This window comes from Clostridium prolinivorans (genome assembly GCF_004011155.1).
GTDB lineage: Bacteria > Bacillota > Clostridia > Clostridiales > Clostridiaceae > Clostridium_AT > Clostridium_AT prolinivorans.
The window spans coordinates 1-230,686 of record NZ_RJWG01000001.1 but is presented as its reverse complement, the minus strand read 5'-3'; the positions used below and the strand labels follow the sequence as shown (position 1 = coordinate 230,686).

Here is a 230,686-nt window from a genome sequence, read left to right as displayed (position 1 = left end):
TAGTACCACTAGATTCTTTTATAACTCCTTCAACTAATGCTATATATTTTCTTTTAATAGAATGTTTTTTAAACTGTTCACTTAATTTATTATGTGCAAAATCATTTTTAGCTACGACTAATACACCTGATGTATCTTTATCAATTCTATGAACTATCCCAGGTCTATTTATTCCATTTATACCAGAGAGATCTTTACAGTGTTTTAAAAGAGCATTAACTAAGGTCCCTTCATAAACTCCTGGAGCTGGATGAACAATCATACCTTGAGGTTTATTTACTACAATAATATCACTATCTTCATATATAATTTCAATAGGTATATCTTCCGGTTTTATATTTAATTCCTTTGGATCTGGAATAGTTATTTCAACAATATCATTAATTTTTACCTTATAATTACTTTTTTTAAAAGAATTATTTACAATAACTTTTCCATCTTCTATTAAATTTTGAATAAAAGATCTAGATTTATTTGTTATTTTACTAGATAAAAAAACATCTAATCTCATTTCTTTATTTAATTCATCAATTATAAATTTTTTTACTTCCATTATTTTTCATCCTTTATAATACATATAGCTAAAAGTATAGTTCCAAATACTACTAGCATGTCTGCTACATTAAATGTTGGATAATAATATATGTCTTTATAGTGAAGTAAAATAAAATCTACCACAAATTTATATATTACTCTATCTATTAAATTTCCTAATGCACCACTTATAATTAATGATAAACTTATTCTAATAAGTTTTGAAGAAAATTTATGATTAAAAAGATAATAAATCATAACTGCTATAACAACAATAGTTATAATAGATAAAAATATTATCTTATTTTGAAATATTCCAAAAGCAGCTCCTCTATTTTCTAAATATGAAAAGCTGAATATATTTTTTATTACAACTATTTCATCTTTATGTGATAAACTTTTTAAAGCCCAAATTTTTGTTACTCTATCTAATATTATACCTAATAAAATAATTAAAATTTCCATCCCCCATCACCTTTCGCAAATTTTAGTTAATCGGGAAGTTGATTTTTATATTGTTCATTGCTTATTTTTTCTATAGATTCAACATAATCTGAATCTTCATCTAAAAAATCATAATCTACATTTTTTCTCCAATCATATCTTTGAACACTTTGATAACTATCTTCAGCATCATATCCTACTTCATAATTTGTTTCATCAAAATCATTAAATCCATATCCTAAAGGATATCCTAAAACATCTTCTTCAACAGATCTATTATTTTTTTCGCGAGGCTTAATTTTACTTGCCTTGTCTTGGCAATTTACACAAAGCTCAGCATAAGGTATAAATTCTAATCTACTTTCTGCGATTTCTAATCCACACATACTGCATTTTCCATAAGTTCCATTTTCAATTTTTTTAAGACAGGTATCAATTTTTTTAAGTATGTTTATTTCATGTTCTTTTAAAGCCATTCCTTTTTCAGCATCAAAAAGCTCTGTTGCCATATCTGAAGGATGATTATCATATGCTGATAGCTCAGAAATTTCTGAAGATATTTCAGTTTTAGAATTAAATACTTCATTTTCTTCCATTTGATTTAAAAACTTTAAGACATTTTTTCTTTCATTTAAAAGTTTTTCTTTAAAATACATTATTTTTTCATTATTCATATTATTATCACCTGCTTATAAGTAATATTATATCTTCTTATTATTTTTTCAAAAGTAAAAATTTTTATTACATATAAGATAGTGAAATTAAAATTTTAAAAAATATAGTTATATAATCTCAAGCATATTTTTTATTATATTAGTAGAATTTTCAACTGCTATATATTTAAATTTATCATAATCCATACGTGCTCCATTATTAGCATTATCTGAAATAGAACGAATTACAACAAAAGGAACATTATTTAAGTAACATGCTTGTGCTATACTTCCTCCCTCCATTTCACAAGCTAAAGCTTCAAATTCATCATTTAACCATTTTATCTTATTTATATCTGCAATAAATTGATCTCCTGTTACAATTCTTCCAATATAAGTGTTAGCATTTTTTAAAAATTTACAGCATTCTTTGGCTTTTTTAACTAAATTCAAATCACATTTAAAATCAAAAGTATCTAATCTTGGAATTTGTCCTATTTTATCTCCAAAAACCGATGTATCTATATCATGTTGTACTAAACTATCTGCAATAACTACATCTCCAGGGAATATATTTTTTCCTATACCTCCAGCAATTCCAACATTAATAATATTATCAACTCCAAAGTCATCTATTAAGATTTGAGTACATATAGCAGCGTTAACTTTGCCAATACCACTTTTTACAATTACAACTTTTTTCCCACATAAAATTCCACAATTGAATTCCATTTGAGCTTTTATTTTTTTTGTTTCTAATTTTATTTCTTTAATAAGTACCTCTATTTCTTCTTCCATAGCTCCAATTATTCCTATAACCATTTTAAATTTAACACTCCTTATAAAAATTAGAATTTTTACATAAAATAATTATCCCACTCAAAAGAGCAGGATAACATTTAGTCTCCCTTTACAAAAAAATTTTTTATCTCGCTTAAATCTTCTTCAATAATGTTGTCATCCATAATATCTTTCACTTTAAAATATAAATCTTCTTCCATATCAATATCTTTTTCTTTTAAAGAATCTTCTGATGTAGAACCTATATTATAATTTTTCATTAAATCTTTTTCTAAAGTATTAAACATCTCTATTTGAGTATTCATAAAATTTTTAAATTTAGCTCTAAATTTTATGAATTCTTGCTTTAATCTTTCATAATCATCATTTATTTTCATAACATCAGCATGAGCTTTATCAAGAATTTTCTGAGCAGATTCATTTGCATTCTTTATAATCATCTCAGCTTCCTTTTGAGCATTTTCTTTTGATTGTTCTGCTGCATTTTGGGCAAGCAAAAGAGTGTTTTGTATTGTTGCTTCCATTTTAGAATAATGTTCTAATTTTTCTGTCTGTAAATCATATTTTTCTTTTAATGATGAATTCTCCTTATAAAGACTTTCATAATCTTCAGCTATTTTAGCTAAAAATTCATCAACTTCATCAATAGAATACCCTCTAATAACTTTTTTAAATTCTTTATTAACTATATCCATAGATGTTATTTTCACTTTTACCACCTCGTTATACATATTTGCTTATTTGTAATTTTAATCTTCCTTTTTGTGTAGATCCAATTATATTAATAATTTTAAATTTACCATAACCACGTATGGTTATTACAGTATTTAATTCTATACTTTTATCTTTTTCATAAATTTCATTATAGTCTACTAATACTTTTCCGTTATTTATAATACTAACAGCTTTAGACCTTGAAATATTGCATAAAGAACCCACTACTGAATCTAATCTTAAAGATGTAGTTATAATATATAAATTTTCAGTATTAGCTTTTATATTTTTATATTCATTTTCATTTACTAGTTCAACGGTACAAGGACATTTCCCAACATAATTAAGATTAGAAATAACATAATAAGATATATCTTTACAAAAAGTTCCATAACAAATATCATCTTTTATTATGAGATCTCCAAACTTCTCTCTTTTAATTCCAAGTCCTATTATAGCTCCAAGATAATCTCTATGCTCAAGTTTTTGAAATTTCGATTTATTTTTGATTTTAATTACATTTATTGGATAAGAATAAATTATATCATTAAAAAATGCTAACATCTTTCTTTCTGCTTCTTCAAAAATTCCATTGGCATATATTTTTACATTAAACTTATCTTGTAAGTTTAAAATATTTTTCCAAAGATTAGGAGGATAAAATTCATTAATAAAAACAGGTACATTTGCTTTTTCAGCTAATGTCAATTTATTATATATATTTGAAAGTATATTTTTGTCTTCATAATTAATAAAATTTAAAAAAGTTTTTTTATCCATTAATAAACATTCCTAACAAAGCGTTTATTATAAATTGTAAAATTCTTATAATAAAGAGAGCTATTATAGGAGAAAAATCCAACATCATATTAGGAAAAAGTTTATAAGTTATTTTCCTTGCAGGAACTAAAAAAGGCTCAGTAATTGTATGTAAAATATCAGTAAAAACATTACCACTGCCTCTATATATCCAAGATAATAATGCTTCAATTACAATTGCATCTTGTAAAAGAGAGAAAAGAATATTCACAGCTGCATTTATATTATTAATCATAAATTCCTCCAATTATTATTTGCTCCAACTAAGTATTCCTTTACTACTTAATTCATTTTTTAGTTCATTTGTTACTTCTACATTAGATGGAGAAAGTATATATATTCCTTTCTCTACTTGTTGAAGTTCTCCATTAAGTGCATAGCAAGCTCCTCCAATGAAATCAAGAAGTCTTTGAGCAATTTTAGGTTCAAGTGAAGTAGTATTTACCACAATTATTTTTCTATTTTTTAAATTGTCACATATATTAGCAGCTTCATCATAATCATTTGGCTTTATTATAACTACTTTTGCAGAAGCTGCTGTATGTATATTCACAACTTTATTAGTATTTTGTTTTTTATTATTTATAAACATTTTTTCAACTTCATCATCTATTAATTCTTTTTCATCTTCTTGTTCTTGATTTTCTTCAATATCTAAATCTTCTTCTAATCCTAAAAATCCCATCATTTTATTAATCATTTTTGCACACATTTTTATTTCCCCCTTAGTTTATGATTTATTTTCTAGGTCCAAATATACCGGTTCCTATTCTTATCATATTAGAGCCTTCTTTAATAGCAATTTCATAATCTCCTGTCATTCCCATAGATAAATATTTCATCTTGATATTTTTAAATTTTCTAAGACTAATATCATCCCATAATTTTTTCATTTTTTTAAAATACATAGAACAGCTTTCTTGAGAACCTTTGGGTATTATAGCCATAAGTCCCCAAATTTTTACATTGCTACATTTTTCACAAGATAAAAGCAATTCTTCTAAATCTTCCAATAAAATACCAGTTTTACTTTCTTCTCTTCCAATATTAACTTGAATTAAAACATTTGCTATACAATTTTTATTTTTATACTGTTTTTCAATTTCATATAAAAGTTTTATACTATCAAGAGAATGAATTAAACTTACTTTACCTACAATATATTTTACCTTATTTGTCTGAAGATGTCCAATGAGATGCCAATTAATATCATTTGGTAAAGAATCAATTTTTCCTATAAGTTCTTGAACTTTATTCTCTCCAAAATCTCTTATTCCACAATCATAAGCTTCCTTTATTTCCTCAATACTACGTGTTTTAGACACTGCAATTAAAACTGTATCTTTGGATATTTTTGATTTAATTTGATCAATGTTTTCCTTAATAGACAATTATTATCGTCTCCTTTAAATTCTTGTGTCAAATACTATTATTCTTCATAAAAATCAAAAATCCTTCAATTTTATTATAATAATTTAAGCTTAATTTTTATTATTATCAGCTAAAGTTAGAAATTTTTTCTTTATAGAATGATTATAAGCTTGAATTTTTAAATTACTTAACTGTTCAATTTCAACATTTATTCCTCTATTTTTCAGAATTAAGTTGATATAATTTTCATCTGCAAGCATATAATTTTTTAGAACTTCTTTATCCCCAATAGCATCTATATAAAATGGTGCTGCAATTTTCACTCCATTTACCCTTAATAATGGTCCATCACAATACACCTCTGTAGTGTCAATAACTCTTTGACCATTTATAGCTATGGCTTCAGCCCCAGCATTTTTTAAATCATTTATAACATAAATAATATCATAATTGTGAATTATTTTTTCTAAAAAATTTTCATCTATTTCATTATCAAAATTATTACTACCATCTGTAAGCTTAATTGTTATTCCTTGCCCCTCAACATCAACCTTGCCTATAATCATTTTATTATTATTAAGTTCATCATATAATTCTTGAAATATTATTTGCTTATTTTCAGGTTCATATTCATATTTATTGAGCTTCATTTCCATTTGCTCATACTCTTCCTGCATTTTAATTATATCATTACGTAATTTATTTCTTTCATTATAAGCATCTTGGTATTGTTTAGTATTTAAAAAAACTCTATTATAAGTATTATTAAAATTTATATTTAAAGATATTAATATTCCAATTATAATGCAAGCTATAAAAACAAATAATGATGCCTCATTATTTTTCATTTAATCACCTCATCGTGAGATTTGGCTTTTTCAAGTATGAGTCTTCTTATTATTGCAAAATTATCAAATATTCTTCCTCCAAAAACTATAACAGCAGCTAAATATATTGGTACACTGAGCTTATCTCCTAAATAAGCTAAAACTGCAGCTAAAACTGAATTACCAAAAAAACCAGAAATAAATATATCTGATCTAAAATTTTTTGAAAGACTTGCTCTTATAGCTCCAAACACTGAATCTAAACAAGCCAATATTGCTACGGACATATATGGTGAAAATTTATCTGGTATACTTATATTCCCAAATAATCCTATTACAATTCCAATTAACAAACCAATTATAGCTATCATATAAAATCACCTCATTACTTTTCTATAGGTTTTGCATATTCAAATTTATAGTTACCATTATATCTTTTTATTAGTATGTCATCATATCTGTTATAAGATATATTACTAATAGGTTCAAAATCTATAAGTGTTCCATAGAATGCCAAAGCACTATATAAATTATCTTTGTTTCCTATTGCTTTAATAGTAATTCTTTCGAAAGGTGATATTTTAATATCGTTTATAAGTATATTATTACCAGAAGTTCTTATTCCTGTTCTTGGAGTAATTCTTGAATCATTTATAGATACAGCTTCTGCACCAGCAGATACAAGTTCGTTAACTAAATAAACCAAATGTTTGTCTGTTATATGATCACCTGGTATAGAATTTCCTAAAATTTTTGTTTTAGGATCTATATACACTATTATTCCAGGTCCTTTAACATCTTTAGCTCCAGTCAACAATCTAGTATTTTCAAGTTCTTCAAGCAAGTTTTTAGTTTCATCACTCCTATTTGCTGCAGCTTCTTCATATTGCTTTAATTTGTTTTGTAAATCATTAATATTATTTTGGAGTATTTCCTTTTGTTTTTTATACTGCTCTAGTTCTATAGTGATATCCGTAGTTGTTTGAGATATTTTGTTAATATTTTCACGATTGTTCCATATTCTAAATTGGTATGCAAGCATAAATCCCAATATACAGCATACTATTGATACAGTAATTTGCGAACTATATTTTTTCATACGATATTCCCCCTTGGAGCATTAATCACATAGTAAAACTATTAATTTTTATTTTATAATAATAAAAAATATCATTTTTCTACAAAGACAGAAGGATTGCTTTCAAATCTTACATCTACGTATCCTTTTAAATTAATTAAATTATTATCATTTATAATATTAAAAGCTAAATTAAGCTTACTTTTAACATCATTATTACTACCTAATTTAATACTCATATTATTACTATATACTTTAATGTCTAATATATCACTTATATCAACAGCTGTTATTTTTATATTGCTTTTATTAGTCATAATAAGATCTGTAATTAAAGATATAAATTCAATTTTTCTATTATCATCGCAAGGGATTGCTTCACCAATTTTAGCCCCTTCAGCTTCAAATCCAAGAAGTTTTGTAAGATTCATATTGCTAATATCATCTTTTTCTTCAAGTACTATCCCTTTATTATCTATAATTAAATATCTTGATTCAGATTTTATATAAAAAACTGCCTCTCTTTCTTCTACGGCTATGTAAATGGTATTTGGAAGTTTTCTTTTTACATTAGCTTTTAATATATAAGGGTTTTTTAAAATATTACCTTCTATTTTTTTTAAATCCATATAGAAAATATTTGAACCTTTGCTAACTTTAGCTATATCTAAAATTTCATTTGTATTAATTATTTTATTATTTGAAACTACTATATTGGATACATCGAAATAAGGAATTTTTAAACATAATACAATAATTATAGAAATAAGCAAAATAAAAAAGATAATATTTCTTTTTATTGCTTTTTTTCTTCTTCTTTTAATTATTAATTCATTATTAGTATTTTTTAAAATTACGCTCAATACAATTCACACCTTAATATTTTATATAAAAATTACACATATATATAATATCATTTATTTCCTTTAAATTCATTACATTTTACTTAATTTTTTATTAAATAAAATAATTTGAATTTAAAGTTTTATATAAATAAGTTTTATATAAAAAAACACTGAATTTAATCAGTGTTTTTTTACTTATTACATTGTCTTGAAATATTAAGAAGTATGCCCATTGCCATTAGATTAAATAAAAGAGCAGACCCTCCATAACTAATAAAAGGAAGCGGAACTCCTGTAACTGGCATAGAACCTGTAACAACAGCTATATTAATAATTGCTTGAACTGCTATTACAGAAGTAATTCCAACAGCTAGTAAAGTACCGTATGTATCTTTAGCTCTTATTGCTATTACTACCCCTCTCCATATTAAAATTAAAAATAAAATTATAATTATCGTGCATCCAACTAAGCCTAGTTCTTCTCCTATTATAGAAAAAATAAAGTCTGTATGAGGCTCTGGTATATAATAAGCTTTTTGTCTTGATTTACCTAATGTTACACCGGTTATTCCACCTGAACCTAAAGCAAGAAGCGATTGAATAAGTTGATAACCTGTACCTTTAGGATCTTTCCAAGGATCTAAAAAATTTAAAACTCTGGCTCTTCTAAAATCTTCCATAAGAATTCCTACTACTCCTAAAGTACCAACACTCCCTATTAATCCAAAAAAATGTATCCATTTTACACCAGCAACAAAAAGTATTATAAGAGTAACTAACATAATAACAGTAGCAATACTTAAATTAGGTTCTAAAAGAATTATAATTGCATAAATCCCAGAAACTATAAGATATGGAAGTATCCCATAAACAAAGCTTCTAACTTTTTCTCCTTTTACCTCCAAGCTTTTAGCCATATATAAAACTATGACATATTTTGCTATTTCTGAAGGCTGAAGATTAAGCACTGGAAGAGGTATCCATCTTCTAGCTCCATTTATCGGCGGGAAAATATATACAAGTCCTAATAATACAAATGTAATAATCATAATTAATAAAGTGTATTTTTTTAATTTATGATAGTCATATTTTATCATAATAAACATAGCACAAGCACCTATAATTGCTGAAATACTTTGTCTTTTTAAATAAAACATACTATCTTTTATTTTAGGATCAAAGAATGCACTATAAGAACTAGCACTAAATACCATTACTATTCCAATAGCTACAAGTAAAGAAATTGATGTAAATAATATAAAATCAATAGAGTCCATTTTTGCATTAGATTTTTTCATATTGGACATATCCTCCTTATATTAGGATACACAAGACAATTTTTAAATATTATTTTATTGCTGGCAAAGATAAAAATGCAATAAGGCATAATATAACAGTTATTATTGAAAATACAGAAACTATTTTAGTCTCATGCCATCCTGAAAGTTCAAAGTGATGATGAAGTGGGCTCATTTTAAATATTCTTTTACCAGTAAGTTTAAAAGAAGCTACTTGAAGTATTACTGAAAAAGTTTCTATTACATAAATCCCACCTACTATTATAACCAATAATGGTAATTTTAATATCATAGCTACTGTAGCAATTGCTCCTCCTAAAGCTAAAGAGCCTGTGTCTCCCATAAAAATTTGAGCTGGGAATGCATTGTACCTTAAAAATCCAAGTAAAGATCCAGCTACAACTCCACAAAAAATTGAAAGTGTATAATGTCCTAACCCAAAACTTAAAAGTGCAAAAAAAGTCATAACAAGTAAAGTTACAGATGTAGCTAAACCATCTAATCCATCTGTTAAATTAACTGCATTAGTAGTAGCTGCATAATATAAAATTATAAAAGGTATATAACCTTTCCCTAAATCTATACTCTTTTGGAAAAATGGTATTATAATTACTGTTCCATCTATAAAATTTTTAGAAGCATAATATCCAAATATGACTGAAACTATTATAAGTAAAATCATTTTTTGACCTGATTTAAGTCCTAAATTTTTCTTATGTATTATTTTTAGTATATCATCAATAGCACCAATAATTCCAAAAGCTATAAAAGCATAAAGTGCAACCATAGCCTCATCACTAGGTTTCCTTACCAATATTGCCATAGTTATGAATGAAGAAAATATAAATATTAATCCTCCCATTGTAGGAGTTCCTGCTTTTTTTCTATGACTCTTAGGACCTTCTTCTCTTATATTCTGTCCAAATTTGAGTCTATGCAGAATAGGTATAAAAATTGGCCCTAATATTAATGATATAAAAAAAGCAATTAAAACAGAATAAACAAGTTTATACATTTCACTATCCCCTCTTTAGCAATTAATCATCTTAAGTTTATTAACTATAGTTTCAAATTTCATTGTTCTAGAAGCTTTAATAAGTATTACATCTTTATAATTTATAATACTTTTAATATAATTAAAAGCTTCTTCACTATTAGAGCATGCTTTAAATTTATTAATATCATTAAATCCTTCTTCAAAAGCCTTTTGATATTCTCCTATTGTAATTAATAAATCTATATTTTTTAGTTTTGCATATTTTCCTACTTCTTTATGAAATTCAAATGATTTATCTCCTAATTCTTTCATAGTACCAAGTACAGCAATTTTTTTATTTCCTTTTAAATTTGAAAGAACATCTAATGCAGCTTTCATAGAATCAGGACTAGCATTGTAAGAATCATCTATTATTGTAAATTTATTTCCTTTTATTATATCAAGCCTCATAGAAGTAACTTCAAGATTTTTAAATCCTTCAATAATGTCTTCAAAACTTAAATTAAGTTTTCTAGCACAAGCTATAGCTAACATAGAATTTAAAATATTATGTTTCCCAGGTATACATATATTAAATATATTATTAATTAAATTTTTATTTTCTTCTACTTTAAATTCTATGCTTTCTTCACCAATTATAGTATCACATGCTCTAAAATAACAATCATAATTTTCTATACCAACTTTAAGTAAATTATACCTATTAGATTTTAATTTATTTAATAAATCATCATCTCCATTTACTATTAATGTATTATTCTTAGTAAAAAAATCAGTTATTTCTAGCTTAGCTTTTAAAATATTTTCCCTAGTTTTTAAATATTCAATATGAGATACTCCAATATTAGTAATAATACCTATATCTGGTCTTGCTACATCGGCTAATTTATGAATTTCCCCAAAATTACTCATTCCCATTTCTAAAACAGCTATGTCATAAGTATTATCAATATTAAAAATCATTAAAGGCAACCCTATTTCATTATTAAAATTTCCTTTTGTTTTAAAAACATTATATCTTTTACTTAAAGCTGCTGCTACTAAATCCTTAGTAGATGTCTTACCTGTAGAACCAGTTATTCCAATTATTTTTACTTTTAATTTATTTCTATAATATTTAGCTAAATTAAGCAAAGCCTCTTTAGTATTATTAACTTTTATTATAAAAGTATCTTTGTTAAAATCTGAAATGTTATTAAATGCAATTTCGTCAATTATACATATTTTAGCCCCTTTAATGCTTGCTTCTAACGCATAATTATTTCCATTAAAATTAAATCCTTTTAAAGCTATGAAAATGCTGTCTTTAGATATTGTTCTTGTATCAGTACTAATAGATTTATATATTGTTTCTTGCCCTTCTTTAATCAATTCTCCATTTACAGCTTCAATTATTTCTTTAAAAGTTAGAGTTTCCATTTAAAACAGCTCCTTTATTATATCTGCAATGATTTCTTTTTCATCAAAATGTATAGTTGTATCTTTTAATTCTTGATAATTTTCATGTCCTTTACCAGCAATAATAACAACATCATCTTTTTTAGCTATTTTAATTGCATTTTCTATAGCTTCTCTTCTATTTTCAATAACTACATAATTTTCACTTTCCATTCCTTTTAATATATCTTCTATTATAGCATTTGGATTTTCACTTCTAGGATTATCAGAAGTTACTATTGTAATATCACTTAAATTTCCAGCAATTTTACCCATTAATGGTCTTTTTGTTTTATCTCTATCTCCACCACAACCAAATACTGTAATAATTCTTCCTTTAGTAAACTCTCTTGCAGTCTTTAATATATTTTCTAATCCATCAGGAGTATGTGCATAATCTATAATAATATCAAATTCAAGATTATATCCTTTAGTAACTATTTCGCATCTTCCAGGTACAAAAACATTTTTTAATCCTTCTTTTATTTTTTCAATTGATATTCCTTCATTTAAACAAACAGATGCACTGCCTAATGCATTATACACATTGTATTTACCAGGTATATTAAGTTCTATAGGAATATTTTTATCTTTATAGCACATATCAAACTCTATTCCTTTTGAATTTATATGAATATTTTGGGCTTTAATATCAGTAAAACTTTCAATTCCATATGTAACTTTACTTGTATTTATATCATTATATATTTTTTTACCATATTCATCATCCATATTAATAATAGATGTTTTACTATTTTTAAAAAGTAAAAGCTTTGCATTATAATAATTTTCAAAAGTTTTATGAAAATCAAGATGATCTCTAGTTAAATTAGTAAACATGCCTTCTGCAAATTCTAATCCATATACTCTGTTTAATTCTAAAGAATGAGAAGAAACCTCCATAACACAATGTGTTACCCCTTCATCTGCCATTTCCTTAAATAATTTATGAAGTTCTAAAGATTCTGGTGTTGTTCTATTAGACTGTATTTTTTTATTCCCTATATAATTTGCAATTGTACCTATTAATCCAACTTTAAAACCAGCTTGTTCTAATATACTTTTTATCATATATGTAGATGTTGTTTTACCGTTTGTTCCTGTAACTCCTATTAATTTTAGTTTTTTCCACGAATCTCCATAAAAATTTGATGCCGCAATAGCTAATGCTTTCCTAGAATCTAAAACTTTAATAATAGTAACAGAAGTATTACTAAGTTTTTTTAAGTCTTTCTCACAAATTATAACTGAAGCACCATTTAAAATTGCATTATTGACAAAATCATGTCCATCTACTTTAAACCCAGATATGCAAAAAAATATATCATTATTTTTAACTTTTCTGGAATCATATTCAATTTTGTTAATTTCAATATCTAAATTACCGTAAATAACATCATAACTTATACCTTTTAAAACTTCACGTAAATTCACACTAACACTCTCCTAATTATATTTATTTTAACTAAGTAAATACATAATATTGGCATGCAATATTATAATTACTCACTAAATTTTAAGTTCAAAATTTTTTAAGTGAATATAATAATATATGCATGCCAAAATCTTATGTATATTTAATCTGGTAAAATATTTAATTCTAACAATAAAGTAGTACCTTTTTCTATATTTTCACCTTCACTTATACTTTGGTTTGTAACTAAACCTTCTCCGGTAAATTTTGCTTTAATACCTAATTTATTAAGTATTTCAGTAGCTTTTTCTTTATTATAACCAATAAGATTAGGCATAGTTACTACTTTATTATAGTTTGAGGATGTTCCTGTGTAAAGCACAATTTTCTTACCTTCTTTAACACTATATCCAGGTTTAGGATTCATATCTATAATATAATCACCTTTATCATCTATATCATAATCAAGATTAAGTTCTTTTAAAATTTTTATACCATCACTTTTTTTCATTCCTCTAATTTCAGGAATAATAATATCTTTAAGCATACTTTGAGATATTTCTTCTTTTGATGCATCTGCTTCTATTGCAAGATAATTAAAAATATCATTAAAAACTTGTTTTGCAACTGGAGCTGCTATTTGCCCTGCATAATAATTTGAAGGATCCGGCTCATCAATAGACACAAACAAAGTTATTCTAGGTTTGTTTGCGGGAGCCATCCCCGCAAAAGATGCTATATACTTTCCAGCTCCATATGTTTTAGTTTCACTGTTTACCTTCTGAGCTGTCCCAGTCTTGCCTGCTATATAATATCCTGGAATAAATGCATTTTTCCCTCCTCCTTCAGATACAACTTTTTCTAAATATCCTCTTAAAGTATTGGTAACATCTTCTTTTAATATACTTCTTTCATTATAATTTTTAAATTTTTCGTCAATTATTTTTTTATCATTTTCATAATGTACTACTTCTTTCATAATATGAGGAGTTATAAGCTTCCCTCCATTTGCAATTGCATTAAGTGCAGTTATATATTGAACAGATGTTACTGTATTACTTTGCCCAAAAGAAATAGTTGCTAAATCAACATCGGTTATATTGGAAGTTTTCCTTATAATACCTTTAGCTTCTCCTGGAAGATCAATGCCAGTTTTTTGCCCGAAACCAAATAAATTTATGTATTTATTTAAATTTTCTTTACCTAATCTTTTCCCAAGTTCCATAAACCCTACATTACAAGAATTTTTTAATATATCAACAAAATTTTGATCTCCATGCCCTGTTCTTTTCCAACAGTGAATTGTTCTATTTAACACTTTAGCACTACCATTGCAAACAAAATGGTCATCTTCTTTTACTAAATTTTCTGCCATAGCTCCATAAGCAGTTATTACTTTAAATATTGAACCTGGTTCAAATGTATCACTAACCGCCCTATTCCTCCACATTTTTTGAAGTTCATCTTGAGTTTTACCTTTTACCCAAGGATCATTAAGATTAAAATCTGGTTTATTTGTCATTGCAAGTATTTCTCCATTATTAGGATCCATAGCTATAATTGTAACAGCTTTAGCTTTATTATCAATTAATGCCTGTTCTGCTGCTTTTTCGCAAAAATACTGTATCGTTTGATCTATGGTTAAAACTAAATCTTTACCATCTACAGGCTTTGTAAATTCAGATATAATATATGGCTGTCCTTTACTTTTATTATCTGTTTCTGATATTATTCTTCCTGGTATACCAGCCAATACATCATTATAAGTTAATTCAATTCCTGTAAGTCCTACACCATCACTTCTTACAAAGCCTAATACATGAGATAAAAAATTCCCATATGGATAATATCTTTTTGTATCTGCTGAAACTTGTACTCCTCTAATATTTAAGTTTTGCACTTTATCAGCTTCTTCTTTTTCAATTCGTCTTGCTAAATTAGCTGATGCCATAGGCAGTCCACCTGGAAGTGTTTTATATAAAATTTTTAATACATCTTCATTATTTTTGTTCAAAGCATCAGCAAGTTTTGGAGCAATTTCTTCTCTTGTAAGTCCACTTTCATCCAAATATTGTCTTAAAGTATTCATATCTAAATCTACTCTATAAACATTAGCACTTACAGCAAGCTCTTTTCCGTTTCTGTCAAGAATTTTTCCCCTTTTGGCGTCAATTTTAACGTCACTCGTCCATTGTTCTTTAGCTAGTTTTGTCAGATGTTCCGATTGAACTATCATTATATAGGACAATCTAATAAATAACAAAAAAAATAAAAGAAAAAGTATGCCAAGTGAAATTAGCATCCTTTTTTTTATGATAACCTTGTCCCTATATTTTTCTCTAGCCAATTTATATACCCCCACTAAAACAACATATTCTTTATCTTTATAATTAAATCCTCATTTTTATTTTTTACATTTTCTTTAGTATCTTTTGCAAAATAATCTTTTGTGTTTTCTACATACATTATATTATTTTTATCGGGAGTAACCATATTAAGCTTTGTTTTAGCTATTTCTTCTACTTTTTCCATATCGCTTGCTTTTATTAGCTGAACTTTTAAACTTTCATTTTCCATATTTAAGTTATGTATTTGATATTTTACATCTAAAAGATTCTTTTGTAACTTATATACAGTAGAATAACGGCATATTAGTATAACTCCTATTATAAAAGTAGCAAATATGTATTTAATTATCTTAGCTTTCTTTTCAGCTCTTTTTTCTATTGAAGCCTTACGTCTTTTATCATTTTCTCTTTTTTGTTTTTCATATTCCTCTTCTTTTGAAGGATAATAAGATTTTCTTTTAGGATTTAATGCCGTGTTACCATTAATTAAATTTTTATCATCCATTATTATCATTTTATTCACCCCATATTAAAATTAGAACTTAAATTTTTTCTGCAACTCTTAATTTAGCGCTTCTGCTTCTAGGATTATTTAAAATTTCTTCTTCTGAAGGCTCAATTGGTTTCCTTGTAATTATCTTTAATTTAGGAGATTTCCCACATACACATATAGGAAAATTTTTAGGACAAATACAAGGATTTTCTAACTCTTTATATTTATTTTTTACAATTCTATCTTCTAATGAATGAAAAGTTATAATTGAAATTCTTCCACCAACTTTTAATCTTTCTACAGAATCTTCTATAGCTTTCCCTAAAATTTCAAGTTCTTTATTAACCTCAATTCTTATTGCTTGAAATGTTCTTTTAGCTGGATGTGGGCCTTCTCTTCTAGCTTTAGCTGGAATAGCATTTTTTATAATATCTACTAATTCAAATGTAGTGTTTATATCTTTTTCTTTTCTCTTTTCAACAATAAATTTTGCTATTCTTTTTGCAAATTTCTCTTCACCATAATCTTTTATAAGTTTATAAAGCTTTTCTTCACTGTAACTATTTACAACATCAAAAGCAGAAAGTTCAGATTCTCTATTCATTCTCATATCTAAAAAAGAATCTTTCATATAACTAAATCCTCTTTCAGCTTCATCCAATTGATAAGAAGATACCCCTAAATCCATCAATATTCCATCTACTTTATCTATATTAAGTTCGTTTAATATAGAATTAATATTTAAAAAATTATCATGTACAAAAACAACATTATCATAATTAGAAAGTCTTTTTTGTGCAGCTTTCAATGCATCTTGATCTTGATCTATTCCAATCAGTTTACCACTTTTACTAAGCTTTTTTAAAATTTTTTCAGAATGTCCTGCACCTCCTAATGTACAGTCTACATAAACACCATCTTCTTTTATATTTAATTCATTTATAGTTTCATTAAGAAGTACTGATACATGTTTAAAGTTCATATTTAATTCTCCTTTTAATATGTTAAATAAAAAGCTCATTCATTTTTTCTGCTATTTCATCATAATTTATATTTTGGTTATTATATTCTTCCCATTTTTCTTTGCTCCAAATTTCAATTCTAGTAGAAACACCTATACTTACTATTTCCTTTTTTATCCCTGCATATTCTAAAAGATTTTGAGGTATTAAAGCTCTCCCTTGCTTATCAACATCTATTTCATTCGCTCCTGAAAAGAAAAACCGTACAAACGCTCTTGCCTCTTTATTAGTAAGTGGAAGTTTTTTTAATTTATCCTCTAATATTTTCCATTCATCTAAGGTATAAACATAAAGACATCCATCAAGACCTTTAGTAAGTACAAACCTCTCACCAAGAAATTCTCTAAATTTAGAGGGAATAATCATTCTATTTTTATTATCAATGGCATGTTGATATTCCCCAATAAACATTTCTCCACCTCAAAATAATTTTACTCCACTTTATACCACTTTGCACCACTATATGTATTTATTCTATGTAAAATATAAAAATCCTCCTAAAATATATATTTTAAATATAATAAATATAAAAAAGATTCTAATATTTAAAATATTAGAAAACTAAATTAATTAGTTTATAACATTTTTATTAAGTTTTAAATTGCAAATTGCAGTTTAAATATCATTATTCTTGAAATACTTGTTAGCCTAATGTATAATTTATTAAGAATTAAATTCATTTTACATAATTTCGGATAGGAGTTTAAAATTATTTATTTTTTATTAGCCTTAAATAATAAACTTATTAAACCACAATAAGCTGTAAACTTAATTTATATTTATGTTAAAATTTGTAGTATTTAAAATTTATATAAACCAAAATATAAATTATCTATAAATAAAGTTAAGAAAGGAATGTAAATAGATGAAACTTGGAATAGTAGGTTTACCTAATGTTGGAAAAAGTACTCTTTTTAATGCAATAACAAAAGCTGGTGCAGAATCTGCAAATTATCCTTTTTGTACTATAGAACCCAACGTAGGTGTGGTAAACGTGCCAGATAAAAGACTTGATGTTTTAGAAAAAATGTATAATTCAAGAAAAAAAGTTTATGCAACAATAGAATTTTATGATATTGCAGGACTTGTAAAAGGAGCAAGTAAAGGGGAAGGTTTAGGAAATAAATTCTTATCTCATATAAGAGAAGTTGCTGCTATAGTACATGTAGTAAGATGTTTTAATGATCCTAATGTAGTTCATGTAGATGGATTTGTTGATCCAATTAGAGATATTGAAACAATAAATTTGGAATTAATTCTTTCTGATTTAGAAGTTTTAGAGAGAAGAATTGAAAAGACTGTTAAACTTGCTCGTTCTGGAGATAAAAAAGCTAAAGAAGAATTGGAATTAATGGAAAAAATAAAAGCACATTTAGAATCTGGGAAACCTGTTAGGACTTTAGATTGTTCTGAAGAAGAAAGTGAAATTATAAAAGGTTTATTTCTTTTAACATCTAAACCTGTATTATATGCTGCTAATATTTCTGAAGAAGATTTAACTTCAGGTGAGGATAATAATTTTGTTAAACTTGTAAAAGATTTTGCTTTTAATGAAAATTCTGAAGTAATTACTATATGTGCTAAATTGGAAGAAGAATTATCTTCTCTTGAAGAAGATGAAAAACTTGAATTATTAAAAGAATATGGGCTTTCAGATACAGGACTTAATAAATTAATACAATCAAGTTATAAGCTTTTAGGGCTTATAAGTTTTCTAACCGCAGGAATACAAGAAGTTAGAGCGTGGACTATAAAAAATGGTACTAAAGCACCTCAAGCAGCTGGTAAAATTCATTCTGATATTGAAAGAGGTTTTATTCGAGCAGAAATAATATCTTATGATAAGTTAGTTGAATGTGGTTCAGAAGCAGCAGCTAAAGAAAAAGGATATTATAGATTGGAAGGAAAAGATTATATAATGCAAGATGGAGATGTAGTTAATTTTAGATTTAATGTATAAATAAAAATAATAAATACCAACTAAGTTATACAAAAGAGAGGGAGCGTAGTTAAAGAGTAATTAAATTTAATTTTATACAAAACTAATTACGATCCCTCAATTTGCTTATTTTTTATTAGATGATAAAAATTTTTTTATTTCTTTTAAAATACTGTTAAAAACTTCATTTATAGAAATTTTTTCATTACACATTAATACTTCTATGCCTTCTTCTATATTTTTCATGGTATATATATGGAAATTACCTTTTTTAATCTCATCTTCAACTTCCTTATTCAAAACAATATCATTTTTATTACTATAAGGTATTAATACTCCTTTACCAATAGTATTGTCTAATGTTTTACATATATTAAAAAATCCTTCTATTTTTTCATTTACTCCACCTATGGCCTGAACTTCTCCAAATTGATTAACAGAGCCTGTTACCGCAATATTTTGTTTTAAAGGTATTTTACTTAAAGCAGAAATCATACATAATATTTCTGCAACAGATGCACTATCTCCATCTATTTTGCCATAAATTTGTTCAAAACTTAAATGGAAATCTACAGGTAATTTTGTATATGGATTTATAAATTTGTTTATATATCCTTTTAAAATATTTATTGATTTACTATGAATACTTCCGCTCATATTGCTTTCCTTTTGTACATCTATAATATTCCCTTCTCCTTTATAACAAGAACATGTTATTTTAATAGGTTTCCCAAATTTAAAATATCCTGCATCTATAACAGAAAGTCCATTTATTTGTCCAATAATCTCTCCATTTACATTTATAAGAATTTTACCTTCTTTATAATTATCTAAAATTTCTTTTTCTGCTTCACATTTAAAATATGCAGATTCTATAATATCTTCAGCATCAATGTATTCTTTATCCTCATTTTTAACTTTATTACTTGAGAAAATAAGTAATTTATTTATTTCATCATCATCAAAAAAGATTTTATTTTTATTTTCTGCTTTCCTAGATAAAAATTTTGCTATTTCTGTAATACCTTTTTCTGTTATAGGTTTTAAATTATTTTTATTACAGAAACTATATATATTACTAACTAAAAACTTTTTTGTATTTTCATTAATATCAACTATAGGATTACATTCACATCTAATTTTGAATATTTTTTTAAAATCTTCATCATAATTATATAAAAAATCATAGGTTTCATAATCCCCTATTAAAATTATTTTTTCTTCAATGTTTATTGGTTCAGGCTTTAAATTATTAAGAGATAGTAATTCTAAATATCCCCTATTATAATCTAAATTTACTTTACCAGATAAAAGCGTCTTTTTTAAATAATAATATGCTTGTGGATTAGAAAGCAAACTATTTGTTCTTATAATTAAGCATCCTTCATTAGCTTTTAATATAGAACCAGCATTAATCAAAGATATATCTGTTGTATATACATTATTTTTATTTTCATATTCTATACTCCCTAATAGATTATTTACGCTAGGGTCTTCTTCAAATATTACTTGAGGATTTTCATTCATACTATTATCTACTAAAACATTTATTTCATATTTATTTATTATTTCATTAATTTTTGTTTCATCTTCTTCATAATCTATTGAGTAATTATAAACAATATTATTTTCAATTTCAGTATATATAAATTCTAAAAATTTTAATGCATCCTTACATTCTGCAAATTCCTTATAATATGTTTCTCTACTTTCTTTTAAATTAGAATCAAAATGTTTTTTAAAAATTTTTTTTATTTTTTCTATTTCATCATCTTCAATTTTTTTTAATTCCTCTAATATTTCTTCTGCATCTTGTTTTAATTCATTAACTTTATTTAAAATTTCTTCTTTTTTTTCTTTACTTAAATTTTCATATTCTTTTTCTGTTATAGTTTTCCCATCTTTTAATGGTACAAACATAAATCCTTCTTGAGTAATTTTTGTTTCAAATTCATAATTAAGAGCTTTTTCTTCTAATTTATTTATTATTTCATTCCTTCTTTTTTGAATATTATCTATTAATGCTTCTTTTTCTTTATTTGCAGTGCTGTTATAAAAATTAAAAGTACTTTCATAAAAATCAATTTGTAAATTTTCTAAAGTTTTTTTTAATTTATTACCATTACCTTTTGGTAAAAATAAAACTTTTGGATTTTTAGGATCATCATATATTACATAACAAATATCATTTAATATATTCTTTTTTTTCAATATTTTACTTATAAAATTTTTTATATTTTCAATTTTATTTTTAGAAAAATCATCTATTATATAAATATTGTATCCATCTTCTTTAATTTCTAAAGAAGTACTTATGCTTTTATATATGTTGTCATATCCTGGAATATATTCGTTTTTTTCTTCTATAATGTCTTTATTAAAACTAAATTCATAAATTATATCTTTGGGCAAAAGTTCAGACATATTTTGTTCCTCCCTCAAAATATCTAGATACTAATGTATAAAATTTAAAATACATATTACTATATTAATATTCTAATATTTTAATTTTAGGAACATTTTTTAAAATTAAAATATGTTTTTTACATAACTTTCCTTATCTATTCTATTGTAATAATTCTTAAACAGTTTATATCATAAGTATACTGATATTGAAAATTTCAATTGGATATCTTAATAAAATCTTATTAAGCTTATTTATTTTTTATTACTTACTAATTTTTATATTATTATAACATTAGTGAATAAATAAAATATTTTGTACATATTTTAAAACTATTTATACTATGCTATAATATACATAAAAAACGCCATTATAAAATAATAATTTATATAAAAAATAAATCTATTTGAAAAGGAGTTATACATATGAGTGTTAAAGAAAAATTTGCAAAATACTATACTGAATCTTATTTAAAAAGGTATGGAGATAGACTTACTCAAATTCAAGGTAATGTAATATCAGTAAAGGTAGAAGAAAAAACCATTTTGTGGTTATTCCATAAATTAAAAGTAAATCTTATATTAAAACCTGATAGAAGTAAAGCAGTTATTAGATGTGTATACAAAAAAAACAAATGGTTTAAAAAACCAACATTTATTACAATAAATCAAGGTAATTTATTGTTAATTCAAGGCCTTAAAGGGAAAAAAGGTAAAGACGATAGAGAAGTTATAACAATTATGAATGTAAGAAATTTAACCACGAAAAAAGATTTAATTCCTATGGAAGGGAAAATTCAAAAAGTTCAAAAAGTTCAACGAATTAAATAAGAAATAGGAAGTATATACTTCCTATTTCTTATTTAAAAATAAATATATACTATTTATAAGCGCAATTATACCTGAGAAAAATATTATTATCATCCATTGTCCAAAATTTAATTCTACAGTTTTAAATATTCCTTGAAGAAATGGTATGTATATTACACAACATAACATTATTATAGATACTAAAACAGCACCAATTAAATATGGATTTGTAAAAAAATTAATTTCGAATATAGAATGTTTTTCTGATCTGCATTCAAATACATGAATAAGCTGAGAAAGTATCAATGTACCAAATGCTAAAGTCCTGCAAGTATTAAGATCCATTCCATAATATTTACCAGATAAAAAAGCTAATACAGTACAAATACCTATAAGGCTTCCTCTAAGTAAGATTTTTTCTTTTAGTCCTCTTGCAAAAATATTTTCATTTTTAGGTCTAGGTTTTTGATACATTATATCATTATCTGGAGGATCTACTCCAAGAGCCATTGCTGGCAATCCATCTGTAACTAAATTTACAAACAATATTTGAATTGGTAAAAGCGGAGTATCTAAATATAACAACGAAGATAAAAACATAGTTAAAACTTCACCAAGATTGCAAGATAACAAATATCGTATAAATTTTCTTATATTATCATATATAACTCTGCCTTCTTCTATAGCAGCTACTATAGTAGCAAAATTATCATCTAAAAGTATCATAGATGATGCTTCTTTAGTAACATCTGTACCTGAAATACCCATAGATATACCTATGTCAGCTTCTTTAACCGCAGGAGCATCATTCACACCATCACCAGTCATTGCTACTATGTAATTTTTTTTCTTAAAAGCTCTAACTATTCTTAATTTATGGTTAGGACTTACACGAGCAAAAATGTTTATTTTAGAAATCCTATTTGAAAGTTCTTTATCACTTAACTTGTCTAATTCTTCTCCTGTAATTACTTCTGATGATTCTTTACATATGTCCAATTCTTTTCCAATTGCAAAAGCAGTGTTTTTATGATCTCCAGTAATCATTACAGGGCGTATACCAGCTATTTTGCATTTTAATACAGCATCTTTAACTTCTTTTCTTGGTGGATCTATTATTCCAGCAACTCCTAAAAATATTAAATCATTTTCTAATGAATTGTCTTTTTTTATTCCAGAATCTTTATAAGCAGCAGCTATACATCTTAAAGCCTTAGATGACATTGTTTCTATAGCTGCATTAACTTTATCTTTATAATATGACGTTAAAAGTTTTACTTCACCATCAATAAGTATAAATTTGCACTTTTTTAAAAGTTTTTCAGGTGCACCTTTTACATAACAATATTCTTTACCATTTTCTTTTATTACTACAGACATCATTTTTCTATCTGAATCAAAAGGTATGCTATAAGTTCTAACTCCTTTTGAAATAAAACTAACATAAGATTTTGTATCTTTAAAAAATGCTTTGATTAAAGCTGTTTCCGTAGGATCTCCCAATAAACTTTTTTGTATAGAATTTTCTTTTTCGTCAATATTACAATCATTACAATATGTAAAAGACTTTTTCAATAATATGTTATCTGGTATTTCATTTTTGTCTATATTATATAATTTATCATTAAAATAAAAAGCCTTTACTGTCATATTATTTTGAGTTAAAGTTCCTGTTTTATCACTACATATTATAGATGTACAGCCTAAAGTTTCAACAGCAGGAAGTTTCCTAACTAACGCTTTACGTTTTAACATTCTAGATACCCCTAAAGCTAATGCTACTGTTACAATAGCTGCTAATCCTTCTGGTATTGCCGCTACAGCAAGACTGACTCCTAAAAGAAACATTTCATATTTATTTTGTCCTCTCAATATTCCTACTATAGTTACAACTATACATATAACAATACAAAGTATAACCAAAACTTTACCAAGAGAATTTAATTTTTCTTTTAATGGAGATTTTTCTTCTTCAATATCTTGAAGCATACCTGCTATTTTTCCCATTTCAGTTTTCATTCCAGTTTGAGTAACTTTAGCTAAGGCCCTTCCTGTAAGTATTACCGTTCCCATATATAATGAATTTTCTTTATCTTTAGCACTTTTATTTACTCCGACTGATTCTCCAGTTAGTAAAGATTCATCTGCAACAACATTATTATCTTGAATTATTATACAATCTGCTGGTACTCTATCTCCACTTTCAAGAAGTACTAAATCACCAGGAACAATATATTCAGCGTTTATTACTTGAACTTTTCCATCTCGAAGTACTTTTGAAGTTGGAGCTGCTAATTTTTTTAATGCCTCTAATGATTTTTCAGTTTTATATTCTTGAATAAACCCTAGAACAGCATTCATAACAATTATTATAAATATAGTAATTGCATCCGCTTTTTCATTCATCATAAATGAAATAACAGTAGCGGCTATAAGAACCCAAACTATAAAATCATTAAACTGCGACAAAAATATCTTAATTGGCGAAATTTTCTTTTTACTTTCAAGCTGATTTAGTCCATAAGTTTTTAATCTTTTTTCTGCATCATTTTGAGTAAGCCCTTTTAGTCTAGCTTCATTATTTATCATAACTCATAATAACCTCCCCATAAAACTAATAATTTTATTTAAATGCCTTTTCATATCTTGTACATTAGTAATATATGAGTATATTTTAAAAGTTATGAAATTTTTTATACTTATAATTAAATTTAAATGTGAATAAGTTTACATTGTTAATACCTATTTACAAACTAAATAAATACATTTAAAATTAAAATACCGAACTAATATAATATAAAGGAGAACTGCATATGAATGATATTTTATATATAACTGGTCATAAAAATCCTGACACAGATTCTATATGTGCTGCTATAGCTTATGCAGAATTTAAAAATAAAACCAGTAATTTAAAAGCCATTCCTGTAAGACTCGGAGATATAAATAGAGAAACCGAATTTGTACTTAACTATTTCAAAGTTGATGTTCCTAAATTAATAGAAACAGTAAAAGTTCAAGTTTCAGACTTACATATAGACACTGTAGCTCCAGTGTCTCCTGACATTTCTTTAAAAATGGCCTGGAATATTATGAAAAAAAATAATAGTAAAACTTTACCTGTAGTTGATGAAAATGATTGTTTAATAGGAGTTACCACTATTTCAAATCTATTTTCAAGTTTTATGGATATTTGGGATAATGATATATTAGCAAAAAGCAATACAAAACTTGAAAATATAGTTGATACTCTTTCAGCCAAATATATATACGTACATGATGAAAATTTAAAGCTTGAGGGGAAAATTGTTACTGCAGCTATGAATCCTGAAAGTACAAAATCTATAATAGAAAAAGGAGATATTGCAATATGCGGTAATAGAGAAGATACTCAATTAGTAGTAATAAATAGTGGAGCTTCTCTTATGATTGTTACTGGTAATCATAATGTAAGTGAAGAAATAATAGAAGAAGCTAAAAAATGTTCTTGTTCTATAATTTCTACTCCTTATGATTCCTTTACTGCATCAAGGCTTATAACTCAAAGTATTCCAATAAGTTATGTAATGACTAAAGATAATATTATAAGTTTTTGTACAGAAGATTTTGTTGATGATATAAAAGACGTTATGCTTGAAACTAGGTATAGAAGTTATCCCGTAGTAGATAAAGATAATAAAGTTTTAGGTACAGTTTCTAGATATCATTTAATAAAACAAAATAGGAAAAAAGTAATACTTGTAGATCATAATGAAAAAACTCAGTCAGTTCATGGACTTGAAGATGCAGAAATTTTAGAAATAATAGATCATCATAGAATTGCTGATATCCAAACTGGTAATCCAATATATTTCAGGAATGAACCTGTTGGCAGTACATCAACTATAGTTGCATCAATTTTTTTCGAAAACGGAATTAAACCTTCCAAAAAAATTGCAGGACTTCTTTGTTCTGCTATAATATCCGATACTTTGCTATTTAAATCACCAACTTCTACAATCACAGATAAATTAATGTTAAAAAGACTTGCAGAAATAGCAAATATTGATGATATTGAAAATTTTGCAAAAGAAATGTTTAAAGCTGGAACTTCTTTAAATAATAAAACTGTAGATGAAATATTTCATCAAGATTTTAAGACTTTTACATTTAACAATGTTAAAATAGGAGTATCTCAAATAGGAACTATGGATTTAGAAGGTTTCTCTAAAATGAAAACTGATATGTTGTCTTTCATGGAAAAGAAAGCTGAAGAAAGTAACTTTAATCTTTTAGTATTTATGCTTACAGATATACTAAAAGGAGGTTCAGAACTTTTCTTTGTTGGAAAAGATAAAGAATTAATATCACGAGCTTTTAACGTAAAACCATCAGGTCAAAGCATATATTTACCAGGGATACTCTCAAGAAAAAAACAAGTTATACCTCCTATAACTGCGGCTATAACTTCTTTAAAATAAATAAGAAGTGGAAGTCCACTTCTTATTTATTTCCTTATTAAATAAAAAAATATAATATAAAATATTAAGCATATACCATATGCAATACTTAAATAATCTTTTACACAAATATCATCAATTTTTTTTGTATATTTTCCGTAGCTTTTTAAATAATCAGTATTTTTAAAATTATAAAGAAAATAAAAATTTACAGATTCAATATAAGCTCCTAATATATCAACATTTAAAAGAGGTCTTAGAAATGTATTTATTATATAATCACCTTTAAAATCTATTTGAGATTTTTTATTTCTACAAAAATAAACTATATAAAGAAAAATTTCTGTTATAATCGATGGAATTATAGTTAAAGCTATAAATGTTACTTTTATTAAGTTTAAATCTTCATTTACAAAACTTATATTATAAAGAAGCATGTACAAAATTCCAAACACATTTCCAAAAACAATAATAAGCATAAGTGGAGCAATAAAACCACAAACTACAGCTCTAGATATAGTTGAAATTGATTCATAAAATTTTACTTTTTCTCTTTGGCTTAAATTTTTCTTTTCAGTGTTACTTATATCTATTACTAAAAACGAAGTAATTGCATTGCTCAATTCTAAATGTTTAATTGTATGCATTAAAAAAACTATTAACATAATTAAAAAAATATAAATAATCTGTAGAATATATTTATTAGATGTAATCTTTTTAAGCATATTATCAAATTTATAGAACAAATATTGTCTATCAATTTTCCACATTACTATACTGGCCAAGCAACCAACAATATAACCTATCCCCATTTCTTTAGCTCCTTTAATTTTTAATCTTTTATTTCTTCAATTGCTACATTTTTAATACTCATATAGAAACTATTAGTATTTTGCAATAAGTTTATATAGTGGTTATTATATCTAGGAATAGTATTTTTATAAATATAATTATTACGTGGTAAATACATAGCATTTAAGTTTATAAATTTATAAAACATTGGACAAATCATAGCTGGACAAGGATATTTTATATTTTCACAAATTGACTTCATATATATCTACACCCCTTAAAGATATTATATCAGTACTAATATATGAATATTGCACTTATACTTATGAATAAATAAAAAAATAAATATGCAGTAGCATAAAATTAATACGCTACTGCATATATTTATCTATCTACTTCTTAAATTATTAGCCATTCCCCACATCTCATCAGCAGTTTTCATAGCCTTTGAGCTAAGTTCAAATGCCCTTTGAGCAACTATCATATCTGTCATTTCCTTTGATAAATCAACATTAGATAGTTCAATCATACCTTGCATTATATTAGAATCTTCAACTAAATATGGCACTTCAACAGGGACTTCTAATCCATTAATATTTTCTGTATTTACAATAAATAAATTATCTCCAATGGATTTTAATGAATTATCTCCATTTACATTATATACATTAAGTTTCCCAACTAAAATCATAGAGTTATTATCACTTTTATATACATTACCTTTATAATCTATTTTTAAATTTTCACTAGTAAATTTTCTATCTTTATCGGGAATATTTTTATTAAATATTATATTAATTTTATTGCCGTTTTTATCAGTCAAATTACCTTCACTATCTATGTTAAAACTTCCTCCTCTTGTATATGCTTTTTTATAGTTTCCATTATCATCTTTTACTGGAAGGATTACTTCAAAATATCCTTCACCATCTATGGCTAAATCAGTAGTTACAGAAGTTTCAGTTAAATTTCCCTGTTTATCATCTCTAAGCCATTCACTTGTTTTTACTCCAGTCCCATTATAAGAACTTGTACTATTTTTTTCATTAACAGGATATCCTTTTCTATTTAGAGTTTCGTATACTAAATCTTTAAAATTTACGTCTACACGTTTATATCCTTCTGTATTTATATTAGCTATATTATTTGAAATACTATCAATTTTTTCTTGTTGAGCTGCCATTGCACTTTTACTGCTCCATAATATTCTAAGCACTTTTTTTCACCTCTTAATATTATCTTACCGTACCAACTTCATTTACAGTCTTGCCCAAAGTTTCATCTATAGATTGAATAATTTTTTGATTAGATTCAAAAGTCCTCATAACTGTAAGCATATTTACCATTTCATCAATAACATTAACATTAGATTTTTCAAGAGAATTTTGTTTAATAGTTATATTTTTATTATTTATTGGATTTTGCCCCAAATATAAATTATCCCCTATTTTTTTTAGCTCGTTGTAATTTTGAAAATCAACTACATTAAATTTATATCTTTTATTTCCAATTTCAAAAGTTCCATCACTTTGCAATTTTATTTTTTCATTTCCAACTTGTATTGGCATAGGATTACTAATAGTTGTTCCATTATTATCAACATTAACACCTAAAATATTTTGACCATTATCATTTACAAGATACCCTTGAGAATTAACATGAAAATGACCATCTCTTGTATAAAATATATTATTTTTATCTGATACAGTAAAAAATCCCCTGCCTTCTATTGAAAAATCGCTCCACTTATCAGTATCTTCAATAGTTCCTTGTGTATAGTTTGTTTGTATCCCATCAATTTTGCTTCCTTGACTTAAAGAACCTATTATATTTTGTTGATTTTTGCCATTCACAATTTTATCATAATTTTCTATTAATACATCATCAAACTTTTTTACTAATAAATTATCACTCTTAAATCCAACAGTATTAACATTAGCCAAATTATTAGTTATAACATTCTGTTTAGCTTCTTGTGTAATAAGACCAGAAACAGAAGTATATAAAGCTCTTATCATTTTGTTTCCTCCTTTTTTATAACCTTAAATTCACTTGGATAATCCATACCCAAAGATCTTGCCCTTCTTTCTATTTCATCATTGCTTATATTATTATTAAATTTATAAGTACTTAAAATAATGGTTGTTAGAACAATTCCTATACCTATTCCTAATAATATTTTTCTATCACTAAGAAAATCTATTAATTTTTTTACTTTAAGTATAAATCTCTTACTAATAATATTTCACCCTTTCCTACGCCTAATTTATCACCAATTTCTTCAACTGAATATCCTTTCATTAAAAGGTCACTAATTTCATCTATTTTTATGCTGTTTTTATCGCTTTTATTTATTTTAGTATTTTTTTTAAAATCAATGTTTGTTTTTTCTTCATGTTCTATTTTCTTATTTATTGATATTTCTTGTAAAGATTCTTCATCTTTTAAATTACCATTATTTAACTCAATAATAGTATATAATTTATCTATATCTTTTTTTATATCTACAATTTCTTTTTGAAGTTCTAATATAGTTTCTGAAAATTCCTGCCTTATTTTACCTAATTTAATTTCTACATCTTCCATATTTTCTTCTGTATTATGGAAAATATTATAAAAAGATTTTTCTTCTTTTTTTATTGCTTTTAAATTTAATAATATTAATAAACATCCTATTATAATAAGAATAAATATAAGCATTTAATTCACTCCAAGGCTAAGTATATTTTAATTTTTTCAATTCTTTTCTAAGATTAATAATTGCTCTGCTATGAAGCTGACAAACTCTAGATTCAGACACTTCAAGAACTTTCCCTATTTCTTTTAATGTAAGATTTTCATAATAATACAATGATAATACAATTTTATCTTTTTCTTTTAAATTTTCTAAAGCTCTTTCCAAATATTCTTTTTTTTCTTTTTCTTCTGTTAATTTTTCTGGATTTGGACTTTTTTCATCTTCTATAATTCCTATTAACTGAATATCATCATCATCAGAAAATATTAAATCTTCTAAAGATATGACAGATATATAATTAATATAATTTTCAATTTCAAAAACTTCTTTTATAGGTATTTTAAGTTCTTTAGCTATTTCTTCATAAGTAGGTTCTCTTAAAAATTTTTTTTGTAATTTTTCTAATGTTTCATTAAATAAAGTAAGCTTATCCATTGCACCTTTTGATATAGGGCTATTTTTTCTTAATTGGTCAATCATAGCTCCTTTTATTCTTATAGATGCATAAGTAGAAAATTTCATCCCTTTACTTTTATCAAATTTATTAATGGCATCCATAAGTCCAACCATTCCACAACTTACTAGTTCTTCATATTCTATATATTTACTCTTACCTATTATAACTCTTGAAGCTATATATTTAACAAGTGGAATATATTTTAAAACCATTTGTTCTTTTATATCTGGAAGTTTTGCTAAAGCCATTATAAATCTCCCCCTAATTTTAAGCCATAAGACTTAAAATTTCTAACTCTTTTTTATTTGTTCTCTCATTATTTCAAATATAAATTTTATAATTTTTTCTCTTAATCTATTTTCTAAATTTATAAAATTAACACCACAAATATTTAATCTACTTTTTCCGTCCTTTTCTACTCTAACTATTTCTCCTTCCACTTTTATTTCTTCTCCTTTTATAGGTATATACGCTATTATTATATCTCCAATTTTTATATCTTCTTTAACTTTTAATTTCATTCCTCCACCACTTAAATCTATCATTGTTGCTTTAAAAGATTCATCATCTTTCGTTAAATTTTTTATCAGTTTAGCTTCATTATTTCTTTTGTTTAATTTTGAATACAAAATAGAATAAAGTACAGGTACTCTTACAAATTTTCTTCTTTGGATTCTAAAAATTTCTGATGGATAGTTTATTAATATAATAGGTATATTATCTATTTTTCTGTCTATAACATATGTATAAAATTTATATATATTATTTTCATAATAATATATACATTCGAGTTTGTCCCCTTTTCTAAAAGGAATATAATTTTCTCCTTTTCTAGGTATATTTATAGAAATAAATTTATCTTGCACATCTTCAATGTTACTTTTATAATAATTATCATCATAAACTATTTCAATTTTATTATTTATTTGAAATTTTAAATCATAACCCATATTGAATCCCCTTTTTAGCCAAAAATACTAAAGATCTTTTTAAATAAAACCTGAATACCATTTTTCGTTTCATATTCTTCATTCCCAATAAGTTTTTTAGCAATTTTATTTACGTCTATAGATGCATCACAATTAGGGAATTTTATACAAAAAGGTTCTTGGTTTCTTACTGCCTGAAGTAATTTTTTGTCTTCAGATATACTTCCTAAATATTCTAATTTTATTTTAAGAAAATTAGAAACAGCATTATTAAATCTATTATAAGTAAATATTGCTTCCTTTTCATCAATTACTCTATTTACAACAACCTTAGCTTTATTTTTCAATTTAAAATGATTAATAGCTTTAAGAAGACTATAAGCATCTGTAAGTGATGTAGGTTCTGGTGTAGTTAACACTATAAGTTCTTCACAACATGCTACGAAACCTAATACATTTCTATTTATTCCAGCTCCAGTATCCATTATTATATAATCAAAATTGTTTAAATTTTCTAATTTATTTATAAAATTTTCTCTTTGTTCATTACTTAATTCTTCTACTTTTGTTATTCCAGACCCTCCTGAAAGAAGCTTTACTCCATAAGGTCCTGTAACTACAGTATCTTCAATACTTTTATTATTAAAAATTACATCAAACACATTAAATTTAGGTAAAAAGCCCATGAGTACATCATCATTTCCCATACCTACATCAGCATCAAATATTAAAACACTTTTTCCCATCTGCTGCAGAATTATAGATAAATTTACAACAAAATTACTTTTGCCAACTCCCCCTTTACCTGATGTTACAGTTATAATTCTTGCCTTATTTTTTACCACATTACCAGCAGCCAACTGCCTCAATCTTTGAGCTTGGTCTAACATATACTATCCTCTCCTAGTATAAGACTTGAAATTTCTGATGCCGAAATATTTTTTATATCTTCTGGTACATTTTGACCTGTAGTTATAAAACTTAATGGTTTTTTTGCAGAATATAAAATATTTAATATTGAACCATAGGTAGAAGTTTCATCTAACTTAGTTATTATTATATTATTATATCCTAATACACTGTATCCTTGAACTATAGAATCTATATCTTTATTTTTAGTAGTACAACTTAATACTAAATGAATATTGTCTGTTTTTATTTTTTCAACAAATGCCCTTAATTCAGAAATCTGCATTATATTTTTACTGCTTCTCCCAGTAGTATCAATTAATATAACATCACAATCTTTCATTGATTCTAAAGCAGTTTCTATTTGATTTAGGGTAAATATAACCTTAAAAGGTATGTTCATAATATCAGCATAAGTTTTTAGTTGTTCAACTGCTCCAATTCTATAAGTATCTATAGTTATTAATCCTACTCTTTTTTTATCTATTAATGAAAATTTGCCTGCAAGTTTTGCTATAGTAGTAGTCTTTCCAACTCCTGTAGGACCAACTAAAACTATAGGCCCCTTCATCTCAGCTTTGGATATAGATATCATTTTTTCAATAGCTATTTTTACTTTTTTTGTTTCTTCTATATCTTCATCAATTTTTTTAACCTCATTTAAAATATTTTCTATGACTTTATCATTTATATCATTATCTTCAAGCTTATTTTGTATTTCAGATTTTATTTTATTGTTTTCAATATCTTTTTTATTCATCATATCTGAAATTAAATTTTTTATATCATGCATTTCTTTTATAATTTCTAAGTTATTATCATTGTTTTTTACAATTTTTTCTTTGGCTAATGGTTTTGGAGTATTTCCATTATCATGTAAAAATAGTTCTTCCTTTTCTATAGCTTTTTTAAATTTATCTATACTATAAATAATATTATCATTATCTTTTTTCGTATTATCAGCTGCTGCAGTTACCTCAATTACTTTTTTCCCAAAAAATCCTTTAATTCCTTGTTTCCTAATTTTTCTTTGGCTAATAATAACAGCATCTTTCCCAAGTTCATAACGAATACGTGTCATAGCCTCATTCATACTATTTACTATATATTTTTTTATAATCATTTATATGGTCACAACTCCTTCAGTTCTTATCTCAATATCATTTGGTATTTCATTTAAAGATAATACAGTTATGTTTGGAAATACCATCTCAATAAGCCTTCTAAAAGCAGGTCTAATCTTGGGAGATACTAATATAACAGGTTGATTATCATAAAAATATACACTTTCTAATGTATTTTTTATAGCACCTAATATTTTACCTGTAGTGTCAGGATCTATAGCAGGAAATGATCCATGTATAGATTTTTGTATATTATTTGCAATTTTATCTTCAATATCTGGAGATACTGTAACTACCGTTATAGCTCCATTTTCATCTATTAAAGGAGCACATATAGTTCTTCCAATAGCAAATCTTACATACTCAGTTAAAAGTTCAATATCTTTTGTAATTCTAGAATTGTCTGCAAGTGTTTCCAGTATAGTTACCATATCTTTTATAGGTACCTTTTCTTTTAATAAATTTTGTAGTACCTTTTGAACTTCTCCAATTGTCATTAAATCTGGTATAAGTTCTTCAACAACAGCATTATATTTTTCTTTAACTGCATCTATTATAAGTTTGACTTCTTGGCGTCCTAAAAGTTCATGAGAATGTAATTTGATAGTTTCAGTTAAATGAGTAATCATTACAGTAGTAGGATCAACTACTGTTAATCCTTTAATTTCTGCTTCTTCTCTTTGATCTTTGTTTATCCATATAGCAGGAAGTCCAAAAGAAGGTTCAATTGTTTTTATACCTTGTATATCAAAGTCACCATTAGTAGGATCCATACATAAAAGCATATTAGGCATAATTTCTCCTTTTGCAGTAACAGTACCTCTAATTTTTATCACATATTCATTTGACTTTAATTGAAGATTATCTCTAATTCTAATAGGCTGTACTATAATTCCCATCTCAATAGCACACTGTCTTCTTACTGATGCTATTCTCTCTAGCAAATCACCACCAGAATTTTCATCTGCTAAAGGTATAAGAGCATATCCTATTTCTATTTCCATAGGTTCAACAGTAATTAAAGACATTACATTTTCTGGCTCTTTTCTTTCTGTTTCCTCAATTTGAGATTGTTCCTTTTCCATTTTGGAAATAATTTCATTTTTTTCATCTTTATATAAAAAATAAGCACTAATACCAGCACAAGCAGCAACTACTAAAAATACAAAATGAGGAAATCCAGGTATTATTGATAAAAATAAAAGAACAACTGCTGCAATAGCTATAACTTTAGGAAACCCCGTAAGCTGCTTAGTAATAGAATTCCCTAAATTAGAATCACTTCCTGATCGTGTTACAAGTATACCAGAAGCCGTAGATATTAAAAGTGCAGGTATTTGACTTACAAGACCATCACCAATAGTAAGCATTATATAAGTTTGAACAGCCTGTGTTATATCCATACCATTCATAACAACACCTATTACAATTCCTCCTAGTATATTAATAATAGTTATTATAATACCTGCTATTGCATCACCTTTTACAAATTTAGAAGCACCATCCATAGCTCCATAAAAATCTGCTTCCATTTGAAGTTTTTTTCTTCTTTCTCTAGCCTGCATTTCATCTATAAGTCCTGAATTTAAATCCGCATCAATACTCATTTGTTTCCCTGGCATAGCATCAAGAGTAAATCTTGCAGAAACTTCTGCAACTCTTCCAGATCCATTAGTTATAACCATAAATTGAATTATCATTATAATTAAATATATTATAATACCTATAGCATAATTTCCACTTACAACAAAGTTTCCAAAAGCTTCTATAATTTTACCTGCGTTAGCATCTCTTAATATTAACCTTGTTGAAGAAATATTAAGTGCAAGTCTAAAAAGTGTTGTTATTAAAAGCAGTGTAGGAAATGAAGAAAATTGAAGCACTTCAGTTGTAAACATTGTAAGCAGTATAATTACAACTGAGATTGTAATATTGCAAGCCAAAAGTATATCTAATATACCCGGAGGAAGAGGTATAATTATCATTAAAACTACACCTATAACTAAAAATGCTACAAATATGTCCATATTATTTTTTATATTAAATTTTGAATTGGTATATAACGCCAATATACTCACCCCTAATAGCTATATCACTTGTTTTTTTTCATTTTGTATACTAATGCTAAAACTTCTGCAACAGCTTGATACATATCTGCAGGTATTTCTGTATCTAATTCTACTTCAGAATATATAAGTCTTGCTAAAACTATATTTTCAATTATAGGTACATCATTTTCTTTTGCTATTTCTTTTATTTTTATAGCTATATTATCAGCACCTTTTGCTACAAGTTTTGGTGCATTGTCTTTACCATCTTCATATTTTAGTGCGCAAGCTATATGTGTTGGATTAGTGACTACTACTGTTGCATCAGGGACAGCCTGCATCATTCTTTTTGATGCCATTTCTCTTTGCTTTTGTCTTATCCTTGACTTAATTTGTGGATCTCCTTCTTGCTGCTTAAATTCTTCTTTTATCTCTTGCTTTGTCATCTTTAATTCTTTATTGTATTTAAACCTTTGATATAAATAATCAATAGCAGCAATAGCTATCATAATTATAGTAACTTTTAAAAAAATATTTATAACTAATTTCCCAAATAATTCAGCTATAGAAGCCATTCTTAAATAGCTTATATTAATTAAAGTTTCGTAATTATCTTTTATAAATGAATAACCTGTATAACATAATACTAAAACGATTATCAAATCTTTTATAGTTTCTATAAAAGTTCTAAAAGAAAACATCCTTTTAAATCCATTAATAGGATTTAATTTATTAAATTCAAATTTAATAGTATCTTTTGTAAAAATAAATCCTGATTGAATAAAATTTCCTAATATACCAAATAACATTATTGGAATAATTAAAGGCAAAAGTACTATAAAAATCCTCAAAATCACTATAAGTATTAAATTTCTTATATTATTATAATTTAAATCTTTAAGTATATAATCTGATAAAAAAGCTCTAAGAGTATTTTTTAAACTATTAGCAGCATACCCCCCTAAAATAGTCATTAATAAAGTACAAGCTATTAAAGTAAAAGCTAGATTAACTTCCTTACTTTTAGCAACCTGACCTTTTTTTCTTGCATCACTTTTTTTCTTAGGTGTTGCTTCTTCTGTCTTATCTTCTGAAGAAAATACCATAATTAAAGGTATTACTTGAAAAATTCCTTTTAAGAGTTTAAAACCATCATCAAAAGAAGCTATCATAAATTTAAAAATCATAGGAAGAGAAAATGCTATAGCTGTAAGGCCAATAATTATTTTTATAGGAAGTCCTAAAATCATAAGATTTATTTGAGGTACAGCTCTTCCTATAAGTCCTAATACTATATCTGTTATAAGAACAATCAATACCACTGGTATTGCTATTTTCAAACCAATAGAAAAAAATTCAATAAATCCATTTATAATAACATTAATACTTTCACCTGATAATATAAATTTTCCTAAATTTATTGCATTAAAACTGTCTAATAATGTTCTAATAAGTATATGATGTCCATCTATTGCGAAAAATAATAAAATACTACACCAATACAAAACATGTTCAATAAGAGTAGCATTACTGCTTGTACTTGGATCATACATATTTATCATTGAAAATCCAATTTGCATATCTATAAACTGTCCTGCCATTCTAATACTAAAAAAACATAAATTTGTTATAAACCCTAAAGTTAATCCAGTTATAATTTCGTTTATTAAATATGAAATTAAAATATAATTGCTTGTAATATTAATATTTGAATAATCTACTCCAGGTATAAGCATATAAGATATAATAAGTGTAAATGCTATCTTTGCAATATTAGGAAATCCTTTAGGAAAAAATATAGGCATTGATATAAAAAAAGCAAGCATTCTAAAAAATATTAGAATAAGTGCGGAAAAGTATGCTATATTTATCAATATTATCCCACCTATTGTGTTATATTTAATATATTTTCAAATATTCTTTGCGTAAAACTTACTAAAGTATGAAGCATCCAAGGTCCAGCTATTATTCCTATAACTGCAGCAGCTATTATTTTAGGAACAAAAGTAAGAGTTTGTTCCTGAATTTGAGTAGCTGCTTGAAATATGCTAATAATTAATCCAACAACAATAGATATTATAAGTATAGGTGCTGCTACCAAAATTCCAGTAGTTATAGCATCTTTTATTACAGCCATAATCATATTTTCAGTCATAAATTTGCCTCCTATAAAATACAAAATTGTTTTAATCAAGAAAATCCCATAATAAGAGTTTTAACAAGCAAATTCCAGCCGTCTACCATAACAAATAATAACAATTTAAAAGGAAGTGATACCATTACAGGAGGAAGCATCATCATACCCATAGATAAAAGTACAGAAGCAACTACAAGATCTATTATAAGGAAAGGTATATAAAGCATAAATCCTATACTAAAAGCGGTCTTTAATTCACTAATCATAAAAGCTGGTATAACAACATATAAAGGAACATTTTCTTTAGTAATTTCCCCTTTAATGTTAGAAACTTCAATAAATAATTTTAAATCATTCTGTCTTGTAGTCTTTAGCATAAATTCCCTTAAAGGTTTTGACCCTTCTTCTATTGCTTGCTCTTGAGTTATATTACCATCTAAATAAGGTTTTATTGCATTTTTATTTATAACATCAAATGTTGGTTTCATAATAAATATTGTTAAAAATATTGCTAATCCAATTAATACTTGATTAGGAGGTGATTGCTGCGTGCCAATTGCAGTCCTTAAAAAAGAAAATACTACTATAATTCTAACAAAACTAGTCATCATAATAATTATAGATGGGAGAAGCGTAAGTATAGTAAGTATAATAAGGAGTTTTATATTATCTACATATTCTTTAGGACTATCTGCTCCATCTACAGATATATTAACTTTAGGTACAGGTATATCTGCTGGTGCAGCATGAACCTTAATTTCTGCAAATACTATAAAAATAAATATCAAAACTATAAATCCAGCATACTTTTTTTTCATATATTAATCTTCCCTTTTTTTAAATACTTTTTTATAAAATTCTTTAAAATTAGCATATTGAGGAATTTTATTAGATGTTTCAATTTTTTTGATTTCTTCATAACTAAGTTCTAAAAGAGTTTCAACTTTACCCGTACAAGAAGTCAACACATAACCCTTTTCTCCAATTTTTACAATAATAATACTATTTTCTTTAGAAATAGGCACTTTTTCTAATATTTTTATATACCTTCCATTTTGAATATTTTGTAATTTATTGTTCCCAAATTTTATTGATAAATAAAATAGAAGTAAAATAAATGGTAAAAAAATTACGATTTTTAATATCATAATCCAAAAATTATAATCAATCATTTCTATCTCCTTTATTGAACTAAAATTTCATAAAAGTAGATATTATTAATTTTCCCATAATTAAAATACGGATTTATCTTATCTATAATTTCTTTTTTTAAAGCATCTACTTTATCTTTTGTTGTAATATCAATAGATTTTTTAGATCTTAATATAGTGTTTATTGTGTCACGAAGTATTGGAACTTTTTCTTCTAATTCTTTATCCATTTTCTTTTTATCATCTGTTTCATAACCTATAAATATTTTAGCTTTAAAAAATCTTTTACTATTATCATCTGCTAAATTTACTAAAAATTCATCTAAACTATAAGTATACGTAGAAGTTTCATTGCTTGATGATTGTTTACTTACAGTATTAATAGCTTGTGGATCTTTATTGGTATTTTGATTTAAACTTCCATTTTTAATAAATAAAAATCCTACAAAGCCTAATGCAAATATGATTATAACAAGCAAAATTATAATTATTATATTAAATCCTTTGTTACCTTTTGAATTTTTTTCAGCCATTTTTAAGTCTCCTTTATTAAATTGCTAAAATAATTTACGTGCCAAGCTTAAAAATTTTATTTTTATATTCTATAACTTTATTTATAATTTCTTCTGTACTTTCAAGAACAATATATTTATTTCCATTAATTAAAGTGATTAAACTTTCAGGCACATTTTCAATTTTTTCAATGTGTTCAGCATTTAATATAAAATTTTTATTATTTATTGAAGTAAGTTTTATCAAACTGAGCCCTCCTAAATATTTTATATAATTTAAAATATATATTACTAATATTGGCTAACGAAAAAATCCGTTAGCCAAATTTATTATTATGTTTTATCTCTTTAAATTTAATATATCTTGAAGTATTTCATCTCCAGTAGTTATTACCTTTCCATTTGCTTGAAAAGCTCTACTTGTTACTATCATTTCAGTAAATTGTTCAGCTAAATCTACATTTGACATTTCAAGAACACCTTGTAGAATATCCCCATATCCTTTACTATTATCGTCGCCTGCAGTATTAACTCCTGTTTTTATTGTAGCATTTCCAGAGTTAGCAGAAGCAGAATAAAGATTTTTTCCAAGCTTAGTTAACCCTTCAGGATTTTTAAAAGATGCCATAGCAATCTGACCTAAAGAAGTAGCACTTCCATCTTCTAAAATTCCACTTATTGTTCCATCAGCACTTACACTAAAACTTATTAAACGCATAGCTTCCCCATTTTTTATTACTGTATCAGGTATTCTCAATGTTTTTAAGCTTGTATCTTGAGCTTTTAACTCTGTAGTAGCATCAACAAAATGTATATTACCATCACTGTCTATACTATTTGTTCCTATATACATAGATTTTAAAGGAGATATAAGCTTTATATCATTTGTTGCTTTTGAAGGATCAATTTCATCTAATCCATTCGGAGTTAAAGTTATTTCTTCTAAATCTAATCCAGTGTTATTTGTACCAGATGCTCCTTTAATTGCAGTCAATATATCACTAGCTTTATAAGTTCCACTGCTACCTAAACTTAAAATTATAGTTTTCCCATCATTACTAAATTGTCCTGAAACAGAATTTCCTGTAGTAGTAGTAAACTTGATAGTTAAATCTCCTTTACCTATATTTTCATCACCTATATCAAAAGTAAATTCATTATTACCTCCTATAATTGCTCCTGTTTTAGTTATAGAATCAATGTCAATTTTATCAGTACCATTTGCTATTACACTAAACTTTGATAAGTCATAGTCACGAACATTATTTGTAGATTTTTTTATTAAATTTTGTATATCTAAAGCTGTATAATTATTTTTAGTATTACTTAGTGTTAAAGTCAGAATAGTTCCATCAGCATTAAAAGATGCACTTTCTGAAGCTCCAAGTTTAAATTCTATACCCAAAACTCCTTTATCAGCATTTTCGGCACCGGCATCTATTGTAAAACTATTCCCTCCTGCGGAGGTTACTCCTCTAGTTGAAATCATAGAATATCCCAAAACTCTATAACCATTAGATGTTACTAAATTCCCATCATTATCTAAACCAAAAGCTCCATCTCTTGTATACATTGCATCAATTCCTGAATTAGTTAAAGAATTTCCATCTATATTATGATTACCTGCTGTATTATTTACAGTAATTTTATTATCAAAAACAGTTGGTCCTTTACCTACAATAAAATAACCTTCTCCATCTATAGCCATATCAAGATTTCTTGAAGTTGGCTGCATATTACCTTGTTTTGCTATTGTATCAATACCAGCTATCTGCACTCCCATACCAACTTGTGAAGGGTTTACTCCACCTTGATTTTCCATTGGAGCCATAGCAACATTTACACTTTGACTTAAAAGATCTTGAAATTTTACCCTGTTAGCTTTAAAAGCTGTAGTACCTACATTTGATATATTATTACCTATAACATCTAATTTTGTTTGATTTGCTTTCATTCCACTTATTCCTGAATACAATGATCTTAACATAATTAGCCTCCTAAATATAAATGATTATAAATATTTTTACTTTGCTTCAATCAGTCCACAAAGCTTGGCTTCCTCTTACAGGTCCAGCCTTTTATAACAAAACAACACTATCTATGTTTGTAAAAACATTTTCTTTCCCATTTTCTTTTCCCATAGCAGTTATAATAGTTCTATTTTTAATACTTGCAATTAACACTAAATCTTTATATAAAATTAAAGATTCATTAGCACCTTTTTCATTAGCTTTATTAATACCTTCATTAATTTTATTCATATCACCTTCATTTAGTGTAATATTTCTATCTTTTAATCTTTCAGCTGCATGATTAGATATAACAAAGCTATCCTTTTGATTTAATTCTTTTTTTAATACTTCCTTAAAATTATTATTCGTTTCTTTATTCTTTGGAGCAATATTTTGATGCTGCATAAAATCTTCGACAGAATAAAGTTTGCCGTTTATTACTCTATATCCCAAAATTAATCACCTGCTCTAATTACCATAATTAATTTCTACAACATCAGAATAATTAAAATCTTTAGATATTATTTCATTATTTTCAACAACATTAACTTTAACAATAATATCGTCTCCATTTTTAACCACACTTCTTACTATCCCTGAATATTGATTCCCAAAACTATCATAACTATTTAACTTTACATTTGCTCCAACAATACTTGCTGCTCCTGTAAATTTCATAGTACTATTAAGATTAGTTAATTGCTCTAATTCTGCAAATTGTGCCATTTGTGCAACAAATTGTGTTGAATCTTTAGCATTTTCAGGATCTTGATTGGTAAGCTCTGCCATTAAAATTTTAAGAAAAGCATTTTTATCAATCTCATTCCCATTTTTAACAATTTTTGTACCTTTATTTGTTGCTGTTGTTGTAGAATAATTTTTTATTTCACTCATTTCCATATTTTCACATCCTATGCTAAAATATTTAAATTATTATCATATAAATCTTTTTCTTCTAATATTGATATTTCTTCATTTTCTTTATAATTTAATTTTTTATAATTATTTTGCTGTTTAAAACTTTCTTGGTTCCCTTGATTTTGATTGAAATTATACCCATTAAATAAATTCAAACTGAAACTTTGTATTTTGGTATTTTGCTCCATAAGCTGAGCATTAAATTCATGCAATTTAGAATTAATAATATGATAAGTTATTTCATTCTTAACTGCTATATTAGCTTTCATAATTCCATTTTCCATAGTTACACTAATAGCTAATTCTCCAAGTTCTTTAGGATTAATTTTTACTGTTAATTCTTTTATATTTTCATTTTCCATATATTTTACAGCTTTGATTAGATCTTTTACAACATTATTTCTATTAATAACAATATCATCATTTTTATGTATTATGTTTTTTTCTTTTACTGAATTTAATTTACTCATAAATAAGTTTTGATTTGGTATTAAGTTTTCTTTATTTTTATTGATTTTGTCTCCTTGGATAATATCTTCTAATATTTTATTTTCATCTTGATTAATATTTTTAATTTTATCAGTATTATAAGTTGTATTTTTGTCTGTATAAATATAATTTAATTTAACTTGTCCATTAAAACTTTCATATAAATCATCGTTTATTAATTCTAAATTATCTTCTGTTTTTTTATTGTATGCATCCTGTTTTGATAAACTTAAATTTTCTTTTTTACTTTCTTTACCACTTAAAATTTCTATAATATCTTTCTTAATTTTATGAATTATAATATCATTATCATCATTAAAACTTTTAATATTTATTACATCAGCCTTTTCAGTAATTTTAGAATCAATATTTAAGTTAGTTTCAGATTTAAAGTAATTGTCTATAACATTTAATGTTTCATTATTTTTAAAAAGTTCTTGAATTTTTTCTTCTAAATCTTTTTTTATATTACTTTTAATTTCATCAATAATTCTTGTATTACTTTCTTCTAGTTGATTTAATATATTGTTGTTTTCTGATGCAATTAATTCTTTTTTAATTTTTGGATTTGAATCAAATCCTTCTAAAGTATTACTTNTAATCAAATTATTATTTAATACTTCTTCAATTAAATCAGTTAATTGAACTAAAAAAATTAAATTTTCTATATTATCTTTATTTCCATTATCTTTATTTTTTAATTCTTCATAAAGACTTTTCAATTTATCAATGTTGAAATTATTTTTACTTGTACTAAAATTATCTTTTTTATAATTATTATTATTTAAATCATGAAGATTTTCTTCTATATATTTTTTTATATTATATTTAATTTCATCAATATCAATGTCTTTTTCATTGATTTCTTTTATTTGATTTAATATATTGTTGTTTTCTGATGTAATTAATTCTTTTTTAATTTTTGGATTTGAATCAAATCCTTCTAAAGTATTACTTTGATTAGTGTTAAAATTTGATTTTATATAATTTTCAACATTATTTAAATATAAAATAGTTTCATTTATATTTTTAGATTTAGAGAAATTTAAATTTTTATTTAATGTTTCTTCATCTAAATATAAATCCTCTTTTATTTTAGAGTAGTTTATTTTAGGCGTAATCAAATTATTATTTAATACTTCTTCAATTAAATCAGTTAATTGAACTAAAAAAATTAAATTTTCTATATTATCTTTATTTCCATTATCTTTATTTTTTAATTCTTCATAAAGACTTTTCAATTTATCAATATTTAAATTATTTTTACTTGTACTAAAATCATCTATTTCGTAATTATTGTTATTTAAATCATTTAAAATTTTTAAAAATTTTTTATCTTCATTTTCATTAATACTATTAAATTTATCCATACTGGTATTAGTATTAACTAAAGTATTAAAAACATTAGATACCTGCACTATTTCACCTCCTTTCTCTATTCCTAATAAATGCATAAAGAGCAAATTCATCTATTGATTTTTGTTCTATTAAATTTTGCTGTCTAATAAATATTTTAAGTTTTTTTTCTTTTAAAGTTTCTACAGTTTTTCTTTCAATCTGTCTTTTTTTTAATTCTTCTCTCATTTCTTCAAGCTTTTGTGCTTTATTTTGAAGCTCTAAATTTGTTTCCATAATAGCTTTATTTAATGAATTAAGATATATATTTTTTATTTTTTTTTCAACTAAAGTATCTTTTGAGGAAGACTTATTGTGTTTATTATAATTTTCTTTAAGATTTTTAAGTCTTTCTTCAACTTTTTCCTTTTCAATTTGTGCCTCTCTAAACAATCTTTTGCTTTCTTCTTCCATATCTTTTCTTATATCTAAGAGCTTTTGAAGTCTAAAATTAAATCCTTTCAAATATAGAACACTTCCTAACTAAAAATATTTTTTAAAGCTTTTATGCTATTTTTAAAGTCTGTGTGTTCTTTTACATCTTGTTTTAAAAATTTTTCTATAGCTTCATTATAATTTATAGCCAAATCAATTTTTTTACTGCTACCTTTAACATAAGCTCCAATATTTATTAAATCCTCTGCATCTTTATATGTTGAAAGTAAGTCTCTAGCAAAAGAAGCTGCTTTCTTATGTTCTTCATCTGCTATTTCTGACATTAATCTGCTTATACTGCTAAGTATATCAATAGCAGGATAATGATTTTTAGCTGCAAGTTCTCTTGAAAGAACAATATGTCCATCTAAAATACCTCTTACAGCATCAGCTATAGGTTCATTAAAATCATCTCCATCAACAAGCACTGTATAAAAAGCTGTTATAGAGCCTTTGTCAGACATACCTGAACGTTCCATAAGCCTTGGAAGCATAGCAAAAACAGAAGGAGTATATCCTTTTGTAGCTGGAGGCTCACCAATAGCAAGTCCAACTTCTCTTTGTGCCATAGCAAATCTAGTAACTGAATCCATCATTAATATTACTTTTTTACCTTTATCTCTAAAATATTCAGCTATAGCTGTAGCTGTAAAAGCTCCTTTAAGTCTTACAAGCGCTGGTCTATCAGAAGTAGCACATACAATTACAGATTTTTTAAGTCCTTCTTCTCCTAGATCTCTTTCAATGAAATCTAATACCTCTCTTCCTCTTTCACCAATAAGTGCAATAACATTTATATCTGCCTGTGCATATTTAGCAATCATTCCTAAAGTAGTACTTTTACCAACACCACTACCTGCAAATATACCTACTCTTTGTCCTTCTCCACAGGTTAAAAATCCATCTATAGCTCTTACTCCGGTAGGTAAAACATCTCTTATTCTTCTTCTTTTTAAAGGATCAGGAGGATCTCTATCTAATTCATAAAAACTTCCTTCTTTTATATCTTCTCCATTTAATGGATTGCCTAATCCATCCAATACTTTTCCGCAAAGTTCATCAGAGCACTTAACACTTAAAGGTCTTCCTTCAGGAACTACTCTACATCCTGGTGCAATAGCCGTAAGTTCTCCAAGTGGCATAAGAATTACATTATCATCCTTAAAACCGACAACCTCACAAAGTATAGGGCAATCCTTTTGATTATATATAGTACATACTTCTCCAATAAAAGCCTTTATGCCTTCAACTTCAATAGTAAGGCCTATTACATTTTTTACCATGCCTTCTACATACTTTAAATCAGTATTTTGAATTTTACTTTTAAAATAATTAAAATCAATAGACAGCATATTATTCTTTCCCTTCAAAAATTTCTTTTATTTTTAAAAGTGAAGAATCTATACCAACTAAAATTTTCCCGTTACCTTTATCTATAAGTGCATTACCCGGTTCTATACTTTCATCTCCTACAACAAAAACATCACCTAAATATGTTAGTTCATTTTTCCATAAATCTATTTTTGATTTAATCTCATTTACATAAATACTATTACATCTTATAATAAAATTTTGAGAACTTTGAGAACTTTTTAACGCATCAAATATCATATTATTAATAGCTTCTTTATTTAAAACTTCTTTTTTTAATACATTTTCTGAAATAGTTAAAATTAAATCATATATTTCATTTTTTTTGTTTTCTAAATAATTCTCATATTCGATTTTTGCATTTTTTAACATATTTTCTGCTATTGCAATTATGGCATTACTTTTTTCTTTTGCTTCTTCTAAAGCTTTGTTGTATCCTTCTATTTTCCCTTTATTAAAAGCATTTTCATATATTTCATTAACTTTACTTTGAGCTTCTTCTTCTATATTTCTTGCGTCTTCATAAGCTTTAGAAATTATAATTTCACTTTCTCTTCTTGCATTTTGCAGCATTGTTTTTACTAAATTCTCATAGCTTTCTATGTGTTCTTTAGCATCTTTTTCTTTTTCTTCTTTTTTTGTAGCAGGCAGTTCTTCATTGGTAATTATTTCCTTTTCTCCCAAACTTTTAATATTTGTATTTTTTATTACATTATACAATAATTGCATCTTCGCCACCTCTTGAAATAACAATTTCTCCTGCTTCGTCTAATCTTCTTATTATTGCAACAATTTTCTGCTGTGCTTTTTCAACATCAATAAGTCTTACAGGTCCTAAGAATTCCATATCTTCCTTTAATGTAGCAGCAGCTCTTTTTGATTGATTTCTAAATATAGCATTTGCAACTTCTTCTGAACATCCTTTAAGTGCCAGTGCAAGATCTTTAGCTTCAATTTCTCTAAGTATTCTTTGAATAGATATATCATCAAGAGTAATAATATCTTCAAATACAAACATAGATTCTTTAATTTTTTCAGCAAGTTCAGCATTTTCTCTTTCTAATCCTTCTGTAATATTTTTTTCAGTAGTTCTATCTACTTGATTTAAAATATCAACAAGTGTTTCAACTCCTCCTAAAGCTGCCATATCAGACTTGACAATACTTGAAAGTTTAGAATCTAAAACTTTTTCTATTTCTTTTATAATAGCAGGTGATGTATTGCTCATAGAAGCAATTCTATATGCAACCTCTATTTGAATATCTTCAGGCAGTGAAGATAATATCTGTCCTGCTTTATCTGATTGAAGATAACAAAGTATTAAAGCTATAGTTTGAGGATGTTCGTTAGATATAATATTTAAAAGCTGATGAGCATCAGCTTTTCTTGCAATAGAAAAAGGCCTAAATTGCTGAGTTGCCTCTGTAACTTTATCCATAATTTCTTTTGCTCTTTGTGCTCCAAGAGCTTTACCTAAAAGAGTTTTAGCATATTCAATACCGCCTTCTAAAATAAAATCTTTAGCTTTGTTCATTTGTAAAAATTCATTTAATATTTCTTCTTTCTGTTCTGGCTTAACAGATGTTATATTTGCAATTTCATAAGTTATCTTTTGTATTTCTGATTCAGGAAGTTTTTTAATTATTCCTGCAGAGGCATCAGGACCTAAAGTTATAAATAATATAGCTGCCTTTTGAACGCCGCTTAATTTATTTTCTCTAGCCATATATACTGTCACCTCTCATCTTCTGCCAGCCATGATTTTATTATATCAACCACTTGATCTGGTTTTTCAGAAGCATATTTTTTTATTTCCTTTTCTAGATGAAGTTTTTCATTATTGTCATCTAAATCCAAATCAATAGGCTTATATTGATTTTGCGGCATTTGATTTTTGTCCCCTACAACTACATCAATTCCTTTTGGTGATATATTATTCCCTAATGAATCGAATTCTGAGTTTTTCTTTTTACCTTTTCTCATTAAAACTATAAACAAAATAGATAGTAAAAATAACCCTGCTCCAGCTGCAATATACTTATATAATTGCTTCTTTTTCTCTTCTTCTTCTTGTGCTTTCATTTCATCTAAAGCTTTTTTAGCATTTTGTGAATCAGTATCATCAAATACTATGCCTTCTACATTAATAGAGTCTCCCCTTTGGCCATCAAATCCAATAGCACCAGCCACAATGCTTGTAACTTGATTTTTAAGAGAATCATCTATATTACCATTTATAATAACAGAAGCTGTTATTCTTTTTATAGAGCCTGGTGCTTTTTGAGTTTTAGTTTCGCTTTTACTTACTTCGTAATTTGTTGTTTGTTCTTTATGAGTAGAACCCTGTAAATTATTATTTGAATTAACAGCACCATTTGTCATATTATTATCAACAGGACTTTGAGATGTAGTAGTGTTATTCCCATTATTATTTTCTTCTATAATTTTTTCACTTATTGGAGTTCCTTTTGGATCTACCTTAGTAGTTACGTTCTCAACTGCATCAAAATCAAGATCAGCATTAATTTTTACTGTTATATTACGATTGTTAAAAGGTTTTGAAAGTTGTTCTGCAACCTTATCTTCAAGATATTTTTCATACTCTTTTTTCATTTCTTGCTGTTTTAAGGTAGAACTAGTAAGATTAGCAGCATCATCATTAAATAAATCTTTAGTTAAAAGTGTCATTTTATCATCAATAATCTGCACATTCTTACTTGGAAGATTCTTAACACTTCCCGATACAAGTGCAACTATTGCCTTAACTTGTTCATCAGTTAAACTTTGACCTGGTTTCATCATAAGAGTTATAGAAGCACTAGCTGGAGTAGAATCTTTTACAAACACACTATCTTCTGGTAAGACAAGCGCAACTCTTGCTCTTTCAATTTGCGGAAAACTTTTTATGGTTTTTTCTAATTCTCCTTGCAATGCTCTTTGATATTTTATTTTCATTTCCTCATCTGTAGCTCCAAAACTAGTTCCACTGTCTAAAAGTTCCCAGCCCTTACTTCCTGAAGTTAATTGTGGAGCTAACTCAAGCCTTAACTCTTCTTTCATTTCTTTTGGTACATATATAGAATTTCCTGACACTTTATAATCAGTAATTTTCTTTTCTTTTAGCTTTTCTATAACAGTATTTGCATCTGTAGGATCCAAATCAGAAAACAAAATTTCATATTTAGAAGAACTTAAAGAAACAGCTAAATATATAGCTATTACTATTAATCCTGCAAAACTGACTCCCAAAGCTATCTTCTTACCTCTACTAATATTCTCCCATTTACCTTGAAGATTTTTAAAAATCTCCGATAGCTTACTCATTATCTGCACTCCTTACTATAACTCAGCTATAACTGCATTCTTGTGATTTCTTGATATGCTTCTACAATCTTATTTCTAACTTGAACAGCAAGCTCTAAAGACATCTTTGCCTCTTCTGTCTGAAGCATAACATCATGAATATCTACATCTTCTCCTTTTATAAAACTTTCTGTTAAATCTTCAGCTTTAATCTGCTTCTCATTAACTTCGTTTAATTTTTCTTTTAAAGTATCTAAAAAACTTACATTTTCTTCATTTTCTAAATCATCTTTAAATTTTATAGAGTCAAAAATTTTACTATCTGGAACAAAATTATTAATCTTCATATACTATCTCCTTATCTTCCAATTTCTAGTGCTTTTAAAAACATACTTTTTTCAGAATTAATTGCACTTACATTAGCTTCATAAGAACGAGTTGCCGCTATCATATCAGCCATTTCATTTAAAATATTCACATTTGGCATATTTACATAACCATCATTGTCAGCATCAGGATTACTTGGGTCATATACTTTTTTAAAAGGAGAATCATCCTCTTCTATACCTACAGCCTTAACTCCTAATAGATTATTCTCAACTGATCCTGTATTTTTATTAAGTTCTTTATTAAAGTTTTCCTTAAAAACAGCTATTTTCCTTCTATATGGTTGTCCATTTTCACCACGTGTAGTTGAAACATTTGCAATATTTGAAGCTATTGTATCCATTCTTAATCTTTCTGCAGCTAAACCGCTGGCACTAATCCTTAAAGCACTAAAAGCCCTCATTTTTATCTCCTTCCTTCATTAATAACATATCTTTCTAACGCAATTCTACTATTAACTTGACTTATTAAAGCATTATACATAAGAGAATTAGCAGCTTGATTTGTCATTTCATTATCAATATCTACATTATTCCCGTCTTCTCTCATACTTCTTGATGTATCTTGCTCAATTTTTATATTTCCCAAAGATTTACCATCATTAATATGTTTTTTATCTGTAGTTTTAAGATTTAAATTATCAACGCTATTTTTTAAACTTTCTTCAAAAGATACGTTATATCTTTTATATCCTTTTGTATTAATATTAGCTATATTATTAGCAATTACCTTGCTTCTAAGAGATGAAGCATCTAAACTTTTTTTAAGTAACTCGTACACATATTGACTTTTCGACAATTCATTCATTTAAATGCACTCCCTTTTGATGTTATTTTACATATATATCTATATTAAGACTTTGTTTAACATTTACAACTAAATATATTTTACATTAAACAATTTTATTTGTATACCCTAAATTTTTTAACATTTTCGACGTTAATCGACAATAAAAATATGATGACAAAAAACTATTTAAATAGTTTTTTGTCATCATATTTTTATTTAATCTATATTTTTTACTTTTTCATATTTTCTAATATTTTTAATACTTCCTGAGGGAATCTATTAGTTTGAACCATAAGTGCATTACCAGCTTCTATAAGTATATTATTTTTAGCAAATTCTATCATTTCATAAGCTATATCAACATCCCTTAAGTCACTTTCTGCCGACTGCATTTTATCTCCAATTTCATTTATATTAAAAAAACTATCTTCAAATCGATTTTCTAAAGCTCCATATTTGCTTAAAACAGAAGATACTGTATCAATAGCAGTATCTATATTTTTTAGAGTATTATCTATAGAATTATCACTAACTACATCTATATTCCCTAAAATATTATAACTATTTAAATTATACATTGGTATGCTTATTTTATCATCTATATTAAATCCTGCAGGCATATTTATAATAATTGGAGATTTATTATCACTTACTTTATCAAATCCAATAATCTTAACTCCATTAAAATCTGTATTTGATGCTATATCATCTATTCCTTTGGTTAATTCATTAATTTCATTTTGTATAATTTGCTTATCATAAATATCGCAAGTTCCATTTCCAGACTTTACTGCTAATTCTCTTATTCTTATCAGCATTTCATTTATACTTTTTAATGCTCCATCTGCAACTTGAAGCATACTTATACCATCTTGAACATTTTTACCAGCCATTTGCATTCCTCTTATCTGCATTCTAAGCCTTTCACTTTTGGCTAAATCATTTGGATCGTCTTTTGCTTTAGTAACTTTATATCCTGAAGAAATCTTCCCCGAAGATATTGCTTGTTTATCTACTACCTTTGAATAATTTTTATATACATTAAGTGACGCTAAATTATGGCTTAATCTCATGTTATCAACTCCAAAATATATTAAAAAATAATTATATTTTCATTATCGTAAAAATTTTTATAAACTTTAATATTTTTATATAATTATTATTATATAAAAATAGTCAGAGAAAATCTCTGACTATTTAATATATTTTTAAAAAATTAATACTTAAATTTTTATAACTAATAAATTATTATATTATTTATTTAAAATTTTTTTATATTTTTTTACTAAAAAATATTGAATCAGGTTTAAAGTTTTTTTGATAATTGTTATTTGCTCTTTTATATGTTTTAAGCTTATTTATTTCTTCTACTATAAACTGTCTTTTTTCATTTATAAGTATATTTAATTCTCTCTCCATTTCTAAGAGTTTAAGTTCCGAAGATATATTTTTAAAATCTTCCAAATTATAATCAATTTTTTTTATTGTATTAATTACAATTTCTCTTTTGTTAAAAATATCTTCCAACGAATTATAATTTTCTTCTTTTATTTCATTTATTAAGCTTTCAGTTATTTTTTTAAAATTTAATAAATTTTCTCTTAAATTATCCATATATTTCTCCATTAATTACCTGACATTCCAAGCTGCTGATAAAGCCAGTTTGACTGATCGTTTAATTTTTGCATTGCTGTTTCAAGTTTTGAAAATTGCATATAATAATTATTTTCTTTATCTGCAAGCTTTTTATTTAAATCAGAAATAATTTTATCCTGATATTTTATTTGATTTGTTAGTAAATTATTATATTCAGTAAAATCACCTTTAATACCAGCTTTTTCAATAAGTAAACCTTTTTTACCACTATTGTTCCTTGAAGTTCTTATATAATCTTGTAAAATATCATTTATTCTTTGAAAAATTCCTTCATCACTATTTCTGTCTTGCCTTTGACTTTGTGTCAAATTAGGACTGTAAGTTGGCTGCTTTGTAGAAACCTGCATAAAAAGTTTTGCAACTTCATCCCCTTTTTCTGCTAGCATGTCTTTAAGTTTTTGCTCTCCTCCTAAAGTGCTGTCAAATATTATTTTACCCCTTTGAGATATATCACTTGATGTATTTAATCCAATATCTTTTAAGGATAATCCTACTCCTTCTATCTTTTGAAAGAATGCATTTCTCATAGAATAAAGCATGTTTTGAAGATTACTGTCATTTTTTAGCAATCCTTCCTTTGCTTTTTCCTCCCACTTTTTTATATCATCTTCGCTCATTTCCTTTTTTTGTTCATCAGTTAAAGGCTTATAATCATATTGTTTTTTTTCATCAATTTTTTTATTAATTTTATCTACAATTTCGTTATATTTATCAATAAAAGCTTTAATTTTATCAAAAGTTTTTTGAGTATTTAATGTTACTGTAATATCCACACTTTTGTTTGGATCAGCCTGCATTAAATTATAACTTATATTATCTATAGTAAAAATATTTGATGATTTTATTACTAAGGTTGATGAAGATGCTCCAGGAGGTGTTATCTCTACTTTAGCATCTTGTCCATTTTTTATACTGTAATCTTCTGATAATCCTAATGCACTCATTAATGAACTAGTAGTACCATTATCTAAATTTATAGCCATACTGCTACCTGTTGAAGATGTTTTTAACTCAAATTTTCCTGTTAGTTCGCTAAATTTAGCAGTAACATTTCCAGATGTTTTATTACTTATATTTTGGATAAAATCTCTTAACGTACTTTGATTACTAACATCAATTGAAACTAAATTCCCATTGTATGTAAATTTAAATGAGCCAGTTTCATCAGTCATACCTAAATCTGCAAGTTTTGTAGATAAAGATGGATTAATAACTTTTCCATCTAATACATTTAAATTTTCTATTCCATCTACATTTGTTATTTTTATATTTTCTGTAGTTAATGCGTCAAACTTAATATAAGTATTAGATCCATCTATTATTTTACTTACCTGTATTTTCCCTTTCATAGAACTTGCATTTATTTTACTATTAATGTCATTAACAATGTCATCTACAGAATTTAAATCAGATGATATTGTTATTTCAGTATCATTAAGTTTAATTTTTTTACCCTGCCAAATTGAAGTATCAGTAATATTATCAGTTTTATTAAATACAATTGAATTTGAAGTTATATAAGCACTAGAAGCAAGTTGATTTACTTTTATAGTATATTTACCTGATACTGCTCCTGAAACTGCTGTTACTGTTGCAATAGAAGAATCACTGCTCGTATAATCAAAATCAGCATAATTATTTTTAGAAAGCATATTTGTATCTGGCTTTAAAACATCAAAGTAAGTACTTTTAAATGTATTTAAATCACCAATAATTTCTCTATATAAGTCCTGCTGCCACTGAAGTATTTGCCTATCTTGCATCATCTTATCAACTTTAACTTGCTCAGCTTTCATCATAGTCTTTACCATACTATCAACATCAAGACCTGTAGCAAGACCTGTTATTCTTAATGTATTACTCATAAATTCACCACCTTAAATATTAAATATTAAATTATACACTTTTTATATATTTTGTTGATTTAAGATAATAAAGTAATATAGTTTAAATTAATAAAAATTTTTTATTTATAACTTTTAGCTGCTTTATATGCTTCGTTCCAAGTATCTCTTACATCTTCAATTAATGGTATAATTTCATCCATTATACCTGCATCTTTTTTTATATTTGATTCAATTAACTTTCTTATTATAAAATCATATATTTCTATTAAATTCTTTGCCCATTCTCCACCTTTATTTACATCTAAAGATGCTATAAGTTCATAAAAAATATCTTGAGTTTTGATTATATTTTCGTGAGCTTTTTTTACATCATTATCTAAAATAGATTGTCTAGCTATTTTAGAAAATCTGACAGCTCCATCTAAAAGCATTAAGAGAAGCTGTTCCTTTGATGCATAATTTATGCTATTATTTTTATATGTGTTATATGCATTACTGTTTTGCATTTAACTCATCTCCTTTTCGTAAAATTTTACGCCTTTTTATCAAATAAAATCCCTACAATTTCACACATCTTTGCAACCATATCCAATATTTTTTGTGGAGGAATTTCTTTTATTACCTTACCTGTATTATCATCAACTATTTTAATCATAACATCATTTAATTTATCATGTATTTCATATTCAGCATGAGTTTTATTATCTTCTAAAAATTTATTTAATTTATCTACTGCATTTTTTAAATCTTTTTCTTGTATATCTTTTCCCCCAAATATTTTATTGTTATCTTTTACATTATCTAAAGTTTTTTCAGTACTTATTTTAAAATTTTTATCTATACCAGATTCTATATGCATTCCTTTATCAATTTTTAATTCCATATTATCCCCCTATTATTTAAAAAACATAAAATATTATATTTTATGTTTTTTGATATTCAATTATTTTTTTATATTTTTAAGCACTTCACTGTTAAATAATGTAGCATTTTTATTTTCTTCTATTACTTCTTTATATAGTTCTTTTCTTAAAATTGTTATATTTTTAGGTGCATCAATAGACAGTTTTACAAATTTTTTATCTATATTTACTACTGTTATTTCTATATCTTCACCAATTAAAATAGACTCTCCTTTTTTTCTTGTAATAACAAGCATAAACTCACTCCTTTAAAAGAGGATGCTTTATTTTGTATTTTTCATTATCTAATATTATTTGCTCCCCTAATCTTTCTTTAATATTAATTATTATAGGTGCTTTTAAATTTATAGTTATACTGTTAATATTATTGCTTAAAGTAACTGTATTTAATACTAACACATCCTCTGGTGAAGATATTTTAAGTTCTTTTAATTTTTCATCACTTAATTTAAATTCATAATCTTTAAATATTGTAAATGGAGAAGCAACCACTAATCCAATTTCTTCATTTTCTACAGAATGTAAAATGCTAAATATATTATTTTCTTCAACAGAAAATAATATAAATTTATTTAATTTTTCGAATCCAGGAAGTCCTTTTTTAAAATATATTATATCTTCTTCTTTAAACTCTTTTACTCCATGATATTTTGTGTTAAACTTCATAATAGTCCTCCTATAAATAATCAAGAAGGGTCGGCTGAATTACCCTTGCACTTGTTTGAAGCGATGCCATATATACAGTCTGAAGGGTTGCATATTCCATAGTTTTTTCAGTTATATCTATATCTTCTGTTTTAGATAATATTTCAGTTAAATTAAAAGTTTCATCTTCATTTTTAGATTTAGCACTTTCCATTCTATTTTGTTTTGCTCCAACTTCAGAACGTTTTTTTAGAAGATTATCCATAGCTTTTTTTATATCTTCCATATCACTTCCTGCAAGATCTAAAACCCCATTTTCATTATCTAAATCTGATAGTATTTTAGAAAAAGTATCTTTTAGATTTTTTCCATCAAATTCTATAATTTCTGACGCTGAAACATTGTAATCTATTGTAACACCTGGAGATATTTCTACTTTCATTTTTTGATTTATTTTACTAATTTCACTTTGTATATATGATTCATCATTTGTATCTATATTATATTTCAAATTTTTATTTCCATTTACTTCATCAGTTATAACAGGTTTTGTAGTTGTTCTAGTACCACCAAATATATATTTACCATCATAACTAGTATTTAATATTTGTGTAAATTCTTCTATTCTTTCATTAAATTCATCCTTTATTGACTGTCTTTCAGTACTACTATAAGCTGCATTTCCAGATTGCATCAAAAGCTCACTCATTCTTTGAAGTACATTCCCAAGTTGTCCTAATGCTGTATCTGTAATGTCAAGCCAATTTATAGTATCGCTTATATTAGAATTATATTGCTTATTTGCATTTATATCTGTATGAAGCTGCATAGCTCTTGCAATTTTTGCAGGATCATCAGAAGGTTTTCTTATTTCTTTACCTGAAGTCATCTGTTCTTGAATTTTTTGCATATTTTTAAGATTTGTTCTCATATCAGCTAAAAAACTATGAGATAGCATTTTATTAGTAACTCTCATAATTATCATCCCCTTATAAATAATTACTATCTTATTAGTCCATTTATAACTACATCAAGGAGTTGATCAACAGTAGCAATAATTTTTGCATTTGCAGCATAAGCATGCTGATATTGTATAAGGTTTGCCATTTCTTCATCGATAGATACTCCTGATACAGATTCTCTTGTCATTTTAAAGCTTTCTAAAAGAGATTCTTGGTTAGCAACCATTCGTTTTGCTTCTGCTCCTTGTACTCCAAGCCTATCTATAATATCTTTAAAATAATCATCTATTTTCATTCCATTATTACTGTTTTTTAATTCAATAGTTCTATTTTCATTATTTACTTTTATTAAATTGCCACCTTTATTAAATAAATCTTCTCTTGAATTAATTGTGCTTCCTATATCTTGAATTTTTATAAAATTGTTTCTAAGCTGTGCTATAGCAAGAGCCCTTGTTCCTTCATTTTCCCCGCCATTTTCATCAAATGCTGTCTTAATTTTCATTACATCATCTACAATTTCTTTATTTATAGAAATATTAGCAGCTGTAATATTTTTTTCAGCTGAAAGTACATCAGCAATATTTGTTAATATATTTTTCCCACTATTAACGGTATATGATGCAATATCACCATTTACAAAAAACGGAAGAGTATCTTCTTCTGCCTTCTCACTATTACTATGTAGAGCATTTACAGTAAAAGCAAGTGCTTTAGCTATTTTGTCAAGCTGATCCATATAATTTTCTACATCTTGAAAAACAGTTTTGCACCCCATAAGCTCCCCATTAGAAGGTCTATATATGGCACTTTTGTTTCCTGGAATTTCTATAGGTTCACCATTATAATCTGTCCAAATAATTCTACCTGTTTCAAGTTCATTTAAATCTTCTTCTGATAAATTATTTAAAATTAATTCTCTTTTATAATTATCACTTGATTTATTTCCAAACTTATAGTAAGTTATTTTATAACTATTTTCACCTATTTTTTCTATTTCATCTACATAAGATAATTTATTAACATTAGTGTTGTTTTCGGATTTAACAATATTAATACCTTCTGTTTTAATATCTAAACCATAAAAATTGTTTTTATCTATTGTAATATTGAGTTTAATGCTTAAATCATCTAAAAGTTTGTCTCTTTTGTCCATTAAATCATTAGGCTCTTGCCCTGCAATTTTAACTCCCATAATTTGCTGATTTAATTTATCTATTTGTTCTATAATATCATTGACTTCAAAAACTGTATTCATTATAACTTGTTTAGAATTTTCTTTAAGTTTATTAAGCTGGTTTGCAGTATGATTTAACTCATCTGCCAAAGCCTGTGATTGATTAACAACTATTGTTCTTGAATTAGAACTTTGAGCATCTGCTGAAAGAACATGCCACGAATCAAAAAAATTTCCTATTAATGTTGAAATTCCTGTATCTGAAGGTTCATTTATAATGTTTTCTATTTGGCTTAAAAATTCATCTCTTGCAGAAAATTGTCCATAAGTACTATTTTCTACCCTTACTTGATAATCTAAAAAGCTATCTCTTACTCTTTGTATTATTTCAACCTGTGCACCTGTCCCAAGCTGTCCAGCTTCAAATGCACTATTTAAAGAAAGCACATTTGAAGGTCTTGTAGTTTCAATTACAGCTCTTTGTCTTGAATAGCCTTCTGTACTTGAATTAGCAATATTATGAGAAGTTACATTAATTGCTGTCTGTTGTGCTGCCATTCCTCTATTTGCTATATTAAGTATTGAAAATAATCCTGACATATATTCACCTCATTTATTTTTTAGATAACTGTCCGTAAGAGTTGTAAATTTTTGGAATTTTTGAAGGATTTAATATGTTTAATATTCTATTTGTAAAACTTAATCCTTGTTTTATTAAAAGTTCATTTGAATCTTTTTGAATTCTTACTTCTTCAATAAGCTTTTTTATTTCTCTATAATATTTATCTAAATCATTATCTCCTATTTCCTCTATAATTTCTCTCATAGGTCTTCCTTTAGTAATCTGCCTTCTTTTAATTTCTATCTCTGCAATTTTTTTATTAGAATCTTCTATTTTAGAAATAAATCCTTCTAATGTAATTGCATTAGATTTTAATAAAAATTCATGCTGCTTCTCAAGTATTTTTAAAAGCTCTTTCAGTGCTTCTATTTCAATTAATATTATATTCATTAACTCCTCTTTCAAAATTAAACTCCTTTCCCTTTCATATTTTCTATAATGCTTTTAGCTATTAATTTTGAATTTGGTTTATATGTCCCTTTGGATATCTCTCTTTGAAGTTTTTCGATTTTTTCATTTGAATTAAAAGTTTCTTCTTCTTTTAATGAACTTAAACTTTTAGCCAAAGAAGAAAGTTCAACTGTATCTTTTGTAAAATTGGTTGATTTTTTTTCTACTGGTTTACTGTTATTTTTATATGAATTTATACCTTTATTAATCCCTAATCCATTTATCTTCATTTGAAACACTCCTATAAAATATTCATATATTTACTATTATTTATTATCGTATAAAGTTTTAAAAAATTTATACCTAAAAAAAGAAATAAAGCCCTAGACTTTATTTCTTAAAAATTAATTAGACAATGATTTAACTCTTTCAGTATTACTTACTATACTTGTTATTCTTACACCAAAATTTTCATCTACAACTACAACTTCTCCATAAGCTACTATTTTGCCATTTACTAATATTTCAACTGGCTCTTCTGCTAATTTATCAAGCTCTATTAAAGAACCTGTTCCAAAATTTAATATATCTTTTATGCTTTTTTTAGTTCTTCCAAGCACTACTGAAATTTCAAGAGGAACATCAAGTATTAAATCTATATTTTTTGGTACTTTAGTAGTTGATGTTTCTTTAAGAGGCTGAAAAGAAGCTTTATGAACTTCTACCTCTGGACTATAAATATTTTTTTCTGTATGAATTTCTTTTGGTTTATCATAATATATAGGTTCATCATAATTTGAATATTGAATAGTATTTTCTTTATTTGAATTTATATTTTTATTATCTTCATTTTCATTTCCCATCATTATTGAAACTATTTTTTTTGCTGTATCTAAGGGAAGTATTTGCATAATAGTGCTATCAACTAAATTTCCTATTGTAAGTTTAAATGAAACCTGAACTATATTTTCATTGCCGTCAATATTATCAGTTAATGTGTTTGTGTTGTCAGTCCATATTTTAGAACTTGGAGGAGAAATATTTATTTCTCTAGAGAACATAGTTGCCATTGATGTAGCTGCAGATCCTATCATCTGATTCATAGCTTCTGAAACAGCACTTTCCTCTATTTCTGTTAATTCATGATTATCTACTTTTCCGTCCCCACCCATCATAAGATTTGCTATTATAGCCGCATCTGTAATTTTCATTACAAGTAAATTTTCACCTACAATTCCACTTGTATATTTTACTTCAAGAGCTATATTAGGGACTTCAAAGCTATCTTTTAACTTATTTAAAGTAGTAACTGTAACTACAGGAGTAGTTATATTAACCTGCTGATTTATAATTGTAGAGAGAGCTGTAGATGCTGACCCCATAGATATATTGCCTATTTCACCAAGCAAGTCTTTTTCTATATCAGAAAGTATTTCCTCTGATTGTGGTTCTTGATTTAAATTTCCTCCATTTAATAATGAATCTATTTCTTCTTGTGAAAGGAAGCCATTACTCATAATTTTCCACATCCTTATCTATACTATCTATTATTTGAACCCCCAAATTTTTACCTACTATTCCTGGTTTTCCATAAAAATAAGGCGTATCTTCTATTAATACTTTAACAGGACTATCACTTCTATTATCAAGTGGTATAACATCTCCTACATTAAGTTTTAAAAAATCATCTATAGTTATGTTTTTGATACCAAGAACTACTTTTATACCTACTTGAACTACATTAAGTCTTTGCTTTAGTTTTTCTTTTGATTCTTTTAAAGCATCTTCATTATTTTCTCTAAACCAATATTGAACTACTAATTTATCAAGTATTTTTTCAACACTTAAATAAGGTATACAAATATTAATAAAAGTATTAATTCCATTCATTTCAACAGAAAAAGTTATTAAAGCTATAGGTTCTGTAGGTGCCATAGTTTGATTTAAGGCAGGATTAGTTTCTAATCCTTCAATTTCAGGTTCAACTTCAATAACATCTTCCCAGGCAAGTTTCATATTTTCTATAAGTCCTTTATTTATAAGTTTTATAATATTTTTATCTATATCTGTAAATTCCCTCATTTTATAATTTCCTGCACCTGTACCTCCAAGAAGTATATCTATAATTTGAAATACAAATTGAGGATTTGTTTCAAAAAGTATAGAACCACTTAAGGGAGGCATTTTAAATATAGTTAATATAGTTGGATTAGGTATAGAATGAATAAATTCTTCATATGTTATTTGCTCTACAGACTCTATTTTTACCTTTACATTGCTTCTTATTTGTGCAGTAAGATAATTTGATATTATTCTTGAATAGTTATCATATATAAGTTCAAGAGTTCTTATATGGTCTTTAGAAAATTTTTGAGGGCTCCTAAAGTTATAAACTTTTACCTTTTGCTTTTCTTCCTCTTTGGAAATTTCCTCTGGTTTTAACTCACCAGAGGATAAGGCAGATAAGAGAGCATCTATTTCGCTTTGTGATAATACTTCTGCCATGATTTTCCCTCATTTCTAATTAATTTAATAACAATTTATCTATATCAATAAGGGTTACTATCCTATCCTTAAAATTAATTATTCCTTTGATATAGGATTTTTTTCTATCATTTTCTATTTTTTCTATTATATTTTCTTCAATATCTAAAACTTCATCTACTTGGTCTACAGTTATACCAACTAATTCATCTTCCATTTCTAATATTATAATATTATTTTGCTCCTTTTCATCATTATTTATATCAAGAAGTAAATTAATATCTAAAAGAGAAATTATATTCCCTCTAAGATTTATAAGCCCTTTTATATGTTTGGGAGCTTTTGGAACTTTTGTTATACTCATAGTATCATTTATACTTTGAACTTTTGCAGTTTCTACTGCAAATTGTTCATCTCCAAGTTTAAATATAACAACTTGCATATTTACTCTCCTTATCTTATAATTAATAAAATTAATTATATAAATTTACAAACTGCTGCTTAATTTTTAAGTTAAGCAGCAAATTTATTATTTAAAATAACTTTAACCTAATACCTTATTAATTGCCTCTATTACCCTATCTGCTTGGAAAGGCTTTACTATAAAATCTTTTGCTCCTGCTCTTATTGCATCCATAACCATGGTTTGTTGTCCCATAGCACTGCACATAATTATTTTGGCAGAAGGATCATAAGCTCTTATTGCTTTTACTGCCTCTATTCCATCCATATCAGGCATAGTTATATCCATAGTTACTATATCAGGTTTTTCTTTTTTATAAAGTTCAAGTGCTTTTATCCCATTATTGGCTTCTCCTATTACCTGAAGCCCATTTTTTTCAAGTATATCCTTTATCATCATTCTCATAAATGCAGCATCATCAACAATTAACACTTTTGCAGCCATTTTATTCCTCCTTGTACTTTCTATCATTTTTTTATTTTATAATTTTTATAAATATTCAAAGTTTAAAATTTAATATATTAATTAAATTAATAGTTGCTATGATTGTATAAAAATACTACTTTTTTATACAATCATTTTGCTAAATTATATTTGATTTATTTTTAATCATAAAATATTGAATATCTATGATTAAATTTGTATTAATATCTATATTATACACTATTTTACTCCAAGAGCTTCTAAAATTTTATTTAATGAGCCTGGCATTGGTATATAATAAAAATGTCCACTTATTTTAGAACCTAATTCTAAAAACATAGTTTCAATATCAAGAACATAATCATCAAATTGTCCTGATTCTATAAATGTTGTAGATAAAATAGCTCCAAGCATATCATAAGTTACAGCTGGCACAGAAGGTATTATAAGCAAATTTGTAAACTTTCCTATTGCATTCATAAATGAACTTGATATTATATTTCCTATTTCACAAAGTACAGAATTCCCCATTTCGCTTATTTGTTCTTCTCTTTTACCTATAAGTATTTCTATAAGATTAAGCGCTGCTTCTTTCTCAAATATAAAAAGTATATTTCCTGGTGTATCTCCTAATACCCTTACTATAATTCCAATTACAATTTCTTCTCCACCTATTCTTGAAAAAATATCATTAAAAGATACTATATTTACTGCAGGAACGGTCATATCAATTTTTTTATTTAAAAGCTGAGATAAAGCAGTAGCAGCATTACCAGCTCCAATATTACCAACTTCTTTTAACGCGTCTAACTGCATAGAGTTAAAATTTATATATTCCATGTTTGCCTCCTATAAATTTAAAATTTATGGAAAAATTATATAAGCGCTGCAACATCTAGTATAAGGGTTACAAGCCCGTCTCCTAATATGGTTGCTCCTATATATTCCTTTAATCCCTGAAGAGTTTTCCCAAAAGGCTTTATAACAATTTCTTTTTGACCAAATAATGAATCTACTAAAAGACCTGCTGTTTTTTCTCCAACTTTTACAATAACTATATATTTTTTAGTATTTTCTAAAGAAGAAATATCTAGTTTTTTATTAACTCTAATAAGTGGAATTACATTACCATTATAAATTATAACTTCCTTATTATTAGTCTTTTTAACTATATCATCTTTATAATCTATTACTCTATCTATATATCCAAGGGATATAGCCATAGTTTCACTTCCAATTTTTACAAGAAGTGCTTGAATTATTTGCAGTGTCAATGGTAATCTTATAATAAAAGATGTACCCTTGTCAATTTCACTTATAACATCTACAGTTCCTCCAAGAGCTGATATTTTTGTCTTAACAACATCCATACCAACTCCTCTCCCTGAAATATCAGTTACTTTATCATTAGTACTAAAGCCTTGTACAAAAATCAAATTTCTTATGTCTGTATCTGTCATACCTTCAGTATTAATTCCTAATTTTTCTGCTTTATCTTGAATTTTTTTAACATCTAATCCTTTCCCATCATCTTCTACTTTAATAACTGCTTTAGTTCCTTCTTGATAAGCGGCTAATCTTATTTTCCCAATATCATCTTTACCTTTTTCAATCCTTTCTTCTTTACTTTCTATTCCATGATCAGCAGCATTTCTTATAAGATGTATAAGCGGTTCTCCTATTTCATCTATAACAGTTCTGTCGAGCTCTGTATCCTGCCCTTCTATTATAAGTTCTATTTCTTTATTTAATTCAACTGCTAAATCTCTTACCATTCGTGGAAATCTATTAAATACAACCTCAAGAGGCATCATCCTTATTTTCATAACCAAATCTTGAAGGTCAGAAGTAGTTCTTGCAACTTGTTCTAAAGTTTCGTTAAGCTCAGTAATTTTTAAATTACTGCTTATTTGTTCCAATCTTGTTCTATGAATTACAAGTTCAGAAACCATATTCATAAATTTATCTAATCTTTCTAAATCTACTCTAACTGATTGATGCGATTTTTTATGAACAGCTGTTTCCTTTTGAACTTCTTTAGCGTTTATAAAGTTTTCGTTTGTAAAGACTAAGTTGTTATTATCAATTTTTGTATTTTCTTCTTTAATATCATTTTTTAAATTTAAAGGTGTAATAAGTTCTATATAAACGCTCTCAACTTCAGAAATATTCATTAAGCTTTTATAAATTTCTTCCTTGTCCTTATTTGTAATATAAACCAACGCAATTTGGAAATCAAAATTTTCGCTTTCTATATCTTCAACATTGGGCAATGATTTTATTATTTCTCCATTTTCTTCTAAACTCTTAAATATTAAAAAGGCCCTAGCCGATTTAAGAAGTGTATTTTTACTTAAATTTATTATAATCTCAAAAGATTTAAATCCTTTGTATGCTGCTTGTTTTACAATATTTATGTCATATTCATTAAGCTGTACTTTTAAAATTTTTTTATCGCCATTTACATCATTTTTATTTGTTATTAAATCTTCTTCAACATCATCATTTTTTGTTATTTCTTCTAGGTTTTTTAATATTTCCTCTATAGATACTTTATCGTCTTCTCCTTCAGATATATTATTTACCATAGTTTCAAGAGTATCAAGGCACTGAAAAAGCACAGTAACCACATTTTGAGTTACTTTTAATTTTCCATTTCTAAATTCTTCTAAAACATCTTCCATTTTATGAGTAAGTTCTGCCATAACATTATAACCCATAGTTGCAGCCATACCTTTTATAGTATGTGCTATTCTAAATATTTCATTTAATTTATCTATATCGTTTGGTTCTTGTTCTAGTTGAAGTAAAGATTCGTTTAAAGCTTGAAGATTATCCATAGATTCTTCAAGAAACATTGAAAGATATTGAGATGTATCCATAATCTCCCTCCTATAATTATGTTATACTTTCCTGTATATAAATGTAGATGCTTTTTCAAATCCATAATCTTTATAATTATATATGCTTTCAGTAGCACCTACAAACAAAAGTCCTCCCTTCTTAAGAGAAGAACTAAATTTTTTATATATTTCATCCTTTACATCTTGATTGAAATATATTACTACATTTCTGCAAACTATTAAATCAAAGTCTTTTTCATAAGGTTCTAATATTAAATCATGTTTTTTAAATGATACCATATTTTTTATTCTAGAATTTATTATATATTTATCTCCTTCTATTTTAAAGTATTTATCTAAATACTCTTTTTTTACATTTTTAATTTCAGAATATGTGTATTCTCCTTTTTTAGCTCTTTCTAATATAGTAGAATCAATATCTGTTGCTATTATTTTATGATTTATATTAGGAGATAAACTATCTAATATTATAGCTAAAGAATATGGCTCTGCTCCAATAGAACATGCTGCACTCCATACTTTTAAAATTCTATTTTTTATAAGAAGTTCTTCTTTGATTTTATATTTTAAATCTTCAAAAATTTCAGGATTTCTAAAAAACTCACTTACATTTATAGTTACAAAATCAAGAAATTTCTGCCTTTGAGATTCATCTTTTTTTAAAAGTTGAATATATTCTTCTACCGAATTTACACCAACTCTTGACATTAAGCTTAATATTCTTCTGTGAAGCTGATTAGTTTTATATGCAGATAGATCTATATTAAATTCTTTTAATACCCATTGTTTAAAATATTCTAAATCCATAAATCCTCCTAACTATTCACTAATTTAATAACTTGGGAAGCTATTTCGTTAATTGGAAGAACCATATCTACCATACCCGTTTCAAAAGCTGCTTTAGGCATACCATATATAGTACATGTAGACTTATCTTCAGAAATAGTTATTCCTCCAGCTTTTTTTATAGCTTCAGTACCTTCAGCTCCATCTTTGCCCATTCCAGTTAAAACAATGCTTAATAGATGTGAACCATATACTTTAGAAGCAGAAAAAAATAGTTTATCTACAGCGGGTCTAACTCCCCAAATAGCAGGTTCTAAATTTAAGTGTATTTTTTTATCATCTTTAATTTCCATATGAAAACCTCCAGGTGCTACATAAACTATATCTTTTTCAATAGTTTGTCCATCGAAAGCTTCCACTACAGTTATTTTGCTATTATTATTTAGTCTTTCTGCAAAAGCTTTAGTAAAACCCGCAGGCATATGTTGAACTATAAATATAGGTATTCCTATATTTTTAGGAAAAGCTGTTATAACTTCATAAAGCGCCTTAGGCCCTCCTGTAGAAGCTCCTATAACTACTGCTTCAATTTTATTATTAATAATGTTTCTTTTAATACTTTTAGTTTCTATATTTTTCATATTAGAATTCTTAGAATGATTTCTCATAGTATTTTTTTTTCTGCTAGCCATTCTAATCTTTAAAACAAGTTCATCTTTTACTTTATTTAAATCTAAAGATATTGCTCCTGATGGTTTTGATATAAAATCAAAAGCACCTATTTCAAGACATTCCATTGTAAGTGCAGTTCCCTTTTTTGAAACACTGCTAAGCATTATTACTGGTATATCACATGAATTCTTTTTAATTTCTTTTAAAGCTTCTATACCATCCATAATTGGCATTTCTACATCCAAAGTTATAACATCAGGATTGTATTTTTTTAATTTTTCAAGCAAATCTTTCCCATTTTTTGCTGTATCTATTACTTGCATATCTTCTTCCATATTAATTATATCAGATATTATTTTTCTCATTAATGCAGAGTCATCAACCACTAATACTTTAATTTTTTCCAAACTGCACCACTCTCCATTATATTTCTTTTATGCCTGCTCCAACTGTCCTTATCTTAACACTTCCATCTAAAGTATCAAATATCATAGTCCTTCCTTTATTTCCCCCTATATCTTCACCTATTACTGGTATTGAAAATTTAGAAAGTACATTTTTTACTGCTATACTATTTCTGTTTCCTATATCCATTATCATGCTTTTATCAGAAAAATTAAACATAGATGCTCCTCCTGCAATTTTTGCCTTTATATTCATTTTAGAAGCTCCTATTTTCTCCATTTTTTCTAATAATATCGGAATAGCTAAATCAGCAAATTTAATAGGATTATTTATATTATTAAAAAGACTACTATCTGGGAGCATAATATGTACTAGACCTCCAAGCTTTACTTCTTTATCATATAAAGCAATACCTATACAAGAACCTAACCCTATAGTTATAAGTTTATCTGGTGAAAAAGCTATATTTAAATCCGCTATCCCTACTTTTATTTCCTTTCCATTCATAACATTAACAGCACCTTACTATATTAATTTTTTTTCTTCTTCGGTTAAAATAGTGCTAAGATTTAGAAATATTATTATCTTTTTATCAGATTTTATTAATCCTTTTATATATCTTTTTGAAATTCCATACGCTATTTCAGGTGGATTTTCAATATCTTTTTCATTTATATCTTTTACTTCAGAAACAACATCAACTATTATTCCTATTTTAAAATTATCCTGCTTAGCTACTATAATTTTAGAGTCTTTTTTATTTACTTCAGAATGAATATTAAATTTTTTAGCAAGAGATATAATTGTAAGAATATTTCCCTCATAATTTATAACTCCTTCTATAAAATCAGGAGAATCTGGAAGTTTCGTGGGTTCTTCATAACCTAAAATTCTTTCAATCTCCATTATATCTGCAGCATAATATTCTTCATTTATATTAAATATAAGTACTTTTATTTCTTTACTGTCCATAAACATACCTCCACTTATAATCTTAATTTATCTACCATAATATCATGTTTATCATCTAAATATACATGTACATTTTTACTTGCATAATTAAGTAAAATTTCTCTTTGACCTATTGTAAATATTGTATTTTCATAAGCTATATCTGTATATATATGTCCACATTCTCCTACTGTAAGCCTTGTGGTTACCCCTCCATTGCTTCCAACATTTTTACATTTAATTTCTTTACCTGCTTTTATAAATCCTCCTCTTACAACACTATTTTTTTCTGTAAAATATACGCTTTCTTTAGCATATAAATTAGAAACATAGGTTCCTTTACCTGAAATTATTATATCTCCAGAACTATTAATTGTAGAATCTTGACAATAAGACAATTTTATATTTGCAGGTAAAAAAATATTCTTTTTTAAAAGTAATATTCTTTCTTTAATTATATTTTTTATATCAAATAGTTCCCCATAATGTTTTATATTTAAAGGAGCTAATCCTAAAATTTTATTTTTAATAATATCTATTAAAATTTCGCATTCATTATCATCATTTTGTCTGTTTTTTACTATATGAGATATAAGAGTCAAGCAAGTTTTAGGTATAGATTTAAATTTATTTTCTATAAGTATTTTTATAATTTGTCCATCTGAAACATCATATCCGAAGAGATTAAATTTTTTTATTTCTTCTATACAGCTTATAATATTATCTAAATATGTGATAAGACTTTCTAAAATTTCTATTTCCTTAATCTTTTCCATGTCTTCTCCACCAGCTGCTATATTGGATGCAATTACATTCCCTTTGATAATTATATCTGATTTGGCTTTTATTTCTGCCTTCAAAACATTTTTAAAAATTGTAACAGAATTCCCTGATATAACTTTCATTCCTTCTCTAACATTTCCTTTAATTACTATATCTCCTAAAAATTTAATATTCCCTGTTTTTAGATTAACATCTTCATTAATTTCATGAACTGAATATACATAAAAAGCATTATTTTTCATATAAGGCTTACCAGTTATTGAAGCTGCTACAGTATTTTCATCTATTAATTTACATCCTTGAATTGCTTTAATTTTTATTTTTTTAGGATTTTTCCCTTTTACTGCTTTGCCTTTTATATCTTTACCATCAATACTTTCTTTACCTGGAATTCTTACAGCTATTATATCTCCTTCTTTAACAGAATTTACTGCTCCAATGCTTTTAAAATCTACTCTTCCTCTTTTATCTTCATTTAATTTTTTTATATCTTTATCGACATCAAATTTAATATCTAAAATATCATCTATTCCATCTATTGGTGGTATTCCTTTGGCAACTAATATATTATCTGCTCCATTTTTATCTAAACATTTTTTTAAATTTTCTTCTATAATTCCATATGTAATGCCAGCTTTATTAAGGGCTTCTCTTAATTCTTCAATAGTATAAAATGGTATTTTTTCTTTTTTTTCGCATTTTTCAAAGTCAGAGTAATTTATAGTAACATATGCTTCCATATTATCTTTTGATATATTAATATTTAAATTCCTCTTAAAAATAAAATCATTTTCTGTTTCTTTATCAAAAGAGTTTTTAATATTCATTACAATCTCCAACCTTTTTAAAAATAAACTTATACTTATTTTTCGTTATTTTATATATTTTCTTAATAATAATTTATAAATTTAAATAATTTTATTTTTTTCTATATAATCATTTATAATTTTATTATAAGAGTTTATAATTTTTTTCACAATTTTATTATCTGCTGAATTAAAATATAAGTCTTCAACATTTTTTATAGGAAGTACCTTAGGAGAAGTACCAGTAATAAAAAGAGCTTGCATATTTTTTATTTCTTTATAATTTATCTTTTCTTCTTTAATCTCTATTCCTTCATTTTTACATATTTCAATTATAATTTCTCTAGTTACACCTCCTAAAACATCTGTCAAAGGAGCAGTTATTACTGTATTTTCTTTAACCATAAATATATTAGATCTACTTCCCTCTGTAATATTATTATTTCTATCTATCAATATAGCTTCATATGCATTATTTTCTTTTATTTTTTCATCGCTTAATTTTCTTAAATTAGTATTTATAATTTTAGCATTAGGATTATTTCTTTCTGCAAAAAATAAAATTGTGGAAACTCCCTCTTTATACTGATTATCTGAAGGATAATTATGCTTTATAAAATATGCTAAAAAATTTTGTTTAGTATTTTTGCCTTCTTGTTTATAATTAAAAACTATTTTTATATTTCCATTGTCTACGTTATTTATTTTTATAAGTTTTATAAGATTTTCTTTTATTTCTTCTATATTCATCCAAAGTTTTAAATTTACTATTTCAGCTGAATTTGTAAGCCTTTTTAAATGCCTTTCTAAAAATAATGGAACTTTATTTATAATTCTAATAACTTCATAAAGGGAAGTCCCTTCTGAAATTAATTCATCGTTAAATTCAGAAGCCTTTAATATATTAGAGTTTTGTATAAAAAATTTTCTAAAACACTCACTCATATTTATCTATCTCCTTTTTTAAATATTTTCTGTGTTAGTTTATTTCCAGTTTAATATTTTAATTTTATCATGTTTTTTCTTAAAATTTATAAGATATGGATTCCCAACAAGATTAAAAAGGGGCATATCTGATAAAGAATCAGAAAACATATATGAATTTTTGAAATCCACATCTATTTTATCTTTTTTTAATTCTTCTAATAATCTTTTAACTTTTTCTTCTCCTTTACAATTTTCACTTTGCATCTTGCTTTTATGTATACCATTTTCGCATAAAAATATAGTCCCTATTACTTTATCTACTTCCTTTATATTATATAACTCTTTTAAATAAAATTCTGCAGAAGCTGATATTAAATATATTTTATAACCTTCAGATTTTAATTTTTTCATCATATCTATTGCATCATTATACAAAATTTTACTTAATTTTTTTTCATAAAACTCTTTTACAATAATTTGCATATCTTCTTCTTTTATTCCATCTATAAAAGAAATAAAATATTCTTTCGCTTTTCTTAAAGGTATAATTTTTAAAATATAAAGAAAAGCAGCTATTAAAATTTTAGGAAAATAAATTAATACTTTAGGATTTTTCTTAAACATAAATTTATAAAATTCTACTAATGTTTCTTTTTTAGTAAGAGTATAGTCTACGTCAAATATAGCAAGCTTTTCCATGTAACAATAACCTCCAATTATATTATATAATGTTAAAGGCCGCTATCTACGGCAGCGGCCTTTATAATATTTATTCTTCTTCTTCTAAACTTTGTTCATAGTATTTAGATACTTCTTCAAATTCATCATCTTCAGGAATTACTAATTCCCCTTCTTCTCCTACAACCTTAAATAGGTATACTGAACCATCTTCAGGGTTTTGAACAAGCACATAGTCATTTTCTTTATATGTGAATCCATCTACGACTTCACAAGAAACTATATTGCCGTTTTCATCTTCTAAATCTACAATCATTGCTCCATGATCGTGACCACAATCACAACCTTCTACATGTTCATGTTCACCGCATCCGCAGTCACATGTATCTTCTTCACAACAAGAGTTGTGTAATTTTTCTTCACTCATTAAAAAATCCTCCTATTATTTTTATTTTAAAGTTATGTTTACATTGTACCTTTAATTTAATAATTTTAAAAGAGTTTTTTTAAAATTTTATTAAAAAAGATTGCGATAAAAATCGCAATCTTTTTTGTTAATTAGACGCTAATCTCTTATAAGATTCGAGCCTTTCTTTAGCATCTTGTTCAGTTTTAGCAAATAATTCTTCTGCCTCTTCTGGGAATGCTTTTAATAATGATGCATATCTAACTTCTCCAAGTAAAAATTCTCTAAATGAAGCTTTTGGTTCTTTTGAATCTAATGTAAATGGATTCTTACCTTCACTCTTAAGTTCAGGATTAAATCTGTATAAGTGCCAATATCCAGCTTCTACTGCTTTTTTAGCTTCAGCTTGACTTGTTCCCATACCAGTCTTAATTCCTTGGCTTATACATGGAGAATAAGCAATTATTAATGATGGCCCATCATACTTTTCAGCTTCTATTAAAGCTTTTATAGCCTGATTTTTATCAGCACCCATTGATATTTGTGCTACATATACATAGCCGTAACTCATAGCCATCATACCAAGGTCTTTCTTTTTAGTTCTCTTTCCGCTGGCAGCAAATTTAGCTATAGCAGCAGTTGGAGTTGACTTAGAAGATTGTCCGCCAGTATTTGAATAAATTTCTGTATCAAACACAAGAACATTTACGTCTTCTCCTGATGCAAGTACGTGGTCTAATCCACCATATCCTATATCGTAAGCCCATCCATCTCCACCAAATATCCATTGAGATTTCTTAATTAAGTATTCTCTGTATTCATATAATTCAGCTAAAGATTCATGAACTTCTTTTTCAGCCTCTAATAATGGTAAAAGCTTAAGAGTAGCTTTCTTTGAGCCTTCTCCATTTTTAAAGTTATCAAGCCAATTTTGAAGAGCTTCTTTTAAAGCATCACTAATATTTAAAGTTAATGCTTCTTTTGCTTTTAAAGCTAATCTTTCTCTTATTTGTCTTACACCTTGGAACATACCAAAACCATATTCAGCATTATCTTCAAATAATGAATTAGCCCATGCTGGACCATGTCCACAGTGGTTTTTAGTATATGGTGTAGATGGAGCACTTGCTCCCCAAATTGATGAACATCCTGTAGCATTAGAAATCATCATTCTGTCACCAAATAATTGTGTAACAAGTTTTGCATAAGGAGTTTCTCCACAACCAGCACAAGCTCCACTAAATTCAAGAAGTGGCTGTTCAAATTGACTTCCTTTTACAGTTTCCTTATTCATTGGATTTTCTTTGTAAGACAATGTCATAGAATATTCCCAATTATTTTGTTCATTAAGTTGAGTTTCTATTGGTTCCATTGTAAGAGCTTTTCCTGGTGCAGGACAAATATCAGCACAGTTTCCGCAACCTGTACAATCTAATACATCAACAGTTATTCTATAATTTAATCCTTCAAATGCTTTACCGCCTTGAGCTTTCTTTGTATTAAATCCTTCTGGTGCATTATTAACTTCTTCTTCATTTAATAAGAATGGTCTTATTGCAGCATGAGGACATACAAATGAACATTGATTGCATTGAATACATTTATCTATATCCCATTTAGGAACATTAATTGCAATTCCTCTCTTTTCATAAGCTGAAGTTCCTGCTGGGAATGTTCCATCTTCTATTCCAACAAAAGCACTTACTGGTAAATTGTTTCCTTCTTGTCTGTTTATTGGCTCAGCTATGTTCTTTATAAAGTCTGGTACATTTTTATCATTATCATTTGAAGTTTCATCAACAGCATTTTTCCAGCTTTCTGGCACTTTAACTTCTACTAATGATTCAAGAGCTCTATCTATAGCAGCAAAGTTCATATTTACAATTTTTTCTCCCTTTCTGCCATAGGAAGTTACAACTGCTTCTTTTAAATATTTAACAGCATCTTCTATAGGAATAATGTTAGCAAGTTTAAAGAATGCAGCTTGCATTATCATATTAATTCTTCCACCAAGACCTATTTCTTGTGCTAATTTAACTGCATTTAAAGTGTAAAATTTTATGTTATTTTCAGCTATGAATCTCTTCATATGAGCTGGAAGATGTTTTTCAAGTCCTTCTTCATCCCATATAGTATTTAAAAGGAATATACCATTTTTCTTAAGTCCTGTTAAAACATTATATTTATTTACATATGACTGATTATGACAAGCAATAAAATCAGCTTTATTTATTAAATATGGAGATTTGATTGGTTTTTTACCAAATCTTAAGTGAGACATTGTTACTCCACCTGATTTTTTTGAATCATAATCAAAATAAGCTTGTGCATAAAGATCTGTATGATCACCTATTATTTTTACAGCACTCTTATTAGCTCCTACAGTTCCATCTGAGCCAAGTCCCCAGAATTTACATGCTTTAGTTGATGGATCTGCAACATCAATTTCTTCAGCTTCTGGTAATGATGTAAATGTAACATCATCGTTTATTCCTATAGTAAATCCATTTTTAGGGTTTTCTGCTTTTAAGTTTTCAAATACTGCTAAAATTTGTCCAGGTGTAGTATCTTTAGATCCTAATCCATATCTTCCGCCTACTATTACTGGTCTTAATTCGCTTTCATAGAAAGCATTCTTTACATCAAGATACAATGGTTCTCCTGCTGAACCTGGTTCTTTTGTTCTATCAAGTACAGCTATTTTTTTAACTGTTTTTGGTATGTACTTAAAGAAATGTTCTATGGAGAAAGGTCTGTATAAATGTACATTAAGCAGTCCTACTTTTTCTCCTCTAGCATTTAAATAATCTACAGTTTCTTCTATAGTCTGGCATACTGACCCCATTGCTATAATTAATCTTTCAGCATCTGGTGCTCCATAATAATTAAATAAATGGTAATCTCTGCCTGTTAATTTATTTATTTCAGCCATATAATTTTCTACTATTTCAGGTATTGCATTGTAGAATCTATTTGCTGCTTCTCTTCCTTGGAAATAAATATCTGGATTTTGAGCAGTTCCTCTTGTAACTGGTCTTTCTGGATTTAAAGAATTCTTTCTAAATGCTTTAACAGCATCCCAGTCTAAAAGATTTTTTAATTCATCATATTCTAAAACTTCAATTTTTTGTACTTCATGTGAAGTTCTAAAACCATCAAAAAAGCTTAAAAATGGTACTTTACCTTTTACTGTAGATAAATGAGCTACAGCTGATAAATCCATAACTTCTTGTACGCTGCTTGATGCAAGTAATGCAAATCCAGTTTGTCTAGCAGCCATAACATCTTGATGATCTCCAAATATTGATAGAGCATGAGCTGCTACAGCTCTAGCACTTACATGAAATACTGATGGAAGAAGCTCCCCAGCTATTTTATACATGTTTGGAATCATCAAAAGAAGTCCTTGTGATGCTGTAAAAGTTGTAGTAAAAGCTCCAGCTTGTAATGAGCCGTGTACAGCTCCAGCTGCTCCAGCTTCTGATTGCATTTCAACAACTTTAACTTCTTGTCCAAAAATGTTTTTTCTTCCTTGTGTACTCCATTCATCAACATGTTCAGCCATTGGTGAAGATGGCGTTATTGGGAAAATTGCAGCTACGTCAGTAAAAGCATACGCTACATGAGCGGCAGCAGTATTACCGTCCATAGTTTTCATTTTTCTCATGAATATACCTTCTTTCTATAAAAATTTAAATTGATACAGAAAAATAAAATATTTAATAAAGAGCCTATTTAATAATGTTTTACATTATTAAACTAATAGTACAGTCTCCATTTCTATTATATACTATTATTTTAATAATTCAACTAACTTAGTATAATAATTTTTTATTATACTAAGTTTTTTTATAATATTTTTATATAAAACTCTAAAACAAAATATTTTTTATTTTTTATTTTGATATAAACATTTGAGTCCAGTATACGTTTCCATCTTTTGCTATTCCTACGCCTATTTCTTTGAAATTAGGATTTAATATATTATCTCTATGTCCTTTAGAATTCATCCAAGCTTGCATAACTTCAGCTGGAGTTTTTTGTCCCATAGCAATATTTTCTCCTGCAGTTTTATAAATTATTCCAAAATGCTGCATCATTTGAAAAGGTGAACCATAGGTTGGAGAGTTATGGGAGAAATATCCATTGGTTTTCATATCTTGTGACTTATATCTAGCTACCCTTGAAAGTTCCCAATTAGCTGTTAATGGAGCTAATCCTCTTTTAGTTCTTTCTACATTTACAAGTCTTATTACTTCATTTTCCATTTTCTTTATATCGTCAATATTAGGTACGGTTAATTTTTGACCAGGATATATAAGATTAGGATTTTTTATTTGAGGATTAGCATGTATTATTTCCGATAATCCAATTTGATGTTTTACAGCTATTTTCCACATACTATCATTTGGTTTAACTATATAAGTTAAATCTTGAGCATTTACAATTGTTTTGAGACTTAATATTATTGCAAAAGTTAATATCATAGTATAAATTTTTTTCATATTAATCACCTCTTTCTTTATACTTTTATATTTTATATATATTTTAAAATTTTATTTAAAAAATTTATGGTTAATAATAAAAATTGTTCCTAAATTTCCAAAAAAATAATAAGGCTTTACAACAACTTAATTTATAAAACCTTATTAAATAAACACATTTTATAATTTTATAAAGAATATTTTTCTATAATATTTATAATAGTATCTATTGCATTATTATAATTATTGTTTTCCATATTTTTGATAAATTTTTCTTTGTTTTTATAAAGCTCATCTAATTTTGATAATAAATTATTATCATTTAAATCTTCTTCTTTTAAAACCATGCTAAATCCTCTTTTTTCAAAAGATTGAGCATTTAAAATTTGATCTCCTCTGCTTGACTTAGATGAAAGAGGTATAAGCAAATTAGGTTTTTTAAGAGCTAAAAGTTCAAATATGGTATTTGAACCTGCTCTTGATATTACTATATCAGCACAAGTTAAAAGATGAGGTAATTCTTCATTAACATATTCAAACTGCCTATACCCATATTTATTATTATATTTACTATCCAAATTATTTTTACCACATATATGAATTACATTGTATTTCTCTAATATTTTATCTATGTTTCTTCTTACAGCCTCATTTATAGCTTTAGCTCCTAAGCTTCCGCCTATAATTAAAAGTATAGGTTTATCATCATTAAAATTACATATATTTTTTCCTTTAATTTTACTCCCTTGAAAAAGTTCTTTTCTTATAGGAGGCCCTGTAAGTATAGCCTTATTTTTGTTTAATTTTTCAATAGTTTCAGGGAAAGTAACACATATTTTAGTACAATAAGGCATTGAAATTCTATTGGCAAGTCCAGGTGTAATATCAGATTCATGAGCAATTACTGGAATTTTATTGAAATAAGCTCCTAACACTACAGGTACTGAAACAAAACCTCCTTTTGAAAATACTATATTAGGTTTTTCTTTTTTTATTATTTCGTAAGCCTGCCAAATGCCTTTTATAACTTTAAAAGGATCTGTAAAATTTTTTATATCAAAATATCTTCTTAATTTTCCGCTTGATATTATATGATATCTAATTTTTTCTCTTTCTATTATTTTTCTTTCAATACCATCACTTGTTCCTATATATTGTATTTCATATCCAAGTTCTTTAAGCTTTGGAACAAGAGAAAGATTTGGGGTTACATGACCTGCAGATCCTCCACCTGTCATTATTATTTTTTTTATACTCAATATATCATCTCCTAAAACTCCTTAGTATTTTAGTAATTATATATTATACTATAAATAATTTTAAAAATAATATAAAAACTATATTAATTAATATCTGAAAATTCAATGTCTATTTTGTCGTTTATAGTAGTATCCATAATTACAATATTAGAATTAGAATTAAGGCATAAGCTTTCTTTGTTAAATTTTACTAAAAATTCGCTCCCTACCCCTTCTTCACTTATTACTTCTATTTGTGCATTCATACTTTCAGTCAATTTTTTTACTAAAGAAAGTCCTATACCTGTACCTTCAGCTCTTCTTGAAAGAGATGTATTAATTTGAGAATATCTATCAAAAATGGAATCAATTTTGTTTTCTGGTATTCCTATTCCTTCATCTTTTACACTTAAAGTTACATAATCTTCCTCAACAAATAAAGTAACTAGAATTTGTTTCCCATCAGGAGTAAACTTTATAGAATTTGATAAAAGATTTAATAAAATTCTCTCATATTTATCTTTATCTAAAAAAACTCTACATTCCTCTTCATTAGTATCAAATATAAGATTAATTTCTTTGTTTTTAGCATATAAATTAACAGAACTTATAATAAGTTCAGTTGTATATACTATATCAAAATATGAACAATTCAAAGTTAAAAAACCAGCCTCTGCTTTTGATATATCCAATATATTATTTATAAGTTTTAATAACCTGCTACAGTTTTGATTTATTCTCTTTAATATTTTGTTAATATTAGGTGTAATATCTTTTTTGTATATATCATATGCAAGCTGAAGTGATGAGTATATTATAGTAAGAGGAGTCCTAAGTTCATGAGATATAACTGTAAAAAACTCATCTTTAAGTTTTGTAATTTTTTCAAGTTCTAAATTATGATTTACTTCATCAGTTACGTCAAGTCCATGAATATGTATTCTTTTTACTAAATTATTGTTATCTTTATATGGTATAAATTTTATTTTATAAAAACGTTCATTCCCGTTTGAGTCAATAATACTATAAGGCGACAAGCAATACTCTTTACCTTTTTCACCAACTTTACAAATTATATTATAAATATCTTCATTTAAAATTTTGATATCTAATTTGTTAATATTTTCATTTTTATTGTTTTTATATTCATTATAATTTTTATTAATTATATTCAATATATCTTTATGTTTTTTATTAACTAATCTATATTCTAACTTTGGATAATCTAGTACAGCTATTGGTACATCTAAATTATTAACCACATCTTTTATAAAATTTGACTGTTCTTCAACTTTTATTTGATGAATTTTCGTTTCAGTTATATCCTTAATAGTTATTATTGTATATACTAATTCAGAATTTTTATTAATTATAGGATTACTATTTATTTCTATATATTTTATTTCTCCAGAAATTTTATCTAAAAACTTTATAACAAAATTTTTTATGGGAATGTTCTTTTTATATATTTTATTATACATATAATCAACAGTTTGTTCATTTTCATTTACAGTAAATATATCGTATTTATCTAAAATGACATTCTTAGTAATCTTTTCTCCTATTTTTAAATTAATTATTTTATATACTGCTCTATTACATAAACTTAATATACCTTTATTATCTATTACAATAAGACCTTCTGAAATATTATTTATCACATCTCTAAGATGCATTAAATGTTGTTTTTCTCTATCTCTCAATATTTCTATAATATCACACTTAGTTTTTAGTTCAGTAGAAATATTTAATAGCTTTTCTTTTTCTTTTTTTAATTTTACAATACTTTTTTTTATTTTTTCTCTGTTTTTTAAAACTTCATCTGTAGTTTCTATAATATATATTTCAATAAATGAATTCTTAGGGCAAATAATTAATGTAAAAAATCTATTTGAAACCAATTCCACTTCTTTTAATTTTTGTTCCTCATCTTTAGTACAATTTAAAAGTATATTATTTAGAATATTAAAAAAAGGCAAAATTTCAATATTTTTATAGAGAATGCTCTCTTCTAAATCAAGCATAATTTTTGCTCTGAAATTAAAATATTCTATTGTCAGTAAATCTTTTTTTAATATTATTACTCCAAAAGGTATATTTTCAAATAGCTGAAACATTTAGTAATTCCTCCAATTTTAGCACATATCACTTATAATTATATTCTATACATTTTTGTAAATTCCTTCAAATTTATAAAAATTAAGACGATAATCTAAATTTAGAAACTTTAAGCTGTACATTTTCAAATCCATTATAAGAATTTATATATGGATAAAAAATAATATCTATGGAAATTTTTTCATCTATATAATTATAATTATTAATAACATAATCATAATTATCTTTATATTTGATTTTTAATAATTCTTTAAATTTATCAACTTTTCCATAAGATATAGCTTCTACATTATATTTATTTAAATCAGTTAAATTTAATTTTAATACATTAGCCTCTTTACCTAATATATAAAATTTATTAACTATAAGATTCTTTTCAGCTAAAATAGGAGTTTCATTTCCTTTCCCAAAAGGTTCTAAAGAATTAAGTTCTTCTATAAAATTTTTAGTTATGTATTTAATAGGTATTCTCCTATCAATACGAATTTTAGGTATTATATCTTCATCTTTTAAAGTGCAGTTTTTATTTAGTTTTTCCCTTAAAATTTCTATATTCTCCCTTTTTATAGATAATCCTGCTGCCATAGGATGTCCTCCAAATTTATCTAAAAGTTCTTTACACTTTAAAAGTTCTTCAAATAAATTATATTTTTCTATAGAACGGCCTGAACCTTTGGGTATTTCTCTACCTTTAGTCAAAATTATTGTAGGAACATTAAATTTTTCTTTGACTTTACCTGCTACAATTCCAGCTATACTTTCATGAACACTTTCTTCATATACTACAAGAACTTTATCATTTTTTAAATCAGAATTCTCTATTTTTTTTATTATATCTTCTACATTTTTTGTAGTCATATATTGTCTTGTTTTATTTAATTCACTAAGTTTTATAGCTAAATTTTGAGCCTTTTGTTTATCTTTGCAAAGTAAAAGTTCTACAGATAGTTCCGCACTTTCAAGCCTTCCAGTAGCATTTATACAAGGACCAATTTGAAATCCTATTGTTGAAGCAGAAATTTTTTTATCTTTTAAATTTAACACTTCTATAAGAGCATTTAATCCAATATTATTTGAGGATTGAATTAATTTTAAAGCATTTTTAGCAATAATTCTATTTTCATCAACCAAATCTACTACATCACAAATTGTAGCAATACCTGCTAAAATAATAAATTCTTTTGTATATTCTAATGAAATTCCCATTTTAGAAAATAACGCTATAGAAAATTTATATGCTATAGAGGCACCACATAATAGCTTAAATGGATATTTACAATCTTCTTGTTTAGGATTTATAACTGCATCAGCTTCCGGAACAACATATTCTTTTATTCCCTCCTTGTTTTCAATAAAAGGAATTTCATGATGATCTGTAATTATAATATCCAATCCTAAGCTTTTACCATATTTAATTTGTTCTATAGCAGATATACCATTATCACAAGTTAATATTATTTCCGCTCCCTCTTTTTTTAAAATGCTTAATCTTTCACTGTTTATACCATAACCTTCATATTCTCTATTAGGTATATAATAATTTACTAAAGCACCACATCTTTTTAATGCTTTATAAAGTATTACTGTACTTGTAACTCCATCAACATCATAGTCTCCATATATAACTATATTTTTATTATTTATTATTGCATTTTTTATTATATCAGTAGCTTTGTCCATATCTTTCATAAGAAAAGGATCATATAAATCATCTAGTGATGCTCTCATAAATTTTTTTATTTTATTTTCTTCATTTATTCCTCTATTAAAAAGTATAGATAATATTATTTCATTCAATCCAGTGGATTTTATCATTTCCTTAATGTTTTCATTATTTCTTCTTAGCAGCCATCTTTCTTCCAAACTTTTTCACCTCGATGGAAATCATTATATCATAAATATATACTTTTTATGCACAAAAAGCTCATTGTTTGTTACAATTATTACCAAGGAAATAATTCCTAATACGGCTTTATTATTTGTATTGATGGATATTTTAATACTTTATTTATTACATCTATTATTTCTTTATAGGTAATATTTTCTAAATCATTTTCTTTATAAAATATATCATAATCTTTATACATAATTTCATAAGTTGTAAGCTTTTTAGAAAGTTCTATAGATCTTTCTATGCTCAGTTCTCTTTTTATATTTATAGATTTTAAATTTTTATCTAAAATTTTTTTAGAATAATAATATTTATTACATTTAGATTCTTCTATGGTTTGATTTATAAGTTTTATTACATCATTTATTTTATCACTTGAAGTTGAAAATTTTATGGTAAAAAGTTTTATTCCTTTTTCGTTTTTTATACTACTTCCTATATCATATACTAATCCATTTTTAGTCCTAATTTTGTCATAAAGTAAACTGCTTGTACCTTGTCCTAAAATATTATTAAATATATTTAAAATCTTAATTTCTTCATTATTAAGCTCATGTATTGGGTAAATATATTGAACTTTTGCAGAACTTATCCCATTTTTATTTTCTACATATATTCCTGGATTATTATTTTCATATAAACTTATATCCTTATAAATGTTATAATTTCCTTTAAATTCTCCAAAATATTTTTCTAAAAGCTTTAATACTTCATCAAAATTTAAAGATGATACTACAGATATAACACAATTTTGCGGTAAATAATAAGATTCATAAAATTTTTTAATATCTTCTAATGTTATACATCTTATACTTTTTTCATCTCCTATAATTAAATTTTTAATTCTTCTTTTTTTAAAAGAATTATAAAAAAGTCTATCTTCACAATATTGTTCAATATCATCATTCCATTTTTTAAGTTCTTCACATATTATATTTATTTCTTCTTCAAAACCTTCATTGCTAAATTTTGGATTTAATATAATGTCAGAATAAAGTTCTATACCTCTTTCGAAATCCGAACTTAAAGTTGTGCCATAATATATACAATACGGATAATTAGTCATAGCATTATTAAATCCAAAAATTTCATCAAATAGCTTATTTATTTCATATTCACTTCTATTTTTAGTCCCTTTAAAAATAACATGCTCAACAGCATGTGCTGTCCCAAGTTTAAAACCTTCTTCCATAAGAGCTCCAGCTTCAAATCCTATACAAAAAGATGTAATATTTCCAGGTCTATAATCATAAATAAATCTAATTCCATTAGAAAGTATGTATTTATTCAAAATAAATTCACTCCTTTATTATAAAAATATACTTACTTTAAAATAAAGTAAGTATTTATTAATATAAATTATTAAATGAGTTTTACTTCTTTTATTACTTCATCCATAACAATTAACATTAAACTTATTCCTTTACCAGCTCTATTTTGGCATTTTATATTATTTATTTTTATAGAACTTTTATTTTTTTTATTTGTAGTAAATAATAATTCACTTTTCTTAATATTTGAAAGAGCTATTTCATCTTTGTTCATTGATATATCATTATTAAATCCTTCTATAACTTTTCCAAAAATAACCTCATCATCATTTTTTAAACTTATTCCTACAACTCCAGATGCTGATTTTCCCATAATAGCAACAGTTTCTATTTTAAATCTTATACCAAAACCTTTTTTAGTTACTAATAAAATATCATTGTTCCCTTCATTAAAATATTCTACAGAAATAAGTTCATCTTCTTTGCTTTTAAACTTATATCCTATAGAAGTCATATATTCACCATTAAATTCATCAAATTTAACTTTCTTTATTATTCCTTTTTTGGTTATAAATAAAATTTGTGTATTTTTGTCAAAGTCTCTAGAAGAAATAATATTTAATACTTTAAATTTATCTTCTTGTAAATCATTAAACAAATCTTTTAAATTTATTTGATTCCCCATAAAAGAGGAAAACATGCATGAATTAAAGCTTAAAACATTTCCATTATTTAAAAATATGTATAATTTTTCTAATGTATTTGTAAAAATAACATTATCTTTTGTACTTATATTTCTTTTGTTATTTGATACTTTAATATTACCATCACTACTTATACTCATAAAAAATTCTTTATATTGATTTTCTTTAGTATATTCTACGTTTATAATCTCATCTTTAGGAAATATTTCAGCCAATGATGTTGATGATATATGTCTATCTTGAGTTTCAATTTTAATTTCAGGTATTGTAAATTCCAGTCCGCATTTTGTAAATATTTTTATAAATTCTTCTTCTCTATCTTTATTAACTAATTTAACATCTATTAATGTTTCATTTTTTAATTTTAATGCTGAAAGTTTAGAATAATTTGTATTAAATTTGTCTAAATCAGTTTTCTTTATATTCCCTTTATTGGTTATAAATATAAAATCTTTAGGTAAACTTATATTTTCAATAGAATAAGCAGCAACTATTTTTTCTTTATTTAAATCTAAAGTTTTAATAATTTCATCTATTCTTTCACCTTTTTCTTTCCATTTATATTCTGGAATTGTACTAGATTTTATTTGATACATATTCCCAATATCAGTAAATAACATAATTGTATATTTTGTATTTGATTCAAGCAAAAATTTGTTAAAATCACCTTCTCTATAATCTATATCTTCTACACTGCTATTTAATCTATTAAAATATTTTAATGGTACTCTTTTTATAAAACCTTCATTAGAAAGAGTAATAACTATATCTTCTACCACAATAAGTTCTTCTATATCAATTTTAGCTTCTTCATCATCTTCAATTAAATAAGTTCTTCTAGAATCTCCAAATTTGTTTTTTATATAAAGTAATTCTTGTTTAATTACTTTTAAAAGCTCTTTTTCATTTTTTAATATTTTTTTTAATCTTTTAATTTCTTTTTCTAGTTCCTTGTATTCTTTTTCAAAAGTTTTTATTTCCAAACCAGTAAGTCTATAAAGCATAAGTTCTAATATAGCTTCTGCTTGAATTTCTGAAAATCCAAAAGTATTTATTAAATTATTTTGAGCATCTTTTTTGGATTTAGATGATCTAATTAAATTTATAATTTCATCCATAATACTAATAGCTTTAATAAATCCTTCTACAATATGAAATCTTTTTTCTGCTATTTCAAGTTCTTTTTTAGTTCTTCTAGTAATTACATCTTTTTGATGATTAACATAATGCTTTAAAATATCCTTTAATCCTAAAGTTTCAGGTTTCCCATTTGCAATAGCAACCATATTAAATGAAAGATTAGTTTGAAGATCTGTTTTTTTATAAAGATATTTTAAAACTTTTTCAGCTGTTTCAATATCTGTAGATTTTTTTAATTCTATAACAGCCCTTATTCCTTTTCTATCTGATTCATCTCTAATATCTGTTATAGCTTCTAGTGCTTTAATATGTTTTTTATCTCCAGTCATTTCAGATATACTCTCTAAAATCTTAGCCTTAGATTTTCTATAAGGAAATTCTGTAATTACTATACCAAATCTTCCGCTTTCAAGCTTTTCTATATTAGCCTTTGCCCTTAATGTAACCTTTCCTTCACCTGTTTCATAAGCTGAATATAAAGAATTTTTTCCAATAACTATTCCTCCAGTTGGAAGGTCTGGTGCTTTTATATACTTCATAAGTTCCTTAGTTGTGATTTCATTGTTATCTATATAAGCTATAGTCCCATCTATAACTTCAGATAGATTATGAGGAGGAATATTGGTAGCTAGTCCTACAGCAATTCCAAAAGCTCCATTTACTAAAATATTAGGATACTTACAAGGAAGTACATTAGGCTCTAATTCAGAATTTGAGTAATTGTAAGACATATCAACCACATCTTTATCAATGTCTTTAAGCATTTCCATAGCAAGAGGTGTAAGTCTTGCTTCAGTATAACGCATAGCTGCAGCACTATCTCCATCTTGACTTCCCCAATTTCCATGTCCATCAATTAATGGCATCCTTGTTGAAAAATCTTGTGCTAATATAACCATAGATTCATATACAGAAGAATCTCCATGAGGATGAAATTTACCTAAAATATCTCCAACTATTCTAGCAGATTTATAATAAGGTTTATCTGGGAAAGCTTTTAATAAAAATGCACCATATAAAATCCTTCTATGTACAGGTTTTAATCCATCTCTTACATCAGGGAGAGCTCTATCTTTTGCCACTTCTACAGCATAAGGAAGATAATTTTCAGGCATAGCTTCTTCAAGTGATATTTTTATTATATTATTATCTTTTGGTATTTCTATTTTTTTAGCCATATTATGGTACCTCCTTAAAATTCAGCATATTTATACATATAGTTTTTTCGAGGTTCTACAACTTCGCCCATAAGAAGAGATACCATTTTTTCAGCTTTTGCTGCATCTTCTATAGTCACTTGTTGTATAACTCTTGTTTCAGGATTTAAAGTTGTATCCCAAAGCTGATCTGCATTCATTTCTCCAAGGCCTTTATATCTTTGTATAATTGCTCCTTTACCTATTTTATTTTTAGCATTTTCCAGTTCATCATCACTATATGCATATATAGCATTTTCACCTTTTTTATCATTTTTATAAACTTTATAAAGAGGAGGAAGTGCAATAAAAAGATGTCCATTTTCTATAAGTTGTCTCATATATCTATATATATAAGTCATCCATAAGGTTCTTATATGATATCCATCTACGTCTGCATCACTCATAATTATAATCTTATTATATTTTAGTTCTTCTTCTTTATAGTTATCTAAAATTCCTGTTCCTATAGCAGCATTAAAAATTCTTAATTCTTCACTATTAAGTATATTTTCTAATTTTTGTTTTTCAGTGTTCATTATTTTCCCTTTTGAAGGCATTATAGTCTGAAAACGTCTGTCCCTTGCCTGTTTTGCACTGCCTCCTGCAGAATCTCCTTCTACAACTATAAATTCACATATTGATGGATCTTTTAAAGTACATACAGCTATTTTCCCAGCCAATGGTGAAGTTCCTTTCTCTATTTTCTTTTTTTCTGCATCATTTATCTTTTTTATTTTTTCTCTTCTTGAAGCCGTTTCTATTGCATTATTAATTAATATTGAAGCCATATCTTTGTTATCTTCTATCCATTCTGATAATTTAGTATAAACTAAATCATTCATCATAGTATATGCCTCAGTATTGCCAAGTTTATTTTTAGTTTGTCCTTCAAAAACAGGATTACTTATTTTTATTTTTACTACAGCTGTTAAACCTTCCCTTAAATCATCCCCCTCAAATTCTTTATCCTTTTCCTTTAATAAATTAAGCTTTTTAGCCCATTCTTTAAAAGCTCTGGTCATTCCTGTTTTAAATCCACTTTCATGAGTTCCAGAATCTCTTGTTGGTATATTGTTAACATAGCTTGCTATATATTCACTTGTGGAATCTGTAAATTGCATACATACTTCTCCATATAAACTTATACCATTTATTTCTTTCTCACCTTCAAAAATTATAGGTTCCTCATTAATTACTGTTTTGCTTTCATTTAGATAATCTATAAAATCTAAAAGTCCTCTTTCTGAATGATATTGTTTTTCTATAGGTTCTAATTGCCTATTATCTATTAACATCAATGTTATGCCTTTATTTTGGAAAGCAAGCTCTTGAAGTCTTTCATCTATAACTTCAAATTTAAAATCTATTGTTGAAAATACATCTTTATCAGGTTTAAAAGTTACTTTTGTGCCTGTACATTTAGTTTTCCCAACAACTTCAAGTTTTGTAACTGGAGTCCCAGGCATAAACTTTTTTAACTTTTTATCATAAGCATATTCAAAACGCTGTCTGAAAATTTGTCCATTTTGATAAACTTCTACAACTAACCATTCAGATAATGCATTAACCACTGCAGCACCAACACCATGTAATCCTCCAGATGTTTTATAATTTTTATTATTAAATTTTCCGCCTGTATGAAGTTCAGTATATACCATTTCAACACCTGACTTTTTCTTTACAGGATGTATCCCTGTTGGTATCCCTCTTCCATTATCAATAACTGTAATACTTTTATCTTTATTTAATATAATAGTTACTTTATCTCCATATCCATTTGATATCTCATCTATAGAATTATCTAAAATTTCCCAAAGGCAATGATGTAACCCCTTAGAACTAGTTGAACCTATATACATACCAGGTCTTACTCTTACTGGTTCTAATTTTTCTAATGAAGTTAACTCTGTTACATCATAAGAACTTATATTTTTTTCCATAATTACCTCCAAAATGTTAAAGCCTTATATTATAAAATTAATATTTCTTATTTTATATTATTATGACATACAAAGCAATAAGACAGTAGATTTCTCTAAATCCACTGTCTATTTTAATTTAAAAATAATATACAAATTTACTTTACTATAATAAAATTATTTATTTATAGTTTATATATTTATTTTTTCTGTACTTTCTTTTATAACAAGCTTAGTATTTAATATTATTTTTTTTCTTTCTTCATTTTTATTTTCTATAAGATTTATTACTTCTTTAGCTGAAATATGACCTACTTCTTTCATATTTAAATCTATTGTTGTAAGTTTAGGTTGAGTTATGTTAGATAACATGGTATTATCAAAACCTATTAATGAAATTTCTTTTGGAATTTTTATTTTTAATTTATTGCATGCATTTATTACGCCTACTGCCATTAAATCATTGCAAGCAAATATTGCAGTAGGTTTATCTTTACAAATTAAAAATTTTTCCATTATTTTTTCAGTTTTTTCTACTACTTCAATGGTATTTCCTTCCCCTACATTTATTATTTTTTCATAATTAAGATTGTTATCTTTTAATATCTGTTTATAAATTTTTTCTTTAATATCATAAGAAAAACTTTTATTACCTCTTATAAATGCAATTTTTTTATGATTTAAACTTAATAAATATTCAAAAGCTTCCATTGTCCCTATTTTTTCATCATAGCATACAAAACTGCAATTTAATCCATATGGCTCACCACTTACAATTATAAGTGGTATGTTATTAGAAATTTTATCATAAAATCCCTTTTTTAAATTATCACTATTAGGATCTATTATAATTATTCCATCTACCTGCTTTGATATAAGTTGTTCAACAAGACTAATTTCCTCATCTTTATTTCCACGAGTATTACAAAGTAATATACTGTACCCTAAACTTTTAGATACATCTTCTATAGCTTCAACTATAGTTGGGAAAAATAAATTTGTAATACCTGGAACTATAATACCAAGAGTAGAAGTTTTTTTTGTAATTAAGCTTCTTGCCATGGCATTAGGTTTATAATTTAATTTTTTAATAGCATTTTCAATTTTTATTCTTGTTTCTTTTTTTACTGGATAATTATTATTTAATACTCTAGATACTGTAGTTATAGAAACTCCTGCTTCCTTAGCTACATCATTTATAGTTGCAGACATAAATTCACCTCTTAGAAAACCTTTTCTGTATCTCTATTTTGATTTTATCATTAAGAATATTTTATTTCAAGTAAAAAAGTAATACTTTAAACTATAATTATTTTAATAAAATTAAATTATAGTTAATTTTAAATATTATATGAAAATTATTTACAAAATTTTCATATAATATTTTGTAAATTTTTAAATGTTATGATATTATATCTATATATCGTAATATTATGATATATAATTACTGTAATATTTTTTCTTAAGAAGGTGATACTAAAATGAATATATCATTACTATTGGCATTTTCTGCAGGAGTTATATCTTTTCTCTCTCCTTGTATTTTACCATTAGTTCCTGCTTATATAAGTTATATAACAGGCTCCAATATAAATGAAACTAATAATAAAAAATCTTATTTTTATGTCCTTTATAAATCCATTGGATTTGTTATTGGTTTTTCTATTATATTTGTTTTAATGGGAGTTTCTGTTACTTCTCTTGGGAAAATTTTTATAAAAAATAAAATTCTATTTAGAAAAATATCAGGTATTTTAATATTTATTTTTGGATTACATATAACAGGTATTTTTAAAATAAATTTATTTTATCGCGAAAAAAAATTTTTTTCTTTTAGTAAAAGCAATGGTACTTTTACTTCTATCTTAATGGGTATGGCTTTTGCTACAGGATGGACTCCTTGTGTGGGGCCTATATTGTCTTCTATTTTGGCTTATGCAGGTAATATGGAAACCATAGTTGATGGAATTATACTTTTAATATTTTATTCATTAGGTCTTGGTATACCATTTATATTTTCAGCATTAACTATAGATAGCTTAATATCTAAAATAAAAATTTTTAATAAATATATAAAAACAATTTCAGTATTAAGTGGGATATTTTTGATTATATTTGGCTCACTTATATTTACAAATAAATTAGGAATATTAAATCAATATTTAAATTTTTTATAAAGGAGATTTTTAAATGAAAAAAATAATAAAATTAATTCTATTAATTTTAATAATTATATCATTATATACAATGTATAATTATACTAAATCTAATAAAAATGCCAATAATACTAATAACAATAATTTATCCATAAATAAAAATAATACATCTTCAAATTCAAAAAATACATCTATAAATTTTAATGATAAAAATACATTAGAAAATTATAAAATTAAAGCCCCTGATTTTAAATTAAGTGATTTAAGTGGAAAAGAAATATCATTAAATGACTATAAGGGGAAAAAAATTTTTTTAAATTTTTGGGCTAGCTGGTGTGGACCTTGCCAAAAAGAAATGCCTGATATACAAAAACTTTATGAAGAAACTAAAAATTCTAATTTAATTATATTAGCTGTTAACTTAGGTGACGATAAATATACAGTAGAAAAATTTATAGAAAATAATAAATATACTTTTCCTGTACTAATAAATGAAGATACTTCTGTTGCGGATAAATATAATGTTGTTTCCATCCCTACATCATTTTTTATAGATGAAAATGGTAATATAGTATATACACATACTGGTCTTATGACAATAGAAGATATGAAAATTTATATAGACAAACTAAAATAGTACTAAATTCCCAAGTATTAAATTTATATAATTAAAATTTAATACACAAATAACATACATAATTAAACTGCCAGTTTCTATAAAATATGGCAGTTTAATTTTTCATTTTAATTTATATATATTTTTTATGTATAACTTTTGAAATTTAAATTTTAATATTAAAATTCAAAGTAATAATAATAAAATTTTATACATAAATTATTTTTAGAATATGAAATATTAAGGTGAGGTAATGAAAAAAAAATATTTATACATAGTCATACTATTAATACCTCTTTTTGTAACAAGTTGTACAATTAAACTTGGAAATTATACTATTAACAATTTTAATGTAAGTAAAAAAAAGGCTAATAATTATTATTATACCAATAATTTATTAAAAAACTTAAAGATGGAATCTTCTTTTAAAATTAATGTTTTAGATACAAATTTTTATAAAGAAAAGGAACTTTCACAAGAAGATATTGAAATAATAAAAAATTTTAGTAAATCTTTAAAAATTTCAAATTTTATAGAAAAGCCTAAAGAACTTCCTGAAAAGCCTTCTTATAAATTGTTTATTACATTTAAAAAAGAAAAATATATCATAAATGTATATAATGAAAAATATTTATCTGTTTATCCTTGGGATGGTATTTATCCAATGGATTATATAGATATGGAAGGAATTCAAGCCCATTATAACCTTTTTAGTCTATGTAAGTATTTAATGGAAAAATAAATTTAAGCCTTAGCAGTTTATATTGCCTAAGGCTTAAATTTATTTTTTATGGTTTTTTATGCTTCTTTTAAAAATGCGTAATATGCCTTTACAGCTTCATATATGTCTGCTTTGCTTGCAACTTCCCAAGGTGCATGCATATTTTGAAGAGCAACTCCACAATCTATTACCTGCATATTATATTCAGCAAGTATATAAGCTATAGTACCGCCGCCGCCTTGATCTACCTTACCAAGTTCCGCTGTCTGCCAAACAACTCCATGTTTTTCCATAATACTTCTAAGTTCTGCAATAAATTCAGGATTAGCATCATTTGAACCTGATTTACCTCTTGATCCTGTATATTTATTAAACACTATTCCTTTACCAAAATAAGCAGTATTTTTCTTTTCCATTACAGATGGGAAATTAGGATCATAAGCAGCACTAACATCTGAAGATAACATCTTTGAATTTGCAAGAGTTCTTTTTAATTTTAAACTACTATATTCACCACGAAGTTCCATAAGTTCACTTACTGTATTTTCAAAAAATTTAGAATGCATTCCAGTAGCTCCAACACTCCCTATTTCTTCTTTATCAACAAATAATGCTACACAAGTTTTATCTGTATTTTCAATCTTTAAAAGTGCTTCAAAAGAAGTATATGCACAAACTCTATCGTCATGTCCATATGCCATTATCATACTTCTGTCTAATCCATAATCTCTAGCAGCACCAGCTGGCACTACTTCAAGTTCTGCTGATACAAAATCTTCTTCAACTATACCATATTTATCATTTAATAATTTAAGAATATTTGCTTTAACTCTTTCTTTAACATCTTTATCTTCAATTGGAATACTACCAATTAAAATATTTAAATCTTCACCTTCTATAGCTTTGTCAAGTTTTTTTTGAAGCTGATCAGAAGATAAATGTATTAAAAGATCAGATATGCCTACTACAGGATCTCCTTCATCTTCGCCAATTACTACATTTACAAAAGTCCCATCTTTTTTTACAAATACACCATGAATTGCAAGAGGAATTGCAACCCACTGATACTTTTTAATTCCTCCATAATAATGTGTTTCAAGCATAGCTAGATCTGTATCTTCATAAAGAGGATTTTGTTTTAAATCAAGTCTTGGTGAATCAACGTGTGCTCCTAATATTTTAAGTCCTTTTTCAAAAGGTTCTGTCCCTATAACAAATAAAGCCAAAGTTTTATTCATATTGTTTGCATATACCTTATCTCCTGGCTTTAATTTCACATTTTCTTTAATTAGTGTTTCTATATTTTTATATCCAGCCTTTTCTGCTTCCTCTATAAAATAGCTTACACATTCTCTTTCAGTTTTACATCTTGACATGAAATTTTTATATTTTTCACCTAAAGAAAATACTTTATTTAAATCATCTTTTGAATATCTTTCCCAAGCATATTCATATTTTTTAGTTAAATCATTTTTAACCATATTGTGCCTCCTTTACATATAAATATATATTTATATTATCAAATTAAAAATATATTTTCAAATTTACTTTATAACCATCTTTTTTTTCTAAATAAATAAAAAAGTATTCCTGAAATAAATCCCATTATAGAAATTATTATATAATATCCATTTTTTAATTTCATAAAAGGAAGGTTATCAAAATTCATTCCATACATACTTGTTATTAAATTGAGTGGTAAAAAAATAGATGCTATAAGGGTAAATGCCTTCATAAGTTCATTAGTTTTATTAGATATTTCAGATTCAAAAGTTTCTCTAACTAACGCCAAATCTGTAACTAAGCTTTCAAGAGAAAGCATAAGTTTTTCAATTTTAATATTTAAATCTTTAAAATATTTTAAATTTTCATCTTCAATTATATAATTTTCATTACTTATTAGGCCATCTCCTATATATCTTAATGGATTTAAATATTTTCTTATTTTATAAACTTGCCTTCTTAAATGTATAAGTTCATCTATTTGTTCCTGTTTTAAACTTTTTAAAATATTTATTTCTATTCTATCAGCATATTCTTCTAATGAAGATATAACATGATAGTTTCTCAATATTATTCTATCAAGAATATAATATAAAACAATTGAAGGATAAGGCCTATCTTTTAATAAAAAAACATTTTTAAGCCTTTTTATGTCATTTAGCAAATCTTCTATTATACTTAATTCTTCTTTATAAACAGTTATAATATAATCTTTGCTTAAAAAAATATTTAATTCTTTAGATATAACTTCATCGTTATAGTATTGAAGTATATTAAATACTATAAATATATATCCAGAAAAAAAATTTAATTTAGGGAACTGATCTAAATTAATACATTCGTTAAGTGCTTCTTCATCTAAAATGAACATATTTTTTATTTTATAAATTTCATCTGCTTTTAAAAGTATCCAGTATCTGCTCTTTTCAATTTTAAGGTTTTCTTTAACTTCTTTAAAATTATTTGATATATCAAAAACATACATAAGCTCACCTGCCAGCAAATTCTAAATTTATTATCTACAAGAGCTCATGTAATTATTCTAAATAATTTTACTTGGGAAGTCTCATAAGTTTACATTAAACCTTAATGTATTTATTTACCTAAACCAATTCTTTTATTTATAGTATCTACTGGAGTAACTTTTGAATTTAAGCTGTATCTATAATTAGCAGCTGCGGCTTCGATTATAACAGCTAAATTTCTTCCTGGTCTTATTGGAAGAACCATTTTTCTTACTGGCACATTTAAAATATCAATATAATCTTGATCTATACCTAATCTATCATAATCTTCATCATTTTTCCATTGTTCTAAATAAATAACCATATTTATAGTTTTTTCTGTAAGAACAGAACTTAACCCATAAAGTGCAGGCACATCTATTATTCCCATGCCTCTAACTTCCATCATTCCTGAAGTTATATAAGGTGCTCTTCCCTTTAAAATTCCATCTATTTCTTTTATGTCAACAGCATCATCTGCTACTAATCTATGACCTCTTTTAATAAGTTCTAAAGCAGTCTCACTTTTACCTATACCACTTTCACCTGTTATAAGTATTCCTATTCCATATACATCAACAAGCACTCCATGCATTCTAGTTTCTGGAGCTAACTTATCATCAAGATAATTTGTCATTTTGCTTATAAAGCGAGTAGTTATGCTATTTGTTCTAAGTACCCATCTATTATTTTCTTCAGCTGATTTAATAAATTCATCATGAGGCTCTAATCCTCTACTTATTATTACACAAGGCGTTTCAAATTGAAAAAATTTTTTTAGTCTTTTTTTTCTAAGTTCTGGTTGCATAGCATCTAAAAAGCTCCACTCTGCCATACCAACTATCTGTACTCTCTCATTTGCAAAATAATTGTAAAACCCAGAAAATTGAAGTCCTGGTCTATTTGTATCACTTAATGTTATTTCTTTATTGGGCTTACCTTGAACTATCACTTCAAGTTTCAAATCTTCTATTAAATTCTCTATTGTTACTCCCATACTGCTCACCCTTAATTTGTTAAATTTATTATTATTTTATTTTTTCTCTATCATATCAAGTTGTGCCTTAAAATTTCTTTTTACATTATCTATGTATTTTTGTCTTAAAATCTTTTGCTCTTGTTTTTCTTCATCTGAAAGTCCAATTTCTTGACTTTTTTTATATAGATAATTTATTCTTTTTACTAATTCATAAGCATTCATAATTTTCACCTCATAACTTTGCTGTTTTATATCTTTATATATAGGATTTACTTTTATAACATTCCTAATTACATTATATAACTATTAATTCAATAATTCTATTTTAATTCTAAAATTTCAAAATTTGTATCTGTAAGTTTAAAATTATCCTTAATTCCTTTAGTTATAAATATTTTATTATCTTTAGTTATAAATATAGCGTCAACATTATTCATTTTTTCAATAAATTCAATACCTTTTTTTACCCCTAATGCAAATACTTTTGAAAGTCCATCACCATCTACTGATTTATTGGTAATTATAGTAACACTTAAAAGATTATTATCTATAGGATATCCTGTATCTTTATCTAATATATGATGATATATTTTATCTCCAACCTTTATATATCTTTCATATATACCAGAAGTAACAACAGTTTGATTAGATACTTTTACAGTACCTACATAATTTCCTCTTTGTGAAAATGGATGTTGAATTCCTATAGTCCAAGGCTGTCCATCAGGTCTTCCTCCTAAAGTCATAACATTGCCTCCTAAATTTACTATTGCATGTTCAACTCCATTCTCTTTTAATATTTTTACAGCTTCATCGGCTGCATATCCTTTAGCAATGCCTCCTAAATCGAGCATCATGCCCTTTTGTTTTAACATAACTTTTTTTTCATTTTCATTTAAAACAACATTTTTATAATTTACTAAAGGAAGTTTTGATTTTATTTCTTCATCACTTGGAATTCTAGCTTTAGATGCGTTATCAAAACTTATATTCCAAAGCTTAACTAACGGTCCTATAGTTATATCAAACTTTTCATATAAACTGCTAAAATATAGTCCTTTTTTTATTACTTCAAAAGTATCCTCAGATACTTTAACATAATCTATTCCTGAATTATTATTTATATCAATAACTTCACTTTTTTCTTTATTTATACTCATTTTATTTTCTATATCTTTTAATCTATCAAAAACTTGGGTAAAAGTGCTATCGGATATATGATCGTATAATTTTATAGTACATGGAGTACCTAGTATTATTTCTGTCTTTTCTACCGGTTCAAATGTATTTTTTGCACATCCTGATAAATTGAAAGTTAAAACTGTAACTATAATAAAATTTACAATTAAATTATTTGATTTCTTTATATTTTTCATATCTATTCCTCCATTTTTCAAGATGTTATCACTAATGGTTTTCATTGTCAATATATTATTAAATATCATATTGAAAATGAATTTTTTTAATAAATTTATAGATATTTTTATTTTTCTTTGTTAAATTTATAATTTACTTATTATTTTTCATAGACATAATATATATTTTTGTATAAAATATATATATAGATATTTTACACTTTATTAAAATATTATCAAACTTGAGGAGGTCTAATATTAAAAATGGAAGATACAACAAAAATAGTCATACTCGGTACAGGGTATGCAGGAATTCATTCTGCTAAATTACTCCATAAAAAATTTAAAAAAAATACTAATGTAGAAATTACATTGATCGGTAAAGATCCTTATCATACATTAATGACTGAACTTCATGAAGTTGCTGGTGGAAGAGTTGAAGAAGATAGCGTAAAAATAAGTTTAAAAAGAATATTCAGTGGGAAAAGAGTTAATGTAGTTCTAGATGAAATAAAATCAATTGATTTTAAAACTCAAAAGCTAAAATCTGAAGATAATACTTACGATTACGATTATCTTATTTTAGGTGCTGGAAGTGAACCTGCATTCTTTGGCGTTCCAGGTGTTGAAGAAAATGGATTTACAGTTTGGTCTTTAGAAGATGCATTAAAAATAAGAGAACATATTGAAAATATGTTTAGAAAAGCAGCTAAAGAAAAAAATGCTGATAAAAGAAAAAAAATGCTTACTTTCGTTGTAGCTGGAGCAGGTTTTACAGGTGTTGAAACTATTGGTGAATTAATAGAATGGAAAAAAACTCTTTGCAAAAAATACGATATAGATGAAAAAGAAGTAAATCTTATATTGGTTGAAGCATTAGATAAAATACTTCCTATATTAAATGATAAACTTATAACTAAATCAGAAAAATATCTGTTAAAAAAAGGAGTAGAAGTTTTAAAGAGTTCTCCAATTATAAGTGTAGATAAAGATTTTATAACTTTAAAAAATGGAAGACAAATTCAAACAAATACTCTCATTTGGACATGCGGTGTTCAAGCAAGTAAATTTGCGGCAAATTTAGGTCTTAAAACTGGAAGAGCTGGTAGAATTGTAACTAATGAATATATGCAATCTGTTGATTATAAAAATGTATATGTAGTTGGTGATAATTCATATTTGGAAGAGAACGGAAAAGGACTTCCTCAAATAGTTGAAACTGCTCTTCAAACATCTGAAACAGCTGTTTATAATATAATTTCTGATATGGAAAACAAAGAAAAGAAGTCTCATAAATCAAATTATCATGGACTTATGGTTTCTATAGGAAGCAGATATGCAGTGGCATCTTTAGCTGGCATATCAATGTCTGGTTTCTTTGCAATGCTTATGAAACATTTAGTAAATTTACATTATTTATTTGGAGTTGCTGGCGTAAACGCAGTTTGTGCTTATTTAAATCATGAATTTTTTCATGTTAAAGAAAGACGTAACATACTTGGAGGTCATGCTTCAATAAAATCACATTCTTTTTGGCTTTTCCCACTAAGATTATATGTAGGTGTAATGTGGTTATTAGAGGGGCTTAAAAAATTTTTTGGAGAATCTTACTGGAATACTGCTACATCAAGCTTTAAAAATTTAACTAATTTATTTAAAGGAATTGGTGATGATAGCTGGCTTAAAGCAGGAAATATAAAAATGCCTTTTGAATGGCTAACTGCCGCAAGTACTTCCGGAGCTTCTGCAACAGCTGAAGCTGCAAGCAGTGCTTCTGCAACAGCTGGAGCAGCAGCATGGCCTACTCCTATAATCTCTAAAATGCCAGGTTTCTATAAAGCAATAATGAAATTTTTAATACCTACTCCTGAAATTGCCATTTGGTTCCAAAGAATTGTTGTATTTGTAGAAATAGGTATGGGACTTGCATTACTTGCTGGATTATTTACATTTATTGCTAGTGCAGTTTCTGCATTCATGGTTGTAAATTTTATATTATCAGCTATGGCTGGCTGGGATATATTATGGTATTTCTTTAGCTCCATTGCACTAATGGGTGGTGCTGGCCGAGTTTTAGGTCTTGATTATTATATAATGCCAAAATTAAAAAAGCTTTGGAATAAAACTTCCATTGCTAAAAAAACTTATTTATATTTAGAAAATATGTAAATAATATTAAGAAACGGGGAATCTTTATGAAACTTAAACCATTAGATATAATAATTATAATAATATTAATAATTATAGCATTAGGTTCCTCTGCAATTCCATTTATAAATTCTAATAAAAATTATAATAATAAATATGTTGAAATTGAATTAAAGGGGAAGCTTTATAAGAGGCTTCCCCTAGATAATAATATAAATGAGAAAATTGTAGTAGAAAGTGATTTAGGCAAAAATATTGTAGAAATTTCAAATGGAAAAGTTAGGATAATTGATTCAGACTGTCCAGATAAAATATGTATACAAGATGGTGCTATAAGTACTCCTGGTAGTATGCTAGTATGCTTGCCTCACAAGTTAGTAGTTCAAATTAAAGGAGAAAATGAAGAAGCTGATGAATTGTCCTTTTAATGGAGGTTTACATGAAAAAAATAAATAAGATGACATTTATATCTGTACTTGTAGCTCAAGCTCTTATTTTATATTTAGTTGAAGGAATGATGCCTATACCATTTATAGCACCTGGTGCAAAACTTGGTCTTTCAAATATTATAACTGTTATCTGTTTATATCTTTTTACACTCAAAGATGCTTTTTTAGTAATGATATTAAGAATAATTCTTTCTACTTTTTTTGCTGGTTCAATGTCTAGTTTATTATATAGTATTGCTGGTGGAGTTTTTAGTACTTTATCAATGTATTTTATAAAAAAAATTGGTAAACAATATATAAGTATTATAGGTGTAAGTATAACTGGAGCTTTTTTTCATAATTTAGGTCAAATTATTATTGCTGCATTAGTTATCCATAATACTAATATAATTATATATCTTCCTATTCTTTCTGTAGCTGGAATAGGAACTGGTTTTTTTGTTGGTATAACTTCTAGATATTTAATGTTATATATTAAAAAACTACCTTTTTATCCGACTATAAAAAATAATAAATCTTTTAAGGGTGATTAAATGAATAAATTTTGGGATAAATATCCCTCTCTTAAGGCAGATCTTGAATATGTACTAGAAATAATGAAATCAAATGTAAAGAATCGAGAAAAAGTTATTGAAGAAGCATTGCTTGATTTAATAAATTCTGGTGGTAAGTTATTAAGACCAGGTTTTTTATTAATATCCTCTGGTTTTGGAAATTATGAAAGAGATAAAATATGTAACTTAGCTGCTGTAATAGAAATGCTTCATATGGCAACTTTAGTACATGATGATATTATAGATGATGCAAGAACAAGAAGGGGTAGAGAAACTATTCAATCAAAATATGGTAAAGATTATGCTGTTTTTATGGGTGATATACTATTTGCTAAATGTTTTATGTCATTATCAGTTAACGCCTCTACAGATAATATGAAATTACTTTCTAATGTAATTTTTGATATATGTACTGGAGAAATAGAACAATTTTCTTCTCGTTATTCTCAAAACTTAAGCATAAAAAAATATTTAAAAAGAATATCTGCAAAAACTGCCGCTTTATTTTCCTTAAGTTTTTATATTGGTTCATATGAAAGCGGATGTAGTGGAGAGCTTGTAAAAATTTTATCCAAAATAGGTTATGACATAGGAATGGCTTTTCAAATAATAGATGATATATTAGATTATAATGGAGATCCTAAGTATGTTGGTAAACCATTAGGTAATGATCTTAAAGAAGGAGTATTTACCATTCCCTTAATTTATGCTTTTAAAACAGACAAGCACAAATTAGAACCTATTCTTTCAAAAGATAAGTATACTGATTCTGATATACAAAAAATTATTAATATTACTAAAGAATTAGGTGGAATAGATAAGGCAAGAGATTTAGCTAAAAAATATACTTTAAGAGCTTTTAATAAAATTAATTCTCTTCCTAATTGTGAAAGTAAAAATATTTTATATGATGTTACTAATAAACTTTTATGGAGAAATTATTAAAAAGGTAGATATTATATTATATCTACCTTTTTAATATTCCAAAAAATTTCTGACTTTTTTCGTCATTTACAGTTATTTACATGTCGCTTTTATCAATATGTTAAGATATATTGGTAATAAATGTATTTTATTTTGTTTATATAAATTAGGTAAAAGATAGTGATTTATGTAGTTTTTTTAGTTAATTTGACTTTTAAAGAGTATTCCGTTATTTAAAAAAACTGGTACAATATAAATACATAGACATAATATAAATGAAATGAGGTTGTTTATATGGAGCTACAGATTCAAATATTATCTAAAAAAATAGATAATCTAAGATCTATCCTATATGGTTTAATAAGCAGCAACAATCTAACAGATAAATCTGTAGTAAAATGCAGTCAGCAATTAGATAAACTTCTAGTAGAATATGAAATTTGCAAAAAAAATTATTATACTTAAAAATGCTGCTTAAAATTTAATTATATTGTAAAAAAAACCGCAAGTTTAAAACCTGCGGTTTTTTTATTATCTTTTAAATATATCCCAACATGCCGTACAGCTTATTAGTTCATACCCGCACTCTCGCAGGTGGGTTAAGCTCATTTATATTCTGTCTTCTTCCTATTTTGGAAGCATGACATCCTATAAAATTGTTGCAAATCCCTTAATATTACTGTGGTTGAACCTTATAAGCGCCACGCACATCTCAGGAATTGAATTAGTGTAATTTTATTTTATCACATTATAATTTTTTTTCAATATTTAATTTAAGTAAATATTTTTATCACTACTTAAATTTCTATATTTTCTATTACTTCTTCAATTGTTATAGTTTTATTTTTAGGGAAAAATACCGCCAAAAATTCGCTATAATCATAATTTTCTTTTTCTATTTCGTATGAAACAAACTGAGCTTCTATATCAAGCTCTTCCATTATTTCTTCTATGTATTGACCAACCTCATCTATAGCATAATCATTTAAGTATGGTATAAAAAATTCTTCATACCATATATCTCCCTCTTCTTCATCTTCACTTTCATCATTTGCATAAGATTTTGCCGCATTTATAACATCATCATCAAAATCATAATAAAAGCTAACTACTAAAACGTCTTTTTCTTTGTAATCAATAATATTAATATCATTAATATTATACTCTTCTAATTTTTTTAATATATTGTCTTTATTCATTTTTATACTCCTTCTGTTAAATTGTTATTAATTAATACATAATATGATTAAACTGTAATGAGCTATAAATTAACTTTCATAATATAATTTATAATAATTAAAAATTTATATTTTATTATTATATAACTATTCAATTCTTAATAACATATTTTTCTAAAATAATTATAATATATATTATTTATTTTAGAAATTAAATTAATATACTAAAATAAATAATATTATTCAATTAGTTTTGATTTTTCTCCATTAAAAAATATATACTGAATATGTAAAGCTCTAGTAAGTGCTACATAAAGAAGTTTTTTATCTAATTTTTCTACTTTATAATTAGTATCATTACAATTATATATAATACTGCAATCAAACTCCAATCCTTTAACCATATATACTGGTATTATTATTTTATCTAAATTTAATGTCTTATCTGTATCTTTTACAAGTTTCCAATCAAATATGCTGTATTTTTTTAAAATGTCTTTTATAACTTTGCATTCTTCATAAGTTCTTCCTATAATAGCAATACTATTTTTACCTATTTCTTTTACTTCTTTAACTATATCATCAACTTTATTTGCAAATTCACTTTTTAGTTGAAATTTTATAATTTCAGGTTTTTTACCATGTCTTAAAACAGGCATAGCAGGTTTTAAATTATTTTCTTGTTTTTCTAATACTTTATTTGCAAATTCAATTATTTCCACCGTAGATCTATAACTTTGAGTTAAAGGGATATATACCGCATCTTTTTCAAAAACATCATCTATTAGTTTTTCCCAATTATCAATTCCTTTATAATAATATATTCCCTGACCTATATCTCCTACAATAGTTAAAGAATTATTTAAAACCATATTTTTTAATATATATAACTGAAAAGGACTATAATCTTGAGCTTCATCTACAACTATATGTTTAAATTTATATTTAGGCGGTATCCCCTCTATTTTAAATTTTAAATACAACATAGCTGCTAGATCATCACTATCTATAATTCCTTTTTCTAAATTATTATAAAATTCATCAATAATATATTTAACAAGCTTTTCTGGAATTTTTCCTCCACTTACCTCATTTAATATTTGATTATTATTAAATAGATTTATATATAATTTAGCGGTATCTATTTCCTTCCAATCGTTAAAATATTTTTCAAAGTTTTCTTTAGCTTTTTTAGTAATTTCTTTTTTTCTAAAATCTCTTTCATCATATATCTCTATAAGTTTTTTTCTTCTCTCATCGCTTTCTTCCATTGTTTTTTTTATCCTTGCAATCATATATTCATAAGAAAAATCAATTTTATCTAAGATACTTTTTATTTTATCATTAATTTTAAGATTAAAATATCTTTTAATTTCATCTTTTCTTTTGTTTATTGGAAGGTGTTTCATATCTTTTTCGTACAATCTTTTTATTTCACTACTTTCAAAAAGTATGTAATCTTCTACAGTAATATCTTTTACATTTATATCTTTTATCTCTAAATATCTTATATATCTGTCCATCATAGTTTTAAAAAACATTGTTCCTTTAAGCTTACTGCTATTTGTTATATATTTAATATTTTCTTCTTTCTTTTCTTCTAGAACTTGAGATAATTTTTTATCTTTTGTATAAATTTTAGCTTTGAAATTTAATATTTCTAAACTTATCTCTTCAAAAGTTTTTTGTTTTACTTTTTCTACACCTAAATTAGGTAGTACCTCAGATATATAATCTAAAAAAAGCTTATTTGGAGCTATAACTAAAATTTCTTTACCTGAAAGCTTATCCTTATATTTATAAAGAAGATATGCTAATCTATGTAATGCTATAGTTGTTTTACCTGAGCCTGCAGATCCTTGAACTATAACAACGGTATTTTTATCTGCTCTTATTATATTATTTTGCTCCTTTTGTATAGTAGCTACAACTTCTTTTAATTTACTGCTTACACTTTCTTCTAAGTTTATTTTTAAAAATTCATCTACTAATGCCTTTCCTTCTTCTCCTCCTGAGTTTAAAATAATTTCATTTATTCCTTCATCATAAGCATCTATAAGACAACTATTTTTAATTAAAAATTTTCTTTTAAGTTTTAACTCTCCATTAATTATACCTACGGGAGCTTTATAATAAACTTCCCCTTGAGTACCACTATAATATAAATCTGCAATAGGTGCTCTCCAATCTATTACAACCTCTTCTCCCGTTTTACTATCACCAAGCCCAAATTTTCCAATATAGAAACTTTCATTTTCTTTTCTATATTCTCTAAAATCAATTCTTGCAAAATAAGGATCCTTTTTTGCCTCATTATAATTTTTAAGATTTTTATGAGTTATTTCATATAGCTTTTGAGTTGTTTCTAACTCTTCATTATATTTTCCTTTTGCTTGTTTTTTTAGTGCTGCAATTTTATTTTGAAGTTCAATATCATTATTTTCTATTAATTTTATTTCACTTTCCAACCATTTTTTTGTATTATCAAATTTATTCTTTTCAAACTGAAATTCTTTTTCTTCAATAGACATAATATCCACACATCCTTAATGTATTACACATAGTATATAATTTTATATTTAATGCAAATATTTGTCAATATAAATAAAGTTGTAGTTTTAGTAAGTTTAAACATAGTTATGGTGATATTATTGTTAAAAATAGAAAAATTTTTATATACATATTTTTATAAAACGGATTTTAATATATAATAATTGTATAAAATAAATTGTTTATTAGATATCCAAGGATTCAAAATCTGATGTAACCGTTTGATGAAATAATAGTCCTTTCTTATAAGAATAAAAATATTCTATGCTCTTGTTATTATTTTACTAAACTATACATAGTTTTTATCATGAATATCTATAATTATAAATTTATTATATGCTTAAACCATAATAAATGTAAATTAACTTGAACTATACACTTTGTATAATATTTAAAAATTTACATTTATTTATATCCAATTAATAATTCTTAATAAAAATACTTTTGTGGAATAATCCACTATATTTATTTAAAGGAGATGTTTGCATTGCAATATAGAAAATTTGGTAAATTTGATTTTAAAGTATCTTCACTAGGATTTGGCTGTATGAGACTTCCTTATTTAAACGGAGATGATGGCAATATTGATGAAAAAGAAGCAATTAGACTTATACGATATTCAATAGATAATGGTGTAAATTACATAGACACTGCTTACCCTTATCATAAGGGTAATAGTGAAATCATAGTTGGTAAAGCTCTAAAGGATGGTTATAGAGATAAGGTAAATCTTGCAACTAAATGTCCTGTTTGGCTTGTAGAAAAATATGAAGATTTCCATAAATATTTAGATAATCAGCTTGAGAAACTTCAAACCGATCATATAGATATGTATCTTCTTCATGCTCTTTCAAAGGAAAGATGGGAAAAATTAAAAGAATTAAATGTATTTAAATTCCTTGAAGAAGCTGTAATTAGTGGTAAAATTAAACATCCTGGTTTTTCTTTTCACGATGAACTTCCTGTATTTAAAGAAATTGTAGATTCTTATGATTGGGATTTTTGTCAAATTCAATATAATTATATGGATACAAATTATCAAGCAGGCACAGAAGGTCTTAAATATGCAGCATCAAAGGGTATGGCTGTAATAATTATGGAACCTTTAAAAGGAGGTAAACTTGCGAAAAATCCACCTAAAGAGGTTCAAGATATTTGGAATAAAGCTCCAATAAAAAGAAGTCCTGCTGATTGGGCCCTTAGATGGATATGGAACCATGAAGAAGTAACTGCTATTTTAAGTGGTATGGGAGAAATAGAGCAAGTAATTGAAAATATAAATATTGCCGAAAATTCTCTCCCAAACTCTATGAATTCTTATGAATTAAATTTAGTTAATGAAGCTAAAAACATGTACAATAAACTTATTAAAGTAGATTGTACTGGCTGCAACTATTGTATGCCATGTCCTTTTGGAGTAAATATTCCTAAAAATTTTGCTCTTTATAATGAATCTTCTATGTATAATGATATAAAAGGTTATTCATTTGCTTATAACAATTCTCTATCTAAAGAAGCTAAAGCAAATAACTGCCAAGAATGTGGATTATGTGAAACAAAATGTCCTCAAAATATATCTATAAGAGAACATCTTAAAGAAGTTCATTCAACATTAAATCAAGTATAATATTTTATTCTAAAATTTTATTTGGTAGATTATTTTTGTAATTATAAAAACATCCCATAAATTAGTAACTATATGGGATGTTTTTAATTTTTTACTATGCTTTTTCTTTTATCAATTTATTATTGCTAGCTTTAGATAAAGATTTTGAAAGAGCCCATGATATAAGTCCATCTACCGTATGATGAAGAATAGAACCTACTAAAACTGTAATTATTAAAAAATTAGCTAAGCTTCCAGTATATTTAACTTCTGCACCTAATGCAACAAATACAAATACTACCATAGCTTCTAAAATTCCATGTACAGGTGCTGTAAAAAATACTACTTTGGGAAATGAAACATTCTTTTGTATAAGCAACGCGCCCATTAATCCTACAAATGAATGCATTAATGCCCTTAGTCCTACTAAAGGTCCTTTTGTCATAAAGAAACCTAATGCGGAACCAAGTCCTGTAATTACTGCAGCTTGAGGCCCTAAAAACATAGATAAAAACATAGGTACATGCGATGTAATTGTTGCTGTAAATGGACCTATAACCACAGTCATAAACCCAAAAACAAAAGGAATTATCATAGCCCAAGCTGTTAAAAGTGCTGTATAAGTTAATTTTTTTATATCTTTCATATTATAACCTCCATATGCTAATGTATATACACTAGTATATGGCATATAAAAGCATTTGTAAATACTAATTTTTACGGAAATACAAGTAAAAATTAGTTATTCTTCTATTTTGTATATTTTTTTTGCTCTGTCAATATATAATATTCCATCTAAATGATCTATTTCATGGCAAAAAGCTTTTGCCAAAAGTCCATCAGCAAAGTACTCTACATTTTCTCCATCAGCATTTAATCCTGTAACTTTTACCTTTTTAGGTCTTATAACTTTGCCTTCATATCCTGGATAGCTTAAACATCCTTCTATGCTTTCTTCTCTTCCTATCTTAGATGTTATAACAGGATTTATAAGTATAATAGGTTCCCCTTCTTCTCTTAAATCTATAAAAATTATCCTTTTCAATATTCCAATTTGAGGTGCTGCAAGCCCTATACCTGTAGTACTATAGAGAGTATCTTTTAAATCTTTTATTATGCTTATTATTTCTTCATCTATTTTATCAACTCTTTTGCTTACTCTTTTTAATGTTTTATCTCCAAATTTTAATATGTTTCTAACTGCCATTTTTACCTCCTAATTTCTCAATAAATATTTTTATAGTAAATTTTCATTATATACTAACTCTGTAATATCTAATATGTTATCAGGATTATCTTCATCAAAAATTAAATAATAATTTCCTTTAATTAATTTATTATCATATAAAAATTTAAATATATCTATATGAAAAATTTCCAAATGATAATTATAAAATGGTATTTTAATAGTATTGTTTTTTTGTTCTATTTTTAATTTTTTTTCTAATTTTTTATTAAAATATCTTGTTAAAAATTCAGGAATCCATTTTTTCCTATTATACTTTAAATATTCAAATTTAATAATTTCTTTTAAAACTTCATTATCTTCTTTAAGAACTTCACTATTAAATTCTAAAAAAACTTTGTAATAATCTACTGAAGATAAATTTCTTTTAAAATATCCTTTGTTATTGAAAAATTCGCCCAAATTTGAATAAAAATCAAAAGGAGTTTTAAATTTAGGTATAAAATAATTAATAATACTTTTAAATTTTTGAGAATTAAAATATTTATCAACTATTTCTTCAGTTCTTTTTAAAATCTGAATTTCATCATAACTTATATCTCTAGTTTTAAGCACTTCATAAGGAGGATATGGTGAATATGTTATTCCCCACATTTCTGCTTCTTCTTTCATTAAGGATCCCTTTAATACTTTCAAAAAACCAAGCTGTATTTCATCTGGATATATACTGTATAAATCATTAAAAGATTTTTTAAAGGATTCAAAATTCTCTCCTGGAAGACCAGCTATTAAATCTAAATGCTGCTTTATACTTCCAATTTTTTTTATTTCTAAAACTTGATTTTTTATTTTTTCAAATTTAACATATCTATTAATATTCTTTAATACATTATCATTTGTTGTTTGAACTCCTATTTCAAATTGAAATCTTCCTTTAGGTGCTTTTTTTAACAAATTTATCTGCTTATCATTTAAAATATCTGCAGAAATTTCAAAATGAAAAGTAGTGTTTGTATCTAAATTTATCAAATAATTCCAAATTTCCATAGAAAATTCTCTGCTGCAATTAAAAGTCCTATCTACAAATTTTACAAGTTTCACCTTTTTATCAATGAAAAATTTAAGTTCTTTTTTTACTCTTTCTATATTTAAAAATCTTACCCCACGAATAGTTGATGAAAGACAATATTTACAATTAAAAGGACATCCTCTTGATGATTCATAATAAACTATTTTGTTATTTAAATCCATATCATCATCATAAGGAAATATAAGTTTATTTATATCCATAAGATTTCTTTTCCCGCCATATATAACATTGTTCCCATATTTTGTATACAATCCTTTAATATTAAAAATTTCTTTTTTATTTATAATATTATATACAAATTCTCTAAAAGTTTCTTCTCCTTCACCTTCTATTAAATAATCTCCTGGATTATTTTCTAAAAAACTTTTACTCTCATAAGATACTTCAGGTCCCCCATATAAAATTTTAATATTTTTATCAATTAATTTTATAAGGTCTGCAATTTTTAATACATACTCTAAATTCCATATATAACAAGAAAAAGCCGCTATATCAGGCTTTTCATCTAAAATTTCTCTAAGTATTCTCTCTAATCTATCATTTATAGAAAACTCCATAATTTTACAGTCATAATCTAAATCATTTGTATATGCCTTTAAATATCTTATTGCTAAATTTATGTGAATAAACTTTGAATTTATTCCTATAAGAGCTATCTTCATTTTCTTTGCTTCCCTTCTCTATATCTATTGATGTTTTTTTATTATTCTTTTTTTGACATCTTATATAGTATATATTATCAGAAGTCTTTAAATCAATTATTTTAAAATATTTTTCTAATACTTTTATAACAGTTTCTTTGGAATTATCTTTAAAAATATTAAAATCTGAAATATTAATCTCTTTTATTATTTTGTCTGAAACAAGTACTTTTATTTTAGCATTAAAAATTTTAGAGTATCCCTTATCTATATCCCATATATATAAAGTTCCATTTTCTTTTAAATATTCACTTACATCTTTTATAAAACTATTTTTATTAAACCATATTTGGCTTAAAGAAAATAACATTATACAGCTATCGTAACTGTTTTTTTCAATAAAATCTTTTTCTTCTTTACCGTGTATATATTCTATGGAAGCCTCGTCATTATATTTTTTATAAAGATTATATATTATTCCATAATTATCTATTCCTATATCAAGCACATTTCCTGTAAATACTTCCTGTTGCATATTTATAAATAAATTTTTTTTATTACTACTATTAAAATCTAATTTCATACACTCTCCCACCTTTTTTCATATAATATGAATTATTCTACAAATAAAAAATAATTCCTCCAAATAATGGAAGAATTATTTTTTATTTTTTATGATATTATAATAATCTAATAAAAATCCAGCTGTACTATTTTGTGCTTCTTTTATTATAACTTCTGCTATCTTTTTATATCTTTCTTCTTTGTTAGTAATATTCATATATTTTAAATATATATTGTTTGCTATAAAGGCATTAGATTTTATATAATCATCTAAATTTTTATATCTTAAAATTCCTTTATCTACAAAAAAAGAATAGTCTGACATAAATCTTTTAATAACCCATATTTCAAAACTTCTATGATTATTTAAAAGCTTATTATTAACATGATGAGGTACTGTCATATCCTGTATTAAATGACATGCAGCACCAAGGAAAAACATTGCTTTATCTAATTGATGAGATTCAATATAAAAAAGAGATTTATTATAATATTTTCTAAATTCAATTAATGCATTGGAAAATCCATAAAGTCCTTTACCTTTGCTAAAATGATAAAAATGATTAGAACTTTTAAAATCTTGATCTGCCCAAGTTACACCTTCATTTAAATATTTTATATTTTCTTTAAAAAAATTATATTCTTCTAAATATCCCTCATTTTTTAAAATTTCTATAGCCTGTATATTAATAAATTTATGTATAGTACAATATGTTTTTAATACTTTTTTCTTTATAGGATTAACTACATTCATCATACTTTTTAATGCTGTTCCATAAGTTTTTTCTAAAGTATATTTCATATAAAAATGCATTCCTTCCTTTGTATAAAGCTTTAATAAAACTATTGTTTCTTTTTACTTATTTTTATAAATTTCCATATTAATATAAAAATAGTTATAGTTATTACTGTTAAAAGATAATAAATAACATTTTTATTAAGTTTAATAAAGTTTTTATTTATATTGTTTAAATATATTTCATAAAGCACTCCTTGATTTTTATCAAGTGCTAATATATTATTATTAAATATTTTCAAACTTGATATATTTGAATTAGTTTTAAAATTTACTATAGGTTGTAAATTACCTGATTTTAAAAATTTATATATTATATTATCTGTTTTATCATAAAAATATATACTATCTTTTTCTCCAATCAATCCTTTGGAATCTATAGTTAAACATTTAATTGAACTTAGTTGTTTATGCTGATAAATTGGAGCTGGTGGATTTGTATTAGGATGATTATCTAATATAAAATTTATTTTTGTATTGTTTTTTCCTTTAAATCGTGGTGATGTTAAAGGATCTCCTCCACTATAATCAGGCCATCCATACCATAAACCTTTTTTTATTTCATATATATAATCAACGTCTCCTTTTACAGGTCTTAATCCTCTATCTTCCATCCCTCCTACAGCTGCTATAAGTTTACCTTCACTATTAAAATCCATACCAGTTACATTTCTTATACCCCAAGCAAATGTTTCTCCATATCCATTGTTTAAATCATAGTGTATAATAGATGCGTTACCCGGAAAATGACCTGAAATTATCTGCCCTGTTTGATTTTTTGTTTTATATGGCACAAAAGCTCCAGTCTTTTCATTTCCAAAACTTCTTCCCTTTATAGTTATATCTTTAGGAGATATATCACAATAAAAAGGATTTTCTTTAATCCACACATTATCAGTTCCTACAACCCCAGAATTAGTTGCAGCTCCTATAGATACGAATATTTCATTCCCATTTATTTTTATAATACTATCTTTGTAGTCTCCGTAATTGGGTAAATTATCTACTAAAATCTTTTTTTCTTTTTTATCTAAATCATAGCAAAAAACTTTATCTTTAGAAAAAAAGTATAATTTTTTATTGTTATATTCTATGGAATTTATATTTAAAGACTTGTCTTTTATTAAATCATAACTTTTGCCATTTTTATCTATGTACTGAATTCTATCCATATATGCTATATAAAAATTACCATTTTCATCAAATGTAAAATCATTTGCATTTATTATACCTTTATATTTTAAATTGTACGCTAAATTTTTATCTTGGATTTCAATATTATAAGTTTTATAAAAATTTTTAAAAATAAAAAACATTATAAAAAAAATTCCTAATATAGATATACCCCTAAAAAATTTTTTCATAAATCCTCCACAAAAATACATAATATATATTTATATATATTTACAAAGTTTTAAGTATATGTATATCCTAAAAATTAAAATAGTAGAATATAATTAAAAAATTTTACATAATTATTAATGTTACACCAATTATGTGGAGTTTTTATATATGAAAAAAGATAGTTTTTTTAAAGAAACACTAGTACTTACAATTTCCAATTTAACAACAGGTATATTAGGTTTTATATTTTCTATAATATTATCAAAAGAACTTGGACCTGAAGGCATGGGATTATATGGACTTGTTATGCCTATATACAATCTTTTTATATGTTTAATATGCGGAGGTATGGTAACAGCAATATCAAAAGTTGCTGCCGTATATTTTAATAAATGTGACTTTAGAAATTTAAATAAATCTATAGAAACTGCTTTAATTTTTGATTTAATTTTATCTATATCAATATCAATTATATTTTTTGTTTTTACACCATTTATAAGTTCTAACATAATACATGATTCTAGAACTTTATATCCTTTAAAAGCTGTTGCACCCGCACTAATTTTTGTTGCTCTATCTTCAATATTAAAAGGTTATTTTTATGGAATATCTAAAGTTAAAATACCTGCTTTCATAGATATATTAGAAAAAAGCATAAGGATAGGTATAATAATAAGCGTTATATCTATGTTTTCTAATCCTGATGTTACAACTACTGTTACTATTGCCTATATAGCACTTTGTGTTGGAGAATTTATAAGTTTTGTTTCACTTTTTATATTTTATAGATTTCATAAAAAAAATATGGTTTATAGTAAATTTAAAAAAGAAAGAAAATCTCAACTTATGTTTGATATTTTAGTAGTGTCTTTACCATTATGTGTAAATGGTTTTTTATCTACAACTTTAAATACAGTTTCAACATTAATTGTACCTAGACGTCTTATAAGTACAGGAATTAAATACAGTGAAGCATTGTCACTTATAGGTAAATTTTCTAGTATGGCTATGTCTATAATAACTTTCCCTATGATAATAATAGGTTCAATATCAACTGTTCTTATACCTGATTTATCGCAAGCATTAGATAAAAAAGATTATTTATCAATGGAAAACAGAATAATTCAAGTATTGAGAATATCTTTTTTGCTAGGTTTAGCTACTCTAGTTATTAGCATAAGTATACCAAATTCTCTTGGTAAACTATTCTTTGGTAGAGATGATCTTGGATCTTATATAAAATTTGCTGCCATAGCAGCTCCGCTAACCTATGTTTCCTCTACTACTTATGGTATATTAAATGGATTAGGAAGGCAGGGAATACTCCTTAGAAATTCTTTATTAGTATCAGTAGAAGAAGTTATTCTTTTATACATATTTACAGGTATACCTAGCATAAACATATTTGGTTTTGGAATAACTCTTATTATAACTTCAACTACAACATTTTTAATAAATATTTATGAAATAAAAAAATATTGCTATATAAATTTTTCTTTTAGTGAAATATTTATATATATTTTATTTAGTATACTTATATATTTTATTATAAATATTGCTAATAATTTAATTCCAAATAAATTATTTACGCTTAAAAATTTATTTATAATATTTTTTACTTTTGCTTCTTTTTTATGTTCTATTTCTGTAATAAGCAAAAAGGAAAGCCTTATTTAGTGCTTTCCTTTTACTTTATTCTATCTAACAAAATTTTGGGTATAAACTTTTTTAATTTTTCTGGAATAATTTCTATTTCTTTTTTGCTTATTCCACCTATTAATATTAAAGCATATATATAAGTAAATGCACCTATAAGTATAGCAACACCTGTTGGAACTATACGAGTTATATATCCTTTAAATATATGACTTAATATATTTTCTAAATTTAATTGTACAATAAAAACTATAACTCCCATGAAAGCTGAAGCTATTAATGGTTTTGAAGCTAAGGAAATTAAGTTATATCTTATTTTCAAATTTCTTTTTATAAGCCTGTTATTCAATAACATAGGTACCAAAAAACCTGCCATACTTCCAAATACTGCTCCTAATATATTTATATTAGGTTTAGCAACTAAAATAAAATTTATAATAATTTTAAGAACTATACCTATTATGATATATAATGTAGATAAATAAAGCTTGCCTATGCTTTGAAGAATTGTAGCCTGTATTTGAACTATTGCCATAAGTACCAAAACTATAGAGCCATATTTTAATAAGTAAGCCCCAGATGAAAATGCGGGATAAATAGTTTTAAAAATTGCTGTACTTAAAACTGCTAGTCCTACTGCTGAAGGTATAGCAATTAAAAAAGTAGTTTTAAAAGCATAATCCACTCCTCTTTTTACTTCTTTTCTATCATTTAAAGCAGCAGCTCCTGAAATAAGAGGCAGTACAGCCGAACACAGAGCTGATATTATTGTTATCGGAACATTAATTAATGTTTGATATTTCCCTAAATAACCATATTTTACATTACCTTCAGTATCGCTAAATCCTGCTGCTAAAAGTCTGCCTTTTGTATTTGAAGCATCTATCAAATTACCAGCATTTTGAGAGCCTTGACTTACAGTTAACGGTAAAGAATAATATAATATTCTTTTAAATAAAGACTTATTAGAATGACGCATAATATCTTTATCGTTATAATCTTTAGGTAATTTAAACTTTTTATGTTTTTTATAAAATTTAATTAAATATAAAACAGAAACAAAAGCTCCTACTGTTGTTCCTACTGTTGCACCAGCACATGCTGCTTCAACCCCATATTTTCTCCAACGGGCAGCAAAAAACAACGAAAAAATAATATTTGCAACCTGCTCTAATATTTGTGATACTGCAGTAGGCTTCATATCACCTCTTCCTTGAAAATAACCTCTATAAGCAGAAGCTATAGAAGTTAATAGTGCAGCAGGAGATAATGAAGCAATAGCTAAATACGCTTTAGGATAATTTGTTATGTTAGCTAGAGCTTTAGCTGAAATAACCATAAATATAGACATAATAAGTCCTATTAAAATCATCATGGCTCTTGCCATTTTAAAAGACTTTATTGCATCTTTATAATTTTTTAAAGCTACAAGTTCTGATACTAATTTTGATATGGCAGAAGATAATCCACTATTAGTCAATATGTATATAAATGCAAATACATTATAAGTAGCATAATATACTCCATAACCATCTTCCCCTATTAAGCCAAGCAAAAAAGGAACATACAGCAAAGATAAAATTTTAACCATCATGCCTGCCGCTGATAACATTGCAAAACCTTTTGTTGTTGACTGCGCTTTCATATATTTCTCCTTATTTTTTAAAATTTAAACACATCGTTTTTTATCTTCTTTAATATAGGAGGCAAACTTTCACCTATAGTTTTGTTTTCCATATAACTTAATTTTTCAGGGCAATTTTTAAAAATAAGTTTATATGCATATAAAAATTGATAATTTAACCCATATTTATTTACAAAAAAACTATTAAGCTTTTTGTCTCCATATTTCATATCTCCAACTATTGGATTTCCTAAATGGGATAAATGAGCTCTAAGCTGATGACTTCTTCCTGTAATTAAATCTAATTCTAGCAAAGAAAAAGTCCCACAACTTTGCTCAGTTTTAACTTTCATAGCTATTTTTTTTGTGTTAGGCATTTTTTTATCAAATATTTTAGAGATGTTTTCATCTTCGTTTTTTGAAATATACGCTTCGTATGTTCCATCATTTATCTTTCCTTTTACAAGAGCTATATAATATTTGGTTATATTTCTTTCTCTTATCATCTCATTTAAAAGCTTTAAACTTTCATAATTTTTACCAAATATAACCACACCAGAAGTGTTTCTATCCAATCTGTTACATGGAGCTGGCGTAAAAGTAACCTCTTTTTCAGGAAGATAATCTCCCTTATCAAAAAGATAAGATAATACATAATCTGTAAGAGTAGGTTCTCCATCTTTTTTATCAGAATGTACAAGTACTCCTGGCCATTTTTCAACTATTACCATGTTTTCATCTTCATAAGTTATCTTTAAATGAGCGTTATCTATTCTTTGAAATTTTTCCTTTTTAGCTGAAGTTTGTATATCAAAAGTTTCAACTATATCTCCTTCCAAAAGAAAATATCTTTCCTTACTCTTTTTCCCATTAACCTTTATCTGACCAGTACGAATTCCTTTATATATAGCAGTTAAAGGTACATCTTTAAGCCATTTTCTTACGAATTTATCTAGTCTCTGCCCTGCTTCATTTGTTCCTATTTCAACTCTCATGTTCTTCACTCCTATTATAAATTTGCAGCTAATTATATGATTATCTCACAAAAAGTCTTTTCATTAAGTATTGACCACTATATGATGTAATAGAAATTTACAAACACTATAAACTATAAATTCTATAGTAGAAATTAATTTACAGATTATTGTGATTAATCATTATATATATTATAACCTAAAATTTTAAAATAATATTAGGACAGATAATCATATGCTATCTTGCATTGAATTGCAACGCCTATAGGTATAGCATTTTCATCTATGTCAAAAAAACTACCATGTGCAGGATTAATTATTCCCTTTTCTTCATTTCTAACTCCAAGAAAATAAAAAGCTGATGGTCTTTCCATTGAAAAATAAGCAAAACTTTCTACACCCATACTTGGAGATTCAAGTTTTTTAATATTTTCTTTTCCTATTATACTTTCTGCACTATTTTCTAGCAAATTTAATATATCATCATTATTATAAAGACATGGATAACTCTCTTCTATATCTATTATACAGTCTCCTCTCATAGAATGAACTATACCTTCAACAACTTCTTTAAATCTTTTTTTTACATAATTTCTATGCTCACTTTTCATAGTCCTTATAATTCCTGAGATTTTTACTTCTTCAGGTATTATATTTTGAGCAGTACCACCATGTATACTTCCAACAGTTATTACTATTGGGTCAGTAGGAGGAATTTCTCTACTTACTATTGTTTGAATACCAAGTATTACTTGGCTTGCAATTACTATAGGATCAATGGTACTATCTGGATGAGCTCCATGTCCTCCTTTACCTTTTATAGTTATAGTAAAAGGATTAGAAGCTGCATTTACTACTCCTCTCTTTATTCCTATTTTGCCACAATTTATTCCTTCATCTACATGTAGGCCTACAATACAATCTACATGAGGATTTTCTAGTACACCTTCTTTAATCATGAATTTAGCTCCACCTACAGTTTCTTCTGCTGGCTCAAAAAATAGCTTTATATTGCCCTTAAGTTCATTTTTAATACTGTTTAAAATTTTTGCTGCACCAAGGAGTATAGTAGTATGTGCGTCATGACCACAAGCATGCATCTTTCCTTTAATTTTAGATGAATATTCACAATTTTTATTATCTTCAAGTGGAAGAGCGTCTATATCTGCCCTAAGCCCTATGGTTTTATCACCATTGCCTCTTATAATAGCACAAATTCCTGTTCCTGCAACCTCTTTATACTCTATTCCTTCATTTTTTAAAAAAGATTTTATCTTTTTAGAAGTTTCATATTCTTCAAAACCAAGTTCTGGATTGGAATGAAAGTCTCTTCTTAAAATAACTAAGTCTTCTTTAATATTTAATGCTTCTTTTAAAAAATCCATAATAACTCTCCTTTTTTATTCCCAATATATATTGATTTCATCCCCTTGCGAAAGTGTATCATAATAACCTGCTTTTTTACCATTTAAAAGAAGTACTAAGTTTCCTTTTGGCACAGTAAGATCAAAATCTATAAAATCAAATATATCTATAAATATATATTTTTCTTTACCTTTTAAATATGTCTTTTCTCCATTTACTAACACATATATAGTATTATTAGTTACATTTTCATTGTTATAATAATCATTGTTAATATCCTTTTTAGCATATTCTAATTTTTTTTCATAATCATGCTCAAATTCATTTTTAATTTCATTTTCAAATGTTATTATTTTTTTATAAATTCTATCTCCTTCTTTTATAACATAGCTTTCTTCAATTTCTTTTCCGTTTAAATAGTAAATACATTCTTTTTCATTTTCTATTTCATCTTTATATTCTTTTATTGTTTTTGGGAAAATTATTTTTACTTCATCTTTATCATTGATTCTAGCATCAAAATTTACTTTTTTACCATTTATATAGATTAATGGCTCTATATAAGTTAATTTATCATTCATATAAAAGCTTATTGTATTATAGCTATTTATAAAATCTAAAACTTTAGGCGAAGCATCTATGCCATTTTTTGCAAAAATAATTTCTATATTATCTCCTTCTTGTATTTCTGTATCTATACTGCATATTTTGCCATTTACTTTTATTACAGCATTAGTCCCTAAAGTACCAAAAGCAATTCTGCTTACTCCATTTAAATTAAATCTGACATTTTTCCCATTCTTACCTATTAAAACTTTAGGGTTTATCCCAGCTTGTATTAAAGCATCACTTACATTATTTTTATGAGTGTTAAATAAGCTTATTGTATTTCCATTTAATAAAACATCAATAAAATTATTTCCAGCTTTCATCATAGCAGTAAGTGCTATACCAAGAACAGTTACTCCTATACTCCCTAAACTGTTATCTTTACATACACATTGTGTAACTGCTTCTCTTCCTTTTATTGCTATTCTTTGAGGAGGTAAATTAAGTATTTCTGCTAATGTCTCTATAAGAGTTGGTGTATGAGCCCCTCCTCCTACTAAAAATACAGCATTAGGAGCTTTACCTCCATTTAACTCTATTATTTTTTGCCCTATTTCTTCACACATTTTTCTAACTGCTGGTTTTATTATATTTATCACTTCATTACTTTTAATTTCGTTATTTAATCCAAGTACATCTTTATATGTAATTGTATCTTTTGTGTAACATTCTTTTTTAATTTTCTCAGCAGTATTAAAATCAACAAGAATATTTTGTGCAATAATTTCTGTAATTTCATCTCCTGCAGTAGATACCATTCCATACGCACTTATAGTATTTTTACTGCTTATAGCTATATCTGATGTTCCTGCGCCAATATCTACTAAAGCTAAATTTAAAAGTCTGATGCTTTGAGGTATAGCAGCTTCTATTGCTGCTATTGGTTCTAAAGTCAAATTTATAACATTAAGTGATGCCTTTTCCATAACAGAATATAAACTTTCTATAACAGAACGTGGAAGAAAAGTAGCTATAACTTCTACACTTATATTTTCTCCTTTATGTGATAATAAATTAGTAATAACGTAATCATTTAAATAATAATTCTTAACGCTATAACCTACACAATAAAGTTTACCTTCAGTCAGCTTATTTATTTCATTTTCTGCATTTTTAACCGCTGTAAGTTCTAAGCTTCTTATTATATCTTTATCTATTTCTCTTTCATAACTAAGCTTTATATTGCCTCTTGCTGTAGTTGTTTTTAAAAATCTTCCTGCTGCAGCAATTGCTACATCAGTCAAAGTAAAACCAAGTTTATTTTCTAAATCAGATTTTATATATTTTACTTCTTCTGCAACTATATTAATATCATGTATCTGTCCATCCATCATAGCTCTTTCTTTATGTTCTATATAACTTTCATGAATAACATAAAATTTTTTATCTTTTGCTATACCTACAGTTCCTATTATAGAACGAGTTCCTATATCTAAAGCAAATATTATATCTTTAGAATTTATATTTGTAAATTCCATAATTCTTCCCTCTTAAATATTAATAATTTAAAAGCCCATATTCAAAGAACATGAGCATAGAATAACTTTAATAAAATTATATACCAATATTTATCTTTTATCTACATTTTTTTATTATACCTTTATTATGAAGCACTATTATGTCGAATTTTCTCTGAACATTATTTTCAAATTCAAGCTCTATAATATTTTTATCTATAGACTTAATTTTTGCCTTTCCAAAGCTATTATGATAAACCTTATCTCCTACATCATATATTTCATGCAAATGTTCAAAAGTATTTATATTACACTCTTTTATAAATCTTGAAGGTTCTTTAGACTTTCCTCTTATTTTTCGTGGGACACATATAAAAAGATTATCTATAGCTCGTGTCATAGCTACATACATAATTCTTCTTTCTTCTTCTATTATATTAGAAGAAATAGCATTTTTATGCGGGAAAACTTCTTCTATACAATCTATTATAAAAACATTTTTAAATTCCATACCTTTAACACCATGTATAGTACTTAAAATTACATAATCTTCATTATCATCTGTATTCATACTTTTATTTACTTCTCTATCAACATTTTCAATATGCTCTAAAAAATCTTTTATATTGGTAAACCCTTCTGCAGATTTTTTAAATTCATCTAAAATTTCTTCAAGTTCTAATATATTTATTTTAAATTTTAAACTGTAATCTTTTATATAATCATAGTAACCCAAATCACTTATTATAAAACTTATTGCACTTTGCAAAGTCATTCTATTTAAACTATATATATCTTTTTTTAATTTATCTATATTTTTAATTTGAAAAATAGGAATGTCTTTAATATTTTTTATAAATTCAAAACAATCTTCTTTCAAATAAGTCATTTTAATGCTATCTAGATTACTTTTACTTACATATCTAAAAGGTTTATTTATAATTCTTATAAAACTTTCTACATCATCACCAAAAATACTCAATTTAAGATATGAAATCAAATCTTTACATATAAAATGTTCAAAAAAATTATATTTTTTATCTAATAATCTAAATGGTATTTTCTTTCTTATAAAAGCATCTATTAAACTTCTACTTTCTATATTTGTCCTATATAGTATAGCAAAATCTTTATATTTATAATTACTTAAATTTTTAAATTTTAAAATTTGTAATGCTATATCTGAGCTTTGAGAATTTTCATCCTGATAATTTAATATATCTACAATCTTTTTTTCTTTTTTCCATGGTATCATATTTTTATCATTTCTTATAACATTATTTTTTATTAAATTTTTTGATACATTTACTATATTTTCAGCACTTCTATAATTAGTTGAAAGAAAAATTTTTCTCCCATTATAAAAATTTTTATCAAAATCAACCATATATTCTGGTTTTGATCCTCTAAATGAATATATGCTTTGATCCTCATCACCAACACCAAAGATAGAATTATATTTATTTAACAATTTTATAAGTTCAATTTGAATATTATCACAATCTTGAAATTCATCTATAAGCATATATTTAATACTTTTTCTATAAAATTCTAAAATATTACGTTCTTTTAAAAACAATTCTCTGCATTTAATCTGAATATCATCAAAATCTAATAAATTTTTTTCTTTTTTATATTTTTCATAAAACTTATAAATCTCAGTAAATACTTCTGTTTTTATATTTATATTAAAACTATCTATAGTTAAAAGATTGCTTTTAATCAAAGAAATGTAATTTTTAATTTCCGCAACTTTTTCTTCACTAGTTTCTCCTAAATATTTTATTAATAATTTAGATATTAATTTATAACTCTCTGAATTTTCTATTATATTTACTTTACCATAATATTTTATTAAAATTTTATAAAACAATCCATGAAATGTTCCAAAAAAAGGTATAGATTTGCCTTTATAAAGCTTTATAAATCTTTTTTTCATATTAATTGCCGCAGCTTTAGTAAAAGTTATTACTATTATGTTTTGGGGATTTACTCTTTTTTGACACAAAATATGTTTAATACGTTTTTTTTCTATATCACTAATTAAATCTCCATTTAAATATTTTTCTAGAAGTTTTATATCTTTTACATTTATATTTTCTGGAAAGTATTTACTTTTATATATATTACCATATTTTACTAAATAAAACACTTTATTAATTAAAACAGTAGTTTTACCTGAACCAGGACAGGCTAAAACTAAAGTATTTCTATTATTGCTTAGTACTGCTTCTCTTTGTTCTTTATCTAAATGTTTAAATTCTTTTTCTATTATTTGATCTCTAATAGTAAAATATTTACTTTTTAATTCTAAATCCATAATAAAAAATCACCTTATTTATTTTATATTTTAAATTGTTGACACAAAAATAAACTTTACTCATTTTTTGAATTGTATATTTTAAAAATCTATTGTAATAATTACTTTAGAGGATTAAAATAAATATATCTATATATAAATTACTTATAGGAGAGAATATCATGGAATATATAAAAAATTTTAACATAAGAAACGAAAGAAATCTAACTATGCTTGTTGATTTTTATGAATTAACAATGGCAAACGGATACCTTGATAATAATGTAGGAAATAAAATTGCCTACTTTGATATGTTTTTTAGGAAAGTCCCCGATGGTGGTGGATACTGTATAATGGCTGGAGTTCAACAGCTTATAGAATATTTATCCAATTTAAAATTTACTAAAGATGATATAGATTATTTAAAAAGTAAAAATATTTTTTCAGAAAAATTTCTTGACTATTTAAAAGATTTTAAATTTAGTTGTGATGTTTGGGCAGTGCCAGAAGGAAATCCTGTTTTTCCAAATGAACCATTAGTTATTGTAAGAGGTCCTGTTATTGAAGCTCAATTTGTAGAAACAATGATTCTTTTAACTATAAATCATCAGACTCTTATAGCAACAAAAGCTAATAGAATATGTAAAGCTGCGCAAGGACGACCTGTTATGGAATTTGGTTCTAGACGTGCTCAAGGTTATGATGGTGCTATATATGGGGCTCGTGCTTCTATAATTGGAGGATGTTCTTCTTCTGCCTGCACTATAGCTGAAGAAATGTTCGGAATTCCTGCATCTGGTACTATGGCTCATAGCTGGGTTCAACTTTTCCCTACAGAATATGATGCATTTGTTGCTTGGGCAAAAACTTATCCTGATAATTGTACTCTTCTTATAGATACTTACAATGTATTAAAATCAGGTCTTAAAAATGCTATAAAAGTATTTGATGAAGTATTAAAGCCTCTAGGATTCAGACCAAAAGGAGTTAGAATAGACAGTGGAGATATAACATATTTAACTAAAAAATGTAGAGAAATACTCGATAATGCAGGGTATGAAGATTGCCAAATAATTATTTCTAATTCTCTTGATGAATTTATAATAAGAGACGTATTAACTCAAGGCGCTAAAGTAGATGCTTTTGGTGTTGGTGAAAGGCTTATTACAGCTAAGTCAGAACCTGTATTTGGAGGAGTTTATAAACTTTCTGCAATAGAAGAAGATGGGAAAATAATACCTAAAATAAAAATAAGTGAAAATGAAGAAAAAATAACAAACCCAGGATTTAAAAAAATATATCGAATATTTGAAAAAAATACTAATAAGGCTATAGCAGATTTAATAACTCTTCACGATGAAATTATAGATGAAAGTAAACCTCTTGAAATATTTGACCCTGTTTATACATGGAAAAGGAAAAAAGTTAAAAATTACTATGTAAAAGAGTTGCTTGTAAAAATTTTTGATAAAGGCGTTCCTATATATGAAAGTCCTAGCGTAATGGAAATAAAAGAATATGCTAAACAAGAAACAGAAAAGCTTTGGTCGGAAGTTTTAAGAATTGAAAATCCACATAGTTATTATGTTGATTTATCTACAAACCTTTGGAAATTAAAACAAAGCTTGCTACACCAATATACAGATGAATATGAAGAATAAATAATATATAACTTAAATTTAATACCCATAAACTTATTAAAATAAAGATGGCAGAAGCCATCTTTATTTTAATTCAGGAAACCATATTTTTATTTCTCTATCTGCGTTTTTTAAATTATCAGAAGCATGCACAAGATTTCTAGTTTTATCAGACGAAAACCTGCCTCTTATGCTTCCCATATCTACATTTAAAGGATCTTTATTCCCATTTATTTTTCTAACAATTTCTATTACGTTATCACCTTCAATTACAATAGCACATAATTTTTCTTCTGTTATATAATTTATTAAATCATTGAAATATGGTCTTTCTTTATGCTCTTCATAATGTTTTTCTGCAATTTCTCTGTTTGCTTTTATCATTTTTAACGCTATAATATTTAAATTTTTTCTCTCATAAAAACTTATTATTTCGCCAATAAGCTTTCTTTTAACCCCATCAGGTTTAATAAGCACAAGTGTTTTTTCCATTTTTCCTCCTAAATACATAATATTGTTAAATAATATTATTGATATTTTGGCACAAATATTAATAAATATTCACTTAATTATTAATATTTTTAAATATACATATTTTTAATGATATAAATTTTAAATATATTCTCTTTCTTCCATATAATAATCATCTATTTCTTTTATATTTAGTCCATGTTCACCAAAAAAGTCATATTCATATAACTCTTTAAGTTTAGTAACTTTATTTTTTGTTAAAGTTTTAAATGGACATATACCTTCATTTTCTTCCCAATTATAAAATACGCAGTCATTAAAGCATTCAACTTCATTCTCCCCACTGCTTAAAAAATAACATGCTGACATATAATCTACCCCCAAAATAGTTAAACTTTTATTCCATTATAATGTAAACAATATCAAATTTGAAGAGTTTTTTTAATTTTTTACTATTTATTAACATTCTACCTATTGAAAATTTATAAAAATATTTATAAGTAACACTTTTTAATTTTTATTCATATAATACTAATATATAGCAGTTATTTAAGAATTTATCTAAAATAAACTATATAGATTATTGTTTATATATTCCTCCCCACTTATATTATACACCCTTATTAAAAGCAAATATCTGATGGTTTAATCAATTGGTTTAATCAATTAAAATTTACCATCAGATATTTGCTTTTATCATTAATTTACAATATAATTTAAAATCTTTTTTAATTATATTGTAAATTCTGAATACTTTAATTCACAGCACTTTATATTGCATAAGTAAATATAATATATTACAATCAATAAGGAGATTATATTGTTATTACTTTGGTATTATTTTATTTTTATTATATGACTACTATATATTTTCTTAAAATTAGGAGGTAAAATTATGGCTAATTGTTTAGTCGCTCAATCTGGAGGTCCTACAGCAGTTATAAATGCTTCTTTTATTGGAGTTTTAGATGAAGCTTTAGAAAATAAAGTTTTTGATAATGTTTATGCTGGCATAAATGGAATTGAAGGTATATTACAGAATAAATTAATTAATTTATCTCAAATTCCTTATAGTAAATTAAAAAATTTAAAATACACCCCTTCTTCAGCATTAGGTTCCTGTAGGTATAAAATGAAAAATTACAATGAAGATAATTCTGAATATGAAAAATTATTCAACATTTTAAAAGAACATAATATAAAAGCTTTTTTTTATATAGGCGGCAATGATTCTATGGATACCGTCCGTACTCTTTCTGAATACACAAAACTTCATAATATAGATGTTTTAGTATTAGGAATACCTAAAACTATAGATAATGATTTGATGGAAACAGATCATAGTCCTGGATTTGGAAGTGCCTGCAAGTTTATAGCTACAAGTATACTTGAAAGTTATTTAGATTCTTCTGTATATACAAATAATGGTATATTTATAGTGGAAACTATGGGAAGAGATACAGGGTGGCTTACTGCAAGTGCTGCTCTTGCTAAAATAGACGGTAAAGAAGTAGTAGATTTTATTTATCTTCCTGAAACACCTTTTATTGAAGAAAAATTTTTAGATGAAGTAAACGAAAAGTTTAAAGAGCAAAATCAAGTTTATATAGCAGCTTCAGAAGGACTAAAAAATGAAAATGGTGAATTTTTAAGTATAAATATAAATAATATAAGTAAATTTCATGATAAATTTGGCCATGCTCAATTAGGTGGTGTATGTAATATATTAAAATCACTTATTATACAAAATGGTATAAGTTCAAGAGTTAAAACTCTTGAACTTGGAGTCAGTCAACGTGCAGCAATGCATTGTTCATCATTAACTGATATAGAAGAAGCCTATAGAGTAGGAAGAGATGCTGTAAAATATGCTCTACAAGGTAAAAGTGGATATATGGTTGCAATAAAAAGAATTAATAACTTACCTTATAGCATTGAAACTACTTTAGCAGAAGCTTCAAAAGTAGCAAATCGTATAAAATATTTCCCTAATAATTGGATAAATAAAGATGGAAACTTTGTTACGTCAGATGCTGTAGAATATATGACTCCTCTTATACAAGGTGCTCCTCCAATACCTACAGAAAATGGTCTTCCCTTATATACAATATTAAGAAGATAGAAATTTCTATCTTCTTAATATTCTTCAAAATCTTTAGTTACAACTACTTTATTTAATATTTGTTTAGTTTCTTCAAAAGTATACCCTTTTCTTAAAAGAAAATCTCCTAATTTTTTATATATTTTTTTATTATCTTTTTCAGTTTTAATTAATATTGTATATTTCTTTTTAGCTAATTTTAGGGCATTGTCTATCTCTAAAGACGTATCTATATCATTAATTTTATTTTCTATAATTTCTTCACTTATTCCTTTTTTTAAAAGAGAGTATCTTATTTTGTTTTTTCCTTCAGTTTTAATCTTATCTTTTATGTACATTTCTACATAATTTTCATCATTTAAAAAACTATAATTTATTAAAAAATTAATAACTTTATCTATAGTTTTATCATCATATCCTTTTAATTTTAATTTATCTATCATTTCTTTTTCAGTTTTATAACTTTTTTCTACTATCTTTAATGCAGTTTCTTTACATTTTAAATAATTATCTTCATCTACTATTTGTAGTAATTTTTCAGAGTCAATAACTTTATTTTCTTTTAGACCATAAGTAAAAACAAGTTCAGTACTACAAGCAAACGCAAAATCCTTATCTATAAATATATTTACTCTATTTTTATTTCTTTTTTGTATCTCAATTTTAGTTATTGTTTTTTCCATAAATTTTATTACTCCTTATAAAATTTACTTAGGCATTAAAATATGAATAGTTGGATTTTTAAATACTTTTTTAGCTACATCATAAATATCTTCTTTTTTTATAAATTCAAGAAATTTCATATCTTCTTCAAATTGATAAATGCTTTCATTTTCAAGACTTTGATGAAGACAGTAATTACTTAACTCCGTAGAATCTTCTAAGGTTGCACATACTGCAGTTTTTAAAACCTTTTTCATAAGAAGTACTGTATCTTCGTTAAAATCTATCTCCTTATTAATAATTTTATTAATACAATTTTCAATAGTTAACATAGCTGAATTTATATTTTGAATTTCAACAGCAGTATAAATATATAAAATTTTAACAAAATTAGTCATATCAACATGTGAATAAACATCATAAGCTAGTCCTTTTTCTTCTCTAAGTTCTCTAAATAATATAGAATTTGGACTTTCTCCAAGTTTATGGTTTAAAATTTTAAGTGCTAATTCTTCTTTTTTATTAAGTCCATGAAAAGTATATGCGTATATTATAGTACATTGTTCAATATCAGATTTATAAGTTATATTTTTAGTTGGTTTATTATTTTCAATTATAATAGGTTCTTCCTTTAATTTTTTCGGTTTCCAGTTTTTAAAATACTTATTTATTAAATTTATTATTTCATCATGTTCATAAGATGAAACTATTGAAATAATAGAATTATTAGGGATATAATACGTATCATAAAATTCTAAAATTTGATCCCTTGTAAATTTTTTGACTGTTTTTTCTTCTCCTAATGTATCATATTTTAAAGGACTTTTATCAAAAGCTATCTCATGTATTTTATTAAAACTAAAATCTTCAATATCATCTTTGCTTGTTTTTATTTCAGCTAATATTACGCCTTTTTCTTTTTCTATTTCTTTTTCATCAAATACAGGATTTTGAACCATATCAGCTAAAATTTCAATTGAATCTTCTAATTCTTCATTTAATGCTGTTATACTATAAACTGTAGATGTATAATCTGTATAAGCATTATATTCTCCCCCTCTTTTTTCTAATGCTTCATTCAGTTCTTCATTATTTCTTTTTTTCGTTCCTTTAAAAAGCATATGCTCTATAAAATGCGAGAGCCCTCTATTTTTACCTTTTTCATATAAAGAACCAATCTTTATTCCTATATGAATTGAAGCTATTTGAGTATCTTTCTTTACGCTTATAATTTTTAACCCATTTTCTAGAATAGTAATTTTCCCGTCAAACATCCTTTTTTCCACACATATTCTCCTTCTATTTTTTTACTTTATAATATTATTATTGTACTGCAAAAGGTATATTTATTAGCAATTGACTAATATATTTATATAACACAAATTTTTAGTGTTATAAAATGTATGGTTAAAATTAATTTACTGTTTATTTCAATTTAATCATATTACACAATAATTATTATAATACAACATTTAAATATATTTGCAAATTTTTTATTAGCACTTAATTTTAAAGGTAATTTGACGAACTTATAAAAAAATGTTAGAATTAGTTGAAATAAAGCAAATTAAAGACAGTTCGAAACCATCCTGTCTATAAACAAAACTAAGGGGGAATGAAAAATGAAAATACCGACAAAAAAAATTGTTTTTGCTGCAGTAATAGGAGCAATTTATGCTGTACTCACAATTATTTTAAAACCTATAAGTTATGGACCTTTACAAATCCGAATATCTGAAGCTCTTACAGTGCTTCCATTTTTTTCGTCATTTTCAATATTAGGGCTTACTATAGGATGTTTCATAGCAAATATATTTGGAGATGTTGGGATGCTTGATATTATATTTGGTCCTATGGCAACACTATTAGCTGCCATATTAACTTATTTAATAGGTAAATTAAATTTTAAATTCAATAAATTTCTGGCACCTATTCCACCAATAGTAATAAATGGTATAGTTGTAGGGAAAATTTTAAATTACACTCAAAATTTTCCACTTATTCCTACTATACTTTGGGTTGGATTTGGTGAATTAATAGCTTGTTATATTATAGGCCTTCCATTAATGTCTTTAATAGAAAAGAATCCTAAATTAAAAAGTTATTTAACATAATAAAAAAGTCAGTTGAAATTTCAACTGACTTTTTATTATATACTTTTTTATAGACAATTTTTAAACAGCTAATAACTAATATTTTATTTTAAATATCATAATTTTAAATTTTTTAAAATTTAATAATATCCATAGTACAATAATAATCTAGCTTCATTAAAGCAAGTCTTGAATCCATAGTGTTGCTCTTTTACCTACTGTCGTTAATTGAGCTGGTTGAAGATGTGTAAACCCTATATTTTTCACATTATTATTTTACTATATTACTTATATTTAAATTTTAATTAATAACTTATATACTAAACTTTAAACATTAAATATAAATTTAAATATAAATAATCCTGCAAATATATACATTATAGGATGTATTTCCTTAGCTTTCCCTCTAACTAATTTAACAATTGTATAAAATATAAATCCAAAAGCTATTCCATTAGCTATACTATAAGTAAATGGCATCATTACAATTGTTAAAAAAGCTGGTAATGCTTCTTCAAAATCTTCAAAATTTATATTCATTATAGAACTTATCATAAGCACCCCCACTATTATAAGTGCTGGAGCAGTAGCTGCACTAGGCACTATACCTACTATAGGTGATATAAATAATGCTAAAAAGAAACATATTGCAGTTACTAAAGAAGTTAATCCCGTTCTTCCGCCTTCACTTATACCAGCTGCACTTTCTACATAAGTTGTTACATTACTTGTTCCAAGTAATGCTCCTATAGAAGTTGCTGTTGCATCTGCAAATAGAGCCTTATCTATTTTTCTTGGGAACATTCCTTTCTTTGGAATATCATTTTTTTCATCAAACATTCCAGTTTTAGCTCCTGTTCCTATAAATGTACCTATGCTATCAAAAGTATCAACCAAGCTAAAAGAAATAATAATTGTAATAGCAGTTAAAAATCCTGTTTTGGCTGTAAAAAGTTCAGTAAAACTCAATTTAAATAAAGTGGGTGATAAACTTGGAGGTAGTGAAAATACATTAAAAGAAGCTGGCAAAATTATATTAAGGTTAACATTAAAAAACACTTGAGCAATAACACCTGAAACTGTAGTTATTAAAATACCTAATAAAATTGCTCCTTTAACTTTATTTACCATTAAAATAACGGTTATAATTAATCCAAAAATAGCAAGTAATGTAGTAGGATTTTTAACATCTCCAAATGCTACTAATGTAGCAGGATCTGATACAACTATTCCCGCTTCTTTAAAGCCTATAATTGATATAAATAAGCCAATACCAGCACCTATAGCATTTTTAAGGGACTCTGGAATAGCGTTAACTATAGAAATTCTTATTTTTGTAACAGTTATAAAAATATTTATAATACCACAAATAAATACTGCTGCTAAAGCTGCTCTCCAAGAATATCCTGCAGTTCCTACTACATAAAAAGTGAAAAAAGCATTCATTCCCATGCCAGCAGCTTGTGCAAATGGTACATTAGCAACTAAAGCCATAATAAGAGTACCTATAATTGCAGATAAAATAGTTGCCACAAATACAGCTCCCATTATAGGATCATTTGATACATTAATGCCTGCTTCTTTAACTTTATCAAACATCAAACCTTGAGAATTCATTCCTGCTTGTCCTAATAGAGCAGGATTTACAAATATTATATAAGCCATTGTAATAAATGTAGTAATCCCTGCAATAATTTCAGTTTTAACAGTTGTATTATTTTCTTTTAGTTTGAAGAAATCTCTTTTAACATTATTTTTTTCTGAATTAGCGTAATTATTCACTCGTATTCCCCCTTAATATATTTATTTAAAGCAGGTTATATAAGTATTTCTTCCCCCTTTCATGTATATTTATACGAACTCCATATATCAAAATTATTAAATTGCTACTTTAATTGCCTAATATAAAAATAAAAACGCATGAAGTCTACTTTAGAGTGAATTCATGCGTTTACTTTTTATCATGTATGATACAAGTAACATGTTTTTCTATTTAATATAAAATAGAAAAACAGCAAATTATTCACTCATAGCTAAGCAGTTAAGGCCGCTTCGTAGAAACTCCCGAACCAAATTATCAGGATTATATGAGTTCGTATTAAATTACATATCATATAATATCACAGCTTTTAAGTTATGTAAATATAAAATGCGAATATTTTTAATGAAATTTAATAGAATATTCGATTTTATATTTTTATTCTACATACTTAGTTTAATTGCTGAATTAATTTATTATTAAATTTTACTTGTAAATATTCAACTTCAAATTTTAATATCATAATTTAGTAAAATAATAATTATCTTTACTTATATAAAAAATATTTACTGATTAAATTATTATTTTACTAGACTAATAATAAATTTTCATATTAAATATCTACAATATATACAATTATTTGCAATTGAAATACTTGTACCATAACATACCTAGATTACCATATATTTTGTATAGATATATCCTAAAATCTTTGTTAAAATAACACATGAAATAAGCCGAATCTCCAAACGGAGTACGGGGGATGCCATTCTATTGGGGTGAATCTCTTTAATGAGTAGGGTACCTCTTACCCAAACCCGTCAACTAACCTCGGAGGCAAAGGAGGAGATATATACTATGATTAAATTAAATAAGTTTAAAACAACATTATTAGCAGTTTCTTTAGCAGTTCTTTCAACTAATTCTGCTAAAGCAGCAAACTATAAAGTTGTCCAAGGTGATTCTCTTTATACTATATCAAAAACATTTAATACTAATACTAATACATTAAAAAATACTAATAACTTGAAAAGTGACATTATTTATCCTGGACAAGTATTAGATGTCCCTGCTAAAACTTATACTGTAAAAAGTGGCGATTCTCTTTATTTGATATCTAAAAAATATCAAATATCACTTGATTTATTGAGAAAAGCAAATAATTATTGGAAAGATACCATATATGTTGGACAAACATTGCTTATACCAGAAGTTTCTGTTTCTGCAGTTTCTACACCTTCAAACATTTCTAAATCTGTTATATCTTATACAGAAAGTGATTTAGATCTTTTAGCTAGATTAATAACTGCAGAAGCTCAAGGAGAGCCATATAAAGCACAAGTTGCTGTAGGAGCAGTAGTTATTAATAGAGTACAAAGTGCTAATTGGCCAAATACAATAAAAGAAGTTATTTATCAAAAATCAAATGGATATTACCAATTTACACCAGTATTAAACGGCTGGATTAATAAACCTGCTTCTAGTACAGCAAGACAAGCTGCTTTGGAAGCTTTAAAAGGTTCAGATCCAACAAACGGAGCAGAATTTTATTTTGATAATAGTACTACAAATGCTTGGCTTTGGTCCAAGCCTATATCTCTTAAAGTAGGTAATATGATATTTGCATTAAAATAAAAAATAATAAAATGAGCACAAAGTTAACTTTGTGCTCATTTTATTATTTTTTATTTTTTTATTGTTTTACTTCAGACCAAATATCATCGTAAAGTTTTATTTTATCTCCTATATCTTTTAAATGTTCCCCTCTTTTTAGTTCTTCATTAGGAGGATAAATACCTTCATCCTTCATTATTTCTTCATCTATAAGAGGATATGCTGCTACATTTGGATTCCCATAAGGGAAAGCCTTAGATATTTCAGCACTTATTTCTGGTTCCATAATAAAATTCATAAATAGTTCCGCCGCTTTAATGTTTTTTGCACCTTTGGGAATAACAAAATTATCTTGCTGGAGGAATAATCCTTCTTTAGGTATTATCATTTTTACATTTTTATTTTCTCTTTTAGCTAGGCTTCCTTCTGCACCCCAAGCAAAAATAATTTTAGCCTCTCTATTTATAAGCATAGTTTTAGGACTATCACTATCATAAGCCTTTACATTAGGCTGAAGTTTTTTTAGTTCTTCTTTAGCCTTTAAAAGAGCTGTTTCATCAGTTTCATTCATAGAATAGCCAAGTTTTTTAAGAGTCATACCTATTATTACTCTTTCATCATCTAGTAATACAATAGAATTTTTAAACTCATCTTTCCAAAGGTCTTTATAAGAAGTAATTTCCCCATCAGGTACTTTTGAACTATCTACAGCAATTATACCAGCAAGCCACATATAAGGTACACTATATTTATTATAAGGATCGAAATCTAAATTCATAAATTGTTCTCCCATATTTTTTAAATTGGGAAGATTTTCTTTATTTAATTCTTCTAGCAAATTTTGTTTTTTCATAATTTCTACCATATAGTCACTAGCAACAGCTAAATCATATTGAGACCCTCCTGCCATAATCTTAGCAAGCATTTCTTCATTTGAAGAAAAAGTACTATAATTAACTTTTATATTATAAGTTTGCTCAAATTTATCAATTACTGATTGTGGAAGATATTCAGACCAGTTAAAAACATTTAAAACCTGTGTATTTTCTTTTGATTCTTTAGCTAATGCCCACATTCCACCGCTTGCTCCTACAATTAAAACTGCTATAGCTGTAAGAACTGCACCTATCTTTTTCATATTAATATTTATATTTTTCAATACTAAAGCAAAAATTACAATAGATAGGGTAAATACCATTATTATTGTAGATAATGCATTAATTTCTGGAGTTACTCCAAATTTAACCATAGAAAAAACCTTAAGAGGCAAAGTGGTACTATTAGGACCTGCTACAAAAAAACTTATAATCATATCATCTAATGATAAAGTAAAAGCCAAAAGTCCTCCTGCTATTACTCCAGGCATTATAATTGGGAGTGTAACTTTAAAAAATACTTTTGAAGGAGATGCTCCTAAGTCCATAGCTGCTTCCTCTAAAGATTTATCAAAACCATCTAACCTAGCTCGTACAACTGCAATTACATAAGATACACTAAATGTTACATGAGCTAATATTAAAGTTACTGTCCCCATAGGGATATCTATCATAGAAAAAAAAGCTAAAAGAGATATTCCTAAAACTATTTCTGGTATTACAAGAGGTATATATAGCATACTATCTATTATACTTTTACCCTTAAAATTATGCTTATACATACCTATAGCAGCTAAAGTTCCAAGCATAACTGATATTATTGTACTTACAATAGCAATTATTAAACTATTTTTAACAGCTTCTAATATTCCAGTATTATGAACTAAACTTTTATACCATTTTAATGTAAAACCATTCCAAACAGCATTAAATTTAGAGTTATTAAACGAAAATGCAATAAGTACTATAATTGGAATATAAAGAAACATATATATAATAAAGCCATAGATTTTACCAAATAATCCTTTTTTCTTTTTCACTTATTACATCACCCCCATTTTATTTTTCTCATTACTATTTCTAGTCCCCAAAATTATTGCCAGTACCATAATAGCAATTAATAAAACTGAAATAGCAGAACCTAAAGGCCAATTTCTTGCAGTTAAAAATTGATTCTTTATAAGGTTGCTCATAAGAACTACTTTACTTCCTCCCATTAAATCTGTTATAAAAAATAATCCAAGAGCTGGTACAAAAACTAACATAGAACCAGAAATTATCCCTCCTTTAGTTAAAGGAAGTACTATTTTAAAAAATATTTTTAATCTAGTAGCTCCTAAATCCGCACCTGCTTCTATAAATCTTTTATCAAGTTTTTCAATTGAAGCATATAAAGGAAGAACCATAAATGGAAACATCATATATGTCATTCCAATCATTACAGAAATATTATTATATAGTAGCTTTAAGGGTTGAGAAATAATATGAAATTTTATTAAATAAGAATTAATTATACCCTCACTTCTTAATAAAATAATCATAGAATAAGTTCTTATTAATGAATTAGTAAAAAACGGAAGAATTATTAGTAATAGCAATATAGGCTTATATCTTTTTTTTGCATTTGCAACTATATATGCAAATGGATATCCAAGAATTAAACAAATAAGTGTAGTAAAAACAGCTATAATTATTGAATTAAAAAATATTTTAATATAAAGTGGATTTAAAAGTTTAATATAATTACTTAAAGTAAATTTATAAATAATTTCTCCTGTTTCTCCTCTTGTACAAAAACTTACTATAATTATGAATATTAAAGGCACTACAAAAAAAGCAATCATCCAAACCAAAATAGGCAAAATTGTTGTAATACCACTTAAAAGATTTTTATGTGAAACTTTTTTAGTATCTACAGTTTTATTTATACTAATAGCTTTATTTTGTAAAATCATCCTTCCATCACCACCGATTCTTCAAGTTTCCAAGTTAAAAATACTAAATTATTATTTTTTATTAAATTATTTTTTTCACTTATAGGCTCATTTACTATTATTTCTTTACCATTACTTAATTCAATTATTGTTTTATATGAAATACCAGTATAAATTCTATCCTTTAATTTACCTTTAAGATAAACATCGTCTTCTTCTGGTACTGATTTAATTTTTATTCTTTCAGGCCTTAGAGCAACACAAATATCTTGTCCCATATATAAATTTTTATTTAATACTCTAACTGTATTTTCTTCTGAGCCAATCTGAAGAATCGCTTCATTAGATTTTATATCTTTAACTTTACCCTCTAAAATATTTGTATCTCCTATAAAATCTGCTACAAACCTTGTTATAGGTCTTTCATAAATTTCATCTGGAGTCCCAAGTTGTTCTATTACTCCTTCTTTCATAACTACAATTCTATCTGACATAGTAAGTGCTTCCTCTTGATCATGAGTAACAAATATAAAAGTTATCCCAAGCCTCTTCTGAAGATGCTTTAATTCAATTTGCATCGCTTTACGAAGTTTAAGATCGAGAGCTCCTAATGGTTCATCTAATAATAACACCTTAGGCCTATTAATAACCGCTCTTGCAATAGCCACACGCTGCATTTGTCCCCCACTTAATTGAGAAGGCATCCTTTTTTCATATCCATCAAGCTGAATCATATGAAGCATTTCAAAAACTCTTTCTTTAATTTCATCTTTATGAACTTTTTTCATTTTAAGTCCAAAAGCAATGTTATCGAAAATATTCATATGAGGGAAAAGTGCATAATTTTGAAAAACAGTATTAACACATCTTTCATGTGGTGATTTATTTGTTATATCTTCACCATCTATTATTATTTTCCCGTTTGTAGGCTGTTCAAAACCTGCTATCATACGCAGCGTAGTAGTTTTACCACAACCACTAGGACCTAAAAGAGTTAAAAACTCTCCCTTTTTTATGTTTAAAGATAAATCTTTAATTACTGGATTCTCTGATCCATCAAACTTTTTACAAACATTTGCTAATTGAATAAAAGCAACTTCTGTCACACCTTACCAACTCCTCTTATTTTTTCATGCAAATAAAAAAAACCTTCCACCGGTATTGTACCGGCATAGAAGATTTTATTAAATAATGATTATAATTATACAAATTTACTACATAATTATAACCAAAAAACAATATAACATATTAGTTTAAATTTTTAAATAGTTTTTTTAAATTTTTGTTAAAATTTTATTCATAAAATAATAGGATTTTTATGTGCAATTATACATAATCATTTTTGTATTTTAAAATCCCTATATTTATTTTTTCAAATCTATTTCTTCTATAACAAACTTATCAAAATCTATTTCTTCTATAAAATTATGTTGATTAAAAGTTGTTTTCCTTCTTTTATTATACTCGTCCATATTTATAGGAAGCCAATATGGCTTTGATATATCAAATTTATTACATAATTCATTTATGCATAATTTTAAATTATCTTGATATGTTCCATCTATATTAGAAATAACTACTTCATCTTTAATAATTTTATTATTTTTTATTATTTTACCCCAAATCTTTATCATCGCTACCTCCATATATCTTATAATGATACTACTTATTATAAGATATACGCTTATTTATATAAAGAGTTTATTTATTTTTTAATTTTTATTGATACTACTTCGCATTATATTATTAATATGACATAATAAAATTTTATTTACAACCCAAATTTTAATCTTTGGAATTTAATATATTAATTTTATATATTAATTTTATATATTATATTTTCAATTATTATTTTATTACTCTTTTTCATAAAATTCTAAATATAAATGCTTTTGACCATCTTTTTTAAATCCAAGTATTGCATCTAAGTTTACATTTTCAGCTGCTCTAAATATGGATTTATCAACATCTTTAAAATTTTTCTTTAAATTTTTAATAAGTTCTTTTATTTCATAACGTTTATTACCTATTTTTTTTGCTGCAACCATACATGCACAATTAAGAGGCCATATTCCATTATTTTGTGTAAATCTTTCAATATAAACCTCTTCTATATAATAAAGAGGCCTTATAAGTTCCATATTTTCAAAATTATCTGATTTAAGCTTTGGAAGCATAGTGCTGAAATTTCCAGTATAAAGTACATTTAAAAGTGTAGTTTCAATAACATCATTAAAATGATGTCCTAATGCAAGTTTATTACAACCAAGTTCTTGAGCTTTAGAATAAAGCGCTCCTCGTCTCATTTTTGCACACATATAACAAGGATAATCTTTAGCTATTTTATCTACAATATCAAATATACCAGAATTAAATATTTTAATAGGAATTTCTAAATGTTTGCAATTATCTATTAGAAGTTCTTTTACATTAGTATGATATCCTGGATCTGCAACTATAAATTCAAGTTCAAATTTAATTTTACTATGTCTATGCAAAAGCTGAAAAAGCTTAGCCATAAGCAAACTATCCTTGCCTCCAGAAATTGCAACAGCTACTTTATCTCCTTCTTCTAAAAGATTATAATCATTTATAGCTTTAATAAATTTTGACCATATATGTTTTCTATAAGTAGTAGTTATACTTCTTTCAATTACATCAAGGGGTTTTCTTTCTGTGAAAGGAACTAATATTTCACATCCTTCTCCTGCAATATTACTCATTTACAATCACCTCATTTTTACGAAAGATATTATATCATTTTTTGTTATTTTTGTCTTTTAAAAAATATAATATTGATTATATCATTTTTAATATCTCATTTATAGCATTGCTTACTTTTAATCTGGATTTATATACCCATTCTTCATCAAATTCTAAATTAAAAGCTTTTGAAAAAGAGTAGTATAAATTAATTATTTGATAAAAAATTTCATAATCATAAAGTCCATTTTTTAAAAGCTGAGGTTTAGATAAAAATTCTTTTTTAGAAACAAAAAGTTCATCTATAAAATTTAAAAAAGCATCCATTAAATCTTCATTAGCAACATCAAAAGGAATTTTTAAAAGGGTCCATTGTATTTTTTCATCGAGTTTGTAGCTTTTAATATTATCTAAAACAATTAAATATTCACTTATATCCATCTTTCTGTAAAAAGGAATTTTTTCTTTTTTAGTACTCCATAAAGCAAGTTTCTCTTTTAATGGTAAATTTTTTATTGTTAGTATTTCGTCACTTGGTCCAATTACTGCTTCTTTTATACATTTATCTTCATTTTCTAAATTTTCTTTTATAAAATCTGAATTATTCCCATAAGAAGCTACATAACCAATATCATATATTCCTTTTCTTCCAGCTCTTCCTGCAATTTGCTTTATTTCTTGAGAATTTAAAAATCTTACTTCATTTCCATCAAATTTTTTTATGTCCATAAAAATTATTCTTCTAATAGGTAAATTTACACCCATTCCTATAGCATCTGTTGTAATAAGTATAGGATTTTCTTTATTTATAAATTGCTCATATTGCTTTTTTCTAACTTCAGGTGGTAAATCCCCGTAAATTAAGCTTGATTTTATACCTAAATTTGAATAATAATATGCAAGTTCTAAAACCCTTTTTTTAGAAAATACTACAAGAGCATCACCTTCTTGTATATCCTTAGATGAAAAAGGTTTTTTTATCACTTCAAGAGGTATATCTCTTTTATATTCTTTTATTTCATATTCTTCTTTACAATCTTCTAATATTTCTATAAGTAATTTTTTAGTATTTAAAGCTCCACAAACATGAATCTCTTTACACCTTAACCCAAGCAAAGCTCTTGTCCATGCTGCTCCTCTTTGATCATCATCTATCATCTGAATTTCATCTATAATTCCAACTTCATATTCTTCATTTAAATTTAATTTTTCTATAGTACAAGATATATGGCTAGCTCCTTCTACATTAATTTCTTCTTCTCCTGTAATAAGATTGCATTTAATGCCTTCTTTATTTAATCTTTCATAATTTTCTAAAGCTAAAATTCTAAGTGGAGAAAGATATATACCTTTATTGGCAGTCTTTAATCTTTGAATTGCATTATAAGTCTTTCCTGTATTTGTTTCTCCAAGATGAAGATAAAACTTTCTTTTTATTCTTCTTGCACCTAAGTATTCATCTTTTGGATTTGAAGGAAATATTTTATCAAATTCTTTTAATGCTATACTTGGAATATGTTCACTTATAAGCACACTTATTATACCAGATTTTAAAAAACTATCATAATGTTTGCTAACTATTTCATCATAAGAAAAATTTGTTTTATTTTTCTTATTATAATCATCTATAAGTCTTATAGATATATATTCTAATATATCTAGATACCCTTGATACACACTTTTATAATCTTTAAAATTAAAATCTTCATACTCTTTAAGTTCTTTTAATTTTTTCCTTACAGAAGCTTCATGTTCCCAAAGAGATTTTGTTTTTGTATGATGAACTATTTCATTAATTTGAATTATCTGATTTTTAAGTTTTCTAAAATTTCTTTCAGCTGCCCCTTTTTTCATTTACCTGCCTCCATCATAAAATATATTAAAAATTTCCTTTATTTTATTTATTATTCCCCTATTTTATTGTCACTATTTCCATAATGGCATAATCATAAACTTAAAATAAAAAGAGCTAAAATGCTCTTTTTATTTTAAATATTATTTTAAAGTATTTTTTCTACACAATCTATTAATTCTTTTGCAACATATTCTGCATCTTCATATTTTAAAGTTGAGTAAAGTGGTAAAGTAATTTCGTTAGCATATTGCGCGTAAGCATTAGGATAATCTTCTAGTTTATAGCCTAAATTTTTATATAAACTAAACTTAGGAAGAGGCATAAAATGAACATTAGTTGCAATATCCTTCTCTGCCATCATGGATATTACATCATTCCTTTTTTCCTCACTAAAATTTTTAATCCTTAATGGATATAAGTGATAACAGGTTTCGCACTTTTCATCTTTATCAAAAGGCAGTATAGCCCATTCTTTCTCTTTTAAAATACTATTATATATATGATGTAGCTTTTTCCTTACTTCAAGCATTTCATCAAATCTTTTTAATTGTACAATTCCTATAGCAGCCATTATATCAGTCATATTTGATTTAAAACCATCAGTTACAATATCATATTTCCATGAACCAGCTTTCATCTTTGAAAGTGCATCTTTTGTCTGTCCATGTAAAGAAGTATATTTAAACTCTTTATATAAATCTTCTTTATCTTTAAAATTATTATTGTTATAAGTTATAGCTCCACCTTCAGCAGTTGTAAGATTTTTTACTGCATGAAAAGAAAATACATGGAAATCAAACTGTCCTCCAACTTTCTCTCCTTTATAAACAGCACCAAATGAATGAGCAGAATCTGATATAAGAATAATATCTTCTCTGTTTTTAGCCTTTATTACCTCTTTAATTAAATCATAGTCTACAGGCACTCCAGCAATATCAACAGTTATTATAGCCTTGGTTTTTGGAGTTATAGCATCATATATTTTTTGTTCATCTATAAGAAAACTATCTTTTTTTACGTCAACAAAAGTAGGTTTTATTCCTCTATGTAAAAGTACATTAGATGTAGCTGCAAAAGTATAAGGTGTAGTTATAACTTCATCATCTCCACCTATATTAAGAACTTTTAATATAAGTTCTAATCCTGCAGTATTGCTATTTAATGCAACAGCATGTTTTGTATTACAATATTTTGATAAATTTTGCTCAAATTCAGTATTTTTAGGTCCTGAAGTAATCCATCCTGATTTTAACACCTCAGTTACAGCATCAATTTCTTCTTGTGTTATGTCTGGTGGTGAAAAAGGTATCTTTCTATTAGCCATAATAGTCCTTCTTTCTTAATACAATTTTATAAATAATAATTTTTATATAAATAATTTTATTTTAAAAACACAAACTCATATGTAAATTTATTAATGTCTATTTTTTGTAAAATTTATTTATAGTTTCACAAACAAACTCAACTTCTTCTTTTGTGATTTCGGGATAAATAGGAAGTGCTATAATTTGTTTTGAAATTTTTTCAGCTATTGGAAAATCTCCTTCCTTATATCCTAAATATTGAAAACACTTTTGCATATGTAAAGGCATAGGATAATATATACTGTATCCTATTTCATTTTCTTTTAAATATTGTGCAAGTTCATCTCTTTTTTCTGCCAATATATTAAATACATAATAAACCTGTTTTTGATTTTTTGAAGATTTAGGCAGTCTTATATATTGACAATCTTTAAGTCTTTCTTTATATAAATTAGCTATTGCTTCTCTCTTTTTTATAGATTCATCTATATATTTTAACTTAACAGATAAAATAGCAGCTTGAATTGTATCTAATCTTGAATTATAGCCTATGTAATCATAATGATACTTTTTAGATGCTCCATGAACCCTTAAGCTTTTAACTTTTTTAGCTAAATCTTCGTCATTTGTAACTATCATTCCTCCGTCGCCATATCCTCCTAATGTCTTTGTTGGAAAGAAAGAATATACTCCAAAATCTCCTATAGTACCTGAATGTTTATACTCTTTCCCTTCTCCTTTAAACCTCATTCCAAATGCTTCTGCAGCATCTTCAAGTACTTTTAAATTATGTGTTTTTGCAATTTTCATTATTTTATCCATATCTGACATTTGATCAAACAAATGTATTGGTAGTATTCCTACTGTATTTTTATTTATTTTTTCTTCTATTTTATCAGCATTAATTTGAAAAGTATCTTCATCAATATCTACAAAAACTGGTTTTGCTCTATGCTTTGCTATACATGATGCAGAAGCTAAAAATGTAAATGGAGAAGTTATAACTTCTTTTCCATCTTTAAATCCAAGTGCATCAGAAGCAATTATAAGAGCATCAGTACCTGAAGCTACTCCAACAGCATATTTTGCTCCTGTATACTTTTCTATATCTTTTTCAAATTGTGCTACTTGTTCTCCAAGTATAAAATTTCCTTTTTCAATTACCTTTTGAATTGCAGTATCAAATTCTATTTTTTTTTCATTATATTCACGATTAGAATTATAAAAATTTACTTTCATGAATTAATCTCCTTTTATTTAATAAATTGTTTTTATTTATAAAAATATAAAAAAGCTTTATTAAAAAGCTTTTTTACATAAGACTATAATATCACTTATATTTAATTTTGTTAATATAATTTTGATATCTAATATGAAAACTATATTAACTATTATTTGAAGAAATAAATTTTTAACTTCAATGTCTCCTAATATTATAGGTACTTCTCGTATACTTATAGTATTTTCTCCAAAAATTTCAATATTAAATACTGATATAGCATAATAAAGTAACAGTTTTAGCAGAAAATATATTTTATAAACCACAATAAGCTGTAAATAAATTTCTATTACACAATAAGTAGTATATTTATTATTTATTTATTTCAAAATATAGTTATTAATTCTAATAAAAAATAGTTTTTGTGAGATAATCATGTTATATTTTCATAATTAGTGGAAGAAACTTTTAAAGTTAACTTGCTCAAATTATATTATTATTTTACTATACGGCTACATTAAACTTTTAGCTAATAATATATTAATATATTATTAGCTAAAAAAAAATCAGCATAAAAAGCTGAACTTTTCTACAATAAATAAAATATAAAGTTAATATACAAATCATTAAAATTTTAATAAACATTTCTTAAATTTTTCATACTTAAATCTAATATAGGAGCTGAATGAGTTATATTTCCAACAGAAATATAATCAATTCCTGTTTGTGCAATACTATATATATTATCTAAATTAATATTGCCAGAAGCTTCAATTAGTGCTTTGCCATTTATAAGCTTAACAGCTTCTTTCATACTTTCTAAATCCATGTTATCAAGCATTATAATATCAGCTTTAGCTTCAAGGGCTTCTTTTACCATATCAATATTTTCTACTTCCACTTCTATTTTCCTTACAAAAGATGCGTTTTCCCTTACAGCCCGTACAGCTTTCATTATGCTTCCTGCAGCATTTATATGGTTATCTTTTAATAATACTCCATCTGATAAATTAAATCTGTGATTACACCCTCCACCAATTTTAACTGCATATTTTTCTAAAATTCTCATATTAGGAGTAGTTTTTCTTGTATCAAGTAGTTTAACATTTGTTCCTTTAAGTTTATCAACATACTTTTTTGTAAGAGTAGCAATTCCACTCATTCTTTGAAGGAAATTAAGTGCAGTTCTCTCTCCAATAAGTATATTTCTTGTACTGCCTTTAATAGAAGCTATAAGTGTTTTTGATTTTACAAAATCTCCATCATTTTTATAGAATTCAATTTCTACATTACCAAGTAAATAAAAAACTCTTTCAAATACATTAATTCCTGCTATTATACCATCTTCTTTAGCATACAAATCAACAATAGATTTAGATTCTTCACTTATTATTGAATTTGTAGTTATATCATCATAAGGTATATCTTCTTTTAAAGCATTTAATATTATTTCATCAACTATTAAAAAGTTCAGCATTTAATTCATTAGACCTCCTCATTAATTCATTAACAACTATTTTTCTGTTATTACATTGAATTTCATCTAACTCATATTGTAATTTAGGTACTTTAATATTTATATTACTTATATTATCAATATTTTTGTTTATATTCTCAGCCGCTCGTCTTGAAAAAACTAATCCTTCTAAAAGAGAATTACTTGCAAGTCTATTAGCTCCATGAACCCCTGTGCAGCTTGTTTCTCCTACTGCATATAAATTATTCATTGAGGTCATTGAATTAACATCTACTTGTATTCCTCCTTCAAAATAATGTTGTGCTGGGGAAACAGGTATTGGTTCTTTTGTAATATCAATGCCTTTATTTAAACATTCATTATATATAGAAGGAAATCTAAATTTTATGAATTCTTCACCAAGAAAAGTTATATCTAATCTGACAAAAGGAATTTTAGATTCATTAATTTCTTTCATTATTGCTTTAGTTACTATATTCCTAGGTAAAAGCTCATTAACAAATCGTTCTCCCTTTGAGTTTAACAGTTTTCCACCTTCACCTCGTACAGCCTCTGAAATTAATAGTCTTCTATCTTTATTATTTTCTTCATAAAAAGCTGTAGGATGAAATTGAATATAATTTATATCTTTTAATTTAATATTATTTTTTATAGCAATAGCAAGCCCATCACCAGTAAGTTTTCTTTGGTTGGTAGAATTGTTAAATAACCCTCCTATACCTCCTGTTGCAAGAATAACTACTTTTGAATATACATTTATTTGCTCATTGTCTTTTAATAATATGCCACCAATACATTTATTATCTAATTTTAATATATCTACAAGAAAAGTATTTTCATAAATAGTTATATTTTTACGTTTTTTAGTTTCATTTATAAGAGTTTCTGCTACTACTTGTCCTGTATGATCCTTGCTATGAACTATTCTATTTATGCTATGTGCGCCTTCCTTTGTATATGAAAATTTTTCACTAATTTTATCAAATGGCATACCAAATTCTATAAGCTTATTAATATCTCTCATAGACTCTTTTGCTAATATTGTTACAGCTTCTAAGGAATTTTTATATTGACCTGCTTTTAATGTATCTTCAATAAAATGAGGAATATCTTCCTCATTTTTAGCTGTAGATATTCCTCCTTGAGCAAGGTAAGTATTAGTTTCTGTAATTTTAGATTTTGATAAAACCAATACTTTAAGATCTGCTCTAAGATTTAATGCACAGTATAATCCAGATACACCAGAACCTGCTATTAATACATCTACATCTATATCCATTTTTATCACCCACATAATTCATGCATTTTTACTAGAGAGTTATATGCCTTTATTCTAATATCTTCATTTATTACTATTTCATTATTCATATTAATAAGACTTTTATATACATCTTCAAGTGTAATTTTTTTCATATTAACACAAGTCATTGTAGTACCAGGTACATAAAATTTTTTATCAGGATTTAATTTTTTAAGCTCATGTAATACTCCTTGTTCAGTAACAATAATAAAATCTGTGTCATTTGACATAGTTGCATATTTAATAATTTCTCCTGTACTTCCTATAAAATCTGCTAAATCTAAAACCTCAGATTCACATTCAGGGTGAACCAATACTTTAGCATTAGGTACAATACTTTTTGTATCTATAATTTGATTTACTTTTACCTTTTGATGAGTTATACAGTATCCATCCCATAATATAAACTTTTTATCTGGAAATTTTTTAGCAATATAATTACCTAAATTTTTATCTGGTAAAAATATTATTTCTTTATTATTTAAGTTCCTTATTACTTTTTCAGCACAAGAAGAGGTTACACAAACATCGCATAAAGCCTTAACTTCTGTTTTAGAATTTATATAAGCAACTACTGCAGCATTAGGATGTTTTTGCTTAAGTTTATATAAACTGTCAGCATCCGCCATGTCAGCCATAGGACACCCTGCATCCATCACAGGAAGTAAAATTTTTTTGTTAGGAGATAAAATTTTTGCACTTTCAGCCATAAATTTTACTCCACAAAAAACAATGATATCTTTTGTAGAATCTTTTGCAATTTTGCTTAAATTATACGAATCATCAACTGCATCAGCAATATCTTGAATTTCAGGTCTTTGATAATAATGTGAAAGTATAAGTGCATTTTTTTCTTTTTTTAATTTAAGTATTTCTTCCTTTAAATTCATACCTTTTCTTCACTTTCTATTATAAATTATACAGTGTATATACACGTGTATATAAGTATAACACTATAGCATATATAAATCAACAAAAAATAATAAAAAAGCACCAGTAAAACTGGTGTTAATATTATAAAAATTTTGGTAAACTTTTAAAAATAGTTGATACAAAAATAATATAAAATAATTAATTAATTATTTAAATTAATATGCTTCCTTTATGTAAACAATTTTATTAATTCAACTATATACATATAAAGGAAGCATATCAATAACAAATTAACAGCTTTATATTTATTTTTTCTTTACATATTTTCTTATATCAATTGCAACAGCAGAAACTATAATCAAACCTTTAACTATATATTGTAAATATGGATTAACATTTAAAAATGCTAGCCCATAGTTAATAACTTGGAATATTAAAACTCCTGTTATAATTCCAGGAACTGTACCTATACCTCCTGAAGTTGATACTCCACCAACAACACAGGCTGCGATAGCATCTAGTTCATACATATTACCAGTATTATTTGTTGCACTACCTACACGTCCTGCTTCTAAAGTACCAGCAAAACCATATAATGCTCCAGCTATAATATATATTATTATTAAATACTTTGTAACATTAACACCTGATACAGCAGCTGCTTCAGGATTACCACCTATAGCATACATATTTTTACCAAATTTTGTTTTATTCCAAAGAACCCATATAACTACAACTGCTATAAGTGCATAAACAATTAAATGAGGTAATTGAAATCCAAATATATTGAAACTTCCAGTAACAAAATTTTTAAAACCTTTATCAAAACCTCCTATTGGTTGTGCTCCAAGAGGTGGACGGTCAACATATATTGAACTTAAACCATAAACTATAATCATCATACCTAGTGTAGCTATAAATGGAGGAACTTTAAGTAATGAAACTACCACTCCATTGAGAAGTCCTATAATAGCTCCAATTAATATAGCAAGTAATATTGGAATTACTATTGGTAATTTAGGTAAACTCGGATACATACGATAAGCATAATCAGTTGCTTGTAATAATGAAGCTGATATAACAGCTGAAAGTCCTACTATACGTCCAGCTGAAAGGTCAGTACCCTGAGCTATTAATATACCTCCAACTCCTAAAGCTATTATTATACGTGTTGATGATTGAGTTAATATATTCATAAGGTTTTTCATTGATAAAAAATCAGGCTCTATTACAATTATAGTTATTATTAATACCGCTAAAACTACATATATTGCATTGTTCATAAGCCATTGCCCTGTTTTTTTTGCATCGAAAGAAACTTTTTTATTTTCCATAGCAAAATCCTCCTTCTCAGTTTTAAATTATATGCAATCTAACATAATATTTTATAAATATTTTGCAGATAATCTCATTATTTCTTCTTGTGTTGTATTTTTAGTTTCAACTATACCGGCAACCCTTCCATTACTCATAACTAATATTCTATCAGTTGTACCTAAAAGCTCTGGCATTTCTGATGATACCATTATTATTGACTTACCTTCTGCAGCTAAATTATTCATAAGCTGATAAATTTCAAACTTAGCACCAACATCTATACCTCTTGTAGGTTCATCTAACATTAATATTTCAGGTTTAATTAAAAGCCATCTACCTATGATAACCTTTTGCTGGTTTCCACCAGAAAGAGTTCCTATTACAGTTTTTTGGCTAGGAGTCTTAACTCTCATTGAATCAATAACCCACTGAGTGTCTCTGCTTATATTTTTATTAGATAAAAATCCAAATTTAACATAACTTTCTATATTAGAAATAACTGAGTTAAAACTTACAGATAATCTATCAAATATACCAGTTACTCTTCTTTCTTCAGTTACAAGTGCAAACCCATTTTTCATAGCTGTATTAGGATTAGTATTTTTAATTTCTTTTCCGTGTAGTTTAATACTTCCAGAACTTATTTTTCTAATTCCAAATAAAGCTTCAAGTATTTCTGTTCTTTTTGATCCTACCAATCCTGCTATTCCAAGTATTTCTCCTTCTCTTAAATCAAAACTTATATCTTTAATTGATGGCTGTATTTCTCCAGTTAAATTTTTTACTTCTAATATAACTTTACCAGGCTTATTTGTTTTTTTAGGAAAACGATTAGATAAATCTCTTCCAACCATCATATTTATTATCAAATCTGTAGTTAATTCTTTTGCTGGTTTTGTGGCAATCCACTGACCATCTCTCATTATAGTTACATCATCTGATATTTTAAGGATTTCTTCCATTTTATGAGAAATATATATAATTCCTACATTTTTCTTTTTTAATTTTTCTATTATTTTAAATAAATGTTCAACCTCTTTTTCAGTAAGTGAAGAAGTTGGTTCGTCCATAACTATTACTTTAGAATCATAAGAAACTGCTTTTGCAATTTCAACCATTTGCATTTGAGATACTGATAAAGTATTTATTTTTTGCCTTGGATCAAGATTTATATCAAGTTCTTCAAATATTTTTTTTGTATCTTCATACATTTTTTCTTCATCTATGAAAAGCCCCTTTTTAGGGTAACGTCCTAACCAAATATTATCTATAATATTTCTTTGTCTAACTTGATTTAATTCCTGGTGAACCATTGAAACACCATTATCTAAAGCTTGTCTAGAATTTTGAAAATGAACTTTTTTACCGTCTAAATAAATTTCACCTTCATCCATATGGTATATGCCAAATAAACATTTCATAAGAGTTGATTTACCAGCACCATTTTCACCCATAAGAGCATGAACAGTACCTGGTCTAACTTTAAGTGTTACACCTGATAATGCTTTAACTCCAGGAAATTCCTTAGATACATTTATCATTTCTAATATATATTTTGTATTGTTTGTTTCTTTTGCTGTATTATCCATGGATTTCCCTCCTATCCACTAAATTTTAAATAATATGAGGCACACTTTAAGTGTGTCTCATATTTATTTTATTTATTTGTATGCTTCTTCTGCAAAGCTTACATTATCTTTATTAATCTTTACATAAGGCACACGAACTGCTTTTTTATCATCTAGTTTCCATTTAGTTCCGGAAACAACATCTTTTCCATTAGCAGCATTTATAGCTAAATCAAGAGTAGCTTGTCCTTGATTTTTAGCATCATTTAATACTGTTCCTGCCATTTTACCTTCTTTAATCTTAGATAGTGCGTCTGGAATAGCATCAACACCAAATACTGGCATATATTTATCGTTTTTGAAGTATCCAACTTTTTCAAGTGAAGTTATAGCACCTAATGCCATAGCATCATTATTAGCAATAACTACCTCTATTTTACCGTCATTTTTAGCAAGCCATGCATCCATTTTTTCTGCAGCTTTATTAGTATCCCACATAGCTGTATCTTCAGCTATTTTTTCAACTCCAACTCCATTTTGAACTATAGTATCAATAACATACTTAGTTCTTGCTTCAGCATCTGGATGTCCTGGTTCTCCTTTTAATAATACATATTGGATTTTTCCATCTTTATTTAAATCCCATTTATCTTTATTTTTATTCCATTCATCTAATATTAATTCACCTTGCATAACTCCTGATTCTTTTGATAAAGTTCCAACATACCAGGCTTTATCATATCCTGCTAATGCAGCTGCATCAGGCTCTTTATTAAAGAATATTACAGGAAGATCAGCTGCTTGAGCTTTTTCTATAACATTACCTGCTGCTTTTGGATCAACCAAATTAATTGCAAGTGCTTTAACTCCTTTTGAAATCATAGCATCAATTTGTTCAAGCTGTTTAGCTTGGTCATTTTGTGAGTCGTTAAGTATTACATCAGCTTTATCTTTAGCTCCTTTTTCAATTGACTGTCTTACAAATGACATAAAATTATCATCAAATTTATATATAGTAACACCTATCTTTGGAAGTTTTGATGAACTTCCTGAAGAACCATTTTCATTTGTTGAAGTTGATTTTGAAGCACAACCTCCAAGTACTAATGATGCCGCTAATACTGTCGCAACTAATTTTTTATTCATAGAATATTCCCCCTATACTTTATTTTCAATTTATATATCGTTTTCATGTATTAATAATAACATCCTTGTTATATAAAGATAATATAAAATCCTACTGTGTTATATAAAAATTCTACTGTGTTGTAAACATACACAATAGAATTTAATAATTTTTATATATTTATCTAGTAATGGGGAATATAAATTTTTGATTTTCTTTTGTATAAATATTATTTTTATCTATAATTCTAGTTTCTATATTTAATTCTTTATCTACATCAATTCCTCTTGCAGCCATAGCAGCATTTTTAATTCCAAGATAACCCATTTTAAATGGATTTTGTACAACAATTAAATCTATTATACCTTTTTCTAAATATTGAATTTCAAGAGGTGTATTATCAAAAGCAATTAATTTGATTTTTTCACCAAGACCTAATTCTTCTATAGCTTGAGCTGCTCCTAGTGAAGCTGAATTATTTAGAGTAATTATGCCATCTAATTTATCATAATTTAAAAGCATATCTTTAGTTAAATTATAGGCAGTTTTTTCGTTTGAATAACAATATTTTTTGCTTATTAGATTTATTTCAGGATGTTGTTTTAATACATTGATTACACCAGATTCTCTTTTATATGCACTTTCACTTTTTTTATCAAAATTTATAATTGCTATATTGCCTCTTTCACCTACTGCATCAATTAATTTCTCTGCAGCTATACTACCTGCTTTAAAATTATCAGTAGATATTTTGCTTGCTACCTTGTCAGAATTTACTCCTGAGTCAACTGTTATAACAGGAATTTTTTTCTCATAAGCCTTTTGTACTAAATTTTTCATTCCTTCATAATCAGAAGCAGCTAATACAATAGCATCTACATTTTTTTCTAAAGAATTTAAAAACAATTCTTCTTGTTTTGATACATCATATTCCACACTTGGTGCTATAAAAGTCATATTCACATTAAATTCTTTAGACGCCTCATGAGCTCCTAAATATACAGAGTTCCAGTATTGATCAGTATTTATTTTTACAATAAAATCAATATTTACTCTTCTGTCAATACTGCTTTCCCCTTTATTTTTATAAATATGAAAACCATAAAAAGCAGCAGAAATAATAATGCTAATTAAAATAAAAATTAATATTATTTTATTTTTCATCGTTCCCATCCTTTACTATAGGCAGCCAAAGCTTTACCTTAGTTCCTTCTTCTAATTCACTTTCAATTTCCAATCCATATTCTTTTCCATAGCAAAGCTGTATTCTTTCATGAACATTTCTTATTCCAACTCCTGCCCCTCCATTTTCTTTAGAATTATATGAAAGTATATTTTCTAAAATATCTGGTTTTATCCCTAAACCATTATCTGTTACTTCATACAAAAGTTTACCATTTACTTCTTTAGCAGAAACAGTTATATTTCCTTCTTCAAACATATATTCAATCCCATGATAAATAGCATTTTCTATAATTGGTTGAAGTATAAGTTTTAAAGTTTTATATTGAAGTACCTTTTCTTCAACTTCAATGTTAAATTTAAATTTGCTTTTAAACCTTATTTTTTGTATTATCAAATAATTTTTTGCATGTTCTATTTCTTCTCTTACAGTAATTATATTTCTTCCTCTGCTTATACTTATTCTAAAAAGTCTTGCAAGAGAAGTTACCATTGTTATAACATCTTGAGTTTTACCATTTTCAGCCATCCATACTATTGAATCTAATGTATTATATAAAAAATGTGGATTTATTTGAGCTTGAAGAGCATCTAATTCACTTTTTCTTTTTGCTTCTTGTTCTATAACTATCTGATCCATAAGCTGTCTTATTTTTGAAACCATTATGTTAAAAGTTTTAGCTAAATGTACAACTTCTTTATCTCCATTAATATCAACTTTTATATTAAAATCTCCTTCTTCAACTTTTTTCATTGAATTATCAAGTTCTTTAATAGGTTTTGTTATTTTAGCTGAAATAAAAATAAACAATAAAATAATAAATATTATTGCAAGAGCTAAAATTGCAGCCGAAAAATTTGTTATATCTTTTTTTATTTTGTAAAATTCATCCATATAGGATACTCCTGCAACTCTCCAATCGCTATTTCCTATAGTTTTTACTGTTATAAGTCTTTCTTCTTTATCAGTATTTTGAATAGTCGTTCCATAGTAAGTTTTTAATACATCTTTAATATCTTCATTTTTAAGCCCTAAATATATAAGTTGCTGCTGAGGATGATATATAAAATTTCCTTTTGAATCAATTATATATACATATCCTCTTTCACCTAAACTAATTTTTTTACAAAATTGTTCTATAGAACTAAAATTTATATCTACAAGAAGTATCCCATTTATTTTTTCTTTTCCATAGTTAAAAGTAATAGCTTTACTTAAAGATATTACCCAATTGTGTTTAACTTCAAATAAATTTTGAACATGTGGTGATGATATAAATACTTGACCATTATTCTCATTTGCTTTTATAAACCATTCTTGGTTTATTATATCAGCATTATTTTTAAGTTTTGAAAAAGGATCACCTATAATAATTTTGCCTTTATCTGAAAATAATGCTATAGAAACTATATCATCTTTCATATCAAGTATAACATCTAGCTTTTCAACAAGTTTTGAACTATTAATATTGTCAGTTTTATTAATATTTTCATCTATTAAATTTACAATATCTATCATGTTATTTCTATAATTTTCTACATTAAAACTTATTTGTTCAATAACATGCATTGTACTTTTACTTACATTTTGCTTAGCTGTATCTGAAAATTTTCCTGATAATATAACACTTATAAAAACCATAAAAATAACAGTTATAAAAGCAAAAGATACTGTAATTATTGATTGTATACTTTTAAGTTTTATAAAATTGCTTATTTTTTTAGTTAGTTCGGTCATTTATTTCAAACTCCTTATTGTACTTTTTCTTTTATACTGTTTCTATATTCTGAAGGTGATAGATTAAATCTCTTTTTAAAACTATAACTAAAATAATTAGGCTCCGAATAGCCTACATTTTCTGCAATTTCAAAAGTTTTCATATTAGTTGTTCTTAAAAGTTCCTTCGCCTTTTCCATTCTTACATGAGTCAAATAATTTATAAAAGTTGTTTTTGTTTCTCTTTTAAATATAAAACTAAAATAATTTGGACTTATATGAAGATAAGTGCAAACTTTATTAATATTTATGTCACTTTCTTTATAATGCTCTTTTACATATTCTTTTGCTTTTTCAACTAATTCATTTGCAGTATCCTGTCTACCCTTAATTATATAATTTCTTATTTTAATTGAAATATTTTTAAACCAATTTTGTACTTCTTCTATTGTATTTAAACTATATAATTCTATAAATAAATTATGATTGCTTCCAAAAATATCATTAATATCTATATCTGAATTCCTTGCAACTTTTAAAATTGTTGTAAGCATTTCCATCACATATATTTGATAATCTTTAAAAGATACCTTAAAATCTGAAATTTCTTTAAAAAGTTTATCTATGGTATCTGAAATTTCTTCTAATGTACCAACCTTTATAGAACTTTCCAAGCTTCTTTCTTTAAGCTCATCAAATACAACTTTATCAGCACTTTTTGGTTCTATATCCTCTATCCATATAATTCTATTATTTCCCATAAAAATTTTATAATCAAGTGCAGCAACAGCATTTTGATAAGATTGGTTTAATTTAGTTATATCATTACATAGGTTTCCTATACCTATAGTTACAGTAAATTTTAAAAATTTTTCTATAGTCTGCCTTAATTCTTCTAATGCATTAAAATTCATTTCAATAATTTTATTTCTATCATAATCATCTGATTTGCTTATAATAACAACTGTTTCATTATTTATAAAAGCAACTCCTAAATTATATTTAATTATAATTTCTTCTACAATATTAAGCACAGAAAATTTCCAAAGCTCTTTTTCTTCTTTAAAATCCTTTTGATTACTTGAAAAATCTATACTAACAATAGATACCATGTAATTTTTCCCACTTAAGTCAATATTATAACTCTTACTTTTTTCCTCAATTTCTTCTTTTGTTAAAGTACTTGTTATAAGTGAAACTAAAAATTTTTCTTTTAATATAGGAAGACTTTTTCTAAAATACTCTCTTAAAGCTTCTATATTTTCTTTTTCAGCAATTTCATTATCTATTTTGTTCTTAATTTTTATAAGTATTTCTGTAAGTTCTGAAGATGAAATAGGTCTTAATATATATTCTAAAACATTTAGTTTTATAGCTTTATGGGCATATTCAAATTCATCATAACCTGTTATAAGAATTATTTTAGTTGTAGGATATTTTTCCCTAATAATCGAAGATAATTCCAAACCATTCATAAAAGGCATATTTATATCTGTAATAAGTACATCTGGCAAAGTTTTTTCAAACACTTCAAGTGCTTCTTTGCCATTTTCAGCTTCTCCAACTATTTCAAATCCTATAAAATTCCAATCTATTTTTTCTATAATTCCTTTTCTAACTTCAACTTCATCGTCTACAATAAGAAGTTTATACTTTCTCATTTGCATTCCCCTTTTAAATTATTAGAATTATTTATAAATTTATTATATATTATTTAAGCAATAAAACTCTAGTTATATATCCTAGAGTTTTATTACTTATATGTTTTATTTTTTTATTCCTTTTATAGTATAAGAAAATTTATAATTTCTATTTGCATATAAAGTAAATTCTGGATGAGTCTTTGAACCCCAGCTATCATCTCCACCAATTCCCATTTGCTTATAGTTTATCCTTACTACAACTTTATCACTAATAGGAAGTTTGTAATTATGATCAGCTTTTTCTAATTCTTCTATAGAATACGGTAAAACATTTAATTCAAATACAGGATCTCCCTTTATCAATAGTCCTGTACCTTCTTTATTAGATAATAAAGCCCATCTAACTTCTGTCTTATTACCACATTCTTGTGGTTTTAAATATGGCACATACTGTTCGCAAACCTTTCCATTATAAATACCTATTTTAGCACTTTCTTTCCTATCCCAATAATTTTCATGAGGTCCATTGCCATACCATACTAAGTTTTCAAAATTTGAATTCATAATAAACAATGTACCTACTTCTGGTATTTCAGGAAGATTTTCTCCTGGAATAAGATTTTCACTTACTTTTATTTCACCATTACCTAATATTTCATATTGAATTTTGCATATTGAATAATTTGATGCAGGAATAACAAATTCAGAGTATAAAACTACTTTTGTTTTGTAAAATTCAATATTTATATTTTTAAGTTCTTTTAATATTCCGGCATATTTCCATGTTTCACACCTTTTTTCAAGCATATTGCCTCTATCATTATCTGTTACCGCTCTCCAAAAATTAGGTCTTATTCCCTCTTTTAAAAGTTCTACTCCATCAAATTTATAAGATATAATTTCCCCTTTTATTTTATCAAAAATAACTGTAAAATTCTTACCTTCAATATTTAATTTATTTTGTTTATCATAAATAAAAATCTCTGGATAATTTATTATTTTTAATTCTTTATTATTTTGTTCAACAGGAAGAATAAATTGTTTAAATGCAATTTCATGTCCTGATTTTGCCCAAATAGTATCTTTCTTTAATATAAAACTTATGTTTAAAATATATTCTTCATAAGGCAAAGCATTTTGTGGCAAATTATACTCAATTATAATCTCCTTTGATTTTTGTGGCTCTATATCTATATCTAAACTTCCATTAGAAATTACTTCTCCATTTTTAGTTATATTCCATTCAAGCTTATATTCATTTAAATTTGTAAATAAAAACTCATTATATATTTTTATTATTCCTCGTTTTAAATCTACTTTATTAACATGTATAGATTCATAACACTTTTTTACTTCATATATTTTAGGACTTAAACTTTTATCAGCAAATAATAAACCATTGCCACAAAAATTACCATCATTTGGACTATCATTAAAATCTCCGCCATAAGCTAAATAATTTATTCCTTCAGGTGTCTTAGTAAGTATAGCTTGATCTTTCCAATCCCAAATAAACCCTCCTTGAAGCACAGGATATTTCCTAAATAATTCCCAATATTTAAATAAATTCCCACAAGAATTTCCCATTGCATGACTATATTCACAAAGAATAAATGGTTTTTTAGGATTATTTAAAGCATACATTTCTACGTCTTGAGGCTTTGTATACATTTGACTTTCTATATCTGATGCATCTTCGAAATCTCTATTATGAAAAATTCCTTCATAATGAACTAATCTTGTTGGATCATTTTCTTTAAGGAAATCATGCATTTTTATAAAATTTTCTCCTCCATAAGATTCATTGCCAAGAGACCATATTATAACAGATGGATGATTTTTATCTCTTTGAAACATGGAATTACATCTATCTATAACTGCATCAGTCCATTCTTTATGACTTCCTGGAATAATTTCTTCTTCTTTATAATGTCCTAATTCCCACATTCCATGAGTTTCTAAATTAGTTTCATCTATAACATATAAACCATATTCATCACAAAGATCATACCAAATTTCATTATTGGGATAATGTGAAGTTCTAACCGCATTTATATTAAACTTTTTCATAAGTTTTATATCATATAACATATCATCATAACTTATAGCTCTTCCATCTATATGACTAAATTCATGTCTATTGACACCTTTAAATAGTATTCTTTTGCCATTTATTTTCATAAGTCCATCTTTAATTTCAAACTTTCTAAAACCTATTTTACAGCTTATTGTTTCTATTATATTGCCTAAACTATTTTTTAAAACAAGTACTAATGTATAAAGATTAGGAACTTCAGCACTCCATTTTAATGGATTTTCAATAAAAGATGAAAATTTAACTTCACATTCGTGTTTATCATTTAAATCTATATCTGTTGTCATAGTTTGCATATTTAATACTTTATTTTTGTTTTTATCATAAAGCATTGCCTCTAAATTTAAAGTTTCCATAGATTTATTATAATAATTTATTATATTCGCTTTTATAGTTAAATTTGCATTTTTATAATCAATATCAAGATCAGGAATTGCTGCAAAATCATATATGTGTACTTCTGGTGTAGAATATAAATAAACATCTCTAAAAATACCGCTTAATCTCCAAAAATCTTGATCTTCTAACCAGCTTCCATCACACCATCTATAAACTTCTACTGCAAGTTTGTTTTCTCCTTTTTTAATATACGGTGTTATATCAAATTCCGATGGAGTAAAGGTATCTTCGCTATATCCTACAAATTCTCCATTTACCCAAACATAAAAAGCAGATTCTACTCCTTGAAAACTTATATATAAAGGTTTACCTTCCCATTCTTTTGGTATATTAAAATTTCTTATATATGAACCTACAGGATTGTACTTTGTAGGTGCTGTTGGTGGCTTTATATTTTCTTTACCATACCAAGGATATATTTTATTTGTATATTGTGGATAATCATACCCTTGCATTTGCCAATTAGAAGGTACTTTTATTTCCTCCCAAGAACTAGCATCGTAATCATTTTCATAAAAATTTTTAATCCTTTTATCAGGATTTTCAGCAAAATTAAATTTCCACAATCCATTTAAAGATAGATAATATTTAGAATTAAATTTATTCCCTTCCAATGCTTCTTCAACAGTATCAAAAGGCATAAGCGTTGAATGAGCTTTCATTCTATTAACCTCAAAAATTTGCGGATTATTATTCCATTCAGGATATCCGTTAGCTGGAGGTACATATTTAAATTTACTCATACATAAACACCTCTTTATTATTTTTTAGAAATCCTTTTCTATATCATTTTAAATTATTTTATATAAAAATACAATAGTATTTTCATAGTTTTGAATATGAAAATTACTATAAATTAACTTAATATAAAAAATCCAGTAGTAATTTAAAATGATATGCTCGCCCTTATATAACAAAATCTTTTTAGTATAGGGGATAAAAATATTTATTATAAGTATAAGCATATCAAAATATATTCTACTGGATTGTATTTATTTTTTATCTATGCAATATAGCTAAAATTTTTTAATATAATTTATTGCTACTTTATTTTAATTTTAAAACAAATTTTTCATATGGCTTTAATTCTAGTACATTATTTATATTTATAAATTTATTTGCATATAAATCTAAAACTTCACCATTGATTCCTAAATCAGCCTTTTCATTTTTATCTCCTATGTTAAATACACAAATTATTTCTTCATTTTCTGTGTATCTTTTATATGCATATACATTTTTATTTACAAATATTTTACTATATTCTCCTTCTTGAAGTGCCTTCGATGTTTTTCTTATTTTTGCCATATTTTTATAAAATTCAAATAAATCTTTATCTATGTTTTCAAAGTCAATGGTCATTCTGCAATATGGATCTGTTGCACCTGATAAACCTACTTCATCACCATAAAATATCATTGGAATTCCAATAGAAGTAAACATATAAAATACAGCTGATTTTAATTTTTCTTTATCATTTCCACATTCATATAAAAATCTCGCTGTATCATGGCTGTCTATTAAGTTTAGAAGATTATATCTTATATCTTTTCTATATCTTGCAAATAGGTTTTGTATAAAACAGTCTAATTCATTTAATGTTGCTGTATTTTTAGCAAATACTTCAAGTGCTATATTCATAAATGGATAATTCATAGTTGAATCGTATTGTTCTCCTTTAAGATAGCTCTCTGCTCCATCCCAAACTTCTCCTATTATTATTGCGTCTTCCTTTGCATCTTTAACAACCTCCCTAAACTCTCTCCAAAATTTATGATCTATTTCATTTGCAACATCTAATCTCCATCCATCTATATCAAACTCTTCTATCCAATACTTGGAAACTTCTAAAAGATATTTTTTAGTTTCTTTATTTGTTGTATTTAGCTTTGGCATATTTTTAGAATGTCCAAACATTTCATAACTTCCGTCTTCTTTAAAAAAGTACCAATCATAATATTTTGATTTTTTACCTTTTTTAATAGCATCTTTGAATGCAAAAAATTCATCACTTGTATGATTAAATACTGCATCTAGTATAATCTTTATACCTCTTTCATGACATCTATTTACAAATTCTCTAAATATACTCTTATCGCCAAAAGATTTATCTATATTGTAATAATCTATAGTATCATATTTATGACAGCTAGGTGATTCAAATATGGGAGTTAGATATATTGCATTTATTCCAAGTTCTTCAATATAATCTAATTTATTTAGTATCCCTTTTATATTTCCTCCAAACATTCTTTTATTAGTTGGTTCATCAAACCAATTCTCATCAATTTCTTCTTTATTAAATCTATCAACAAATATTTGATAAAATATTGATTGTCTCCACCAATCATGGGCTTTGTATAAATCCCCTTTGCAAATATATGAGAATATAAAATATTTATTTCTATCCTCAGGTAATATATTGTAAAATCTTCCTTGTGCATAATATATTTTTTCACATTTATCTTCTAACTTAAAGCAATAACAAATTCTATTAAACTTTGGTGATATTGTTATCTCATAGTAATCAAACAAATCATCTGTAAAAATTTTTTTCATAGGAATTTCATACATTGTAACTATCTTAGAAGTATCATATCTATCTCCATATAAAAGTTTAACATTATAAATATCATCTTTTTTAGTCCTAAGTTTAAGACATAAAGTTTTTTCATCTAATGGATAAGCATATGTGCTATCACTTTCATGATAAATTGCTTCTTTAAACATATATATTCCTCCAAAACTTAATCGTTTAAGTAAAATAATTATTAAGACAGATTAATCTGCCTTAATAATTGTATACTTATTATTTTTAAAATTTCCATCAATATATTTAAATAAAATATTAACTATTACTTTTGCCATTTGATTTAAATTTATTGATACTTTATTTATATCTTCTTTTAAAAGATATTCCTGATCATTTATGCATATAACAGATAAATTTTTATTATCTATATAATTATTCATAAGTATTCCTAATTCTTCTGATACAACTATAAAATGTCTATCTTTATATTTTTTTACTATACACTCTACTTTTTCTTTTGAATCAACAAAATATATTATTTTATCTTTATTTTTTTCTAATAATTCATTCATTAAATCTTTACTATTTAATTTTGGTATTAAAATAACTGAATCATTTATGTTAACTTTGTATAAATCAGCTATCTTTTTTGCACATTCAACATAGTCTACTATTACCTTATGAAATAATATATCATCTAAATATGTGTCTATTAAAATTATTGGTACAGTAAACTTTATTGATATATTATAAAATATACTTTTATCAACATCTACAACAAGTACACCTTCTAAATCTCTTTGCTTTATTATATCTAAATTAGGTTCATCTAAATCTATGTTTGATGACAACACATGGTATCCTTTATCAGCAAGATATTCTTCAATATTTTCAAGCAATTTATAATAATGGTTTGTCATTATAGGCAATTTATTTTGTTTACTCTTTACAATCAAAACTCCTATAAGCCCTGATTTTTTCATAACTAATGACCTTGCAGCAAGATTTGGAACATAGTTTAATTTATTTGCAACTTGTATTATCTTATCCTTTGTTCCATCTGAAATACTTTGCTTTGGATTTCCATTTAATACATAAGATACAGTTGCAACTGAGACTCCTACCTCCTTTGCTATATCCTTTAAAGTAGCTTTTCTCATATATTCCCTCCACACCAATGCAATAAATAAAATCAACCTTTTTAATGATAATCTATATTATACTCTTATGAATAGAACAGTCAATGCAGGAAGGGAATATATTTACATCAGCTTTTTACAGCACCTGATGATAATCCTTCTACAACATATTTTTGAGTTATAACAAATAATGTAACTATTGGAATAGCAACTAATATTGCACCTGCTGCAAATAATGTAAACTTAGTATTAGTTTGTCCTGTAACCATATCCATAAGTCCTATAGCTAATGTCTTTTTGTCAGCACTTCTTAAAACTAAACTTTGGAATATAAAATCCATCCAAGGTCCTATAAATGTAGTCAATGCTAAAAATACCATAATTGGAGTTGCAAGAGGCATTATAATTTTTGTAAATGTTATAAAATTTGATGCTCCATCAACTCTTGCGGCTTCATCTAAACTTCTTGGAATTTGATCAAAATATCCCTTTATTAGCCATGTATTCCCAGGTATTTGTGCACCTGAATAAAATAGAACTAATCCTAAATGTGTATTAAGCAAATTAAGCTGCAAAAGTAATGTATACACAGCGGTAAGAGTTAAAAAACTTGGAAATACCTGAAGTACAAGAACTGTAACAAGTCCTGCCTTCCTTCCCTTAAATCTAAATCTTGAAAATACATATGCGTTAAATGTAGTAAGTATTGTTGATATAATCATATTTAAAAAAGCAATTTTTAACGTATTTTTATACCAAATTGGATAATCTGTTTTTGTAAATAACTCTTTATAGTGAATAAATGTTGGATTTTTAGGTATCATACTTGATGAATATAAGCTATCACCTGGATTAAGAGAAGAACCTATAATCCAAAGTATAGGGAAAAGTATAAATATACTATTTAGCACAAGAAACGTATATACTATTACTTTTAATATTATTTCCTTAGTTGTAAGTTTCCTTTTATTTTTTTTAGTATAATTATTAATATTCATTAAACTAGGTCCTCCTCTCTAAAGGATTTAGATCTTGTAAAACTATATGCAACAATTGGTGCTATAAATACAAATATAAATATTGTTACAACTGAAGCCATATGATATTGTTGTTGGTTTAAAGTCATTTTATATATCCATGAAATTAAAATATCTGTATCTCCAGCATATCTATATGAAGCATTAACTGGTCCTCCATCTGATACTGAATAAATTAGCATGAAATTATTAAAGTTATAGGCAAAGCTTGATATTAATAATGGCATTGTTGAAAATAATACCATTGGTAATGTTATATGTCTAAACTTCTGCCATGCTGTTGCACCATCTATATCTGATGATTCATATAAATCTTTTGGTATATTTGTTAATATACTTGTCATAAGAGCCATAAAATAAGGTGCTCCAAGCCACATATTTATCATTACCAAAGTAGCCTTTGCCATAGTAGGATCAGTTAACCATCCTATTCTTGGTAATCCTATACTTTCAAACAAATCATTTATTGGTCCTGAACCATTAAATAAAAGTCTCATAACAAGCATTGATATAAGTCCAGGTACTGCATATGGAATAATAAATATTGTTCTCCAAAGTTTTTTAATTTTAACTCCTGCTGAATTTATTATTAACGCCCATAATAATCCTACAAAATAGCTTGTAACTGTTGCAAGTATTCCCCAAACAACTGTCCATATAAATATGCCTGATAAAGTTTCATTCCAAATCTTAAGTCCAAATAACTCTTTAAAGTTTTGTAAGCCTACCCAATTAATAAGATTTCTAGGTGGCAGATGATATGGTGATGAATAATCTGTAAAAGCTATAAGTACAGTAAATATTATTGGTAATAAAATAAAAAACATTAATGATAACATTCCAGGTGTCATTACTATATAGTGGAAATTTCTATCAATTACTTCCTTGAAACTTTCCTTTTTTTCTTTTTTAGGTTTTCTGGCATCTTTAATACTATAAATATAAACGCCAATAAAAATAGCTATTAAAAAAATAGAAATTATACCTTGTAACATCAAAAAAATTGAATGGTCATATACCGCAATGCCTTTTGAATTATAATGAAATTTTGTTTCACCAAGAGTATAAAGCCCCCATAGCCCATTGGCAAAATAAGGAACACCTAAAACAATTGTTACTATTTCAATAAGAAGTAAAATTATACCCTTTATATGTTCTCCCTTTAAAATCTGGCCTGATCCCATAATTAAGTATGAAAGCCATGATAATTTTTTTTTATTTTCCATTTTTTCACCTCTTATTATATAATTATTATAGATATGTGCTTAAGCACATATCTATAATATATAAAATTAAATATTGATTTTTTATTTTTGTGCAGCTATAGCATCTTTTATTGTTTGAACAGCCTTATCAAGAGCTGCTTTTGGCTCTTGTTTTCCATCCCAAATTGTTGAAAATGCAGCAGCTAGTGGATCCCATACAAGACTCATTTGTGGAATTGATGGCATTGGTTGTGCAAATTGAGTTTGATCCATAAATCCAGCAACTAGTGGATCATTCTTTATCTCTTCTTTTTCAGCTAAAGTTTTAACTGGAGGCAGCTGTTTAGTCATTTCAAATCTCTTTAATAACATTTCATCTGAAGTTACAAAATCTGCAAATAATGCAGCAGCATTTGGATATTTAGTAAATGAGCTTACAAAAAGACTTCTAATACCTGAAAAGCTGACTGGCTGCTTTCCTTCAAACGTTGGAAGCTTTGCAACACCAACATCAATTCCAGCTTTTTTGTATCCTTCAAGTGCCCATGGTCCATTTATAATCATAGCAGCCTTTCCTGTCGAGAATAAACCATCTACTAACTGATAATTAGCATCTTTTTGCTTTAATGGAATTATTGAATTTAAGCTCTTAAAAAACTCAGCACCTTTTATAGCACCTTCATTATTTAACCCTAAATCGTTTTTATCAGTACCATTTTTACCAAATACATAACCACCATTTGCACTTAAAAAACTATATGAAAAATATGCATCTCCAACATTCCATAAAAGTGCATATTTCTTTTCCTTTGGATTATTAAAAGTTTTAGCAAATTCAATTATTTGTTCATAAGTAGCTGGTGCTTCTTTAATTAATGCCTTATTATATATTAAACCATATGTTTCAATAGCTGTTGGATAACCATAAACTGTTCCATCCATACTTACACCGTTTACGGCTGCATCAATGAAATCTTTTTTTATTCTATCTGGATTGTTATTAGGTCTTATAAGTCCTGCTGCAATAAGCTTTCCTAAATTATCATGTGGTGCTGATATAACATCTGCTCCAACTCCTGCAGGTCCATCTTGTTGTAGTTTTCCAGCTGTTGCTATATGATCAACAGCCTCATATTTAACCTTAACACCATATTTTTTTTCAAATTCTTGAGCAGCATATTTCATGTATTCTCCTTCTGCTCCTTCACTTTCCCAAACAACTAGTGAAGCTCCTTCTTCTGGCTTTAATTCTGCTTTTGCTTCAGTATTTGTTTGAGCATTACTCTCTGTTTCACTTTCTTCAACTGGCTTCTTTGCACATCCTGTCATTAATGATGTAACTAAAACAGTTGAAAGAATAATTGCTAATGACTTTTTCAATGTTACTTCCCCCTTAATTAAATTTTAATTCATTAACTTAAATGTTTAAGTTAATTATATTATAATATTTTTGCAAACGTTTGTCTATATTTTTAGAAAAATTTTAAAACATAAATTAATACAAAATATTGCATTTTTCGCTAAATTCTTTTTTGTAATTTTTTCAATAATACAATGATATAAAAATATACTTTAAATTGTTTTCTTATTTACTATAATTAATAGTCTAACCAAAACATTTCTAAATAAATTTATATTTATATTATGAATTATTTACTTTACCATTTATTAAATAAAAATTTACAGAATTTTTATTTAATTATTGAATTTTCCATTTTATCTTGTTATAATGAATATAATTTCATTAACTTAAACGTTTAATAAATTATATTATTAAGGAGGTTTTAATATGCGTAAATTTAATGCCTTAATAAAAAACAAATTATTTCCTTTTATTCTTTCTTTTATATTATTATTTTCTCTATACATTAATAATCCGCCTAAAGCACTAACAGCATCAACTTATAGTGGTGATTCTTCTGTATCAAATAAGGTAAATTTCTCTACAGATGTAATTTATCAAATTGTTACAGATCGTTTTTATGATGGTAATACATCAAACAATCCTACTGGAACTTTATATGATTCATCTAAAACTCAACTAAAAAAATATTTTGGTGGAGACTGGCAAGGCATTATAAATAAAATTAATGATGGATATTTATCCGATATGGGTATTACTGCAATTTGGATTTCTCAGCCTATTGAAAATATTTATTCCGTTTTAAGTGATGGAAGTACTTCTTATCATGGATATTGGGCAAGAGATTTTAAAAAAACTAACCCATTCTTTGGTTCATTTACTGATTTTCAAAATTTAATAAATGCTGCTCATGCAAAAAACATTAAAGTAATAATTGATTTTGCTCCTAATCATACATCTCCTGCTGATCAAGATAATGTTAATTATGCTGAAAACGGACGCCTCTATGATAACGGTTCACTAATTGCAGGTTATTCAAATGATACAAATGGAATATTCCATCATAATGGTGGAACTAATTTTTCTACATTAGAAGATGGTATATATAAAAATTTATTTGATTTAGCAGATTTAAATCATCAAAATAATATAGTTGATTCATATATTAAAGAATCAATAAAAAAATGGTTAGATATGGGTATCGACGGAATAAGAATGGATGCTGTAAAACATATGCCTATGGGATGGCAAAAAAATTTTATGGACTCTATATATAGTTATAAGCCCGTATTTACTTTTGGTGAATGGTTTTTAGGTACCAATGAAGTTGATTTAAATAATCATTATTTTGCTAATAATAGTGGCATGAGCCTTTTAGATTTCAGATTTGCTCAAAAAGTTAGACAAGTCTTTAGAGATAATACCGACACAATGTATGGTCTAAATTCAATGATTACTGATACTTACAATTCTTATGAAGACATAAATGATCAAGTTACTTTTATTGATAATCACGATATGGATAGATTTACTATAAATGATGGAAACACAAGAAAAACAGATTTAGCTTTAACATTATTACTGACATCTCGTGGCGTTCCTGCTATATATTATGGTACAGAACAATATATGACTGGCAACGGAGATCCAAACAATAGAGCAATGATGGCAAGTTTTAATAAAACAACAACTGCTTATAAAATTATTCAAAAATTAGCACCACTTAGAAAAACAAATCCTGCACTTTCTTATGGAACTACAACAGAAAAATGGATTAATAATGATGTTTACACTTATGAAAGAAAATTCGGTAATAGCGTAGTTTTAGTTGCAATAAACAAAAATTTAAATAACAGTGTCAGTGTTAATGGAATTTATACATCTTTGCCAAGTGGAACATATTCAGATTTTTTAAGCGGAATAGTTTCTGGTAATAGCATCACTGTTAACAGTAACGGCTCAGTGAATTCGTTTACTCTTCCTGCTGGCAGTGCAGCTGTTTGGCAATATACTTCAAATACTAATAATCCTACAATTGGACATATTGGACATCCTATGGCAAAACCTGGTCAAACAATTGTAATTGATGGCAGAGGATTTGGAAGTACTAAAGGAAATGTATATTTCGGTAGTACAGCTGCAACAGTTATTTCTTGGAGTGATACTGAAATTAAAGTTACAGTTCCTTCAATTCAGCCTGGAAAAATTGGAGTATATTTAAAGACTACATCAGGTTTAACGAGTAACACTTTTAATAATTTTGATGTTTTAACATCTTCTCAAGTATTAGTAAGATTTGTAGTAAATAATGCTAATACAAATTTAGGAGAAAATCTATATTTAGTTGGCAATACTGCTGAATTAGGTAATTGGGATACAAATAAAGCTATAGGCCCTATATTTAATCAAGTAGTTTATAAATATCCTACATGGTATTATGATGTAAACGTTCCCTCTAATACAAATATTCAATTTAAATTTATAAAGAAAAATGGTTCTTCTGTTGTTTGGGAAGGTGGTTCTAACCACACGTATACAACTCCAACAAATTCTACTGGAATTATAACTGTTAATTGGCAGCAATAATTTTTCAAAAAAAGAGCGTAATTAGATTTGATTCTACACAAATTTAATTACGCTCTCCTTTTTAATGATTAAAATCTTGAATTTTATTATATTTGGCTATTTTTACTATCCTTGCGTAAAACATTAAAGTAATAATTGATTTTTCTTTTAATCTACATCTTCTTCTGAGCAAAATAAAATAATGTTAATTGGTGTTAGTATATTAGTGTAGACACAAAAAGCCAAACGCCTTAAAATATAAAAAGGAAAGGAAGTGTCTAGAATGGCAAAAGGGCAAAAGTATTATACAGAAGAATTTAGAAAGACAATTGTAGAGCTCTATAACTCTGGTAAGAGTTTGGCAGAGCTTAGCAGCGAATATGGCTGTTTTCTACATAATACTGTGGAACTTCCCCTTCGTTTCTCTTTATCTTCTTTGTTAGAAAATCTACTGTAAACTTATTTTGAAGTACCACATCATCTTTATATTTTTCATTTTTAAGAATGGTTAATACTGTACTTTGATGCCATACCCCTTTACCCTGCTGGTGTTGGAACTTTATTTTCTGTTAAATACTTTGCTATGCTTAATGCTGTTTTGCCCTAAGCTTTTTACTTGATGTATTATGAACAAGTTTATAATTACTTCTTCTATTTACACCACTTCGGCTCTAAGCTGAGTACTGGCGGTTGGCTAGACCTTACCAGACAGGATTCCCACCTGCTATATATTTAGCGTTTTCTGGACGCACTATTTCTTGCAAATCGGCTAACTGGCTTTGTAATTATAAGGTCTATCTTGCCACTTAAGGCATCTTCAATCATTTTATTAAATCCATTACAGCTCTTGTCATAGGTTTCCACTACATAAGTTATATGGGATATGTGATATGGCTGCCATCAAAAATCAAAAAAGCCCTGATTTCTCAAGACTTCTATCTATCTTATCAATGGAACGTTCAAATTTGTCTTTATACGATGATGTTGATACAATATTTAATTAATCCTATTCTAATACTCTCTCCAATTTTTAAATAGCTAATTTTCATAGCATGTGAATCTTTAGTGAAATCCTTTTTTGTAGAAAAACAATTCCTAAAATAAGAATGATAATAAATATAAAAAAAATACTTAAATACAACAAATTTATGTTATTAAATAAAAAAAAGTTTAAACGTCTAAATAATCCAATCTTATTTTTACTGTCTAAAAAAACTAATCCACTAAAAAATAATAGATAGTTTGAAAACAGTCCATGAGCAGCCATTATTCTCTTAACATGAAGAACAACTAACAAAAATAAATAGGACAAGAAAACCGTTATTACTAAAATTAGAATAAAATATAATAATGTTTGAAATGAAAACAATGTAAAATTCATATCTGAAACAAACAATACCAATAATACAGGAATCAATACAACAAGTATAATTTCTATACAAGTTGAAATAACTCGTGAAAGAAAAATATCAGTAAAAGAACATTTGTGATGCAAAATATTTCTTAAATAATCCATACGAATTTCCCGCTCTACTTCTGAAATAATCTTTCCAATAACTCCAGTTAAAATAAACCACATAAATATTCTAAAAATAAAATATTTATCTAAGACAATTCGATTATTATTATGATTAGTATTATATTCAACAAAAATAATTCCTAAAAGGAAAAAAATATCTGTTGCTTCACTTAAAAAATAATCTATGAAATAATTTTTGTTTTGTTGTATTTTTTTCATTAAATCTATTTTAACTAAAAATAAAAAACTATCACACATGAAGAATTTTACCCTCCCGATATAATCTTCTACAATTTATTTTAAACGATAGGAACATTAAACTTAAGTAACCAATTAATTGAAAACATATTATTATAACTGAATTCATTGGAATTTTGTTGTTGTTTAATAAAGATATAATGATGTTATTTAAAACTGTAAAAGGAAATAAAACTGAAAATACTTTTACTTCATAAAAAATGCCCGAGAAAAATAATATTACATAATACAAAACTCCAGAAAGTGAACTTATCCTTTTATATACCAAGGCAAAGCTTCCGATTATTCCTCCAATTAGATACATAATGATAGTTGTAGTTATAATAAAAATGAATATTAGTAAAAATTGACTTAAAGAAACATTCAATGACATATTCAATACTATTGCTATTATAATAAAAATAATGCAACCTTTCATAAAATCCATAAATATCTGAATAAGATTTCTCATAGCAATAATTGAAAAAATACTTACTTTACTTGAAAGAATGTTGAACAAAGTCCTATATTCAATCTCCTCTTCCAATATAAAAGCGGTACTATCTAAACCGTGCAAAGACCAATACCATGTAAAAAGCAGAAAAAACAGACTTTTTCTTTCATTGTCAAAAAAGTCAATTAACCCCATAAAAAGTATGATATATCCTAAATTAGCAAATATAATATTAATTTTAAAGTTTTTAAATTCTAATATACTCCTTCGTAATTCTATATAATAATTAAGTATCATATTCATTCCCTTTCTTTATACTAACAATTTCACCTTTATTCATTTCATATATATTAAATGAATCATGCTTTATTAAATCAGAATCATGGGTAGTTATTAATATTGTGCTGCCATTCTCTTTTAATTCATAAAGCTTTTGTAATAACACTCTTTTTGCATTGTCATCTAAACCATTGGTTGGCTCGTCCATTGCAAGATATTTAGGTCTTAATAGCATGGCAAGTATCAAAGAAAGTTTCTGTCTGTTCCCCTGTGATAGCTCACTAACTTTTTTATCTATGTGTTCACTAAACTCAAAGTCATCAATATATTGCTGTAATTCTTCTTCTTTAGCTTTATACTTTATTTTATTAATTCCCAACAAATACTGTATGTTTTCTTTGCCTGTTAAGTATTCATAAAAACCTTTTCCACTTTCTAGTACAATATGACTGTTTTTTCGCATATAGCTGCTTTTATTTGAAAATCCATCAATTAAAATTTCCCCTTTTGTTTGATAGACAAAACCACATATAATGAATATAAGAGTAGACTTACCCGCACCATTACTTCCTATGAAACAATTTATTGTTTTATCTTCTATTGTAAGTTCATTCACATTTAATACTGGTATATTTTGGTATATTTTTATTACATTTTTTAATCTTATCATACGATAACTCCCAACTCCTTAAGATCTTTTTCAATAACCGTTAAGTTTTTTTCAATTTCCGAAACATGTAAATCAGGATACTTTCTTTTAAAAAATATTATTTGTTCTTCTCTATCCATATTTTCCTTCAGACATTTTAAAAATAAATAATAAGGTTCTGTTGTTTCATATATTTCTTCAGTATACCTAAAAAAACTATTAACAAACCATTTTCTACTAAATTAGGTTCATTTGAATTTCATCCCCCTGAGAGATGAAATTATGTGCAAATCATTGAATAAAATTTCATGTTCAAGATGCCATAGTCAAAATTTCTATCACTTTGGGAAAGACAAAAGAGGTAATCAAAAATATCCGATGTAAAAATTGTTAACATCAATTTGCTCTTGAAGATTTTATGTGTAAGAAAAATCATGTATTGAGATGCTAGCATCTTTGTCCTGTTTATGGCAACGATATATCTATAAAACTGCCATCTTTTATTATGTGTGCACATACTCATAAAAACTTACATAATCAATTATGTATATATATATATATACAGTCAATAAAAATTTTTCTATATTTTTCTACATTGTTCTACACATGGTAAATGAAAATACATCCTCCAATATTAATATACAACATTTTGAGCATAATTCCTTTTAATGTAATTTAACTCTATGCTAAAAAGAGGCTAACTATCCATAGCCCCTTTACATTACAACCTCCATCCCATCCTTAAACACAAACACCATCTTGTCACCTTCATAAACCTTAACTGCCTCAATAACCATATTCCAAAGCTCACCATCAAATTCATCTATTAACATATCCCTATCCCCTATCCCTTAAAACCTTCATAAATTCATCTATCCTATCCTTCTTTGCAAGCCTTTCAAAGCTTTCATTTTCAGCATCTTCAATTGACCTTCTCTTTCCTTCATACCTTTCAATTAAGGCATCGTATCTTGTCATATATTCCTCTTGATCCTGTGCTTTGGCTGCATTATCACGTATGCATCTGTTTATCTCATCTATAATTTCTTTTGCTTCCTTTTCAATTTCATATATTTTTTCATCCAAATCTTTAACATCTGTAAGTTCCTTTATAACTTCCTCATACCCTTTTAATATTTCTTCCTTATTATTTATAACTCCATTAAACACCTCTACAAAGGCATTCTTTAAATCTTCTTCATTTATAAATGGTGTCTCTTGCACTTTTCCTCATTATTATACTTAGAATTGCACTGCCAAATAACCTTCCTATACTTATCATTGGAATGCCATACCTTTCTGCCATAGAAACTTCCACAGTCACCACAGATAATCTTTCCTGAGAAGTAGTTTCTTCCTGTCTTATAACCTCTTGCAACTTTTCTATTTTTTATCTCCATCTGCACCATATCAAAAGCTTTAGGTGAGATAATTGCAGGGTGGCTGTTTTCTACATAATACTGTGGAACTTCCCCTTCGTTTCTCTTTATCTTCTTTGTAAGAAAATCTACTGTAAACTTCTTTTGAAGCACTGCATCGCCTTTATATTTTTCATTTTTAAGAATGGTTAATACTGTGCTTTGATGCCATACTCCTTTACCTACTAGTGTTGGAACTTTATTTTCTGTTAAATACTTTGCTATGCTTAATGCTGTTTTGCCCTAAGCTTTTTACTTAATGTATTATGAACAAGTTTATAATTACCTCTTCTATTTACACCACTTCGGCTCTAAGGCTGAGTACCGGGGGTTGGCTAGACCTTACCAGACAGGATTCCCACCTGCTATATATTTAGCGTTTTCTGGACGCACTGTTTCTTGCAAATCGGCTAACTGGCTTTGTAATTATAAGGTTTATATTGCCACTTAAAGCATCTTCAATCATTTTATTAAATCCATTACAGCTTTGTCATAGGTTCCCACTACATAAGTTATATGGGATATGTGATATGGCTGCCATCAAAAAGCAAAAAAGCCCTGATTTCTCAAGGCTTCTATCTATCGTATCATTGTGTTGTTCAATGTGGTGGAGGTGAACCGTATCGTATGAAATGTACAATATCTATTGAGGATTATAGACATAAGAGATAATTCATGAAGTAGCCGCACAAATTTATATTCGGCTACTTTTTCTTCTATAACTAATTAATTAAAGCAAACATGTATTAGAAGTGCTCTACAACTCCATCATTTATGCCATTATTGTCTAAATCAACAAAATTATCATGTATATCTGGAATTCCATCATGATCCATATCAAAAAACATATCTTGGTGGTCTGGTATTCCGTTATGATCCAAGTCAACAAAAGTATCATGGCCATCAGGAATGTTATCATGATCTATATCGAAAAATACATCTTGATTATCAGGAATGCCATTGTTATCAAGGTCAATTGATAAATCCATATTATCTGGTATATCATTATGATTCATATCTAAAAAAAAGTCAGTTTGCTCCCAGCCTTCTGGTCTAAATGGATTTTTAAACACTTTCTACTCCTCCTTTTATAAGATCATTTTTTATTCCACCTATATCAACATTGATAGCTGCTTGTATTTGCTCTATCACATATTTCTTAGGTCTCAGCATAAAATTGCTTATTGGTAGTTGCTTCGTGGTATATAAATCACTAATTCTCTCAATTAGCTCCATCTTAACTTCATCTGAATCATTGAAATTTGTGTAATATTGAGCTATTTGTTTAAACATATAAAATAAGGCATGATTAACCTCATCTATGTAATAAGGAATCATTATATTCATAATGTGATTAAACGAGTCAATAGCCTGGTATCCATATATGTCAACTTTAGTTTTTTCTACCTTTTCTAATTCCTTATCCATTTTATATGTATTCCATATGTTTACTGCTGAACCGACGATGAATGGCAATGAAAAAGCTCCTGTAAGAATTACTCCAGCAGCACCTACTGCCCCCAAAGTTCCTGCATGTCTATAACGACTATTACTTGTTATAGATCTTGTATTAGTATCTGGATAAATTGCATAAGGTATTTGTGCCAAGGATCTATCTATTTCATTTAAGGATCTTTGGATTTGACCAGCTATAGATAACAGTTGCTTTTGAAGAACTTTAAAAGGCATGGAATTTATATCTCTTCCTAATCTATTCATTAAATCCCTCTCATTGTATTCAAGTAATTTAGGTAAATAAATTCCTATTGTTTCTAATTGCTTCTTTTGTTCTTGAACTGCATAATAAAGAATATTTACAGCCTTTAACTCATCATCATAATTTAAAATATTATCATTTTCCTCTAACAACATGTCTATTTCTTCCTTAACGCAAAATAGAGAACCGAAATAATAATAGTTTAAAATATCATTTATTTGCCTTGCCCAGCTGGTAAATAAATGCTTTACATTCAATGAATCAAATAACTCAAGCTTAGAGTTCTTAAAGGTTTCCTTTACTAATTCACTAACACTTTTACCATATAAGTAAAAAATTAAATTTTCATCGCTTCTTTTAGTTATATTAACTTTTACAAACTCAGAGTCTTCTATAAACTCTTTAATTGATATATCTTTAATTTGACTATTTTCTATATTAAGAATAATACTACTCGCCGATTGCTTGAATACAACTCCTTCACTATTTATCTGAAAAATAAAAGGATAACCTTCTTCTGTATAGCCAAATCTATATAACTTATTATCTAAATTAGATTTTTCACTTAATCCAAATTTAGCAACATATTCATTTCCTAAGTTTATCACTAAAATGCTCTCTTCTTGAATTAAAAATACATTACTACCTTCAATATAGTAATTAATAGAGTCTAACCGCAATCCAGATATAGTTTTCATTAAATCAATATTAATAAAAATAATAATATTATCTTTTTTTGCAACAGCAATGTCTTGTTTATTATAAAAGGTATCATTAACAAATCCAGTTAATGTGCCATACATTATTTCAGCTCCCTCCGGAACTATAGATAAAATACTATTTCTATTACTAAAAAACTTTTTCAAGTTTTCTAAATTATCTTCATTTGGAATAAATAAGCTAATTTCTTTGTAGGTCTTTTCTCTATCTTGTTCATATTTAAAAGTAAAATGTCCTTTTATATTTAGTACAGCATTACTATAGTCATATTCTTGGATATGCTTATAATAAATATCAAAATTATATGAATATTGGAAGTTTTCTGCTGTAATTTTTTCCGTATCTATAATTAATTCACCAATATAATCATCTCTATCTGCTTTAATAATACTATCTTCATCTTCATCGTCAAAATTAAAACATTTTATACAAATCTTATTCAATAGTTTAATAAAACTATCTGTGCTTATTTTGCAGTTATAGCTAAATGATTCTCGAATATCAGATTCAAAACATATACCCAATAAAAAGCTAACGTTTATAGGATATCTTGACACTTGAACAGTTGGTTGTCCAAGAAATCCCCCAGAATCATAAACAAAAACTCTTCCTTTATTGCTAATAAATAAGATATGATCTCCAACAAGTGACCTATTTGGAGTTTTAAATTCAGCATTATCAATCCTGAAAATAATACATTCATTTTCCATTAGCTTATTACTCATAATTTCTGGTATATCACTAACAGTATTTTTAGCTTTATTTAATACATTAGGATCAATATTATATGCAATTAAGTCATTTATTCTGCCTATTATTTCAACTTTTTCATTTTCGTTCACACTATCAATGACTTTATTTACAATGTATGTCAGCTTAGCCTCAACGTTTTTTAGATTATCTGCCGATGTTACAGAGTTAATTTTAGATTTTGATGTAAGGCTTTCTCTTGTTACTTTTAATGCTTGTGTTAAAACTTCATATGCTATAGATGGCTCCCTATTGCAAAGCTTAGCCACAATATCACTATCTTGTTTCTTTAATTCACTCATAGCCTCTTTCACTATTGCAGCTATTGATCCCATATCATTAATTGATCTTATATTATTTTGATTTCTGTTTAAATTACTATTCATTTTACTTTAGTCACCTCTTGTTCCTTAAGATCCTAAGTTGCATTTTTTGACTATTTATTGCATAGTCATTCTCATAATACATATCACTAATCCTTCCATAAAAATATCATTTCTACAAAAAAGTATAAATTCCTCCTAACTAAATTCTGAATTTTTAACAATTTTCCCTAATCTAAATACATATCTCTTTTTTATAGATAATGGTAATTAAATAATATATATCGTAATTTCTGATACTATGGAAAACAAATATTTATAAATAATTATAAAGAAGCAGTTTATATTTTACACACTTATGGTAAAATATATATAATGAACAACATCAAGCGTTGTTAGGTATGTTTATTTAATCAGTACAGGTAAAAGCCGCCAAGCTATTTTACCTGTATTTTCTTTTTTGGGTTTACTCATATTAAAATAATTACCTTTTAATTTCATAAAATCCTATAATCTTGTCTTTGCTAACACATTCGTTATCATGTAATCTAATTTTAGGATTATCAAATCTTGGATTCCAGACTCCATGATAATTCTGTATTAAATAATATATTACATATTTATATATTAAATATATCTTAGACTTTGTGGTCCTAAATTTAGTATGTTCATCAAAAATTATGTCTTTTACTTCCGCTAAAAATCCTAATGCATAAGATTTTGATAAAGTTCCCCACTCCTTTATAATACCATTCCTACGGAGTACATGGCATATGTCAGATAATATTTCAGGGCAATCCCTAATATGCTCAACATCTCCATCTTCCCAGAATAAATGATTAAATAAAAAACCATTTATACAATTATCCATGTAGCTACCATTTACTCTTAGCCTTACCTTTATTCGTGAAGCAATAGAGCTATTAAAATTGTTCCAATCTACAACTTCTTCATTATAATATAGCATTAACCCTTGTGGACTTCTCTTAAAATATAGTCCTTTACTTGCTAAAAAATCGCTTATATCGGTACGTTCAGTAAGAACCTTGCCAAGATAATATATATCTGTTGTATCAGGCTCAGTAATTCTTGTAGTAAGATGAGAAACCACAACTGAATCAAATTTTATTGTTTCATACATCTCCTTATGTCCATTAAAATTAATACCGATTTTATTAAAAAACATCTCATGGTTTATATCTCTTATAGCAGTATTTTTAAAAGGCTGTGAATTTTGTATGTAATCTCTTATATGGTCAGCACTACAATTGCATATTTCTGATATAGATTCAATAATATCATCATAAGAAGTTGTATATAATATTTTTTGCCCCATTTGATTCTTCACCTCTATCGTAGTAGAATTAGAAATATAAACATCTCATTATATAAGGAGGTTATTTAATGAATTCAAAATTTTACGATTGCCTATTGAATTTATTAGATTTAAGTTCAAAGAAAAAGTATGAGGAGGTTAAACAATTACTTCAAAGTAGCACTGATTTGCAATTTGGACCAAGTGTATCTAAAGGGGTTATAGCTGAATACTTTATTGCTGAACTTTTAGTTGGCAATAACAGTTGGGCTGAAGTCACTTCTTTTAAAGGTGATGATGGTATAGACATTTTTGAGTACACCCGAAATGAATATATTCGTTCAAAATGCTATCAAATTAAAAACCAAAGTAATCCTTTATCCAAAACCAGTGTTGAAGCTGAAATAGCAACTTTCAAACAAAGCAAGTATAGAAAGTTTCCTTATTACATTTTATCAATATCCGGTTTCACTTTTGAAAAGAACACATTCAACTATCCAAATGTTTATCTTTTAGATTTTGAATATGTCATAAGTCTAATTGATAATTACTCAAGCAAACTAAATACTGATCCTGGAAGCACTTATTTTTTATATGATGAAGCCTTTATTACAAAGTTTGATGAATTTCTCAAGTATAAGCACCAAATAAATAGAGATGATTTTTATGATTACCTCCCTGTTTCAATTGCTAAGTGGTGTACTAAAGTTAGAAACGACCGAAAAAATGGTAAATTAAACATAAAGAAATATCAATTATTAAATTCAATAAAATTCTACTGGAGCAATAATGATTACATATGGGATAAAACTTATTTTGAACTTAAAAAAATCTATGAAAAGTACAGCTCAACATTTGATTATACAACATCTCAGCAAAAATCATGGATAAAAAGGCAGTTAAATGATTATATAAATGGGATTTTGCCGACAAATAGATTAAAGAAACTTCAAAGTATAAATCTAATCAATGAATGGTTACTAAATATTTAACTCATTCTGTTAAAGAAATAGAAAAACACTTTACATAAGTGTTTCTCTATCAGTATCCGATGTCAATTCCGACATTCAACCAATTCTCATGCCATCCTATATTTTAATACATATTTAAATATCAAAATAAGCTTCCATATAATCCATATCATTGGCAATTCTTAAAATTGTAAATACCCTGCTAAAATTTGGCTGATATAATGACTCTTCTACTATTTCAAAATCGTCACTATTCTCCTGAAACCATACATCACATTTTAAAATTCTTTTAACAGTTTCATTGCTATACCTATTATGAAGAAGTTCTTTGGCGGCTGATCCCTTTATTATTCCAGGCTTCAAGTTAAAATCAAAGCTTGATGACTTTGCTTGAATTATCTTTGTTCCATTACTATAATACACCATTGCAATAACCTTATCCTGAGTAATTGATATCACTTTTCTTGTCATTGTCCCTAATGATACATTAAATTCCCGAGCCAGCTCCTTTATTAATTCTAAGGTAATAACCTTGTCTTCGATTTTAGGAAGCAATATGTTTGTAGGTATTAATAGCTCTGCTGCAAAAATATCTGCTTGATTTTCCTCTAAGTTATCTGAACTAAAATCTCCAATATTAGAGCAGGTACACATATTACTATGCCAAGGGATAAAAAAGTGTCCCTCCTCATGAGCAATTGAGAACCTTTGTCTTGGAATGAACAATATTTTTCTATTATTAATAATTATGTTCTTTTTCCCTTTAGAAACAATCAAATACTTCAGTTAAATTTAACACATCAGGCTTTTGGTTTTCATCTACATCCACTAAGCTTTTACTTAGCTTTTGCAGCATAACAGCATCTTTCCCTTCGATTGTTACCTCGCCGCATTGTGGACATATATAAGCATTTACTCCATCAACAGTTAACTTATAACTTCCCCATCCAGTATTTATAGATGTTATCCTCTTCGCCATCTCACTATTACATATATAACATTTCTTGCTCATAACTAATATTCCCACCTTCTTCTCATTGAATATAGCCCACACATTCCATACTTCTTCTTGCCTTTTGGATACAATAATTATTAAAGAAGTATCCAAAGCAGAATTGCACTCTTTGTTTTAATGTCTTTTCAAGTAAACTGGAATCTGTACATCTATTTTAAATAATTATTCTTTAAATGTAAGGACTATATATAACGTTCTTACATTTCAGTAAAGGCTACCTCATCCACTACCTGAGATTCACTTAATAAATCATAAAAGGTCCGTATCTGAGCTCTGCTCTGAATTCTCGTTCTATTAAATCTGTCAGTTCTCAAATTACTAAAGGTGAAGATTGCTCTTCTTTTCGCCCTGGACAGTGCTACGAAAAAAGCACACATATCCTCTTGCTGCTGCTGTCTAAAACTCCAAAATGCCCCATCCTCAAGACCTACAAAAATGACTGTATCATATTCAAGACCTTTGCTCTTATGTATTGTCATTATAGGAATAGAGTTAACTCCCTTTAACTCATTTACTGCCTGGATCCAATCCATAACCTCACTATATTCTTTCCAAAGATTTGAGGTTAAATCATCTATTAATTTATAAAGATTTGAAAGATTTTTATACTGAGGAAAAATGCCACTTATAATACTTTCACCTAAATATTTAATAATTCTATTTATTATCTCTTTTAACTGCTCTTTATTAGCTGTAGTTTCAAAGGAGGATTTTAACTCCACCAAAAATTTATTAAGCTCCATTTCTAAATCTATAATCTTCTCTTCTTTTGAATCATCATCATATCCTTTTAACATTTTGAATAATTCCACAACTTCAACCCATTGTACAGGGGCTTGTTTGTCATTAGATAGAATTATTATATTTAAAATTGCTTGAGCAACCTCATCAGACAATAAATCCTGTAAATTGGCTTCGTTTCTCGCTTTTATATTATTTAGTTTTAGCCCTTCTACAATAAGTTTACTATAAGTATCAACATTTTGTTTTGCAATAATACATATATCCCTTGGAGAAATATCCTCTTCCTCAAGCCAAGTTTTTATAGACCCACAGACTATTTCCGCTTCTTCTTTCTCATTATCAAATATCCAATTTTCACATATACCATCTTCTCTATTCCACTTTTTATTAGTTTTTATATCTGTTACTCTGCCATTAATAGCATGTGATATAACCTTTTGAATGGCTACTAATCTTGGTGCTGATCTATGGTTCATAATCAGTTCTTTTTGTACTGCTGCAAAGTCGTTCTTATATGTGTTAAATATATCCTCCATTGCACCGGCCCAATTCATAATACGTTGTTTATCATCGCCTACAGCAGTTAATATTGAATTAGAACCTAAAAAAGCTGTCTTAACCAAATCATATTGTACCTCAGTAGTATCTTGAAACTCATCAAGAAAAACATATTTGTAAGTCATCCTTAAAGCTTTTCTAATACTTGGATTGAACCTCAATAAATATTCAGCAAGCCTTGATATCATTGGAAATGTTAACGATGGTGTCAACCAGCTTTCTCCATTTATAAGAGAATGCCATACCTTCCCGATAAGCCATTCATTTATATTGTTATACTCTTTATATATAGGAAGCATATTTTTGGTAAGATAGAATCTAATGAATTCCGTTGTACTTACTTCATGAATTCCATATTCATTTTCTATATCATGAGGCAAATCATAGTGCTTAATCAAACTTTCAATGTCATCGTGTGATGCAATATTATATTCCGCTGGTGGTCTATAATTTTCTGGTATACTCATCCTAAAATGATCCACTAAATGCTTAGCAAAAGAATCGTATGTCCTTGATATAAATCTTTTAGAAAGCTCTTTACCACATCTTTTTTCTACTCGTTCAGCCAAATTTCTGGCTGCGTCTTTTTTAAAGCTTATTGCTAATATTTTCTGTGGATTTGGACATTTATTAGTCTCCAATAAGTAACATGCCTTTTGTGCAAGCAGTTCTGTTTTACCAGCTCCAGGACCTGCTATTACAATGCAATTAGTATCTGTTTTCACAGAATCATACGCTGCATCTTCTAACTCAATTCCATCTGATGGAAACCATTTATCACAATTAGTATATCTTATCATAAATTAACGTCACCTACTCCTAATTCAGAAAATGGATCATCTTTTAAATTGCTATAAATGGCTACTACTAATTTTTTTAATGGTTCTGGCATATTATCTTTTAATTTCTTATTATCTATATTAGATAATGCCATTATGTGCGTACTTGGCTTTTGACGCTGCAAGAAAAGATAGTTGTACCATATCATTAGTTCTCTTTGTATCTCACTGTAGCTTTTGCCATCTCCACCACTATCTTTTAAAGTTGCTCTTACTGCACTTTCTACTTTTTCATTAAACTCACCCGGATTGGTGGACTTATCAGGAATTCGTGGTCCTCCATTTTTAGGAGCAGTTTGTTTATATTCATCTGGGAATGTTTCTAACATCATAAAATCAATATCTAATGGTGAAGAAAAAAATACATTATACTTATTTAAGCATACAATCCAAGAATTTAATCTTTCTGAATCAAGTTCCCATGTGTGCATTTTTTCAAGACTGTCATCATCTAATATAGTATTATCTCTTAATAAAAGAAGCTCATTTTTGTTATGTCCATTTTTAAGAAGCTGTTTTATAGCATATTTAATTCTACCCCATGCTCCGCCTTCTCTCTCAGTGTCTAAATCAAGCAATGTAATATATGGAATTTCTAAAGAGCTCAATAGCTTCCAGAAGTGATTAACATATCTTCCTCCAAGAGGAACAATTGAAATTCCACTATTATCTGCTTTAGGGCCAAGTAACTCTAATAGCTTAGGAATAATAATTTCTTCACTGTCACCCTCTCCAAGGATAACTAATCTTGCAAAATAAAGTTCTGGATATGCTCTTACTGCCTCTTTAATATACTTATACGCCTCATCATTTTTCTCCGGTAGTTTAATTTCTTTTAATACTGTAGAGAATTGTTCCTTACTGATTCTTAAATGGCGTATTGATTCAGGGTCAATTCTTTTTATTATAGCTGGAGTATGGGAAGTAATTAAAATCTGAGCATTAGCTTTTTCAGCAATTGAATTTAAGTTATTTATTATCCTGCCAAGTAGATGCGGCGAAACATGATTTTCAGGTTCTTCTACTGCAAGTACCGTTAATGCAGTTGGTGTTATGTTATTAAACTCATGTCTATCAGTATCTTCACTGGCCTTTTTTTCTATCTCTAACAAAGAATTTACCAGCGATAAATAAAATAAAGATCTCAACCCATCTCCAAGAGAATCTATTTTATAGCCTTTATTTGTTACACTTGGCAGGAATTCAATTTCCATCTTTTTCAGTATATCCTCAAGCTCCGCACTATTGAATTTAATGTTTGCTTCTGTATATCGAATATCCCTGTGATAATTTTTCCATTCCTTATTAATAACCTTTTTTATGTACTTTACAGCGGGCTGATCATCGAATAATAAATCCACTTCATCTACTTTATCCTTTAATTTTGAATCAATATCTTCAGGCCATTTTATCATTCTCATTATGCGCCATAATATTGTACCAGCTGCATTTTTTAACTGGACAGATGGCTCCCTAACTGCTGGCACATAAATAACTTGGATGCTTGAACGTTCTTGACTTGGAACCTTGATTTTATTAACACCTTCCTTCTCTTCTTCGTTACTGTCTTCAGGTATAAATATATACCATAAATTAGTTTCTATATCTCCTTCAGGTGTACTTCCGATCGCCCAAGTTGATTCTAATCTAATTCTTACGTAAGGAGTTACGCCAGGTTTTTTTACAATCATTCTATTAAAGAATACTGGAACTGCAATACTTGTATCTGTATCCTCTTGTAATTCAGGAAATTCCAATATAACTTCTATGGATAAACTATTATTATTTACTGCTTCAGGGGATACCCCTTTTGGTATGTGAAAATCACTTTTTACTATTTCTCTATCTTTTGTGTTAGTTCCAAATAGTTTTAATAATGATTGAAGCACAGCTGTTTTACCGCTACTGTTTGTCCCAATAAAAGCTGTTAAAGCATTTAATCTTATAACTGTTTCTGTTGGACCAAAACATCTGAAGTTCTTTAATTTTATTTTACTTATTTCCATAACCATCACCCACTACTACAAAATAAGCTTTAATAATTAATTTTAAGTCAAAAACTTTAATGTGACTTGAATACATTATTAGTAAGTATGACTTTTAATTTACTTGTGATAATAATAAAAAAATAGTTTTATTAAAGAAAAAGGCCTGAAGTCTTGTGTATTTCAAGGCCTTTTCCTTATTGATTAACTGCTCCTTCTCTTTAAGATATCCTTCTGCACCAGCTCTTTAAACTTGTTATAGCTGTTAACCCAATCAAAGGTAATATCTTCTGATACCTTTGCAAAATGCTTCTTTGCACAATTGATTTTAGCATCTTCCACCTGAGTCAGGTCCTTCTTTTCTTTATCGCATTTTGTTTCAACTATAAAGTAAAGTTTAGCCGCTAAATCATCTACCTTATGAATAATAGCCCAGTCAGGTGAATAATTTCCATAAGGAGTGTCAATTACAATACCACCCTTTTTAAGCTTAGTAAATAGCAATACCTCTGGGTCTTCATCGAGACTCTTTGCAAATTCAAATTCTCCGTCGCTATCAACTCTTATATACTTATGAAGTGCTCTTTTATAATCTCCCTTGGTTTTATATGCCCTTTTATTGTCTACCATGCTTCTTTCAATCTCTTCTACAGAAAATATAGAACTTTCCTCAAAGAGATATCCATCTATAACTTCATAGTCAATATTTTTGGCCTTAAACTCTGTTAGTTTATCCAATATAGCCTTCATAACCTCATCAAGAACTGCTTGTTTTTGGAGGAATTTCTTGTTTTTCAAGCCTGATATAATCCTAAACAAAGCCTTTCTTGGAAGCATTGTATGATGCATAAGGTAATTAGTTATCTCAAAATCACTCTTTGTAATTTCAATGTCTTCATCACCAAGAGCAAGGCTTACCTTAGCCGGATCATCAAACTTAAACTTCCTGGATTCGTCATAATCTCCCTTACCTGTGGCTACTTCAAATTCTCTTTTAAGTGCCTTGTAGCTTAATTTCTCATTTAAATCATCAATACATTCTTTAATAAACTGTTCGTTATCAATTTTAACCTGATACATAGTTCTCTTAACTATACGATTTTTAAGTTCTGTCCACAGTTTTTGAAACTCTGATTCAGTAACGAAACTGTGGTATCCATTAACAACAGGCTCCTCATCGCCATTTTTGATTTCAATTCTGCGGCTTCCTTTATTCTGCATATTATCTATAAATCTTTCTTTGATTTTGATTTCAAAGGTTTTTAGAGCAGGATTTTTAAATTCATAATATAATATATCAGCTGCATTCTTGGTAAGTTCATTGTTCTTTGGATTAATAATTCCGGCTTCAGTTAATTCTACTTTAAAAGCTTCTACTGTTTCTGCTACTATAAACTCCTTAGGCATACCTGCTTCCTCAAGGGTTCTGTATACTATATCATAGGTTACTTCTTCATTCTTAAAACCAGCTTCACTACTAAAATCATTTTGTAGTGCTTCTGCAAAATGGTCATAGTAATCATTGGCTATGACAGTTAGAATGTTAACATCCTCATCAAAGCATCTGTTACCATGTATATCTACTGGTAATCTAAGTCCACGTCCTATCTCCTGCTTCTTTGCTATTTCTGAACTTCCCTTTTTTAGTGTACAAAGCTGAAATACATTTGGATTGTCCCATCCTTCTCTAAGAGCTGAATGAGAGAATATAAATGCAAGTGGTTCATCGAAGGATATAAGCTCATCCTTTTTATCAAGTATGAGCTGAATTCCTCTCTCTATATCCTCTTGAGCCTTCTTATTCATTTGAATTTCATCTTTTGACCAATCAAAACCATCTATCTCTGTTTCGTTGTTCTTCTTATCCCGGGCAAAATAACCTTCTCTTACCTTTTGGACATTCTTGTACTCAGGGAAAAGTTCCGGATATTTTCTAAATACCTCATTATATCTTGGATCAAGGATAATTTTTGAATACTCTTCATCGAATATTTTAGCATACAAACCTCTGCCATCAGCTGCTTCACTGTCTCTAAAGTTCTTTACAGCATCTATAAAGAAAAGTGAAATCACCTTAATTTTATAACCTTTTTCAAGTATTTTTAACTGCTTTTCAAAGTGTTTTTGTATTGTCAGCCTTATTTGAATTCTAATCAAATCAAGTTCATCAACATCATAGTTATTCTCTCCTTCCTTGAGGACGAGAACATCATCTCCTAACCCAATCTTAAGGCCATTTATTTTATGTGGATCCTCTAATACAACCATATTTTTGTACTGAGGCAGTCCCCCTGATAGTTCAAATAATGGTGCGTTTTTTAACACATTAAAAGTCTTAAATCTTACAGTGCCACCAGGCTCACTATAGAATATTTCTATCTTTGCCTTTAAGTCTTTAGTAAACTCTACAAATCTAACATAATTATAGTCTTTACTTATATTGCTATATATTGTTTTAACTTCTATTTTCTTGACCAAATCCTGTTTATAAGCCTGATAAGAGTCCAGCTTATATATTTGATTATAAAGTTTTTTATGTGTGGCTGAATATCTTAATATAAATAGAGGATTTAGCTCCTCAATTGCACTTAAAGATGCACTCTTTTTCTTGCTGCTGCCCTCAAGTCTTTGTGGTTCATCTATAATAACAATAGGATTTACATACTTTAGTAAATCCCAAAGTACTCTACCTGTTTCATCTTCTTTTCTTATTTTGTTCGTATCCTTATTGAAGGACTGGATATTCATTATAGCTATTCTTAAATCTCTTGCTTCAACAAAGTCCGTAAGCTTTCCTGGGTTATCTGAATCATATACAAAAGCGTGCTTTGATATATCAAGACCATGATAAAGTGTCTTAATATGATCCTTTAGCATCTCTATACTTTTCTCAACACCTTTTCTGATAGCAACGGTAGGTACAACAATTATAAACTTCATAAAGTTATATGCCTCATAAAGTTCTAATATAGTACGCAAATAAACATAGGTCTTTCCCGTTCCTGTTTCCATCTCCACCGTAAAGTTGTACCCTGAATCAAATGAGTTGCTTGGGAAGAGCATATTATTATTTTGCACTTCCCTCATATTGTTTAAAATTGTACTTGGCCCAATATCAAGCCTGTTTCTTACTGGATCCTTTTCGCCAAGTCTTTTTATATGACGAGTTGCCCCCCTGTATATTACATCTCCAAGCTCCCTGTCCTGACCTTTGAAAAGTTCAACAACAGCATTGATGGCTTTTCTTTGGTAATCTAAATTTTCATCAAAATTAAAAACAATTCTTTGTGTCATAATCTATCTCCCTCCTGAGCTTAAATGAATTCTACCCTGTAGGATTGTTCTTTCCCCTGATTATGTTTTTTTAGCTGTGCATCAAGGCGGTTCATTGTATTAAGCTTTAAGGAGATATCATCATCAAAGGCACTGTCACGGAATATTACTTTAATAGGCTTTGGCTCTATCGCCGCAATTCCATCAACAATTTCGTTTGTAATCTTTTCCTCTAAACATACAACTACTGCATCAGCAAAGATATAAGTTCTCTCACCTATGTTTAACAACCTTTCAATCTTTGATGTTAGAGGGAAATCCCTGTGACGAAGCATAATCTCATATACAACATCTATATCTGTAAAGCCGGGATTAAAATCAATTAAATCCTTATTCTTAAGTACAGACTCTTCCATTGTTACCTGACCTTCTTTTAATGATTCACTATTCCATCGGATATTTGTATCTGCTACACGGAAGACTTTAAACCCTATATCAAGATTTTCTATTCCTTCTTTGTCTTTAAAATCCTGTTTTATCTTTTCACCAGCACGACGGATACGTTTTTTGCCGATTTCACAAATATTTTTATATCCTGCTTTATATGCTTCTGATTTTTCATCACAAGGTTCTGGAAGTTGTACCATTATAAACTTACGGCTGCCACCATCTTCAGCATTAAGTTTCATAACAGCATGGGCAGTTGTAGCTGAGCCTGAGAAAAAGTCCATAACTATATCTCTATACTCCACATTTGATAATTTACATAATTCAATCAGCATTTCATAATTCTTGGGATTATCAAATGGAATATCAAATTCTATACTTTTTGAAGCAAATATATCACTCCAATTACTGTTACGAAGAATACCAGATGTCGGTGCAATCCAATGTTCAACTCCTTGATTCTTTCCCTTGCCATCAAGATTCCTTCTTATAAATTTCTTTACTTTACCTGTTTTCTCCCAATACTCCTCGAGCGTCATTTGTTGTGAAAAATGTTTTATATATTCTTCATAATTTTTCACAGCTTCATCAGCCACTTCCTTTTTCCATTTCCATTGGCCTGTTTCAGGTATAGCACCCAATAATTCATATCTCATTGTCGGTCTATCTGCATTGTTCCAAAAGCCTTTCCAATAACCAAAATTAGAGCGTTCTTCAGAAGCAGTTCTAAACACAGGACATAACTTAGTGTTAATCTGCTTTGTATAGACTAATATATATTCAACTCCAATATTCATTGATGATAATCCTGATTCTATAAACTGTTTATTAATATTTTTGTCATATCTTCTGACAATAATATAATTTCTAAAGTTTTCTTCCCCAAAAATCTCATTACAGATTTTCCGCAAATTATCTAACTCATTATCGTCAATGCTAATAAAAATTACACCATCATCTGTCAGCAAATCTTTAGCTATTTTCAAACGTGGATACATCATATTTAGCCAGTTAGAATGAAACCTTCCACTGCCTGCTTGATTTTTAATCAGCCTATTACCTTCTTCATCTATATTACCTTCAATTTTCTCATTTTCAGTAACTTCCATTGCAAAATTATCTTTATAAACGAAATCATTCCCTGTATTATAAGGTGGATCAATATAAATCATTTTTATCTTTCCATAATAACTATTTCTCAAAAGCTTTAATACTTCAAGATTATCTCCCTCAATGTATAAATTCTCAGTAGTTTCTGGATTCTTGCTATCCTCTGGTACATATTTTAATGTTCTACCGATTATATCTGTGTTTGCAAGCTGTTTTGCTTGTGTTTTCCCAGGCCATGTAAGTTCATATTTCTCCTTACCTACCTCTTCAAACTGACCAAGCTCCTGCTTTAAGGCTTCAAAATCAACTTGTCCATCTTTTACTATCTCCGGAAACAAACTTTCAAGCTTTTTTATATTTTCATTTATAGGGTTGAATATCTCCTTAGAAACCTTGTTCTCCATGTTTATCCTCCTGTCACTCTGTAAGTTTATTGATTTTTTCAAGAGTATTCTTTATCTTCATATTAATCTGAGCCTTCTCAGCTGCAGTGTTTGCAATACTTTTTTCTCTCTCAAAACCTTCAATTTCTCTAAAAAGGCCGGTCAATAATTTCATAGTATCAATATCATAGAATATATTTGATGATAGAATAGCTTTGTATCCGGAAAAATATCCCCTGTTACTGATTACTATGGCTTTGCTGAACATTTCATAATAATAAGTCAGCTTATTAACCTTGTTTTTAACCTCCTCAAAATCTAAATATTTTGATATTAGTTCTTTAGTTTCATTCTGCAGGAAAATTGATGACATAGGTGTAAATATAATTTCATCTATAACTATCTGGGTATTATCAAGCTTATTCAGTCTTTTATAAGCTAAACAATAGCTTTCAGTTCCCTTAAAATCAAAGAATCTTATTACTACTAATGGTTTTACAATTCTTTGAATAATTTCTCCTATAGTTTTCGCACTTTTTAAATCCTTAACTTCAACCTCAAAAAACATTATAGCCTGACAATTATGTTCATCATCAATAAACGATGCTATATCTTCTCCTATAATTTGATATTTTAATTCTATTTGAACCACATTATCTTTAAAATACTTCTTCTCCTTTGTAGTAAGCTGAGTAATTGTAAACATCTTTATATCAAACTTTTTATTAACCTCATAGTCTGATGGAAGATTAAACATTAGGCCACCTCCTACTCTACAACAAGAAAGGATACTAACTCAAAATCGTCACTGCTTACATTTTCAAAGCTATTTTCATATCCTCCAAAGTCAAAAATACTCTGCTGTGCCTTCTTATCCTCTTCTCCTAATATTTCTGATATTGCTTTATTAAGTAACTTTGAATATTCACTCATATCTGCTGCATTTTTAGTTTTCTTATTAAATCTTTCAAGAAGCAATTTATCAGGTTCTACCTTACCATAAGCAAGTTTCCTAAACTCCTTTAGTGTCTCCCTGGCACTGCTATTTCCAAAATAAATTTCTCCATTCTCCAAAACATACATAAGATAATATGGATACAATGAACTTTCACTCTTAGGCTTTGCTTCATCCCTTAAATGCTTAAAGCAGAAGATGCATCCTTTTTTTTCTCCCTGAGTTACAGAGTATACACCCCTTGGCACCCTTTTTATATCAGGGTTTTGTCTTACAAATCCAGCGAGTTCATAAAGATAATCATTCATATTTAAGTCTGTAAGAGATATATTATCGTTTAAATCTTCTATATCTACAACTTCATTTTTAAGTCTTTCAAGCTGTTTCTTTCTAAAGATAAAGTCATTCATTTCAGGTGAAAGTATATCCTCATCCCCTGTTGATGAAAGATTAGCTGCCATCATTTTACCTTTAACTCTCTGTTCAAGCTGCAAATACTCATTAAGCTCCATATTAGGGAAGAAGTTTATCATAGCAATCTTATCATTTTTGCTTCCTATTCTATCAATTCTTCCAAACCTTTGAATTAAGACAACTGGATTCCATTGTATATCATAGTTAATTACGCAGTCTGCATCCTGAAGGTTTTGTCCTTCAGAAATACAGTCTGTTGCTACAACAACATCAATTTGCATTTCCTTTGGAAGTTCTTCACCAAGCTTGGACCTTGGTGAAAAGTGTTTGAGCACTGTATTAAATTCCTTTTTTATTCCACTTAATGTAGTTTTAGGCTCTCCAGAGCCGGTAATACATGCCGTATTAATTCCATGCTTTTTAAGCTCATCTGCTATTGATTCATAAATATAGTTTGCTGTATCTGCAAAGGCTGTAAATATCAATATCTTTCGGTTTCCAAGATTATAAGGAGTAGCTATTATTTTATTAACTATAACATCCTGAAGAGTTCTTAATTTCTCATCCCTATCATTTTCAAGTATTTCCTTAACCTCTTTCATAATGTTTTTTAGTATCTCTTTATCGTAGAGCAGATCTTCAAGGAAATTTTGGCTCATCAAATGTTTAACATTTATCTCGTATTTATAATCAAGTGTAACTTCATCTTCATCATCTATATCATCTACTTCAAGATTTAATTTCTGTTCTGACTCTTTAGTTATCACATTAATATAATTATCTATTCTCTCCATAAGCCTTCTTATGGTTTCTCCAAAGGAATAAACAGAACTTTCAAGGCGCTTAAATAAATTGAAGCGATGTAATGTAGCTGTTATAAGCTCTCTCTGCTCATGATAAAATATTACCCTATCTCCATAAACCGTTTGGTACTTTTCCCTATAATACTCCTTATATTGCGGTTTAATATATGACATAGGTGAATATACCGCAAGTTTTAACTTCTCAAGAACTTCATTAGTTTCTTTAAACTTTAAAAGCTTTCCTTTACTATCAATCTCTGGATTATAAGTTTTTGGAGGAAGTTTATCTGGAAACTTTCCTACATTATCATTACCATAATATTGTGTTATATGCTTTCTACTTCTTGATATTGTAATCATTTCAAGCAGTTTAAAAAATTCAGATGGCAGCCTATCAAGCAGAACATTCTTGCTCCTGCTACTTTCTTTCATCCACTCATTTATCTCCCTTTGAGCTTTTCTTAAAACCCCATCAATACTTGGAATGCCTTCTTCCTTAAAAGCTTTATCATCATCAATATTTATAACACTTAATTGATTTTTTAAGTCTGTAAGTGAATTGTTAACAGGAGTTGCTGATAACATTAGAACTTTTGTTTTAACACCTTTCTTTACTATTTCGTTAATTAGTCTACCGTACCTTGTCATCTTTTCAGGGTTTTCATTCCTGTTTCTAAAGTTATGGGATTCATCAATAACCAGCAAATCATAATTACCCCAATTTATACGTGACAAGTCAAGACCACTACGTGCCCTTCCTGACTGTCTTGATAAATCAGTATGGCATACTATATCAAAAGCAAATCTATCCCTGGCAAATCTATTATCTATATAAGAGTTTCTAAAGGACTCCCAGTTATCATAAAGCTTTGCAGGGGTTAGTACTAATACCCTGTGCTGTCTTAATTCATAGTATTTTATAACAGCAAGAGCCTCAAAGGTTTTACCAAGCCCCACACTGTCTGCTATTATGCAACCATTATATTTTTCAATCTTTCTAATAGCAGAAACAACTGCATCCTTTTGAAACTTAAAAAGACTACTCCAAATTTCAGTATCCTTAAAACCTATACGGTCATTTTCAAATTTTTCAATATCAGAATCAAGATTATCGCCAAAGATCTCATTTAATGTGAAGAAATAAATAAACTCTGGTCCGTACTCCTTATAAATAAAATTTAAGCTTTCAAGAAGCTGTTTTTTAAAGTCCTCTGTGTATTCTTTACTATTCCATAAAAGTTCAAAGTTCTTTGCAAGCTGCTCAACTTGTGCCTTATCAGTAAGCTCCACGTTAAAATTAATGGTTTTAAATAACCCTGTAAGAGCTTTCTTGGTTATTTCCAAAGAAGAATCCCCAAATACTGCATAATCGTTATCAATAAGCATTAAATTACTCTTTACAATGGCTTTATTTCTCACTCTTTTTACATTTACATGCTTTTCTATGAATTCATGCATGCTCCTTGCCTTATTCAAGTGGCTTAATTTATTTTTTTCAATGATATCATAGGAATTAAAGAGCATATCATTGACCGTGCGACTTATCTCAAATTCTCTGGACACTTCTCTGCCCGAGGGTATGTAGGTAGAATCCCTGATCACAAGGTTAATCTCCCTTACCTTGCTCATATTCTCCCTTAATTCTGAAAAAACAGAAAGAGTAAGTTTATCATTAATAATATTTACCCTGCTGTTTTTCTTGTTGGAAAGCACATTGTTTACCTTATTAATAAGCTGTTCATTTGAATTAATAATGCCGCTCACAGTCAATACCCCCATTTAAAACATTATCATCTTTCTTCCTGGTCGCTTTTCGCCCAGCTCGTCCATCTAAAGGTTTCTCTGCATCTTGAGGAATAAGCCAAACAGAAGCTTTTTTAACTGCTCCTTCTATGCGCCCTTGAGCACACAATAGTTGAACACGTCTTGCAGTAATCCCCCATTTATCTGCTGCCTCATGTGTAGATATATATTCAATCATAGTTAATGCACCTCTACTTTATGGTGTATATAATAATATTTTATTCGTTTTGACGAAAACATTCAATATTTTACATCAATTCTTTCTAATTAATGTAAAATTCTACATCATTTAGAGGCGCCTATATATAGCAAAAAAATATATATAATTTCTCCCAGTACCAGGCTTATACCATAAAAAAATATTTCTTAGTTTCATGCCCCACCCCTCTTTAGAAAATGTACTCCTTCGGAACACTTGCCTATAACACTCATCATATGATTTTACTCTTATATTACAAGATGTTGCTTCATCTTTGTTAACTGCCAAATCAATATTTTTCTTATTTATTTTGTTGCTTTCATTAAAATCTGTCATCCGAAATAAAACTTAAATTTCTCTTTAGTTTATTGAGATAAGTGAATTATCCGTAGCCGGATAAAATTGCACAAAATTAATCCTTTCAGCCAATGAGCTTTGAAACATGGTCCTTTATATTAAATGCTATATTTTGATTAAACTTGGATTTAATTGTCCTGAGTAAGACTTTAAACTGCTTAGTATAAAAATGGAGGTAATGTTATGTCAAAATCAAAAGTAACCATTAAAAAAATAAACCTGATAGGAAGATACAGGGTAAAAAGGAGGAACAATAGGCATATCTACAAAGCTGAATATAACCGAATGTTTCCCATTAAAATTTCGAGTTCAAACTTCTTATCCTTATACACATTGTTTTTACTAAACAAGCACTCTGAACCATTATATGGCAAGGAAATATTGAATAAGATACAAGGAATTTCAAACTCCCATGTTTGGAATCCTTCACATGGTACCTATTATCCACTTTTAGAAAAGATGGAGGCTGATGGTTTTATAGAAAAGGTTAAAAGTGACAAGTCTAAGAACTTCTATGTTATCACTGAATTAGGTAAAAAGGAATTGGAAGTTAGATTGGATGAATTTAAGCCAATTCTAACTGGGGGTGCTAAATTCTTTAATAATGTATTGTCAGACCTGTACCGAAAATAGCAAAACTAAGCCGCTCACTTTAGATAGATAGAGTCTGTCAATAATTTTGTCATTCATATTAAAATAAAGTTAGCACTTATAATGCTAACTTTATTTTAATAATCCAACAATGTATGTAAATATATATCCCTATCTTCTCCAAAATCCACAAAAATAGTAGATGGTGTTTTGTGATTAAGCTTATGCTTCCTTTCCGAGGGTGATTATATACCTTATTTTTCTCAAGTTACGTTGCAGCATAATGTTACAGATAGCACTTGCAATTTTAATCAAGTAGATTAAATAAATCAGCTTATTTTTTTGAAGAAGATATATATTATAATACTGCAGAATTTTTATAATTGTAATCAACTATATCTTTCTTCTTACTAAGCAGCACTACTGTAGTAAAGATGTTTGAAAAACAACTCCTCTAAATGTAATGGCTGGATTTCTATATCACTATACATATAGTGATACCCTAAATCTAATATCATTTCTTTATACCTGCTCAAGGTCTTTTTACTTACATTCATTGTAGTATTTTCTCCATTTACATATTTAACATAGTTGCATAGCTTTTTAGAAAGTGTAGGAGGTGTCCTACTTATTATAGTATCTATAAGAATATCTCTTGTTGTAATTATCTTATTTAAATTGCACTTTTGCACAATAAATTCGTAAAGCTTCTGAAACTGATACAAAGTTGAACTTAATGTCTCAAAGTCTCCGCTTGTTTCGTAATCAATATTAGCTATATTTTTAATATCTTCATACTCTTCAGCAAGGTCATGAAACACTTGATAGGATTTCTTCCTCTTAAGCCTCTCAGCATTTTTATAATCATAGAGAAGTTTTCTCCTTTTAAGAACCAGTTCAAATCTTATTATCCCTACTGAACTATTGATTTGATATCTTCTTTTTTTAAGTTCATCATGCTTTTTGTATATCTTAAAAACAATATTACTGTTGCTTAGGTTATTTCCACCATAAAAGTAAATAGTCCCGGAATCCATATATTTAAGATTTATTTTCATACGTGGTATATCAATTTTCCTTATAAATCTAAATAAAGCTTCTGATTCTTCTTTATTTATCGTTATATCAATGTAAATTTCACCCTTGAACATGTTTAACTTATTTTTATTTGTTTCAAAGAACGTGTCGCATCTGAATATACCTCGTAATTCTCTATCTAAGATCATACAAATCTCTCCGTAGAATATATCCATATTTAAGCTATCTATCTCACCATACTTTATTTTAGCCGGATTAAAATCAATGTATAGATCCCCTTTTTGTGGGGAATATTTCATTAGTTTTAAAAAGATTTCATCCTTATGATAAATTAAGATCCCATGTTTATAAATCCTATGTGATGATTTTAGATATTTCCATCCCCTCAACTCTCTAATATCATTTACCCATACATCTTTTAATAATAGTACCATCTTATCTTTAGCCATACCTCTACCTCTCTTAATGCAAGGGAAGGTATTAATACTTTATAATACCTTCCCTTGTAATAATATTTTGTCCACTTTTGTCTGTATGTTATATACTGTAACATGTTTTAAAAATTTTTTTCTCATGCACAAAGCTTTTTAATTTCCTCCTGAAAGCCTTTTATGATAATATACCTGGAGTTGCTTGCTTTAGTATTACTTACCTTTATTTTTGCATTATTTACCTTTAGTTTCTTAAGATTATTTTCACTTAGTATCATATTTAAAACTCTTTTAAGTTTTAACTCATCAAATAAATTTATATCGTTAGCCATTAATAAAACTTCCTCCTCGGTAACATAGCCTTTAGTATTAATTATCTCTATTAATCTACTCTCTAAATTCACCTTGTAGAATTCTTCAATAACTAATTTATATGATAAGTTTTGATAAGGGACTGAATTATTATTTAAGCTTGCAGCTGAAGTCTCAATTACTATCATATATTTTATGACACCGCCATTAATAGTTATTGCTGTTAAAGCTTTGAAACATTGTATTTATTACCTCAGCCACCTCATCAAAACTTAAATACACATCTTTCTTTCCCCAGTCCCTCTTTTCCTTTTTGAATATGTTTATTAGCTTTTTATAGAATTCAAATGCTGAGTCCTTATCTCCTTTTGAAGATATCTCTTCAAAAGGGTTGAAGTCCATCTCGTTTATTATTTCAGATATATTATTCGCGTCCACTTGGTAGGGTATTTCTCCGTATACCCCTTCATTAATTCTTATCAACATTTTAATCATCCTTTCTAAGCTATATTATTTATTAATTCATGAGTATTATTAGACTTAATAATACCCCTGTTTACTAAGCCTTGGGCAAGTATTCTAACAAATTGCTCTTGGAAGCTTTCTTCTATCTCTGTATTTTTAAGATATTCCTCTTTGATACGCTCTTTTGATTTTCTATCATATGTAATTGTTATAATGCCGGCTTTCATTAAAATACCACCTCCTATTTACTGATGTCGGAATTGACATTGTAACCTATTGCATAGCTCAAGTTACAATTTTGATAAATATTCGTTCTTGTAAACAATATAACACAAACATTTTTACTTGTAAACCAGGTAACAAAAAAAATAATATTTGTATTCTATATGGTTTTTGTGTATAATAAATAGCGAGGTGATATATATGACGAACAGTAAATTTAACAAAGAGAGTTTTAGTGAACTATTGAAAAAGGCTATCGGTGCCAATAGAAGTATTTCTGAATTTGCAAAGGACTGTAATGTTGCACGTCCTTATATATCAAAGTTTATAAACTGTAAACTTGATAAAGCTCCATCTACAGATATAATCAGCAAGTTTGCAAAAGCTGCAGTAAATGATGTAAATGAACATGATCTTCTTCTTGCTGCTGGTTATGAGCTTGATGAGACTGATTATTTCAATCTTGCTTTTGAGCCAATGATAAACGATGTTGATTCACCTGCTATAACTGCAACGCGAAACAAGTTGAAACTGCAGGAACAAAAAAACAACTCTATTCACAGAATACCCGTTGAGGTTCCTGTATTATCCTTTATTGATCCTGATACTATCATTAATCAAGAAGCTATAGACTACTATGAGTATGTACCAGCCTCCAACAATTATGATACATCAAAATGCTTTTATTATATTTGTGATGATAAAAGTATGGTTAACTCAAGAATAAATAAGGGGGATCTGGTGTTTATTATTCCAACTGAGTCATATCAACATAATGATATAGTCCTTCTCCTAATTGATGGAGAGACATACATCAGAAGATATAAGAAAATAAACAATCTAAATCTCTTTCAGGCTGAAAATAATGAATTTGATAGTTTTGTATTCACAAATGCTCAACTTAAAAATAATTCTGTTACTGTAATAGGTGCAGTTGACCATGTAAAAACAAGAACTAAGCTTTAAGAGAGGGGTGGCGTACTTTGAAAGCAGCAATTTACGCAAGATATAGCTCTGATAATCAAAGAGAAGAATCTATTGAAGCTCAAGTTAGAGCTATAAAAGAGTATGCAGATAAGAATGGCATAATCATTACTAAAGTCTATACTGATGAAGCAAAGTCGGCAACTACAGATAACAGACCGAAATTTCTTGAAATGATTAAGGATAGTGAGTTTAGATTATTTGATGCAGTTATTGTACATAAACTTGACCGGTTTTCAAGGGATAGATACGACAGTGCATATTATAAAAGAGTGCTTAAAAAGAATGGGGTAAGGCTTATATCTGTTCTTGAACATTTAGATGATAGTCCAGAAAGCATCATTCTTGAATCTGTACTTCAGGGTATGGCTGAATATTATTCTAAGAACTTAGCAAGGGAAGTTATGAAAGGAATGAAAGAAACAGCTCTCCAGTGTAAACACACAGGAGGTATCCCCCCTCTTGGATATAATGTAGACCCTGAAACTAAAAGGTATGTCGTAAATGCCGATGAAGCTAAGGCAGTAAAAATAATCTTTGAAATGTATGCTGAAGGCTATGGGTATAATCAGATAATTGATAAGCTAAACCATTTAGGCTATAAAACAAAATTAGGACGCAACTTTGGAAAAAATAGTTTGAGTGAAATACTAAGAAATGAAAAATATATTGGGACCTTTGTTTTTAATAAAGTTCCTAAAATGATGGATGGTAAGAGAAACTCCCATAGAACTAAAAAACCAGAGGATATTATAAAAATACCTAATGGTGTTCCAGCAATCATTGATAGAGAAACTTTTGATAAAGTAGCCAAAAGAATGCTTGGTAATAAAAGAAATGCAACAAATAAGGCTAAGGAACCCTATATTTTATCCGGAAAAATTTTCTGTGGCTCCTGTGGTTCAGCAATGGTAGGCCATACAAGCTATGCTGGCAGAAATAAATCTAAATACTCTACTTATAATTGTGGTACAAGGTATAGAACGAAACAATGTAAAATGAAAAATATTTCTAAGGACTTCATTGAGGATATTACACTCACAGAAATCAAAAATAAAATATTAAATCCAACTTCTATAAAAAGCCTAACTAAAAAGTTAATAGCTTACTATGAAAAAATGATGGATTCTAATACTGATGAACTTAAAGACCTTGAAAAACGCCTTAAGGAGATTCAGTTTGAGATTGATAATATTGTTGAAGCAATTTCAAAAGGTATGTTTCATATATCCTTTAAAGAAAAGATGGACAACCTTGAAGCTGAGAAAAATAAAATATCAAATTATATAAATGAAATAAAAGCTACAATGAACAGTAGCGAACTTAATGAAAAACTTATCGAGCAGTATTTAATTAAAGACATAAAAGCTATAAATAAAAAAAGTGCTAATGATCTAAAAACAATCATTAACACCTATGTAGAATCTGTTTTTGTTTATGACGATAAGGTTGAAATAAACCTTATCCTGTTTTTTGTACATATCAATGGTGGAGGCGAGCGGAGTCGAACCGCTGTCCGAAAGAAGTAGTATCCGAGCTTCTCCGAGTGCAGTCCTTATTTTTACATTCCCTCTACCAAACGCCTAAGGACAGGCTTTTGGTTTCAGTAGCTTCATATATCCCGTTCCTGTGGCAAAGCTTACACAGGCTCGTTTCACCGCTATCGACGCCAGACTCTAAGCCGCGGTACTCTTAGGCTGACGTTAGCAGACTAAGCTGCTAAAGCTAAATTATCGTTATTAGCGTTTATATTTAATCCCATAGTTTTTTAAGGTGGGACCACGGGTTCCCTCCACTCGCTTCTCAGATACCACTATCCCCCGTCGAAACCAAATACACCCCCATATTTATGTGAATGCAAGGAGATTTATAGTAATATCTAAAAATAAACTTTATTTTATTAAGTTTTTCTCTTGCATCTTAATTACATTACATATAATACATTAAATTATAGAATTAATCAATAATAAATATTAGGAAATTTTTTAAATTATTTTTTAATATCTCATTTTATTCTTTATTTCCCTTTCAATGTCTCTTTTAGCTGCTTTTTCAAGCATTGCATCTCTTTTATCATAGTTCTTTTTGCCTTTAGCTACTGCAAGATTAACTTTTATTTTACCATTTTTTAAATATAAAGATAAAGGTACTAAAGTGTAACCTTGTTGTGATATATATCCTGCAAGCTTCATTATTTCATTTTTATGAAGAAGCAACCTTCTATCGCGTAAAGGGTCTCTATTAAATATATTCCCTTGCTCATAAGGACTTATATGCATATTGCGTATAAATACTTCCCCGTTTCTAACTTCTGCATAACTATCTTTTAAATTAGCTTTTCCAGCTCTTACAGACTTAACTTCAGTGCCAACTAATTCAATTCCTGCTTCCATTGATTCTTCTATAAAATAATCGTGTCTAGCTTTTCTATTTTCAACAAGTGTTCTATTTTTGCTCTCTTTTGCCATAGAATCACATCCTTTAGTAACTATTAGCAGAATATTATTATATTACAAATTGTACCATAAGTCAATATATTTATCCTCATTTTTAATTTAAGTAAGCTCCTTTAATAGCAAACTCACCTCACTCACAAAAAAGAATGAGGTTTTAATAGCAGAATTATAAAGAAGCTTACTTTAAATTTTTATTATTATTTAGTTTTTTCTTCTTTAACTTCTTCTAAAGACACATTTGCATCTGAACTTTCATTTTCTTCTTTTTCTGCAAATTCAAAATAAATTTCTCTTTCATCTATATTTACTTTAGAAACTTTAACCTTTATTTTATCTCCTAATCTATATATTTTCTTAGTCCTTTCTCCTATTAAACTTAGATGTTTTTCATCATATATATAATAATCATCATCAAAATAACTTATGTGAATTAATCCCTCTATAGTATTAGGCAACTCTACAAATACTCCAAAACTTGTTATAGAAGAAATTATACCTTCATATACTTCTCCTATTTTATCTGACATATACTCAGCTTTCTTTAAATCATCTACTTCTCTTTCAGCATCTTGTGCAACTCTTTCCATTTCAGAAGATTGTTTAGAAGCATATTCAACTTCTTTGTTTAATCTGCTAATTCTATTTTCATCTATTTGCCCATTTATATATTCTTTAATTATTCTATGAATAATTAAATCGGGATAACGTCTTATAGGAGAGGTAAAATGGCAATAATATCTTGCTGCTAACCCAAAATGTCCAACGCACTCTGGAGAATATCTTGCCTGTTTTAGTGAACGAAGAAGAAGCGTACTTACAACAGTTTCTTCATTTTTACCTTTAAATTTTTCAATTATTTCCTGAAGTATTTTAGGGTGGATTTCTTTACTCCACTTTACAACACAGCCTAAATTATAAACAAATTCATGAAAAATATTTAACTTTTCTTCGTCTGGTTCTTCATGTATTCTATATACAAAAGGTAAATTAGTCCAAAACATATGTTCTGCTATAGTTTCATTACATACAAGCATAAATTCTTCTATTATTCTATTAGCTATTTCTCTTTCATATGGCTTAACATCTATTGCTTTACCATTTTCATCTAATATAATTTTGCTTTCTACAAATTCAAAGTCTATTGCTCCTCTGCTCATTCTTTTTTTATAAAGTATATTGCAAAGCTCTTCCATAGCTTTAAAGTCTTCATAAAGATATTCATATCTTTTTATGAGATTTTCATCTTTATCTCTAAGTATTTTTGTAACATCTGTATAAGTCATTCTTTCTTTACTTTTAATAACGCTTTCAACAATTTTATAATCTAAAACTTTTCCATTTCTATCAATCTCCATAATACAGCTTAATGCTAATCTATCTACATTAGGATTTAAACTGCATACTCCATTTGAAAGTTTTTTCGGCAGCATAGGTATTACTCTGTCTATTAAATAAACAGAATTACCTCTTTTAAATGCTTCTTTATCAAGAGGATTTTTTTCTTTTACATAATTAGAAACATCAGCAATATGAACACCTAATTTAAAATTACCATTAGGCAATCTTTCTATTGATACAGCATCATCTAAATCTTTAGCATCTTCTCCATCTATAGTTACCATATTTAAACTTCTTAAATCTTCACGTCTTTTATATTCTTCTTCTGGTATTTCTTCTGATATATTATCAGCGTATCTTTCTACTTTAGGAGGGAATTCTTCTGGAAGTCCATATTTTCTTATAATAGTAAGTATGTCTATTCCCTTATCGCCTTTATTCCCAAGTATTTCAATTATCCTTCCTTCTGGATTTCTTCTTCCATCTGGCCAAGCTGTTATTTCTGCAATTACTATTTGACCTGTTTTAGCTCCATTTTTATCATTTTTGGGAATAAATATATCCTGTGCTATTCTCTTATTATCAGCTATTACAAATCCAAAATTTTTGCTGTCTTCATAGATGCCTATTATAGTTTTATTGTTTCTTTTAAGTATTCTAATTATTTCTCCTTCTCTTCTTTTACCTCCTTGTTCTTCTTTAGTAACCTTTGCTATTACTTTATCACCATGCATTGCTCCACTCATACTTGATATAGGTATAAAAACATCGCTTTCATTGTTTTCTGGTATTACAAAACCATATCCTTTTTGATGCCCTTGAAGTTTTCCTACTACAAGTCCCATTCTTTCTGGAAGTCCATAATGATCTGTTCTTGTTTTTAATATTTCACCATCTTTTTCCATTTCATTTATAGTGTCTTCAAAAATATAAAATTCATCTTTGCTAATATTAAAACTATTAGCCAGTTCATATATTGACATAGGTTTATAAGCTTTTTCTCTCATAAATTCTATAATAGCTTCTCTTATATTCATTTTATTTTCTCCTTTTTAATATTAATATTCTTAATACTATTTTTTGTATTATTTAAAATAATATTCTTATATTATAACAAGATTATCCAAAATTTAAAATTATAAAATAAAAAAGTACAGCCTATAGACTATACTTTAACAGTAAAATTATTAAACTTTATTTAATGCGATTACAACTAAGGCAAATAAAATGGCAAAAATAACCGTAAGTCTAGATAACATACCTTCATAAGTCTTTGTTTTATTTTTACTGTAATATGTATCTCCAGCTCCTCCACCTACAAATCCTGATAATCCATTTGTCTTACTTGGTTGCAAAAATACAAGAACTATAAGTATTAAAGAAATTATAACAAGTGCAACTATAAGTGCAGTTTTCATTTCATATACCTCCCACAAAATTATACATTGTTATTTTATCACACTAAAAAATATAATACAATAACTATAATTAAAAAGACCTTGCTGCATTATACAGAAAGGTCTTCTTATATTTTAATTATCTTTTTATATTATAAAATGCTTTTATTCCTCTGTATTCAGCCATATCTCCAAGCTCTTGTTCAATTCTTAAAAGTTGATTATATTTTGCAACTCTTTCACTTCTTGCTGGAGCACCAGTTTTTATTTGTCCTGCATTCATAGCTACAACTAAATCAGCTATAGTTGTATCTTCAGTTTCACCACTTCTATGAGAAACTACTGCGGTATAACCAGCTCTTTCTGCCATTTCTATAGCATTAAGAGTTTCTGTAAGTGTTCCTATTTGATTAAGCTTTATAAGAATTGAGTTAGCTGTTTTTCTTTCGATACCCATTTGAAGTCTTTCAGTATTAGTTACAAAAAGGTCATCTCCAACTAATTGAATTTTGTTTCCAAGCTTTTCAGTTATAAGTTTCCAACCTTCCCAATCTTCTTCTGCCATACCATCTTCTATTGAAATTATTGGATATTTGTTAACTAAATCAACGTAGAAATTAACCATTTCTTCTGGAGTAAGAACTTTTCCTTCTCCCTTTAAGTTATATTTTCCATCTTCGAATAATTCTGAAGATGCTGGATCTAATGCTATATATATATCTTTTCCTGGAGTATATCCAGCTTTTTCTATAGCTTCTATTATAACTTGAATAGCTTCTTCATTAGATTTTAAATTAGGGGCAAATCCTCCTTCATCGCCAACTCCTGTTTCATATCCTTTAGCCTTTAAGTTTGCTTTTAAAGCATGATAAACTTCAGCACTCATTCTTAAAGCTTCACTAAAAGATGGAGCTCCTGCAGGCATAATCATAAATTCTTGAAGATCTACATTATTATCAGCATGCTTTCCTCCATTTATTATGTTCATCATTGGAACTGGAAGAACCTTTGCATTTACTCCTCCTATATATTGATATAAAGGAAGACCTAAATAGTTAGCAGCAGCATGTGCAACAGCAAGTGATACCCCAAGTGTTGCATTTGCTCCTAATTTACTTTTATTTTTAGTTCCATCAAGTTCAAGCATAGTTTTATCTATCGCTACTTGATCAAATACATTCATACCAATTAATTCTGGAGCTATGATATTATTTACATTATCTACAGCTTTAAGAACACCTTTTCCATTAAATTTTGATTTGTCATTATCTCTTAATTCAACAGCTTCAAATATACCTGTTGATGCTCCTGATGGAACAGCAGCTCTTCCTATAGTACCATCTTCTAATGTAACTTCAACTTCTACAGTAGGGAAACATCTTGAATCAAGAATTTGTCTTGCTGTTACATCTACAATATCTACATGCATTTTCATAAAAAAACTCCTTTCTAATATATATTTTATCTGCAGAGAGTATTTTCTCTCTGCAGTAATTAATTTAAATTATTTTATTAAAGATTTTCCAGTCATTTCAGATGGAATTTCAAGGCCCATAACTTCAAGCATAGTTGGAGCTATATCACAAAGTTTTCCGCCTTCTCTAAGTTCTTTGCCCTTAGCTTCTTTAGAAATATAAAGGAAAGGAACTGGATCAGTTGTATGAGCAGTCATAGGTTCTCCAGTTGAAAAATCAATCATTGTTTCAGCATTTCCATGATCAGCAGTTATAAATACTATACCATCTTTTTCTAAAACTTTTTCCACTACTTTACCAAGACAAACATCAACAGCTTCTATGGCCTTTTTAGCAGCTTCAAACACACCTGTATGGCCTACCATATCTGGGTTTGCATAATTTAGAATTATCATATCATATTTATCACTATCTAATCTTTTAATTACTTCATCAGTAACTTCAAAAGCACTCATTTCTGGCTTTAAGTCATAAGTTGCAACTTTAGGAGAAGGAATAAGAGCTCTATCTTCACCATCATTTGGTGCTTCCACTCCTCCGTTAAAGAAGAATGTAACATGAGCATATTTTTCAGTTTCAGCAATTCTAAGCTGTTTTTTGCCTAGTTTACTTACATACTCTCCTAATGTATTATTGTAAGATTCTGGTTTAAACGCTACAGATACATTTTCTAAAGTTTTATCATATTGAGTCATACATACATAATTTAAATTTAAAGTTTCTCTCTCAAAACCGTCAAATACTTTATCATTTATAGCTCTAGTGATTTCTCTTGCTCTATCTGGTCTAAAATTAAAGAATATTACTGAATCTCCATTTGAAATTTTAGCTCTTGGATCTCCATTTTCTAATATAACAGTTGGAAGTACAAATTCATCTGTTTTATTATCATTATAAGATTTTTCAATGGCTTCTAAAGCTGAAGATGCAGTTTCTCCTTTTCCTAAAACCATGGCATTATAAGCAAGCTGAATTCTTTCCCATCTCTTGTCTCTATCCATAGCATAATATCTTCCAGAAATTGTAGCTATACTGCCACATCCAATTTCTTTCATATAATTTTCTAAATCTAAAACAAAATCTTTTCCTGAACCTGGCTGAACGTCTCTTCCATCAAGAAAAGCATGAACATATACTTTTTTTAGTCCTTTATCTTTAGCAAGCTTAATTAAAGCCTTTAAATGATCTATGTGTGAATGAACTCCACCATCAGATAAAAGTCCTAAAAGATGAAGGGAGGTAGAATTTTTAATTGCCTTGTCAATTGCATCATTAAATTCCGGCTTTTTAAAAAAATCGCCATCTTCTATCGCTTTAGTTATTCTTGTCAATTCTTGATATATTATTCTTCCTGCTCCAATATTTAAATGTCCAACTTCAGAATTTCCCATCTGACCTTTTGGAAGCCCAACATCCATTCCACTTGCTCCTATTTCTGTATGAGGATAAGTGCTAAAATATTTATCATAATTAGGTTTATTTGCTGCTGCTACTGCATTACCATCTACTTTATCTGATATTCCAAATCCATCTAGTATCATTAGCATAACTGGTTTTTTTGACATGGCTTTTCCCCCTAAAATCTAAAAATTAACAATAGCACTAAAATCTTCTACAACCAAGCTTGCTCCCCCAACTAATGCACCATCTATGTCTGATTTACTCATTTGGTCTGCTATAGTTGAAGGTTTAACAGAACCACCATATTGTATTCTAGTTTTTTCTGCTACTTCTCTTCCGTAAATATTAGCTATAACACTTCTTATAAATGCTATGGTTTCGTTAGCTTGATCAGATGTTGCAGTTTTACCAGTGCCTATTGCCCAAATTGGCTCATAAGCTATAACTATTTTCTCCACTTGTTCAGAATTTAATCCCTCTAAATCTAATGTTATTTGTTTTTCTATAACTTTTTCTGTTATATTACTTTCTCTTTCTTCAAGAGTTTCACCAACACAAAGTATTGGAATTAAATTATGTGCAAATGCAGCCTTAATTTTTTTATTTACAGTTTCATCAGTTTCATTGAAATATTGTCTTCTCTCACTATGTCCTATTATAACGTAATCTACTCCAAGTGCTTCTAACATTCCTGGAGCAACTTCTCCTGTAAAAGCTCCTTTTTCTTCAAAATGAACATTTTGAGCTCCTACTTTTATATTGCTTCCTTTACAAGCTTTAACAACTGATTCTAAAGCTAAAAATGTAGGACATACTACTACTTCACATTTAGCATCTTTTACTAATGGTTTTATCTCTTCAATAAATCGAACAGATTCTTCTATATTTTTATGCATTTTCCAATTCCCTGCTATAATAGGCTTTCTCATATTTTTTAACACCACTTTCTTTTTACTTAATAAATATAAACAAATTATTTTAAATTTTTATGATTAATTTTTTATATTTTAAATCTTTATTTTAAAAAATTTGTTTATTTATAATTAAGAATGAAGAATAATCTTCATTCTTAATTATATTTATGATTTTATTATATCACTATAGTTTTATATGTAAATATTAATAAATAATAATTGTTTATTAATATTTATTAATATTTTATTATTTGTCGTTAAGTGCAGCTATTCCTGGAAGTTCTTTGCCTTCTAAAAATTCTAATGAAGCTCCACCACCAGTTGATATATGAGTCATCTTATCACCAAATCCAAGATTGTTAACAGCTGCAGCACTATCTCCTCCACCTATAATTGTGGTTGCTCCTGATTCAGCCATGGCTTTAGCAACTGCTATAGTACCTTCTGCAAAATTCTTAAATTCAGCAACTCCCATAGGTCCATTCCATATAACTGTTTTTGCTTCCTTTATAGCATCTGCAAATATTTTTTCAGATTTTGGTCCTATATCTAATCCCATATACCCTTCTGGTACATTTTGATCTTCTGTAATTTTAGCTTCAACATCAGCATATTCTGGTGCAACTCTGTTATCAACAGGAAGTAATAGTTTAACTCCTTTAGCTTTAGCTTTTTCCATCATTTCTTTTGCATAATCAAGTCTTTCTTCATCAAGAAGTGATTTGCCTATTTCATAGCCTTGAGCTTTAAAGAAAGTATAAGCCATTCCACCACCTATTATTAAAGTATCAACTTTATCTAATAGGTTTTCTATAACAGCTATTTTATCAACAACCTTTGCTCCTCCTAATATTGCGCAAAAAGGTCTTGTTGGATTTTCAACTGCATCTCCTAAGAACTTTAATTCCTTTTGAATTAGGTAGCCACATACAGCAGTATCTACAAATTTAGTAACTCCAACTGTTGAACAATGTGCTCTATGAGCTGTACCAAAAGCATCATTTACATAAACATCAGCTAGAGATGCTAAATCTTTTGAGAAGGAGTCTTCATTCTTTCCTTCTTCTTTTCTAAATCTAGTATTTTCAAGAAGAATAACGTCTCCCTCTTTAGCGTTTTCTACTGCTTTTTTAGCATTTTCTCCAACAACTACATCATCAGCAGCAAATATAACTTCTTTTCCAAGCATTTCAGATAATCTTTTAGCAACTGGAGCAAGAGTTAAACTTGGATCTGGTCCTTTAGCTTTACCTAAATGTGAACAAAGAATAACTTTTGCACCATGCTCTATTAAATATTTTATAGTTGGAAGTGCTCCTTTTAATCTATTTTCATCTGTTATTTTTCCATCTTTCATTGGTACGTTAAAATCACATCTTACTAAAACTCTTTTTCCTTTAACTTCAATATCTTCAATAGTCTTTTTATTAAATTTCATATTAATATCTCCTTTATAATAAATTTTATATGTAAATTTAATAAAGGTCTGGGTTTATAGCCCTAACTACAAAACCAGACCTATATATTATATTTTTAATTATAATCTATCAGCTACGTATTTAGTTAAATCAGCTAATCTATTTGAATAACCCCATTCATTGTCATACCAGGAAACAACTTTAACCATGTTTCCACCTATAACCATTGTAGATGGAGCATCAACTATAGAAGATCTTTCATCTCCTCTAAAGTCCATAGATACTAATGGTTCTTTTTCTATTCCAAGTATTCCCTTCATTGGTCCATTAGCAGCTTTTTCGAATGCAGCATTTACTTCTTCTACTGTTACTTCTCTTTCTAATTCAGCAACTAAATCTGTGCATGAAACTGTTGGAGTTGGAACTCTTAATGAAAATCCATTTAATTTTCCTTTTAATTCTGGAAGAACTAATGCAACTGCTTTAGCAGCTCCAGTTGTTGTAGGTATCATGCTTTCTGCTGCTGCTCTAGCTCTTCTTAAATCTTTATGTGGACCATCAAGTATTCTTTGGTCATTTGTGTATGAATGAACTGTTGTCATAAGACCTTTAACTATTCCAAATTCTTGATGAAGAACTTTAGCAAATGGTGCTAAGCAGTTTGTAGTACATGAAGCATTTGAAATTATGTTATGGTTAGCTGGATCGTATTTATCTTCATTAACCCCCATAACTATTGTTATATCTTCATTTTTAGCTGGTGCTGATATAAGAACTTTTTTAACTCCAGCCTGTTCCATATGTCCTTTAGCTTTTTCAGCATCTGTATAGAATCCAGTTGATTCTATAATTATTTCTGCTCCAACAGAAGCCCAAGGAATATTTTTAACTTCTTTTTCAGCAAATATTTTTATTTCTTTTCCATCAACTATAATGGAATTGTCTGTAGCTTCTACAGTTCCATTATACTTTCCAAATAAGGAATCATACTTTAAAAGATGTGCAAGTGTTGCTGGAGTAGTTAAATCATTTATAGCAACAACTTCTAGTTCATTGCCATAATTTTTAACTAATGCCTTAAACACATTCCTTCCTATTCTTCCAAAACCATTAATACCAACTTTTACCATTTGATATTACCTCCTATGAAATATAATAAATTATATATATAAAATATAATTTGACTAAATTTATAAAATATACTATGAACATTAGATAGTTTGCTCTTTTTTATTCAAAATATTAATAATTTCTAAAGCAGCACCTTCATCTGTTATAAGAGTTGTGTTGTTTATACTTTTTAAAGCTGAAATTATAGCTTCTCCCTTGGATTTTCCTGCTGCAACAGCTATTAAATTATTAATATTTTTTAAAAAATCATGTTCAACTATTATTGTGGATGCACAGTATATTACTTCTCCATTATTATTAAAATAATATCCTAAAGCTTCTCCTACTGCACCTTTTCCCATAAGGCTTTTTATTTTGTCATCATTTAAGCCTCTTTTTTGAGCCATTATATCTGCTCTTCCTATACCATATATTAATATGTGTGAATTTTTAACATTTTCTATAACTTCTTTTACATCTTTTTCATTTAAAAGAGCACTTAAAGCATTACTGCTTAAGTTATCTGGCACATGCAAAAGTTTATAATTAGCTCCTATTTTTTGTGCTAAATTAGCAGCAAGATTATTAGCCTGAACTTCTAAACTTCTTCCCATGCCACCTCTTGCAGGTACAACTAAAATATTTTTAAAACTGCTTATATTAGAAATATTATCTATAACTGACTTTATAGTAGAACCACCAGTTAAGGCTATAATGGAATTATCTTTTAAAAGTTCTTTTATAAAATTAGATGCTGCCTTACCAAGTTCTGAAAGAACAGTTATATCTTCATCTGCATTTCCTGGAACAATAATAACATTTTTTAAATTCAAATATTTTTTTATGTAACTTTCTATTTCTGAAAGACCTTTAAGCTCATGTATAAAATCCTTAAGTTTCTCTAATACGTCAATACCTTCAGAAGTTAGTGTCATACCTGGAGTATTTATACTTATTAAATTTTGATTTTTTAAAAAATTTATTTCATTTCTTACAATTCTTTCAGATATTCCTAAATTATTTGCAAGGATTCTTCTTCCTATAGGACTATTATAATATATAGTCCTCAAAATATCATATCTTTTTTGAAGAAGTTCTAATGTTTCAGGAACAAGCTTTTGTACGGATTTTAATACATCATGCAATAAAAACACCTCTTTGGTCAACAGACGTCCCAGCTGTTTGCTTCTTGTCCCACTTCTATTATAAATTAAATACTAATTTTTTTAAATTAGTATTTAAAAAAAAATTGTAAATAAAGTGTGAACAAAAAATTTTTTTGTAATATTTAAAATCTTTTTCTTTTACTTGAAGATTTTATATTCATATCTTCTCTATATTTTGCCACTGTTCTCCTAGAAATATTCATACCTTTTTTATTTAATATATTACATATTTCTTGATCAGAAAGAGGATTTTTTTTATCTTCTTTATCAATAAGTTCTTTTATTTCTTTCTTTACAATATTTGTAGATATTGTTTCATCTTTATTGCTGCTTAAAATTACTTTATTAGTAAATAAGTCTTTTATTTTTACTAATCCTCTATTTGTATTTATATATTTATCTTTTATAGCTCTGCTTACTGTAGATTCATTCATATCAATTTTTTCTGCTATATCTTTTAAAGTCATAGGTTTTAAATATTTTTCTCCATAATCAAAATATTCTTTTTGAATTTTTACTATTTCAGAAAGAACTTTATATATAGTGCTTTTTCTATGTTCTATACTTTTCATTAAAAAAAGTGCATTATTTATTTTTTCTTTAACATAACTAATAGCATCTTTATCTTCATTTAATTTTACTATTTCTTTGTAGTTTTCATTTATTATTAATTTAGGCAAAACATTATCATTTATTATTATATGATACTCTTCACCTATTTTTCTAATATAAGCCTCTGGTACAATAAAGCTTATCTCTTCTCCTGTATAAAACCCACTAGAAGGCTTAGGATTAAGAGATTTTATTATATCTTCATAGTATTGAACTTCTTTTAGGGAAATATTTAATGCTTTAGAAATATCTGAATATTTATTTTCTGCTAAATTCTCTAAATAGTTATTCACTATTGTATATAATTTTTCATCTTCATATTTTTTTCTTTTTAGTTGAAGTATTAAACATTCTTTAATATTTCTTGCAGCTATTCCTGAAGGATCAAGGCTTTGAACAATATCTAATGCTTTAGCTGCATCATTTTTTTCTATATTAAATTGTTTTGATATTTCATCAATTCCAATTTCTAAATAACCTCTTTCATCTAAATTATTTATAATATATTCACATACAGGCTTTAGGTAATCCTTTACATCTATGCCAATAATTTGATTTATTAAATATTCTCTTAAAGTTAATTTTTCTGAAATAAAATTAAAAGGTGAGATTTCATCTTCATTATTGTTTTTTTCATTATAATTATGACTATAATTATCAAACTCAAGATACTTGATTAATTCTTTATAATTAACTATATCTTTATCGTCATATGTTTGTAAATTTTCATTATATTCAGCTTCTAAAACAGGATTTTCCAATACTTCGTTTTCTATGTGTTCTATAAGTTCTAAGCTAGACATTTGTAAAATTTTTATTGATAATTGCATCTCTTGAGTCATTATTAATTTTTGCTCTTGAGTTAGATTTAAGTTAAAATTAATATCCATATTATCCTCACCTCACTTTATCTTTTTAAAATATTATAACATATTTTAAACATATTTTTAAGGACATAGCCAAAAGCTATGCCCTTTTTTAATTATATTTTATCTTTTTATACATATTTTTGTTATAATTTTGTTTATTATTTTTGTCATATTTTATTTTAAATTATTAATTTTTAAATGATAATTTTTAAAATCTTTTCATATTAAATATTATCATAAACAATTTTAATAAAGTTTTCTACATCTTTTATACTTTTTATTTTATCTGGAGTAATAGTTTTATATTTTTCTCCATTTTTATATATTATCATAGTAGGAAGTCCTAAAACTCTTTGAGATATTGCAAGTTTTCCAAAAGCAGAAGTATTTAAACTTGCAAACTTTATCTTGTCTTTATACTTTTCTTCTAATTTATGCACCTCTGGCATTAAATTTTTACAAATTTCACATTTATCTCCCCAAAAATCTACAAATACTGGTTTTTCTTTATAATTTATAACTTCTGATTCAAAATTTTCATTGTTAAGTTCTATCATACTTTAATAAACCTCCTTAGAAATAAATTTTACATAATAATTTATTCCTAAAACTCGTTTTCTAAATAATGTTCTGCATTGGTTGCAGCAATAGCTCCATCTGCAGCAGCTGTAATAACCTGCCTTAAAGATTTTACTCTTATATCACCTGCTGCAAATACTCCTGGAATGTTTGTTTTCATTTCTTCATCTGTAATTATATAACCTGCTTCGTTCATTTTTATTTTATCTTTAAATAAATCAGAAATAGGTTCATAACCGACAAATACAAAACATCCATCAACTTTAAGATTAGATTTTTCTCCTGTTTTTACATTTTTAATAATTAATCCTTCAAGTATTCCATCCCCTATTGCTTCTTCAACTACAGAATCATATATTACTTTAATTTTAGGATTATTAAACACTTTTTCTTGTATAGATTTTACTCCTCTAAATTTATCTCTTCTATGAATTATAGTTACACTTTCTGCAAACTTTGTTAAATATATAGCTTCAGTTAATGCTGAATCTCCACCTCCAACTACAGCTACATTTAAATCAGTAAAAAAGTCAGCATCACATGTAGCACAATAAGAAATTCCTCTTCCTCTTAACTCTATTTCATTTTTAAATCCTGCAAGTTTAGGTGAAGCACCAGTTGCTATTATTACACTTTTGGCTTTATAAATATCTTTATTACCTTTAAGTTCTTTAATTTTTGATGTGAAATCTACCTCTAATATTTCATCTTTTTCAAATTTTGTTCCAAAATCTTCAGCTTGTTTTCTCATTCTTTCAACAAGCTGTGGTCCTGTACAATTTTCTATAGATCCTGGATAATTTTCAATTTCATCTGTTGTTGCTGTTTGTCCGCCAAATTTAGAACGTTCAATTACTAATGTATCCATCTTTGACCTTGCAGCATAAATAGCTGCTGAAAGCCCTGCAGGACCTCCTCCAATTATTACAATATCATATATATTATGCATTTTTATTGCACTCCTTCTATAATCTTATAAAAATATAAATTTATGTTAATACTTTTCTATAAAAAATAATCCACAAGCTCCAGTACCAGAATGAGTTCCTACTACACAACCAACCTCAGTTTCTATAAATTCAATTTTTTCTGTAATAAGATTTTCTTTTAATATTTCTAGAATATTTTTGTTTTCTGCCTGCACTAAAGCAACAGTTTCACCACTTTTTATACCTTTTTCTTTTAAATAATCCCATATAACTTTTGCTGCTTTTTTACTTCCTCTTACCTTATCAAATACAATAATTTCTCCATTTTCTATAGTTATTATTATTCTAATATTGAGAATTCCACCTATTACTCCTGCTGTTTTAGAAAGTCTTCCACCTTTAACTAAATTTTCTAAACTTTCAAAAGCTACTGCACTTTTTACATGAGGTATAATTTCTATAATTTTTTCTTCTATTTCTTTTATTTTAAATCCTTCCTTAACTAGCTTTGCCGCTTTAATTACCAAAAGCCCAAGACCAGAAGTAACATTAAAGCTATCTATAACAATAATATCTTCACTTCCAATCATATCTTTTGCTATACAGGCTGATTGATAAGTTCCGCTTAATTTTGAAGAAATATGTATTGATATTATTTTATATCCTTCTTTTATGTATCTATTATAATATTCATAAAAACACTGGGGATTTATTTGTGATGTAACAGGTAATTCATTGCTTTCTTCCATTTTTTTTAAGAATTCATTAAGTTTTATATCTATCCCATCTTTATAACTTTCTTTTCCAAAATGCACTGTTAAAGGAATTACTTCTATATCATATTTTTCTACTATATCTAAAGGTAAATCCGCTGTGCTGTCTGTTATAATTTTTATTTTTTCCACAAATACTACTCCTTTTTTATTATTTCATGTTTGGAAAGTTCATTTGTCTTAAAGCTTCATAGGCCAAAATAGCTACAGTATTTGATAAATTAAGAGAGCGGGTACTAGTCTCAAGCATTGGCACTCTTATTAAATTATCTAAATTACTATTTCTTATATAGTCTGGAAGCCCTGAAGTTTCTCTACCAAAAATAATAAAGTCTCCCTCTTGATATGAAACTTGTGTATAATATTTTTTCCCTTTAGTTGTTGAAAAATAAAAATTTCCTTCTTTATATTTATTTCTAAAATCTTCATAAGATTCATGTATTTCTAAGTCAAGATACTGCCAATAGTCTAATCCTGCTCGTTTTAAATGTTTTTCATCTAAACTAAATCCTAAAGGTTTTATAAGATGAAGTTTGGAATTTGTAAGTACGCAGGTTCTTGCTATGTTTCCAGTATTTTGAGGAATTTCAGGTTGAAACAAAACAATATTAAGATTCAAAATTTTTCCTCCTTTATAATTTTTAATTATATTTTTAATAATTTATATATTATATTATGTAATATCTTTAGTAAAGCTTTTATTTAACTTGGTTTATTAATTATTTAATATAAATTTTTCAATTGCTTTTGCAACACCATCTTCATCATTATTATCTGTAATAAAATCTGCTATATTTTTTAGTGTTTCCTCAGCATTTCCCATTGCTACTCCAAGTCCTGCATATTTTATCATAGATATGTCATTTTCATTGTCCCCTATACACATAATTTCTTCCCTTTTAATTCCATAAAATCCAGCAAGTACTTCTACCGCTCTCCCTTTTGAAACTCCTTTGCACATAATTTCAATATTATTAGAAGATGAGCTTACCACTTCAAACTCATCATGTTGTTTTAATTCTTTTTTAGCTGCTTTAATTTTTTCTAAATCATCATCAATAGCAATACATTTTATAATACTATCACCATATTTTTCAAATATACTGTCCCAGTCTTTTGACACCTGAATTTTTATTTTCCATTTTTCAGGTAATTCTTCATTTTGTTTACTGTAACCCTCTGAAGAATATATAATTTTTTCAGTAAAAATTATATCTGGTGCATTAAAATGGGGATATATATCATATTTCTTTAATATATTTAATATTTTATTGCATTTTTCTTTACCTAAAACAGATTTATAAATAACTTCATCTCTATCTTTTTCTTTTATATAAGCTCCATTTAATGCAATAATTGGAACTTTTACTCCTATTAAATCTCCATAATAAGCAGCAGAAGTATATACTCTTCCAGTACAAATAGTAACTTTTACTCCTTTTTCATGAGCTAATTTTACAGCTTTTATATTTCTATCACTGATTTTACCATTACTATTTAAAAGTGTTCCATCCATATCTAAACATATAAGTTTATACATAAATTCAGCTCCCTTTTATATATTACTTAAATAATTATATTATATATATTTAGTTAATGCAAAAACACGGGATCCCCCGTGTTTATCTTTAACTAATAAGTGTATTTTATTCTTTTGCTTTATTACTTTCTAAATATTTATCGATTCCATTTGCAATATTTTTTGCGAAATTTTTCAAAACACTCTCATCTGTTAATTTTCTTCTATCTTCTTGATTACTTAAAAATCCACATTCCAAAAGAACACTAGGCATTTTAGTTTCTCTTAAAACTTGAAAATTTTCTTTAATTATTCCTCTATCTTCCCAATTATCATCTTTAATCAATTCTGACTGCATTGTTTCTGCGAGCTTAATTCTTTCTTCCTTTTGATATCCATCAATATCATAATAATACGTAGATACACCTTTATATACACTGTCTTCATTAAAATTAATATGAACAGATATAAATAAATCTGCCAAAGCAGCATTTGCTATTTTCCCTATTTCACTTAATTCCAATAATCTATCATCTTCTCTAGTCTTAACTACCTTATATCCTCTATATCTTAATTCATCGGCTGCATAATCAGTAATTTTTAAAGTTATATCTTTTTCATAAATTGAGCCAACATTTGCTCCTATATCCTCTCCACCATGCCCTGCATCTAAAACTATGGTATTTTTATATGGATTTTCTTTTTTCGAAATTAAAACTATAATTTTTTTTGAATTAGATTTATCTAAATATACAAAATTATTTTTATTAAAGTTCTTTTTTACCTTAATTTTTAAATTGTCATCATATTTTTCATAAAAAATATCTTTAACTTCTTTATCGCTACCTCTTAAATTTAATTTTAAAATGTCATCTTTTTTTAAATTTATCTCAATAAAATCTCTTAAATCTTCAAAATCAACTGTATCGTTATAATTTTTAGTATTAATAGTAATCTTTTTAAAATAATTATTTTCTTCTAAAGTTATACTCCCATTTTTATCAGAAGTTAAGACTATATTATTAGATAATGTGGATAATGTATTAGCAGGCTTGTCCTTTATTCCAATTACATGTTTACTTATTGAAAGGAATATATTTATTATAATTAATATAAATACACAACACCAAAATGTAAATAATTTTTTATTTGCAACTCTGACTTTCATATTTCACCTCTATAATAGCTTTATAATTATAATAACATTATTATAGATAACCAAATTTTAATATATCTCTTTACTAAAATAATAGTGATTTATGCTAAAATAAAAAATATTTAGTGCTTATATTATTATTTTAGTAAATTCTAATTCATTTTGGATATCTATAAATTAATATTTAATAATAAACTTATTTATATAATATTATATTATTTTTAAAAAATCAATTTTTAGCTTGTAATTTTTTCATATGATAAAATATATTTACTGATTGTATATATTTTACTATACTATATTTAAGTTCAATTTAAGTTTTATTTTGCATATTTATAAAAAATTTAATTTAGGAGTATAAGATAATATGATATATTTACTTAAAAATCTTATAACTAATTTAAGTTATATAATTTTTATAGTTTTTATTATTTCAAATGTATCAATATTTAAAAATATAATACAAAAAGAACAACTAAAAAAATTAGATCTTTTTATACTATCTATAACTTTTTCTATATTTGGAATAATAAGTACTTATATGGGTACAGATGTTAATGGTGCAATAGCTAACACAAGAATTATAGGAATCATTGCCGGCGGAATACTTTATGGTCCCTTTGTCGGAATAATATCTGGTATAGTTACCGGTATTCATAGATTTATTTATGATATAGGTGGTATAACTTCAATTCCTTGTGCAATAACTACAATTCTTTCAGGTTTTTTCGCTGCTTATATATACAAAAAATGTAATAAATTTAATAAATGGTTATATGGTTTTATATGTGGTTTTATTACAGAAAGTATAGAAATGTTTCTTATACTCATAATGTCAAAACCTTATTCTAATGCTCTTTCCATAGTTAAAAGTATATATTTGCCAATGAGTTTTACGAATGCATTGGGAATATCATTTTTAATTATTTTAATAGAAAAAACATTAAATGAAAAAGAACAAATAGCTGCAAAACAAGCACAATTAGCACTTGAAATAGCAAATAAAACTCTACCCTATTTTAGAGATATTAATAAAAATTCTTTAAGCAATATATGCTCTATAATAAAAGATTCTACTGGAGCTGCTGCAGTAGAAATAACTGATAAAAATACAATACTTGCTCATGTAGGTCTTGGCTATGATCATCATAAAATTGGAAATTCAATACAAACTGCTGCTACAAATCAAGTTATTAAAAATGGTTCTATGAAAATTTTAAATTCTGCTAATGAAATACAATGTTTTTACAAAAATTGTCCTTTAAAATCTGTAATTATTCTTCCAATTAAAGATGGCGATGAAGTTAAGGGAACTTTAAAATTATATTATTCTAAAGAAAATGGTATATCTTATACAAATGAAAAATTAGCTATAGGTTTATCTCAAATAATTTCAACTCAACTTGAAATTAGTAAAATAGGCAAACTTAAAGAAATGGCTGCTAAAGCTGAAATCAAAGCACTTCAAGCTCAAATTAATCCTCATTTTTTATTTAATGCTTTAAACACTATAGCTTCCTTTATAAGATTTAACCCAAATAAAGCTAGAGAACTAATAATTAATTTATCTTTTTATTTAAGATACAATATGGAAAAAATAAATACATTTGTGGAGTTAGAAAAAGAAATTGAACAAGTAAAAGCTTATGTAGAGATTGAAAAGGCACGATTTGGTAATAAAATTAATATAATTTATGATATTGACAAAAGTATAAAAATAAAAATTCCTTCTCTTATAATACAGCCTTTAGTAGAAAATTCAATAAAACATGGAATTTTAGAAGGCTCTGGCTATGGTACTGTAAAAATTGCAGTAAAAAAACATAATTTAAAAGATGTTATAATAATAGTAGAAGATGATGGTATAGGTATTCCTAATCATATAATTAACAGTATATATAGTAATAATATAAAAGAAAATAAAATTGGACTAGCCAATGTAAATAATAGACTTAAGCTAATATATAATAGCAGCCTTATAATAGAACGTCTTAACACAGGAACGAAAATAAGTTTTATTATTCATTAAATAAAAAGGAGAGTTAAATATTTATGAATTGTATAATAGTTGATGATGAATTACCTGCTATACAAGAGTTAAATTATTTTATAACTAATTTTAGTTCAATTAAAATAGTAAAAACTTTTGATGACAGCATAAAAGCTTTAGAATTTATACAAAAAAATTTTATAGATGTAATTTTTCTTGATATAAGTATGCCAAAACTTGATGGATTATCTTTAAGTAAAATTATAAACACACAAAATATTAAACCTATATTAGTATTTATTAGTGCTTATAAAGATTATGCCTTGGATGCTTTTGAAGTATCTGCTTTTGACTATATTTTAAAACCATATTCTGAAACTAGAATAATTCACACTTTAAATAAACTTGAAAAATCTTTAAACTCTAAATGTAATAAAATAACTTTATGGAAAAATGGGAAACTCATTGTTATTAATATAAAAGATATATATTACTGTAAAGCTAATGAGCATGAAGTACTTATTTATACTAAAGATAATGAATATAAAACTAATTCAAGTATAAATGAATTTTATAAAAAACTTCCCCAAAATATTTTTTTTAAATGTCATCGTTCATATATTGTAAACTTAGAAAAAATAGTAGAAATAATACCTTGGTTTAATAATACCTACATATTAAAGCTTAAAGGAATAGATGCTGAAATACCTGTTAGCCGTAATAATATGTCTTCATTTAAGCAATTAATGAGCATATAAATGTATTTTATGTGCTCTTTTTTGTATTTGGTGCAATAAGTTATGTAAACATATACATAACTTGTATAATTAATATATAAAGTATAATTTTACAGGAGGTATTATAAATGATATCTTTTTTCTTATCTATTATTGCTTTACTTTTAGGATATTTTTTATACAGTAAGGTAGTAGAAAAAGCTTTTGGTGCAGATGATGGCATTCAAACTCCAGCAGTTAGAATTAATGATGGTGTAGATTATGTGGTTATGCCTGCTTGGAAAATATTTATGATACAATTTTTAAACATTGCAGGTACTGGACCTATATTTGGTGCTATTGCTGGTGCATTATGGGGGCCTTCTGCATTTTTATGGATTGTTTTAGGCTCTATATTTGCAGGTGGTGTACATGATTATTTATCAGGAATGCTTTCAGTTAGAAATGATGGTGCAAGTATACCAGAGGTGGTTGGTAAATATCTGGGAACAGGATTTAGAAATTTTATGAGAATTTTTTCAGTTATAGTTTTAATACTTGTAGGTGTTGTTTTTGTAACAACTCCAGCAAATCTTTTAGCTTCACTAACTCCTAAAGCCCTTGATACAACTTTTTGGATTTATGTAATATTCATTTACTATATTTTAGCAACCATGCTACCAATAGATAAACTTATAGGAAAAATTTATCCTATATTTGGTATTTGTCTTTTAATAATGGCATTAGGAGTTTCTTCTGGTATAATATTTAAAGGATATAAAATTCCTGAAATTACCTTATCTAATCTTCATCCAAATGGTCTTCCTATATGGCCATTAATGTTTATAACTATAGCTTGCGGAGCTATTTCTGGATTTCATTCAACTCAATCACCAATTATGGCTAGATGTATATCTTCAGAAAAACAAGGAAGAAAGATATTTTATGGAGCAATGATAGCAGAAGGTGTTATTGCTTTAATATGGGCAGCAGCTGCAATAGCTTTCTTTGGAAGTACTGGAGAATTATCAGCTCAAATGAATGCTCACGGCGGACAAGGATGGGTTGTAAGTACTATATCAAAAACTCTTCTTGGTAAATTTGGTGGTATTCTTGCTATTCTTGGAGTTGTAGCTTGTCCTATAACTTCAGGAGATACAGCTTTTAGAAGTGCAAGGCTTACAATTGCCGATTCATTAAATTTCAAACAAAATTCATTGAAAAATAGATTTGCAATTACTATACCATTATTTGTAGTTGGATTTATATTAAGTAAAATTAATTTTGATATACTTTGGAGATATTTTGCATGGTCAAATCAAACATTGGCTATGATAGTACTTTGGGCTTCATCTATGTATTTAGCTCTAAGAAAACAATTCCATTGGATAGCTACAATACCAGCTACGTTTATGACTGCGGTTTCTATAACTTATATATTAGTTGCTCCAGAAGGATTTAAACTTGCAACTTCAATAGCATATCCTATTGGCATTATAGTTGCTATTGCTGCTCTTTCTATATTCTTAATAGCAGTAAATAAAAAAATGCAAAATTCTAATATAAATAATCAATTTAAAGCATAAATATTTATAAGTAATTTTCATATCCTGCAGATATTTTAAATCTCTGCAGGATTTTTATATATTTATATTTTACTAAAAAGTTATATTAATTCTTAAAATTTATACCCATAATTTTTTATTTTTTATAAAATGAAACTAAATTTGGCTAAAATATCTAGTTTATTTCAAAATTTTTAGGTTAAAATGAACTATGTAATTAAAACATTATATATTTTTTAATATCATAATAAATCTTTTGTTTTTAACTTTGACTTTCTTTGACTTTTGTTTTATTATAAAACTGTAAACAAAAGATATATTAAAAAATTAGGAGGGATTTGAGAATGTTTGAGATGATACCATTTAGAAAAAATAACTTAAGTAAAAAAGATGATTTCTTCCCACAATTTTTTAAGAGCTTTTTTGATGATGATTTCTTTACTGCATTAGATACTATGCATGGAAACTTTAGGGTTGACTTAAAAGAAAATGAAGGAAATTATATAATAGAAGCAGATTTACCTGGAGTAAAAAAAGAATCCATAGATATAGATTTTGAAAATAATTATTTAGTTATAAGTGCTAAAAGAGAAGATGCTTTAGAAGAAAAGAAAGAAAATTTTGTTAGACGTGAAAGATATTATGGAGAATTTAAGAGAAGCTTTTATATAGATAATGTAGATGAAGATAAAATAAGTGCTACATTTAAAGATGGTGTTTTAAAAATTGTTCTTCCAAAATTAAATAAAGGCAATGATAAAAAGAAAAAGATAAATATAGATTAAATTAAATAAAAATATCCTTTGGCTTAGCCAAAGGATATTTTTATTTAATTTTTATTTAATTTATATTTAACTGTTTATTTAACTTATATTTGGTGCGGATAACAGGATTCGAACCTGCATGGAATTACCCGCTGGAACCTGAAACCAGTGCGTCTGCCAATTCCGCCATATCCGCTAAAAATTTATTCCTTATCTTTTTATATAATAACATAAATTTTATTTAAAGAAAATATTTTTTATTTATAAAAATTAAATGATTCATTGTAAAATTAAATGCTTATTTTTTAAGATAGCAATATTTAATGCAACAACCTATAAAAATCTTATTTTTATGCTGCAACAGGCTTCTTTTTTGTTCCTCTTTTTATTACTCCATCGATTTTTTTATAAGTTTCTGTATATAATTTTTCTTTTTTTATAAGTTTTCCATTTTCATAAGTATTTCTGTATACATTAACTTTATATCCAGTAATTGGTTTTGTAATTACTTCTTTATATCCTTCATACATATTAGGATCGTCTATATACTTAATATTTGGTTCAATGGTATCTTGAATTTCACTTACTAGATCGTAAGTTTTATTAGACAAAGTAATATCCGAATATATATTAAAAGTTACATTTTTATTTTTTACATATCCTTCTATATATATAGGATATTCCAATGTATTTTTAAATTTATAATCTATACTTCCATAACTTACAGTTGCATCTAGTCCTGGTGCTACATAATTTGATGGAAGAGAATGATGCCTTCTTTCAATATAATTTATATTAGCCCTCATTATAGCATTATATAATGTAGTAGAAACTTGACATATTCCCCCTCCTATACCTGAATCTAGTTGATTATTTATAATAACTCCAGCCTCTTTATAACCTTTAGCTATAGTTCTTTCACCAACTACATCATTAAAACTAAAACTTTCACCAGGAAGTAGTAATTTTCCATTTATAGCTTTTGTAGCTAAAGTTATATTATTGACTCTGTTATCATTAGATTTAGCAAAATTTGTAGTAAAAGATGATATTTTCGTATTTACCTTTGAAAGCACATCTTTAGTAATAGCTGCTTGTACTTTTTCTACAGGAGCTTCTATTTCAATATTTTCTAATATTCTATTTTTAGCTAAATTATTAATAGAATTAATTATGTCTTTTTCTAATTTCTCAGTATTTAATTTTTCTCCTTCTATTTCTGGAGTTATAGAAAATTTACCACTACTTATCATTTTTAAAGAAGCATTAACAGGTGATTTATTTATATCTCTAGCAATATCTGACACAAACTCTTTTATATACTTTGGGTCATAAGTAAATTCTAATTTTAATTTTTTATCAATAGGATTTTTTATTAATTTATATTTTTTAAAAATATTGTAATTTTTACCATATTCAAAAGCTTCATTTACTGTTTCTTCAATATTATACTTAGCATTTAATTTTGAATAATTAATATTATAATTTTTATTTTCTTTTTTAATATTTATCTTTTTATTTAAAATTTCATCACTATATTTTTGATGTATTATATCCAATGCTTCTTTCTTAGTTTTACCAGATAAATTTAAATTTTCAATAAATACATCTGGGAATATTAAATTTTCATATGGTTTTATAATATTATTTATATGTATATAAACCGCAGTAATTCCAGTAATTACAAAAGCGGAAATTAAACCTGTAATTATGTACTTTTTTTTCATATATACACCTTCTTTCTTATTTAAATATTATACTATAAAATATATTGATTTCATATATTTAAATACATTTAATCACTCTTTTTTTAAATTAGTTTATATTTTTTAGAATTTATGCTAACATTAATCTTAAAATAACTTAAGAGGTGGTATAATGAAATATGATTTTAATAGTATTAAATATTTTCTTGAAAATTTATTAAATATCCCAAGTCCTACAGGAAATACAAATGCAATAATAAATTTCATAAAAAAAGAATTAAATTCTATGAATGTTTCTTACAGTTTAACTAATAAGGGAGCTTTAATAGTTACATTAAAAGGTAAAAACAATGATTATCAAAGAACTTTTTCTGCTCATGTAGATACTTTAGGTGCAATGGTAAAATCAATTAAAAATAACGGTGCTTTAGCTCTAGTCCCTTTAGGTGGTTTTACAATGTCATCTATTGATGGAGAAAACTGTTTAATAGAAACTATAGATGGAAAAACTTATACTGGTACTATACATAATATAAAGCCATCTGTGCATATAAGTGGTCAGGAAGCTTATGATATAAAAAAAGTCCCTGAAAACATGGAAATTATTTTAGATGAAAAAGTATCATCTAAATCAGACACTGAAGCCTTGGGAATAAATGTAGGTGATTTTATAAGTTTTGACACAAGAACTATTATAACTGAAAAACAATTTATAAAAAGCAGACATTTAGATGATAAAGCTAGTGTTGCAATACTTTTATATGTTATAAAATATTTGTCTGAAAATAATATTCTTCTTCCATATACAACAAATTTCTTTATAAGTAATTATGAAGAAGTTGGACATGGTGCCGCTGCTTCAATTCCTGAAAATACAAAAGAATTTATATCAGTAGATATGGGAGCTCCTGGACTTGACCAAAATTCTTCAGAATATGCTGTATGTATATGTGCTAAAGATTCTTCCGGTCCTTATGATTTTGAATTAAGAAAAAAATTAATACAAACTTGTATAAAAAATAATATAAATTATAAAATAGATATTTATCCTTTTTATGGTTCTGATGCTTCTGCTGCATTAAAAGCTGGGTATGATATTAAAGCAGCACTTATAGGACCTGGAGTATTTTCTTCACATTCTTATGAAAGAACTCATATGGATGCTATTATAAACACCTTGGATTTAGTCATTAAATACTCAATGGAATAGTAAACTTACCCCATCTGCAAAAGAATGGGGCTTTTTTATAAATATTTTTGTTTAACGTGCTAATAAATCAGGAATCTGTACTTTTATAAGCTCAAAATAACCTTTACTTGAATTATATATAGAAATATAAAGTGATTTATTATCTTTTGACCAAAGAGTATCAAAATAAGCAATTTTAGATACAATTAAAAAATGCTGCTCCGTTTTTAAGTTGTTTGTCTGTTTAGCCCATTCTTCTATTTCTTTATCCTTATTTTCAAATTCTTCTTTAGTAAGTTTAAATTTATTTTTTGTATTATTAGTCTCAACAATAAACACATTTGAGTATTCTTTATCTACGAATAAATTTTTCTTTTCTTTTATATTTGCATATGGCACTGTTTCTTTTTCATATTTTGTATAGCTTATATATTTACCATCATTTGAAAAAGAAGCATATTTCCCACTATCAATTAATTTTTTATCTTTAGTTTGTAAATTCATTAAATATAAATTTTCTCCCATTTCATATATTAAAGTTTTTCCATCTTTAAAAAGTACTGGATTATATCCTTCTGTAATTTTCATATCATTTTTTCCATCTTTAGATATCATATTAATGGAGGGATTTTCTTCTATAAATCCCATTCCATCTTCTTTTGAAATAAGTTTAGTTTTAAAGTAAATTAAATCCCCATTAGACATAAAATTAGGTTTTGCAAAAGAAATATTAGGCTCCTTAGAACTAATTATTTTTTTTATGCTGTTCTCAGTAATATTTATTAAGTATATACCATCATTCCTTGCAAATGCTATAATATTATTATCTTTTTCATAATATACAGGATTATAACAATTTCCTAAATTAGTAAGCTGCTTGACATTATTTTTTATTAAATCTATTTCATATATGTCATCTCCAGAACTATATAAAATTTTATTTCCATCTTTATTTAAACAAGGTGTAAAATATGTTCCTTCTAATGTCATTAAAGATGATTCTAAATTAGAATCTTTTGAAGCTACACTAGCTTTAGTATTTTCTGTATTTTTTGTGTATTCATTTGCACTACTATTTTTATGTATTTTATTAATACTTATAAAAAGGGAAATACCCATAATTATTATTACTGATAAACTATATTTTAAAAATTTTTTATTCAAATTACCACCAGACTTTCCTTGTCATTCTATTATTATCTTTCCAAGGAAATCTAATTTTATCCATAAAAAAACTAAAACCTATAAATTTTATAAGTTTTAGTTTTTTTATTAATTATACTGATTTACATGAGTTAATCTATATAGGTGCTTAAGCCCTATAAAAAATACTAAAATTCCAATTAACATATAAACTAAAATATTTACATTAATAAGAAGCTTACTCATAATTAAACTAGAGCTGTTAAAAATCATGTGTATTAAAATTGATGCCCATAAAGAATCAGTCCAAACATAAGCAATACCTAAAAATATTCCTAAAATTGAAGCATATATAAATTGAAGCATATTAAAATGATATATACCAAATATAAGAGCTTGAAGTATAATTGCTAAGTTTAAATTCATATTTCTTCTAAGTTCATTGAAAACTAAGCCTCTCATTAAAATTTCTTCAAAAATCGGCACAAAAATACCAACAGTTAAAAATGTTAAAATGAAATTATTCCCTCCCATTATAGAATTTATAACCTGGTTATGAGAAGGAAACCAGGTATCAACAGGAACAAAATTTAAAATTCCATCAATAATCATATTAACTCCAAATCCTAATAAAGCTATAGCGGCTATCTTTTTTATGCTTATAATCTTAAATTTGCATTCTTTAAAAATATTTTTCTTTTCTAAAGAAAATATAAGAATATAAACAATTAAACTCAATATTATAGAAATAAGTATAATTTTACTTGTATTTTGAGAAATTAAATTTTCAATATCACTAGATTGCAATTGAAAACTTTTCGTATATAAAACCTGCTTAAATATTAAAGCTATTAAAATAATATATCCCGCAATAAATTGCATTATCATATATGTTCCTAAATATGAAAGTATAAGTCCCATCATTTTTAATATTCTTTTCACAATACTTCACCCCGCCAAATTTAAAAATGTACTTATTTTTGTAAATTAACTTTATTATATCAAAACTATATAATAAATCATATTATTTATTTTTATTATTTATTTTTATTATTTATGTTTTATTTTTAATATATTAATAATAAAATTATATTAATAATTTTTATTAATTAACTATATACATGAAATAATAATTATTATATAATATTATATATTATAATTATAGGTATTTATAATATTAATATTGGAAACTATAATATAAATATTCTCAAGGAGGATTTTATTAAATTATGAGATTTGGATTAATTGGTCTTGGAAAAATGGGTTTTAATCTTGCATTAAATGCAAGAGATCATGGTCACGAGGTTGTCGTATATAATAGGAGTTCTCAAAAAATTGATGAAGCTTCTAAAGAAAATTTAATACCTGCTTATACTATAGAAGAATTAATAAATAATATTAATGGAAGAAGAATAATTTGGCTTATGGTTCCTGCTGGAGAAGTTGTTGATGAAATAATTGAAAAACTTTTACCTCTACTTAATGAAAAAGATATAATAATCGATGGAGGCAATTCATTTTATAAAGATACTTTAAGACGATATACGTATCTAAAATCCAAAAATATAGATTTTGTAGATGTTGGAACAAGCGGAGGAATAAGCGGAGCAAGAAATGGAGCCTGCACTATGATTGGTGCTGAAGATGAAGTATTTGAATATATAGAGCCTTTAATAAAAGATATAAGTGTAGATAATGGGTATTTGCATACAGGCAAAAATGGTTCAGGACATTTTGTAAAAATGGTTCACAATGGTATAGAATATGGAATGATGCAAGCTATAGGTGAAGGTTTTGAAATTCTTCAAAAAAGCCAATTTGATTTAAACTATAAAGAAGTTGCAAGAGTTTGGAATAATGGTTCTGTAATTAGAAGCTGGCTTATGGAACTTGCCGAAAATGCTTTTAAAAAAGATGACAATTTAGACAATATTAAAGGCATAATATACTCTTCAGGCGAAGGGCTTTGGACTGTTCAAGAAGCTTTAAGTCTTAAAGTTCCAGCACCAGTAATTACTTCTTCTTTACTTTATAGATATCGTTCTGAAATGGAAGATACTTTTTCTGGTAAAGTAGTAGCCGCTTTAAGAAATGAATTTGGAGGCCATGCTGTAGCCAAAAAATAATTTTGCGAATTTTGAAAGAAGGTGATATTTTGGACACATCATGTATACTGGTTATTTTTGGAGGTACTGGAGATTTAACACATAGAAAACTTCTCCCTGCTATATATAATCTTAAACGGAGCCAAAATCTTCCAGATAATTTTGCTATTGTATCTATAGGAAGAAAAAATTTAAGTAGCGAAGAATATAGAGAGCAAATATATCTTTCATTAAAAAAATATTCTAAATATATAATTGAAGATATCCACTGGGACGATATTTCTAAAAGACTTTTTTATAAAAATTTTAATTTTAATGATATAAAAGGTTATTCTGAACTTAAGACTTTCTTAGAAGAACTGGATAAAAAATATAAAACCTCTGGAAATAGAATATTTTATTTAGCTGTTGCTCCAGAGTACTTTGATTTAATAACAGATAATCTTCACAAAGAGGGTTTAGTAAAAAACACTTCATCTTTTCAAAGACTTATCATAGAAAAACCTTTTGGACGGGATTTATCTTCAGCACGTAAATTAAATCGTAAAATTACAGAAGTTTTTAGTGAAGAAAATATTTATAGAATTGATCACTATTTAGGTAAAGAAATGATACAAAGTCTTATGGTATTAAGATTTGCAAATTCTATATTTGAACCCCTTTGGAATAATAAATATATAGATAACATACAAATATCTTCAAGTGAAACAGTAGGTGTAGAAAATAGAGGTGGATACTACGATGAAGCCGGAGCTTTAAAAGATATGGTTCAAAATCATATGTTACAGCTTTTAACATTATGTGCTATGGAACCACCAATAAATTTAACTTCTTCTTCAATCAAAGATGAAAAAGTTAAAATACTTCGTTCATTAGAAAAAATTACACCCGAAAAAATAAGTAAAGATATTATACGTGGACAATATATAAGAGGAATTGTAGATAATAAAGAGGTTTTATCATATAGAGAAGAAGATAAGGTTTCCCCTGTTTCAAACACAGAAACTTTTGTAGCTTTAAAACTTCATGTAGAAAATTTTAGATGGGCAGGAGTACCTTTTTATATAAGAACAGGGAAAAGAATGAAAAATAAATCTACTGAAATTGTTATTCAATTTAAATCTATGCCCAAAGTTTTATATGGCAAAAGTTCAGATGAAATATTACCTAATTTATTAGTTATAAGAGTTCAACCTATGGAAGGTATATTTTTTCAATTCAACACAAAAAAACCAGGAACTGAAAATATTATTATACCAGTACAAATGGATTTTTGTCAGAATTGTCAATTTGGAATAAATACCCCTGAAGCATATGAAAGACTTTTATATGATGCAATGAATGGTGATAGTACATTATTTACCAGCTGGGACGAAGTGGAATATTCCTGGAAATTCGTTGATATTATTTCTGATTATTGGAAAAATAATAATGAAACTCTTTATTATTATGAAAGTGGTAGTTTAGGTCCTCAAAAAGCAGAAGAACTTCTTTTAAAAGAAAATCATCATTGGTGGAATATATAAATTTTAATTTTATATTTATATAAATAATAATAAAAAAGCACTTATATATATTTTAAAAGTGCTTTTTTTGTTATAATATTTCTGATGCAAATTTTACGAAAGAAGGGAATACTTTGGCTGCAAAAAAATTTTCTATTAAAATTAGTCGAAAAAAAAGGCTGAAATTTACTTATTTTTTCTTAGTATTTATATTTTTATTGTTATTTATAAGATTATTTTACTTAATGGTTTTTACACCTGAAAAAATAATGCAAGTTGCAGCTAATCAATGGACAAGCGATATAGTTTTAGAAGCTAAAAGAGGAAATATATTAGATAGAAATGGTCATGAACTTGCAATAAGTGCTGATGTGTATAGAGTAGATTTAGATTTATTAGCTTTAAAACAAACTTTAAAAAAACCAGAAATGTCAGAAGAAGAAGTTCAAAAGGCATATGATGATTTAGCAGAAAAATTAGCTTCTATATTAAATATAAGTAAAGAAGAAGTACTTAAAGCTTTTAATAAAACATTAGACAATGGTCTTCCTGCAAGCTGGGCACCATTAAAAAGGAAAGTAGAAAAAGCTCAAGCTGATAAAATAAAAGCACTTAAAGTTTTTGGTATTTTAGTATCTTCAGATACTAAAAGATATTATCCTCGAGGGAATTTTCTTTCTCATGTTATAGGTATTATAAATGAAAATGGACAGGGTACTGGTGTAGAACAAACTTATAATAAAGAATTATCCGGAGAACCTGGAAGAATTATTTATGAAAGGGATAGTAAAAGCAACCAGCTTTTTTTTGAAAACTCCCGTTATACAAAGCCTGTTGACGGCAAAAGTGTTATGCTTACTATAGATGAAGTTATACAAGATTATGCTGAAAAAGCAGCTTCTAAAGCTATGACACAAAACAAAGCTCTTGGTGTATCAATCATGGTTATGAATCCTAAAAATGGTGAAATATTAGCTATGGTAAATAAACCCGATTTTAATTTAAATAATCCTTATGCCAATGGAAAAACTTCAGAAGAACTACAAAATATATGGAGAAATAATTCCGTTGAATATTCATTTGAACCAGGTTCTATTTTTAAAGCTGTAACAGCTGCAGCTGCATTAGAATATGGTACGAGTAAAGAAAATGATGAATTTATATGTAATGGAAGTACAAATGTTGCTGGTCACGAATTATTTTGTGCCAAAAAAACAGGACATGGAAAACAAAATTTTATAGATATTATAAAAAATTCTTGTAATGTTGGATTCATTGAAGTAGGGAAAAAATTAGGTAAAGAAAATTTATATAATTTCACTCGCAAATTAGGTTTTGGCGAAAAAACAGGAATTGATTTACCTGGAGAATCTTCTGGAATAGTAAAAACTCCAAATGATATAAATGATGTTGAATTAGCAACAATCTCTTATGGTCAGGGAATAGCTGTAACTCAAGTTCAATATATGGCTGCTTTTAACGCAATAGCAAATGGCGGCACTTTAATTACTCCTCATGTAATGAAAAACATAGTAAGTTATGATGAAAATGATAATATTGTATTAGAAAAAGGATTTAATAATTTTAATAAACGTGAAGTATTAGATAGTAAGATAGCAACAAATTTAAGAAGATATTTAGAAAAAGTTGTTTCTGAAGGAGGAGGCTCCAATGCTTTTGTAGAAGATTTAAATATTGCAGGTAAAACTGGTACGGCCCAAAAGGTTCAAAATGGAAAATATAAAAATAAAGCATATATATCTTCTTTTGTAGGTATGGCACCTTTTGAAGATCCAAAAATTACTTTAATTGTAACAGTAGATGAACCAAATCCTTCTAATTATTATGCTGCTCAAGTAGCGGCACCTGTAGCTAAAGAACTTTTTACAAATATTTTTAATTATATAACAATAAACCCTAAAGTTTTAGATTAAAATAATACTTACCTAATTTTATTTGTAATTAATAATAAAATATATATCTGTTTATAAATAATATGCAAGCAAAAAATAGCCGCAAATCAAGTGTTTTATTTAAACTTTATCAATGTTTAAATAAATAAAATCACTATAATTTGCGGCTATTTTTTGCAAAAGAACTTTTAAACTTTATTCAATGCTTATTATATATATTTTGTTTTTTATTTAATACAAACTATGCATAACTTATTTTATTATAAATCTTTATCTTAAATATTATATTAAAAAATTTAATTAACTGCACAATAAAAACATCTTTTAGGAGAATTAATTTTTTCTTCTTTTTTTAGCTCTTTAATAGCTTTGTCTACTAAAGCTTTATCTAAACCTGCTGCTTGAGCAATTTCCCCTGCTTTAAGCGGTTTAGATGATTTTTTCAAAGTATCTAATACAATTTCTTTTACGTCCATGTAATTATCCCCTTTCATTTCGTTTTTTTATATTATAACATAGATAATAATTTTTTTCCAGTAATATAAATTATTATTAATATTTTATTTATACTTTTAATTTTTTATTACTTATAAATTTTAAAAAATAAAGCATTAAAACTTAAACAATAACTTTTTCTCATTAAATTCTATACTTACGTCTAATTTAGATTATATGATGCTTTCTTTACTAATAAAGTTGCCGATTAATTTTTAAAAAAATATAGTCCTTATCATTTTTGTTTTGATAAGGACTATATTATATATAATTTAAATAATAATCAATCTCAAATATTTATAATTTATTGTAATATATCCATTTGATCTTTTCTATTCTCTTGTTTTTCATTTAAATTTTCAAGTGCTTTTGACTCCATATGATCTGCATTATGCTCTATATATCCTTTAGCAAATGTATAGTTTTTCTTTAAATTTTCTAACTGATCCTCTGTAGAATTTTTAGTATTATCTCCATATACTATTGCACTTTTAAGATTTTGAATTTGTTCTTCTCTTGCATTTTGTACTTCATATACATGATGAAGTCTATCTGGATCTCCTATATCTGAATGTTCTTCCAAATGTCTTTCAGTTCTTGTTTTATTTTCAACTAAATTTATAAGATCATCTACCCTTCTTTCGTTTTCACACTGCTTAATTTTTTGGCTTACTTGTTTATCTTTTTTATTATTCATAAGAATAACCTCCCTTGGATTAAAAAGACATATAATAAAAAATTTTTATATATTTAAAAGCTTAAATATTTAATAAAAATTTCTCATTAATATTGTTGCATTTTAAAAATCTTTAATACTCTTTAAAGATTTCCAAAAGAGAAAATTTATTTAAAATATTTAAAAAATTATTCAATTTTTAAATTACATATAAAAATTATAAAAAATAAAGGTGCTGTTGCAAACTAATTTCTATGTTGCAACAGCACCTTTTATACAGACATAACCATAATATCATAAAAATTTTCCAACATATATTCATTATATTTTTTATTTCCCATAAGTCTGTATATTATATCTTGTTTTTTATAACCTTCTTTATAAATTTTTAATTCTTTAAAAAATTTTTTAGCCTTAGTTTTATTAAGATTTAAAATATCAATAAGCTCTTCTTTATTATAAAAATCTTTATATAATATATTGTTAAGCTTATCCTGCATTTCAAGCTTATATTCTATATCTGTTTTATGATTTCTATGGGGTCCTTCTTTGCCTCTATGATGTTCTGGGCACAAATACTTATAATTTAAAAAAAAATCTAGTCCCCCTTCATTTTTATGAACAATGTGGTGAATGTCAGCCTGCCTGCCGCATATTTCACACTTATACAATAACACCCCTCCTAATATATTAAAAAAATAATTTAAGCATATTACTTTTTATTTTTATAAAATCCTATTAAGTAATTACATTATTTAATATAAGTTGTGAATTATCTAATAACATTATATCACATTTATACTGAAATTTTTATATTATTTAAAAAATTCCATCAAAACAATATAGTTTCTATATATTTGAAAAAATATTATAATATATTCAAATATATTGTAAATTAATTTCCATTAAACACTTTATAGTGTTTAAAATTTGTATTATCATTATAAATATCAATATTATAATCATTAATAAAAATGTTTTTGTGTAATAATAT

206 protein-coding genes, 1 tRNA gene, 2 other RNA genes, 1 pseudogene and 2 riboswitches (1 of these 212 cut by a window edge) are annotated in these 230,686 nt (G+C 26.7%); of the genes and pseudogenes, 31 read left to right on the top strand and 179 right to left on the bottom strand.

What is annotated here, in order from left to right; all coding sequences use genetic code 11:
- From EGD97_RS01060 to mraZ, 21 genes are all read right to left on the bottom strand, one after another.
- Positions 1–553 carry the 5' portion of an RluA family pseudouridine synthase gene (locus tag EGD97_RS01060; protein WP_127836370.1) on the bottom strand. The gene continues 362 nt to the left of window position 1, outside the view, so only the first 553 of its 915 coding nucleotides appear in the window; it begins with the start codon at positions 551–553; the stop codon falls past the left edge of the window.
- A complete protein-coding gene (gene lspA, locus EGD97_RS01055; RefSeq protein ID WP_078681712.1) occupies positions 553–999 on the bottom strand; it encodes a signal peptidase II in 447 nt (148 codons plus the stop codon). Before lspA ends, EGD97_RS01060 begins: the two co-directional genes overlap by 1 nt.
- Before the next feature lie 26 nt (positions 1,000–1,025).
- Positions 1,026–1,652: a TraR/DksA C4-type zinc finger protein gene (locus EGD97_RS01050; protein WP_127836369.1), complete on the bottom strand. Its 627-nt coding sequence runs from the start codon at positions 1,650–1,652 to the stop codon at positions 1,026–1,028.
- Positions 1,653–1,760: 108 nt separating this feature from the next.
- Entirely contained in the window at positions 1,761–2,453 is a 693-nt protein-coding gene (locus EGD97_RS01045) for a 5'-methylthioadenosine/adenosylhomocysteine nucleosidase (RefSeq protein WP_078681714.1), read from the bottom strand.
- A gap of 77 nt (positions 2,454–2,530) precedes the next feature.
- Complete coding sequence (locus tag EGD97_RS01040) at positions 2,531–3,142, bottom strand: DivIVA domain-containing protein (RefSeq protein ID WP_078681715.1); 612 nt, start codon at positions 3,140–3,142, stop codon at positions 2,531–2,533.
- A gap of 13 nt (positions 3,143–3,155) precedes the next feature.
- A complete protein-coding gene (locus tag EGD97_RS01035; RefSeq protein WP_078681716.1) occupies positions 3,156–3,926 on the bottom strand; it encodes a YlmH family RNA-binding protein in 771 nt (256 codons plus the stop codon).
- Positions 3,919–4,200, bottom strand: coding sequence for a YggT family protein (locus EGD97_RS01030; protein ID WP_078681717.1), 282 nt, complete (start codon positions 4,198–4,200; stop codon positions 3,919–3,921). Before EGD97_RS01030 ends, EGD97_RS01035 begins: the two co-directional genes overlap by 8 nt.
- 15 nt (positions 4,201–4,215) lie before the next feature.
- Positions 4,216–4,677, bottom strand: a complete 462-nt coding sequence (locus EGD97_RS01025) for a cell division protein SepF (protein WP_078681718.1) — start codon at positions 4,675–4,677, stop codon at positions 4,216–4,218.
- A 25-nt stretch (positions 4,678–4,702) separates the two neighbouring features.
- A complete protein-coding gene (locus EGD97_RS01020; protein WP_078681719.1) occupies positions 4,703–5,356 on the bottom strand; it encodes a YggS family pyridoxal phosphate-dependent enzyme in 654 nt (217 codons plus the stop codon).
- 90 nt (positions 5,357–5,446) lie between these two features.
- Complete coding sequence (locus tag EGD97_RS01015) at positions 5,447–6,184, bottom strand: DUF881 domain-containing protein (RefSeq protein ID WP_078681720.1); 738 nt, start codon at positions 6,182–6,184, stop codon at positions 5,447–5,449.
- Positions 6,181–6,534, bottom strand: coding sequence for a small basic family protein (locus tag EGD97_RS01010; protein ID WP_078681721.1), 354 nt, complete (start codon positions 6,532–6,534; stop codon positions 6,181–6,183). Before EGD97_RS01010 ends, EGD97_RS01015 begins: the two co-directional genes overlap by 4 nt.
- A gap of 14 nt (positions 6,535–6,548) precedes the next feature.
- Positions 6,549–7,262, bottom strand: a complete 714-nt coding sequence (locus EGD97_RS01005; protein ID WP_078681722.1) for a DUF881 domain-containing protein — start codon at positions 7,260–7,262, stop codon at positions 6,549–6,551.
- Between the two features lie 71 nt (positions 7,263–7,333).
- Positions 7,334–8,104 (bottom strand): cell division protein FtsQ/DivIB, encoded by a 771-nt coding sequence (locus EGD97_RS01000; RefSeq protein WP_127836368.1) that lies wholly within the window; start codon positions 8,102–8,104, stop codon positions 7,334–7,336.
- Positions 8,105–8,277: 173 nt separating this feature from the next.
- On the bottom strand, positions 8,278–9,384 hold the full coding sequence (gene spoVE / locus EGD97_RS00995) for a stage V sporulation protein E (protein ID WP_078681724.1): 1,107 nt from the start codon (positions 9,382–9,384) through the stop codon (positions 8,278–8,280).
- 49 nt (positions 9,385–9,433) lie between these two features.
- Positions 9,434–10,399, bottom strand: a complete 966-nt coding sequence (gene mraY / locus EGD97_RS00990; protein ID WP_127836367.1) for a phospho-N-acetylmuramoyl-pentapeptide-transferase — start codon at positions 10,397–10,399, stop codon at positions 9,434–9,436.
- A 15-nt stretch (positions 10,400–10,414) separates the two neighbouring features.
- Entirely contained in the window at positions 10,415–11,800 is a 1,386-nt protein-coding gene (locus tag EGD97_RS00985) for a UDP-N-acetylmuramoyl-tripeptide--D-alanyl-D-alanine ligase (protein ID WP_127836366.1), read from the bottom strand.
- On the bottom strand, positions 11,801–13,252 hold the full coding sequence (locus tag EGD97_RS00980) for a UDP-N-acetylmuramoyl-L-alanyl-D-glutamate--2,6-diaminopimelate ligase (RefSeq protein ID WP_078681727.1): 1,452 nt from the start codon (positions 13,250–13,252) through the stop codon (positions 11,801–11,803). It abuts the gene before it with no gap.
- Positions 13,253–13,395: 143 nt separating this feature from the next.
- Positions 13,396–15,579, bottom strand: a complete 2,184-nt coding sequence (locus tag EGD97_RS00975) for a stage V sporulation protein D (RefSeq protein ID WP_078681728.1) — start codon at positions 15,577–15,579, stop codon at positions 13,396–13,398.
- A 14-nt stretch (positions 15,580–15,593) separates the two neighbouring features.
- Entirely contained in the window at positions 15,594–16,094 is a 501-nt protein-coding gene (locus EGD97_RS00970) for a septum formation initiator family protein (RefSeq protein WP_078681729.1), read from the bottom strand.
- A gap of 28 nt (positions 16,095–16,122) precedes the next feature.
- The gene (gene rsmH / locus EGD97_RS00965; protein WP_127836365.1) at positions 16,123–17,055 is read right to left on the bottom strand and encodes a 16S rRNA (cytosine(1402)-N(4))-methyltransferase RsmH; all 933 of its coding nucleotides are present in this window, start codon (positions 17,053–17,055) and stop codon (positions 16,123–16,125) included.
- A 22-nt stretch (positions 17,056–17,077) separates the two neighbouring features.
- On the bottom strand, positions 17,078–17,506 hold the full coding sequence (gene mraZ, locus EGD97_RS00960; protein ID WP_078681730.1) for a division/cell wall cluster transcriptional repressor MraZ: 429 nt from the start codon (positions 17,504–17,506) through the stop codon (positions 17,078–17,080).
- 454 nt (positions 17,507–17,960) lie between these two features.
- Between mraZ and ychF the strand changes: the two genes are divergently transcribed.
- Entirely contained in the window at positions 17,961–19,055 is a 1,095-nt protein-coding gene (gene ychF / locus EGD97_RS00955; RefSeq protein ID WP_078681731.1) for a redox-regulated ATPase YchF, read from the top strand.
- A 105-nt stretch (positions 19,056–19,160) separates the two neighbouring features.
- Here the strand turns inward: ychF and EGD97_RS00950 are convergent, their stop codons facing one another.
- Entirely contained in the window at positions 19,161–21,458 is a 2,298-nt protein-coding gene (locus EGD97_RS00950) for an AAA family ATPase (RefSeq protein ID WP_078680997.1), read from the bottom strand.
- Between the two features lie 405 nt (positions 21,459–21,863).
- Here EGD97_RS00950 and EGD97_RS00945 point away from each other — a divergent pair, with 405 nt between their 5' ends.
- On the top strand, positions 21,864–22,268 hold the full coding sequence (locus EGD97_RS00945; RefSeq protein ID WP_078680998.1) for a hypothetical protein: 405 nt from the start codon (positions 21,864–21,866) through the stop codon (positions 22,266–22,268).
- A gap of 21 nt (positions 22,269–22,289) precedes the next feature.
- Here the strand turns inward: EGD97_RS00945 and EGD97_RS00940 are convergent, their stop codons facing one another.
- Positions 22,290–24,836: a calcium-translocating P-type ATPase, SERCA-type gene (locus tag EGD97_RS00940; RefSeq protein ID WP_078680999.1), complete on the bottom strand. Its 2,547-nt coding sequence runs from the start codon at positions 24,834–24,836 to the stop codon at positions 22,290–22,292.
- A gap of 224 nt (positions 24,837–25,060) precedes the next feature.
- On the opposite strand from EGD97_RS00940, the gene EGD97_RS00935 reads away from it, so the two are divergent.
- Positions 25,061–26,707 carry a putative manganese-dependent inorganic diphosphatase gene (locus EGD97_RS00935; RefSeq protein ID WP_127836364.1) on the top strand — a complete coding sequence of 549 codons (1,647 nt, stop codon included), beginning with the start codon at positions 25,061–25,063 and terminating at the stop codon, positions 26,705–26,707.
- A 26-nt stretch (positions 26,708–26,733) separates the two neighbouring features.
- On the opposite strand, the gene EGD97_RS00930 is transcribed toward EGD97_RS00935, so the two are convergent.
- The 62 genes from EGD97_RS00930 to EGD97_RS00620 all read right to left on the bottom strand — a co-directional run bounded on the left by EGD97_RS00930 (position 26,734) and on the right by EGD97_RS00620 (position 88,627).
- Positions 26,734–27,498, bottom strand: a complete 765-nt coding sequence (locus EGD97_RS00930; protein WP_078681001.1) for a hypothetical protein — start codon at positions 27,496–27,498, stop codon at positions 26,734–26,736.
- A gap of 20 nt (positions 27,499–27,518) precedes the next feature.
- Positions 27,519–27,740 (bottom strand): hypothetical protein, encoded by a 222-nt coding sequence (locus EGD97_RS00925; protein WP_078681002.1) that lies wholly within the window; start codon positions 27,738–27,740, stop codon positions 27,519–27,521.
- A 126-nt stretch (positions 27,741–27,866) separates the two neighbouring features.
- Positions 27,867–28,694, bottom strand: coding sequence for a flagellar hook-basal body complex protein (locus EGD97_RS00920; protein ID WP_078681003.1), 828 nt, complete (start codon positions 28,692–28,694; stop codon positions 27,867–27,869).
- Between the two features lie 19 nt (positions 28,695–28,713).
- Positions 28,714–29,496: a flagellar hook-basal body complex protein gene (locus EGD97_RS00915; RefSeq protein WP_078681004.1), complete on the bottom strand. Its 783-nt coding sequence runs from the start codon at positions 29,494–29,496 to the stop codon at positions 28,714–28,716.
- 193 nt (positions 29,497–29,689) lie between these two features.
- Entirely contained in the window at positions 29,690–30,178 is a 489-nt protein-coding gene (locus EGD97_RS00905) for a hypothetical protein (protein ID WP_078681005.1), read from the bottom strand.
- A gap of 16 nt (positions 30,179–30,194) precedes the next feature.
- Positions 30,195–30,920 (bottom strand): FliA/WhiG family RNA polymerase sigma factor, encoded by a 726-nt coding sequence (locus EGD97_RS00900; protein ID WP_127836363.1) that lies wholly within the window; start codon positions 30,918–30,920, stop codon positions 30,195–30,197.
- Between the two features lie 42 nt (positions 30,921–30,962).
- Positions 30,963–31,622 (bottom strand): flagellar brake protein, encoded by a 660-nt coding sequence (locus EGD97_RS00895; RefSeq protein ID WP_078681007.1) that lies wholly within the window; start codon positions 31,620–31,622, stop codon positions 30,963–30,965.
- A gap of 14 nt (positions 31,623–31,636) precedes the next feature.
- Positions 31,637–32,491 carry a MinD/ParA family protein gene (locus EGD97_RS00890; RefSeq protein WP_078681008.1) on the bottom strand — a complete coding sequence of 285 codons (855 nt, stop codon included), beginning with the start codon at positions 32,489–32,491 and terminating at the stop codon, positions 31,637–31,639.
- Positions 32,485–33,633, bottom strand: a complete 1,149-nt coding sequence (gene flhF / locus EGD97_RS00885) for a flagellar biosynthesis protein FlhF (protein WP_078681009.1) — start codon at positions 33,631–33,633, stop codon at positions 32,485–32,487. The genes EGD97_RS00890 and flhF overlap by 7 nt, the downstream gene beginning before the upstream one ends.
- On the bottom strand, positions 33,634–35,661 hold the full coding sequence (gene flhA, locus EGD97_RS00880) for a flagellar biosynthesis protein FlhA (RefSeq protein ID WP_078681351.1): 2,028 nt from the start codon (positions 35,659–35,661) through the stop codon (positions 33,634–33,636).
- 65 nt (positions 35,662–35,726) lie between these two features.
- Positions 35,727–37,556: a fused FliR family export protein/FlhB family type III secretion system protein gene (locus tag EGD97_RS00875; RefSeq protein WP_127836362.1), complete on the bottom strand. Its 1,830-nt coding sequence runs from the start codon at positions 37,554–37,556 to the stop codon at positions 35,727–35,729.
- Positions 37,557–37,567: 11 nt separating this feature from the next.
- Positions 37,568–37,837, bottom strand: a complete 270-nt coding sequence (fliQ, locus tag EGD97_RS00870; RefSeq protein WP_078681011.1) for a flagellar biosynthesis protein FliQ — start codon at positions 37,835–37,837, stop codon at positions 37,568–37,570.
- 35 nt (positions 37,838–37,872) lie between these two features.
- Positions 37,873–38,637, bottom strand: coding sequence for a flagellar type III secretion system pore protein FliP (gene fliP / locus EGD97_RS00865; RefSeq protein ID WP_078681012.1), 765 nt, complete (start codon positions 38,635–38,637; stop codon positions 37,873–37,875).
- Positions 38,638–38,640: 3 nt separating this feature from the next.
- Positions 38,641–38,991, bottom strand: a complete 351-nt coding sequence (fliO, locus tag EGD97_RS00860; RefSeq protein WP_127836361.1) for a flagellar biosynthetic protein FliO — start codon at positions 38,989–38,991, stop codon at positions 38,641–38,643.
- Positions 38,992–39,002: 11 nt separating this feature from the next.
- A complete protein-coding gene (locus EGD97_RS00855; RefSeq protein ID WP_078681013.1) occupies positions 39,003–39,503 on the bottom strand; it encodes a flagellar basal body-associated FliL family protein in 501 nt (166 codons plus the stop codon).
- Between the two features lie 34 nt (positions 39,504–39,537).
- Entirely contained in the window at positions 39,538–39,729 is a 192-nt protein-coding gene (locus EGD97_RS00850; protein WP_078681014.1) for a flagellar FlbD family protein, read from the bottom strand.
- 93 nt (positions 39,730–39,822) lie between these two features.
- A complete protein-coding gene (locus tag EGD97_RS00845) occupies positions 39,823–41,469 on the bottom strand; it encodes a flagellar hook protein FlgE (RefSeq protein WP_127836360.1) in 1,647 nt (548 codons plus the stop codon).
- 91 nt (positions 41,470–41,560) lie between these two features.
- Positions 41,561–41,947, bottom strand: coding sequence for a TIGR02530 family flagellar biosynthesis protein (locus EGD97_RS00840; protein ID WP_078681016.1), 387 nt, complete (start codon positions 41,945–41,947; stop codon positions 41,561–41,563).
- A 15-nt stretch (positions 41,948–41,962) separates the two neighbouring features.
- Positions 41,963–42,394 (bottom strand): flagellar hook capping FlgD N-terminal domain-containing protein, encoded by a 432-nt coding sequence (locus EGD97_RS00835; RefSeq protein ID WP_078681017.1) that lies wholly within the window; start codon positions 42,392–42,394, stop codon positions 41,963–41,965.
- Positions 42,395–42,405: 11 nt separating this feature from the next.
- Positions 42,406–42,882: a flagellar hook-length control protein FliK gene (locus EGD97_RS12825; protein ID WP_456064395.1), complete on the bottom strand. Its 477-nt coding sequence runs from the start codon at positions 42,880–42,882 to the stop codon at positions 42,406–42,408.
- Between the two features lie 1,441 nt (positions 42,883–44,323).
- Positions 44,324–44,761, bottom strand: a complete 438-nt coding sequence (fliJ, locus tag EGD97_RS00825; RefSeq protein ID WP_078681019.1) for a flagellar export protein FliJ — start codon at positions 44,759–44,761, stop codon at positions 44,324–44,326.
- 14 nt (positions 44,762–44,775) lie between these two features.
- Positions 44,776–46,083 carry a flagellar protein export ATPase FliI gene (gene fliI, locus EGD97_RS00820; protein ID WP_127836358.1) on the bottom strand — a complete coding sequence of 436 codons (1,308 nt, stop codon included), beginning with the start codon at positions 46,081–46,083 and terminating at the stop codon, positions 44,776–44,778.
- Position 46,084: 1 nt separating this feature from the next.
- The gene (locus tag EGD97_RS00815; protein WP_127836357.1) at positions 46,085–46,831 is read right to left on the bottom strand and encodes a FliH/SctL family protein; all 747 of its coding nucleotides are present in this window, start codon (positions 46,829–46,831) and stop codon (positions 46,085–46,087) included.
- Entirely contained in the window at positions 46,815–47,828 is a 1,014-nt protein-coding gene (fliG, locus tag EGD97_RS00810; RefSeq protein WP_078681022.1) for a flagellar motor switch protein FliG, read from the bottom strand. The genes EGD97_RS00815 and fliG overlap by 17 nt, the downstream gene beginning before the upstream one ends.
- Positions 47,829–47,836: 8 nt before the next feature.
- Entirely contained in the window at positions 47,837–49,426 is a 1,590-nt protein-coding gene (gene fliF / locus EGD97_RS00805; protein ID WP_127836356.1) for a flagellar basal-body MS-ring/collar protein FliF, read from the bottom strand.
- A 26-nt stretch (positions 49,427–49,452) separates the two neighbouring features.
- A complete protein-coding gene (gene fliE / locus EGD97_RS00800; RefSeq protein ID WP_078681024.1) occupies positions 49,453–49,752 on the bottom strand; it encodes a flagellar hook-basal body complex protein FliE in 300 nt (99 codons plus the stop codon).
- An 11-nt stretch (positions 49,753–49,763) separates the two neighbouring features.
- On the bottom strand, positions 49,764–50,195 hold the full coding sequence (gene flgC, locus EGD97_RS00795) for a flagellar basal body rod protein FlgC (RefSeq protein ID WP_127836355.1): 432 nt from the start codon (positions 50,193–50,195) through the stop codon (positions 49,764–49,766).
- 2 nt (positions 50,196–50,197) lie between these two features.
- Positions 50,198–50,599, bottom strand: coding sequence for a flagellar basal body rod protein FlgB (gene flgB / locus EGD97_RS00790; RefSeq protein WP_078681026.1), 402 nt, complete (start codon positions 50,597–50,599; stop codon positions 50,198–50,200).
- A 212-nt stretch (positions 50,600–50,811) separates the two neighbouring features.
- Complete coding sequence (locus tag EGD97_RS00785) at positions 50,812–51,654, bottom strand: flagellin N-terminal helical domain-containing protein (protein ID WP_127836354.1); 843 nt, start codon at positions 51,652–51,654, stop codon at positions 50,812–50,814.
- Positions 51,655–51,853: 199 nt separating this feature from the next.
- Positions 51,854–52,195: a flagellar protein FliT gene (locus EGD97_RS00780; RefSeq protein WP_078681028.1), complete on the bottom strand. Its 342-nt coding sequence runs from the start codon at positions 52,193–52,195 to the stop codon at positions 51,854–51,856.
- A gap of 11 nt (positions 52,196–52,206) precedes the next feature.
- Entirely contained in the window at positions 52,207–54,102 is a 1,896-nt protein-coding gene (gene fliD / locus EGD97_RS00775; RefSeq protein WP_127836353.1) for a flagellar filament capping protein FliD, read from the bottom strand.
- A gap of 101 nt (positions 54,103–54,203) precedes the next feature.
- A complete protein-coding gene (gene fliS, locus EGD97_RS00770; protein WP_078681030.1) occupies positions 54,204–54,590 on the bottom strand; it encodes a flagellar export chaperone FliS in 387 nt (128 codons plus the stop codon).
- 26 nt (positions 54,591–54,616) lie between these two features.
- Positions 54,617–54,967 carry a flagellar protein FlaG gene (locus tag EGD97_RS00765; RefSeq protein WP_078681031.1) on the bottom strand — a complete coding sequence of 117 codons (351 nt, stop codon included), beginning with the start codon at positions 54,965–54,967 and terminating at the stop codon, positions 54,617–54,619.
- A 60-nt stretch (positions 54,968–55,027) separates the two neighbouring features.
- Positions 55,028–55,243: a carbon storage regulator CsrA gene (gene csrA / locus EGD97_RS00760; protein ID WP_078681032.1), complete on the bottom strand. Its 216-nt coding sequence runs from the start codon at positions 55,241–55,243 to the stop codon at positions 55,028–55,030.
- A gap of 4 nt (positions 55,244–55,247) precedes the next feature.
- Complete coding sequence (fliW, locus tag EGD97_RS00755) at positions 55,248–55,673, bottom strand: flagellar assembly protein FliW (protein ID WP_078681033.1); 426 nt, start codon at positions 55,671–55,673, stop codon at positions 55,248–55,250.
- A gap of 10 nt (positions 55,674–55,683) precedes the next feature.
- A complete protein-coding gene (flgL, locus tag EGD97_RS00750; RefSeq protein ID WP_127836352.1) occupies positions 55,684–56,628 on the bottom strand; it encodes a flagellar hook-associated protein FlgL in 945 nt (314 codons plus the stop codon).
- A 26-nt stretch (positions 56,629–56,654) separates the two neighbouring features.
- Positions 56,655–58,391, bottom strand: coding sequence for a flagellar hook-associated protein FlgK (gene flgK, locus EGD97_RS00745; protein WP_127836351.1), 1,737 nt, complete (start codon positions 58,389–58,391; stop codon positions 56,655–56,657).
- A 13-nt stretch (positions 58,392–58,404) separates the two neighbouring features.
- Positions 58,405–58,818, bottom strand: a complete 414-nt coding sequence (locus tag EGD97_RS00740) for a flagellar protein FlgN (RefSeq protein ID WP_127836350.1) — start codon at positions 58,816–58,818, stop codon at positions 58,405–58,407.
- A 2-nt stretch (positions 58,819–58,820) separates the two neighbouring features.
- Complete coding sequence (gene flgM, locus EGD97_RS00735) at positions 58,821–59,093, bottom strand: flagellar biosynthesis anti-sigma factor FlgM (RefSeq protein WP_078681037.1); 273 nt, start codon at positions 59,091–59,093, stop codon at positions 58,821–58,823.
- A gap of 114 nt (positions 59,094–59,207) precedes the next feature.
- Positions 59,208–60,320 carry a flagellar motor switch phosphatase FliY gene (gene fliY, locus EGD97_RS00730; protein ID WP_078681038.1) on the bottom strand — a complete coding sequence of 371 codons (1,113 nt, stop codon included), beginning with the start codon at positions 60,318–60,320 and terminating at the stop codon, positions 59,208–59,210.
- Positions 60,313–61,308: a flagellar motor switch protein FliM gene (fliM, locus tag EGD97_RS00725; protein WP_127836349.1), complete on the bottom strand. Its 996-nt coding sequence runs from the start codon at positions 61,306–61,308 to the stop codon at positions 60,313–60,315. The genes fliY and fliM overlap by 8 nt, the downstream gene beginning before the upstream one ends.
- Positions 61,309–61,327: 19 nt before the next feature.
- Positions 61,328–61,729 carry a chemotaxis protein CheW gene (locus EGD97_RS00720; protein WP_127836348.1) on the bottom strand — a complete coding sequence of 134 codons (402 nt, stop codon included), beginning with the start codon at positions 61,727–61,729 and terminating at the stop codon, positions 61,328–61,330.
- 102 nt (positions 61,730–61,831) lie between these two features.
- Positions 61,832–62,194 carry a response regulator gene (locus EGD97_RS00715; RefSeq protein ID WP_078681041.1) on the bottom strand — a complete coding sequence of 121 codons (363 nt, stop codon included), beginning with the start codon at positions 62,192–62,194 and terminating at the stop codon, positions 61,832–61,834.
- Positions 62,195–62,413: 219 nt separating this feature from the next.
- Complete coding sequence (locus EGD97_RS00710; RefSeq protein WP_127836347.1) at positions 62,414–63,013, bottom strand: chemotaxis protein CheC; 600 nt, start codon at positions 63,011–63,013, stop codon at positions 62,414–62,416.
- A 35-nt stretch (positions 63,014–63,048) separates the two neighbouring features.
- Positions 63,049–65,055 (bottom strand): chemotaxis protein CheA, encoded by a 2,007-nt coding sequence (locus EGD97_RS00705; protein WP_127836346.1) that lies wholly within the window; start codon positions 65,053–65,055, stop codon positions 63,049–63,051.
- 21 nt (positions 65,056–65,076) lie between these two features.
- Positions 65,077–65,844 carry a CheR family methyltransferase gene (locus EGD97_RS00700; protein ID WP_127836345.1) on the bottom strand — a complete coding sequence of 256 codons (768 nt, stop codon included), beginning with the start codon at positions 65,842–65,844 and terminating at the stop codon, positions 65,077–65,079.
- 8 nt (positions 65,845–65,852) lie between these two features.
- Positions 65,853–66,902, bottom strand: coding sequence for a protein-glutamate methylesterase/protein-glutamine glutaminase (locus tag EGD97_RS00695; RefSeq protein ID WP_078681045.1), 1,050 nt, complete (start codon positions 66,900–66,902; stop codon positions 65,853–65,855).
- Positions 66,903–66,918: 16 nt separating this feature from the next.
- Complete coding sequence (locus tag EGD97_RS00690; protein WP_078681046.1) at positions 66,919–67,407, bottom strand: chemotaxis protein CheD; 489 nt, start codon at positions 67,405–67,407, stop codon at positions 66,919–66,921.
- An 18-nt stretch (positions 67,408–67,425) separates the two neighbouring features.
- Complete coding sequence (locus tag EGD97_RS00685; RefSeq protein ID WP_078681047.1) at positions 67,426–67,872, bottom strand: chemotaxis protein CheW; 447 nt, start codon at positions 67,870–67,872, stop codon at positions 67,426–67,428.
- Positions 67,873–67,886: 14 nt separating this feature from the next.
- Complete coding sequence (locus EGD97_RS00680) at positions 67,887–69,461, bottom strand: DUF342 domain-containing protein (protein ID WP_127836344.1); 1,575 nt, start codon at positions 69,459–69,461, stop codon at positions 67,887–67,889.
- 81 nt (positions 69,462–69,542) lie between these two features.
- Positions 69,543–70,385, bottom strand: coding sequence for an aminotransferase class IV (locus EGD97_RS00675; RefSeq protein WP_078681049.1), 843 nt, complete (start codon positions 70,383–70,385; stop codon positions 69,543–69,545).
- Positions 70,386–70,424: 39 nt separating this feature from the next.
- On the bottom strand, positions 70,425–71,066 hold the full coding sequence (locus EGD97_RS00670; protein WP_078681050.1) for an HAD-IB family hydrolase: 642 nt from the start codon (positions 71,064–71,066) through the stop codon (positions 70,425–70,427).
- A gap of 70 nt (positions 71,067–71,136) precedes the next feature.
- Positions 71,137–71,472: a DUF1292 domain-containing protein gene (locus EGD97_RS00665; RefSeq protein ID WP_078681051.1), complete on the bottom strand. Its 336-nt coding sequence runs from the start codon at positions 71,470–71,472 to the stop codon at positions 71,137–71,139.
- Positions 71,473–71,599: 127 nt separating this feature from the next.
- The gene (gene nifJ, locus EGD97_RS00660; protein ID WP_078681052.1) at positions 71,600–75,118 is read right to left on the bottom strand and encodes a pyruvate:ferredoxin (flavodoxin) oxidoreductase; all 3,519 of its coding nucleotides are present in this window, start codon (positions 75,116–75,118) and stop codon (positions 71,600–71,602) included.
- 229 nt (positions 75,119–75,347) lie between these two features.
- On the bottom strand, positions 75,348–75,956 hold the full coding sequence (safA, locus tag EGD97_RS00655; protein WP_078681053.1) for a SafA/ExsA family spore coat assembly protein: 609 nt from the start codon (positions 75,954–75,956) through the stop codon (positions 75,348–75,350).
- Between the two features lie 167 nt (positions 75,957–76,123).
- Positions 76,124–77,188, bottom strand: a complete 1,065-nt coding sequence (locus EGD97_RS00650) for an undecaprenyldiphospho-muramoylpentapeptide beta-N-acetylglucosaminyltransferase (RefSeq protein ID WP_127836443.1) — start codon at positions 77,186–77,188, stop codon at positions 76,124–76,126.
- An 89-nt stretch (positions 77,189–77,277) separates the two neighbouring features.
- Positions 77,278–79,290 carry a PAS domain-containing sensor histidine kinase gene (locus tag EGD97_RS00645; protein WP_228201951.1) on the bottom strand — a complete coding sequence of 671 codons (2,013 nt, stop codon included), beginning with the start codon at positions 79,288–79,290 and terminating at the stop codon, positions 77,278–77,280.
- Between the two features lie 82 nt (positions 79,291–79,372).
- On the bottom strand, positions 79,373–81,154 hold the full coding sequence (recJ, locus tag EGD97_RS00640) for a single-stranded-DNA-specific exonuclease RecJ (RefSeq protein ID WP_180376927.1): 1,782 nt from the start codon (positions 81,152–81,154) through the stop codon (positions 79,373–79,375).
- A gap of 98 nt (positions 81,155–81,252) precedes the next feature.
- Positions 81,253–82,473 carry a M16 family metallopeptidase gene (locus EGD97_RS00635; protein WP_127836343.1) on the bottom strand — a complete coding sequence of 407 codons (1,221 nt, stop codon included), beginning with the start codon at positions 82,471–82,473 and terminating at the stop codon, positions 81,253–81,255.
- Positions 82,474–82,544: 71 nt separating this feature from the next.
- Positions 82,545–85,475: a DNA topoisomerase IV subunit A gene (locus EGD97_RS00630; RefSeq protein WP_127836342.1), complete on the bottom strand. Its 2,931-nt coding sequence runs from the start codon at positions 85,473–85,475 to the stop codon at positions 82,545–82,547.
- A 14-nt stretch (positions 85,476–85,489) separates the two neighbouring features.
- Positions 85,490–87,436, bottom strand: coding sequence for a DNA gyrase/topoisomerase IV subunit B (locus tag EGD97_RS00625; RefSeq protein ID WP_127836341.1), 1,947 nt, complete (start codon positions 87,434–87,436; stop codon positions 85,490–85,492).
- A gap of 171 nt (positions 87,437–87,607) precedes the next feature.
- The gene (locus tag EGD97_RS00620; protein WP_078681057.1) at positions 87,608–88,627 is read right to left on the bottom strand and encodes a LacI family DNA-binding transcriptional regulator; all 1,020 of its coding nucleotides are present in this window, start codon (positions 88,625–88,627) and stop codon (positions 87,608–87,610) included.
- A 269-nt stretch (positions 88,628–88,896) separates the two neighbouring features.
- Between EGD97_RS00620 and EGD97_RS00615 the strand changes: the two genes are divergently transcribed.
- The 3 genes from EGD97_RS00615 to EGD97_RS00605 all read left to right on the top strand — a co-directional run bounded on the left by EGD97_RS00615 (position 88,897) and on the right by EGD97_RS00605 (position 90,929).
- The gene (locus EGD97_RS00615; protein WP_078681058.1) at positions 88,897–89,592 is read left to right on the top strand and encodes a cytochrome c biogenesis CcdA family protein; all 696 of its coding nucleotides are present in this window, start codon (positions 88,897–88,899) and stop codon (positions 89,590–89,592) included.
- A gap of 13 nt (positions 89,593–89,605) precedes the next feature.
- Positions 89,606–90,208 (top strand): TlpA family protein disulfide reductase, encoded by a 603-nt coding sequence (locus EGD97_RS00610; protein WP_078681059.1) that lies wholly within the window; start codon positions 89,606–89,608, stop codon positions 90,206–90,208.
- A 232-nt stretch (positions 90,209–90,440) separates the two neighbouring features.
- Entirely contained in the window at positions 90,441–90,929 is a 489-nt protein-coding gene (locus EGD97_RS00605) for a DUF4883 family protein (RefSeq protein ID WP_078681060.1), read from the top strand.
- 56 nt (positions 90,930–90,985) lie between these two features.
- Here EGD97_RS00605 and EGD97_RS00600 read toward each other — a convergent pair whose 3' ends face one another.
- The 5 genes from EGD97_RS00600 to EGD97_RS00580 form a co-directional block, all read right to left on the bottom strand.
- The gene (locus EGD97_RS00600; protein WP_078681061.1) at positions 90,986–92,389 is read right to left on the bottom strand and encodes an aminopeptidase; all 1,404 of its coding nucleotides are present in this window, start codon (positions 92,387–92,389) and stop codon (positions 90,986–90,988) included.
- A 68-nt stretch (positions 92,390–92,457) separates the two neighbouring features.
- Positions 92,458–93,396 carry a magnesium transporter CorA family protein gene (locus EGD97_RS00595; RefSeq protein WP_078681062.1) on the bottom strand — a complete coding sequence of 313 codons (939 nt, stop codon included), beginning with the start codon at positions 93,394–93,396 and terminating at the stop codon, positions 92,458–92,460.
- Positions 93,397–93,506: 110 nt separating this feature from the next.
- On the bottom strand, positions 93,507–94,412 hold the full coding sequence (hprK, locus tag EGD97_RS00590; protein ID WP_127836340.1) for an HPr(Ser) kinase/phosphatase: 906 nt from the start codon (positions 94,410–94,412) through the stop codon (positions 93,507–93,509).
- Between the two features lie 36 nt (positions 94,413–94,448).
- Positions 94,449–94,616 (bottom strand): DUF896 domain-containing protein, encoded by a 168-nt coding sequence (locus EGD97_RS00585; RefSeq protein ID WP_078681064.1) that lies wholly within the window; start codon positions 94,614–94,616, stop codon positions 94,449–94,451.
- 98 nt (positions 94,617–94,714) lie between these two features.
- A complete protein-coding gene (locus EGD97_RS00580) occupies positions 94,715–95,770 on the bottom strand; it encodes an FAD:protein FMN transferase (RefSeq protein WP_078681065.1) in 1,056 nt (351 codons plus the stop codon).
- Between the two features lie 243 nt (positions 95,771–96,013).
- Here EGD97_RS00580 and EGD97_RS00575 point away from each other — a divergent pair, with 243 nt between their 5' ends.
- The 5 genes from EGD97_RS00575 to EGD97_RS00555 all read left to right on the top strand — a co-directional run bounded on the left by EGD97_RS00575 (position 96,014) and on the right by EGD97_RS00555 (position 100,289).
- Complete coding sequence (locus EGD97_RS00575; RefSeq protein ID WP_127836339.1) at positions 96,014–97,918, top strand: FAD-dependent oxidoreductase; 1,905 nt, start codon at positions 96,014–96,016, stop codon at positions 97,916–97,918.
- A gap of 26 nt (positions 97,919–97,944) precedes the next feature.
- Positions 97,945–98,325, top strand: coding sequence for a NusG domain II-containing protein (locus EGD97_RS00570; protein WP_078681067.1), 381 nt, complete (start codon positions 97,945–97,947; stop codon positions 98,323–98,325).
- Between the two features lie 11 nt (positions 98,326–98,336).
- On the top strand, positions 98,337–98,879 hold the full coding sequence (locus tag EGD97_RS00565) for a Gx transporter family protein (protein ID WP_127836338.1): 543 nt from the start codon (positions 98,337–98,339) through the stop codon (positions 98,877–98,879).
- Positions 98,880–99,845, top strand: coding sequence for a polyprenyl synthetase family protein (locus tag EGD97_RS00560; RefSeq protein WP_078681069.1), 966 nt, complete (start codon positions 98,880–98,882; stop codon positions 99,843–99,845). It abuts the gene before it with no gap.
- 273 nt (positions 99,846–100,118) lie between these two features.
- The gene (locus EGD97_RS00555; RefSeq protein ID WP_078681070.1) at positions 100,119–100,289 is read left to right on the top strand and encodes an aspartyl-phosphate phosphatase Spo0E family protein; all 171 of its coding nucleotides are present in this window, start codon (positions 100,119–100,121) and stop codon (positions 100,287–100,289) included.
- 77 nt (positions 100,290–100,366) lie between these two features.
- Here the strand turns inward: EGD97_RS00555 and ssrS are convergent.
- From ssrS to helD, 3 genes are all read right to left on the bottom strand, one after another.
- Positions 100,367–100,546: non-coding RNA, 6S RNA (gene ssrS / locus EGD97_RS00550), on the bottom strand.
- Positions 100,547–100,621: 75 nt separating this feature from the next.
- The gene (locus EGD97_RS00545; protein ID WP_127836337.1) at positions 100,622–101,023 is read right to left on the bottom strand and encodes a hypothetical protein; all 402 of its coding nucleotides are present in this window, start codon (positions 101,021–101,023) and stop codon (positions 100,622–100,624) included.
- Positions 101,024–101,241: 218 nt separating this feature from the next.
- A complete protein-coding gene (helD, locus tag EGD97_RS00540) occupies positions 101,242–103,533 on the bottom strand; it encodes an RNA polymerase recycling motor HelD (RefSeq protein WP_127836336.1) in 2,292 nt (763 codons plus the stop codon).
- A 506-nt stretch (positions 103,534–104,039) separates the two neighbouring features.
- On the opposite strand from helD, the gene EGD97_RS00535 reads away from it, so the two are divergent.
- Positions 104,040–105,179: an aldo/keto reductase gene (locus EGD97_RS00535; RefSeq protein ID WP_078681073.1), complete on the top strand. Its 1,140-nt coding sequence runs from the start codon at positions 104,040–104,042 to the stop codon at positions 105,177–105,179.
- A 94-nt stretch (positions 105,180–105,273) separates the two neighbouring features.
- On the opposite strand, the gene EGD97_RS00530 is transcribed toward EGD97_RS00535, so the two are convergent.
- The 6 genes from EGD97_RS00530 to EGD97_RS00505 form a co-directional block, all read right to left on the bottom strand.
- On the bottom strand, positions 105,274–105,804 hold the full coding sequence (locus EGD97_RS00530) for an ECF transporter S component (protein ID WP_127836335.1): 531 nt from the start codon (positions 105,802–105,804) through the stop codon (positions 105,274–105,276).
- Positions 105,805–105,900: 96 nt separating this feature from the next.
- Positions 105,901–106,365, bottom strand: a complete 465-nt coding sequence (gene def, locus EGD97_RS00525; RefSeq protein WP_078681075.1) for a peptide deformylase — start codon at positions 106,363–106,365, stop codon at positions 105,901–105,903.
- Positions 106,366–106,395: 30 nt separating this feature from the next.
- Positions 106,396–108,096, bottom strand: coding sequence for a B12-binding domain-containing radical SAM protein (locus EGD97_RS00520; RefSeq protein WP_127836334.1), 1,701 nt, complete (start codon positions 108,094–108,096; stop codon positions 106,396–106,398).
- Positions 108,014–108,658, bottom strand: coding sequence for a class I SAM-dependent methyltransferase (locus EGD97_RS00515; RefSeq protein WP_228201950.1), 645 nt, complete (start codon positions 108,656–108,658; stop codon positions 108,014–108,016). The genes EGD97_RS00520 and EGD97_RS00515 overlap by 83 nt, the downstream gene beginning before the upstream one ends.
- 75 nt (positions 108,659–108,733) lie before the next feature.
- Positions 108,734–109,441, bottom strand: coding sequence for a zinc dependent phospholipase C family protein (locus EGD97_RS00510; RefSeq protein ID WP_078681077.1), 708 nt, complete (start codon positions 109,439–109,441; stop codon positions 108,734–108,736).
- A gap of 41 nt (positions 109,442–109,482) precedes the next feature.
- Positions 109,483–110,799 (bottom strand): PQQ-dependent sugar dehydrogenase, encoded by a 1,317-nt coding sequence (locus EGD97_RS00505; protein WP_078681078.1) that lies wholly within the window; start codon positions 110,797–110,799, stop codon positions 109,483–109,485.
- A gap of 148 nt (positions 110,800–110,947) precedes the next feature.
- Between EGD97_RS00505 and spoVB the strand changes: the two genes are divergently transcribed.
- Complete coding sequence (gene spoVB / locus EGD97_RS00500; RefSeq protein WP_078681079.1) at positions 110,948–112,456, top strand: stage V sporulation protein B; 1,509 nt, start codon at positions 110,948–110,950, stop codon at positions 112,454–112,456.
- Between the two features lie 10 nt (positions 112,457–112,466).
- Here the strand turns inward: spoVB and EGD97_RS00495 are convergent, their stop codons facing one another.
- The 5 genes from EGD97_RS00495 to EGD97_RS00475 all read right to left on the bottom strand — a co-directional run bounded on the left by EGD97_RS00495 (position 112,467) and on the right by EGD97_RS00475 (position 120,784).
- Entirely contained in the window at positions 112,467–114,080 is a 1,614-nt protein-coding gene (locus EGD97_RS00495; RefSeq protein ID WP_078681080.1) for a putative polysaccharide biosynthesis protein, read from the bottom strand.
- A gap of 17 nt (positions 114,081–114,097) precedes the next feature.
- On the bottom strand, positions 114,098–115,054 hold the full coding sequence (locus EGD97_RS00490) for an RluA family pseudouridine synthase (protein ID WP_078681081.1): 957 nt from the start codon (positions 115,052–115,054) through the stop codon (positions 114,098–114,100).
- A gap of 197 nt (positions 115,055–115,251) precedes the next feature.
- On the bottom strand, positions 115,252–116,418 hold the full coding sequence (locus EGD97_RS00485; RefSeq protein ID WP_078681082.1) for a M20 metallopeptidase family protein: 1,167 nt from the start codon (positions 116,416–116,418) through the stop codon (positions 115,252–115,254).
- Between the two features lie 15 nt (positions 116,419–116,433).
- Positions 116,434–118,485: a cell division protein FtsA gene (locus tag EGD97_RS00480; protein ID WP_078681083.1), complete on the bottom strand. Its 2,052-nt coding sequence runs from the start codon at positions 118,483–118,485 to the stop codon at positions 116,434–116,436.
- Positions 118,486–118,582: 97 nt separating this feature from the next.
- The gene (locus tag EGD97_RS00475) at positions 118,583–120,784 is read right to left on the bottom strand and encodes an ATP-dependent helicase (protein ID WP_228201949.1); all 2,202 of its coding nucleotides are present in this window, start codon (positions 120,782–120,784) and stop codon (positions 118,583–118,585) included.
- A 161-nt stretch (positions 120,785–120,945) separates the two neighbouring features.
- On the opposite strand from EGD97_RS00475, the gene EGD97_RS00470 reads away from it, so the two are divergent.
- Positions 120,946–122,424: a nicotinate phosphoribosyltransferase gene (locus tag EGD97_RS00470; protein ID WP_127836332.1), complete on the top strand. Its 1,479-nt coding sequence runs from the start codon at positions 120,946–120,948 to the stop codon at positions 122,422–122,424.
- Between the two features lie 63 nt (positions 122,425–122,487).
- Here EGD97_RS00470 and ndk read toward each other — a convergent pair whose 3' ends face one another.
- Positions 122,488–122,895, bottom strand: coding sequence for a nucleoside-diphosphate kinase (gene ndk, locus EGD97_RS00465; protein ID WP_127836331.1), 408 nt, complete (start codon positions 122,893–122,895; stop codon positions 122,488–122,490).
- A gap of 120 nt (positions 122,896–123,015) precedes the next feature.
- The gene (locus tag EGD97_RS00460; protein WP_127836330.1) at positions 123,016–123,243 is read right to left on the bottom strand and encodes a hypothetical protein; all 228 of its coding nucleotides are present in this window, start codon (positions 123,241–123,243) and stop codon (positions 123,016–123,018) included.
- A gap of 526 nt (positions 123,244–123,769) precedes the next feature.
- Between EGD97_RS00460 and EGD97_RS00455 the strand changes: the two genes are divergently transcribed.
- Positions 123,770–124,996 (top strand): 6-phosphofructokinase, encoded by a 1,227-nt coding sequence (locus tag EGD97_RS00455; protein WP_127836329.1) that lies wholly within the window; start codon positions 123,770–123,772, stop codon positions 124,994–124,996.
- A 14-nt stretch (positions 124,997–125,010) separates the two neighbouring features.
- On the opposite strand, the gene recX is transcribed toward EGD97_RS00455, so the two are convergent.
- Together recX and EGD97_RS00445 are read right to left on the bottom strand one after the other, a co-directional pair.
- Positions 125,011–125,658, bottom strand: a complete 648-nt coding sequence (gene recX, locus EGD97_RS00450) for a recombination regulator RecX (RefSeq protein WP_127836328.1) — start codon at positions 125,656–125,658, stop codon at positions 125,011–125,013.
- A 24-nt stretch (positions 125,659–125,682) separates the two neighbouring features.
- Complete coding sequence (locus EGD97_RS00445) at positions 125,683–126,912, bottom strand: M16 family metallopeptidase (RefSeq protein WP_127836441.1); 1,230 nt, start codon at positions 126,910–126,912, stop codon at positions 125,683–125,685.
- Positions 126,913–127,260: 348 nt separating this feature from the next.
- On the opposite strand from EGD97_RS00445, the gene EGD97_RS00440 reads away from it, so the two are divergent.
- Complete coding sequence (locus EGD97_RS00440; protein WP_127836327.1) at positions 127,261–127,752, top strand: QueT transporter family protein; 492 nt, start codon at positions 127,261–127,263, stop codon at positions 127,750–127,752.
- Positions 127,753–128,058: 306 nt separating this feature from the next.
- Here EGD97_RS00440 and EGD97_RS00435 read toward each other — a convergent pair whose 3' ends face one another.
- The gene (locus tag EGD97_RS00435; RefSeq protein ID WP_228201948.1) at positions 128,059–129,513 is read right to left on the bottom strand and encodes an NCS2 family permease; all 1,455 of its coding nucleotides are present in this window, start codon (positions 129,511–129,513) and stop codon (positions 128,059–128,061) included.
- A gap of 228 nt (positions 129,514–129,741) precedes the next feature.
- A riboswitch (purine riboswitch) is annotated at positions 129,742–129,842 on the bottom strand.
- 373 nt (positions 129,843–130,215) lie between these two features.
- A riboswitch (cyclic di-AMP (ydaO/yuaA leader) is annotated at positions 130,216–130,345 on the top strand.
- 3 nt (positions 130,346–130,348) lie between these two features.
- Between EGD97_RS00435 and EGD97_RS00430 the strand changes: the two genes are divergently transcribed.
- On the top strand, positions 130,349–131,125 hold the full coding sequence (locus EGD97_RS00430) for a cell wall hydrolase (protein WP_127836326.1): 777 nt from the start codon (positions 130,349–130,351) through the stop codon (positions 131,123–131,125).
- A 58-nt stretch (positions 131,126–131,183) separates the two neighbouring features.
- Here EGD97_RS00430 and EGD97_RS00425 read toward each other — a convergent pair whose 3' ends face one another.
- From EGD97_RS00425 to EGD97_RS00315, 23 genes are all read right to left on the bottom strand, one after another.
- On the bottom strand, positions 131,184–133,019 hold the full coding sequence (locus EGD97_RS00425; protein WP_127836325.1) for an extracellular solute-binding protein: 1,836 nt from the start codon (positions 133,017–133,019) through the stop codon (positions 131,184–131,186).
- Positions 133,020–133,022: 3 nt separating this feature from the next.
- The gene (locus EGD97_RS00420) at positions 133,023–133,934 is read right to left on the bottom strand and encodes an ABC transporter permease (protein WP_127836324.1); all 912 of its coding nucleotides are present in this window, start codon (positions 133,932–133,934) and stop codon (positions 133,023–133,025) included.
- The gene (locus tag EGD97_RS00415; protein ID WP_078681094.1) at positions 133,931–135,019 is read right to left on the bottom strand and encodes an ABC transporter ATP-binding protein; all 1,089 of its coding nucleotides are present in this window, start codon (positions 135,017–135,019) and stop codon (positions 133,931–133,933) included. The genes EGD97_RS00420 and EGD97_RS00415 overlap by 4 nt, the downstream gene beginning before the upstream one ends.
- Before the next feature lie 258 nt (positions 135,020–135,277).
- Complete coding sequence (locus tag EGD97_RS00410; protein ID WP_078681095.1) at positions 135,278–135,547, bottom strand: hypothetical protein; 270 nt, start codon at positions 135,545–135,547, stop codon at positions 135,278–135,280.
- A gap of 222 nt (positions 135,548–135,769) precedes the next feature.
- Positions 135,770–136,636 carry a tRNA 2-thiocytidine biosynthesis TtcA family protein gene (locus EGD97_RS00405; protein ID WP_127836323.1) on the bottom strand — a complete coding sequence of 289 codons (867 nt, stop codon included), beginning with the start codon at positions 136,634–136,636 and terminating at the stop codon, positions 135,770–135,772.
- A 76-nt stretch (positions 136,637–136,712) separates the two neighbouring features.
- Positions 136,713–138,470, bottom strand: coding sequence for a helicase-related protein (locus EGD97_RS00400; protein WP_127836322.1), 1,758 nt, complete (start codon positions 138,468–138,470; stop codon positions 136,713–136,715).
- 146 nt (positions 138,471–138,616) lie between these two features.
- Positions 138,617–139,795 (bottom strand): DegT/DnrJ/EryC1/StrS family aminotransferase, encoded by a 1,179-nt coding sequence (locus tag EGD97_RS00395; protein WP_078681098.1) that lies wholly within the window; start codon positions 139,793–139,795, stop codon positions 138,617–138,619.
- A gap of 97 nt (positions 139,796–139,892) precedes the next feature.
- A complete protein-coding gene (locus EGD97_RS00390) occupies positions 139,893–141,014 on the bottom strand; it encodes a DegT/DnrJ/EryC1/StrS family aminotransferase (RefSeq protein WP_127836321.1) in 1,122 nt (373 codons plus the stop codon).
- Between the two features lie 614 nt (positions 141,015–141,628).
- A complete protein-coding gene (nadC, locus tag EGD97_RS00385) occupies positions 141,629–142,471 on the bottom strand; it encodes a carboxylating nicotinate-nucleotide diphosphorylase (protein WP_127836320.1) in 843 nt (280 codons plus the stop codon).
- Positions 142,449–143,750: an L-aspartate oxidase gene (locus EGD97_RS00380; RefSeq protein WP_078681101.1), complete on the bottom strand. Its 1,302-nt coding sequence runs from the start codon at positions 143,748–143,750 to the stop codon at positions 142,449–142,451. Before EGD97_RS00380 ends, nadC begins: the two co-directional genes overlap by 23 nt.
- Positions 143,751–143,755: 5 nt before the next feature.
- On the bottom strand, positions 143,756–144,661 hold the full coding sequence (nadA, locus tag EGD97_RS00375) for a quinolinate synthase NadA (protein ID WP_127836319.1): 906 nt from the start codon (positions 144,659–144,661) through the stop codon (positions 143,756–143,758).
- Between the two features lie 288 nt (positions 144,662–144,949).
- Positions 144,950–145,978 (bottom strand): galactose/methyl galactoside ABC transporter permease MglC, encoded by a 1,029-nt coding sequence (gene mglC / locus EGD97_RS00370; RefSeq protein ID WP_078681103.1) that lies wholly within the window; start codon positions 145,976–145,978, stop codon positions 144,950–144,952.
- Between the two features lie 51 nt (positions 145,979–146,029).
- A complete protein-coding gene (gene mglA, locus EGD97_RS00365; RefSeq protein WP_078681104.1) occupies positions 146,030–147,550 on the bottom strand; it encodes a galactose/methyl galactoside ABC transporter ATP-binding protein MglA in 1,521 nt (506 codons plus the stop codon).
- A gap of 72 nt (positions 147,551–147,622) precedes the next feature.
- Positions 147,623–148,675, bottom strand: a complete 1,053-nt coding sequence (mglB, locus tag EGD97_RS00360; protein ID WP_127836318.1) for a galactose/glucose ABC transporter substrate-binding protein MglB — start codon at positions 148,673–148,675, stop codon at positions 147,623–147,625.
- Positions 148,676–148,835: 160 nt separating this feature from the next.
- Positions 148,836–149,819, bottom strand: a complete 984-nt coding sequence (locus EGD97_RS00355) for a substrate-binding domain-containing protein (RefSeq protein ID WP_164850135.1) — start codon at positions 149,817–149,819, stop codon at positions 148,836–148,838.
- Positions 149,809–151,575: a sensor histidine kinase gene (locus tag EGD97_RS00350; protein ID WP_127836317.1), complete on the bottom strand. Its 1,767-nt coding sequence runs from the start codon at positions 151,573–151,575 to the stop codon at positions 149,809–149,811. The genes EGD97_RS00355 and EGD97_RS00350 overlap by 11 nt, the downstream gene beginning before the upstream one ends.
- A gap of 14 nt (positions 151,576–151,589) precedes the next feature.
- Positions 151,590–153,215 (bottom strand): response regulator, encoded by a 1,626-nt coding sequence (locus EGD97_RS00345; RefSeq protein WP_127836316.1) that lies wholly within the window; start codon positions 153,213–153,215, stop codon positions 151,590–151,592.
- 105 nt (positions 153,216–153,320) lie between these two features.
- On the bottom strand, positions 153,321–156,434 hold the full coding sequence (locus tag EGD97_RS00340) for a glycoside hydrolase family 2 TIM barrel-domain containing protein (RefSeq protein ID WP_078681108.1): 3,114 nt from the start codon (positions 156,432–156,434) through the stop codon (positions 153,321–153,323).
- 304 nt (positions 156,435–156,738) lie between these two features.
- Entirely contained in the window at positions 156,739–158,421 is a 1,683-nt protein-coding gene (locus tag EGD97_RS00335) for a glycoside hydrolase family 13 protein (RefSeq protein WP_127836315.1), read from the bottom strand.
- Between the two features lie 51 nt (positions 158,422–158,472).
- Positions 158,473–159,384, bottom strand: coding sequence for a LacI family DNA-binding transcriptional regulator (locus EGD97_RS00330; protein WP_127836314.1), 912 nt, complete (start codon positions 159,382–159,384; stop codon positions 158,473–158,475).
- A 107-nt stretch (positions 159,385–159,491) separates the two neighbouring features.
- Complete coding sequence (locus tag EGD97_RS00325) at positions 159,492–160,361, bottom strand: sugar ABC transporter permease (RefSeq protein ID WP_127836313.1); 870 nt, start codon at positions 160,359–160,361, stop codon at positions 159,492–159,494.
- Positions 160,361–161,626 carry a carbohydrate ABC transporter permease gene (locus EGD97_RS00320; protein ID WP_127836312.1) on the bottom strand — a complete coding sequence of 422 codons (1,266 nt, stop codon included), beginning with the start codon at positions 161,624–161,626 and terminating at the stop codon, positions 160,361–160,363. The genes EGD97_RS00325 and EGD97_RS00320 overlap by 1 nt, the downstream gene beginning before the upstream one ends.
- An 81-nt stretch (positions 161,627–161,707) precedes the next feature.
- Positions 161,708–162,985, bottom strand: a complete 1,278-nt coding sequence (locus EGD97_RS00315; protein WP_127836311.1) for a sugar ABC transporter substrate-binding protein — start codon at positions 162,983–162,985, stop codon at positions 161,708–161,710.
- Positions 162,986–163,394: 409 nt separating this feature from the next.
- Between EGD97_RS00315 and EGD97_RS00310 the strand changes: the two genes are divergently transcribed.
- Positions 163,395–165,554: an alpha-amylase family glycosyl hydrolase gene (locus tag EGD97_RS00310; protein WP_127836310.1), complete on the top strand. Its 2,160-nt coding sequence runs from the start codon at positions 163,395–163,397 to the stop codon at positions 165,552–165,554.
- A gap of 253 nt (positions 165,555–165,807) precedes the next feature.
- Positions 165,808–165,990 (top strand): transposase, encoded by a 183-nt coding sequence (locus tag EGD97_RS00305; RefSeq protein WP_127836309.1) that lies wholly within the window; start codon positions 165,808–165,810, stop codon positions 165,988–165,990.
- Here the strand turns inward: EGD97_RS00305 and EGD97_RS12555 are convergent.
- The 10 genes and pseudogenes from EGD97_RS12555 to EGD97_RS00255 all read right to left on the bottom strand — a co-directional run.
- Positions 165,914–166,136: pseudogene (locus tag EGD97_RS12555) on the bottom strand (recombinase family protein); the annotation flags it as partial. The gene EGD97_RS00305 and the pseudogene EGD97_RS12555 overlap by 77 nt on opposite strands.
- A gap of 442 nt (positions 166,137–166,578) precedes the next feature.
- Positions 166,579–167,310 carry a hypothetical protein gene (locus EGD97_RS00290; RefSeq protein WP_078681114.1) on the bottom strand — a complete coding sequence of 244 codons (732 nt, stop codon included), beginning with the start codon at positions 167,308–167,310 and terminating at the stop codon, positions 166,579–166,581.
- Positions 167,303–168,040: a hypothetical protein gene (locus EGD97_RS00285; RefSeq protein WP_078681115.1), complete on the bottom strand. Its 738-nt coding sequence runs from the start codon at positions 168,038–168,040 to the stop codon at positions 167,303–167,305. Before EGD97_RS00285 ends, EGD97_RS00290 begins: the two co-directional genes overlap by 8 nt.
- Positions 168,030–168,692 carry an ATP-binding cassette domain-containing protein gene (locus tag EGD97_RS00280; RefSeq protein WP_078681116.1) on the bottom strand — a complete coding sequence of 221 codons (663 nt, stop codon included), beginning with the start codon at positions 168,690–168,692 and terminating at the stop codon, positions 168,030–168,032. Before EGD97_RS00280 ends, EGD97_RS00285 begins: the two co-directional genes overlap by 11 nt.
- Positions 168,689–168,811, bottom strand: a complete 123-nt coding sequence (locus EGD97_RS12665) for a hypothetical protein (protein WP_265936962.1) — start codon at positions 168,809–168,811, stop codon at positions 168,689–168,691. The genes EGD97_RS00280 and EGD97_RS12665 overlap by 4 nt, the downstream gene beginning before the upstream one ends.
- Before the next feature lie 697 nt (positions 168,812–169,508).
- On the bottom strand, positions 169,509–169,895 hold the full coding sequence (locus EGD97_RS12540) for a hypothetical protein (RefSeq protein ID WP_228201947.1): 387 nt from the start codon (positions 169,893–169,895) through the stop codon (positions 169,509–169,511).
- The gene (locus EGD97_RS12775) at positions 169,874–170,314 is read right to left on the bottom strand and encodes a recombinase family protein (RefSeq protein ID WP_228201962.1); all 441 of its coding nucleotides are present in this window, start codon (positions 170,312–170,314) and stop codon (positions 169,874–169,876) included. Before EGD97_RS12775 ends, EGD97_RS12540 begins: the two co-directional genes overlap by 22 nt.
- A 521-nt stretch (positions 170,315–170,835) precedes the next feature.
- Positions 170,836–171,162 carry a hypothetical protein gene (locus EGD97_RS00265; RefSeq protein WP_127836308.1) on the bottom strand — a complete coding sequence of 109 codons (327 nt, stop codon included), beginning with the start codon at positions 171,160–171,162 and terminating at the stop codon, positions 170,836–170,838.
- Positions 171,155–173,662 (bottom strand): hypothetical protein, encoded by a 2,508-nt coding sequence (locus tag EGD97_RS00260; RefSeq protein ID WP_127836307.1) that lies wholly within the window; start codon positions 173,660–173,662, stop codon positions 171,155–171,157. Before EGD97_RS00260 ends, EGD97_RS00265 begins: the two co-directional genes overlap by 8 nt.
- 421 nt (positions 173,663–174,083) lie before the next feature.
- Positions 174,084–174,935: a hypothetical protein gene (locus EGD97_RS00255; RefSeq protein ID WP_127836306.1), complete on the bottom strand. Its 852-nt coding sequence runs from the start codon at positions 174,933–174,935 to the stop codon at positions 174,084–174,086.
- A 68-nt stretch (positions 174,936–175,003) separates the two neighbouring features.
- Here EGD97_RS00255 and EGD97_RS00250 point away from each other — a divergent pair, with 68 nt between their 5' ends.
- Entirely contained in the window at positions 175,004–175,906 is a 903-nt protein-coding gene (locus EGD97_RS00250; RefSeq protein ID WP_127836305.1) for a hypothetical protein, read from the top strand.
- A gap of 114 nt (positions 175,907–176,020) precedes the next feature.
- Here the strand turns inward: EGD97_RS00250 and EGD97_RS00245 are convergent, their stop codons facing one another.
- The 9 genes from EGD97_RS00245 to EGD97_RS00205 all read right to left on the bottom strand — a co-directional run bounded on the left by EGD97_RS00245 (position 176,021) and on the right by EGD97_RS00205 (position 190,392).
- Positions 176,021–176,662: an ImmA/IrrE family metallo-endopeptidase gene (locus EGD97_RS00245; RefSeq protein ID WP_164850134.1), complete on the bottom strand. Its 642-nt coding sequence runs from the start codon at positions 176,660–176,662 to the stop codon at positions 176,021–176,023.
- Positions 176,649–176,897 (bottom strand): YgiT-type zinc finger protein, encoded by a 249-nt coding sequence (locus tag EGD97_RS00240; protein ID WP_228201946.1) that lies wholly within the window; start codon positions 176,895–176,897, stop codon positions 176,649–176,651. The genes EGD97_RS00245 and EGD97_RS00240 overlap by 14 nt, the downstream gene beginning before the upstream one ends.
- Before the next feature lie 200 nt (positions 176,898–177,097).
- Positions 177,098–179,002 (bottom strand): UvrD-helicase domain-containing protein, encoded by a 1,905-nt coding sequence (locus EGD97_RS00235; RefSeq protein ID WP_127836303.1) that lies wholly within the window; start codon positions 179,000–179,002, stop codon positions 177,098–177,100.
- Positions 178,999–181,047, bottom strand: coding sequence for an ATP-dependent nuclease (locus EGD97_RS00230; RefSeq protein ID WP_228201945.1), 2,049 nt, complete (start codon positions 181,045–181,047; stop codon positions 178,999–179,001). The genes EGD97_RS00235 and EGD97_RS00230 overlap by 4 nt, the downstream gene beginning before the upstream one ends.
- 183 nt (positions 181,048–181,230) lie before the next feature.
- A complete protein-coding gene (locus tag EGD97_RS00225; RefSeq protein WP_127836302.1) occupies positions 181,231–184,320 on the bottom strand; it encodes a restriction endonuclease in 3,090 nt (1,029 codons plus the stop codon).
- Between the two features lie 20 nt (positions 184,321–184,340).
- Positions 184,341–186,260 carry a site-specific DNA-methyltransferase gene (locus EGD97_RS00220; protein WP_127836301.1) on the bottom strand — a complete coding sequence of 640 codons (1,920 nt, stop codon included), beginning with the start codon at positions 186,258–186,260 and terminating at the stop codon, positions 184,341–184,343.
- 13 nt (positions 186,261–186,273) lie between these two features.
- Complete coding sequence (locus tag EGD97_RS00215; RefSeq protein ID WP_127836300.1) at positions 186,274–186,996, bottom strand: DUF4391 domain-containing protein; 723 nt, start codon at positions 186,994–186,996, stop codon at positions 186,274–186,276.
- A gap of 11 nt (positions 186,997–187,007) precedes the next feature.
- Positions 187,008–190,175 (bottom strand): helicase-related protein, encoded by a 3,168-nt coding sequence (locus tag EGD97_RS00210; RefSeq protein ID WP_127836299.1) that lies wholly within the window; start codon positions 190,173–190,175, stop codon positions 187,008–187,010.
- Positions 190,159–190,392, bottom strand: coding sequence for a DNA-binding protein (locus tag EGD97_RS00205; RefSeq protein WP_407643112.1), 234 nt, complete (start codon positions 190,390–190,392; stop codon positions 190,159–190,161). The genes EGD97_RS00210 and EGD97_RS00205 overlap by 17 nt, the downstream gene beginning before the upstream one ends.
- 561 nt (positions 190,393–190,953) lie before the next feature.
- On the opposite strand from EGD97_RS00205, the gene EGD97_RS00195 reads away from it, so the two are divergent.
- Positions 190,954–191,403 carry a PadR family transcriptional regulator gene (locus tag EGD97_RS00195; RefSeq protein WP_127836297.1) on the top strand — a complete coding sequence of 150 codons (450 nt, stop codon included), beginning with the start codon at positions 190,954–190,956 and terminating at the stop codon, positions 191,401–191,403.
- A 368-nt stretch (positions 191,404–191,771) separates the two neighbouring features.
- Here EGD97_RS00195 and EGD97_RS00190 read toward each other — a convergent pair whose 3' ends face one another.
- The 4 genes from EGD97_RS00190 to EGD97_RS00175 all read right to left on the bottom strand — a co-directional run bounded on the left by EGD97_RS00190 (position 191,772) and on the right by EGD97_RS00175 (position 193,834).
- Positions 191,772–192,848 (bottom strand): hypothetical protein, encoded by a 1,077-nt coding sequence (locus tag EGD97_RS00190; RefSeq protein WP_127836296.1) that lies wholly within the window; start codon positions 192,846–192,848, stop codon positions 191,772–191,774.
- 122 nt (positions 192,849–192,970) lie between these two features.
- Positions 192,971–193,330 carry a hypothetical protein gene (locus tag EGD97_RS00185; protein WP_127836295.1) on the bottom strand — a complete coding sequence of 120 codons (360 nt, stop codon included), beginning with the start codon at positions 193,328–193,330 and terminating at the stop codon, positions 192,971–192,973.
- 19 nt (positions 193,331–193,349) lie between these two features.
- Complete coding sequence (locus EGD97_RS00180; protein ID WP_127836294.1) at positions 193,350–193,628, bottom strand: hypothetical protein; 279 nt, start codon at positions 193,626–193,628, stop codon at positions 193,350–193,352.
- A gap of 14 nt (positions 193,629–193,642) precedes the next feature.
- On the bottom strand, positions 193,643–193,834 hold the full coding sequence (locus EGD97_RS00175) for a hypothetical protein (protein ID WP_127836293.1): 192 nt from the start codon (positions 193,832–193,834) through the stop codon (positions 193,643–193,645).
- Between the two features lie 196 nt (positions 193,835–194,030).
- Here EGD97_RS00175 and EGD97_RS00170 point away from each other — a divergent pair, with 196 nt between their 5' ends.
- Together EGD97_RS00170 and EGD97_RS00165 are read left to right on the top strand one after the other, a co-directional pair.
- Positions 194,031–194,795 carry an XRE family transcriptional regulator gene (locus EGD97_RS00170; protein WP_127836292.1) on the top strand — a complete coding sequence of 255 codons (765 nt, stop codon included), beginning with the start codon at positions 194,031–194,033 and terminating at the stop codon, positions 194,793–194,795.
- Positions 194,796–194,812: 17 nt separating this feature from the next.
- Positions 194,813–196,342, top strand: coding sequence for a recombinase family protein (locus EGD97_RS00165; RefSeq protein WP_164850133.1), 1,530 nt, complete (start codon positions 194,813–194,815; stop codon positions 196,340–196,342).
- Here the strand turns inward: EGD97_RS00165 and ssrA are convergent.
- The 17 genes from ssrA to EGD97_RS00080 form a co-directional block, all read right to left on the bottom strand.
- Positions 196,300–196,656: a transfer-messenger RNA gene (ssrA, locus tag EGD97_RS00160) on the bottom strand. The two genes, EGD97_RS00165 and ssrA, sit on opposite strands and share 43 nt — an antisense overlap.
- Before the next feature lie 154 nt (positions 196,657–196,810).
- Positions 196,811–197,281: an SsrA-binding protein SmpB gene (gene smpB / locus EGD97_RS00155; protein ID WP_078681117.1), complete on the bottom strand. Its 471-nt coding sequence runs from the start codon at positions 197,279–197,281 to the stop codon at positions 196,811–196,813.
- A gap of 185 nt (positions 197,282–197,466) precedes the next feature.
- Positions 197,467–199,644 carry a ribonuclease R gene (rnr, locus tag EGD97_RS00150; protein ID WP_127836291.1) on the bottom strand — a complete coding sequence of 726 codons (2,178 nt, stop codon included), beginning with the start codon at positions 199,642–199,644 and terminating at the stop codon, positions 197,467–197,469.
- Between the two features lie 150 nt (positions 199,645–199,794).
- On the bottom strand, positions 199,795–200,025 hold the full coding sequence (gene secG / locus EGD97_RS00145) for a preprotein translocase subunit SecG (RefSeq protein WP_078681119.1): 231 nt from the start codon (positions 200,023–200,025) through the stop codon (positions 199,795–199,797).
- 118 nt (positions 200,026–200,143) lie between these two features.
- The gene (eno, locus tag EGD97_RS00140; protein WP_078681120.1) at positions 200,144–201,439 is read right to left on the bottom strand and encodes a phosphopyruvate hydratase; all 1,296 of its coding nucleotides are present in this window, start codon (positions 201,437–201,439) and stop codon (positions 200,144–200,146) included.
- Positions 201,440–201,508: 69 nt separating this feature from the next.
- Positions 201,509–203,044 carry a 2,3-bisphosphoglycerate-independent phosphoglycerate mutase gene (gene gpmI / locus EGD97_RS00135; protein ID WP_127836290.1) on the bottom strand — a complete coding sequence of 512 codons (1,536 nt, stop codon included), beginning with the start codon at positions 203,042–203,044 and terminating at the stop codon, positions 201,509–201,511.
- An 18-nt stretch (positions 203,045–203,062) separates the two neighbouring features.
- Positions 203,063–203,809, bottom strand: coding sequence for a triose-phosphate isomerase (tpiA, locus tag EGD97_RS00130; RefSeq protein ID WP_127836289.1), 747 nt, complete (start codon positions 203,807–203,809; stop codon positions 203,063–203,065).
- A gap of 232 nt (positions 203,810–204,041) precedes the next feature.
- Positions 204,042–205,232, bottom strand: a complete 1,191-nt coding sequence (locus tag EGD97_RS00125) for a phosphoglycerate kinase (protein WP_127836288.1) — start codon at positions 205,230–205,232, stop codon at positions 204,042–204,044.
- A gap of 99 nt (positions 205,233–205,331) precedes the next feature.
- A complete protein-coding gene (gene gap, locus EGD97_RS00120; RefSeq protein WP_078681124.1) occupies positions 205,332–206,342 on the bottom strand; it encodes a type I glyceraldehyde-3-phosphate dehydrogenase in 1,011 nt (336 codons plus the stop codon).
- Between the two features lie 81 nt (positions 206,343–206,423).
- Positions 206,424–207,467, bottom strand: coding sequence for a sugar-binding transcriptional regulator (locus EGD97_RS00115; RefSeq protein WP_127836287.1), 1,044 nt, complete (start codon positions 207,465–207,467; stop codon positions 206,424–206,426).
- A 143-nt stretch (positions 207,468–207,610) separates the two neighbouring features.
- Complete coding sequence (gene rpoN, locus EGD97_RS00110) at positions 207,611–208,984, bottom strand: RNA polymerase factor sigma-54 (protein WP_205693938.1); 1,374 nt, start codon at positions 208,982–208,984, stop codon at positions 207,611–207,613.
- A 209-nt stretch (positions 208,985–209,193) separates the two neighbouring features.
- Complete coding sequence (locus EGD97_RS00105; protein ID WP_127836285.1) at positions 209,194–209,526, bottom strand: thioredoxin family protein; 333 nt, start codon at positions 209,524–209,526, stop codon at positions 209,194–209,196.
- 47 nt (positions 209,527–209,573) lie between these two features.
- A complete protein-coding gene (gene trxB / locus EGD97_RS00100; RefSeq protein ID WP_127836284.1) occupies positions 209,574–210,497 on the bottom strand; it encodes a thioredoxin-disulfide reductase in 924 nt (307 codons plus the stop codon).
- A gap of 45 nt (positions 210,498–210,542) precedes the next feature.
- Positions 210,543–211,382, bottom strand: coding sequence for a DegV family protein (locus tag EGD97_RS00095; protein WP_127836283.1), 840 nt, complete (start codon positions 211,380–211,382; stop codon positions 210,543–210,545).
- A gap of 19 nt (positions 211,383–211,401) precedes the next feature.
- The gene (gene trmL, locus EGD97_RS00090) at positions 211,402–211,869 is read right to left on the bottom strand and encodes a tRNA (uridine(34)/cytosine(34)/5-carboxymethylaminomethyluridine(34)-2'-O)-methyltransferase TrmL (protein ID WP_078681130.1); all 468 of its coding nucleotides are present in this window, start codon (positions 211,867–211,869) and stop codon (positions 211,402–211,404) included.
- 96 nt (positions 211,870–211,965) lie between these two features.
- Entirely contained in the window at positions 211,966–212,790 is an 825-nt protein-coding gene (locus EGD97_RS00085; protein WP_078681131.1) for a Cof-type HAD-IIB family hydrolase, read from the bottom strand.
- A 106-nt stretch (positions 212,791–212,896) separates the two neighbouring features.
- On the bottom strand, positions 212,897–213,937 hold the full coding sequence (locus tag EGD97_RS00080; RefSeq protein WP_127836282.1) for an N-acetylmuramoyl-L-alanine amidase family protein: 1,041 nt from the start codon (positions 213,935–213,937) through the stop codon (positions 212,897–212,899).
- Between the two features lie 355 nt (positions 213,938–214,292).
- Between EGD97_RS00080 and EGD97_RS00075 the strand changes: the two genes are divergently transcribed.
- The 4 genes from EGD97_RS00075 (at position 214,293) to hsp18 (ending at position 218,981) form a co-directional block, all read left to right on the top strand.
- Positions 214,293–215,954 (top strand): sensor histidine kinase, encoded by a 1,662-nt coding sequence (locus tag EGD97_RS00075; protein ID WP_127836281.1) that lies wholly within the window; start codon positions 214,293–214,295, stop codon positions 215,952–215,954.
- Between the two features lie 23 nt (positions 215,955–215,977).
- The gene (locus EGD97_RS00070; protein ID WP_078681134.1) at positions 215,978–216,673 is read left to right on the top strand and encodes a LytR/AlgR family response regulator transcription factor; all 696 of its coding nucleotides are present in this window, start codon (positions 215,978–215,980) and stop codon (positions 216,671–216,673) included.
- Positions 216,674–216,780: 107 nt separating this feature from the next.
- Complete coding sequence (locus tag EGD97_RS00065) at positions 216,781–218,217, top strand: carbon starvation CstA family protein (protein ID WP_078681135.1); 1,437 nt, start codon at positions 216,781–216,783, stop codon at positions 218,215–218,217.
- A gap of 323 nt (positions 218,218–218,540) precedes the next feature.
- On the top strand, positions 218,541–218,981 hold the full coding sequence (gene hsp18 / locus EGD97_RS00060; protein ID WP_127836280.1) for a heat shock protein Hsp18: 441 nt from the start codon (positions 218,541–218,543) through the stop codon (positions 218,979–218,981).
- Between the two features lie 90 nt (positions 218,982–219,071).
- Here the strand turns inward: hsp18 and EGD97_RS00055 are convergent.
- Positions 219,072–219,156, bottom strand: a tRNA-Leu gene (locus EGD97_RS00055).
- A 154-nt stretch (positions 219,157–219,310) separates the two neighbouring features.
- On the bottom strand, positions 219,311–220,687 hold the full coding sequence (locus EGD97_RS00050; RefSeq protein WP_127836279.1) for a VanW family protein: 1,377 nt from the start codon (positions 220,685–220,687) through the stop codon (positions 219,311–219,313).
- A 151-nt stretch (positions 220,688–220,838) separates the two neighbouring features.
- Here EGD97_RS00050 and EGD97_RS00045 point away from each other — a divergent pair, with 151 nt between their 5' ends.
- Positions 220,839–221,876: a M42 family metallopeptidase gene (locus EGD97_RS00045; RefSeq protein ID WP_127836278.1), complete on the top strand. Its 1,038-nt coding sequence runs from the start codon at positions 220,839–220,841 to the stop codon at positions 221,874–221,876.
- Between the two features lie 51 nt (positions 221,877–221,927).
- Here the strand turns inward: EGD97_RS00045 and EGD97_RS00040 are convergent, their stop codons facing one another.
- The gene (locus EGD97_RS00040) at positions 221,928–223,019 is read right to left on the bottom strand and encodes a TolB family protein (protein WP_127836277.1); all 1,092 of its coding nucleotides are present in this window, start codon (positions 223,017–223,019) and stop codon (positions 221,928–221,930) included.
- 108 nt (positions 223,020–223,127) lie between these two features.
- Positions 223,128–223,940 carry a CPBP family intramembrane glutamic endopeptidase gene (locus EGD97_RS00035; protein ID WP_127836276.1) on the bottom strand — a complete coding sequence of 271 codons (813 nt, stop codon included), beginning with the start codon at positions 223,938–223,940 and terminating at the stop codon, positions 223,128–223,130.
- A 287-nt stretch (positions 223,941–224,227) separates the two neighbouring features.
- Here EGD97_RS00035 and gnd point away from each other — a divergent pair, with 287 nt between their 5' ends.
- From gnd to EGD97_RS00020, 3 genes are all read left to right on the top strand, one after another.
- Positions 224,228–225,124 carry a phosphogluconate dehydrogenase (NAD(+)-dependent, decarboxylating) gene (gene gnd, locus EGD97_RS00030; protein ID WP_078681141.1) on the top strand — a complete coding sequence of 299 codons (897 nt, stop codon included), beginning with the start codon at positions 224,228–224,230 and terminating at the stop codon, positions 225,122–225,124.
- A 29-nt stretch (positions 225,125–225,153) separates the two neighbouring features.
- The gene (gene zwf / locus EGD97_RS00025; RefSeq protein ID WP_228201944.1) at positions 225,154–226,629 is read left to right on the top strand and encodes a glucose-6-phosphate dehydrogenase; all 1,476 of its coding nucleotides are present in this window, start codon (positions 225,154–225,156) and stop codon (positions 226,627–226,629) included.
- A 113-nt stretch (positions 226,630–226,742) separates the two neighbouring features.
- Positions 226,743–228,542 carry a stage V sporulation protein D gene (locus tag EGD97_RS00020; RefSeq protein WP_078681143.1) on the top strand — a complete coding sequence of 600 codons (1,800 nt, stop codon included), beginning with the start codon at positions 226,743–226,745 and terminating at the stop codon, positions 228,540–228,542.
- A 275-nt stretch (positions 228,543–228,817) separates the two neighbouring features.
- Here EGD97_RS00020 and EGD97_RS00015 read toward each other — a convergent pair whose 3' ends face one another.
- The 3 genes from EGD97_RS00015 to EGD97_RS00005 all read right to left on the bottom strand — a co-directional run bounded on the left by EGD97_RS00015 (position 228,818) and on the right by EGD97_RS00005 (position 230,369).
- Positions 228,818–228,997, bottom strand: coding sequence for a MarR family transcriptional regulator (locus tag EGD97_RS00015; protein ID WP_078681144.1), 180 nt, complete (start codon positions 228,995–228,997; stop codon positions 228,818–228,820).
- A gap of 323 nt (positions 228,998–229,320) precedes the next feature.
- The gene (locus EGD97_RS00010) at positions 229,321–229,713 is read right to left on the bottom strand and encodes a hypothetical protein (protein ID WP_078681145.1); all 393 of its coding nucleotides are present in this window, start codon (positions 229,711–229,713) and stop codon (positions 229,321–229,323) included.
- A 251-nt stretch (positions 229,714–229,964) separates the two neighbouring features.
- The gene (locus EGD97_RS00005; RefSeq protein WP_407643111.1) at positions 229,965–230,369 is read right to left on the bottom strand and encodes an HNH endonuclease; all 405 of its coding nucleotides are present in this window, start codon (positions 230,367–230,369) and stop codon (positions 229,965–229,967) included.
- Positions 230,370–230,686 lie beyond the last annotated feature (317 nt).

Excerpts from the sequence above, each read along its gene's own strand:
- EGD97_RS00240 (WP_228201946.1), bottom strand. The coding sequence starts at position 176,897 with ATGAGCAAGAAATGTTATATATGTAATAGTGAGATGGCGAAGAGGATA.
- EGD97_RS00175 (WP_127836293.1), bottom strand. The coding sequence starts at position 193,834 with ATGAAAGCCGGCATTATAACAATTACATATGATAGAAAATCAAAAGAG.
- EGD97_RS00430 (WP_127836326.1), top strand. The coding sequence starts at position 130,349 with ATGATTAAATTAAATAAGTTTAAAACAACATTATTAGCAGTTTCTTTA.
- EGD97_RS00350 (WP_127836317.1), bottom strand. The coding sequence starts at position 151,575 with ATGACCGAACTAACTAAAAAAATAAGCAATTTTATAAAACTTAAAAGT.
- EGD97_RS00945 (WP_078680998.1), top strand. The coding sequence starts at position 21,864 with ATGAGTGTTAAAGAAAAATTTGCAAAATACTATACTGAATCTTATTTA.
- EGD97_RS00985 (WP_127836366.1), bottom strand. The coding sequence starts at position 11,800 with ATGGAAACTCTAACTTTTAAAGAAATAATTGAAGCTGTAAATGGAGAA.
- spoVB (WP_078681079.1), top strand. The coding sequence starts at position 110,948 with ATGAAAAAAGATAGTTTTTTTAAAGAAACACTAGTACTTACAATTTCC.
- EGD97_RS00675 (WP_078681049.1), bottom strand. The coding sequence starts at position 70,385 with ATGAGTGAGTGTTTTAGAAAATTTTTTATACAAAACTCTAATATATTA.
- EGD97_RS00310 (WP_127836310.1), top strand. The coding sequence starts at position 163,395 with ATGCGTAAATTTAATGCCTTAATAAAAAACAAATTATTTCCTTTTATT.
- EGD97_RS00205 (WP_407643112.1), bottom strand. The coding sequence starts at position 190,392 with ATGATTGAATATATATCTACACATGAGGCAGCAGATAAATGGGGGATT.
- EGD97_RS00610 (WP_078681059.1), top strand. The coding sequence starts at position 89,606 with ATGAAAAAAATAATAAAATTAATTCTATTAATTTTAATAATTATATCA.
- EGD97_RS00680 (WP_127836344.1), bottom strand. The coding sequence starts at position 69,461 with ATGAATATTAAAAACTCTTTTGATAAAGAAACAGAAAATGATTTTATT.
- EGD97_RS00555 (WP_078681070.1), top strand. The coding sequence starts at position 100,119 with ATGGAGCTACAGATTCAAATATTATCTAAAAAAATAGATAATCTAAGA.
- lspA (WP_078681712.1), bottom strand. The coding sequence starts at position 999 with ATGGAAATTTTAATTATTTTATTAGGTATAATATTAGATAGAGTAACA.
- EGD97_RS00065 (WP_078681135.1), top strand. The coding sequence starts at position 216,781 with ATGATATCTTTTTTCTTATCTATTATTGCTTTACTTTTAGGATATTTT.
- mglC (WP_078681103.1), bottom strand. The coding sequence starts at position 145,978 with ATGGAAAATAAAAAAGTTTCTTTCGATGCAAAAAAAACAGGGCAATGG.
- EGD97_RS00895 (WP_078681007.1), bottom strand. The coding sequence starts at position 31,622 with ATGGGTTATGATTTAAAATTTCAAATAAATAATAAAATTGAAATAGTT.
- EGD97_RS00505 (WP_078681078.1), bottom strand. The coding sequence starts at position 110,799 with ATGAAAAAATTTTTTAGGGGTATATCTATATTAGGAATTTTTTTTATA.
- EGD97_RS00335 (WP_127836315.1), bottom strand. The coding sequence starts at position 158,421 with ATGTTTAAAGAAGCAATTTATCATGAAAGTGATAGCACATATGCTTAT.
- EGD97_RS01050 (WP_127836369.1), bottom strand. The coding sequence starts at position 1,652 with ATGAATAATGAAAAAATAATGTATTTTAAAGAAAAACTTTTAAATGAA.
- fliD (WP_127836353.1), bottom strand. The coding sequence starts at position 54,102 with ATGAGTAATACATTAAGAATAACAGGTCTTGCTACAGGTCTTGATGTT.
- helD (WP_127836336.1), bottom strand. The coding sequence starts at position 103,533 with ATGTCTATTGAAGAAAAAGAATTTCAGTTTGAAAAGAATAAATTTGAT.
- EGD97_RS00440 (WP_127836327.1), top strand. The coding sequence starts at position 127,261 with ATGAAAATACCGACAAAAAAAATTGTTTTTGCTGCAGTAATAGGAGCA.
- EGD97_RS00395 (WP_078681098.1), bottom strand. The coding sequence starts at position 139,795 with ATGGCTAATAGAAAGATACCTTTTTCACCACCAGACATAACACAAGAA.
- EGD97_RS00075 (WP_127836281.1), top strand. The coding sequence starts at position 214,293 with ATGATATATTTACTTAAAAATCTTATAACTAATTTAAGTTATATAATT.
- EGD97_RS00785 (WP_127836354.1), bottom strand. The coding sequence starts at position 51,654 with ATGAGATTAAGCCATAATTTAGCGTCACTTAATGTATATAAAAATTAT.
- EGD97_RS01010 (WP_078681721.1), bottom strand. The coding sequence starts at position 6,534 with ATGATAGCTATAATTGGTTTGTTAATTGGAATTGTAATAGGATTATTT.
- fliQ (WP_078681011.1), bottom strand. The coding sequence starts at position 37,837 with ATGACTGAAAATATGATTATGGCTGTAATAAAAGATGCTATAACTACT.
- EGD97_RS00390 (WP_127836321.1), bottom strand. The coding sequence starts at position 141,014 with ATGAAAGTAAATTTTTATAATTCTAATCGTGAATATAATGAAAAAAAA.
- flhF (WP_078681009.1), bottom strand. The coding sequence starts at position 33,633 with ATGATTATAAAAAAATATATAGTAAATAGTATGAATGAGGCTATGACA.
- EGD97_RS00455 (WP_127836329.1), top strand. The coding sequence starts at position 123,770 with ATGGCTAATTGTTTAGTCGCTCAATCTGGAGGTCCTACAGCAGTTATA.
- EGD97_RS00480 (WP_078681083.1), bottom strand. The coding sequence starts at position 118,485 with ATGGAATTTACAAATATAAATTCTAAAGATATAATATTTGCTTTAGAT.
- EGD97_RS00250 (WP_127836305.1), top strand. The coding sequence starts at position 175,004 with ATGAATTCAAAATTTTACGATTGCCTATTGAATTTATTAGATTTAAGT.
- EGD97_RS00485 (WP_078681082.1), bottom strand. The coding sequence starts at position 116,418 with ATGGATTTTTTAAAAGAAGCATTAAATATTAAAGAAGACTTAGTTATT.
- EGD97_RS00405 (WP_127836323.1), bottom strand. The coding sequence starts at position 136,636 with ATGAGTAATATTGCAGGAGAAGGATGTGAAATATTAGTTCCTTTCACA.
- def (WP_078681075.1), bottom strand. The coding sequence starts at position 106,365 with ATGGCAGTTAGAAACATATTAAAATTTGGAGATAAAACATTAAAAAGA.
- EGD97_RS01005 (WP_078681722.1), bottom strand. The coding sequence starts at position 7,262 with ATGAAAAAATATAGTTCGCAAATTACTGTATCAATAGTATGCTGTATA.
- EGD97_RS00545 (WP_127836337.1), bottom strand. The coding sequence starts at position 101,023 with ATGAATAAAGACAATATATTAAAAAAATTAGAAGAGTATAATATTAAT.
- gnd (WP_078681141.1), top strand. The coding sequence starts at position 224,228 with ATGAGATTTGGATTAATTGGTCTTGGAAAAATGGGTTTTAATCTTGCA.
- EGD97_RS00510 (WP_078681077.1), bottom strand. The coding sequence starts at position 109,441 with ATGAAATATACTTTAGAAAAAACTTATGGAACAGCATTAAAAAGTATG.
- EGD97_RS00580 (WP_078681065.1), bottom strand. The coding sequence starts at position 95,770 with ATGAAAAATATAAAGAAATCAAATAATTTAATTGTAAATTTTATTATA.
- EGD97_RS00215 (WP_127836300.1), bottom strand. The coding sequence starts at position 186,996 with ATGTTTAATCTTCCATCAGACTATGAGGTTAATAAAAAGTTTGATATA.
- EGD97_RS00320 (WP_127836312.1), bottom strand. The coding sequence starts at position 161,626 with ATGGAAAATAAAAAAAAATTATCATGGCTTTCATACTTAATTATGGGA.
- fliW (WP_078681033.1), bottom strand. The coding sequence starts at position 55,673 with ATGAAGTTTAACACAAAATATCATGGAGTAAAAGAGTTTAAAGAAGAA.
- EGD97_RS00105 (WP_127836285.1), bottom strand. The coding sequence starts at position 209,526 with ATGATAGAACTTAACAATGAAAATTTTGAATCAGAAGTTATAAATTAT.
- EGD97_RS00325 (WP_127836313.1), bottom strand. The coding sequence starts at position 160,361 with ATGAATATTAATAATTATACTAAAAAAAATAAAAGGAAACTTACAACT.
- flgK (WP_127836351.1), bottom strand. The coding sequence starts at position 58,391 with ATGTCAGGATTATTTTCAATACTTAATATAGCAAATAGAGGAATGGCA.
- recX (WP_127836328.1), bottom strand. The coding sequence starts at position 125,658 with ATGGAAAAAACAATAACTAAAATTGAGATACAAAAAAGAAATAAAAAT.
- EGD97_RS00930 (WP_078681001.1), bottom strand. The coding sequence starts at position 27,498 with ATGGGGATAGGTTATATTGTTGGTTGCTTGGCCAGTATAGTAATGTGG.
- EGD97_RS00520 (WP_127836334.1), bottom strand. The coding sequence starts at position 108,096 with ATGAAGATAGCTCTTATAGGAATAAATTCAAAGTTTATTCACATAAAT.
- flhA (WP_078681351.1), bottom strand. The coding sequence starts at position 35,661 with ATGGACATATTTGTAGCATTTTTAGTTATAGGTGTAGTTTTAATGATA.
- ndk (WP_127836331.1), bottom strand. The coding sequence starts at position 122,895 with ATGGAAAAAACACTTGTGCTTATTAAACCTGATGGGGTTAAAAGAAAG.
- EGD97_RS00290 (WP_078681114.1), bottom strand. The coding sequence starts at position 167,310 with ATGTGTGATAGTTTTTTATTTTTAGTTAAAATAGATTTAATGAAAAAA.
- EGD97_RS12825 (WP_456064395.1), bottom strand. The coding sequence starts at position 42,882 with ATGAGTAAATTAAATTCAGTAAAAGAAAAAAACATAATACATAAAAAT.
- EGD97_RS00445 (WP_127836441.1), bottom strand. The coding sequence starts at position 126,912 with ATGTTTGACGGGAAAATTACTATTCTAGAAAATGGGTTAAAAATTATA.
- EGD97_RS00380 (WP_078681101.1), bottom strand. The coding sequence starts at position 143,750 with ATGGATATAGATGTAGATGTATTAATAGCAGGTTCTGGTGTATCTGGA.
- EGD97_RS00605 (WP_078681060.1), top strand. The coding sequence starts at position 90,441 with ATGAAAAAAAAATATTTATACATAGTCATACTATTAATACCTCTTTTT.
- EGD97_RS00575 (WP_127836339.1), top strand. The coding sequence starts at position 96,014 with ATGGAAGATACAACAAAAATAGTCATACTCGGTACAGGGTATGCAGGA.
- EGD97_RS00530 (WP_127836335.1), bottom strand. The coding sequence starts at position 105,804 with ATGAAAGATATAAAAAAATTAACTTATACAGCACTTTTAACAGCTTGG.
- EGD97_RS00565 (WP_127836338.1), top strand. The coding sequence starts at position 98,337 with ATGAAAAAAATAAATAAGATGACATTTATATCTGTACTTGTAGCTCAA.
- EGD97_RS00230 (WP_228201945.1), bottom strand. The coding sequence starts at position 181,047 with ATGGAAATAAGTAAAATAAAATTAAAGAACTTCAGATGTTTTGGTCCA.
- eno (WP_078681120.1), bottom strand. The coding sequence starts at position 201,439 with ATGAAAATGCATGTAGATATTGTAGATGTAACAGCAAGACAAATTCTT.
- rsmH (WP_127836365.1), bottom strand. The coding sequence starts at position 17,055 with ATGAACTTTAAACATGTATCAGTACTTCTTAATGAAACTATAAATGAA.
- EGD97_RS01035 (WP_078681716.1), bottom strand. The coding sequence starts at position 3,926 with ATGGATAAAAAAACTTTTTTAAATTTTATTAATTATGAAGACAAAAAT.
- EGD97_RS00185 (WP_127836295.1), bottom strand. The coding sequence starts at position 193,330 with ATGATAGTAATTGAGACTTCAGCTGCAAGCTTAAATAATAATTCAGTC.
- EGD97_RS01030 (WP_078681717.1), bottom strand. The coding sequence starts at position 4,200 with ATGATTAATAATATAAATGCAGCTGTGAATATTCTTTTCTCTCTTTTA.
- flgL (WP_127836352.1), bottom strand. The coding sequence starts at position 56,628 with ATGAGAGTTACTAATAAAATGCTATCTCATAGTTTTTTAGCTGATATG.
- rnr (WP_127836291.1), bottom strand. The coding sequence starts at position 199,644 with ATGAATATAAGAGAAGCTATTATAGAATTTATGAGAGAAAAAGCTTAT.
- EGD97_RS00625 (WP_127836341.1), bottom strand. The coding sequence starts at position 87,436 with ATGGAAAAAAATATAAGTTCTTATGATGTAACAGAGTTAACTTCATTA.
- EGD97_RS00125 (WP_127836288.1), bottom strand. The coding sequence starts at position 205,232 with ATGAAATTTAATAAAAAGACTATTGAAGATATTGAAGTTAAAGGAAAA.
- EGD97_RS01025 (WP_078681718.1), bottom strand. The coding sequence starts at position 4,677 with ATGTGTGCAAAAATGATTAATAAAATGATGGGATTTTTAGGATTAGAA.
- EGD97_RS00080 (WP_127836282.1), bottom strand. The coding sequence starts at position 213,937 with ATGAAAGTCAGAGTTGCAAATAAAAAATTATTTACATTTTGGTGTTGT.
- flgB (WP_078681026.1), bottom strand. The coding sequence starts at position 50,599 with ATGAATGAATTGTCGAAAAGTCAATATGTGTACGAGTTACTTAAAAAA.
- EGD97_RS00010 (WP_078681145.1), bottom strand. The coding sequence starts at position 229,713 with ATGAATAATAAAAAAGATAAACAAGTAAGCCAAAAAATTAAGCAGTGT.
- EGD97_RS00180 (WP_127836294.1), bottom strand. The coding sequence starts at position 193,628 with ATGTTGATAAGAATTAATGAAGGGGTATACGGAGAAATACCCTACCAA.
- nifJ (WP_078681052.1), bottom strand. The coding sequence starts at position 75,118 with ATGAGAAAAATGAAAACTATGGACGGTAATACTGCTGCCGCTCATGTA.
- EGD97_RS00570 (WP_078681067.1), top strand. The coding sequence starts at position 97,945 with ATGAAACTTAAACCATTAGATATAATAATTATAATAATATTAATAATT.
- EGD97_RS00715 (WP_078681041.1), bottom strand. The coding sequence starts at position 62,194 with ATGGCTGCAAAAGTGTTAATTGTTGATGATGCTGCATTTATGAGAATG.
- EGD97_RS00015 (WP_078681144.1), bottom strand. The coding sequence starts at position 228,997 with ATGGACGTAAAAGAAATTGTATTAGATACTTTGAAAAAATCATCTAAA.
- EGD97_RS00685 (WP_078681047.1), bottom strand. The coding sequence starts at position 67,872 with ATGGACAGTAAAGAAATAAAAGTACTTATATTTAATATAAATGAAGAA.
- fliM (WP_127836349.1), bottom strand. The coding sequence starts at position 61,308 with ATGGCAGAAGTATTATCACAAAGCGAAATAGATGCTCTCTTATCTGCC.
- EGD97_RS00345 (WP_127836316.1), bottom strand. The coding sequence starts at position 153,215 with ATGAGAAAGTATAAACTTCTTATTGTAGACGATGAAGTTGAAGTTAGA.
- tpiA (WP_127836289.1), bottom strand. The coding sequence starts at position 203,809 with ATGAGAAAGCCTATTATAGCAGGGAATTGGAAAATGCATAAAAATATA.
- EGD97_RS00260 (WP_127836307.1), bottom strand. The coding sequence starts at position 173,662 with ATGAATAGTAATTTAAACAGAAATCAAAATAATATAAGATCAATTAAT.
- EGD97_RS00220 (WP_127836301.1), bottom strand. The coding sequence starts at position 186,260 with ATGGAGAACAAGGTTTCTAAGGAGATATTCAACCCTATAAATGAAAAT.
- EGD97_RS00935 (WP_127836364.1), top strand. The coding sequence starts at position 25,061 with ATGAATGATATTTTATATATAACTGGTCATAAAAATCCTGACACAGAT.
- EGD97_RS00855 (WP_078681013.1), bottom strand. The coding sequence starts at position 39,503 with ATGGCTGAAAAAAATTCAAAAGGTAACAAAGGATTTAATATAATAATT.
- EGD97_RS00340 (WP_078681108.1), bottom strand. The coding sequence starts at position 156,434 with ATGAGTAAATTTAAATATGTACCTCCAGCTAACGGATATCCTGAATGG.
- EGD97_RS00420 (WP_127836324.1), bottom strand. The coding sequence starts at position 133,934 with ATGATTTTACAAAATAAAGCTATTAGTATAAATAAAACTGTAGATACT.
- nadA (WP_127836319.1), bottom strand. The coding sequence starts at position 144,661 with ATGAATTTAAAGGAAGAAATACTTAAATTAAAAAAAGAAAAAAATGCA.
- smpB (WP_078681117.1), bottom strand. The coding sequence starts at position 197,281 with ATGGCAAAAGAGAGCAAAAATAGAACACTTGTTGAAAATAGAAAAGCT.
- EGD97_RS00045 (WP_127836278.1), top strand. The coding sequence starts at position 220,839 with ATGAAATATGATTTTAATAGTATTAAATATTTTCTTGAAAATTTATTA.
- EGD97_RS00460 (WP_127836330.1), bottom strand. The coding sequence starts at position 123,243 with ATGTCAGCATGTTATTTTTTAAGCAGTGGGGAGAATGAAGTTGAATGC.
- EGD97_RS00780 (WP_078681028.1), bottom strand. The coding sequence starts at position 52,195 with ATGGATAATTTAAGAGAAAATTTATTAAATTTTAAAAAAATAACTGAA.
- EGD97_RS00615 (WP_078681058.1), top strand. The coding sequence starts at position 88,897 with ATGAATATATCATTACTATTGGCATTTTCTGCAGGAGTTATATCTTTT.
- EGD97_RS00720 (WP_127836348.1), bottom strand. The coding sequence starts at position 61,729 with ATGCAAGTTGTTATATTTAAACTTGGAGATGAACAATTTGCAGTAGAA.
- EGD97_RS00560 (WP_078681069.1), top strand. The coding sequence starts at position 98,880 with ATGAATAAATTTTGGGATAAATATCCCTCTCTTAAGGCAGATCTTGAA.
- fliF (WP_127836356.1), bottom strand. The coding sequence starts at position 49,426 with ATGAGTAAGCTATCGGAGATTTTTAAAAATCTTCAAGGTAAATGGGAG.
- EGD97_RS00285 (WP_078681115.1), bottom strand. The coding sequence starts at position 168,040 with ATGATACTTAATTATTATATAGAATTACGAAGGAGTATATTAGAATTT.
- fliS (WP_078681030.1), bottom strand. The coding sequence starts at position 54,590 with ATGCAAAACAGTAATGCATATAACACATATAAAAATAATAGCATAAAT.
- mraY (WP_127836367.1), bottom strand. The coding sequence starts at position 10,399 with ATGTATAAACTTGTTTATTCTGTTTTAATTGCTTTTTTTATATCATTA.
- fliI (WP_127836358.1), bottom strand. The coding sequence starts at position 46,083 with ATGCTGTCTATTGATTTTAATTATTTTAAAAGTAAAATTCAAAATACT.
- fliY (WP_078681038.1), bottom strand. The coding sequence starts at position 60,320 with ATGAGTAATGGCTTCCTTTCACAAGAAGAAATAGATTCATTATTAAAT.
- EGD97_RS00710 (WP_127836347.1), bottom strand. The coding sequence starts at position 63,013 with ATGGAATATATAAATTTTAACTCTATGCAGTTAGACGCGTTAAAAGAA.
- EGD97_RS00170 (WP_127836292.1), top strand. The coding sequence starts at position 194,031 with ATGACGAACAGTAAATTTAACAAAGAGAGTTTTAGTGAACTATTGAAA.
- EGD97_RS00515 (WP_228201950.1), bottom strand. The coding sequence starts at position 108,658 with ATGAAATTAGATTTTAATAGTAGTAATAAAAAAAATTTATTTATAAAT.
- fliE (WP_078681024.1), bottom strand. The coding sequence starts at position 49,752 with ATGAAGATTAATAATTTTGTTCCAGATAGTAAAATTTTTGACTCTATA.
- EGD97_RS00495 (WP_078681080.1), bottom strand. The coding sequence starts at position 114,080 with ATGAAAGCGCAGTCAACAACAAAAGGTTTTGCAATGTTATCAGCGGCA.
- fliG (WP_078681022.1), bottom strand. The coding sequence starts at position 47,828 with ATGGCTAGAGAAAATAAATTAAGCGGCGTTCAAAAGGCAGCTATATTA.
- hsp18 (WP_127836280.1), top strand. The coding sequence starts at position 218,541 with ATGTTTGAGATGATACCATTTAGAAAAAATAACTTAAGTAAAAAAGAT.
- EGD97_RS00950 (WP_078680997.1), bottom strand. The coding sequence starts at position 21,458 with ATGTCTGAACTTTTGCCCAAAGATATAATTTATGAATTTAGTTTTAAT.
- EGD97_RS00900 (WP_127836363.1), bottom strand. The coding sequence starts at position 30,920 with ATGGCTTTAGCAAAACTTCCAGATATAAAAGAACAAATGGTTTTAAAA.
- EGD97_RS00330 (WP_127836314.1), bottom strand. The coding sequence starts at position 159,384 with ATGAGAAAAGCTACTTTAAAGGATATAGCAAAGGAGGTAGGAGTCTCA.
- EGD97_RS00670 (WP_078681050.1), bottom strand. The coding sequence starts at position 71,066 with ATGGAAAAGCTTGCTATATTTGACGTAGACTATACTCTTACTAAAAAA.
- EGD97_RS00085 (WP_078681131.1), bottom strand. The coding sequence starts at position 212,790 with ATGTATAAACTTATATGTTTAGATATGGATGGAACACTTTTAAATAGT.
- EGD97_RS00410 (WP_078681095.1), bottom strand. The coding sequence starts at position 135,547 with ATGATAAAGATTTGGGGTAAAATAATAAAAAATAATAAAATTATTAAA.
- mglA (WP_078681104.1), bottom strand. The coding sequence starts at position 147,550 with ATGGATAATACAGCAAAAGAAACAAACAATACAAAATATATATTAGAA.
- EGD97_RS00600 (WP_078681061.1), bottom strand. The coding sequence starts at position 92,389 with ATGGTTAAAAATGATTTAACTAAAAAATATGAATATGCTTGGGAAAGA.
- EGD97_RS01015 (WP_078681720.1), bottom strand. The coding sequence starts at position 6,184 with ATGAAAAATAATGAGGCATCATTATTTGTTTTTATAGCTTGCATTATA.
- EGD97_RS00235 (WP_127836303.1), bottom strand. The coding sequence starts at position 179,002 with ATGATAAGATATACTAATTGTGATAAATGGTTTCCATCAGATGGAATT.
- EGD97_RS00665 (WP_078681051.1), bottom strand. The coding sequence starts at position 71,472 with ATGAGTGAAGAAAAATTACACAACTCTTGTTGTGAAGAAGATACATGT.
- EGD97_RS00400 (WP_127836322.1), bottom strand. The coding sequence starts at position 138,470 with ATGAAAAAAGGGGCAGCTGAAAGAAATTTTAGAAAACTTAAAAATCAG.
- EGD97_RS00705 (WP_127836346.1), bottom strand. The coding sequence starts at position 65,055 with ATGGATACATCTCAATATCTTTCAATGTTTCTTGAAGAATCTATGGAT.
- fliP (WP_078681012.1), bottom strand. The coding sequence starts at position 38,637 with ATGAAAAAAAAGTATGCTGGATTTATAGTTTTGATATTTATTTTTATA.
- EGD97_RS00620 (WP_078681057.1), bottom strand. The coding sequence starts at position 88,627 with ATGTCTGCAACTATAAATGATGTAGCTAAGGAAGCAGGAGTTTCTATA.
- EGD97_RS00970 (WP_078681729.1), bottom strand. The coding sequence starts at position 16,094 with ATGATAATAATGGATGATAAAAATTTAATTAATGGTAACACGGCATTA.
- EGD97_RS00225 (WP_127836302.1), bottom strand. The coding sequence starts at position 184,320 with ATGACACAAAGAATTGTTTTTAATTTTGATGAAAATTTAGATTACCAA.
- trxB (WP_127836284.1), bottom strand. The coding sequence starts at position 210,497 with ATGCATAATATATATGATATTGTAATAATTGGAGGAGGTCCTGCAGGG.
- safA (WP_078681053.1), bottom strand. The coding sequence starts at position 75,956 with ATGAAAAAAATTTATACTATGATATTAACTTTTGCAATAATATTAAGT.
- EGD97_RS00845 (WP_127836360.1), bottom strand. The coding sequence starts at position 41,469 with ATGTTAAGATCATTGTATTCAGGAATAAGTGGAATGAAAGCAAATCAA.
- hprK (WP_127836340.1), bottom strand. The coding sequence starts at position 94,412 with ATGGGAGTAACAATAGAGAATTTAATAGAAGATTTGAAACTTGAAGTG.
- EGD97_RS00700 (WP_127836345.1), bottom strand. The coding sequence starts at position 65,844 with ATGGATTTAGAATATTTTAAACAATGGGTATTAAAAGAATTTAATATA.
- fliO (WP_127836361.1), bottom strand. The coding sequence starts at position 38,991 with ATGATTGATTATAATTTTTGGATTATGATATTAAAAATCGTAATTTTT.
- EGD97_RS00255 (WP_127836306.1), bottom strand. The coding sequence starts at position 174,935 with ATGGGGCAAAAAATATTATATACAACTTCTTATGATGATATTATTGAA.
- EGD97_RS00890 (WP_078681008.1), bottom strand. The coding sequence starts at position 32,491 with ATGTTAGACCAAGCTCAAAGATTGAGGCAGTTGGCTGCTGGTAATGTG.
- EGD97_RS00630 (WP_127836342.1), bottom strand. The coding sequence starts at position 85,475 with ATGGCTAAAAAAATAGAAATACCAAAAGATAATAATATAATAAAAATA.
- EGD97_RS00470 (WP_127836332.1), top strand. The coding sequence starts at position 120,946 with ATGGAATATATAAAAAATTTTAACATAAGAAACGAAAGAAATCTAACT.
- csrA (WP_078681032.1), bottom strand. The coding sequence starts at position 55,243 with ATGCTTGTTATTACAAGAAAAAAAGGAGAGTCTATTTTAATTGGTGAA.
- secG (WP_078681119.1), bottom strand. The coding sequence starts at position 200,025 with ATGAAAACTGCACTTATAGTTGCACTTGTTATAATTTCTTTAATACTT.
- EGD97_RS00475 (WP_228201949.1), bottom strand. The coding sequence starts at position 120,784 with ATGGATTTAGAATTAAAAAGTAAATATTTTACTATTAGAGATCAAATA.
- EGD97_RS00190 (WP_127836296.1), bottom strand. The coding sequence starts at position 192,848 with ATGGCTAAAGATAAGATGGTACTATTATTAAAAGATGTATGGGTAAAT.
- EGD97_RS00925 (WP_078681002.1), bottom strand. The coding sequence starts at position 27,740 with ATGAAGTCAATTTGTGAAAATATAAAATATCCTTGTCCAGCTATGATT.
- EGD97_RS00835 (WP_078681017.1), bottom strand. The coding sequence starts at position 42,394 with ATGGAAATGAGTGAAATAAAAAATTATTCTACAACAACAGCAACAAAT.
- spoVE (WP_078681724.1), bottom strand. The coding sequence starts at position 9,384 with ATGAAAAAATCTAATGCAAAAATGGACTCTATTGATTTTATATTATTT.
- gpmI (WP_127836290.1), bottom strand. The coding sequence starts at position 203,044 with ATGTCAAAAAAACCAGTTATGCTAATGATACTAGATGGATTTGGAATA.
- EGD97_RS00940 (WP_078680999.1), bottom strand. The coding sequence starts at position 24,836 with ATGATAAATAATGAAGCTAGACTAAAAGGGCTTACTCAAAATGATGCA.
- EGD97_RS00815 (WP_127836357.1), bottom strand. The coding sequence starts at position 46,831 with ATGCAATTATTGTATAATGTAATAAAAAATACAAATATTAAAAGTTTG.
- EGD97_RS00280 (WP_078681116.1), bottom strand. The coding sequence starts at position 168,692 with ATGATAAGATTAAAAAATGTAATAAAAATATACCAAAATATACCAGTA.
- EGD97_RS00070 (WP_078681134.1), top strand. The coding sequence starts at position 215,978 with ATGAATTGTATAATAGTTGATGATGAATTACCTGCTATACAAGAGTTA.
- EGD97_RS00690 (WP_078681046.1), bottom strand. The coding sequence starts at position 67,407 with ATGAATGGAAAGGAAATAAAAGTAGGGATAGCGGATTTAAATATAGCT.
- EGD97_RS00915 (WP_078681004.1), bottom strand. The coding sequence starts at position 29,496 with ATGATAAGAGCTTTATATACTTCTGTTTCTGGTCTTATTACACAAGAA.
- EGD97_RS12665 (WP_265936962.1), bottom strand. The coding sequence starts at position 168,811 with ATGGATAGAGAAGAACAAATAATATTTTTTAAAAGAAAGTATCCTGAT.
- EGD97_RS01045 (WP_078681714.1), bottom strand. The coding sequence starts at position 2,453 with ATGGTTATAGGAATAATTGGAGCTATGGAAGAAGAAATAGAGGTACTT.
- flgC (WP_127836355.1), bottom strand. The coding sequence starts at position 50,195 with ATGAGGGCTTTTAGTGCTTTAAGGATTAGTGCCAGCGGTTTAGCTGCA.
- nadC (WP_127836320.1), bottom strand. The coding sequence starts at position 142,471 with ATGCTGAACTTTTTAATAGTTGATGAAATAATATTAAATGCTTTAAAA.
- flgM (WP_078681037.1), bottom strand. The coding sequence starts at position 59,093 with ATGAAGATAAATGGATTAGGGATTAATAAAGGTATAAATTCATATAAA.
- mraZ (WP_078681730.1), bottom strand. The coding sequence starts at position 17,506 with ATGTTTATTGGGGAATATCAACATGCCATTGATAATAAAAATAGAATG.
- EGD97_RS00050 (WP_127836279.1), bottom strand. The coding sequence starts at position 220,687 with ATGAAAAAAAAGTACATAATTACAGGTTTAATTTCCGCTTTTGTAATT.
- EGD97_RS00490 (WP_078681081.1), bottom strand. The coding sequence starts at position 115,054 with ATGAGAGTTGAAATAGGAACAAATGAAGCAGGGCAGAGACTAGATAAA.
- EGD97_RS00645 (WP_228201951.1), bottom strand. The coding sequence starts at position 79,290 with ATGTTTCAGCTATTTGAAAATATACCTTTTGGAGTAATAATATTAAAA.
- EGD97_RS00595 (WP_078681062.1), bottom strand. The coding sequence starts at position 93,396 with ATGTATGTTTTTGATATATCAAATAATTTTAAAGAAGTTAAAGAAAAC.
- mglB (WP_127836318.1), bottom strand. The coding sequence starts at position 148,675 with ATGAATAAAAAATTAGTTGCGACAGTATTAGCGGCATCATTAGTACTT.
- EGD97_RS00585 (WP_078681064.1), bottom strand. The coding sequence starts at position 94,616 with ATGAATGCTTATGAATTAGTAAAAAGAATAAATTATCTATATAAAAAA.
- gap (WP_078681124.1), bottom strand. The coding sequence starts at position 206,342 with ATGGTAAAAGTTGGTATTAATGGTTTTGGAAGAATAGGAAGGAATGTG.
- EGD97_RS00355 (WP_164850135.1), bottom strand. The coding sequence starts at position 149,819 with ATGAAAAATAAAATAATATTAATTTTTATTTTAATTAGCATTATTATT.
- ychF (WP_078681731.1), top strand. The coding sequence starts at position 17,961 with ATGAAACTTGGAATAGTAGGTTTACCTAATGTTGGAAAAAGTACTCTT.
- EGD97_RS00765 (WP_078681031.1), bottom strand. The coding sequence starts at position 54,967 with ATGGAATTAAAAATTGATAAAGGAATGCATATAGAATCTGGTATAGAT.
- EGD97_RS00195 (WP_127836297.1), top strand. The coding sequence starts at position 190,954 with ATGTCAAAATCAAAAGTAACCATTAAAAAAATAAACCTGATAGGAAGA.
- EGD97_RS00905 (WP_078681005.1), bottom strand. The coding sequence starts at position 30,178 with ATGCTTATATTTATTCTTATTATAATAGGATGTTTATTAATATTATTA.